At 73.7% G+C, this 230,686-nt stretch carries 199 protein-coding genes, 1 tRNA gene and 3 pseudogenes (1 of these 203 cut by a window edge); 91 read left to right on the top strand and 112 right to left on the bottom strand.

Going from position 1 to position 230,686, the window contains the following annotated elements; genetic code table 11:
- Positions 1-1,046: the 3' portion of a DUF3866 family protein gene (locus tag ACI782_RS06185; RefSeq protein WP_456907166.1), read on the top strand. It extends 52 nt beyond the left edge of the window; only the last 1,046 of its 1,098 coding nucleotides appear in the window; its start codon lies off the left edge, out of view; its stop codon occupies positions 1,044-1,046.
- Between the two features lie 105 nt (positions 1,047-1,151).
- On the opposite strand, the gene pafA is transcribed toward ACI782_RS06185, so the two are convergent.
- The 9 genes from pafA to ACI782_RS06140 form a co-directional block, all read right to left on the bottom strand.
- The gene (pafA, locus tag ACI782_RS06180; RefSeq protein WP_456907164.1) at positions 1,152-2,510 is read right to left on the bottom strand and encodes a Pup--protein ligase; all 1,359 of its coding nucleotides are present in this window, start codon (positions 2,508-2,510) and stop codon (positions 1,152-1,154) included.
- A gap of 50 nt (positions 2,511-2,560) precedes the next feature.
- Positions 2,561-2,911 (bottom strand): hypothetical protein, encoded by a 351-nt coding sequence (locus tag ACI782_RS06175; RefSeq protein WP_456907162.1) that lies wholly within the window; start codon positions 2,909-2,911, stop codon positions 2,561-2,563.
- 12 nt (positions 2,912-2,923) lie between these two features.
- Positions 2,924-3,784, bottom strand: coding sequence for a proteasome subunit alpha (gene prcA / locus ACI782_RS06170; RefSeq protein ID WP_456907348.1), 861 nt, complete (start codon positions 3,782-3,784; stop codon positions 2,924-2,926).
- A gap of 11 nt (positions 3,785-3,795) precedes the next feature.
- The gene (gene prcB / locus ACI782_RS06165; RefSeq protein ID WP_456907160.1) at positions 3,796-4,638 is read right to left on the bottom strand and encodes a proteasome subunit beta; all 843 of its coding nucleotides are present in this window, start codon (positions 4,636-4,638) and stop codon (positions 3,796-3,798) included.
- Between the two features lie 195 nt (positions 4,639-4,833).
- Positions 4,834-5,448 carry an endonuclease domain-containing protein gene (locus tag ACI782_RS06160; protein ID WP_456907158.1) on the bottom strand — a complete coding sequence of 205 codons (615 nt, stop codon included), beginning with the start codon at positions 5,446-5,448 and terminating at the stop codon, positions 4,834-4,836.
- A gap of 27 nt (positions 5,449-5,475) precedes the next feature.
- Positions 5,476-5,685 carry a ubiquitin-like protein Pup gene (locus ACI782_RS06155; RefSeq protein WP_456907156.1) on the bottom strand — a complete coding sequence of 70 codons (210 nt, stop codon included), beginning with the start codon at positions 5,683-5,685 and terminating at the stop codon, positions 5,476-5,478.
- Between the two features lie 114 nt (positions 5,686-5,799).
- The gene (gene dop, locus ACI782_RS06150; protein WP_456907154.1) at positions 5,800-7,305 is read right to left on the bottom strand and encodes a depupylase/deamidase Dop; all 1,506 of its coding nucleotides are present in this window, start codon (positions 7,303-7,305) and stop codon (positions 5,800-5,802) included.
- 169 nt (positions 7,306-7,474) lie between these two features.
- Positions 7,475-9,244 carry a proteasome ATPase gene (arc, locus tag ACI782_RS06145; RefSeq protein WP_456907152.1) on the bottom strand — a complete coding sequence of 590 codons (1,770 nt, stop codon included), beginning with the start codon at positions 9,242-9,244 and terminating at the stop codon, positions 7,475-7,477.
- A gap of 140 nt (positions 9,245-9,384) precedes the next feature.
- Positions 9,385-10,269 (bottom strand): tRNA (adenine-N1)-methyltransferase, encoded by an 885-nt coding sequence (locus ACI782_RS06140; protein WP_456907150.1) that lies wholly within the window; start codon positions 10,267-10,269, stop codon positions 9,385-9,387.
- A 91-nt stretch (positions 10,270-10,360) separates the two neighbouring features.
- Between ACI782_RS06140 and ACI782_RS06135 the strand changes: the two genes are divergently transcribed.
- Positions 10,361-11,311 (top strand): RecB family exonuclease, encoded by a 951-nt coding sequence (locus ACI782_RS06135; RefSeq protein ID WP_456907346.1) that lies wholly within the window; start codon positions 10,361-10,363, stop codon positions 11,309-11,311.
- Positions 11,312-11,441: 130 nt separating this feature from the next.
- Complete coding sequence (locus ACI782_RS06130; protein ID WP_456907148.1) at positions 11,442-12,635, top strand: amidohydrolase family protein; 1,194 nt, start codon at positions 11,442-11,444, stop codon at positions 12,633-12,635.
- Here the strand turns inward: ACI782_RS06130 and ACI782_RS06125 are convergent.
- Complete coding sequence (locus tag ACI782_RS06125) at positions 12,632-13,375, bottom strand: HAD family hydrolase (protein ID WP_456907146.1); 744 nt, start codon at positions 13,373-13,375, stop codon at positions 12,632-12,634. The two genes, ACI782_RS06130 and ACI782_RS06125, sit on opposite strands and share 4 nt — an antisense overlap.
- 64 nt (positions 13,376-13,439) lie before the next feature.
- Positions 13,440-17,252, bottom strand: a complete 3,813-nt coding sequence (gene metH, locus ACI782_RS06120) for a methionine synthase (protein ID WP_456907144.1) — start codon at positions 17,250-17,252, stop codon at positions 13,440-13,442.
- 115 nt (positions 17,253-17,367) lie between these two features.
- Between metH and ACI782_RS06115 the strand changes: the two genes are divergently transcribed.
- Complete coding sequence (locus tag ACI782_RS06115; RefSeq protein ID WP_456907142.1) at positions 17,368-18,228, top strand: PAC2 family protein; 861 nt, start codon at positions 17,368-17,370, stop codon at positions 18,226-18,228.
- Positions 18,229-18,477: 249 nt separating this feature from the next.
- Here the strand turns inward: ACI782_RS06115 and ACI782_RS06110 are convergent, their stop codons facing one another.
- A complete protein-coding gene (locus ACI782_RS06110; protein WP_456907140.1) occupies positions 18,478-19,521 on the bottom strand; it encodes an HD domain-containing protein in 1,044 nt (347 codons plus the stop codon).
- The gene (gene mshC, locus ACI782_RS06105) at positions 19,521-20,804 is read right to left on the bottom strand and encodes a cysteine--1-D-myo-inosityl 2-amino-2-deoxy-alpha-D-glucopyranoside ligase (protein ID WP_456907138.1); all 1,284 of its coding nucleotides are present in this window, start codon (positions 20,802-20,804) and stop codon (positions 19,521-19,523) included. Before mshC ends, ACI782_RS06110 begins: the two co-directional genes overlap by 1 nt.
- Positions 20,805-20,889: 85 nt before the next feature.
- On the opposite strand from mshC, the gene ACI782_RS06100 reads away from it, so the two are divergent.
- A complete protein-coding gene (locus tag ACI782_RS06100) occupies positions 20,890-21,606 on the top strand; it encodes a maleylpyruvate isomerase family mycothiol-dependent enzyme (RefSeq protein WP_456907136.1) in 717 nt (238 codons plus the stop codon).
- Positions 21,607-21,672: 66 nt separating this feature from the next.
- Here ACI782_RS06100 and ACI782_RS06095 read toward each other — a convergent pair whose 3' ends face one another.
- From ACI782_RS06095 to ACI782_RS06075, 5 genes are all read right to left on the bottom strand, one after another.
- Positions 21,673-22,059: a VOC family protein gene (locus ACI782_RS06095; RefSeq protein WP_456907135.1), complete on the bottom strand. Its 387-nt coding sequence runs from the start codon at positions 22,057-22,059 to the stop codon at positions 21,673-21,675.
- Positions 22,060-22,307: 248 nt separating this feature from the next.
- On the bottom strand, positions 22,308-23,063 hold the full coding sequence (locus ACI782_RS06090; RefSeq protein ID WP_456907133.1) for an SCO1664 family protein: 756 nt from the start codon (positions 23,061-23,063) through the stop codon (positions 22,308-22,310).
- Positions 23,064-23,082: 19 nt separating this feature from the next.
- Positions 23,083-23,634 (bottom strand): DUF3090 family protein, encoded by a 552-nt coding sequence (locus tag ACI782_RS06085; RefSeq protein WP_456907131.1) that lies wholly within the window; start codon positions 23,632-23,634, stop codon positions 23,083-23,085.
- A gap of 49 nt (positions 23,635-23,683) precedes the next feature.
- Positions 23,684-24,388 carry a histidine phosphatase family protein gene (locus ACI782_RS06080; RefSeq protein ID WP_456907129.1) on the bottom strand — a complete coding sequence of 235 codons (705 nt, stop codon included), beginning with the start codon at positions 24,386-24,388 and terminating at the stop codon, positions 23,684-23,686.
- A 35-nt stretch (positions 24,389-24,423) separates the two neighbouring features.
- Complete coding sequence (locus ACI782_RS06075; RefSeq protein ID WP_456907125.1) at positions 24,424-25,257, bottom strand: undecaprenyl-diphosphate phosphatase; 834 nt, start codon at positions 25,255-25,257, stop codon at positions 24,424-24,426.
- A gap of 167 nt (positions 25,258-25,424) precedes the next feature.
- On the opposite strand from ACI782_RS06075, the gene ACI782_RS06070 reads away from it, so the two are divergent.
- Together ACI782_RS06070 and ACI782_RS06065 are read left to right on the top strand one after the other, a co-directional pair.
- Positions 25,425-26,396, top strand: coding sequence for an aldo/keto reductase (locus ACI782_RS06070; protein ID WP_456907123.1), 972 nt, complete (start codon positions 25,425-25,427; stop codon positions 26,394-26,396).
- On the top strand, positions 26,393-28,354 hold the full coding sequence (locus ACI782_RS06065; RefSeq protein ID WP_456907121.1) for an AAA family ATPase: 1,962 nt from the start codon (positions 26,393-26,395) through the stop codon (positions 28,352-28,354). The genes ACI782_RS06070 and ACI782_RS06065 overlap by 4 nt, the downstream gene beginning before the upstream one ends.
- A gap of 72 nt (positions 28,355-28,426) precedes the next feature.
- Here the strand turns inward: ACI782_RS06065 and ACI782_RS06060 are convergent, their stop codons facing one another.
- Positions 28,427-29,209, bottom strand: a complete 783-nt coding sequence (locus ACI782_RS06060; RefSeq protein WP_456907119.1) for a DUF2470 domain-containing protein — start codon at positions 29,207-29,209, stop codon at positions 28,427-28,429.
- 137 nt (positions 29,210-29,346) lie between these two features.
- Here ACI782_RS06060 and surE point away from each other — a divergent pair, with 137 nt between their 5' ends.
- Positions 29,347-30,102, top strand: a complete 756-nt coding sequence (gene surE, locus ACI782_RS06055) for a 5'/3'-nucleotidase SurE (RefSeq protein ID WP_456907118.1) — start codon at positions 29,347-29,349, stop codon at positions 30,100-30,102.
- A 1,009-nt stretch (positions 30,103-31,111) separates the two neighbouring features.
- On the opposite strand, the gene ACI782_RS06050 is transcribed toward surE, so the two are convergent.
- Positions 31,112-31,378, bottom strand: a complete 267-nt coding sequence (locus ACI782_RS06050; RefSeq protein ID WP_456907116.1) for a hypothetical protein — start codon at positions 31,376-31,378, stop codon at positions 31,112-31,114.
- A 146-nt stretch (positions 31,379-31,524) separates the two neighbouring features.
- On the opposite strand from ACI782_RS06050, the gene ACI782_RS06045 reads away from it, so the two are divergent.
- The 4 genes from ACI782_RS06045 to ACI782_RS06030 all read left to right on the top strand — a co-directional run bounded on the left by ACI782_RS06045 (position 31,525) and on the right by ACI782_RS06030 (position 34,030).
- Positions 31,525-31,731: a DUF5703 family protein gene (locus ACI782_RS06045; RefSeq protein ID WP_135140221.1), complete on the top strand. Its 207-nt coding sequence runs from the start codon at positions 31,525-31,527 to the stop codon at positions 31,729-31,731.
- Between the two features lie 53 nt (positions 31,732-31,784).
- Complete coding sequence (locus ACI782_RS06040; protein WP_456907113.1) at positions 31,785-32,528, top strand: IclR family transcriptional regulator; 744 nt, start codon at positions 31,785-31,787, stop codon at positions 32,526-32,528.
- A 108-nt stretch (positions 32,529-32,636) separates the two neighbouring features.
- Positions 32,637-33,023 carry a metal-sulfur cluster assembly factor gene (locus tag ACI782_RS06035; protein ID WP_456907111.1) on the top strand — a complete coding sequence of 129 codons (387 nt, stop codon included), beginning with the start codon at positions 32,637-32,639 and terminating at the stop codon, positions 33,021-33,023.
- Positions 33,020-34,030: an amidohydrolase family protein gene (locus tag ACI782_RS06030; RefSeq protein WP_456907109.1), complete on the top strand. Its 1,011-nt coding sequence runs from the start codon at positions 33,020-33,022 to the stop codon at positions 34,028-34,030. The genes ACI782_RS06035 and ACI782_RS06030 overlap by 4 nt, the downstream gene beginning before the upstream one ends.
- A gap of 68 nt (positions 34,031-34,098) precedes the next feature.
- Here the strand turns inward: ACI782_RS06030 and ACI782_RS06025 are convergent, their stop codons facing one another.
- Positions 34,099-35,055 (bottom strand): NADPH:quinone oxidoreductase family protein, encoded by a 957-nt coding sequence (locus tag ACI782_RS06025; RefSeq protein ID WP_456907107.1) that lies wholly within the window; start codon positions 35,053-35,055, stop codon positions 34,099-34,101.
- A 131-nt stretch (positions 35,056-35,186) separates the two neighbouring features.
- Between ACI782_RS06025 and ACI782_RS06020 the strand changes: the two genes are divergently transcribed.
- Positions 35,187-35,747 carry a class I SAM-dependent methyltransferase gene (locus ACI782_RS06020; protein ID WP_456907105.1) on the top strand — a complete coding sequence of 187 codons (561 nt, stop codon included), beginning with the start codon at positions 35,187-35,189 and terminating at the stop codon, positions 35,745-35,747.
- A gap of 70 nt (positions 35,748-35,817) precedes the next feature.
- On the opposite strand, the gene ACI782_RS06015 is transcribed toward ACI782_RS06020, so the two are convergent.
- The 3 genes from ACI782_RS06015 to ACI782_RS06005 all read right to left on the bottom strand — a co-directional run bounded on the left by ACI782_RS06015 (position 35,818) and on the right by ACI782_RS06005 (position 39,416).
- Positions 35,818-37,056, bottom strand: a complete 1,239-nt coding sequence (locus ACI782_RS06015; RefSeq protein WP_456907103.1) for a low temperature requirement protein A — start codon at positions 37,054-37,056, stop codon at positions 35,818-35,820.
- A gap of 41 nt (positions 37,057-37,097) precedes the next feature.
- Positions 37,098-37,901, bottom strand: a complete 804-nt coding sequence (locus ACI782_RS06010) for an SDR family oxidoreductase (protein ID WP_456907101.1) — start codon at positions 37,899-37,901, stop codon at positions 37,098-37,100.
- 183 nt (positions 37,902-38,084) lie between these two features.
- Complete coding sequence (locus ACI782_RS06005; protein ID WP_456907099.1) at positions 38,085-39,416, bottom strand: M20/M25/M40 family metallo-hydrolase; 1,332 nt, start codon at positions 39,414-39,416, stop codon at positions 38,085-38,087.
- A gap of 86 nt (positions 39,417-39,502) precedes the next feature.
- Between ACI782_RS06005 and ACI782_RS06000 the strand changes: the two genes are divergently transcribed.
- Positions 39,503-39,586 (top strand) — tRNA-Leu (locus ACI782_RS06000).
- Positions 39,587-39,675: 89 nt separating this feature from the next.
- On the opposite strand, the gene ACI782_RS05995 is transcribed toward ACI782_RS06000, so the two are convergent.
- The 3 genes from ACI782_RS05995 to ACI782_RS05985 all read right to left on the bottom strand — a co-directional run bounded on the left by ACI782_RS05995 (position 39,676) and on the right by ACI782_RS05985 (position 41,502).
- On the bottom strand, positions 39,676-40,107 hold the full coding sequence (locus tag ACI782_RS05995) for a tyrosine-type recombinase/integrase (RefSeq protein WP_456907344.1): 432 nt from the start codon (positions 40,105-40,107) through the stop codon (positions 39,676-39,678).
- Positions 40,107-40,253, bottom strand: a complete 147-nt coding sequence (locus tag ACI782_RS05990; RefSeq protein ID WP_456907097.1) for a hypothetical protein — start codon at positions 40,251-40,253, stop codon at positions 40,107-40,109. The genes ACI782_RS05995 and ACI782_RS05990 overlap by 1 nt, the downstream gene beginning before the upstream one ends.
- 823 nt (positions 40,254-41,076) lie before the next feature.
- Positions 41,077-41,502 carry a hypothetical protein gene (locus tag ACI782_RS05985; RefSeq protein WP_456907095.1) on the bottom strand — a complete coding sequence of 142 codons (426 nt, stop codon included), beginning with the start codon at positions 41,500-41,502 and terminating at the stop codon, positions 41,077-41,079.
- Positions 41,503-42,888: 1,386 nt separating this feature from the next.
- Here ACI782_RS05985 and ACI782_RS05980 point away from each other — a divergent pair.
- The 5 genes from ACI782_RS05980 to ACI782_RS05960 all read left to right on the top strand — a co-directional run bounded on the left by ACI782_RS05980 (position 42,889) and on the right by ACI782_RS05960 (position 46,771).
- The gene (locus tag ACI782_RS05980) at positions 42,889-43,686 is read left to right on the top strand and encodes a MerR family transcriptional regulator (RefSeq protein ID WP_456907093.1); all 798 of its coding nucleotides are present in this window, start codon (positions 42,889-42,891) and stop codon (positions 43,684-43,686) included.
- Between the two features lie 1,219 nt (positions 43,687-44,905).
- Entirely contained in the window at positions 44,906-45,676 is a 771-nt protein-coding gene (locus ACI782_RS05975; protein ID WP_456907091.1) for a hypothetical protein, read from the top strand.
- Between the two features lie 32 nt (positions 45,677-45,708).
- Complete coding sequence (locus ACI782_RS05970) at positions 45,709-45,915, top strand: hypothetical protein (RefSeq protein WP_456907089.1); 207 nt, start codon at positions 45,709-45,711, stop codon at positions 45,913-45,915.
- Between the two features lie 177 nt (positions 45,916-46,092).
- Positions 46,093-46,452, top strand: coding sequence for a type II toxin-antitoxin system RelE/ParE family toxin (locus tag ACI782_RS05965; RefSeq protein WP_456907087.1), 360 nt, complete (start codon positions 46,093-46,095; stop codon positions 46,450-46,452).
- A 1-nt stretch (position 46,453) separates the two neighbouring features.
- Positions 46,454-46,771, top strand: a complete 318-nt coding sequence (locus ACI782_RS05960) for a helix-turn-helix domain-containing protein (protein ID WP_456907085.1) — start codon at positions 46,454-46,456, stop codon at positions 46,769-46,771.
- Between the two features lie 98 nt (positions 46,772-46,869).
- On the opposite strand, the gene ACI782_RS05955 is transcribed toward ACI782_RS05960, so the two are convergent.
- Positions 46,870-47,388, bottom strand: a complete 519-nt coding sequence (locus tag ACI782_RS05955) for a hypothetical protein (RefSeq protein ID WP_456907083.1) — start codon at positions 47,386-47,388, stop codon at positions 46,870-46,872.
- A gap of 486 nt (positions 47,389-47,874) precedes the next feature.
- The gene (locus ACI782_RS05950) at positions 47,875-50,070 is read right to left on the bottom strand and encodes an FUSC family protein (RefSeq protein WP_456907081.1); all 2,196 of its coding nucleotides are present in this window, start codon (positions 50,068-50,070) and stop codon (positions 47,875-47,877) included.
- Positions 50,071-50,782: 712 nt separating this feature from the next.
- Between ACI782_RS05950 and ACI782_RS05945 the strand changes: the two genes are divergently transcribed.
- Positions 50,783-51,340 carry a hypothetical protein gene (locus ACI782_RS05945; RefSeq protein ID WP_456907079.1) on the top strand — a complete coding sequence of 186 codons (558 nt, stop codon included), beginning with the start codon at positions 50,783-50,785 and terminating at the stop codon, positions 51,338-51,340.
- Between the two features lie 249 nt (positions 51,341-51,589).
- Here ACI782_RS05945 and ACI782_RS05940 read toward each other — a convergent pair whose 3' ends face one another.
- The 6 genes and pseudogenes from ACI782_RS05940 to ACI782_RS05915 all read right to left on the bottom strand — a co-directional run bounded on the left by ACI782_RS05940 (position 51,590) and on the right by ACI782_RS05915 (position 59,425).
- Complete coding sequence (locus ACI782_RS05940) at positions 51,590-54,046, bottom strand: xanthine dehydrogenase family protein molybdopterin-binding subunit (protein ID WP_456907077.1); 2,457 nt, start codon at positions 54,044-54,046, stop codon at positions 51,590-51,592.
- On the bottom strand, positions 54,043-54,561 hold the full coding sequence (locus tag ACI782_RS05935) for a (2Fe-2S)-binding protein (protein ID WP_456907075.1): 519 nt from the start codon (positions 54,559-54,561) through the stop codon (positions 54,043-54,045). Before ACI782_RS05935 ends, ACI782_RS05940 begins: the two co-directional genes overlap by 4 nt.
- Positions 54,554-55,441 (bottom strand): FAD binding domain-containing protein, encoded by an 888-nt coding sequence (locus ACI782_RS05930; protein WP_456907073.1) that lies wholly within the window; start codon positions 55,439-55,441, stop codon positions 54,554-54,556. The genes ACI782_RS05935 and ACI782_RS05930 overlap by 8 nt, the downstream gene beginning before the upstream one ends.
- Before the next feature lie 769 nt (positions 55,442-56,210).
- Positions 56,211-56,551, bottom strand: a pseudogene (locus ACI782_RS05925) (DUF3500 domain-containing protein); the annotation flags it as partial.
- A gap of 517 nt (positions 56,552-57,068) precedes the next feature.
- Entirely contained in the window at positions 57,069-58,193 is a 1,125-nt protein-coding gene (locus ACI782_RS05920; RefSeq protein ID WP_456907071.1) for an integrase core domain-containing protein, read from the bottom strand.
- A gap of 752 nt (positions 58,194-58,945) precedes the next feature.
- Positions 58,946-59,425 (bottom strand): tyrosine-type recombinase/integrase, encoded by a 480-nt coding sequence (locus tag ACI782_RS05915; protein WP_456907068.1) that lies wholly within the window; start codon positions 59,423-59,425, stop codon positions 58,946-58,948.
- Positions 59,426-59,666: 241 nt separating this feature from the next.
- On the opposite strand from ACI782_RS05915, the gene ACI782_RS05910 reads away from it, so the two are divergent.
- Complete coding sequence (locus ACI782_RS05910) at positions 59,667-59,792, top strand: hypothetical protein (protein ID WP_456907066.1); 126 nt, start codon at positions 59,667-59,669, stop codon at positions 59,790-59,792.
- Here ACI782_RS05910 and ACI782_RS05905 read toward each other — a convergent pair.
- From ACI782_RS05905 to ACI782_RS05810, 20 genes are all read right to left on the bottom strand, one after another.
- Positions 59,789-60,328: a phage tail protein I gene (locus ACI782_RS05905; protein ID WP_456907064.1), complete on the bottom strand. Its 540-nt coding sequence runs from the start codon at positions 60,326-60,328 to the stop codon at positions 59,789-59,791. The two genes, ACI782_RS05910 and ACI782_RS05905, sit on opposite strands and share 4 nt — an antisense overlap.
- A complete protein-coding gene (locus ACI782_RS05900; RefSeq protein WP_456907062.1) occupies positions 60,325-62,277 on the bottom strand; it encodes a putative baseplate assembly protein in 1,953 nt (650 codons plus the stop codon). The genes ACI782_RS05905 and ACI782_RS05900 overlap by 4 nt, the downstream gene beginning before the upstream one ends.
- The gene (locus tag ACI782_RS05895; RefSeq protein ID WP_456907060.1) at positions 62,278-62,727 is read right to left on the bottom strand and encodes a GPW/gp25 family protein; all 450 of its coding nucleotides are present in this window, start codon (positions 62,725-62,727) and stop codon (positions 62,278-62,280) included.
- A 3-nt stretch (positions 62,728-62,730) separates the two neighbouring features.
- A complete protein-coding gene (locus tag ACI782_RS05890; protein ID WP_456907058.1) occupies positions 62,731-63,012 on the bottom strand; it encodes a PAAR domain-containing protein in 282 nt (93 codons plus the stop codon).
- A 17-nt stretch (positions 63,013-63,029) separates the two neighbouring features.
- The gene (locus tag ACI782_RS05885) at positions 63,030-64,844 is read right to left on the bottom strand and encodes a VgrG-related protein (RefSeq protein WP_456907056.1); all 1,815 of its coding nucleotides are present in this window, start codon (positions 64,842-64,844) and stop codon (positions 63,030-63,032) included.
- Positions 64,845-64,848: 4 nt separating this feature from the next.
- Positions 64,849-65,613: a CIS tube protein gene (locus ACI782_RS05880; RefSeq protein ID WP_456907054.1), complete on the bottom strand. Its 765-nt coding sequence runs from the start codon at positions 65,611-65,613 to the stop codon at positions 64,849-64,851.
- Positions 65,613-66,086 carry a phage tail protein gene (locus ACI782_RS05875; RefSeq protein ID WP_456907052.1) on the bottom strand — a complete coding sequence of 158 codons (474 nt, stop codon included), beginning with the start codon at positions 66,084-66,086 and terminating at the stop codon, positions 65,613-65,615. The genes ACI782_RS05880 and ACI782_RS05875 overlap by 1 nt, the downstream gene beginning before the upstream one ends.
- 2,986 nt (positions 66,087-69,072) lie before the next feature.
- Entirely contained in the window at positions 69,073-69,234 is a 162-nt protein-coding gene (locus tag ACI782_RS05870) for a DUF6760 family protein (protein ID WP_456907342.1), read from the bottom strand.
- A complete protein-coding gene (locus tag ACI782_RS05865) occupies positions 69,231-69,689 on the bottom strand; it encodes a hypothetical protein (protein ID WP_456907051.1) in 459 nt (152 codons plus the stop codon). Before ACI782_RS05865 ends, ACI782_RS05870 begins: the two co-directional genes overlap by 4 nt.
- Positions 69,689-70,132 carry a phage tail protein gene (locus ACI782_RS05860; RefSeq protein ID WP_456907049.1) on the bottom strand — a complete coding sequence of 148 codons (444 nt, stop codon included), beginning with the start codon at positions 70,130-70,132 and terminating at the stop codon, positions 69,689-69,691. Before ACI782_RS05860 ends, ACI782_RS05865 begins: the two co-directional genes overlap by 1 nt.
- A gap of 27 nt (positions 70,133-70,159) precedes the next feature.
- Complete coding sequence (locus ACI782_RS05855; protein WP_456907047.1) at positions 70,160-71,743, bottom strand: phage tail sheath family protein; 1,584 nt, start codon at positions 71,741-71,743, stop codon at positions 70,160-70,162.
- A gap of 162 nt (positions 71,744-71,905) precedes the next feature.
- Positions 71,906-72,925, bottom strand: a complete 1,020-nt coding sequence (locus ACI782_RS05850) for a D-alanyl-D-alanine carboxypeptidase family protein (protein WP_456907045.1) — start codon at positions 72,923-72,925, stop codon at positions 71,906-71,908.
- Positions 72,926-73,277: 352 nt separating this feature from the next.
- A complete protein-coding gene (locus ACI782_RS05845; protein ID WP_456907043.1) occupies positions 73,278-74,003 on the bottom strand; it encodes an eCIS core domain-containing protein in 726 nt (241 codons plus the stop codon).
- Positions 74,004-74,392: 389 nt separating this feature from the next.
- Positions 74,393-75,883, bottom strand: a complete 1,491-nt coding sequence (locus tag ACI782_RS05840) for a hypothetical protein (protein ID WP_456907042.1) — start codon at positions 75,881-75,883, stop codon at positions 74,393-74,395.
- Positions 75,884-75,966: 83 nt separating this feature from the next.
- A complete protein-coding gene (locus ACI782_RS05835) occupies positions 75,967-76,494 on the bottom strand; it encodes a hypothetical protein (RefSeq protein ID WP_456907040.1) in 528 nt (175 codons plus the stop codon).
- 407 nt (positions 76,495-76,901) lie between these two features.
- Positions 76,902-77,849, bottom strand: coding sequence for a hypothetical protein (locus ACI782_RS05830; protein ID WP_456907038.1), 948 nt, complete (start codon positions 77,847-77,849; stop codon positions 76,902-76,904).
- A gap of 24 nt (positions 77,850-77,873) precedes the next feature.
- Positions 77,874-79,919 (bottom strand): ATP-binding protein, encoded by a 2,046-nt coding sequence (locus tag ACI782_RS05825; protein ID WP_456907036.1) that lies wholly within the window; start codon positions 79,917-79,919, stop codon positions 77,874-77,876.
- A complete protein-coding gene (locus ACI782_RS05820) occupies positions 79,912-80,634 on the bottom strand; it encodes a DUF4255 domain-containing protein (RefSeq protein WP_456907034.1) in 723 nt (240 codons plus the stop codon). The genes ACI782_RS05825 and ACI782_RS05820 overlap by 8 nt, the downstream gene beginning before the upstream one ends.
- Positions 80,635-80,743: 109 nt before the next feature.
- On the bottom strand, positions 80,744-81,370 hold the full coding sequence (locus ACI782_RS05815; protein ID WP_456907032.1) for a response regulator transcription factor: 627 nt from the start codon (positions 81,368-81,370) through the stop codon (positions 80,744-80,746).
- A 181-nt stretch (positions 81,371-81,551) separates the two neighbouring features.
- Positions 81,552-83,975, bottom strand: a complete 2,424-nt coding sequence (locus tag ACI782_RS05810) for a hypothetical protein (protein ID WP_456907030.1) — start codon at positions 83,973-83,975, stop codon at positions 81,552-81,554.
- A gap of 170 nt (positions 83,976-84,145) precedes the next feature.
- Between ACI782_RS05810 and ACI782_RS05805 the strand changes: the two genes are divergently transcribed.
- Positions 84,146-85,735 carry a COG1470 family protein gene (locus ACI782_RS05805; protein ID WP_456907028.1) on the top strand — a complete coding sequence of 530 codons (1,590 nt, stop codon included), beginning with the start codon at positions 84,146-84,148 and terminating at the stop codon, positions 85,733-85,735.
- Positions 85,736-85,776: 41 nt separating this feature from the next.
- Here the strand turns inward: ACI782_RS05805 and ACI782_RS05800 are convergent, their stop codons facing one another.
- Positions 85,777-86,913: a hypothetical protein gene (locus ACI782_RS05800; RefSeq protein WP_456907026.1), complete on the bottom strand. Its 1,137-nt coding sequence runs from the start codon at positions 86,911-86,913 to the stop codon at positions 85,777-85,779.
- Between the two features lie 92 nt (positions 86,914-87,005).
- Between ACI782_RS05800 and ACI782_RS05795 the strand changes: the two genes are divergently transcribed.
- Both ACI782_RS05795 and ACI782_RS05790 read left to right on the top strand, forming a co-directional pair.
- Complete coding sequence (locus tag ACI782_RS05795; RefSeq protein ID WP_456907024.1) at positions 87,006-89,165, top strand: dynamin family protein; 2,160 nt, start codon at positions 87,006-87,008, stop codon at positions 89,163-89,165.
- Positions 89,158-90,627: a dynamin family protein gene (locus tag ACI782_RS05790; RefSeq protein WP_456907022.1), complete on the top strand. Its 1,470-nt coding sequence runs from the start codon at positions 89,158-89,160 to the stop codon at positions 90,625-90,627. The genes ACI782_RS05795 and ACI782_RS05790 overlap by 8 nt, the downstream gene beginning before the upstream one ends.
- A gap of 3 nt (positions 90,628-90,630) precedes the next feature.
- On the opposite strand, the gene ACI782_RS05785 is transcribed toward ACI782_RS05790, so the two are convergent.
- The 3 genes from ACI782_RS05785 to ACI782_RS05775 form a co-directional block, all read right to left on the bottom strand.
- Complete coding sequence (locus tag ACI782_RS05785) at positions 90,631-92,085, bottom strand: NlpC/P60 family protein (RefSeq protein ID WP_456907020.1); 1,455 nt, start codon at positions 92,083-92,085, stop codon at positions 90,631-90,633.
- A gap of 53 nt (positions 92,086-92,138) precedes the next feature.
- Positions 92,139-92,993, bottom strand: a complete 855-nt coding sequence (locus ACI782_RS05780) for a hypothetical protein (protein WP_456907018.1) — start codon at positions 92,991-92,993, stop codon at positions 92,139-92,141.
- Positions 92,994-93,183: 190 nt separating this feature from the next.
- A complete protein-coding gene (locus tag ACI782_RS05775; protein WP_456907016.1) occupies positions 93,184-94,965 on the bottom strand; it encodes an Hsp70 family protein in 1,782 nt (593 codons plus the stop codon).
- 389 nt (positions 94,966-95,354) lie between these two features.
- On the opposite strand from ACI782_RS05775, the gene ACI782_RS05770 reads away from it, so the two are divergent.
- The 3 genes from ACI782_RS05770 (at position 95,355) to ACI782_RS05760 (ending at position 97,945) form a co-directional block, all read left to right on the top strand.
- On the top strand, positions 95,355-96,143 hold the full coding sequence (locus tag ACI782_RS05770) for an endo alpha-1,4 polygalactosaminidase (RefSeq protein ID WP_456907014.1): 789 nt from the start codon (positions 95,355-95,357) through the stop codon (positions 96,141-96,143).
- 690 nt (positions 96,144-96,833) lie between these two features.
- Positions 96,834-97,205 (top strand): hypothetical protein, encoded by a 372-nt coding sequence (locus ACI782_RS05765; RefSeq protein WP_456907012.1) that lies wholly within the window; start codon positions 96,834-96,836, stop codon positions 97,203-97,205.
- Between the two features lie 590 nt (positions 97,206-97,795).
- Positions 97,796-97,945 carry a hypothetical protein gene (locus ACI782_RS05760; protein ID WP_456907010.1) on the top strand — a complete coding sequence of 50 codons (150 nt, stop codon included), beginning with the start codon at positions 97,796-97,798 and terminating at the stop codon, positions 97,943-97,945.
- A 535-nt stretch (positions 97,946-98,480) separates the two neighbouring features.
- On the opposite strand, the gene ACI782_RS05755 is transcribed toward ACI782_RS05760, so the two are convergent.
- The 3 genes from ACI782_RS05755 to ACI782_RS05745 all read right to left on the bottom strand — a co-directional run bounded on the left by ACI782_RS05755 (position 98,481) and on the right by ACI782_RS05745 (position 101,332).
- Positions 98,481-99,245, bottom strand: a complete 765-nt coding sequence (locus ACI782_RS05755; protein ID WP_456907008.1) for a hypothetical protein — start codon at positions 99,243-99,245, stop codon at positions 98,481-98,483.
- An 86-nt stretch (positions 99,246-99,331) separates the two neighbouring features.
- Entirely contained in the window at positions 99,332-100,540 is a 1,209-nt protein-coding gene (locus tag ACI782_RS05750; RefSeq protein ID WP_456907006.1) for a ferritin-like domain-containing protein, read from the bottom strand.
- 138 nt (positions 100,541-100,678) lie between these two features.
- A complete protein-coding gene (locus tag ACI782_RS05745; protein ID WP_456907004.1) occupies positions 100,679-101,332 on the bottom strand; it encodes a TVP38/TMEM64 family protein in 654 nt (217 codons plus the stop codon).
- A 613-nt stretch (positions 101,333-101,945) separates the two neighbouring features.
- On the opposite strand from ACI782_RS05745, the gene ACI782_RS05740 reads away from it, so the two are divergent.
- From ACI782_RS05740 to ACI782_RS05725, 4 genes are all read left to right on the top strand, one after another.
- Complete coding sequence (locus ACI782_RS05740; RefSeq protein ID WP_456907340.1) at positions 101,946-102,434, top strand: DUF4231 domain-containing protein; 489 nt, start codon at positions 101,946-101,948, stop codon at positions 102,432-102,434.
- Between the two features lie 593 nt (positions 102,435-103,027).
- On the top strand, positions 103,028-103,807 hold the full coding sequence (locus tag ACI782_RS05735; protein WP_456907002.1) for a M12 family metallopeptidase: 780 nt from the start codon (positions 103,028-103,030) through the stop codon (positions 103,805-103,807).
- A 34-nt stretch (positions 103,808-103,841) separates the two neighbouring features.
- Positions 103,842-104,150, top strand: coding sequence for a hypothetical protein (locus ACI782_RS05730; RefSeq protein ID WP_456907000.1), 309 nt, complete (start codon positions 103,842-103,844; stop codon positions 104,148-104,150).
- A gap of 124 nt (positions 104,151-104,274) precedes the next feature.
- Positions 104,275-104,700 (top strand): hypothetical protein, encoded by a 426-nt coding sequence (locus tag ACI782_RS05725; protein ID WP_456906998.1) that lies wholly within the window; start codon positions 104,275-104,277, stop codon positions 104,698-104,700.
- 139 nt (positions 104,701-104,839) lie between these two features.
- On the opposite strand, the gene ACI782_RS05720 is transcribed toward ACI782_RS05725, so the two are convergent.
- From ACI782_RS05720 to ACI782_RS05705, 4 genes are all read right to left on the bottom strand, one after another.
- Entirely contained in the window at positions 104,840-105,733 is an 894-nt protein-coding gene (locus ACI782_RS05720) for an endonuclease I family protein (protein ID WP_456906996.1), read from the bottom strand.
- 433 nt (positions 105,734-106,166) lie between these two features.
- Entirely contained in the window at positions 106,167-106,301 is a 135-nt protein-coding gene (locus ACI782_RS05715; RefSeq protein WP_456906994.1) for a hypothetical protein, read from the bottom strand.
- The gene (locus ACI782_RS05710; protein WP_456906992.1) at positions 106,298-106,504 is read right to left on the bottom strand and encodes a hypothetical protein; all 207 of its coding nucleotides are present in this window, start codon (positions 106,502-106,504) and stop codon (positions 106,298-106,300) included. The genes ACI782_RS05715 and ACI782_RS05710 overlap by 4 nt, the downstream gene beginning before the upstream one ends.
- Positions 106,505-106,583: 79 nt before the next feature.
- On the bottom strand, positions 106,584-107,726 hold the full coding sequence (locus tag ACI782_RS05705) for a M14 family metallopeptidase (RefSeq protein ID WP_456906990.1): 1,143 nt from the start codon (positions 107,724-107,726) through the stop codon (positions 106,584-106,586).
- Positions 107,727-107,940: 214 nt separating this feature from the next.
- Here ACI782_RS05705 and ACI782_RS05700 point away from each other — a divergent pair, with 214 nt between their 5' ends.
- Complete coding sequence (locus ACI782_RS05700) at positions 107,941-109,788, top strand: esterase/lipase family protein (protein ID WP_456906988.1); 1,848 nt, start codon at positions 107,941-107,943, stop codon at positions 109,786-109,788.
- Here the strand turns inward: ACI782_RS05700 and ACI782_RS05695 are convergent.
- The 4 genes from ACI782_RS05695 to ACI782_RS05680 all read right to left on the bottom strand — a co-directional run bounded on the left by ACI782_RS05695 (position 109,717) and on the right by ACI782_RS05680 (position 112,603).
- Positions 109,717-110,613: an AfsR/SARP family transcriptional regulator gene (locus ACI782_RS05695; protein WP_456906986.1), complete on the bottom strand. Its 897-nt coding sequence runs from the start codon at positions 110,611-110,613 to the stop codon at positions 109,717-109,719. The genes ACI782_RS05700 and ACI782_RS05695 overlap by 72 nt on opposite strands.
- A 146-nt stretch (positions 110,614-110,759) precedes the next feature.
- Positions 110,760-111,497 (bottom strand): AfsR/SARP family transcriptional regulator, encoded by a 738-nt coding sequence (locus ACI782_RS05690; protein ID WP_456906984.1) that lies wholly within the window; start codon positions 111,495-111,497, stop codon positions 110,760-110,762.
- Positions 111,498-111,573: 76 nt separating this feature from the next.
- Positions 111,574-112,311, bottom strand: a complete 738-nt coding sequence (locus ACI782_RS05685) for an AfsR/SARP family transcriptional regulator (RefSeq protein WP_456906982.1) — start codon at positions 112,309-112,311, stop codon at positions 111,574-111,576.
- A 67-nt stretch (positions 112,312-112,378) separates the two neighbouring features.
- Positions 112,379-112,603, bottom strand: a complete 225-nt coding sequence (locus ACI782_RS05680; protein WP_456906980.1) for a hypothetical protein — start codon at positions 112,601-112,603, stop codon at positions 112,379-112,381.
- Between the two features lie 377 nt (positions 112,604-112,980).
- Here ACI782_RS05680 and ACI782_RS05675 point away from each other — a divergent pair, with 377 nt between their 5' ends.
- The 3 genes from ACI782_RS05675 to ACI782_RS05665 all read left to right on the top strand — a co-directional run bounded on the left by ACI782_RS05675 (position 112,981) and on the right by ACI782_RS05665 (position 119,492).
- A complete protein-coding gene (locus ACI782_RS05675) occupies positions 112,981-113,505 on the top strand; it encodes a hypothetical protein (protein ID WP_456906978.1) in 525 nt (174 codons plus the stop codon).
- On the top strand, positions 113,502-117,461 hold the full coding sequence (locus ACI782_RS05670) for an nSTAND1 domain-containing NTPase (protein WP_456906976.1): 3,960 nt from the start codon (positions 113,502-113,504) through the stop codon (positions 117,459-117,461). Before ACI782_RS05675 ends, ACI782_RS05670 begins: the two co-directional genes overlap by 4 nt.
- Positions 117,462-117,617: 156 nt before the next feature.
- Positions 117,618-119,492: a hypothetical protein gene (locus ACI782_RS05665; protein ID WP_456906974.1), complete on the top strand. Its 1,875-nt coding sequence runs from the start codon at positions 117,618-117,620 to the stop codon at positions 119,490-119,492.
- Between the two features lie 743 nt (positions 119,493-120,235).
- Here the strand turns inward: ACI782_RS05665 and ACI782_RS05660 are convergent.
- The gene (locus tag ACI782_RS05660) at positions 120,236-120,742 is read right to left on the bottom strand and encodes an anthrone oxygenase family protein (RefSeq protein WP_456906972.1); all 507 of its coding nucleotides are present in this window, start codon (positions 120,740-120,742) and stop codon (positions 120,236-120,238) included.
- 399 nt (positions 120,743-121,141) lie between these two features.
- On the opposite strand from ACI782_RS05660, the gene ACI782_RS05655 reads away from it, so the two are divergent.
- On the top strand, positions 121,142-121,477 hold the full coding sequence (locus tag ACI782_RS05655) for a hypothetical protein (protein WP_456906970.1): 336 nt from the start codon (positions 121,142-121,144) through the stop codon (positions 121,475-121,477).
- Positions 121,478-121,608: 131 nt separating this feature from the next.
- On the opposite strand, the gene ACI782_RS05650 is transcribed toward ACI782_RS05655, so the two are convergent.
- From ACI782_RS05650 to ACI782_RS05635, 4 genes are read right to left on the bottom strand one after another with little or no spacing between them, the layout of a single operon-like run.
- Positions 121,609-122,142: a DoxX family protein gene (locus ACI782_RS05650; protein WP_456906968.1), complete on the bottom strand. Its 534-nt coding sequence runs from the start codon at positions 122,140-122,142 to the stop codon at positions 121,609-121,611.
- Positions 122,143-122,154: 12 nt separating this feature from the next.
- Positions 122,155-122,664 (bottom strand): hypothetical protein, encoded by a 510-nt coding sequence (locus ACI782_RS05645; protein ID WP_456906966.1) that lies wholly within the window; start codon positions 122,662-122,664, stop codon positions 122,155-122,157.
- Positions 122,661-123,074 carry a hypothetical protein gene (locus tag ACI782_RS05640; protein WP_456906964.1) on the bottom strand — a complete coding sequence of 138 codons (414 nt, stop codon included), beginning with the start codon at positions 123,072-123,074 and terminating at the stop codon, positions 122,661-122,663. The genes ACI782_RS05645 and ACI782_RS05640 overlap by 4 nt, the downstream gene beginning before the upstream one ends.
- A 1-nt stretch (position 123,075) precedes the next feature.
- Positions 123,076-123,294: a hypothetical protein gene (locus tag ACI782_RS05635; RefSeq protein WP_456906962.1), complete on the bottom strand. Its 219-nt coding sequence runs from the start codon at positions 123,292-123,294 to the stop codon at positions 123,076-123,078.
- Between the two features lie 172 nt (positions 123,295-123,466).
- Here ACI782_RS05635 and ACI782_RS05630 point away from each other — a divergent pair, with 172 nt between their 5' ends.
- From ACI782_RS05630 to ACI782_RS05610, 5 genes are all read left to right on the top strand, one after another.
- A complete protein-coding gene (locus ACI782_RS05630) occupies positions 123,467-126,178 on the top strand; it encodes an AAA family ATPase (RefSeq protein WP_456906960.1) in 2,712 nt (903 codons plus the stop codon).
- Positions 126,179-126,352: 174 nt separating this feature from the next.
- The gene (locus ACI782_RS05625) at positions 126,353-129,373 is read left to right on the top strand and encodes a BTAD domain-containing putative transcriptional regulator (RefSeq protein WP_456906958.1); all 3,021 of its coding nucleotides are present in this window, start codon (positions 126,353-126,355) and stop codon (positions 129,371-129,373) included.
- Between the two features lie 62 nt (positions 129,374-129,435).
- On the top strand, positions 129,436-130,824 hold the full coding sequence (locus tag ACI782_RS05620) for an FAD-binding oxidoreductase (RefSeq protein WP_456906956.1): 1,389 nt from the start codon (positions 129,436-129,438) through the stop codon (positions 130,822-130,824).
- A 558-nt stretch (positions 130,825-131,382) separates the two neighbouring features.
- Positions 131,383-132,150, top strand: a complete 768-nt coding sequence (locus tag ACI782_RS05615) for a ParA family protein (protein ID WP_456906954.1) — start codon at positions 131,383-131,385, stop codon at positions 132,148-132,150.
- A complete protein-coding gene (locus ACI782_RS05610) occupies positions 132,147-132,446 on the top strand; it encodes a hypothetical protein (RefSeq protein ID WP_456906952.1) in 300 nt (99 codons plus the stop codon). Before ACI782_RS05615 ends, ACI782_RS05610 begins: the two co-directional genes overlap by 4 nt.
- A gap of 377 nt (positions 132,447-132,823) precedes the next feature.
- Here ACI782_RS05610 and ACI782_RS05605 read toward each other — a convergent pair whose 3' ends face one another.
- Positions 132,824-133,681 carry a class I SAM-dependent methyltransferase gene (locus tag ACI782_RS05605; protein WP_456906950.1) on the bottom strand — a complete coding sequence of 286 codons (858 nt, stop codon included), beginning with the start codon at positions 133,679-133,681 and terminating at the stop codon, positions 132,824-132,826.
- Between ACI782_RS05605 and ACI782_RS05600 the strand changes: the two genes are divergently transcribed.
- Complete coding sequence (locus ACI782_RS05600; protein ID WP_456906948.1) at positions 133,604-137,029, top strand: ATP-binding protein; 3,426 nt, start codon at positions 133,604-133,606, stop codon at positions 137,027-137,029. The genes ACI782_RS05605 and ACI782_RS05600 overlap by 78 nt on opposite strands.
- A 575-nt stretch (positions 137,030-137,604) precedes the next feature.
- Here the strand turns inward: ACI782_RS05600 and ACI782_RS05595 are convergent.
- From ACI782_RS05595 to ACI782_RS05585, 3 genes are read right to left on the bottom strand one after another with little or no spacing between them, the layout of a single operon-like run.
- Complete coding sequence (locus tag ACI782_RS05595) at positions 137,605-138,774, bottom strand: alpha/beta hydrolase-fold protein (RefSeq protein WP_456906946.1); 1,170 nt, start codon at positions 138,772-138,774, stop codon at positions 137,605-137,607.
- Positions 138,771-139,697: a hypothetical protein gene (locus tag ACI782_RS05590; RefSeq protein ID WP_456906944.1), complete on the bottom strand. Its 927-nt coding sequence runs from the start codon at positions 139,695-139,697 to the stop codon at positions 138,771-138,773. The genes ACI782_RS05595 and ACI782_RS05590 overlap by 4 nt, the downstream gene beginning before the upstream one ends.
- Before the next feature lie 7 nt (positions 139,698-139,704).
- Positions 139,705-140,928, bottom strand: a complete 1,224-nt coding sequence (locus ACI782_RS05585; RefSeq protein ID WP_456906942.1) for an ATP-grasp domain-containing protein — start codon at positions 140,926-140,928, stop codon at positions 139,705-139,707.
- Positions 140,929-141,021: 93 nt separating this feature from the next.
- Between ACI782_RS05585 and ACI782_RS05580 the strand changes: the two genes are divergently transcribed.
- Together ACI782_RS05580 and ACI782_RS05575 are read left to right on the top strand one after the other, a co-directional pair.
- Positions 141,022-142,248 carry a hypothetical protein gene (locus ACI782_RS05580; RefSeq protein WP_456906940.1) on the top strand — a complete coding sequence of 409 codons (1,227 nt, stop codon included), beginning with the start codon at positions 141,022-141,024 and terminating at the stop codon, positions 142,246-142,248.
- A 30-nt stretch (positions 142,249-142,278) separates the two neighbouring features.
- Complete coding sequence (locus ACI782_RS05575) at positions 142,279-143,490, top strand: ATP-grasp domain-containing protein (protein WP_456906938.1); 1,212 nt, start codon at positions 142,279-142,281, stop codon at positions 143,488-143,490.
- Here the strand turns inward: ACI782_RS05575 and ACI782_RS05570 are convergent.
- Positions 143,478-144,215, bottom strand: a complete 738-nt coding sequence (locus ACI782_RS05570; protein WP_456906936.1) for an esterase family protein — start codon at positions 144,213-144,215, stop codon at positions 143,478-143,480. The two genes, ACI782_RS05575 and ACI782_RS05570, sit on opposite strands and share 13 nt — an antisense overlap.
- Before the next feature lie 102 nt (positions 144,216-144,317).
- Between ACI782_RS05570 and ACI782_RS05565 the strand changes: the two genes are divergently transcribed.
- A complete protein-coding gene (locus ACI782_RS05565; protein WP_456906934.1) occupies positions 144,318-145,799 on the top strand; it encodes a hypothetical protein in 1,482 nt (493 codons plus the stop codon).
- Between the two features lie 62 nt (positions 145,800-145,861).
- Here the strand turns inward: ACI782_RS05565 and ACI782_RS05560 are convergent, their stop codons facing one another.
- Together ACI782_RS05560 and ACI782_RS05555 are read right to left on the bottom strand one after the other, a co-directional pair.
- On the bottom strand, positions 145,862-147,112 hold the full coding sequence (locus ACI782_RS05560; protein WP_456906932.1) for a hypothetical protein: 1,251 nt from the start codon (positions 147,110-147,112) through the stop codon (positions 145,862-145,864).
- A gap of 68 nt (positions 147,113-147,180) precedes the next feature.
- On the bottom strand, positions 147,181-148,596 hold the full coding sequence (locus ACI782_RS05555) for a dipeptidase (RefSeq protein ID WP_456906930.1): 1,416 nt from the start codon (positions 148,594-148,596) through the stop codon (positions 147,181-147,183).
- A 68-nt stretch (positions 148,597-148,664) separates the two neighbouring features.
- Here ACI782_RS05555 and ACI782_RS05550 point away from each other — a divergent pair, with 68 nt between their 5' ends.
- Positions 148,665-149,963: a radical SAM protein gene (locus tag ACI782_RS05550; protein WP_456906928.1), complete on the top strand. Its 1,299-nt coding sequence runs from the start codon at positions 148,665-148,667 to the stop codon at positions 149,961-149,963.
- Between the two features lie 318 nt (positions 149,964-150,281).
- On the opposite strand, the gene ACI782_RS05545 is transcribed toward ACI782_RS05550, so the two are convergent.
- Positions 150,282-151,709, bottom strand: coding sequence for an FAD-binding oxidoreductase (locus ACI782_RS05545; RefSeq protein WP_456906926.1), 1,428 nt, complete (start codon positions 151,707-151,709; stop codon positions 150,282-150,284).
- 95 nt (positions 151,710-151,804) lie between these two features.
- Between ACI782_RS05545 and ACI782_RS05540 the strand changes: the two genes are divergently transcribed.
- Together ACI782_RS05540 and ACI782_RS05535 are read left to right on the top strand one after the other, a co-directional pair.
- Entirely contained in the window at positions 151,805-152,539 is a 735-nt protein-coding gene (locus ACI782_RS05540) for a winged helix-turn-helix transcriptional regulator (protein ID WP_456906924.1), read from the top strand.
- Positions 152,540-152,953: 414 nt separating this feature from the next.
- Positions 152,954-153,403, top strand: coding sequence for a PGPGW domain-containing protein (locus ACI782_RS05535; protein ID WP_456906922.1), 450 nt, complete (start codon positions 152,954-152,956; stop codon positions 153,401-153,403).
- A gap of 319 nt (positions 153,404-153,722) precedes the next feature.
- Here the strand turns inward: ACI782_RS05535 and ACI782_RS05530 are convergent, their stop codons facing one another.
- Both ACI782_RS05530 and ACI782_RS05525 read right to left on the bottom strand, forming a co-directional pair.
- Entirely contained in the window at positions 153,723-156,245 is a 2,523-nt protein-coding gene (locus ACI782_RS05530) for a hypothetical protein (protein WP_456906920.1), read from the bottom strand.
- A gap of 10 nt (positions 156,246-156,255) precedes the next feature.
- Positions 156,256-156,933, bottom strand: coding sequence for a hypothetical protein (locus tag ACI782_RS05525; protein ID WP_456906918.1), 678 nt, complete (start codon positions 156,931-156,933; stop codon positions 156,256-156,258).
- 320 nt (positions 156,934-157,253) lie between these two features.
- On the opposite strand from ACI782_RS05525, the gene ACI782_RS05520 reads away from it, so the two are divergent.
- Positions 157,254-158,018, top strand: coding sequence for an esterase/lipase family protein (locus ACI782_RS05520; RefSeq protein WP_456906916.1), 765 nt, complete (start codon positions 157,254-157,256; stop codon positions 158,016-158,018).
- A 167-nt stretch (positions 158,019-158,185) separates the two neighbouring features.
- On the opposite strand, the gene ACI782_RS05515 is transcribed toward ACI782_RS05520, so the two are convergent.
- The 5 genes from ACI782_RS05515 to ACI782_RS05495 form a co-directional block, all read right to left on the bottom strand.
- Complete coding sequence (locus ACI782_RS05515) at positions 158,186-159,292, bottom strand: lysophospholipid acyltransferase family protein (RefSeq protein ID WP_456906914.1); 1,107 nt, start codon at positions 159,290-159,292, stop codon at positions 158,186-158,188.
- Between the two features lies 1 nt (position 159,293).
- The gene (locus ACI782_RS05510) at positions 159,294-160,160 is read right to left on the bottom strand and encodes a patatin-like phospholipase family protein (RefSeq protein WP_456906912.1); all 867 of its coding nucleotides are present in this window, start codon (positions 160,158-160,160) and stop codon (positions 159,294-159,296) included.
- Positions 160,161-160,301: 141 nt separating this feature from the next.
- Complete coding sequence (locus ACI782_RS05505) at positions 160,302-160,718, bottom strand: ATP-binding protein (RefSeq protein WP_456906910.1); 417 nt, start codon at positions 160,716-160,718, stop codon at positions 160,302-160,304.
- Entirely contained in the window at positions 160,708-161,043 is a 336-nt protein-coding gene (locus ACI782_RS05500; RefSeq protein ID WP_456906908.1) for an STAS domain-containing protein, read from the bottom strand. Before ACI782_RS05500 ends, ACI782_RS05505 begins: the two co-directional genes overlap by 11 nt.
- Positions 161,040-161,549 (bottom strand): hypothetical protein, encoded by a 510-nt coding sequence (locus tag ACI782_RS05495; protein ID WP_456906906.1) that lies wholly within the window; start codon positions 161,547-161,549, stop codon positions 161,040-161,042. Before ACI782_RS05495 ends, ACI782_RS05500 begins: the two co-directional genes overlap by 4 nt.
- A gap of 166 nt (positions 161,550-161,715) precedes the next feature.
- Here ACI782_RS05495 and ACI782_RS05490 point away from each other — a divergent pair, with 166 nt between their 5' ends.
- Positions 161,716-162,669 (top strand): glycoside hydrolase family 26 protein, encoded by a 954-nt coding sequence (locus tag ACI782_RS05490; protein ID WP_456906904.1) that lies wholly within the window; start codon positions 161,716-161,718, stop codon positions 162,667-162,669.
- Between the two features lie 129 nt (positions 162,670-162,798).
- Here ACI782_RS05490 and ACI782_RS05485 read toward each other — a convergent pair whose 3' ends face one another.
- Entirely contained in the window at positions 162,799-163,083 is a 285-nt protein-coding gene (locus ACI782_RS05485; RefSeq protein WP_456906902.1) for a hypothetical protein, read from the bottom strand.
- An 83-nt stretch (positions 163,084-163,166) separates the two neighbouring features.
- Entirely contained in the window at positions 163,167-163,520 is a 354-nt protein-coding gene (locus ACI782_RS05480; RefSeq protein WP_456906900.1) for a nuclear transport factor 2 family protein, read from the bottom strand.
- 170 nt (positions 163,521-163,690) lie between these two features.
- On the opposite strand from ACI782_RS05480, the gene ACI782_RS05475 reads away from it, so the two are divergent.
- Positions 163,691-164,395 (top strand): MerR family transcriptional regulator, encoded by a 705-nt coding sequence (locus tag ACI782_RS05475; protein ID WP_456906898.1) that lies wholly within the window; start codon positions 163,691-163,693, stop codon positions 164,393-164,395.
- 102 nt (positions 164,396-164,497) lie between these two features.
- Here the strand turns inward: ACI782_RS05475 and ACI782_RS05470 are convergent, their stop codons facing one another.
- The 3 genes from ACI782_RS05470 to ACI782_RS05460 all read right to left on the bottom strand — a co-directional run bounded on the left by ACI782_RS05470 (position 164,498) and on the right by ACI782_RS05460 (position 166,707).
- Positions 164,498-165,115, bottom strand: coding sequence for a superoxide dismutase family protein (locus ACI782_RS05470; RefSeq protein WP_456906896.1), 618 nt, complete (start codon positions 165,113-165,115; stop codon positions 164,498-164,500).
- A gap of 351 nt (positions 165,116-165,466) precedes the next feature.
- A complete protein-coding gene (locus tag ACI782_RS05465) occupies positions 165,467-165,898 on the bottom strand; it encodes an STAS domain-containing protein (protein WP_456906894.1) in 432 nt (143 codons plus the stop codon).
- Between the two features lie 92 nt (positions 165,899-165,990).
- Entirely contained in the window at positions 165,991-166,707 is a 717-nt protein-coding gene (locus ACI782_RS05460) for a response regulator transcription factor (RefSeq protein WP_456906892.1), read from the bottom strand.
- A gap of 387 nt (positions 166,708-167,094) precedes the next feature.
- Between ACI782_RS05460 and ACI782_RS05455 the strand changes: the two genes are divergently transcribed.
- The 5 genes from ACI782_RS05455 (at position 167,095) to ACI782_RS05435 (ending at position 173,831) form a co-directional block, all read left to right on the top strand.
- Positions 167,095-167,556, top strand: coding sequence for a Fur family transcriptional regulator (locus tag ACI782_RS05455; protein ID WP_456906890.1), 462 nt, complete (start codon positions 167,095-167,097; stop codon positions 167,554-167,556).
- Positions 167,553-169,772, top strand: a complete 2,220-nt coding sequence (gene katG, locus ACI782_RS05450; protein ID WP_456906888.1) for a catalase/peroxidase HPI — start codon at positions 167,553-167,555, stop codon at positions 169,770-169,772. The genes ACI782_RS05455 and katG overlap by 4 nt, the downstream gene beginning before the upstream one ends.
- Before the next feature lie 227 nt (positions 169,773-169,999).
- Positions 170,000-171,184: an NAD(P)/FAD-dependent oxidoreductase gene (locus ACI782_RS05445; protein ID WP_456906886.1), complete on the top strand. Its 1,185-nt coding sequence runs from the start codon at positions 170,000-170,002 to the stop codon at positions 171,182-171,184.
- Positions 171,185-171,288: 104 nt separating this feature from the next.
- A complete protein-coding gene (locus ACI782_RS05440) occupies positions 171,289-172,116 on the top strand; it encodes an MOSC domain-containing protein (protein WP_456906884.1) in 828 nt (275 codons plus the stop codon).
- Positions 172,117-172,376: 260 nt separating this feature from the next.
- Positions 172,377-173,831 (top strand): FAD-binding oxidoreductase, encoded by a 1,455-nt coding sequence (locus tag ACI782_RS05435; RefSeq protein ID WP_456906882.1) that lies wholly within the window; start codon positions 172,377-172,379, stop codon positions 173,829-173,831.
- A 23-nt stretch (positions 173,832-173,854) separates the two neighbouring features.
- Here ACI782_RS05435 and ACI782_RS05430 read toward each other — a convergent pair whose 3' ends face one another.
- Positions 173,855-174,553, bottom strand: a complete 699-nt coding sequence (locus tag ACI782_RS05430; RefSeq protein WP_456906880.1) for an RraA family protein — start codon at positions 174,551-174,553, stop codon at positions 173,855-173,857.
- 196 nt (positions 174,554-174,749) lie between these two features.
- Here ACI782_RS05430 and hutH point away from each other — a divergent pair, with 196 nt between their 5' ends.
- The 6 genes from hutH (at position 174,750) to ACI782_RS05400 (ending at position 185,141) form a co-directional block, all read left to right on the top strand.
- Entirely contained in the window at positions 174,750-176,288 is a 1,539-nt protein-coding gene (hutH, locus tag ACI782_RS05425) for a histidine ammonia-lyase (protein WP_456906878.1), read from the top strand.
- Positions 176,289-176,313: 25 nt separating this feature from the next.
- The gene (gene hutU, locus ACI782_RS05420; protein ID WP_456906876.1) at positions 176,314-177,969 is read left to right on the top strand and encodes a urocanate hydratase; all 1,656 of its coding nucleotides are present in this window, start codon (positions 176,314-176,316) and stop codon (positions 177,967-177,969) included.
- Between the two features lie 4 nt (positions 177,970-177,973).
- Entirely contained in the window at positions 177,974-179,179 is a 1,206-nt protein-coding gene (locus ACI782_RS05415; RefSeq protein ID WP_456906874.1) for an allantoate amidohydrolase, read from the top strand.
- A complete protein-coding gene (locus tag ACI782_RS05410) occupies positions 179,173-180,501 on the top strand; it encodes a formimidoylglutamate deiminase (protein WP_456906872.1) in 1,329 nt (442 codons plus the stop codon). The genes ACI782_RS05415 and ACI782_RS05410 overlap by 7 nt, the downstream gene beginning before the upstream one ends.
- A gap of 124 nt (positions 180,502-180,625) precedes the next feature.
- Positions 180,626-181,810, top strand: a complete 1,185-nt coding sequence (gene hutI, locus ACI782_RS05405; protein ID WP_456906870.1) for an imidazolonepropionase — start codon at positions 180,626-180,628, stop codon at positions 181,808-181,810.
- A gap of 178 nt (positions 181,811-181,988) precedes the next feature.
- Positions 181,989-185,141 carry a M14 family zinc carboxypeptidase gene (locus ACI782_RS05400; RefSeq protein ID WP_456906868.1) on the top strand — a complete coding sequence of 1,051 codons (3,153 nt, stop codon included), beginning with the start codon at positions 181,989-181,991 and terminating at the stop codon, positions 185,139-185,141.
- On the opposite strand, the gene ACI782_RS05395 is transcribed toward ACI782_RS05400, so the two are convergent.
- The 3 genes from ACI782_RS05395 to ACI782_RS05385 form a co-directional block, all read right to left on the bottom strand.
- Positions 185,113-185,805: an AfsR/SARP family transcriptional regulator gene (locus ACI782_RS05395; RefSeq protein ID WP_456906866.1), complete on the bottom strand. Its 693-nt coding sequence runs from the start codon at positions 185,803-185,805 to the stop codon at positions 185,113-185,115. The genes ACI782_RS05400 and ACI782_RS05395 overlap by 29 nt on opposite strands.
- A gap of 76 nt (positions 185,806-185,881) precedes the next feature.
- The gene (locus ACI782_RS05390) at positions 185,882-186,472 is read right to left on the bottom strand and encodes an RNA polymerase sigma factor (protein WP_456906864.1); all 591 of its coding nucleotides are present in this window, start codon (positions 186,470-186,472) and stop codon (positions 185,882-185,884) included.
- 151 nt (positions 186,473-186,623) lie between these two features.
- Entirely contained in the window at positions 186,624-189,668 is a 3,045-nt protein-coding gene (locus tag ACI782_RS05385) for a BTAD domain-containing putative transcriptional regulator (RefSeq protein ID WP_456906863.1), read from the bottom strand.
- 206 nt (positions 189,669-189,874) lie between these two features.
- Here ACI782_RS05385 and ACI782_RS05380 point away from each other — a divergent pair, with 206 nt between their 5' ends.
- Genes ACI782_RS05380 through ACI782_RS05360 form a run of 5 tightly spaced genes read left to right on the top strand, consistent with a single transcriptional unit; the run spans position 189,875 to position 194,054 of the window.
- The gene (locus tag ACI782_RS05380) at positions 189,875-190,132 is read left to right on the top strand and encodes a hypothetical protein (RefSeq protein ID WP_456906861.1); all 258 of its coding nucleotides are present in this window, start codon (positions 189,875-189,877) and stop codon (positions 190,130-190,132) included.
- Between the two features lie 40 nt (positions 190,133-190,172).
- Positions 190,173-191,438, top strand: a complete 1,266-nt coding sequence (locus tag ACI782_RS05375; RefSeq protein WP_456906859.1) for a cytochrome P450 — start codon at positions 190,173-190,175, stop codon at positions 191,436-191,438.
- A 4-nt stretch (positions 191,439-191,442) separates the two neighbouring features.
- Positions 191,443-192,105: a hypothetical protein gene (locus ACI782_RS05370; RefSeq protein WP_456906857.1), complete on the top strand. Its 663-nt coding sequence runs from the start codon at positions 191,443-191,445 to the stop codon at positions 192,103-192,105.
- On the top strand, positions 192,102-192,650 hold the full coding sequence (locus tag ACI782_RS05365; RefSeq protein ID WP_456906855.1) for a hypothetical protein: 549 nt from the start codon (positions 192,102-192,104) through the stop codon (positions 192,648-192,650). Before ACI782_RS05370 ends, ACI782_RS05365 begins: the two co-directional genes overlap by 4 nt.
- Before the next feature lie 3 nt (positions 192,651-192,653).
- Entirely contained in the window at positions 192,654-194,054 is a 1,401-nt protein-coding gene (locus ACI782_RS05360; RefSeq protein ID WP_456906853.1) for a Dyp-type peroxidase, read from the top strand.
- Positions 194,055-194,085: 31 nt separating this feature from the next.
- Here ACI782_RS05360 and ACI782_RS05355 read toward each other — a convergent pair whose 3' ends face one another.
- Positions 194,086-194,490, bottom strand: a complete 405-nt coding sequence (locus tag ACI782_RS05355; RefSeq protein ID WP_456906851.1) for a hypothetical protein — start codon at positions 194,488-194,490, stop codon at positions 194,086-194,088.
- A 680-nt stretch (positions 194,491-195,170) separates the two neighbouring features.
- Between ACI782_RS05355 and ACI782_RS05350 the strand changes: the two genes are divergently transcribed.
- The gene (locus tag ACI782_RS05350; RefSeq protein WP_456906849.1) at positions 195,171-196,598 is read left to right on the top strand and encodes a DUF2252 domain-containing protein; all 1,428 of its coding nucleotides are present in this window, start codon (positions 195,171-195,173) and stop codon (positions 196,596-196,598) included.
- A 121-nt stretch (positions 196,599-196,719) separates the two neighbouring features.
- Positions 196,720-197,721 carry an NAD(P)H-dependent glycerol-3-phosphate dehydrogenase gene (locus ACI782_RS05345; RefSeq protein WP_456906847.1) on the top strand — a complete coding sequence of 334 codons (1,002 nt, stop codon included), beginning with the start codon at positions 196,720-196,722 and terminating at the stop codon, positions 197,719-197,721.
- Between the two features lie 22 nt (positions 197,722-197,743).
- Here ACI782_RS05345 and ACI782_RS05340 read toward each other — a convergent pair whose 3' ends face one another.
- Positions 197,744-198,979, bottom strand: a complete 1,236-nt coding sequence (locus tag ACI782_RS05340; RefSeq protein ID WP_456906845.1) for a YbfB/YjiJ family MFS transporter — start codon at positions 198,977-198,979, stop codon at positions 197,744-197,746.
- A gap of 127 nt (positions 198,980-199,106) precedes the next feature.
- Positions 199,107-199,415, bottom strand: coding sequence for a PadR family transcriptional regulator (locus ACI782_RS05335; RefSeq protein ID WP_456906843.1), 309 nt, complete (start codon positions 199,413-199,415; stop codon positions 199,107-199,109).
- Between the two features lie 351 nt (positions 199,416-199,766).
- Between ACI782_RS05335 and ACI782_RS05330 the strand changes: the two genes are divergently transcribed.
- The 3 genes from ACI782_RS05330 to ACI782_RS05320 all read left to right on the top strand — a co-directional run bounded on the left by ACI782_RS05330 (position 199,767) and on the right by ACI782_RS05320 (position 200,903).
- Entirely contained in the window at positions 199,767-200,177 is a 411-nt protein-coding gene (locus tag ACI782_RS05330; RefSeq protein ID WP_456906841.1) for a VOC family protein, read from the top strand.
- An 85-nt stretch (positions 200,178-200,262) separates the two neighbouring features.
- The gene (locus tag ACI782_RS05325) at positions 200,263-200,613 is read left to right on the top strand and encodes a nuclear transport factor 2 family protein (protein ID WP_456906840.1); all 351 of its coding nucleotides are present in this window, start codon (positions 200,263-200,265) and stop codon (positions 200,611-200,613) included.
- A 146-nt stretch (positions 200,614-200,759) separates the two neighbouring features.
- On the top strand, positions 200,760-200,903 hold the full coding sequence (locus ACI782_RS05320) for a hypothetical protein (RefSeq protein WP_456906838.1): 144 nt from the start codon (positions 200,760-200,762) through the stop codon (positions 200,901-200,903).
- Between the two features lie 44 nt (positions 200,904-200,947).
- On the opposite strand, the gene ACI782_RS05315 is transcribed toward ACI782_RS05320, so the two are convergent.
- Positions 200,948-203,035, bottom strand: coding sequence for a DEAD/DEAH box helicase (locus ACI782_RS05315; protein ID WP_456906836.1), 2,088 nt, complete (start codon positions 203,033-203,035; stop codon positions 200,948-200,950).
- A gap of 1,066 nt (positions 203,036-204,101) precedes the next feature.
- Between ACI782_RS05315 and ACI782_RS05310 the strand changes: the two genes are divergently transcribed.
- The 7 genes and pseudogenes from ACI782_RS05310 (at position 204,102) to ACI782_RS05280 (ending at position 210,568) form a co-directional block, all read left to right on the top strand.
- Positions 204,102-204,449 (top strand): hypothetical protein, encoded by a 348-nt coding sequence (locus ACI782_RS05310; protein ID WP_456906834.1) that lies wholly within the window; start codon positions 204,102-204,104, stop codon positions 204,447-204,449.
- Positions 204,450-204,489: 40 nt separating this feature from the next.
- A pseudogene (locus tag ACI782_RS05305) lies at positions 204,490-204,867 on the top strand (FAD-dependent monooxygenase); the annotation flags it as partial.
- A 13-nt stretch (positions 204,868-204,880) separates the two neighbouring features.
- Positions 204,881-205,084: pseudogene (locus ACI782_RS05300) on the top strand (aromatic-ring hydroxylase C-terminal domain-containing protein); the annotation flags it as partial.
- 186 nt (positions 205,085-205,270) lie between these two features.
- Positions 205,271-205,849 carry an urease subunit gamma gene (ureA, locus tag ACI782_RS05295; RefSeq protein ID WP_456906832.1) on the top strand — a complete coding sequence of 193 codons (579 nt, stop codon included), beginning with the start codon at positions 205,271-205,273 and terminating at the stop codon, positions 205,847-205,849.
- Complete coding sequence (locus ACI782_RS05290; protein ID WP_456907338.1) at positions 205,846-207,534, top strand: urease subunit alpha; 1,689 nt, start codon at positions 205,846-205,848, stop codon at positions 207,532-207,534. Before ureA ends, ACI782_RS05290 begins: the two co-directional genes overlap by 4 nt.
- 11 nt (positions 207,535-207,545) lie before the next feature.
- Positions 207,546-209,222, top strand: coding sequence for an amidohydrolase (locus tag ACI782_RS05285; RefSeq protein WP_456906830.1), 1,677 nt, complete (start codon positions 207,546-207,548; stop codon positions 209,220-209,222).
- 65 nt (positions 209,223-209,287) lie between these two features.
- Positions 209,288-210,568 (top strand): MFS transporter, encoded by a 1,281-nt coding sequence (locus tag ACI782_RS05280; RefSeq protein ID WP_456906828.1) that lies wholly within the window; start codon positions 209,288-209,290, stop codon positions 210,566-210,568.
- A gap of 90 nt (positions 210,569-210,658) precedes the next feature.
- Here the strand turns inward: ACI782_RS05280 and ACI782_RS05275 are convergent, their stop codons facing one another.
- Positions 210,659-211,882: an Nramp family divalent metal transporter gene (locus ACI782_RS05275; RefSeq protein WP_456906826.1), complete on the bottom strand. Its 1,224-nt coding sequence runs from the start codon at positions 211,880-211,882 to the stop codon at positions 210,659-210,661.
- A gap of 104 nt (positions 211,883-211,986) precedes the next feature.
- Positions 211,987-212,469, bottom strand: a complete 483-nt coding sequence (locus ACI782_RS05270) for a DUF5709 domain-containing protein (protein ID WP_456906824.1) — start codon at positions 212,467-212,469, stop codon at positions 211,987-211,989.
- Between the two features lie 86 nt (positions 212,470-212,555).
- On the opposite strand from ACI782_RS05270, the gene ACI782_RS05265 reads away from it, so the two are divergent.
- The 7 genes from ACI782_RS05265 to ACI782_RS05235 all read left to right on the top strand — a co-directional run bounded on the left by ACI782_RS05265 (position 212,556) and on the right by ACI782_RS05235 (position 218,511).
- Entirely contained in the window at positions 212,556-213,242 is a 687-nt protein-coding gene (locus ACI782_RS05265) for an NRDE family protein (RefSeq protein WP_456906822.1), read from the top strand.
- A gap of 198 nt (positions 213,243-213,440) precedes the next feature.
- The gene (locus ACI782_RS05260) at positions 213,441-213,686 is read left to right on the top strand and encodes a hypothetical protein (RefSeq protein ID WP_456906819.1); all 246 of its coding nucleotides are present in this window, start codon (positions 213,441-213,443) and stop codon (positions 213,684-213,686) included.
- Between the two features lie 267 nt (positions 213,687-213,953).
- The gene (locus ACI782_RS05255; RefSeq protein WP_456906817.1) at positions 213,954-214,628 is read left to right on the top strand and encodes a hypothetical protein; all 675 of its coding nucleotides are present in this window, start codon (positions 213,954-213,956) and stop codon (positions 214,626-214,628) included.
- A gap of 58 nt (positions 214,629-214,686) precedes the next feature.
- The gene (locus ACI782_RS05250) at positions 214,687-215,547 is read left to right on the top strand and encodes an alpha/beta fold hydrolase (RefSeq protein WP_456906815.1); all 861 of its coding nucleotides are present in this window, start codon (positions 214,687-214,689) and stop codon (positions 215,545-215,547) included.
- A gap of 97 nt (positions 215,548-215,644) precedes the next feature.
- A complete protein-coding gene (locus ACI782_RS05245) occupies positions 215,645-216,361 on the top strand; it encodes a hypothetical protein (RefSeq protein ID WP_456906813.1) in 717 nt (238 codons plus the stop codon).
- Between the two features lie 96 nt (positions 216,362-216,457).
- Positions 216,458-217,543: a hypothetical protein gene (locus tag ACI782_RS05240; RefSeq protein WP_456906811.1), complete on the top strand. Its 1,086-nt coding sequence runs from the start codon at positions 216,458-216,460 to the stop codon at positions 217,541-217,543.
- 8 nt (positions 217,544-217,551) lie between these two features.
- Positions 217,552-218,511, top strand: coding sequence for an endonuclease/exonuclease/phosphatase family protein (locus tag ACI782_RS05235; protein WP_456906809.1), 960 nt, complete (start codon positions 217,552-217,554; stop codon positions 218,509-218,511).
- Positions 218,512-218,559: 48 nt separating this feature from the next.
- Here ACI782_RS05235 and ACI782_RS05230 read toward each other — a convergent pair whose 3' ends face one another.
- The 3 genes from ACI782_RS05230 to ACI782_RS05220 all read right to left on the bottom strand — a co-directional run bounded on the left by ACI782_RS05230 (position 218,560) and on the right by ACI782_RS05220 (position 221,521).
- Positions 218,560-218,835 carry a hypothetical protein gene (locus tag ACI782_RS05230; protein WP_456906808.1) on the bottom strand — a complete coding sequence of 92 codons (276 nt, stop codon included), beginning with the start codon at positions 218,833-218,835 and terminating at the stop codon, positions 218,560-218,562.
- A 90-nt stretch (positions 218,836-218,925) separates the two neighbouring features.
- Positions 218,926-219,975 (bottom strand): PD-(D/E)XK nuclease family protein, encoded by a 1,050-nt coding sequence (locus ACI782_RS05225; protein WP_456906806.1) that lies wholly within the window; start codon positions 219,973-219,975, stop codon positions 218,926-218,928.
- A 67-nt stretch (positions 219,976-220,042) separates the two neighbouring features.
- Positions 220,043-221,521 carry a hypothetical protein gene (locus ACI782_RS05220; RefSeq protein WP_456906804.1) on the bottom strand — a complete coding sequence of 493 codons (1,479 nt, stop codon included), beginning with the start codon at positions 221,519-221,521 and terminating at the stop codon, positions 220,043-220,045.
- A 492-nt stretch (positions 221,522-222,013) separates the two neighbouring features.
- On the opposite strand from ACI782_RS05220, the gene ACI782_RS05215 reads away from it, so the two are divergent.
- Entirely contained in the window at positions 222,014-222,682 is a 669-nt protein-coding gene (locus tag ACI782_RS05215) for a hypothetical protein (protein WP_456906802.1), read from the top strand.
- A gap of 233 nt (positions 222,683-222,915) precedes the next feature.
- Here the strand turns inward: ACI782_RS05215 and ACI782_RS05210 are convergent, their stop codons facing one another.
- Entirely contained in the window at positions 222,916-223,356 is a 441-nt protein-coding gene (locus ACI782_RS05210; RefSeq protein WP_456906800.1) for a VOC family protein, read from the bottom strand.
- 457 nt (positions 223,357-223,813) lie between these two features.
- Here ACI782_RS05210 and ACI782_RS05205 point away from each other — a divergent pair, with 457 nt between their 5' ends.
- A complete protein-coding gene (locus ACI782_RS05205; RefSeq protein WP_456906798.1) occupies positions 223,814-224,122 on the top strand; it encodes a hypothetical protein in 309 nt (102 codons plus the stop codon).
- Positions 224,123-224,245: 123 nt separating this feature from the next.
- Here the strand turns inward: ACI782_RS05205 and map are convergent, their stop codons facing one another.
- A complete protein-coding gene (map, locus tag ACI782_RS05200; RefSeq protein ID WP_456906796.1) occupies positions 224,246-225,028 on the bottom strand; it encodes a type I methionyl aminopeptidase in 783 nt (260 codons plus the stop codon).
- Here map and ACI782_RS05195 point away from each other — a divergent pair.
- On the top strand, positions 225,027-225,398 hold the full coding sequence (locus ACI782_RS05195; RefSeq protein ID WP_456906794.1) for a helix-turn-helix transcriptional regulator: 372 nt from the start codon (positions 225,027-225,029) through the stop codon (positions 225,396-225,398). The genes map and ACI782_RS05195 overlap by 2 nt on opposite strands.
- A 76-nt stretch (positions 225,399-225,474) precedes the next feature.
- Here ACI782_RS05195 and recD2 read toward each other — a convergent pair whose 3' ends face one another.
- Positions 225,475-227,760 (bottom strand): SF1B family DNA helicase RecD2, encoded by a 2,286-nt coding sequence (recD2, locus tag ACI782_RS05190; RefSeq protein WP_456906792.1) that lies wholly within the window; start codon positions 227,758-227,760, stop codon positions 225,475-225,477.
- A 170-nt stretch (positions 227,761-227,930) separates the two neighbouring features.
- Between recD2 and ACI782_RS05185 the strand changes: the two genes are divergently transcribed.
- Positions 227,931-228,431, top strand: a complete 501-nt coding sequence (locus ACI782_RS05185) for a single-stranded DNA-binding protein (RefSeq protein ID WP_456906790.1) — start codon at positions 227,931-227,933, stop codon at positions 228,429-228,431.
- Between the two features lie 231 nt (positions 228,432-228,662).
- Positions 228,663-228,869 (top strand): hypothetical protein, encoded by a 207-nt coding sequence (locus tag ACI782_RS05180; protein WP_456906788.1) that lies wholly within the window; start codon positions 228,663-228,665, stop codon positions 228,867-228,869.
- A 317-nt stretch (positions 228,870-229,186) separates the two neighbouring features.
- On the opposite strand, the gene ACI782_RS05175 is transcribed toward ACI782_RS05180, so the two are convergent.
- The gene (locus tag ACI782_RS05175; protein WP_456906786.1) at positions 229,187-230,371 is read right to left on the bottom strand and encodes a hypothetical protein; all 1,185 of its coding nucleotides are present in this window, start codon (positions 230,369-230,371) and stop codon (positions 229,187-229,189) included.
- Positions 230,372-230,686: the final 315 nt, after the last annotated feature.

Here is a 230,686-nt window from a genome sequence, read left to right as displayed (position 1 = left end):
TGACCGCCCTGGGCCGGTCCTGGCGGGACGCCCAGGAGCTGACCGTGCAGGTCCCGGACGACGGCGAGGTGCGGGCGCTGGCGCACCCCTCGCTGGTGGGAGTGCCCGAGGTGGGCGACACGGTGCTGCTCAACACCACCGCTTGGGCGCAGCGCCTGGGCACCGGCGGGTACGCCCTGGTCGTCGCCGTCCCCGACCGGCTGCCCCCGGACCCGACCGGCCCCGGGCACCTGGTCAAGGCCCGGTACACGCCGCTGCAGGTGACCGTGCAGGGCGTCGACGAGCAGGACACCGCCTCGCACGAGACCATCGCCGAGGCCGACGACCTCGGGGGCATGCCCGTCGTCGTCGCCGACCTGCACTCGGCGCTGCCGGCGGTCCTGATCGGCGTCCTGGCCACCGACCCGGACCTGAGGGTCGCCTACGTCATGACCGACGGCGGGGCGCTGGTGGCCGGGTTCTCCCGGACGCTCTCGGCGCTGGCGCCGTCGCTGGCCGGGACGGTGACCGTGGGCCAGGCCTTCGGTGGCGACGCCGAGGCGGTCACCCTGCACACCGGGCTGCTGGCGGCCAAGCACGTGCTCGGCGCCGACGTGGCGATCGTGACCCAGGGGCCGGGCAACCTCGGCACCGGCACTCCCTGGGGCTTCTCCGGGGTGGCCGCCGGGGAGGCGTGCAACGCCGTGTCGGTGCTCGGGGGCGTGGCGGTCGGCGCGCTGCGGATCTCCGACGCCGACCTGCGGCCACGCCACCGCGGTGTCTCGCACCACTCGCTGACCGCGTTCGGGCGGGTGGCCCTGGCCGGGGTGACCCTGGTGGCGCCGCGCGGGCTCGGGTCGGAGCTCGGGGGCCAGGTCGAGGAGGACCTCGCCGGCCAGCCCGAGCGCAACCCGATCGTGTGGATGGACGTCGACGGGCTCGAGGAGGCCCTGGGCCTGTCCCCCGTGCCGCTGTCGACGATGGGCCGCGGCTTCCCGGAGGAGCGCGCCTACTTCCTGGCCGCGGCCGCCGCGGGCCGGTACGCCGCGCTCCAGGTGCCGCTGTGACATCCGTCGTCCTCCGGACGACACCGCGGCCAGGTGCCGTCCCCTACTGCGCTGAGCCCCACCGACGCGCCCTTCGCGGACCCCTCCGGGGCCCACTCGGACACGTCACATGCTGGCGATGAGCTTGTCGACGCGCTCGTCGACGGCCTTGAACGGGTCCTTGCACAGCACGGTGCGCTGGGCCTGGTCGTTGAGCTTGAGGTGCACCCAGTCGACGGTGAAGTCGCGCCGCTTCTCCTGGGCCCGCCGGATGAACTCGCCGCGCAGCCGGGCGCGGGTGGTCTGCGGCGGCACGTTCTTGGCCTCGAACACCCGCGGCTCGTGCGCCACCCGGTCGACGGCGTTGTTGCGCTCGAGCAGGTAGTACAGGCCCCGCCGGCGGCTGATGTCGTGGTAGGCGAGGTCCATCTGCGCGATCCGCGGGTGCGACAGCGGGAGGTCCCGCTTGGCCCGGTAGCGCTCGATCATCGTGTACTTGGTGGCCCAGTCGATCTCGCGGTCGATGAGCGAGAGGTCGCCGGAGTCGACGGCCTTGAGCACCCGGCCCCACAGCTCGAGCATCTGCCGGTGCACCGGGCCGAAGCCCTCGCGGTCGACGAACTCCGCGGCGCGGCTGTGGTACTCCGACTGGATCTCCAGCGCCGACATCTCCCGGCCGTTGGCCAGCCGGACCTTGCGCCGCCCGGTCATGTCGTGGCTGATCTCGCGGATGGCGCGGATCGGGTTCTCCAGCGCCATGTCCTTGACCGGGACGCCGGCCTCGATCATCCGCAGCACCAGGTCGGTGATCGCGACCTTGAGCAGCGTCGTCGTCTCGTTCATGTTCGAGTCGCCGACGATGACGTGCAGCCGCCGGTAGCGCTCGGCGTCGGCGTGCGGCTCGTCGCGGGTGTTGATGATCGGCCGGGACCGGGTGGTCGCGCTGGAGACGCCCTCCCAGATGTGCTCGGCGCGCTGGCTGACGCAGTAGATCGCGCCGCGCGGGGTCTGCAGCACCTTGCCGGCGCCGACCACGATCTGCCGGCTGACCAGGAACGGGATCAGCACGTCGGCCAGCCGGCTGAACTCCCCGTGCCGCCCGACCAGGTAGTTCTCGTGGCAGCCGTAGCTGTTGCCGGCCGAGTCGGTGTTGTTCTTGAACAGGTAGATGTCGCCGGTGACGCCCTCCTCGGCCAGCCGCTGCTCGGCGTCGACCAGCAGCCCCTCGAGGATCCGCTCGCCGGCCTTGTCGTGGACGACGAGCTCGGTGAGGTCGTCGCACTCGGCGGTGGCGTACTCCGGGTGGCTGCCCACGTCGAGGTAGAGCCGGGAGCCGTTGCGCAGGAACACGTTGGAGCTGCGCCCCCACGACACCACGCGGCGGAACAGGTAGCGGGCGACCTCGTCCGGGGACAGCCGGCGCTGCCCGCGGAAGGTGCACGTGACGCCGTACTCGGTCTCGATGCCGAAGATCCGTCGTTCCACGCACCGACTCTAGGCGCCGAGACCGACCCTGGCCCGGTCGCCGCGCGCGGCTACCCGCGCCGCTCGTCCAGCCGCCGCAGCAGGTCGTCGGCCGCCTCGGCGATCCGCGTGTGGTCGTTCTGCGTGGCCCGCTGCTTGGCGTGGATCAACGCCGCCCGGTTGACGCGGGAGAAGTCGCCGTACGGGAACGCGTAGCGCTTCTTGGTGTCCGCCGAGGCGTCCGGGTCGACGGCGAGGTGCCAGGCGCCGTAGCCGTCGTACCCGTGCGCGTCGATCTCGGCGTTCTCGTCGGCCGCCGACGGCGCGGCGTCCGACCAGTCGGTGTCAGCGTCGACCGTTCCGGCGTCGATGAGCCGGCGGGCCTGGTCCACGCCGGGCCGGTGCACCCGGTAGCCGGGCACGGTGTCCTCCCGTCAGGTCGAGGGGGCGTGTCCCCCGCTGCCCGCGGTGCCGCCGGTGTCGGGCGCGCTGGGCTCGCCGAGCCCGGCGGGGGCGCCGGGGGCCGGCGTGCTCGGCGCGTGCGCGGCGGTGTGCGGCTCCTCGACGGTCTCCGCCGCGGCGGCGTCGCCGCGGTCGAGCAGCGTGCGCAGCGCGGCGCCGACGACCCGCCGGAACGCGCGCTTGGGCCGGCGCCGGTCGAGGACGGCGACCTCGAGCTGCTCGGCGCTCAGCAGCGACGGGCCGCTGCCGTTGCCGCCGCTGGTGGCCGGGCTGACCGCCGACAGCGCCTGGACCCCGACCTTGAGCGCGTCGGCCAGGCTCATGCCGGGCAGGTAGTGCTCCCGCAGGTGGGCGCTGACGGCCTCGGCCTGCCCGCCCATGACCACGAAGTCGGGCTCGTCGACGACGGAGCCGTCGAAGGTGAGCCGGTAGAGCTGGTCGGTCTCCGGGGTGTCGCCCACCTCGGCGACGCACAGCTCGACCTCGTAGGGCTTCATCTGCTGGGTGAAGATCTCGCCCAGGGTCTGCGCGTAGGCGTTGGCGATGACCCGGCCGGTCACGTCCCGCCGGTTGTAGGAGTACCCGCGGACGTCGGCCAGCCGCACGCCGGCGACCCGCAGGCTCTCGAACTCGCTGTACCGGCCGACGGCGGCGAAGCCGATGCGGTCGTAGAGCTCGCCGACCTTGTGCAGGGTGGAGCTGGGGTTCTCGGCGATGAACAGCACCCCGTCGGCGTACGTGACGACGGCGACGCTGCGACCCCGGGAGATGCCCTTGCGGGCGTACTCCGAGCGGTCGCGCATCAGCTGCTCGGGCGAGGCGTAGTACGGCATGGTCACGGCGATCAGCCCTGCCCCTCGGCGGCGGCCCGCTCGTCGACGATGGTCTTGGCGACGGCGGCGACCTCGTCGTCGGCCAGCCGGACGGCACCCTCGGCGTCGACCCGGTAGACGATCGGGTACAGCCGGCGCACCGGGTCGGGGCCGCCGGTCGCGGAGTCGTCGTCGGCGGCGTCGTAGAGGGCCTCGACCAGGCTGCGGGTGGCGGCCTCGCCGTCCAGGCCGGGCCGCCAGGTCTTCTTCAGCGAGTTGCGGGCGAACAGCGAGCCCGAGCCCACCGCGGCGTAGCCGCGCTCCTCGTAGTTCCCGCCGGTGACGTCGTAGCTGAAGATCCGGCCCGGGGTGCCGTCGGGCGGGGCGTCGAGGTCGAAGCCGGCGAACAGCGGGACGACGGCCAGGCCCTGCAGGGCCGCACCCAGGTTGCCGCGGATCATCTGCGCGAGCCGGTTGGCCTTGCCGTCCAGGGACAGCGTCAGGCCCTCGATCTTCTCGTAGTGCTCGAGCTCGACCTGGTAGAGCTTGACCATCTCGATGGCGATGCCGGCGGCGCCGGCGATGCCGATGACCGACCAGGTGTCGGCCGCGTAGACCTTCTCGATGTCCCGGCTGGAGATCAGGTTGCCCATCGTGGCCCGCCGGTCGCCGCCCATGAGGACGCCGCCCGCGTAGGTGACCGCGACGATCGTCGTGCCGTGCGGCGTGACGTCACCGACGGGGATCTGCGGCACCGGACGGCGGCCGGGCAACAGGTCGGGGGCGGTGACCGCGAGGAAGTCGGTGAACGAGGAACCCACCCGGTCCAGGTAGGCGGGCGGGAACCCGCCGCGACCAGCTGCCGACTCGTTCACGCGTCCACCTGGCCGGCGCTCGGCGTCCGCGTGCCCGGCGGTGCCGTGTCCCTGGGTGAGCTCGCGAGCTCCCTCACGTGGTCCGCCTCTCCCGCCGCCCCCTGACGGCGTTCCCCGCTGCTCCCTGATCCGCCGACGACCTGCCCGGAGGCCGACGGCGCGGCGTCACTGCGACCCTACCGGCGGGTCCCGAGGTCAGCCGTCGGTGCCGCCGGGCCGGACGACGAAGGTGCCCTCGAGCCGCCGCAGCGCCTGCGCCTCGCGGTGCTCCTGGACGTAGAAGGCCGCGCCGTGGAGCAGCGACGGGTCGTCCCGGAACAGCCCCAGACCGTGGTTGCACCGCTGACACAGGAGCTGCCGCGTCACCCCCGACTCGTGGTCGTGGTCCAGGTGTTGCGGCGACGGGTCACCGCAGATGGCACACCGGTCGGATCGCGAGGCACGGAGCTCGGCCATGGCTCTCCGCGTGAGGCCGTACTTCCGGAAGAAGTAGCTCTCGCTGTCCGACGAGCTCTTGCACGGCTTGCACTGGCTGCCGAAGCCCGAGGGGGACCGACGGTTCCGGGTGAAGTCCTCGTGCGGAACGGGTTGGCGGCACGTCGGGCACCAGCGGAAGCCATCCGGGATCCATGAGTGGTCGCGCACCCGGTGTCCGGCTGCTTCCCGCCGCTGCCTGTAGAAGCGGTTGTTCCGGACGCGGTTGCAGGCCAGGCAGTAGAAGGACAAGCCATCACCCAGCGACCGATTACGCCCGAAGTCGGTGATCGGCTTAGTCCTCTTGCACTCGGGGCAGAGTTTGCTCGGAGGCATCGAGCGATCTCTGACTACGCAGAGTGATCACTCGCCTCCCTTCTGCACATACGACCTCACGAACTCCTCGGCATTCTCCTCGAGGACCTCGTCGATCTCGTCCAGGATCGAGTCGACGTCCTCGGTCATCTCCTTGTGGCGCTCGGCGACCTCGGTGTCGACCGAGGCCTCGACCTCCTCGGTCTCCTCGCGGGTGCGCGTCGTGCGCTGCTGACCGCCGGTGTCCCTCGTGGCCATGGCTGCCTCCAGGTCGGTTCGTGGCTGGTGCCTGAGCAGAAGTTACCCGCGAGGGGTGACGAACGGGTGTCGGTGAGCGGGCCCGTGGACGCGCCGGCGACCTGTGGAGGGCGCTCACCCGCCGGTGATGGTGTCGACCAGCTCCTGCGCCGAGGACGTCGACTCGAACAGCGCGCCCACGTGGTCGCGGGTGCCGCGCAGCGGCTCCATGGTCGGGATCCGCACCAGGTTCTCCCGCCCGAGGTCGAACACCACCGAGTCCCACGAGGCGGCCGCCACCTGGGCCGGGTAGCGGCGCAGGCACTCGCCCCGGAAGAACGCCCGGGTGTCCGTCGGCGGGCGCACCATCGCCCGGGTCACCTCGTCGTCGCCGAGCAGCCGCCGCATCGCCCCGCGGGCCACCAGGCGGTGGTAGAGCCCCTTCTCCGGCCGGACGTCGGAGTACTGCAGGTCCACCAGGTGCAGCCGGGAGTCGCCCCAGTCCAGCCCGTCGCGGGACCGGTAGCCCTCCAGCAGCCGCAGCTTGGCCGGCCAGTCCAGCCGGTCGGCGCAGCGCATGGGGTCGACGGCGAGGTCCTCGAGCACCTCGGCCCAGCGGCGCAGCACGTCGGCGGTCTGCTCGTCGGCCTCCCCGGTGCGGTCGACGTGGCGCTGCGCCATCTCCAGGTAGGCCTCCTGCACCTCCAGCGCGGTCATCCGCCGCCCGTCGCGCAGCCGCACCTGGTGGGTCAGCGACGGGTCGTGGCTGATCGCCTGCAACGCCTCGACCGGCTCCTCGAGGGAGAGGTCCTGGGTGAGCGTGCGCGCCTCGATCATGGCCAACACCAGCGACGTCGTCCCCACCTTGAGGTAGGTGGACAGCTCGGCGAGGTTGGCGTCGCCGATGATCACGTGCAGCCGGCGGTACTTGTCGGCGTCGGCGTGCGGCTCGTCGCGGGTGTTGATGATCGGCCGCTTGAGCGTGGTCTCCAGGCCCACCTCGACCTCGAAGAAGTCGGCCCGTTGGGAGAGCTGGAACCCCTGGGTGCGGCCCTCGGTGCCGATGCCCACCCGGCCCGAGCCGGCGACGACCTGGCGGGTCACGAAGAACGGGATCAGTCCACGGATGATGTCGAGGAACGGCGTCCGCCGGTCCATCAGGTAGTTCTCGTGCGACCCGTACGAGGCGCCCTTGCCGTCGGTGTTGTTCTTGTACAGCTGGATCGGCTGGGTGCCGGGGATGCGTGCGGCCCGCCGGGCCGCCTCCGCCATCACCTGCTCCCCTGCCTTGTCCCAGAGGACGACGTCGCGCGGGTTGGTGACCTCCGGCGTCGAGTACTCGGGGTGGGCGTGGTCGACGTAGAGCCGCGCGCCGTTGGTGAGGATGACGTTGGCCATCCCCGAGTCCTCGTCGAGGTCGTTGTGGTCGAGCGCCTGCGCCGGTGACAGGTCGAAGCCGCGGGCGTCGCGCAGCGGGGACTCCTCCTCGAAGTCCCAGCGCGGGCGGCGCGGCGTCGGCGCCTCGGCCACCGCCCAGGCGTTGACCACCTGGCTGGACAGGGTGGTTGGGTTCGCCGTCGGCTGCCCGGGCACCGAGATGCCGTACTCGACCTCGGTGCCCATGACCCGCCGCACGCTCATGGACCAACCCTAGGCCGCGCTGACGACACCGTCCGGGACCGCCTCAGCGGGACAGACGACGACGGCCCGGCCCCGTCGGAACGGGGACCGGGCCGGGTGACGTGCTGGAACGGCCCTGCTGCAGGGTCCCTCCGCCTGCGCGTGCGAGGCGTGGGGGCAGCAGGTCCTCTCAGAGGTACTGGCCGGTGTTGGTCGCGGTGTCGATCGCGCGGCCGGACTCGGCGCCCTTGCCGCTGATGAGCGTGCGGATGTAGACGATCCGCTCGCCCTTCTTGCCCGAGATCCGCGCCCAGTCGTCGGGGTTGGTCGTGTTCGGGAGGTCCTCGTTCTCCTTGAACTCGTCCAGGCAGGCCGCCATCAGGTGACCGACCCGCAGGCCGCCGCTGCCGGTCTCCAGCCGCTCCTTGATCGCCATCTTCTTGGCGCGGTCGACGATGTTCTGCAACATCGCGCCGGAGTTGAAGTCCTTGAAGTACAGGACCTCCTTGTCGCCGTTGGCGTAGGTCACCTCGAGGAAGCGGTTCTCCTCGCTCTCGGTGTACATCCGCTCGACGGTGCGCTGGATCATCCCGAGGATCGTGGCCTCGCGGCTGCCGCCGTGCTCGGCGAGGTCGTCGGGGTGGATCGGCAGCGAGGTGGTCAGGTACTTGCTGAAGATGTCGCGGGCGGCCTCCGCGTCCGGCCGTTCGATCTTGATCTTCACGTCCAGCCGGCCGGGGCGCAGGATCGCCGGGTCGATCATGTCCTCCCGGTTGGAGGCGCCGATGACGATGACGTTCTCCAGGCCCTCGACGCCGTCGATCTCGCTGAGCAGCTGGGGCACGATCGTGCTCTCGACGTCGGAGGACACCCCCGACCCGCGGGTGCGGAAGATCGAGTCCATCTCGTCGAAGAAGACGATGACCGGCGTCCCCTCGCCGGCCTTCTCCCGGGCGCGCTGGAACACCAGCCGGATGTGCCGCTCGGTCTCGCCGACGTACTTGTTGAGCAGCTCGGGGCCCTTGATGTTGAGGAAGTAGGACCTCGCCTGCCCCTCCCCCTTCACCGAGGCGACCTTCTTGGCCAGCGAGTTGGCCACCGCCTTGGCGATCAGCGTCTTGCCGCAGCCGGGCGGGCCGTAGAGCAGGATGCCCTTGGGCGGGCGCAGCTCGAACTCGCGGAACAGGTCGGCGTGCAGGAACGGCAGCTCGACGGCGTCCCGGATCTGCTCGATCTGCCGGGCCAGGCCGCCGATGTCGCCGTAGTCGATGTCGGGGACCTCCTCGAGGATGAGCTCCTCGACCTCGCTCTTGGGGATCCGCTCGTACACGTAGCCCGAGCGGGTCTCCAGCAGCAGCGAGTCACCGCTGCGCAGCGGCTGGCCGGTCAGGGAGTCGGCGAGGTAGACCACCCGCTCCTCGTCGGTGTGCCCGATGACCAGCGCGCGCGGCGTGACGCCGTCGACCGGCTCGAGCAGCTCCTTGAGCATGACGACGTCGCCGGCGCGCTCGAAGCCGCACGCCTCGACGACGTTCATCGCCTCGTTGAGCATGACCTCCTGGCCGTGCTGCAGCGTGTCGACCTCCACCGCCGGGGAGACCGAGACGCGCAGCTTGCGGCCGCCGGTGAAGACGTCGACCGTGCCGTCCTCGTGGCGGGCCAGGAAGACGCCGTAACCCGACGGCGGCTGGCCGAGCCGGTCCACCTCCTCCTTGAGCGTGACCAGCTGCTCACGGGCCTCGCGCAGGGTGGCGGCGAGCTTGTCGTTGCGCTCGGAGAGGAAGGCCGCGCGGCCCTCGGCCTCGGCGATCCGCTCCTCCAGCGCCCGCACCTGCCGGGGGCTCTCGGCCACCTTGCGGCGCAGGAGAGCGATCTCCTCCTCCAGGTAGGAGATCTGGCTGAGCAGAGCCGAGACGTCACGTTCACGCCGCGCTCGGAACTCGTCGGGACCCAGGCCCATCGCGCACCTCCGCACACATCGGGAGAGCCAGGAGGCAAATCTATACACGCCCGGCGACAGCCTGCCGGGGGCTCGCGGGCACCCCGGTCACGAGGAGGGAACGTCTGGGTTGCGTATGGTCCCAGGCGCCCCGCCGAGGGTCACCCCTTCTGTGCGCGCCGCTGTCGGACCGGTGCCACGACGCCCTCCGCGAGCCGCCGCGCCGTCACCAGGAAGGCCGTGTGCGCGACCATCCGGTGCTCCGGCCGAACGGCCAGCCCGACGGCGTGCCAGGGCCGCAGCAGGGTCTCCCAGGCGTGCGGCTCGGTCCACACGCCCTGGGCGCGCAGCGCCTCGACGAGGGTCGACAGCTGGGTGGCCGTCGCGACGTACCCGACGAGCACGCCGCCGGGGCGGAGCGCGGCCGCCACGGTCGGCAGCACCGCCCAGGGCTCGAGCATGTCGAGGACGACGCGGTCGACGACCTCCTCCGCGGGGTGCTCGGCGAGGTCGCCGAGCCGCAGCGACCAGTGCGGCGGCACCGCGCCGAAGAACGCGCCCACGTTGGCGCGGGCGACGTCGGCGAAGTCCTCGCGCCGCTCGTAGCTGGTGACGCTCCCCCGCTCCCCGACCGCGCGCAGCAGCGAGCAGGTCAGCGCCCCGGACCCGGCGCCGGCCTCCAGCACCCGCATGCCCGGGCCGATGTCGCCGAAGCCGACGATCTGGGCGGCGTCCTTGGGGTAGATGACCTGCGCGCCGCGCGGCATGGACAGCACGAAGTCGGCCAGCAGCGGCCGGAACGCCAGGTAGCCGGTGTTGGCCGTGGAGTGGACGACGGACCCCTCGGGGGCGCCGATCAGGTCGTCGTGCGCGATCGCGCCGCGGTGGGTGTGGAACTGCTTGCCCGGCTCCAGGACGACGGTGTGCAGCCGGCCCTTCGGGTCGGTGAGCTGGACGCGGTCGCCGACGACGAAGGCACCGGGCACCGGCTCGCGGGCCGGGGCGTCGGGCGAGGCGGGCTCGGGGGTCTGCTGCTGCGCGTCCACGGGCGGCCAGCCTACGGAGCAGCCGGTCGCGGCCCGGCGCGCGCACTCGGAACTGTCGGTGGGCGCGCCTAGCCTCGGAGAGGTGACGACGATGGCGCAGGACTCGGCGCTCGCGGCCCCGGTGCAGCCCGGGCAGCCGGTCCCCTCTTCCCCGGACTCGCCCGTCGACGAGACGGCGACCCCGCGCCGTCCCGCGCTCTCCCCGAGCCGGGCCGCGGACTTCAAGACCTGTCCCCTGCTCTACCGGTTCCGCACGATCGACCGGCTGCCCGAGCGCAAGAGCCTGGCCGCCGTCCGCGGCACGCTGGTGCACGCGGTGCTGGAGAGGCTCTACGACCTGCCCGCCCGGCAGCGGACACCGGCGGCCGCCCGCGAGCTGGTCGCCCCGGCGTGGGAGGAGCTGCGGGCCGATCCCGAGGTCGCCGAGCTGTTCGCCGAGGGAGGCGCAGCCGACGACGAGCCGGCCGGCCCGTCCCTCGACGCGTGGCTGGCCTCGGCCGGCAAGCTCGTGGAGACCTACTTCTCCCTGGAGGACCCGTCCCGCATCGAGCCGGACGGCCGGGAGCAGCTGGTCGAGGTCACCCTGCCCGACGGGCTGCTGCTGCGCGGCTACGTCGACCGGCTCGACGTCGCGCCCAACGGAGCGCTGCGGGTGGTCGACTACAAGACCGGGTCGATGCCGCGCGAGGCCTTCGAGGCCAAGGCGCTGTTCCAGATGAAGTTCTACGCGCTGGTGCTGTGGCGCACCCGGGGTGTGGTGGCCAGCCAGCTCAAGCTGCTCTACCTCGGCGACGGAGACGCGCTGACCTACGCGCCGGACGAGGGCGAGCTGGTGCGCTTCGAGCGCACCCTGCAGGCCATCTGGGCGGCGATCGAGCGGGCGGTGGCCAGCGGCGACTTCCGACCCAACCGGACGCGGCTGTGCGACTGGTGCGACCACCAGGCGCTGTGCCCGTCGTTCGGCGGCACTCCCCCGCCCTTCCCGGCGGAGGCCGCAGCCGCGGCCGGCTGGCAGACCCTGCCGATCGTCGAGCGCGACTGAGGAGGGCCCCGTCCTCCCGTGCCTGGCAGGGTCGGGGACGGGAGAGGGCCGGTCGGACCGGGCGCTGCTGGACGAGTGGCCGGCCGGGTCCCCTTCCGCTGACCGGGCCCCCGGGTCGACAGTGACGCGCATGCGGGCACTCCGGGCGCAGCGGGCCTTCGACGGCGAGCGGGTGCTGCCCGGCGGAGCCATCGTCCTGGTCGAGGGCGGCACGATCGTCGGCGTCGAGCCGGCCGCCGCAGCGGTGCCGGCCGGGTGCCCGGTCACCGAGCTCCCGGACACCACGCTGCTGCCCGGCCTGGTCGACACGCACGTGCACCTGTGCGGCGACAGCGGGCCGCGGGCGCTCGACCAGCTCCCCGAGCTGTCCCCCGACCGGCTCGACGCGGTCATCGCCGAGGCCGGGCAGCAGCACCTGCGCGCCGGGGTCACCGCCGTCCGGGACCTCGGCGACGCCCGGTGGGCGGTCCTCGAGCACCGGCGGCGTGGCGACGGCGGGCCGACGATCGTGGCCGCCGGGCCGCCGATCACCTCCCCCGGCGGGCACTGCTGGAACATGGGCGGCGAGGCCGCCGGGGTCGACCAGCTGCGCCGGGCGGTGCGGGAGCGCGCCGAGCGGGGTGCCGACGTGGTCAAGGTGATGGCCAGCGGCGGGCTGATGACCCCCGGGACCGACCTCGCCGCCGGTCAGTTCTCCCTGGCCGAGCTGCGCGCGGTGGTCGACGAGGGGCACCGGCACGGCCTGCCGGTCACCGCCCACGCCCACGCGCTGACGGCCGTGCAGCAGTGCCTCGACGCCGGGGTCGACGGCATCGAGCACTGCACCTGCCTGACCCCGCACGGCGTGCGGACGCCGCCCGAGCTCGCGGAGGGCCTGGCGGGGGCCGGCACGCTGGTGTGCCCCACCCTCGGCCGCCTGCCGGGCATGGACCCCCCGCCGCACGTCCAGGCCCGGATGGACGCCACCGGAGCCACCTTCGAGGCGCAGCTGGCCAACGTGGCCCGGCTGCGGCAGGCCGGCGTGACCCTCCTGGCCGGCACCGATGCCGGGATCTCCCCGCCCAAGCGGCACGGCCTGGTGCCCATGGCGGTGGCCGACCTGGTGCGCGAGTGCGGCGTCCCGGTGGCCGAGGCGCTGGCGGCGGCCACCGGCCGGGCCGCCCGCGCGTGCGGGCTGGGCGACCGGACCGGCCGGCTGGCGCCCGGCCTGGACGCCGACCTGCTGCTGGCCGACGGGGACGTGACCCGCGACGTCACCGGGCTGCAGCGCACCCGGCTGGTCCTGTCCCGGGGCCGCGAGGTGACGCCGGCCGCGGCGGCCTAGGCGTCGACCGTGTCGCGCGCGGCCAGCAGGTCGGCGAGGTCGGCGAGACCCACGCCGTCCAGCGTGTCCCGCAGGACCAGGCCGGGAGCCGGCGGCAGCGGCTGCAGCGAGGGCACGCCGAGCACCACGGCGCCCGCGGCCAGGCCGGCGGTCGCACCGGCGACGGAGTCCTCCAGCACGACGCAGCCGGCCGGGTCCACGCCGAGCGCGGCCATGGCCTGCCGGTAGGGCGCCGGGTCGGGCTTGCGCGCGGGCACCTCGTCGCCGCAGACGGTGACGTCGAAGGGCGGGAGGTCGGGGAACGCCCGGCCGATCGCGCCCAGCACGATGTCGGCCAGCCGCCGCGGCGTCGTCGTCACCAGCGCGGTCGGCGTCGCGGCCGAGCGGACCTCGGCGATCAGCTCCCGCGCCCCGGGCCGCCAGCGGATCTCCCCGCCCAGCAGCACCGCCACGCGGTCCTCGATCCACCGGCAGTCGGCGAGGAACTCGTCCTCGGTGCGCTGCACGCCGAGGTCGGCGTACAGGACGCCCATCGACACGCGCATGCTGGTGCCGACGGTCCGCTCCCGGGCCGCGTCCGAGAAGTCCCCGCCCAGCTCGCGGCCCAGGGCGGACATGGCCTCGCCCCAGTACTGCTCGGTCTCCACGAGCGTGCCGTCCATGTCGAACAGCACCGCCTGGAGGCGGCCGGCGGACGTGAGGGCGGTGCCGCTCACGCCGGAGGTCTCGGGGGTGCGCACTGCACCAACCCTACGGCGGCCGGCCGGTGCACCGGCCGCCCCGGCGGGGTGATCGTCGCCGCACTCACTCGTCGTCGGTGCGGTACCCGAGGTTGGGCGAGAGCCACCGCTCCGCCTCGGCGAGGGTCCAGCCCTTGCGCCGTGCGTAGTCCTCGACCTGGTCGCGGCCGATCCGCCCCAGGTTGAAGTAGCGGGCCTGCGGGTGCGCGAAGTACAGCCCGCTGACCGCCGCGCCCGGCCACATCGCCATGCTCTCGGTGAGCTGGATGCCGGTGGTGGCCTCGACGTCGAGCAGCGCCCAGATGGTCCGCTTCTCGGTGTGCTCCGGGCAGGCGGGGTACCCGGGCGCCGGCCGGATGCCGGTGTAGCGCTCGGCGATCAGCGCGTCGTTGTCCAGTCGCTCGTCGGGCGCGTAGCCCCAGAACTCCGTGCGCACCCGCTGGTGCAGCCGCTCCGCGAACGCCTCGGCGAGCCGGTCGCCCAGGGCCTCGAGCATGATCGCGCTGTAGTCGTCGTTGGCCGCCTTGAACGCCGCCACCCGCTCGGCCAGGCCGATGCCCGCGGTGACCGCGAAGGCGCCGACGAAGTCGGGCAGGCCGGTCTCGGCCGGCGCGACGAAGTCGGCCAGCGACTTGCGGGGGGCGCCGTCCCGGCCCTCGGTCTGCTGGCGCAGCTGGTGCAGGGTCGCCCGGACGGCGCGGCGGGTCTCGTCGGTGTAGACCGCGATGTCCTCGCCGTCCACCCGGTTGGCCGGGAACAGGCCGAAGACGCCGGTGGCCCGCAGCCAGCGCTCGGCGACGACCCGGTCGAGCATCGCCTGGGCGTCCGCGTACAGCCGCCGGGCGGCCTCGGCCGTCGCCGGGTTGTTGAGGACGTCGGGGAACCGGCCGCGCATCTCCCAGGCGGTAAAGAACGGCTGCCAGTCGATGTACCCGCGCAGCTCCTCGACCGGCTGGTCGGGGATCACCCGCACGAACTGCGTGGCGACGCCGTGCGCGTGCTCGGTGCCCGTGTCCCGGGCCTGCTGGAGCAGCATCCGCGGCCGCGGCGGGGTGTAGCCGGTCCAGTCGAACTCCGGCGCGGCCGCGCGGGCGGCGGCCAGCGGCAGCATCGTCCGGGTGTCCTGCCGGGCGGCGTGCCGCTCGCGCAGCGCCGCGTAGTCGCGCTCGGTCTCGGCCAGCAGGCGCGGGCGCTGCTCGTCCGACAGCAGCGCGGCGACCACCGGCACCGACCGCGAGGCGTCCTTCACCCAGATGACCGGGCCGTGGTAGCGCGGCGCGACCTTGACCGCCGTGTGCGCCCGCGAGGTGGTCGCGCCCCCGATCAGCAGGGGGACGTCGAAGCCCTGGCGCTCCATCTCCGCGGCGAGGGAGGCCATCTCGTCGAGGGACGGCGTGATCAGCCCGGACAGGCCGATGACGTCGGCGCCCTCGTGCTTGGCCGCGTCGAGGACCTGCTGCCCCGGGACCATGACGCCGAGGTCGACGACGTCGTAGTTGTTGCACTGCAGCACCACGCCGACGATGTTCTTGCCGATGTCGTGGACGTCGCCCTTGACGGTGGCCATGACGACCTTGCCGTTGCTGCGCTCGACGTCGCCGGGCTGCTTCTCGGCCTCGATGAAGGGGACGAGGTAGGCGACGGCCTTCTTCATGACCCGGGCGGACTTGACCACCTGGGGCAGGAACATCTTCCCGGCGCCGAACAGGTCGCCGACGACGTTCATGCCCGCCATCAGCGGGCCCTCGATCACCTCGATGGGCCGGCCGCCGCGCGCGCTGATCTGTGCCCGCAGCTCCTCGGTGTCGGCCTCGACGAACTCGTCGATGCCCTTCACCAGCGCGTGGGTGATCCGCTCCGCCACCGGCAGGGACCGCCACTCGTCGGTGGCGACCTCCCGCGCCGCGCCGTCCCGGGCGAAGTCGCCGGCGATCTCCAGCAGCCGCTCGGTGGCGTCGGGCCGCCGGGCGAGGACGACGTCCTCGATCCGCTCCCGCAGGTCCGGCGGCACCTCGTCGTAGACCTCGAGGGCGCCGGCGTTGACGATCCCCATGTCCAGGCCCGCCGCGATCGCGTGGAACAGGAACACGGCGTGGATGGCCTCCCGCACGCGGTTGTTGCCGCGGAAGGAGAACGAGACGTTGGAGATCCCGCCGGAGACCAGGGCGCCGGGCAGGTTCTGCTTGATCCAGCGGGTCGCCTCGATGAAGTCCAGCCCGTACCGGGCGTGCTCCTCGATGCCGGTGGCGACGGCGAAGACGTTCGGGTCGAAGATGACGTCCTCGGCAGGGAAGCCGACCTGCCGGGTGAGGACGTCGTACGCGCGCCGGCAGACGTCGGTGCGGCGCGCCAGGCTGTCGGCCTGGCCGGCCTCGTCGAAGGCCATGACCACGACCGCGGCGCCGTACTTGCGGCACAGCCGGGCCTGGCGGACGAAGTCCTCCTCCCCCGCCTTCAGCGAGATGGAGTTGACGATCGCCTTGCCCTGGACGTTCTTCAGGCCCGCCTCGATGACCTCCCACTTCGAGGAGTCGATCATGATCGGCACGCGGCAGATGTCGGGCTCGGCGGCGATCAGCTTGGTGAAGCGGTCCATCGCTGCGACGCCGTCGATCATCCCCTCGTCCATGTTGACGTCGATGACCTGGGCGCCGGCCTCGACCTGCTGCCGGGCGACGGCGAGCGCGGTGGTGTAGTCGCCGGCCTTGATCAGGTTGCGGAAGCGGGCCGAGCCGGTGATGTTGGTCCGCTCGCCGACGTTCACGAACAGGCTGTCGGCGGTGACGGGCAGCGGCTCCAGGCCGGACAGGCGCAGCGCCGGCGCCACCTGCGGCGGCGTGCGGGGCGCGGTCCCCTCGACCGCCGCGGCCAGGGCGGCGACGTGGGCGGGCGTGGTGCCGCAGCAGCCGCCGACGAGGTTGACCAGGCCGCTGGCGGCGAACTCCCCGACGAGCGCGGCGGTCTCCTCCGGCGACTCGTCGTACTCGCCGAAGGCGTTGGGCAGGCCGGCGTTCGGGTAGCAGGAGACGAACGTGTCCGCGACCCGCGCCATCTCGGCGAGGTAGGGCCGCATCTCCTTGGCGCCCAGGGCGCAGTTGAGGCCGACCAGCAACGGGCGGGCGTGCCGCACCGAGTACCAGAACGCCTCGGTGACCTGGCCCGACAGCGTCCGCCCCGAGGCGTCGGTGATCGTCCCGGACACCATCACCGGCCAGCGGCGGCCGCGCTGCTCGAACAGCGTCTCCAGCGCGAAGACCGCCGCCTTCGCGTTGAGGGTGTCGAAGACCGTCTCGACGAGCAGGACGTCGCAGCCGCCGTCCACCAGCCCGGAGGCCTGCTCCAGGTACGCCTCGACCAGCTCGTCGTAGCTGACGTTGCGGGCGCCCGGGTCGTTGACGTCGGGCGAGATGGACGCGGTCTTGCTGGTCGGGCCGAGCGCGCCGACGACGAAGCGCGGCTTGTCCGGGGTGCGCGCGGTCATCGCGTCGCACTCGCGGCGGGCGAGGCGGGCGGCCGCGACGTTGATCTCGTGCGCCAGGCCGGCCATGCCGTAGTCGGCCAGCGAGATGCGGTTGGCGTTGAAGGTGTTGGTCTCGACCAGGTCCGCGCCGGCCTCGAGGTACTCGCGGTGGATGCCGGCGACCAGCTCGGGCCGGGTCAGGCACAGCAGGTCGTTGTTGCCCTGCACGTCGGTGGGCCAGGCGGCGAAGCGCTCGCCGCGGTAGCCGGCCTCGTCGGGCCGGTCGCGCTGGATCGCCGTCCCCATCGCGCCGTCGAGCACCAGGATGCGCTGCTGCAGCAGGGCGGTGAGCTGCGCGGTGGCATCGGGGCGGGGGGACGACGTCCCCCCGGCGGAAGACGTGTTGCGGGACGACACCGAGCCAGGGTAGCCGTCCCCCGCGGCGGGGAGTCGCTCCCGTGGGGGACGGCGGCCACACGGACGGGTCGGCGAGCACACGGCGTGTCCGTGCGCGCGACGTAGGCTTCCAGGGGTGATCGACCCGAAGTCCACTCCTGAGGACCTGCCCCGGCTGAACGACCCCGTCGCGGTCGTCGCCTTCGAGGGCTGGAACGACGCCGGGGACGCCGCCACCGGGGCGCTGGAGCACCTCGAGCTCATCTGGGACGCCACCCCGCTCGCCGCGCTCGACCCCGAGGACTACTACGACTTCCAGGTCAACCGGCCCACCGTCTCGCTCATCGGCGGGGTGAGCCGCCGGATCGAGTGGCCGACGACGCGCATCTCCGTCGCCCGCCCGCCGGGCTCGGACCGCGACGTCGTCCTCATCCGCGGCATCGAGCCCAACATGCGCTGGCGCGGCTTCTGCGAGGAGCTCATCGAGCTGTGCCAGGAGCTCGACGTCCGCACCGTCGTCGGGCTCGGCGCGCTGCTGGCCGACACCCCGCACACCCGGCCGACGCCGGTGACCGGGTCGGCCTACGACGCCGAGTCCGCCGAGCGGTGGGGCCTGGAGACGTCCCGTTACGAGGGCCCGACCGGCATCCTCGGCGTCTTCCAGGACGCCTGCGTGCAGGCCGGGCTGCCGGCGATCAGCTTCTGGGCCGCCGTGCCGCACTACGTCTCCCAGCCGCCGTCGCCGCGCGCCACCGTGGCACTGCTGCAGCGGGTCGAGGAGGTCCTCGAGCTCGCCGTGCCGCTGGGCGCGCTGCCCCAGCAGGCCGAGGACTGGGTGAGGACCGTCGACGAGATGGCCAACGAGGACGCCGAGGTCGTGGAGTACGTGCGCTCCCTCGAGGAGCGGGCCACCGAGGTGGACCTCTCCAACGCCAGCGGCGACGCCATCGCCCGCGAGTTCGAGAGATATCTGCGCCGCCGGGGCGGCACGACCTGATGTCGGCCCCGTCGCCGGGTCCCGCCTCGAGCGTGCGAGGGGCGGGGGGCGACGGGGTCCTCCTGCTGCGCTCCCCCGACTGACCCGCACGCCACCAGGGACGTCCGCCGACGTCGGCGGGTGTGCCTCGTCGTCACTGCTCTCCCCGCCTTCGTGACCGCTGGTCGTCGGCACCTGACGGGGCGGCTGTGTTGGGGATAACGGTCGTGACGGCGGCAGCGAACCACGCCCGCTCGGCGTCGGGCGGGGCTACGGGAGGCGCAGCAGCGGCCGCATCGCCGAGGTGGCGTCGGCGTCGAAGAGCCGGTCGTGCATCGTCAGGGCGAACCGGTCGGTCATGCCGGACACGTAGTCCACGACCTGGGTGACCGGGTCGGCCTCGCGGTCGCGGTAGGACGCCGGGATCAGCTCCGGGTGGGCCAGGTGGTGGTCGACCAGCCGGCGGGTGACGTCGATGGCCAGCTGCTTCTGCCCCGCGGCGGTCTCGGAGGCGTAGACCCGCTCGAACATGAACGTCCGGAGCTCGTGCATCGCCGCCAGCGGCTCGGGCGCCATCCCGACGGCGCCGGCGGTGTTCGCCTCCGAGAGCGAGCCCTCCACGACCGCCGCGATCATGGCGCCGACCATCTGGCTGCCGGGGTCCCCGAACGCGGCGCGGGCACGGGCCGGCAGGTCGCCCACCCGCAGCACCCCGGCCCGGACGGCGTCCAGCGCGTCGTGGGAGAGGTAGCCGATCCGGTCGGCGTACCGCACGCACTCGGCCTCGCGGGTGTCCGGCGGCGGGTCGATCTTCCAGCTGTGCGCCCGGATGCCGTCGCGGACCTCCCACGTGAGGTTGAGCCGCTCCAGCACCTCGACGATCCGCACCCCCTGGGCGGCGTGGTGCCAGCCGCCGGGCACGTAGGGCTCCAGGGCGTCCTCGCCGATGTGCCCGAACGGCGAGTGCCCCAGGTCGTGGCCCAGCGCGACCGCCTCGGCCAGGGTCTCGTTGAGGCCCAGCGCGCGGGCCAGGGACCGGGCCACCTGGGTGACCTGGAGGGTGTGGGTCAGCCGGGTGACGAAGTGGTCGCCGTCCGGGTTGAGGAAGACCTGCGTCTTGTGCTTGAGCCGGCGGAAGGCCTTGGCGTGCAGGATCCGGTCGCGGTCGCGCTCGAACGCCGTGCGCAGGGAGTCCTCCGGCTCGGCGACCGCCCGGCCGCGCGTCGCCGCCGAGCGGGTCGCGGACGGCGCGAGGTCCTCCTCGGCCGCCTCCCGCGCCGCCCGGTCGACCAGCCGGAAGGGCCCCGCCTGCATCAGCGGCCCTGCAGGGCCGGGCTCACGGCGCACGAGTCCAGCTCGACGCCCAGGAGCGCGTCGACCGCGTCGCACACCACCGTCGGGGCGCCGTCCTCCAGGTCGTCGCCGTCCCCGGCCGCCAGCGTCCGCGCCGCCCACCGGTCGACGAGGGCGATCGCGCCGGCGCTGTCGAGGTCGTCGTTGAGCCGCTCGCGCACGCCCTGCAGCACCGGCGCGGCGGGCGCGCCGGCCGGCCGGGCCACCGCCCGGCGCCAGGTGGCCAGCCGCTGCTCGGCCTCCCGCAGCAGATCCGGCGTCCAGGCGCGGTCGGTGCGGTAGTGCCCGGACAACAGCGCCAGGCGGATCGCCATCGGGTCGACGCCCTCGCCGCGGAGCTTGGAGACGAACACCAGGTTGCCGCGGCTCTTGCTCATCTTCTCGCCGTCCAGGCCGATCATCGCCGCGTGCACGTAGGCCCGGGCGAAGGGCTTGGTGGCGGTCAGCGCCTCGGCGTGGACGGCGGAGTACTCGTGGTGCGGGAAGACCAGGTCGCTGCCGCCGCCCTGGACGTCGAAGCCCATGCCGATGGTCTCCAGCGCGATCGTGGCGCACTCGATGTGCCAGCCGGGGCGGCCGGCGGTGCCGCGGGGCCCGGGCCACGAGGGCTCCCCCGGGCGCTCGCCGCGCCACAGCAGCGGGTCGAGCCGGTTGCGCTTGCCCGCGCGGTCGGGGTCGCCGCCGCGCTCGGCGAAGAAGCGCAGCATGGTCTCCTCGTCGTAGCGGGACTCCCCGCCGAACCCGGGGGCCTGCGCGACGTCGTGGTAGACGTCGCCGGTGCCGTCGTCGAGGACGTAGGCCAGGCCGTCGTCGAGCAGGTCCTCGATGTGCGCCACGATCCGCGGGATCGACTCGACCGCGCCGACGTAGTCGTCGGGCGGGAGCACCCGCAGCGCGGTCATGTCCTCCCGGAACAGCGCCGTCTCGCGCATGCCCAGGACGATCCAGTCCTCGCCGTCGCGGTCGGCGCGCTCGAGCAGCGGGTCGTCGATGTCGGTGACGTTCTGCACGTAGTGCACCGCGTGCCCGGCGTCCCGCCACAGCCGGTTGACCAGGTCGAACGCGAGGTACGTGGCGGCGTGGCCCAGGTGCGTGGCGTCGTAGGGGGTGATCCCGCAGACGTACATCCGGGCGGTGTCCTCGGGCGCGGTGGCGACGACCTCACCCCGGGAGGTGTCGTACAGCTTGAGCACAGGACCGGTGCCCGGGAGGGTCGGCAGGAGCGGAGCAGGCCAGGCGAGCACGCCCCGAGCCTAGATGCGGCTTCCGACGGCGCCGGGCGGCCCTCATCCTGTCGGGAGGACATCGGCCCGGCGTCGGAGGTGGATCGTGGAGCTCGACGAGTACCTGCCGGTCCTGCAGAAGGCGGACGCGCGCTTCGCCGACGCCGCCGCGGAGGCGGTGCTCTCCCGGGGCTGGAGGGCGCCGGTGTCCGGCTGCCCCGGCTGGACGCTGGCCGACCTCGTCTGGCACCTGGCCGAGGTGCAGCACTTCTGGACCTGGGTGGTGCGCACCCGCGCCGTCGACCCCGGGAGCTACGTCGAGCCCGAGCGCCGTCCCGACGACGAGCTGCTCGGGTACGTCCTGGCCCAGTCGGCGGAGCTGGAGACGGTCCTGGCCGGCGCCGACCCGGCCGAGCGGGTGTGGACGTGGGCGTCGCGGCAGGACGTCGCCTTCGTGCTGCGCCGGCAGGCGATGGAGGCGGTCGTGCACACCTACGACGTCGAGGAGGTGCTCGGCGACGTCCGTCCCATCCCGGTCGACGTCGGCCTCGACGGGCTCGACGAGTGGCTGGACGTCATGGTGCCCGCCGCGCTGCCCCAGGGACCGCCGGAGTCGGCCCACCCGGTGGTCTTCCACGCGGTGGACGCCGACGCCGAGCGGACCCTCTTCCCCGGGTCGCGCCCCTTCCCCATCGCCGCGCTGACCGGCACCGCGGGCGACCTGCTGCTCGCCGTCTGGCGCCGGCTGCCGCTGGAGGTGCTCGCGGTCGACGGCGACGGGCTGCAGGCTGCCGCGATGATCGACCTGGTCGAGCTGGAGTAGCCGCCGAGATCCGACTGGCGGCGGTCCCCGGGGCGCGCGGCCCCGGCCTCCCGCGGACCCCGCCGCTCAGGGCCAGGTGGTCGCGTGGCGGTCGAACTCCGCGCCGGTCTGGACGCTCACCACGCAGAACACCAGCCCCGCCGGGTCCTTCATCTGCCAGAAGCCGCCCATGTCCGCGAAGCGGGTGGCGCCCAGCGCCTCCAGGCGGGCCACTTCCGCGGGGACGTCGTCGGTCTCGACGTCGACGTGCCAGCGCGGCGGCGTCCCGGCGCCGGTGCGCTGCACCTCGAGGTGGAAGCCGTCGGCGAACGAGCCCAACGAGGTCCAGTCCGGGTCGGTGGGGTCGGGCGCGGCGGGGTGACCGGTCGCGGCCGCCCAGAAGTCGCGCCCCTGGTCGTGGGTGTCGGGCGGCAGGTCCAACAGCAGGATCGCCAGGCGGGAGCGGTGCGGCATGGCTGGAACCTAGGGCCGAGCCGCGGAGCGGGTCCCGCCGAGCGGGGGCCGGAGGGTGTTCGCCTGAGCGGCGACCCGGAGGGTTCCCCGAAGGCGGACGAGACGCAGGACGAAGACGCTGGAACGCACGCCGCCCCGCGAGGGTCGCCCGACGAGTGGAGGCCGGGGGCTTGCACGAGCGAGGGCGAAGCAGGGCTCAGCAGGGGAACGCACCCGGCCGCGGTGTCGTCCGGAGGACGACAGATCACTCAGAACGGCGGCCAGGGCAGGGCGGGCCAGTCGCCGCTGGGCTGCGGGTGGCAGCCGGTGCGCAGCAGGTCGGCGACCCGCTGCTGGGTGCGCCGCACCTCGCGGCGGGTGAGGTGCTCGTGCAGCTGCTCGCCGAGGTCGCCCAGCAGGTCGTCGCGCAGCCGCTCGAGCACCTCGATCGCCTCGGCGGGCAGCGGCTTGCCGGCCCAGCGCCACAGCAGGGTGCGCAGCTTGGGGTCGACGGAGAAGCAGATGCCGTGGTCGACGCCGTACACGTGCCCGTCCGGGGTCGGGATGATGTGCCCGCCCTTGCGGTCGGCGTTGTTCACGACCGCGTCGAACACCGCCATCCGGCGCAGCCCCGGGTGGTCGGAGCGGACGAAGGCGGCCAGGTCGACCGACGGGTCGCCGTCCACCCACAGCTGCACCATCCCGGGCCCGAACGGGCCGTCGCGCAGCACGGTGGGCGGCACGACCTGCCAGCCGGTGGCCTCCGACACCAGCGCGGCGGCGACCTCACGCCCGGCGAGGGTGCCGTCGGGGAAGTCCCACAGCGGCCGCTCCCCCGCCACCGGCTTGTAGACGCACTCGCCCTCGAGCTCGTCGGTGCGGATCGTGCCGACGAGGGTCACGTTGCTCGCGTCGAGCATCCGGCCCTCGAGGTCGATCTCGCCGTCGAGCAGCAGCCGCCGGGCCTCGACGTCGTCCCCCGGCGCGCGCAGGTCCGCGGCCGGGTCGGCGGGGCGCTCGGTCATCGGGGCGGCAGTGCGGGGCTCAGCGGCGGTAGCCGTTCTGCCGCGGGCAGACGTGCCCGCTGGGGTCCAGCGGCAGGGAGCACAGCGGGCAGGCAGGCCGGCCGGCGGCCACCACGCGGCGCGCGCGGACGACGAAGGCGCGGGCGGCGGAGGGGGTGATCGTCACCCGGAGCGCGTCGGGGCCCTCCTCGCTGTCGGAGAGGATCGCGTCCTCGTCCACCGGCTCCTCGCCCGCGGCGACCGCCTCCACGACGACGGCGTGCGTCTCGCCGTCCCAGGCCAGGCCCATGGCGGCCACCCGGAACTCCTCGTCGACCGGCGCGGTGAGCGGCTCGAGGTCGTCGACCTCGGCGTCGGGCGGGACGACGACGCCGGGGCGGGTGGCGATCTCGTCGAGCAGCTCGCTCATGCGGTCGGCGAGCACCTGCACCTGCGTCTTCTCCAGCGCCACGCTGACCACCCGGCCCGAGGCGTCGGAGGCCTGCAGGTAGAAGGTGCGCTCGCCGGGCTGCCCGACCGTGCCGGCGACGAACCGGGACGGACGGTCGAAGAGGTGGACCTGGCGGGGCACGCGACCAGGTTACGCGGAGAGCCGTCCCGGGCGAGCCGAGACGCCCAGGTCACACGGTCGCGCCCGCGCCCCCGCCGACGACCGCGTCGGACTCGGCCCTGCCCCGCCGGCGGCCCTTCTTCTTCGGCGCCGGGACCAGCGCGGCGACGTCCCCGCCGGTGTCGTTCATGCGGACGACGAACGGGCGGGTGTCGGTGTAGGTGACCACCGAGATCGACGCGGGGTCGACGACGATCCGCTGGAACTGGTCCAGGTGCAGGCCGAGGGCGTCGGCGAGCACGGCCTTGATGACGTCGCCGTGGCTGCAGGCCAGCCACACCGCGTCCGGCCCGAGGGCGGCGTTCCACGCCCGGACGGCGGCGACCGCCCGCGCCTGGGTCTGCGCCAGCCCCTCCCCCTCGTCGCCGGGGAAGACCGCGGCGGAGGGGTGGGCCTGGACCACCTTCCACAGCGGCTCCTTGGCCAGCTCCTCGAGCGGCCGCCCGGTCCAGTCGCCGTACCGGGCCTCGCCGAGCCGGTCGTCGGTCTGCAGCTCCAGCGACCGCCCGTCGAGCACGGCCGCGGCGGTCTGCCGGCAGCGCTCCAGCGGGCTGCTGACGACCGCGGCCAGCGGCACCGGCGCCAGCCGCTCCCCCACCGCCTTGGCCTGCACCTGCCCGGTCTCGTCGAGCTGCACGCCCGGGGTCCAGCCGGCGAGGACGCCGCCGGCGTTGGCCGTCGTCCGGCCGTGCCGCAGGAGGATGACGGTGGTCACGACCCGCGAGCGTAGAAGGACCGCCGGTCAGCTGGTCACTGCGCGGCGATCACGCCGGTGCCGAGCAGGACGAGGATCAGCGCGCCGAGCACCACCCGGTACACCACGAACGGGGTGAAGCTGCCGCGGTCGAGGTAGCGCAGCAGCCAGGCGATGACCGTCAGGCCCACGCCGAAGGCGAGCACGGTGGCCAGGATCGTCGGGCCCCACGAGACGGCCTCCCCCTCGACGCCGCCGGTGAGCGCCTCGTAGGCCTGGAAGACGCCGGACCCCAGCACCGCCGGGATGGCCAGCAGGAACGAGTAGCGGGCCGCGGCCGAGCGTGAGTAGCCGAGGAACAGGCCCATGGTGATCGTGCCGCCGGAGCGGGAGACGCCGGGGACCAGCGCCATCGCCTGGGCGAAGCCGAAGGCGATGCCGTGCCCGACGGTGAGCTGGTCCAGCTCCCGCTTCTTCGACCCCACCCGGTCGGCCCAGTACAGGACCAGCGAGAAGGCGATCAGCGCGGTGGCCACGATCCAGAGGCTGCGGAAGGTGGTCTCGATGCGGTCCTGGAACAGCAGCCCGAGGACGACGATCGGCACGCTGCCCACGATGATCAACCAGCCCATGCGGGCGTCGGGGTCCGAGCGCAGCCGGCGGTCCCCCAGCGAGCGCAACCAGGTGTGGATGATCCGCCAGATGTCGTGCCGGAAGTAGAGCAGCACCGCGGCCTCGGTGCCGATCTGGGTGATCGCGGTGAACGCCGCGCCGGGGTCGCCCCAGCCGAAGGCCTCCCCCACCACGCGCAGGTGCGCGCTGGAGGAGATCGGCAGGAACTCGGTCAGGCCCTGCACCAGGCCCAGGACGACGGCCTCGATCCAGCTCATCGCGCGGCCGGCCCCCGTCCGGGGCGGGCGGTGCGGCGGGGGGCGGGAGCGGTTCTGCGGAGCACGGGAGGCCAGCCTAGAGCGGCGCCCGGCAGCACGCGGCACGCCGCTCCGGAGCCCCCGCGCTCCCCGGCCGGGGTCGGGGGTCGCCGGTAGTTTGGCCTCCCGTGGAACAACGCGCGCTGGGGCGCAGCGGTCTGGTCGTCTCCCGCCTCGCGCTGGGCACCATGACCTGGGGCCGGGACACCGACGAGGACGAGGCCGCCATGCAGCTGACGGCGTTCGTCGACGCCGGCGGCACGCTGGTCGACACCGCCGACGTCTACTGCGACGGGGAGAGCGAGCGCACCCTCGGCCGGCTGCTGTCCGACGTCGTCCCCCGCTCCGACGTGCTCGTCGCGACCAAGGCCGTGGGCCGCACCTCGCCCGGGCCGATGGGCCGCGGCGCCTCCCGCGGCCACCTGCTGGCCGCCCTCGACGCCTCGCTGGAGCGGCTGGACCTCGACCACGTGGACCTGTGGCAGCTGCACGCCTGGGACGACACCACCCCGATGGAGGAGACCCTCGCCGCCTGCGACGCGGCGGTCTCCTCCGGGCGGGTGCGCTACGTGGGGGTCAGCAACTTCACCGGCTGGCAGACCGCGCAGGCGGCCACCTGGCAGCGCGCCTGGCCGGGCCGGGTGCCGGTGGTGAGCACCCAGGTCGAGTACTCGCTGCTGCAGCGCGGGGTGGAGCGCGAGGTGGTGCCGGCCGTGGAGGCGCTGGGCCTGGGCGTGCTGGCCTGGTCGCCGCTGGGCCGGGGGCTGCTCACCGGCAAGTACCGGTACAGCACGCCGACGGAGTCGCGCGGCGCCAACGCCCAGTGGCAGGGCTTCATCGACGAACTGCGCACCCCGACGTCCGACCGGATCGTCGAGGCCGTGATCACCGCCGCGGACGGGCTCGGCACCACCCCGCTGGCGGTCGCGCTCGCGTGGGTGCGCGACCGTCCCGGCGTGACCGCGCCGGTGGTCGGGGCGCGCACCGCCCAGCAGCTGCAGGCCTCGCTGGACGCCGAGTCGGTGCGGCTGCCCGCGGCGATCCGCACGGCGCTGGAGGACGTCTCGGCGCCCTACTTCGGTTACCCGGAACGCCGGTGACCCGCCCCACCGTCGCAGCCGACCCGGTCTTCGCCGCGTTCTGCGCCGCGGGCCTGTGGCCGGGTCTGGGCAAGCGGACGGCGGCCGAGCTGCCCGCGGCCGGGATCACCTCGCCCGACGACGTCACCGCCGACCGGCTGCTGAAGCTGCCCCGGGTGGGCCGGCAGCGCGCCGAGCGGCTGTTCTCCGGCTTCCTGGCCGCGGCGCCCACCTACGAGGTGGTCGAGCTGCTGGTCGGCGCCGGGCTCGACGCGCGGCTGGCCGCCACCGCGGCCGATGCGCTGGGCACCGACGCCGCCCGCCGGCTGCGGGACGACCCGTGGGCGCTGCTCGGGCTGACCGGGGTGACCCTGGACGACGCCGACCGGCTGGCGATCGCCGTCCTGCCGGGGGCGGACCGGCAGGACAGCCGCCGCGGCCGGGCGATCGTGTCGCTGACCCTGCGGACGGCGACCCGCGACGGGCACACCGTGCTGCCGGTCGACCTGGTGGTGGCAGCGCTGCGCGCCGAGCAGATCGCCGACCCGGCCGCGGCGATCGGAGCCGCGGTGGAGTCCGGGGACGTGCTGGAGCACGAGCCGCCGGAGCCGGAGTTCGACGAGGGGGAGGGTGGGGACGACGCAGCCGAGCTCCCCGAGCCCGACCCAGCGCTGCGGGTGCTCTCGCTGGCCCGGTACGGCATGGCCGAGGAGGCCGTCGCCGAGAACGTGGCCCGGCTGGCGGCCACCGCCGAGCGGATCGCCGACCCGGCCGCCGTCCGCTCGGTGGCCAAGGGCCTGGACGAGGCGCAGAAGCGGGCCGTCGCGCAGGTGCTCGGCGCCGGGGTGTCGCTGCTGACCGGCGGCCCGGGCACCGGCAAGAGCCGCACCGTCGCGGCGATCGTCACGCTGCTGCGGTCCAGGGGCACGGAGGTCGCGCTGGCCGCCCCGACCGGGCGGGCGGCCAAGCGGCTGGAGGAGCTCACCGACCACCCGGCGGTCACCGTGCACCGGCTGCTGGGCGCGCAGGGCACCACCGGTGGGTTCGCCCGCAACGAGGAGTGGCCGCTGGACGCCGACGTCGTCGTCGTGGACGAGGCCTCGATGCTCGACGTCGAGCTGACCGCCGCGCTGCTGGAGGCCTGCCAGGACGGCACCCACCTGCTGCTGGTGGGTGACCCCGCGCAGCTGCCCTCGATCGGCCCCGGCCACGTGCTCGGCGACCTCATCGACTCCGGGGCCGTGCCGGTCACCGAGCTGACCACGCTGTACCGGCAGGCCGAGGGCGGGGCGATCGCGCGGCTGGCCAACGCCGTCCGGGCCGGGGAGCTGCCGCCGGTGGACTCCCCCGACCGCGAGGTGGTGGTCGTCCCGGCCGCCGGCAGCGGCGAGGCGGCCAAGCGTGTGGTGCAGCTGGTCACCGACTCGATCCCGCGGGCGCTGGGCATCGACCCGGCGACGGTGCAGGTGGTGACCCCGGTGCACCGCGGACCGGCGGGCACCATCGAGCTGAACAAGGCGCTCAAGGCGGAGCTCAACCCGGGCGAGGGCACGGTGTGGGGCTTCGACGTCGGGGACCGCGTGGTGGCCACCGCCAACCACCTCGACCTGGAGCCGATCGGCTTCGCCAACGGCGAGGTCGGCGTGGTCACCGGCACCGGCGACGGCACCCTCGACGTCGACTTCGCCTCCGGGCCGGTGACGGTGAGCGGGTCGGCGATGAGCGACCTGCGGCACGGCTGGGCGATCACCGTGCACCGCGCGCAGGGCTCGGAGTGGCCCGGGGTGGTCGTCGTCCTGCCGCCGGAGGCCGGGGGGATGCTGTCGCGGCCGCTGGTCTACACCGCGCTCACCCGCGCGCAGCGGCACCTGTCGATCGTGCACGCCACCGGCGCGGCGCTGGCCCGAGCCGTGAGCCAGGTCGACGCCCGGCCGCGGCGCACCCGGCTGGGTCGGCTGCTCGCCGAGAACGCCGGCTGAGCGGCGGTATCGGAAGCGACACCCCCGTCCGCGAGGGTCCGGACAGGGGCGTCGCTTCCGATACCGGCGACCTCAGTCCCGGGGCGCGAAGGCGGATCGGGCGGCGCAGAGCAGCTGGCGGGTGGCCGCTTGCAGCTGCCCGGGGCAGGTCAGCGGCCGCGGGAAGGGGATGCGCACGTCCCGGGTGCTGGTCGGGCGCTCGATCCGCAGCCGGTAGCCGAAGCGGTCGATGCCCAGCGGCCGGACGACGTCGCGCAGGCCGAGCTCCCCGGCCGGGATGCGGCTGCGCAGCAGCGCCAGGGCCTCGGGGTGGTCGCGGTCGAGGTGCCGCAGCATCGCGGCCTCGACGCCGACCAGCGGGTCGGGCCGGGCGGCGGCGTACTCCGGCGGCCTCGCCTCGGCGCAGTGCTCCCCCTCGCGCACCACCACCTCGGCGAGGTCCAGGCGCAGCAGCAGCGCCCCGCTGCCGACGTCGAGCAGGTGCTCGGCGGGGCGGACCTCGGCGAACTCGACCGCCGCGGCCCGCTGGTCGGCCGGGCGGATCGGCGTCAGCCAGCCCGAGAGCCACAGCTGGGCCCGCAGCGGGTCGCGCAGGGGCACCGGCGCGCGGTCACTGACCATCAGCACCGTCGAGCGGTCGGACTCCCCCGCGAGGGCGAGCGCCACCTCGCCGTCCGCCGGCACGAGCACGAGCACCCGGCCGGCCGCCGTGGTGGTGTGCGCCAGCGGGCGGCTGGGCGGCAGCCCGCGCACGCAGAGGGCGGCGGCGGCGCCGCAGGCGACCGTGCGGGCCCGCTCGGCCGCGTCGGCCAGCGCGGTGGGCGGGGCGGGGCTCCGGCCGGGAGTCGGCGTCATGGGGTGCTCCCTCTGCGATCTGCGACACGAAAGTAAGGGAAGCCTAACCAACCTCGGCCGGGCGGGGGAAGGGCGAGGTGTGCCGCCCGCGCGCCCGGGGCAGACCGCGCGGGGACCCGCGTCGAGGAGGGGAAGCCGTGCGCGTGCTGGTCACCAACGACGACGGGATCGACAGCCCGGGCCTGCACCGGCTGGCGCGGGTGGCGGTCGAAGCGGGCCTCGACGTGGTGGTCGCCGCGCCGCACGAGGAGTTCAGCGGCAGCAGCGCCTCGCTGAGCGCGCTGGCCGAGGGCGGCCGGCTGGTCGTGCACGACCGCGCGCTCCCCGGGGTGGCGGCCGAGCGGGTGCTGGCCGTGGAGGCCTCCCCCGGGTTCATCGTCTTCGCCGGGGTCCGCGACGCCTTCGGCCCCCGCCCCGACCTGGTCCTGTCCGGCATCAACCGCGGGCCCAACACCGGCACCGCCGTGCTGCACTCCGGAACGGTGGGGGCGACGCTCACCGGGGTGGCACAGGGCGTGCCCGGCCTGGCCGTCTCGCTGGCCGGCCCCGACCCGCAGGCGTGGGACACCGCCGAGGAGGCCGCCCGCCGCGCCCTGGCCTGGCTGCTGGCGCACCCGGTCGGGACGGCGGTGGTGAACGTCAACGTGCCCGACGTCCCGCCGGAGGAGCTGCGCGGCCTGCGTGCGGCGCGGCTGGCGCACTTCGGCGCCGTCCAGGCCGACGTCGGCGAGGTCGGCGAGGGCTTCGTGACGCTGACCTTCAGCGAGGTCGAGGAGGACCCGGCGCCCGACAGCGACGTCGCGCTGCTGCGGCAGGGCTGGGCGACGGTGACCGCGCTGTGCGCACCCTGCGAGGCCCCGGGCGTCGACCTGCCGGGGTTGGACGGCGGCTGACCGGAACGGCGCGGTGCCGTTCTCGGTCTGCCGGGTCCGCGGCGGCGGAGTTGCATGGCGCCCGTCGCCCGGGCGCTCCTCCGACGGCGCCCCGACGGCGTCCCTGGGGGCCCGTGGACACCACCTCGTGCCGCCGCGGCGCCGTCCTGGGCGCGCTCGTCGTCCTCGTCTCCGCCTCGGGCCCGGCCGTCGCCGGCGCGGCACCGGCCGCGGCACCGGTGCCGACCCTGGCCTGGACCGACTGCGGGACCACGCCCGAGGACACCGCGACCGGCGTGCAGTGCGCGACCGCCGACCTGCCCATGGACGTCGACGAGCCCGACGGCGAGCGGGTGCAGATCGCCGTGGCCCGGGTGCCGGCCACCGACCCGGCGAACCGCATCGGCTCGCTGTTCCTCGACTTCGGCGGGCCGGGCGGGACGACGGTCGACGTCCTGCAGGCCCGCGGCGCCGGGCTGTTCCCCGCCCTCGACGCGCTTCGACGTCGTCGGCTTCGACCCGCGCGGGGTCGGGCAGAGCACCCCGGCCATCGACTGCCGGGCGGACCAGGAGGTGCAGGGCATCTACTCCGTCCCCGTCCCCACCCCGCTGGACGTCGACGCCGACGCGCACCCGGCCCGCCGTGGGCACCGTGTGCGTGCAGGAGGTGCCGTTCACCGCGCCGGCGCCGGTGCCGGCCGCAGCGGCGGCCGCGGCGGTCCCGGCCGGCGGCCGCTGAGGCGGGTGCTGCGACCTTTCGGCCCTGTGCGCGGCGGCCCGCCCTCCGGTGCGATGAGGACCGTGTCCGCGCCCGCCCTGCCGGCCCCCGGACGGACCGGGAGCCTCACCACCCCGCCCGTGCCCGGCCCCGCGCCGATCCCGCCGCCCCTGCCGGGGCCGCCCCCGCCGGCGCCCGAGCCGTCCCCGCTCCCCGTGCCGGAGCCCGGGCCGACGCCGGTGCCGCCGCCGGAGCCGGTGCCCCCGCCCGAGCCGCTGCCGCCGCCGCTCGCCGCGGCGGGGTGAGATCAGGTCAGAGCGGGCCCTCGTCGTCGTCGACCGGGACGTCGGCCTCCTGCTCGAGCACGTCGGCGTCGTCGGCCTCCCGGTCCCCGACCGCCCGCAGCGGGCTGCCCGACTCGCCGGGCCGGGCGGCGAGCTGCTGCTCGAGGGCATCGGCCTCGGGGACGTCCGCACCGGGAGGTGTCGCGTCCCCGGCGAGCGACACGGCGGGCGGGTCCAGCAGCGCCTCCTGCTCCGCGCGGTCGGCGTCGGGCACGTCGGTGCCGGGTTCCGTCACGGCGACTCCTCCCTGTCATGGGCAGCCTGCGGCCGCTGCCCATCCTGCCGTCCGGTGCCGATCCCGGCAGTCCCGGGTACGCGCCGGGCGGCGGGGAGATGACGACCACGTGACCGGGAGGCGTCGGGCGGGGCACAATCGGCCAGGTGGAGGCGGTCGCCGGGGAGTACGAGTTCGCGCCGCTGCGGATCCCACCGGGCACGTCCCGATCCGCAGCGGCGACCATGCTGAGCCTGCAGGCGGACACGGGGGGCTGGGAACTCGCCCGGCTCCAACTGCACGCCGACGGAACGCGGAAGGCCATCCTGCGCCGACGAGCGCGGCTGTCCTACCTGCCGAAACCGCACATCTAGACGCCGGCGCGCCCGCGCGCCATCGTGTTGCCCTCACCGCGAGGGGGCGGGCCATGAGCGGAGAACCGACGCTCATCCGGTCGGTGCAGCGGGCGCTGCGGCTGCTGGAGGTGGTGGCCGAGCGGAACGGGCACGCCCGGGCCAAGGAGATCGCCCGCGCGGCCGGGCTCCCCCTCGCCACCACCTACCACCTGCTGCGCACCTGCACCCACGAGGGCTGGCTCCAGCGGCTGGACGACGGCAGCTACGTGCTCGGGCACCGCATCGACCTGGTCCGCCAGCACGGGACGGCGGCCCGGTGCCTGGCCCACGCCCGGCCGGCTCTGGAGTGGCTGCGCGACGAGCTGGCCGGCGCGGTCTACCTGGCCCGCTGGGCGGATGGCGAGATCGTGGTCTCCGACATCGTCGACAGCCCCCGCGCACCGCGGATCGACCTGTGGGTCGGGATCCACGACGCGGGGCACGCCACCGCGATCGGCAAGTGCGTATTGGGCCAGCTGACCGCCGCGGACCGCGAGGACTACCTGGCCCGGCACCCCCTCCACGACCTGACCCCGCGCACCGTGGTCGACCGCCGGCGGCTGCGGCTCCCTCCGCCGGGCGGGATCGCGCGCGACGACGGCGAGTACGCCGTGGGCGTCAGCTGCGTGGCCGCCGCCGTGGACGCCGACGGGATCGGCGCCGTCGGCGTGGTGGTCCGGCCCTCGGCCCTGGGCCGGCCCGCGGTGGACCGGACGCTGCTCGGCGGCGCCCGCCGGGTGTCCCGCGCGTTCACCCTCGGCCGCGCCGCCGGCTGAGGCGCGGATCGCCGTCCGAGTCGCCGTCCCGGAGCCCGGCGGGCCGCGAGTCGCCATCTGAAATCCCGGCCCTGCCCGCCGGGCGCGGCCGGTCCCACGATGACCGGCATGACGCCTCTCCCGGTGCCCGCGTGGGCGGTCGCCGCGCTGTCGGACGTCTACGACCCGTGCTGCCGCGAGAAGGGCATCTCGGTGGTCGACATGGGGCTGCTGCGCTCGGTCACCCGGGACGGCGACCACGTGCGCGTCGAGCTGCTGCTCACCTCCGGCTGGTGCCCCTTCGCGGTGCGCGTGCTCACCGACGTCGAGGAGGCCGTCCGTCGGCAGCCGGGGGTCGGCACCTGCGAGGTCGAGGTCGTCTGGGACGAGGCGTGGACGACCGACCGGCTCTCGGCGTCCGCCCGGGCGAAGCTGCGCTTCCTGCCCGACCCCGTCGCCGTCGGAGACCGCGACGCCTACGTCTCGTCCCAGCGTGCTGAGGAGGTCCGACCGTGATCGGCGACGCGTTCGTCTTCGACGGGGTGGCGCACCCGTTCAACTTCACCGCGAAGAACGCCTACGGCGCACCCGGGCAGATGTTCGCCAACCACCTCTACGCCTTCCACGCGACGCTCACCCCGGACAGCGAGCCGAAGCTGTCGGCCGACGAGTTCCTCAAGGACTGGACGTCGACCGACATCCGGCAGATGGTCTACGACGAGTCCGACACCGACATGCTCGTGGCGATGCCGCTGCCGCTGACCGACATGTTCCGCGACGGGCTCTCCCCCTGGGAGGAGTGCGCCGAGCTGGCGCAGCGCGACCCCGACCGGACGGTGTTCTGGGGATCGGTCAACCCGCTGGAGGGCCGGCGGGCGCTGGACCTGATGGAGCGCCAGGTCGGCGAGTTCGGGGCGAAGGCGTTCAAGTTCTACAACGTCCGCTACGACTACGGCTCGCCGTTCCCGTGGCGGATGGACGACCCGCAGGTGGCCTTCCCCGTCTTCGAGAAGGCCCAGGAGCTCGGCGTCCGCCTCATCGGGGTGCACAAGGGCGTGCCGCTGGGGCCGCAGCCGGTCGAGGCGACGCAGACCTGGGACATGGACGGCGCCGCGGCGGCGTTCCCCGACATCGACTTCGTGATCTTCCACGTCGGGCTGCCGTTCATCGACGAGACGTGCTGGCAGCTGATCCGCTGGCCCAACCTCTACGCGTCGCTGGCCGCGACGATCAACTTCGTGGTGCGGGCGCCGCGGATGTTCGCCGAGATCCTCGGCAAGCTGCTGTTCTGGTGCGGCGAGGACAAGATCGTCTACGGCTCGGAGGCGCCGATCTTCCACCCGCAGTGGGCGCTGCGCGCGTTCATGGACTTCTCCATCCCGCAGGACCTCTGCGACGGCTACGGCTACCCGCAGCTGACCGACGTCGCCAAGCGCAAGATCCTCGGCGAGAACCTGCTGCGCCTGCACGGCCTCGACGTCGAGGCCACGACGGCCCGCCTCGGCCGGCCGCAGGCGCACTGAGCCCGGGACGGCGGCCATCCCACCCCCCTCGCGCCGCCGTCCCGGCTCAGGGGCGGGCACGACCTCGCTCAGGGGACGAGCACGACCTTGCCGACGGTGCTGCGGTCGGCCAGCTTGGCCAGCGCCCGGGGGGCCTGGTCGAGCGGCAGCACCTCGCTGACCAGCGGGTCGACCTGCCCCGTCCGCACCAGCTCGGTGAGCGCCTCGTGGGTGCGGGCGATCACCGCGGGGTCCTTGGTCCGGTACAGGCCCCAGTGCAGGCCGACGACGCTGTAGTTCTTGACCAGCGCGTGGTTGGCCGGCGCCTCGGGGATGCGCCCGCTGGTGAAGCCGACCACGACCAGCCGGCCCTCGAAGGCGATGCACCTGCGGGAGCGGTCGAACACGTCCCCGCCGACCGGGTCGTAGACCACGTCGGCGCCGTGCCCGCCGGTGACCTCCTTGACCACCGGGACGAAGTCCTCGGCCGTGTAGTCGACGACGTGGTCGGCGCCGAGCTCGCGGCAGACCTCCACCTTGCGCGCGCCGCCGGCCGTGGCGATGACCCGGGCGCCGGCGGCCTTGCCCAGCTGGATGGCGGCCGACCCGACCCCGCCCGCGCCGGCGTGCACGAGCAGCCACTCCCCCGGCTGCAGGTGCGCGCGGCGGTGCAGGCCGACGTGCCCGGTCTGGTAGGTCAGGTAGAGCGCGGCGGCCTTCTCGTCGGGCATCCCGTCGGGCACCGGCCAGGCGCTGTCGGCGTCCATCAGCGCGTACTCGGCGAACGCGCCCGGCCCGCCGGAGGGCCCGCCGAGCACCCGCTGACCGGTCTCCACGACCTCGCCGCACAGCTCGATGCCGGGCGTGTAGGGCAGCGGGGGGCGCTCCTGGTAGCCGCCCTGTGCCATCAGGACGTCGGGGAAGTTCAGCGCCGCGGCGCGCACCCGCACCAGCAGCTGCCCCTCGCCGGGGGTGGGGCGGTCGACCTCGTCGAGGCTCATGACCTCGGAGGGGTCGCCGAGTTCGTGGACCTGCCATGCGCGCACACCGGCACCTTGCCAGACCGGCCGGGACCGCGGTCACCGGACTCGACCCCTTCGGCGTGCCGGGCGCCGCGGGGCGTGACAGGGTGCCCACGACGCGGCCCGCTCCCCCGGGCCCGCCCCCGGGAGGACAGATGATCGAGCACCTCACCGACCGGCTGCGGTTCCTGCGGGCCTTCCTGGCCCACCCGCGGCAGGTGGGCGCCGTCCTGCCGACGTCGCGGGCCGCCGTGCGGGACATGCTCGACCTCGCCGACGTCCCCGCCGCCGACGTGGTGGTCGAGCTGGGGGCCGGTACCGGCGTCCAGACCGGGGAGATCCTGGCCCGGCTCGGACCGGACGCCCGGCTGCTCTCGTTCGAGATCGACCCGGACCTCGCCCGGCTGCTCGAGGAGCGCTTCGACGACCCGCGGCTGCAGGTCGTGTGCGGCTCGGCCGAGGAGGTCGACGTCCACCTCGGCGGCAAGCGGGCCGACGTCGTCGTCTCGGCGCTGCCCTACACGTCGATGGCGCTGCCGCTGCGGACGCGGGTGCTGGACCTGCTGCCGGCCGTGCTCGCCACGGGCGGCACGGTGCTGGTCATCCAGTACTCGCCGCTCATGCTCGGCGAGCTGCGCCGCCGCTTCCCGTCGGTGCGCCGGCGGATCTCCCCCTGGAACGTGCCGCCGGCCTTCCTCTTCGCCTGCCGGCTCTGATCCACACCGCCTGCCGGCCCTGATCCACACCGCCGGCCGGCTCGGGTCCACCGACGGCGCCGGACGCCGGTCACAGCCGGGCGAACACGCGCTCCCCGTGGCGGTAGCCGACGGTCTCGTAGCCCACCACGGTCACCCACGGCGCCAGCGCGAGCACGGCCAGGCACCACACCATCGGCACGCCGGCCGCTGCCATGCCGATGGAGGCGGCGACCGGCACCGCGGTCCCGACCAGCAGGAGGAGGTGGAACGGGTCGAAGACGCGGCCGAGCTGGTACTGCAGGGCGTAGATGGACGCGATGTAGACGGCGACGGGGACGGCGACCGTGAGCACGGTCCCGGCGGTCGACAGGACGCTGTGGTGCTCGAGCAGGTAGGCACCGGCGTGCAGCCCGGCGCCCACGGCCACCAGCGCGCCGAACAGCACGATGTGCCCGTACCCCCAGCCGAACCCCCGTTCGGGGTGCCGCGCCAGGATCGGCCCGCTCGGCAGGACGAAGTAGATCCACCACATCCCGAACGTCAGCGCCGTGCCGGCGACACCCAGGACGACGACGTCGACCGACCAGCCCGGCCCCGCCGGACCGATCACCGCGGTGATGGCGACGGCCGTGCCCAGCAGCCCCTCCCCCAGCGCGATGATCACCAGCAGCCCGTAGCGCTCGGCGATGTGGTGCGGGTGCCACGGCGTGCCCCCCTTGCGCCGCTCGGCGAGCACCGGCCCGGCGGTCTCCACCAGCAGCAGGACGGCGATCCAGGCGAAGGTGACCGGCACGGAGGTCTGCGCGATGAGCAGCGCCACCCACCCGGCCTGGGCGACGAGCAGCGTCTTGACGTACTCGAGGCAGGCGGCGCGCCGGGGCGGGTCCTGGCGGGCGGCCCGCAGCCACTGGAAGACCAGCGCCGCGCGCATGACGACGTAGCCCGCCACCATCACCGCGTTGTTGACGGTGTCGCCCTCGACGAGGGAGTCGAACATGGCCGGGAGGCCCAGGGCGAAGACGAGCACACCCACCATCTGGACCATCGTCGCCAGGCGGAAGACCCAGTCGTCGGTGTCGTAGGCCGAGGCGAACCAGGAGAAGTTGATCCACGCCCAGGCGATGCCGAAGGTGGCGAAGGAGAAACCGAGCAGGCCGGCGCCGACGTGCCCCTCGGCGAGCAGGTGCGCCAGCTCGTTCCCGGCCGCGCCGAAGGCGATGACGAACGTCAGGTCGAACAGCAGCTCCAGGGGCGTCGCCGTGCGGTGTCCCTCGGCCGGGTCGCGGCCGCCCATGCGGGTCCGGTGGTGACTCCGGTACTCGACCATGCCGCAGTCTGGCGCTCCCGCCCGGCGAGGACCATCCCCGTTCAGCGCATGGACGGCGGCCGCAGCGCCTCCGGGACGACGGCGGTCTCGCCGGTCGCGGTCTTCGCGCTGGGCACGCCCTTGAACGCGTACGGCACGGCGCCGACACCCGGCTGGACGACGTAGGCCGCGCCCGGCTCGCCCGAAGCCCAGGCGGCGAGCATCGCGTCGGCGACCTCGCCGGCGGAGAGCACCGGGAAGCCGGCCCGCTCGAACTCCTCGCGGATCGGGTCGATGATCGCGGTGTCGGCGAACCCCGGGCAGATCGCGCTGATCCGGATCCCGTGCGCGGCCAGGCGCGGGGCCATGGACCGGACGAAGGCGACCGCCCCGCCCTTGGCGACGCTGTAGCCGGGGTCGGTGGCCATCGGGGAGAGCCCGGCCAGCGAGGCGGTGACCACGATCGCGCCGCCGCCGGCCCGCTGCAGCGCCGGGATCGCGGCCTCGGCGCCGTAGACGACGCCGAACAGGTCGACGTCCACCACGCGCAGGAAGCCGTCGACGTCGAGCAGCCGGTCGGAGTCGAACCCGGCGATGCCGGCGTTGAGGAACACCGCGTCCAGCCGGCCGTGCTCGGCCTCGACCTGCTGGACGACGGCGCGGTTGGCCGCGCGGTCGGTGACGTCGAGCGGCACGAACGCGCAGTCCAGGTCGGTGGCCGCGGCGCGCGCCCGCTCGCTGTCGAGGTCGGTGAGGACGACGGTGACGCTCCGCTCGCGCAGCCGGCCGGCGAGGGCGCGGCCGAAGCCGCCGGTGCCTCCGGTGATCAGCGCGACGGAACCGGGGCCGGGAGTGGTGTCGGTCACGTCCGCATCCCACCACGCGGCGCGGAGGACGTCCTCCCGCCTCCCCACCCGCGCCGCCCTCCCGCCGCGATCATGGAGCCCGGGTGGCGACACGCCGTCGTCTCCCGGGGTGTCGCCACCCCGGCGCCATGATCGTCGCGGCGCCGGCCGGGCGAGCCGGGCGACCTCCGCGGGGGACGGCGCTCAGGCGGCGCGGAGGAACCGGTCGAGCACGCGGATGCCGAAGCGCAGCGACTCGGCCGGCACCCGCTCGTCGATGCCGTGGAACAGCGAGGCGAAGTCCAGGTCCGGGGGCAGCCGCAGCGGGGAGAAGCCGAAGCAGCGCATGCCGAGGCGCTCGAAGCTCTTGGCGTCGGTGCCGCCACTCATCGTGAACGGCACCGGCCGCGCGCCGTCGTCCTCCGCCTTGAGCGCGGCGACCATCTGATCGACCAGCGGGCCGTCGAACGTCGTCTCGACGGCCTGGTCGTGGACGATCCAGTCGCGCTGGATGACGCCCTCGCCGATCAGGGCGGCGAGCTGGCGCTCGAACTCCTCCTCCTGCCCGTAGAGGAAGCGACCGTCCACGGTGGCGCCGGCGGTGCCGGGGATGACGTTGGCCTTGTAACCGGCGTCGACCATCGTCGGGTTGACCGTGTTGCGCAGGGCCGCGCCGATCATCCGGCTGATGCTGCCCAGGCGGGCGAGGGCCTGCTCGGGCTCGTCGGGGTCGATCTCGATGCCGTAGGCGTCCTCGACGGCGGCGAGGAACTGGCGCATCGGCGGGGTGAGCACGGTCGGGAAGCGGTGCGCGCCGAGCCGCGCGACGGCCGCGCAGAGGCGGGTGACGGCGTTGTCGTCGTGGACGAACGAGCCGTGGCCGGGCCGGCCGCCGGCGGTCAGGCGCATCCAGGCCAGGCCCTTCTCCGCGGTCTGCACGAGGTAGAGGCGCAGGTCGTCCCGGACGGTGATGCTGAACCCGCCGACCTCGCTGATCGCCTCGGTGCAGCCCTCGAACAGGTCGGGGTGCTCCTCGACCAGGAACCGGGCGCCCAGCCGGCCGCCGGCCTCCTCGTCGGCGACGTAGGCCAGCACGACGTCCCGCGGGGGCTTCGTGCCGGTGCGCGCCCAGTCCCGGACCAGCGCCAGGACCATCGCGTCCATGTCCTTCATGTCGACCGCACCGCGGCCCCAGACGTAGCCGTCGCGCTGCTCGCCGGAGAACGGGTGCACGCTCCACTCGGCGGGGTCGGCGGGGACGACGTCGAGGTGGCCGTGGACGAGCAGCGCGGGCCGCTCCCGGTCCTCCCCCGGGATGCGGGCCACCAGGCTGGCGCGGCCGGGCTCCGACTCGTGGATGACGCTGCCGATGCCGACCTCGTCGAGCTTGCCGGCGACCCACTCGGCCGCCCTCCGCTCGCCCTTGCCGGTGGCGGTGTCGCCGGTGTTGGTCGTGTCGATGCGGATGAGCTCGGACAGCAGTTCGGCGACCTCGGCCTGGGCTCGCGCGAGGGGGGCGGCGGTGGGGTCCGACATGCTGGTGATCGTGCCACCGGGGGTGTGCCGACCTCTGTCGAGCCTCGGTTATGCTGACTCCGGTCGCCCGCGAGGGCGGCTCACCTGTCCGGGTGGCGGAATGGCAGACGCGCTAGCTTGAGGTGCTAGTGCCCGTATAGGGCGTGGGGGTTCAAGTCCCCCCTCGGACACAGCCTCACCCGGTGTTCCTGCAGGTTAGGAGCCCGGGGTGTTTCTCTGTGGAGGCCTCAGAGGCCCTCGTCATACTTCGCTCGCCGGATCAGCGCTCGAGCAGCGCCACGAAACGGTCCGCCGCCTCGCGGCCCGTGCCGGGGTGCACGTGCTGGTAGACGGTGAGCGTGATCGCGGCGTTGGCGTGACCGAGGCGCTCCGAGACGACCTCGACCGGCACGCCGTCGGCGAGCAGCAGGGTGGCGGGGGTGTGGTGGAGGTCGTGCAGCCGGATCGCCGGCAGGCACTCCTCCCTCAACGCCTTGCGCGCCTGGACGAGCTGGCCGGAGAAGCGGCGGGAGAACCGTTCGGGGTGCCGGTGGGTGCCGTCGAAGTTGCTGAGCACCAGCGCCAGCGCCGAGTCCCGCACGAGGTCGAGTGCCAGCAGTCCACGAGCTGCCCGGTAGGCACGGAGTGCGGCCACCGTGCCCCAGTCCAGGTCCACGACCCGGGACCGGCCCGTCTTGGTCGGGCCCTCGATCAGCTGCTCGCCGGCGCCCTTGTCTTCACCACGCCGACGCTGCGGCGGACGGCAAGTCGGGCGGCGTCCAGGTCGACGGCGCGCCAGCGCAGGGCCAGCGCCTCGCCGCGGCGCATCCTGGTGGCCGCGAGCAGCCGCCAGCCCATGGCGAGGTCACGGTCCTCGGCGTCGGCCCAGCCGAGGAACCGGCCGAGCTCGGCCGCGGTCCACGCCTGGATCTCCGGAGGGCGCCTCGGACGGGCTGGGTGGGGTCGACCGGTCGGTCGGGTTGACGGCGAGCCGTCCCTGCTCGACCGCATCGCCCAGCGCCGACCGCAGGATGGTGTAGACATACCGCACGGTGCGGGCCGAGAGGCCACCTTGACCGTCAGCTCGGCCGGAGGCCTCCAGCTTGCGCATCCAGGCGTCCACCGCCGGGCCGGTGAGCCGCGCGACCGGCTGCGCACGGAGGTACGGATCGACGTGCAGCCGGATGTTCTTCCGGTATGACGCCAGCGTGGCCGGGCTGAGCCGCTGCCCTTGGATCCACTCGGCGCGGTAGGCGTCGAGGCGTTGCTTCGACGGGCCGGACCCACTCCCCCACTTCGGCTTGCGGATCTCCGTCGAGACGCGTCCTTGCCCCTGCCTGCAGCACGGGTGGCGGCGAGTTGGTGGTTCGGGTCCTGACGTCGCGGACCGGGGTCCGGTCGAGGCGTCTCGCGCCGAGTCGGGGTCTGATGGCACTGGACGAAGGTTTCCAGGCCCGGTAGGCGGGGCCCGGGTCGGTTTCAATCATCTCGTCGAGCGAGTAGGTCGGGTATGCGGCGACGGTCGCGGTGGAGCCTGCGATCACAACTTGGGGGGCCTTCCCGTCCAGTCGATCCACCTGTTGTGGACCTGCCCGCGGGGATGCGGCCGCGTAGTCGACGCGCCACGACCGTTGAGCGCGGGCGGTAGACGAATAGCGAGGCGCTCAGCTGGACGTTCCGGTCAGCGACGCTCCTCCAGCCAAGCCATTGCGTCATCGCTAACGAGTTGCTGATAACCGTCGAACAACCGCTCCACCTGAGTGCTGTACCAAACACCGGCGTCCACCAGTTGCATGGCCAGCATGTCCAAGGCCAGCGTGGAGGTGTCCCCCGCCGTGATCGCCGTGTCAGCCATCGCCAATGAGACCTGTACTCTGTCCAGCCCGCTGCGGTCGAGACGCTTGGCGACTGCGGAGAATCCGCGGGCTGACTGGTCCAGCTCCACGCTTAAAGAGTAAATGGTGCCGCGAATTGTGATAAGTGCCTGGAAGAGCTCCTGCCGCAGATCACGCGTCTCCGGCTCAGCGACAGACGACGTCTGTCCGACCTGGAACAACGCCTCCTGCAGACTGAGCGTGTAGCCGCACTCATCGGCGAGTGTCTGCATGCGGAGTCCAAGTTGCTGAAGCGTTTGCTCAAGCCTGGCTCCTCGCGTACCGGAGTAGATCGATCTGTAGGTGTACCTGGATAAGGCCCCGGCGAGTGTGAGGACTACGTCGGCGATTGTGACAACTAAGGTCGCCTTGGCGGCGACCCGACCGGCGACCCGCAAGAGGCTACTCACTCGCGACGCGCCAGCGGCGGCCGCCGCTTCCCCACCTGCAGCCACGGACCCAGTCCGAGCCCCCGCCGAGGCACCCTTCCTTCGCGGCCACCACTCAGACAGCTGTCGGCCAGCATTCAGTGCCGCCTGAGCGAGCCGTTCCTCCTTTAGGTCGTCCTGGTTATCGTCTCCACACCGGTCGGGCATCAAGTCAAGGACGCAGAAGGTGGTTCCGTCCGGTGTCGCACCCGTCGGGCCCTCCCCTTTACGTGGACCTCGGGTTGCTCCTTCAGGAGGCGGTGCCATGCGTCGTGAGCATCCGGCGACATGACCACGAGGTTCGGTGCCACGATCACTTCGCCCGACGGCCCGTATTCCCCGGCAGCCTGTTCGTCGTTCCCCCAACCTCCAAGCATGAGCGGCACCTTGTGGTGAATCGGCCAACCACTCGGCCTGTCGCAGTTGAACGGCGGCCCCGAAATGATCCGGTCGTAGCGGGCGATCTCTGGCCGCGACGGGTCGTACAACCCAGATCCTCGCTTAATCAGCAGCGGCTCCGTCGGCAGGTTGAACTCAGGCCGCTCGGACCCCGGATCACCGATCGACGGATGCCAGTTCGCCGTTGGCCACCGAATAGGCACGGCGCCGGGGTGCTCCTGCTCACAACACTCCTCACCGCCTTGCCCCGCCACAGCGACCTGACGCTGCACTGGTACCGCACCGGTTTGCTCCTCGGACGGGCAGTCGCATGCCACTGGCCCGCACCGCTGTACAACACCGCACACGGCGTTGTTTCCGATGAGACGCTGAAGATCGAGCAGTTGCTGAGCTGCGCTGACGGAGCACGTGGACCGCTCTCGGACCGGATGCGCACCCTCCTTTCGGACGGCCGACGGTGTCTCCCCTTGCCGCTGGTACGCGCGCACCCCTCAAATAGTGGGTGCACATGCAAAGACGTCCAGATGATGACGGTGGTTTGCCTAAAAGTCCGCGAGTTGTGCCCTATCGGACCCGACCGACGGCCGTCGACGACCACGGCGGGGGGCGTGAAGGCGGAGAGGGCCGCGTCGACGTCGCGGGCCTCGTGCGCGGCGAGGCACCGAGGATCTGAACCGGGAGCGGGTCGGGCTGGATGCCGGTCGGTGTAGTCATGCCCCCACGGTGCGGGCTCTACGCGCGAGAGGGTCAAGCGGTCGACTCTCCCCTAGGGGGAGGGTGCATCGTGGGGACGTGCTGGCGATCGGTGAGTTCTGCCGGCTGACCCACCTCAGCGTGCGCACCCTGCGCCGCTACCACGACGCCGGGCTGCTCGAGCCCGCGACCGTGGACGCCGCGAGCGGCTTCCGGTTCTACAGCGCGGACCAGATCCCGACCGCGCAGGTCATCCACCGCCTGCGCGAGCTCGACGTCCCGCTGTCCGACGTCCAGCGCATCCTGCGCTCCGTAGACCCGGGCGCCCGTGCCGCCCTGGTCTCCGACCATCTGCAGCGGCTGGAGGCCGAGCTCGATCGGACCCGCGCGGCGGTCGCGTCGCTGCGCCGGCTGCTGCGGCCGGAGCCGGCCCCGCTCGACGTCGAGCTGCGTGCGGTGCCCGCCACCACGGTGGCCGCGGTCGAGGACGACGTGGCGCACGACCACGTCCTCGACTGGCACGCCGGAGCCATGGCCGAGCTGGACGCCGTGGTCAGGGAGCCGACCGGTGTCTCGGGAGGGCTGTACGACAACGCGCTGTTCGAGACCGGCCGCGGGCACGTGCTCGTGTACCGGCCGACGGCCGATCCCCCGCGCACCGGCCGGGTGCGCCCGGTGACCCTGCCCGCCGTCGAGCTGGCCGTGACGAGCCACGTCGGCGCGCACGACGACATCGAAGTCACCTATGGCGAGCTCGGTGCCTGGGTCGTGGCCAACGCGCTGGCCGTTGCCGGGCCCGTGCGGGAGCACTACCTGGGAGGTCCGAGGGACACGGCGGAACCGGGTGCCTGGCGCACGGAGATCGGCTGCCCCGTCTTCCGGGTGGCCGCGCGCTGAGCAGGCGGGGACAGCGGTGGGCCGGACCAAAATCCTTCTGAGTTCAGGATGATCTCCTCCTGCGTCGCACCAGAGGCAGTCACTGATAGCGGGCTCCCGGCTCCTGACCATCGGCTGCCCGTCCTCGCGAGCTTCAAGAGCTCTGGCACGAGGGCTGTCAGTGAAGACGCCAGAGCCGTGTGCGTATGTAGCGTGTCCCCCCCTCGGACACTCGATCGCCCTGCCGTTCCTGCAGGTCGGGGGCCCCGGGGTGTCGTCATGTCACGGCCTGCTGGGCGCTCGTGATACCCGTTTGATACTTCGCGCCCCCTCGGACCGGCCGGCGAGCAGCGCGGCGAAGCGGTCCGCCACCTGGCGCCCCATGCCGGGTGGACGTGCTGGTACACGGTGAGCGTGATCATCGCGTTGGCGTGCCCCAGGCGCTCGGAGACGACCATCACCGGCACACCGTCGGCCGGCAGCAGCGTGGCGTGGATGTGCGCAGGCCGTGCAGCCGGATCACCGGCAGCCGCTCCTCCCCCGCGCCGTGCGGGCCTGGAGCTCGAGCGCGACGAACTGGTGGGAAACCGCTCGGCACCCTCGACGGTGGCCGCCGTCGAGGGTGCCGAGCAACAGGGCGGTGTCCCGGACCAGGTCCAGCGGGACCGATTCGCGGACTGCCCGGTAGGCGCGCAGCCCGGCGACGGTCCTGGCGTCCAGATCCAGGACCCCGGACTGGGCGGTCGTCGTCGCGCCCTCCGACCAGCTGCTCGCCCTTCCTCTGGTCCTTGACCACGCCGCATCCATGAATGTGTCGATGGGGATGGGCTGGCCACCGCCCCGGCCGCGCCGACTGGCGGCTGACGTCACGGAGAGCATTGCCTGATCCGGTTAGCTTTCGGGCACCGCAGGTCAGTGGTTGACATCTCGCCTGTTCAGCGGCGGATGGTCGCAACGCCTGCGGCCCCGGCCTCGCCAAGGCCACACCTTTGGGCCTCGCGCCACCACCGGAGCCGCCTTGACTTGACCGTCCAGACAACACGCCTGCGAGTTGGCCTTGCAGGTGACGCATGACCTGAGGCAGACTTCGCCTGCAGCGGAACGACAGCCCCGAGGGGGAGTCTTGTCCCAGCCGAGTGACCAGCTTGCGGCGATCGAAGCGCCGGCCACCTCCGTAACATCCATCCGGCGCGCTAGGAACCAGCGCAGCCGCGCCAGCAGAGCGCTGCCCAGCGACCGGATGAAGGTCGACGCCCAGGTGCGTGTGCTTGAGGCGTTCGCCAAGCACAGCAGCGCGCCGGACGGTCGTTTCGTCACGTCCGACGCGATCAGTTCCACCGTCAAGGACGTCAGCCACCACTCGTTCCCGCTGAGCAACGCCTTCTTCGTTGACGCCAAGTGGTTGGTCAAGCAGGGGCGCGGTGAGTACGCCGCCACGGAGGCGCTCCTCAACTACCGCCGCCGGGCCGCGCTCAATGCGGACGATCCGCGAGCCAAGCAGGCCTTGAGGGAGTCCATGACGGAGGCGTGGTTCTGGACCCCCATCAAGAACCAGTTGCAGTTCGGTGGCGCTGAAGAGGCGGACGTGCTGCACAACCTGATGCTTGAGGCCGGCGCGACCCCAGAGCACAAGAGTCAGCTAAAGAACTTGGTCGAGTGGGTCAAGTGGGTCGGACTCATTCGTGACGAGGGCGAACGCCTCGTGCTGGTCGGGGACGGTGGCGAGGCAGAGCCACGCATGGAGGACTCTGAGGACAAGGCGACTTTGGGAGAACAGGCGAGCAACGGCCGAGGCTCAGATGACCGCCGGTCGGATGCGCCGGGGGACACCGACTCCCGGCGACAGCCGCCGCTACCTGACACCACCCCTCGTGCGGTGCCGATCCTGGCCTTCGACTTCTCGTTCCAGCTGACCGCCGAGGAGTTGACCAAGCTCAGCCCGGAGCAGATACAGGCCCTGTTCGCTGCAGTGGGCAACGTGATGTCAATCCGAGCCAACGTCGCCAAGTAGTCGTCGGAGCGACGCAGGCTCAGGGAGTGCCCGTGGCGTACCTCCTCATCATCGCCATAGCGGCCCTCGTGTTCGTGGGGCTCGTGCTGTTCTCAGCCGGACGGCAGCGGTGTGAGTCCATCGAGATCAGCGCGTCCCTGCTCAAGGCATTCAGCTTCAAGGTCAGCCTGAAGCGCCACGCTGATCCTGGGCCGCCTGCGTCGCCGGCCCCATCCGTGGGCGTCCCGCCAGACCGCTGACCCGGCGACACAAGGCGTCGACTGGTCGCCGCCATCGCGAACACGATCCTGGTCCGCAACCGCGGGCCCTGGAAGGGCATCGACGACCTCGAGATCGCCGTCGCCGAGTACATCGACTGGTCCCCGAGGGAGTGTTGCGGAACGCGGGATACAACTTGGACGTTATATCCTTCCCTGGTGTGGGAGGTAGTGCTGCTCGACGAGGTCAGCGAGTGGTTCCTGGCCCTCGACGGCACGACCGCGGAACTCGTCACCGCAGCCATCGACTTGCTCGCAGCGGAGGGGCCAACGCTCGGGCGGCCGGTGGTCGACAGGGTCAAGGGCAGCTCGCAGCACAACATGAAGGAGTTGCGGCCGGGATCGGGTGGTCGCAGCGAGGTGAGGATCTTGTTCGTCTTCGACCCCGAGCGGAAGGCAGTCCTGCTGGTCGCCGGTGACAAGTCGGGCCGCTGGAAGGACTGGTACCGCACCAACATCCCGGTCGCCGAGGCACGCTATGAGCAGTGGCTGGCCGGCGACCGAGCAGAGGAGGTCTGACATGGCCAGGAACTGGAAGAACGTTCGAGCGGACGCCGTCAGCGGTGGTCTGGTGGACGAGGAGCGCGTCACGCATGCGACGAGGGCCCTGGCCGATGCGGTGCAGGCTCAGCGATTGGCCGACATCCGCAAGGCGCAGGCGCTCAATCAGCAGACGCTGGCGAAGCGGATGAAGGTTAGCCAAGCGCGGATCAGCAAGATCGAGCACGGCACGCTCACTCACACCGAAGTGGGAACACTCGAGTCCTACGTCGAAGCCTTAGGCGGCAGACTTCGCGTTGTCGCTGAGTTTGACGATCAAAGCATCGCTCTCCACTGACTTCGAAGCCGCAGCGGCCTGTAGGAACGGATGACATGGTGGCGACCGCCGGCGGAGAAGCCATCGTCACCCGCGACGTTCATGAGAGGCCATCGGGCTCAAGAGTGGCCACGCTCGACCTCTGATGGGCCAGCGGGGCCTCGTCGGGACTTGTGGTCAGGCAACAACTGCCTCTTCAACTCTTGGTGTTGCGCCTTCGCTGCCGCCATCGCCTCCCGCTGCCGCTGACCGGCGGCATCTCCAGCTCGCACGAACACGGCCATCCCGCCCCGACCACTGTTCTGGAAGCTCTTCACCGTTCGGCGGATGTCCTCCAACGCGGTGGCGACCTCATGTACTCCCTTTGTCACGACCCATTCGCGTATGGCGAAGTCTCGCCAGTCAAGCACTGACGGCGTGGCCGGCAGAGGCTTACCCTTGCCGTCCTTGTAGGTCACCAGCACTTCGTGGCGGTCAGGCAGGTCGGGAAAATCGACCCGCTCAGTACCGAGGTCCCACCAGGTCCGCCATTCCTGCCCGGGCACCAACGCGGGGATCAATGCAGGTAGGTGAACGGGCTCGGGTGCGCGCCCAGCGTGGCCGCTCCGCATCAACGTTGGCTCCACGGTCAACGTCACGTCACGAGCGACCGTCGAGCCAAAGTTCCGGATGACGATGTCAACGGATTGGTCGTGGCCAGAGGTTTCTCGGCGTAGCAGACGACGTACGGCTGAGCTTGCTCCTCTCGAAGCCTGCGGGCTTCGTGCAGTTGCCGCCATGCCACCAGACCCGCCCCGACCGCGATGAAGGCGGTCACGTTCGTGCCGAACGCCGACCAATCTTCGGGCGTCCATGCCGCCAAATCCGGCGACCAGTCCGTGTTCAACGCCTACCCCCGTCAGCTCTTCGCACTTCCTGAGGACGATGGCACGGGGCACCGACAGAATCCGAGCCATCCTGCGTGCCGGCTGGTTACCCGGACGGCGTGAAGCGTGTGGGTATGTACCGTGTCGCCCCTCGGACACTCGATCGCCCCGGTGTTCCTGTAGGTCAGGGATCCGGGGCGTTGTCGTCGGAGTACGAACGCGGACGAGCTCCCGCAGTGAACTGCCGGCTCCGGTCGGTCAACCGCGTCCGGTCGCGGTGCAGTTCCCGCCAGCGCCAGACTCGACTTCGGCCGGTGGGGGCGGGGTGAGGGCCCGGCCGACGCCGGCCAGGTCGTCAGCCGTCGTGAGCAACCAGCCCCAGGTGTCGAGCATCCGCAGCGCGTCGTCCGGGGCTGCGGCGAGCTCGTCACGGGGGACCGGGTCGACCCGCACGGCCGGACGAGCCGTGGGCAGCCGGCCGCCCCCGACGGCGGCCGCGGCCTCGCGGTAGCCGGCGGCGACGTCCGCGGCCGCGGTGCGCAGCTGCGCGGCCAGCCGCGGCCAGGGCGGCGGCGCGGTGGTGGGGTAGCGAGACCGCAGGGTCCGGGAGTAGTGGTCCATGCGGTGGACCACACCGAGCACGGTCAGCCAGTCCACCCGGGGGCCCGGCCGAGTCGGTTCGGAACGGTACTGCGCGTAGGTGTGGTCGAGCAGTGCGGCCAGCCGGCCGAGCGAGGTCGGGTGCGCCCGCCCCGCCCCGGTCAGCTGGTCGACGACCGCCACCACCTCCGCCGCACCCGCCTGCAGGCTCGCCCCGGCGGCCCGGACCAACTCCCCTCGGCCTCCGCGCGGCCACACCGCGGCGCCGATCAGGATGCCGACGAGGCCGCCGACGAGGACGTCCTCGAAGCGGACCTCGGCCAGGCGCCAGTTCGCCGGGCCGATCTGGGCGAACAGCAGGGCGACGACGACGGTGAACCCGGCCTGCCCCGCCGCCACTCCGAAGAGGGGGCCCGCCGCCAGGCCCACCACCATCAGCGCCGGCAGCGCCCAGGCATAGACCACGGTGTTCCCCCCGACGAGGAAGAGCACTCCCCCGGTGACGAGTGCGCCGACGGCGGTGCCGGCGACGGCCCGGACGAGCACCGAGCGATCGGCGACCGCGCTGGTCCGCATGAGGCTCAGCGTGGCCAGCAGCACCCAGAAACCGTGCGCGAGGTCGAGGACCCCGGCGACGGTGCGGGCGACGGCGAGGCCGAGCGCCAGCCGTACGGCGTTCTGCAGGTACACCGACCGCGGTGTCAGGTGCGTGCACAGCCGCTGCCACCACAGCCGGCCGGTGGAGGCGGTGAGGAACCAGAGGTCCTCGGGGACGTCCGCCGGATCGGGGGCGGGCGCACCGACCGCGCCGCGGACGGTCAGCACCAGGCTGCGGGCGGCCTCCGCGACGGCGACGGCGCTGACGCCGGCCCGCAGCGCCGGTGGCTCGGCGGCGCCCTCCAGCAACTGCTGCCGGCGCCGCTCGCGGTGGGCGGCGAGCGCGGCCTCGAGCCGGTCGGTCGTCGGGGGGAGCCCGGTGCCGAGCAGGGCCTCCTGTGCCTCGGTCAAGGCGCCTCCCACGGCGTCCACCAGCTGCGCGGTCGCCGGGTGGGCGTGCTGACCGCCGGAGGGAGGCCACGCGTCGGCGAGCGCGTCCAGGCGGCCGGAGACCACCCGGATCGCCGCCGCGGCCCGCACCAGGCACCGGTCGCGGACGCCGGGCCCGAGCGGCCGCTCGGCGACCGGCAACGTGCTCAACCGCAGGCCGGCCGCGGCGTCCGCGGAGGCCGCCCGCACGGCGGCCGATGCCCCCTCGCCGCCGTCCCGGAGCTCGCGGCCCAGCACTCGCGCGTAGGCCGCCACCCGCCCGGCGGCGTCGGCCACGCGGACGGCCGGGTCCGCCGGCGCCGGGGCCGGCCACAGCACCCGGTCGGCGACGGCGAGGAGCGTGATGCCCAGGCCGACCCCGAGCAGCCGCTGGTCGAGGGTGTCGGGCGCGTACGGCGGGAAGCACGGCAGCACGTAGAACAGCTGCAACCCGTTCACGACCCCGGCCACCCGCGGCCCGCCGACGCCGGCGTAGGCGACCAGGAACCCCACGGCCAGCATGCCGAGGACCGCCGTCCACGTGCTCACCGCCAGGAGGGTGCCGAGCGTCACCAGCACACCGCCGACCACGAGACTGCCGGCGTAGACCCGGGTCCGCTCGGCCGGCCGTCCCCTGACCTCGGAGATACCGCCCAGCGCGACCGCCGCGAACAACGCGTAGACGGCGGTGGTCGGATCGTCGACCAGGTACCGGCAGGCGTAGAACGCGACGCAGGAGGCCACGGTCACCCGGCCGGCCCGCCGGACCGCGGCCAGCGAAGGGTCGCGCCGCCGCAGCCAGGCCAGGGCCCGCGGAGCTCCTCCCACCGCCGGCTCGGCGGCAGAGCCGGGCCCGGTCACGGCGAGGCGCCGCCGACGCCTCGCCGTTCCTCGGCGACTCCGGCCCGGCCCGGTGCGACCATCGCGCTCTGCATGCCCGGTACCTCCGTCGAGGAAGGAACCGACGCTCCACGGCGGCGACCGGCACGTCCGCGAACTGGCGATCCCGTGCCCGCCGACCCCGACGAGTTCCGGACCGTACGCGCGGCCCACCCTCCCGGCAACGGGTCACCGACCGGCGGGCGCCGCCGACGGCGAGCCCTCGCCCGGTGGTGTCCGCCGGTAGCGGCCTCGCGGAGCGGACCGCGGCGACAGCGTCCGTGGCAGGCGAATCCGCCCCGGCCTGACGGACTGGCGGCAGGAGGCTCGGCGACGGTGGCAGCGATCGCGTATCTGCTTCCCGTCCCGGCCCAGCTCCGCTGGGATGTCCTGTAGACGGGTTCGCCGCGATGCCGGCGGAGTACCTGGTCGCGGTCGCTGCCGACCCCGCGAGCCGTGACCGCGCGTACCACGAGTGGACGGAGGTGCGGGCCATGCTCACCGTCCTGCTGACCGAGGGACGGACGGCGAGTCGCCCGAGGTCCGGTCCTCGGGCCTCTCGCCGTCTCGCCGAAGCCGCTCGTGGCGTCGTCCGGTGAGCGCTCGAAAGCAGACCTCGGGCACCGCCGGCGGTGCAGACCTCCCTCACGTCCGTCGAGACGTGGACCGAGCGGCGCTCCTGGGCACGGCCCTCGCCGCGGTCGTAGCGCTCAGCTTCAGCGGCGAGGGCGCATGGGACTGGCTGGGCGCAATGGCCGGGATCGGACTGCTCGCGGTGCTGGCGGCGTTCTTCCGCCTGCCTGCAGGCGGGGGCCTCACACCGGGGCTCCGGGGCGAGCTCGCGGCTCTCTCGGTGGTGGCCGCCCTCGCGGCCACACTCGTCATCGCGCCCCTCCTGCAGGCCGTCCTGGCCGCGACGACCGACGCCGGGCGCACGTGCCGCGCCAGCGCGGCGGTAGCGGCCGGTGCGCTCGAGAGCGATGGAACCCGGCAGCGCGGCGCCGAACTGGCCGCCTCCAGGGGAGATTCCGGCGTAGCGACCGCGGCGGACGCCCTGACGCGCGCCGCTCAGGACGAGCGGCGCACGGTACTGGGTGACTGCATCGGTGCGGTGACCTCAGGCTGGCTGTGGGCGCCGGCCGCAGGCATGGCCGCGGTCGGCTACGCGTGTGCGTGGTGGCTGGTGCGGCGACGGCATGGCCGCGCGCGCCGGGACTGAGGCCGCCACCGTACGGATCCGCGGGTGCCCGGACAGGCCCGAGCGTGGGGATCGCGCCCCCGCTGTCAGTGCCCGGGCAGGTGGCCTCCGGTCAGCGCCGTTCTTCCCGAACCCCCTGGAGTCCCGGAGTTCCCGGCGGGGTCAGCCGGCCGGCGCTCCGGCATCGATGGCGCGCTGCGGCATGCGGCGGCCCAGGTCGGGCTCGGTGACGAAGCGCACCTCGTCACCGATACCAGCAGCCTCGGGCCCTCACCCGGTGCGGTCCGCCGGCCCCGTCCGGCCGGCCGCCGCGAGCAGGCCGACGACCCGCTCGGGGGTCATCGGGAGCTCGTCGACCCACACCCCGAACGGGGACAGGGCGTCGTTGATCGCGCTGGCCATCGCCGTCGGCGCGATCAGCCGGCCCCCCTCGCCGGCGCCCTTGACGCCGTACTCGGTCCAGGGTGACGGGGTCTGCTCGTGCACCACGTGCATGGGCGGCGCCTCGTTCATCGACGGGATGAGGTACTCCCGGAAGGTCGGCGTGCCGAGGCGCCCGTCCGCGTCGTAGACGTACTCCTCCATCGTCGCCGCACCGATGCCCTGGACGATGCCGCCCATGACCTGACCCTCGACGAGCTTGGGGTTCATCACGGTGCCGCAGTCGTTGACCGCGTAGTACTGCAGGACCTCCACGGAGCCCGTGTCGGGGTCGACCTCGACGATCGGGATGTGGCAGCCGTGGCTGACCATCGGGTAGAAGATCCCCATGTCGCTCCGGTCGCTCGCCGGCGGCGTCGAGTGCGGGTGGTCGTAGGTGCAGCTCTCGACCAGGCCGCTGGACTCGGCCTCCGGGTTGTCGTGCTTGAACAGGTGGGCCCGCATCGCGACCGCCGCCATGCCGACCTCGCTGCCGGGCACGCCGCGGACCCGGAAGGTGCCGTCGATGCACTCGACGTCGTCGGGGTCCGACTCCATCATGTGCGCCGCGATCCGTGTCATCTTCTCCTTGATCCGCCGCGCGGCCGTGCGGGAGGCCCCGGACAGCATGATGGTCAGCCGGCTGCCGCCGGGGCCCGCCGACAACCTCCCGGAGGTGGAGTCGGCGTAGACGACCGTCACGTCGTCCGGCTGCACGCCGAACTCCTCGGCGACGACCTGGCCGACGACCGTCTCCGGGCTGTTGCCCCACAGCGGGCAGCCGACCTCGACCCGGATGCCGCCCGTGGCGTCGACGTCGAGCTTCACCGACTCCGGGGTGCTCGTCGCGCCGAGCGGGGGCTGGTCGTAGAGGAACCACCACTCGCTGGCGTTGTACCCGCTGCGCTCCTGGCAGCTGGCCAGACCCACGCCGATGTAGCGGCCCTCCTCCTTCCGCAGCCGCTCCTTCTCGCGCATCCAGAAGTCGTAGTCGGAGACCTCGAGCGCGCGCGTGAGCACCCGGTCGTAGTTGCCCGAGTCGTACTCGTTGCCGGTCGGGATCTTGTACGGGAAGTCCTCGGGCCGGATGAAGTTCTGCCGCCGGATCTGCACCCGGTCGATGCCCAGTTCGAGGGCGGCCGCGTCCACGAGCCGCTCGAGGACGAAGTTGCCCGGGTCCGCCCCTGCGCCGCGGAAGAAGCCCTGCTGGACCTTGTTGGTCAGCACGCAGGAGACGTCGTAGCCCAGGGCCGGGATCGTGTAGGGGCCGGTGGGCTGGGCCATGGCGTTGCCGTGCTGGCCGTGGGCGAACTGGAAGTACGCGCCGTAGTCGTCGACGATCGTCAGCCGCAGGCCGAGGAAGGTGCCGTCCTCGGCGACCGCCAGCTCGCCGTCGTAGATGCGGTCGCAGCCGACGTTGTCGTTGGCGGCCAGGCAGTCGATGCGGTCCTCGAGGAACTGGACCGGTCGCCCGGTCGCCTTGCCGAGGCTCCCGGCGATGGAGATGACCTTGGTCAGCAGGTGCTTGCTGCCGAAGCTGCCACCGACGGTGCACGGGATGAGCCGGAGCCTGCTGGTCGGCACCCCGAGCATGCCGGCGAACGCCCACGGCAGGAAGTTGTGGAAGTTGGTGTTGGACCACACCGTCATCTCGCCGGTGTAGGGCTCGAAGGAGCACACGGCACCGGCGGTTTCGATCGGCTGGGCGCCCATGCGGTGCCACCGCGCGCGCCGGCGGATCACCCGGTGCGCGCCGGCGAAGGCACCGTCCACGTCGCCGAAGTCGATCGCCCGGTGGAAGACGACGTTGCTGTCGAGCGTGTCGTGCACCCGGGGGGCCCCGGGGGCCATGGCGGCCACGGGATCCACGACGGGATCGAGCAGCTCGTACCGGACGTCGATCAGCGCGAGGGCGTCCTCGGCGATGTAGCGGCTCTCGGCCGCGACGGCCGCGACGGCCTCGCCCGGGAAGCGCACCTTCTCCACGGCGATCGCGTGCTGGGGGACCTGCTCGGCGCAGAACGCCGTCATCGGGCCGACGTGCTGCTGGGCCTCCTCGCCGGTCAGCACGGCGAACACGCCGGGGAGGGCGCGGGCGCGGGAGGTGTCGATGGAGACGATCCGCGCGTGGGCGTGCGGGCTGCGCAGGACCGCGGCGTGCAGCATCCCGGGGACGACGACGTCGGCGACGTACGTCGCGCGCCCGGTGAGCAGCTTCCGGTCCTCCTTGCGGGGAACGCTGCGCCCGACCCACCGGTGGTTCCGGTCGCCGGTGGTGGGGTCGGTGACGTCCTCGGTGGCGGTCATGCCCGGACCTCCTGCTGCGGCGCCGCGTACGTGTGGGCCTGGCTGATGAGCTCTCCGGCGCGGCACACCGACTCGACGATGTTCTGGTAGCCGGTGCAGCGGCACAGGTTGCCCGACATCGCGAGGCGCACGTCCTCGGGCCCGGGCGTCGGGTTGCCGGCGAGCAGTTCGGTGGCGGCCATGAGCATCCCAGGTGTGCAGAAGCCGCACTGCAGCCCGTGGCGCTCGCTGAACGCCTGCTGGAGGGGGTGCAGCGTGCCGTCGGCCCGCGCGAGCGATTCGACGGTCTGCACGCTGCGGCCGTTCGCCTGCACGGCGAAGAACAGGCAGGCCCGGGTGCTCTGCCCGTCGACCAGAACCGTGCACGAGCCGCAGACGCCCTGCTCGCACCCGACGTGGGTGCCCTTCAGCCCCAGCGTGTCGCGGAGGAAGTCGGTCAGCAGGGTGCGCGGCTCCACCAGGGCCTCCTGCTCGGCCCCGTTGACCGTGAGGGTGAGGTGGACCTTCTCAGGCATCCGTCTGTTCTCCGTCGGCTCGGGCGATGGCTCGGGTCAGGGCGCGCTTCGTGAGGGCGACCGCGAGGTGCCTGCGGAACGCGGCCGAACCGTGGCAGTCGCTCACCGGGGAGAGGTCGGCGGCGGCGAGGTCCGCGGCCCCCGCGATGGTGTCCGCCGAGGGCTGGGCGTTGTTCAGCGCGGCCTCGGCCCGGCGGGCGCGGACCGGCCGCTCGGCGACCGAGCCCAGCGCGATGCGGACGTCGGACAGGTGGCCGGACGGGTCGAGCGCCACCGTGACGGCGACGCCGCACACGGGCAGCTCGCCGTGGCGGCGGGACAGCTCGAGGAAGGCCGATCCGGTGCGGGTCCCGGCCGACACCGGGACGCGGACCTCGACGGCGAACTCGTCCGGTTCCAGGCTGGTCTCGTGAGCGGCGACGAAGAAGTCCTCCGCCGCGATGACGCGCTCACCGCGGGCGCTCCGGGCGACGACCTCCCCGTCGAGCGCCAGCAGCGCCGTGGGCAGCTCCGCGGCCGGATCGGCGAAGCACACACTCCCGACCACGGTGCCGCGCGCGCGCACGGAGGGGTGGGCCACCAGCGCTCCGGCCTCGGCGAGGAGGGGCACTGCGGCGCGGACCGTGTCCGACAGCTCCGAGGCCCGCTGCCGCGTCAGGGCGCCGATCACGACGGTGCCGTCGCGGCGGTCGATGCGGTCCAGCTCCTCGACCCCGTCGATGTCGACGAGCAGCGAGGGCTCGGCGAGCCGGGTGTTCATCAGGCGGATGAGGCTCTGGCCGCCGGCGAGGATCCGGGCGTCCGGCCCGTGCTCCGCGAACTGCTCGACCACCTCGTCCGTCGTCCTCGCGGCGAGGTATCGGAACGGTGCGGGTTTCATCGCTGTCTCCGAGAGGTGCGGGCGGACGGCGTCCCGGCCGGGTGCCAGCGCGCCGGACGTCGTCCGCCGTACCCGTCTCGTGGCGACGGCGGGCGCGACGGCTGTCGGCTCCGGAAACGACGCGGCCACCTGCGGTTCGTGTCGCGAGGGTGACCTGGATCACTTGCGGGCCACGACCCTCCACGAGCAGCCACCCCGTGTCAACGGGCTCGGACGTCCCCACCCAAGGTGTCGAACGGAGCCGGTCCGGATGGACCGAACAGGCCTCCGCGGCGACGAGCGGCGGGCTGCTCAGCCGCTGTGGTGTGCGTGCCGGTGCTCCGCCAGGACGTCCGTGCCGAAGTCCGCCTCGGTCCCACCAGGCAGAGTGCGCGTGGTTGGCGTCGCGGGCGGTGTTGTCCCACTCGGTCAGCAGCCGGGGGCCCCTGGAGGCCGTAGTAGTGCGACTCCCCCGGCTCGAACGACCCGGCCCGGGCCAGGTGCACCTGCTCCAGGTCGACCAGGTCGACCGGAGCGGCCAGCCCGTCGCGGACCCGTCCCCGGTGGGCCGAAAGCAGCGCCGCCGGCAGCTCCCGCTGGCCTGCGTCCAGCGCGCTGCCCGGAGCGCCTCCGCCGCGGCGGTCATGGTCTCGACCCGGTCGCGCAGCCGTGGCTCGGTGACGCGCCCGCTCCAGATGTCGCGCAGCAGGAGCACCTGCTCGCCGTCGGCGACGCGCGGGCGGTTGCCGCCGACGACGTCTGACGGCGGCCGGTCCAGGAGCACGGCCACGTCCCGCAGCCCCCGTGACAGCGAACGCACCAGCTCGCGGGCGAGGTCCTCGACCCGCTCCAGCGGGCGCAGGGTGCCACCGCCCAGGCCGGGGGCAGTCGCCGGCTCGGCGCCGAGGAAGCACGGGGTGACCGAGCGGACCTCGTCGTCGACCACGAGGTTGCTCAGCGAGACGTGGTGCCGCCGAAGACGCGCAGGTAGTACAGCCCCGGGTCGCGGTCACGTTCGCGGCCCCAGTCGACCGTGAAGCCCTCGTGCTGGTCGAGGACGTTCTGCCAGCGCAGGATCGTCGCCACGGTGACGTAGCCGGCCGTCGACAGCCCGCTGGCGAGCGGCTGCATGGCCAGCGACTGCTGGGGCGCCCGCTGCTGGCCGAGCGGCAAGCCCGCCGTGGTCAGTAGGCACGTAGTACCAGAGCAACCGCTTGTCCTCGGTCTGCGCGTCACTCCCCGGTGCCGGTCAGGAGGCCAACGCCCGCTGGTCGTCGTCCAGGGCCGCCAACCAGGTCGCGGCGGCCGCAGCCATGGCGGCGGCCACGTCCCGCGTGGCGGCGCCCGGCCGCCCGGTCGTGTTCATGCCGCCGGACCGTGCGACCGCCAGCCCGCCGACGGGACCTGGTTCAGCTGCCTTCCCCGGGCCGTGGGCCAGGAGGCAGAAGACACCCATCGGCGTGGTCCGACCGAACGGCGGGCCATCGACCGACTTCGGCGCCTGGGCCGACCACTCCTCGGCAGCTCGCTCGCAAGTAGGCGCAAAGCCAGTCATGCGGGCCGTAGCCGTGTGCGTATGTGCCGTGTCGCCCCTCGGACACCACTGCGATGTCGCGGGACACCGTTCACAGGTGTTCCGCGACATCGTTCACGTTCGGGTCTGTGGCTGGTTGTCCCGGGTCGGCGCGAGGGTCAGGTCTCGAGCTAGTCGTCCGCTGGTGCTGAGCACCCGGACGTGCAGGTCGTGGACCAGGACCAGCACCGGTGTGCCAGCGTGACGGCGGCCCAGGCCGATGTGGTGCAGCCGGCTGTTGTGCCGCAGGGTGAGCTTGCCGTTGGTGCCGATCTTGTCGTGGCGGACCCGGAGGTGGCCGGCGATCAGCGGAATGCCGGTGGCGGTGACCTTGGGCCGGTCGGCGTAGGCCTCGGCCGGAGTGCGGCGGCTCAGGGCGCGGTGTGGCCGGACGGTGTTGTAGTAGTCGCGGAAGGCATCGAGTTGCTGCTGCCGCTCGGTGAGGGTGGTGACGCTCGGTTGGCGGGCCAGCCAGTTCTCGAGGGTCTGGTGGAAGCGTTCGACCTTGCCGCGAGTGGCTGAGCACGACGCCGCGAGCGTGCAGGGTGACCTCCGGCGCCACTCGTCCGCCGCCGCGGTAGCGGCCGGTGAACACCGCGCCGTTGTCGCTGGGCACACCGGCCGGATCGCCGTGCTCGGTGGCGATGGCCCGGTAGCCGGCGTCGATCGCGGGGGCGGTGAACACCCCGGCGGCGGTGCGGCCCGGCAGTAGCGGGAGTGGTCGTCGAGCCAGTTGCAGATCTCGGCGTCGGTGCCGTCGGCCAGCGGCCAGTGGCTGATGTCGGTCGGCCACCGCTCGTTGGGTTGCGCGGCCTCGAAGCGGACGTAGCTGCTCTCGGGGCGCTTGTGCGGCTCCGGGGTGACGAAGCCACGGGCGGTGGGGATCCGCCAGATGGTGGAGACCGCAGGGCTCGAGCGGTGCCGGTGGGTCAGGTGGGCGGCGATGGTGGCGGCGCCGGCCTCGTAGCCGTGCCGGTGGAGGTCCTTGCGGATCGCGACGATCTCGTCCTCGACCTCGTCGGCGATCCGGGTCGGGCTACGCAGCGGCCGGCGCGGGCGGGGCTGGAGTCCAGCGTCGCCCTCGGCCAGGTACCGCTGGACGAGAGTGATGACCCAGCGCCGGGAGAAGCCGTAATCCCGGGCGACCTGGCTCTTGCTACGGCCCTCGACCAGCACCGCCGTGACGACCAGCTGCGGCATCCGCCTCGTCCACCCCCACGCTCGACGTGTGAACGATGTCCCGAGACAGCTGTGCACGATGTCCTGAACTCAGACACCCCCTCGGACACCGAGGTGAACCTCACGGCGACTGGCTCGCGTCCTGAGCTACGACTGAAGCAGGACCAGCCGAGGTCTCCAACCGTCCCCCGAGGTGGGCGGTCAGGATGACGACGCGCGCGTGTCTCCTGAGCTGCTGTGACCACAGCAGTCCCGCATGCGCAGACCACGAAGCCCGGGAGTAGGCCCGGTGCTTGGGCGTGCCGGGGGTGTTGAGCTCCTGCCATGCCCTGTACCCGTCCCCGAACTGGTGTTGGTCTGAGAGCATCGAGCATGCGTCGACCCGAGCCTCCGCACCCGAACTCCGGCGTCGGTCTTCCCGGTGTCGACGCGCCCTCTGCGCCGCATCCGTCCTCGCCGACATCGATGTTGCTGCGCGTGGAGCCGGCGACACTCATCATCGAGCCAGGCAGCCGCGCAGTTGCGGTCCTGACCATCCGAAATGCCAGCATGATCGTGCAGGCGTACCGGATTGAGCCCCGAGGGTCAGCACGCGACTGGTGTTCAGTTCAGTACCCAGAGCGTGAGGTCGGCAACGGCTTGCCCCGGGTCGTTGCACTACCGGACGGCGAGGCAGCCGTCCCGACCTGTGGGTCACCGCCGCGTAACGAGCCGTGTGCGCATGTAGCGAGTCGCCCGTCGGACACGGCATCGCCCCCCGGTCTCCCTGCGGGTCAGGAGCCCGGGGCGCTCCCGTGTCGGGGCCTCGGAGGTCCTCGTGATACCACTTTGATACTTCGGCACCCTGGTCGGGCCGCCCTGGTCAGCCGTCGAGCAGTCCGGCGAAGCGGTCGGCAGCCTCGCGAGCCCACACCGGGGTGCACGTGCTGGTAGACGGTCAGCGTGACGGTGGTGCTCACGTGTCCCAGCCGGTCGGAGACGACCTTCACCGGCACGCCGTCAGCCAACCGCAGCGTGGCGTGGGTGTGGCGCAGGTCGTGCAGCCGGATGACCGGCAGCGCCTCCTCCCCCAAGGCTCTGCGTGCCCGCGCGCGAGCTGGGGGCCGATGCTGCAGGAGAACCGGTCGGGATGCCGGTGACGACCGTCGATGCCGCTCAGCACCAGGGCCGGGTCCTTGACGAGATCCGCGGAGACCTCTGTGCGGGCGGCGCGGTAGGCGCGCGGGCCGGCACGGTGCCAGCGTCGGGGTCATCGACCCCGCGACGACATCGGCACTCGATCTACAGCCCAGAGACTGCTACGACGCAGCGCCCCTGCCTCCCGACGGATCCACCGTCCCCATCGGATCTGTCGAGGTGGTGCCCTGCTCGGATGAGCTCACCGGGCAGGTCGTCGCGGATCTCGGATACGCCGGTCAGGCCTACACCGAGGTGGTGGAGACGACAGCTGGTCAAGACTGCCGAGGCGAGTTCCAGGCGAGGCTCCGCGCAGACGTGTTCAGCGACCAGCGTTACCAGCCGGGCCAGGTCTACCCGGATGCCCGGTCCTGGCAGTGGAACCACTCCGTTGCCTGCGTCCTCGTGACCGAGGCGCCCACGACCGGGGCGGCCCTCGTCTAACCGACCGCGAGGACCTCGACCTCGTGCGGGACGTGCGCCGGCTTCACCGCCGCCACCAGAGCGTCCAGCCGTCGGACGTCCACTGTCGCGGGGTCCGGGACCCGCAGGCGGACGACGAGGAAGGGCGCCGCACTGCCCGGCAGGGGGGCGCCGGCCTCGCCGGACCAGTCCGCGCCTCCGGATTCCTGCACCTCGGGGTCGACGCCGAACCAGACGCGCACCGCCTCGCGCAGGCCGCGTGCGGTTCCCCGCCGGCGGTGCAGCCCCGCGGCGGAACGGACGAGGTCCCTCCGTCGCTCCGCTGGCACGTCCTTCGGGTCCACCCCCACCCAGCCGGCGAGCCAGTGCAACAGGTCGAGCGGTGTCGTGGTGGGGTCCAGGTAGGCGGGCAGGCAGTCGAGATCGGCCACCACCGGTGCCAGGACCTCGTCCAACCCGGCGCACATCTCCTGCGTGAACTCGTCGCCCTGGTACAGGCCGGGCAGGGTCCGGCCCAGCGGGAAGGGCGTGGCCAGGTCGGGCACCAGCCCTCTCATGACCGCACCCGGACCTGGTGGTCGTAGGAGTGGACCAGCTCGTCGGCGGCGAGCTCCAACCGCGCCACCGGGTCGCCCCGCTGCCCGGTGCCCGGATCGGCGGGGAAGAGCCGCACCTCGACGTCCTGACCGAGCTCCACTCCAGGGACGGTCCCCAGCACTCCTACCAGCTCGCGGACGTGCAGGGCCCTGCCGAGCGGCCAGCCGGTTCCGTCGGGGCCCCCGCGCACCGGGTCGAGGTAGGCGTAGAGCGCACGGAGCACCCCCGTCCGCACGGTCGATGCCTCGTGGCCCGGCCGGGCGGCCACGCTGACCACCGCCGTGACGGACCGGTACCCGGCCCACTGCACGAGCAGCCGGCTGCCGACGAGCCGGCGCTCGTCGAGGTGCGCGGTGATCGTCTCGAGAAGCCGGGTGTCGGACGGGCGCAGCGCATCGAGCGCCACCCGCCCCAGCTCGTCGGCCTCGGCGTGCGGCACCACCACCAGCCGCACGCCGTACGCCTCGGCCCCCTCCCCCGGCAGGCACTGCACCCGGGCGGCGTCCCGGGCGACCTCACGGGCCAGGTACTCGAAGTCCTCCGCCGTCACCGCCCGGTCGCGGCAGCGCAGCAGCACCGGGGCACGCGCCTTCGCGTCCTCGACCGTCTCCCCGGCCACGCCGCCGACCGCGGCGCGGCGGTTCTCCACCCGGGCCACGTACGGGACGCTCGTCTTGAGCAGCCGCACCTCGCCGCGGGCGACGTTGCCCCGCGGGCCCCCGCCCGCGCGGTACACCGACAGCTGAAGCCGCGCTCCCCTGGGCGGCACCGCCCCGTACCGGCGCAGCGTCCCGTCCGGCTGACGGACCGCCGGCCCCAGCTGGACCTCCCCGTCGACCGGGTCGATCCGGAAGTGGTGATGGTCGGGCCCGGAGAGGGAGAAGTGCGGCACCTGCGTCCACTCCTGCCGGCCGCCGGCGGTGGAGACGTGCAGCACGACGGGCTCGTCCCCCGCCACGACGGGGCGGCGCCGGAGGGGGAACCGCTGGCCGGGTGAGCCGTCGGACTCGCCGAGCTCCTCGTCCCGCACCACCTCTGCGTGCAGCATGCGGGCGGTGCCGCCGATGGTGAAGGCCGAGACCGCCCGGACGAGGGGGGACGCCCTGTAGGTGGGCTGGTCCGGCCGGTGCTCCAGCAGCCGACAGCGCAGCCAGCCGGCGCGCTGCCGTGCCAGCGTCGCCATCTGGTGCCCCCTGGGCACGTGGAGCAGGACGTCGCCAGCCAGGTTGAGACCTCCCGTGCCGTCGCGCTCCACGTCGCAGGGCACCCAGCCGGCTGCCGTCCAGGCCTCCCAGAGCAGCGGCGGATCGCGCGGATCAGGGCCGATTCCCCGGACCTCGCAGTCGAGCCGCAGCACGACCGCGCACGACGGCACGGCGTTGCTGAGACCGATCAGCAACGCGTCCCCGACCACCGGTTCCGCCGCGAAGCAGGCGAAGCCGCGGCCGAGAGCCAGCGCGGCGCTGTGGTCGACCGCCTCCCGACCGGCGAGCGCGGACCCGGCGTGGGCGTAGGAGCAGGGCACGATGTGCAGGTCCTCGGTCGTGGAGAACAGGACCGGATCCGCGACGTCCGTGCGCGGTGTGGCCACCTCGGTCTCCGCGCGGACGAGCACGGCCTGCGGCTGGGCTGCCGAGAGCCAGAACGTGACCTCGCCGCGCGCGGCCGACGGCGGTCGCAGCTCGACGCCGAGCAGCTCCAGGAACTTGAGGTAGTGCCGGTCCGGCACCCGGTTCAGCCGGTAGATCAGCTGGTCGACCATCTGGGCGAACGCCTCGATCAGTGTCACCCCGGGGTCGGAGACGTTGTGGTCGGTCCACGTCGGACAGCGCTGCTGGACCAGCCGCTTGGCGTCGTCCACCAGGTCCTGGAAGGAACGGTCGTCGAGATCGGGAACCGGGAGCACCACTCAGCCCTCCGCAGCGGCCGGAACGCGGCCGTCCGCCCCGCCCGCCGCGGACTCGGCGTGCTCGGGGATGACGTAGAAGGGGAAGACGAGGTTGCGCGGGTCGTTCGTGCCGCGGACGCAGTAGTGGACGTCGACGTAGACCGTCCCCGCATCCACCCGCTCGAACCCGACCCGGACGTCGGTCACCGTGATCCGCGGTTCCCAGCGGGCCAGCGCCGTGCGCACCTCGTAGGCGATCTCCCCCGCGGTCGACGCGTTCGCCGGGCCGAACACGAGGTCCTGGAGCCGGCAGCCGAACTCCGGCCGCATCGGCCGCTCCCCCGGTGCCGTGCCCAGCACCAGCCAGATGGCCTGCTCGACCTCCCGCTCGCGGGTGACGAGGGCGATGCTGCCGGTCGGGTCGGTACCCACGGGGAACGCCCAGCCGGCGCCGATGAACCGCTCAGCCACCGGTCAGCCGCCGATCAGCACGGTCGGTGCGCCGACCACGATCGGGGCCCCGCACACGGCCAGATCCCCCACCCGTGCCGCCGGCCTGCCGCCGATGAGCACGGACGGGCACCCGGGTGGGACCACCGTCGACGGCGGGTGCACGGCCGGCGGGGGGAACGAGCAGGCGTGCGGGGTGCCGACCGTCGCCGCCGGTTTCCCGGCGATGAGGACCGTGGGCACACCCGGCGGCAGCAGGACCCCCGGGTGGCCGGTCGGGTCGCCGACCCGTGCCGCAGGTGGCATGGCTGCCTCCGATCTCGTCAGTTGATGCGCACCAGGGCCGCGCGCACCGAGCACAGCGCGCCGCCCTTGACCTCCGTCTGCGCGCTGCCCTCGAGAGTGGCCGTGGTCCCGGTGAGGGAGAGCGGCCCGCCGGCCGTGACCTCGACCGGTCCACCACCGCCGTCGACCGTCACGCCGCGCTGCGCGGTCAACTCGATCTGGCCGCCTCTGAGCTCCAGCTTCGAGCCGGCGGCGTCGACGACGACGCCCTTCGTCCCCTCGACCAGCACGGTGCCGTCGCCGGCCACGGTGATCGCCGTGCCCGTGGCGTCCAGGACCAGGCGGAGCCCGCCGTCCCCGGTCGAGAGACTGATCCCCTCCGCCCGCCCGTCCTCGTCGAGCAGGTCGATCCGGTGGCCGCGACGGGACACCACCGAACGGCGGTTGACCGCCCCGGAGCCGGGATCGACCAGCCCCACCGCGCCGGGCCTGGGGGTGTCGACGCCGTTGTAGAGACCGCCGAGGACGTAGGGCCGCCGGATGTCTCCCTGCTCGAAGGCCACGAGCACCTCGTCGCCGACCTCGGGGACCACCATCGCGCCGCGGTCCTTGCCGGCCCCCGGCTGCACGGTCCGGGACCAGTCGCTGACGTGGTCGTCGGAGAGCCACGGGAAGGTCAGCCGGACCCGCCCCTGCTGCTGCGGGTCGTTGACGTCGCTGACCTGCGCGATGACGACCCCCGGCGCGGCGGGCGCCGCCGCGCCCCCCGAGGTGAGCCCGTACAGGCTCCGCTCGTGCCGCCCCGTGACGGCGACCGAGGTGGTGTAGCCGCTCGTCGAGTCGTAGAGGTGCCGCGAGGAGGTCACCGTGTACTTCCCGTCGAACGGCACACCGAGGTTGTCCAGAGCGATCGCGGTGCCGGCCCGCAGCTCGGGGTTCCCGCGCGCCACCCCCTCCAGCTCGGCGAACGCCCCGGCGATCTGCTCGGCCAGGGCCCCCGCCGCGGCGTCGACCTCGGACTGCGACCGGTAGGGGACGTCGGTCGCGACGTACACCGGCGCGCCGAAGGCGTCCGCCAGCGCGGTGGGGGTCACGGCCGGCAGCTCGGCGCTGGTCGTCCGCGCGGGCGCGTCCGCGACGAGGGCCCGCTTCGCGGCGACGTCCCAGCCGCGCACCTGGACCTCCTTGACCTGCTCGGCCGCGGTGACCACGGTGCGCAGGCGCAGGAGGTCCGTTCCCATGTGCAGCACCAGCGGGTCGGTCACGGGGCGGCCGCCTGCGTCGGGCGCCTCGGCGGCCGGCCGCGGACGGCGGAAGGAGAACCGGCCGTCCTGCACCACCATCTCGTAGCCGGCCTCCCGGGCCAGGCCGGAGAGGAACCGCCAGTCGGTGACCCCGCCCTGGGTGACGTGGTCGAAGACGGTCGTGGTGGCCTCGATCGTCCCGATCCGCAGCTGGGCGCGCTCGGCGACCTTGCGGGCGATGTCCGAGGCGGTCATCTGGGCGTAGGTCTCGGTGCGCCGGCCGCGGAACAGCCGGTGGGCGTGGTCGTAGCCGCGGACGACGGTGAACGTACCGCCGCTGTCGAACTCCGCCTCCAGCGCGGTGACCTCCCCGGTGACCATCGGCCGCGGGCCCTGGCTGCCGCTGGAGACGATCGAGATCCGCACGGTCGCACCCACCGCGACGCCGGTCTTGGGGATCACCACCCGGTCGGGGTCACGGAAGCGCAGGACGAACAGATCGGGCAGGTGCAGCGAGTCGTCCACGTAGGCCGACGACAGCAGCTGCTCGACGTCCGAGGGCAGCGGCGTGCCGTCCACCTCGACGAGGAAGCCGTTGCTGATCTCCACGGGGTCACCGCCCGCCCGGCAGGAGGTCCTCGGGCGCGGGGACCAGCAGCTCGGCGCCCACGCGCAGCCGCATCGGATCGTCGATGCCGTTGTACTCGGCCAGGGCACGCCACATGCCGGGGTCGCCGTACTCCCGCCAGGCGACGGAGGCGAGGCTGTCGCCGGCGACGACCGTGTGGCGCCGGCGGGTCGCCAGCGCCCCGGACGTCGGGTTCTGGCCCTCCAGGTCACCGGCCAGCTCCTCGAGGGAGACGCTGCAGGTGGCCCGCAGGGGGGTGCCCTCGGAGTCGAACAGCGTGTACTTGGCGCTGACCTGGGTCACGAACGCCGGGAAGCCGACGATCTGGCCCCAGTGGAAGACCACCAGCGGAGGGCAGGCCCGCTTCTGCCCACGGCTCTCCTCGGTGGGGATGCAGCAGCCCAGGAGGCGCTCCACGTTGCCGACGACGCTGCCGTCCCGGGTCTCGGCCTCGTCGAAGAACATCTCCAGCGAGAGCTTGGAGGGCTCGGCTCCGGCGAACTCGACCGGCCCGGCGGTGCTCGCCCCGCGGGCCGGCTTGCGCTCCCACTTCGCCGACTTCGTCAGCGACAGCTCCTTGGGGTTGAACTGGAACTTGATGGCCTCCCGCTCGGCCCCTAGCGCGTCCTTCCCGCTCCCGCCGGGCTTGGGGTCGTGCAACTGCAGCTTGGCGTGCTCGAGCTGCGGTCGGGTTCCGTGGCCCGGGGCCGGCGCCCTCATCCCGGGGTGCAGCGCGACGACGGTGGCCATCACGCCCCCTCGGGGAGGAACCCGTGGTGGGCGATCTCCAGGGTCTCGGTCGCGACCTTGGGCGAGTCGACGCTGAGGCTGGGCCCGGTCCAGCGCACCGGGATGACGCCGGTGAGCGACCACGAGGCGATGACCTGCCGTTCGGCGTTCATCGCCGAGATGGTGGCGGTCCGGCGTTCCATGCCGTTGACCAGCGAGGCGAACCAGGCGGTCAGCTTGGTGGTGTCCTTGCCGACCGGCCTGGTGAGCTTGACGTTCGAGTACTTGAGCCGGGTCGGCAGCTGCCACACGAAGCCGTTGTTGCCGCCCTCCTCGCGCTGCTCGACGACCACCTCGCAGCCCAGGCCCTCGCAGCTGATGAAGGTGCCCAGATCCACCTCACCGCTGTCGGAGTTGCCTCCAGCAGGGTCGATCTTCACGGCGAAGCAGACGCTCACGGCGGGATCGGTGTCGGCGTGGGTGTCGGCGGTCACGGTTCCTCCTCGGCTCCGCCGTCAGTGGCGCAGGTCGGTGATGACGCCGGCCCGCTCGCGGTCGAGCCGCAGCTCGGCCCGGATCCGGGCCGACAGCGGGTCGAACAGGCGGCGGGCCAGCTCGTCGAGGTCGGTCGGCAAGGCGCCTGCGGGAGCCGGCGGCGTGGTGGGGGGCGCGGCAGGCGCCGGTGCTGTGGCAGGCGCGCCTCCGTCCGGGGCGGCGTCCCCGGCGGGGGCGGTGTCACCGGCCGGGGCGTCCTGGCGCTGGACCACCGCGTCATCGGCCGAGGGCACCAGGTGTCGCACCGGGACGGCGCCTCGGTCGCCGTCGTCCCCCGGCGCTCGCTGGAGGGCGGTGGCCTGAGCCGTGGGGAGCGGGCAGGGGGCCGCGGTCCCGTGCCGGGCGGCGGGTGGGAGGAACGCCACCGACCCGTCCGCCTCCCGGACGGCGAGGCCCCTCGCGACCGCCACCGCGCCCGGGTCGGCTTCGCGCTGCGCGACCGGGCCTTCCGCTGGCACGGCGACGGGCTCGCGCACGAGAGACCCCGCGTACCCGTCCGCGTCCGGCCCGACGAGCACGTCACGATCGGCACACCGAGGCGGTGCGGTTCCCCCCGGGACGGCGCGCTGCACGGCCGGTTCCGCGACCGGCCCTGCCATCGGCACCACGACGGGTTCGCCCGCGACCGATCCGACGGACCCGTCCCGGACCGGCCCACGGCGCACTTGGCCGTCCGGCCCGACGGAGCGGGGAGCCGGGAACGGCGGGACTCGCACGGGGACCTCACGCTGCAGGGCGACGTCGGCGCCCGGTGACTGCCCTCGCGGCGCTCCCCTCCGTGGGGACGGCGGAGGTGTCGCCCGTCCGGGCACCGAGTCCGACTCGCCCTGGCTCCGCGCGGTCGGGTCCGCTCGCCGCTGCATCGCGGGAGCGGCCGAGCCGGGCAGCAGAGCGCCGATCACCGGACGCGCGCCCAGCAGCGGGGCGAGCCGGAGCGCTGGAGCCGCCGCGGGGGCGGTGTGGCCCCCGTCGGCGAACGCCGGATCCGGAGGCCCGTCCACCGAAGCGGCGGGGTCGGGTACCGACGAGGGCCCTTCGGTCCCGTCTCCTCGCTCATGCTGAAGGGGCGGCGGGGCCGGGCTGAGCGGGTCCTGCTTCTCCATCGCCCGCATCGGCCCGGGCGCGGTCGTCTCTCCGGCGTGGTCGGCACCCGTGGGCTGCGGCATCTCAACGGGTTCGGCCGCGGCAGCCAGGGACGGCGGAGCCGGCTGCGGCGGACCCGGCCGACCGGGAGTGAGTGGCTGTTCGGTGTGCCGCAGTACCGCGGGTCGTGCCGACTGTGGCGGGCGGGCGGCGCCGGCCGCCGCAGGTCGCTCGTCCGCTGCCGGGGAGTCCGCGTCGAACCACTGCACCGAGCCGCCTGCCGGCATCCCCTCCTCCAACGCCCCCTGCTGCAGGGGCGCGCCGAGCCCGCGTCGCAGCGCGCTGCCGCCGACGGCTCGCTGGACGGCGAGCTGCACCACCGGTGTGTGCAGGTTCGCGCTGCCGCCGAGGGAACGTGGGGGCTCTACGGGTGCGCCACCCGGTCCGGGGGACAACTCGGGCCCGCGGGCCGGATGGGTGGCAGCGTCGTGCTCCGGTCGGGGCGGAGGGAGTGCCTTCGGGTACGAGATCTCCCCGCCGGCCGCTGAGGACAGCACCGGCCCCGCCGGAGCGCTGCCCGCCCCGGGGGGCGCCAGCGGGCCGAGCACGGATTCCGGTGGCGCGACCAGCCGCTGCAGGTCGACCGGTCCGGGGATCGGGGTACCCATGCGCCATCGGCTCGGTCGTGTCGTGGCGGGCGGGGGTTCCGGTGCTGGGTGGGTGGCGAGCGGAGTCGGTTCCGCGGCGGCGGGGCTCGACGGCGCTTCCTGCCGCTGCGCGACCACCGGGAGCGCGGGAAGTGCCGGCTCGGGGGGGTCGGAACCGGGGATCTCGGGGGCCGGCCCGCCCGCATCGTCCGTCGGGGCACCCGCCACGGCCTGACCGGGAACCGGGAGCTCGGGGACGACCTCGTCCGCATCGTCCGCTGGGGCACCGTCGGCGGCCTCGCCGGGCACCGGCAGCTCGGGGGCGGAGGTGTCCATGGTCGGCGACTCCGGCTGCCCGGTGCCGGCGGTGGGGAGGGCCGAGGCTGACGACGTCACCGCCGGCGTGCGTGGGGACGGGCCGGAGTCCGTCGCCGCCGGGGGCTCGGCGGGACTGCGCCGGACGGTCCCGTGCGGCGTGCCGCCGGCGACCGGCGGCGGGGCCGCGCCCCCGTCCGAGGCCCCCTCGCCGGGACGAGCCCTGCCGCCGGTGTCGGCGACGAGGTTCGTGCCGACGGACCCGGGATCACCGTGCCCGCCCGGTCGTGGCCCCGTCCCCTGCCCCGGCGGTCGGGAGGAGACCTCGCGCTGGACGGCGACGGCGACGGCGGGCCGGACCGGCAGCGGCAGGGCCACGGGTGCCGCCGCGGTGAGCGGTGGTGCGGCCTGGGCCGTCCCCGCCGGGACCGACGGGGGCGCCCACACCGGGGTGTCAGCCGCGACGGGGTCCGGGGTGGTCACCGGGGTCTCCTGCGGCGGGGAGGGGGTCGTCGCGAGAGTGCTCCACCGGAACCGCGCCGGGCCCCGCCGCGGAGACGGCCGCCGCGACACGAGCGGCAGGTCGGGGCCGTCGCGCTGGACCACGGCGCCGGCCGCGGGCCGCAGCAGGCCGTCAGCCTGGCCGCTGGGACCGTCGGGGTCGACGACGTGCCCGAGTGGCGCGACGAAACGGGGATCGGCCCACGTGCTCAGCGCCGCGGTCAGCCGGGTGATGGGAGCGGTGACCGGCATCGGCGCGACCGTCCGCTGGACCGGTGCGACGAGGCGCCAGCCCCCCGTCGCACCGGGAGCGGGTGCCGCCGGGCCGGTCGGGCGGGCCGGCTTGCGCCAGGGCGACCAGGCCGACCTGGGCACTCTGTCACCTCCCGTTCTGCACGCGGGTGTTGATGCGGGCGATCTCCTCGGCCCAGCGCCGGCGGTCGGCGTGCTCGAGGTCGAGGAGGTCGTCCAGCGGCCAGTGGAAGTGGTAGGCGATGTACGCGACCTCCTCGTACATGCGGTCGGCCGCGTACGTCGCTATTCCCCCAGGCGGCCCCCGGCGACGTCGACGGCGAACCCGTGCCCGCAGGACGGGCAGGTGACGGCGGCCCGGGTGTGCCCCTCCTGGTTGATCCGCCGGTAGAGGTCCTGCAGGAAGGCCAGGTCCGAGGCGAACAGGTTCTCGATGACGCCGGTGTGGACGTCGTCGACCGTGCCGATCCGGGTGACCACCCGGGCCAGCAGGACGACGCTGAGGTAGGCGGGGTTGTCGCGCACCCGGTCGTCCCGCAGCGGCACCAGCTCGTCGCGGGCGGTGGCCAGCCGCATGACGCCGTCCCGGTGGACCGTCCCGGCGCCGTCGACGTAGCCGCGCGGCAGCAGGAACGGGAACTCCGTCCGCATCCGTTCCTGCGGCGGGTCCCGAGGCGGCGCCTGGTCCACCCGGGCGGCCGGGTTGTCGTCCAGGCCGAGGACGCCGCCCAGCGTCCGGCGCATCACTCGACCTCGAGCCGCTCGTAGGTCAGCACGAGCTTCTCGGTGAGGACGCTCGTGTCGCCGGCCTTGAGCGTGCCGATCTCCAGGCTCTTGGGCCAGGCGTTGGTGAACTTGTAGCGCTTGATCGGGTTGCCCTCGTAGTCGAAGACGATGATCGCGCCGCCCTTGCGGGAGTCGGTCATCTTCCCGAACTGCGCGTCCTTGATCCACTTCTCGAAGCTGTTGTCCTCGGTGAGGCCCCGGGTGAGAGTGCACTCGCCGGCCTTGAACCGGCCGGGCAGCTTCTTGATCACGTACTTGCCGTCGGGGCCGTTCTCCTTGAGCTCGATGACGTCCTGCTCCATCTTCAGGCCGCTCACCTCGGTGATCGAGGTGATCGCGACACCGTCGAACTCCAGGCCGAACGAGTGGCCGACCGAGCTGTCGAGTTCGGGCAGGGGCATGGGGATCTCCCTCTCGGGGTCGGTGGGTCACTCGGTGACGAGAGCGGTGCCGCCGGAGAACTGCGCGAGCCGGAAGACGACGAACTCCGCCGGCTTGACGGGGGCGACGCCGACCTCGCAGAGCACCTGACCGGCGTCGATGGATTCGGCCGGGTTCGTCTCGTCGTCGCACTTGACGTAGAAGGACTCGTCGGGCGTGCTGCCGAACAGGGCGCCCTTGCGCCACTCGTTGACCAGGAAGGCGCTGATCGTCCGGCGGATGCGGGCCCACAGGGCACGGTCGTTGGGCTCGAAGACGCACCACTGGGTGCCGTCGAGGATCGACTCCTCGAGGTAGTTGAACAGCCGCCGGACGTTGAGGTAGCGCCAGGCCGGGTCCGACGAGAGGGTCCGGGCGCCCCAGACCCGGATGCCGCGGCCGGGGAAGACGCGGATGCAGTTGATGCCGAGCGGGTTGAGCAGGTCTTGTTCTCGCGTGGTGATCTGCGTCTGGAGCGACAGCGCGCCTCGGACGACCTCGTTGGCCGGTGCCTTGTGCACGCCGCGGGTGTCGTCGTTGCGGCTCCAGACGCCGGCCATGTGGCCGCTGGGTGGCATGTACATGCTGGCGTTGCTGGCCGGGTTCATGACCTCGAGCCAGGGCCAGTAGAGGGCCGCGTACGCGGAGTCGTAGCCGGCGCCGTCCATCCGCCAGTCCCTGACCTGCTGGGCGTTGAGGCCCGGCGGCGGGTCGAGGATCGCCATCCGGTCACCCATCTGCTCGCAGTGGGCGATCATCGCGAGCTGCACCGCCTTCACGGCCTCGAGGTCGAGCGTGCCCTGCTGGTAGGCACTCATGAGGTCGGGAACGCACAGCATGGTGATCTCGTCGACCGCCTGCAGCCCGCCGAAGCCGGTGCGGTCGGCGACGTCACCGACGTAGTCCTCACCGGACAGCCGTGGAGACGGCACCGCGTCGGGCGGCGGGGGCGGCGCAGGTGCGACGAGGGACGCCGTCGTGCCGGGCGCCGGGCGTTCCAGCTGACCGCCGGTCGCCACCTCCTCCAGCTGGATGAGCTTGGAGGCGGCGTTGACCATCGTGGCGACGTTGCTCTTGCCGCGGCCGGTGGTCGCGCGATCGTACTCCTCCTTGACCTCGCCGTTCTGGCGGACGACGAGCTTGAACATGTCCTCGGACGGCGAGTCGCCCCCGGCCTCGGCCACCTCGACGGTGATCTCCCCGGACCGGGTGCCCCCGTCGATGGCCAGCACGCGGTAGCCACCGAGCTCGGCCCGCGGTGCCGGTGGTATGGCCTCCTGCTGTTGACGCCGGCCGTCGCCCCGGGCCCGGCCGTTGCCGGCCGCGCCGTCCTGGCCGACCCGGACGACGTAGCACTGACCGCCGCCGTTCTGGAAGTAGCCGTAGACGCTGTGGGCCAGGTAGGAGCCGTCGACGAAGTCACCGAAGGTGCGGGTGAACTGGGTCCAGTTGGTGACCAGGGTCGGCTCGTTGAACGGCCCGTCGGCCGCCAGCCCGACGAATGCCGCCACCGCGGTGCCGACGCCCTCGATCGGGCGGGATCCGGACGGCGCCTCGTGGATGTAGACGCCCGGGGATAGGTACGTCGGCATGCCCGCCTCCTGCGTGAGACCGCTGGTGCGGCGAGCCTGGCGCGACGGCGGTCCGCGTAGCAGGAGCGACGGGACGTCGGGTCGGGCATCCGCACGTGCCCCTTGAGGCAGCCGGTGGCGGCTGAGCGACCCGCACCTGGGCTGCCCGCGGTCGAGGGCCGGTCACTCGTGGTCCCAGTGCCACGGCTCTGCGGCGTAGGGGCGGAAGTGGAAGGCCCCGGCGTTGGCTACCAGCCAGGCGTACAACCAGGTGCGCCGCCAGGCGGCCGACTGGGCCGAGCTGGGGCCGTAGTCCACACCACCCTCCCGGGTGCCGAGATCGACCGCCAGCCCCCGGGTGTGGTTGCTGAACCCCGGCACCGCCTTGACGAGCGCCATCCTCTGCACCATCAGCCGCACGGCCGCAGGGCCGAGCGGCCCTTCGGCCAAAGCGGCCCGCTCGTCGCCCGTCCGCCGGTAGTGGGTGTCGAAGGCGTTCTGCCAGGCGGAGAAGTCCCGTTCGGGATCCCGGTACGCCGAGCGGATGCTGATCGTCCGGACCGCCACCGCCCCCCGCTCCCCCGCCGACTGCGCCGCTTCCAGGTCTGACCGCGCACGGGCCAACAGCGCGCGGCAGTCGGCGGCGGCGCTCACGTGCAGCCGGTGACCACCCTCCACCTCGGCCAGGTCGGCCACCGGTAATCCCGGGAAGAACTCCCTGCCCCGCTGCAGGCTGCGCGCCAACTGAGCGTCGTACACCCGGCGGCGGAAGTCGCTCTCCGCTTCGGTCCCGAACTGCCCCAGGCGCTGACCGGTCATCGCGCCCTCCGGTACACGGTCCGACGCTGCCCCGGACGGGCTCGGGGACTGCGCAGGGCGCGACCGGGCGGAGCGGAGCGCCGGCCGCACGACGGTGTCGCGGGCCAGCAGCCACTCCCGCACCAGATCCTGCCGGCCGGGGTCGATCGCGTCGCCGGCCATCCCCGGATGGCGAGCCCAGAAGACCACATTGGTGAGGGTGTTCTCGTCGCGGAGACCGGCGGTGACCAGCAGCTGGACGGCGGCAGGCGCGAGCGCCGTCTCGAGCAGTCGGACCAGCGGACCCAGGCCACCGGCCGCAGCGGCAGCCACCGGCGGCAGGACGTCGGCGAGCGCGTCGGCCAGGCCGCGGTGAGGCCGGCGCTCGTTCGGAGACCCGCTCACCAACCGCTGCAGCGCCACCGTCTCGGACCGCAGCAGGCTCGCCGTCCGCTCACTCCCTGCCGACGTGCCGACGAGGCGACCGACCGCGTCGTTGCCGGCGGCCGCTTGCAGACGTGCCGCAGCCGACGCTGGGGATTCCCGCCGAGCCGCCTCGGTCCGGTTGCCGTGCGAGACACGTCGCGACCCACCACGGCCCGCTGCCCGCTCAACATCCATCGGCCGGCTCGCCGTCGGGCTCGGGAGCGCGCATGCGGACCTCCTCTCATCGGACGGCCGTTCCCCGATCTCGGCCCGGCGCGCATCGGCCCTGCCGCCGGTGTGCTCGACGTATCGAGTAGTCGTCGGCCCGACCTCACGGGCTCTCAGCGGACTCCTCGTCCTCCTCCGGCGCCTCCTGGCGCTGCACGAACACGCCCTGGACCGCCGGTTCCTCCTCGGGCTGCTCCTCCTCCGGCGCTTCTTCACGCTGCACCGCCGGGCCTGCAGGAGCGGTGACGATGGGCGTCGGGGCGGACATCACCCGTTCGGCGGTCTCCGCGGCTGCACGCTCGAACCGGTCGCAGGGTTCGCTCACCCGGATGCCACCAGGCGCGGAGATGCCGTCTACTGCGCCCTGCCGCTGCTGCACCACGTGCGTCAACTCGTGGGCCAGCGTGGTCAGCCCCTCGATCGAGGACGGATCGAACCGGTCCCGCTGGAAGACGACATCCGAGCCCACCGTGTACGCGTGCGCGCCCACCGCCTCGGCCGACTCGTGCGCGCGGTCGTCTGTGTGCACCCGGACGTCGCCGAAGTCGTGGCCGAGCCGGCCCTCCATGTCCTCTCGCACGTCCGGCGCCAACGGAGCGCCGCTGGAGCCGACGACGTCGTGCACCGGCGAGCGCTCGTCCTCGAGCAGTGCGCCGGTCGCCCGGTTACCCACCACCCGCTGCAGCCCCAGGACACCGGCGCCGTCGAGCAGGTCTCCCCGCCCGGCCGCCGCCGCGCGGAGCACGTGCACCGGTGGTTCCTCGTCGAGCCGGGCCGCCTTGGGTCGCAGCGCGACCTCGGCGTCGGTCTCGTGGTCGTGACTGCGCATCCGGGCCTCCCGCAGCGGTGCCGGTCGACTCCAGGGTTCTCCGCCACCCACCGCCACGGGAGCCCCGGGGACACGGGCGAGGGGGCAGCGGGCGGTTCCCTTCGGGGCAACTCGTGGTGCCCGGCGACCGCCCCCGACACGCTTTGCCGGTACCGTGCTGCGCCGCCTTCTGGGACAGCGGCTGCGAGAGGACAGGCAGTGATCTCGCACCGGCACCGTACGCGGTGACCCGCCTGGCGACGCGGAGACCGAACCATGGACCGATGGCCGCGCCTCTCGAACGACACACGCCCGGGTGACCCATCTTGGGCCGCCGATCCGTGTGCAGCGGTACGCGGTCCGGGTGCAGAACGAGACACGGCGTCACGCATGGAGAACGGTAGCCCAGCTCACTTGCGTACGGGATCCTCACGTGGGGTGCTCGCCACGTGGGACAGCGGTGCCTCGCGCGGGTGTGTGCGGTGATATGCCCTGAGCGCATCAGCGTGCGCTCGGTCGAATGCCAGCTGTACCTCCGGTGGCGCTTGCTCGAGGAAATCCGACAGCGGCACGGCCGAGCCGTGGATGCTCCACTCGATCCAACCACCGAAGTAGGTGACGCGGCCGGAGGCCAACTCGCCCTCGAAGGGCTCGGTGTCGTAGAACCCGGCCACTCGGTGCGGGGGCACCGCTGGGAGCGCGGCCACAGCCTCCCCCGTGGTCGCGTCGATGTTGGTCGCCAAACTGACCGCGTAGGTGATGTTGCCGTACACCGTCTCCTCGGGCTTCCTCAGCGCCAGAGCCAGACCCTCGGGAAAGCGCTCGGACAGCTGCTGGCTGCCCACGGCCTGCACCAGCTCCAGGGACCGCTCCATGTCGCGCTCGTAGACGTACTTGTTCACGAAGTACCCCAGGATCGCCAGCAGGCCGGCTTTCGCGGCCGTGAGCGCGCCGGCGCGAATGGCGCCCCGCACCCCGGCCGCGGAGATGCGGACGCGATTGGCCGGGATGTGCAGCTTGAGGTCGGCAAGGTCGACGTCGACCTTGGCCTTGCCGCCTCGAGGCGCTGCGGGCACCTCTACATCGATTTCTCTACTTGGTGGCCGCACGGCGGGACTTCCTGGCGTTCCGCCCGTCGGAGTTGGGTCGACGGTCGTGGGCCTTCCCGGCGAAACACCGCCCTGGCGCGCCTTCTTGATGTCGGCCCTGCGCGTGGCGCGGATTGCCGCACCGGTCATATCCTCGAACTGCACACCCAGCTTCGCCAATTTCTTTGATACGCCGCTGTGGTAACCCCCCGCGTTGGTCACGACCAACGACACTGCGTCGGGCAGTTCACGTCCCGCCCCGAGCGCGGTACGAGCGGCCGTGAGCTTGCCGAGGACAACCTGCTTGTGAGGAAAGTCGGGCAGCGTCTTGACATGAGTAATCGCCGTGTCGATGTTGATTTTCAGGTTATTGATGATCGCGGTTGCCTCCCGGACGGTGCTGGTACCCCCGCTCGCCTTGTTGTCCACAATCCACGACTGCCCGGTCTGCGGATTATAGGCAACGATGTCGAAGCCGTGACTAGTAAGCTTGTGACCTTCTGGACCGCCGGGCCCGATGACGACCTCGAACCCCTTCTGTCCAAGCGCGAAGGCTGCGTCCAGTTCCCCCATTGCGCCACCCGCGTGCGCTGGAGACATCTTCGAGTCTTCCTCACGCTGCACCAATGAGCCAGCAGTCAGCTGCTCGAGAAGCATGCGTGAAACGGCCGAGTTGCCAGCGGACGACTGTAGAGTCAGCAGCGTGCTCGGGGCAGTGGTGGGCACCACGGGCGCGACAGCGATCAGCATCGGCCGCTTCTTGCTCGTAGCCGCATCAGGCATCCGAGATGCGTCATCGAACGACATGGCCATCGCAGCGGGTCAGCCTCCACCGCGGGAGACTCTCCATGGACGAGGGTCTTCAGCAGATCCTGGACGGCCTGCCTCTGATCCCGCTATGCGCACAGTTGGTCAGCACGGGTGCGCAGCTCGGTCACCCGGGGGTCGGTGTACCGCTCCTCCACGAGGTCGAGCGAGACGAGAGCCGAGGCGCACTCGCCGATGGACTCGCCGATGTCACCCGTTGCCTCCACCGTGTCGAGTTGCCGCGTCGCCCAGGCAATCGGGATCTCGCGTCCGCACTGCTCCTGGGCCTTCTGTACTGCGGCCTCCAGTCCAGTCGTGTCACCTCCCTCGGCGTAGGCCAATACGCTGGTACAGGAGATGGTCGGATCCTCGCCTCGTTCGAGCTCGTCGACAGCTTCCCGCAGACCGGAGGCCATGCCGTCGAACGCGAACTGCTGGACCGGGTCGAGGTTCTCGGGTCGCTCCAGCGTCGGGTCGATGAGCCCAGTGCCGGTTTCGGTAGCGGCTGCTGAGGTCGACGTCGACTCCGTGGGGGATGTCCTCCCAGCCGACGCGCTGTTCTCGTCCCCCGATCCGCAAGCTGCCAGGGCAATCGTCAGGACGGTCGACAGCGCCAACGGCGCGAATCCTGCGCGGTCCACTGTCGCCCCCCATTCCCGAGGGTGGTGCCGGAAGAGCCAGTTGCGGAGAGGCGCAATAGCCGCTCTCGTCGCCTCGCGACGCAAAGACTGAGCTGGTCCAGCCGCATTGCTCGATGGCGTCTGCTGTGCACTCAGTGTGTCTGCTGCAGGGCCGGTTGCAGGAGCCTCGAGGGAGCGCAACGGGGCATGTCGCACTGCTCGAAGAGGCAAGGCCGACGCCGGTCCCTGAGCTGCCGCCCGGCGTCGTTCTGGCCAGACGCATGGCACGGCTCCACGACGACTCTGTTGAGCCCGATGTCCGGCAGTGTCCGACTCGACGAGGAGCGATTCCGGGCGTAGAACACGGTGGGGGCGGGACACCGCCACGTCCCTGGCCGGCCGGGTCACCAGTCGAGGCCGGCCTTGAACCGTCCCTGTGCGTCGTCGGTGAGCCGGCGGGTGTTCCCGGTGGCGAGCTCCGTCAGCCAGATCTCGGTCCAGGTGTCCTCGTGCCCGCGCACCCAGGCGAGTGTCCGGCCGTCGGGGCTGAACACCGCGCCGTGGTCGGAGAGCGTCGTCCCGGGCGTCTGGTCGCCGGGCAGCAGCGTGAGAGCGCCCGATGCCAGCGTGAGGTACCCCACCCGGCTGGGATCACCAGGCTTCCAGCTGGTGAGGGCGATGCGGTCGGCTGTCGGGGACCAGTCGGGAAAGGACGCGTTGACGGTCGGGTCCGTGCGGAAGGTCAGCGCGCCCGGGCCGACCGCCGTCCCGCCGGGCGCGCGAGCCGCCGCGACGGAGGCCACCGGGATGGTCGCGATCGAGTGCCGGTCACCCGGCCCGGCGCACCCGATCGCCAGGCCGGCGACCGGGTGCCAGGACATCCCGTCGATCCCGACTTCGGTACCGAGATCAGTGATCCGGCGCGTGGCGAGCGTCCGCACGTCCACGGACCACACATCCTGCTGATCGTCGAGGTACAGCAAGGTGCCGGTGCCCAGCCACATCGGCCCCACCCCCGGCACCAGGACCTTCTCCACCGCCCCGTCGGCGGCGGACAGGAGGTACAGCCGGCTCGCGGGCTCGGATGCGGACCCTCGATGGATCGCCAGCCTGCGGCGATCGGGCGACCACGCCGGGTTGCGGTCGCTCACGAACTCGGGGTTGGTGCGGTCGTCGGTCAGCCGACGGACCTGCCCGGTCCGCGGGTCGACGGCGAATACGTCCTCCTGGCTGGTCGTCTCACCGCCGGCGCCGGAGACCGAGTACGCGAAGTAGGCGATCTCGGCCGCCGGGCCGCGTCCGGACAGCCGCCAGAGCCAGGAGAGCAGCCACCACAGCAATGACGAGAACATGGCGACCTCCGTCGTTGTGATCGGTCAGCGCAGCAGCGGCAGGTACTCGCCGAACTCCCGCTCCAGCACCAGCCGGCCGAGCTTGCGGTACTCCTGGCAGACCGCGGCGATGACCTCCCGCATGCCGACCGGCCCCCCGGTCGCCGCGGCCAGGTAGGCCGCCGTCACGGCGACGGAGCGGATGTTGCCGCCCGACAGCTCGAACGAGCGGGCGCAGAAGTCCAGGTCCAGGTCATCGGCTCGCGGCAGCGGTGGGGCCAGGCAGCGCTCCCACAGCGCCCGGCGGAGGTCCTCGTCCGGGGTCGGGAAGTCGACGACGGCGTCGAGCCGGCGGGTGAACGCCTCGTCGATGTTGGCGCGCAGGTTGGTGGCCAGGATCGCCAGCCCGTCGAAGGACTCCATCCGCTGCAGCAGGTAGGCGCTCTCGATGTTGGCGTAGCGGTCGTGCGCGTCACGGACCTCGCTGCGCTTGCCGAAGACGGCATCGGCCTCGTCGAACAGGAGGACGCCGTTGACGTTCGACGCCTCGCGGAAGATCCGCTCGAGGTTCTTCTCGGTCTCCCCCACGTACTTGTCGACCACGCCGGCCAGGTCGACCGTGTACAGGTCCAGGCCCAGCTCGGCGGCGATCACCTCGGCCGACATGGTCTTGCCCGTGCCCGAGTCGCCCGCGAACAAGGCAGTGATGCCGCGTCCCCGTCCCCCGCCCCGGCGCATCCGCCACTGGGTCAGGACGAGGTCCCGGTGCCGGGCGCGGGAGGCCAGCTCGTGCAGCTGGCCGAGCACCGGCCCGGGCAGCACCAGGTCGGCCCAGGCGACCTGCGGTTCGACGCGTCGCGCCAGCCGGTCCAGGCCGGCGGCGTTCTGCGCCCGGGCGCCGCGGCGGAGGTCCTCGCCGGTCACCGGACCGCCGTGAAGCAGCGCCGCGGTCCGCGCCGCGGCCACCGCCCGGTGCACCTGGTCCGGCCCGAGGAGGAAGTGCGCGGTACCCACGCCCGGGTCCACATCGGCCGCGGCGGCGCCGTCGAGCTCCCGCCGCCACAGCCGCACCCGGTCGTCCGGGGCCAGGGCCGGGACCTCCGCCGGCAGCGGGACGACGTCGCTCCAGGTCGGGTCCCAGACGCCGGTGCCCACCAGGAGCACCGGGACCGGCAGCGTCGTCAACCGCTGCAGCACCGCCGACGGCGCGGACCCGAGCGCCTCGACCGGACCGGCCACCAGCCCGGCACAGGTCAGCAGCGCCTCACGTCCGGCGAGGCCGACGACGGCGATCGGATCGCTCTGCGTCGCGGTTCGGCAGAGGTCCACCACGAGCGCCGACCGGCCGGCTGCGGACAGCGCCGCCGCTGCCACCGCCCGGCCCGAGCCGCTGCCGGTCTCCCGGAGGTGCACCAGCCGCACCCCTGCGCGGAGGGCATCTGCCAGCCGATCGGCGACCGCCGTCGGGTACGGCGAGGTCCGGGTGAGTGTCGGAGCCAGGTCGGGGTCCACGGTGTCGTCCCCGAGCAGGTGCGAGGTCACCCGGTCGGGCACGCGCAGGGCGCGGGTGAGGAACGGCCGGTCGGTGTCCTCGATCCGCACCAGCCCGTGGTCGACGAGGGGCCGGCCGGGCAGCAGAGCCGCCCGCGCCGAGGCGGCCGCGGACGGGACCCCGGCGAGCTCGAGCGACAGGCCGGTCGTGGCCCGCCGCCGGGTGACGTCGTCGTTGAGGTAGCCGTAGAGCCGCTCGAAGCGCGCGTCGAGGTCGGGTACCAGCGCGATGACGAGCAGCTCGACGTCGAGCTCGGTCAGCCCGGCCGTGCGGGCCAGCTCGCGGAGCCGCAACCGCTCCCCCGCCGCCTCGGCGCGGTCGGCCGCCGACTCCAGCCGGTCGCGCCGGTGGCGATCGGGCGGCGGCGCCGGCTCGGCCGGCGCCAGCAGCGCGTCGACGGTCTCGTCCGACAGGTAGAGCCCGCGGAAGGGGTCGTCCGGTGCCGGGTCGCTCCGCCGGCGGTGGTGCACCAGCGCCCGGATGCGGTCCTCCACGAGCTGGGCGCGGCTGAGCAGGTAGCCGAGCCCCGGGTCACTCACCGGAGCGTCCCCGGCGCCGCCGCACCGCCGGTCGTGGCCGGTCCGCCGACGGCTCCCCGGCCGGCGACTGCGGGGTCGGCCCCGGCGGGGACGGGGTGGCCCCGCGGAGGCGCCCCTCCCGGACCTCTGAGGGCGGCCAGCTCCCGGTCCCACCCATCGACACCCGCGGTGGCGCGGTCACCGGCGGACCGACCTCGCGGCGCTGCCCGCTGTCGATCGGCACGCTGACCACGATGTCGAGCGACGGCTTCAGCTCCCCGCCCAGCGCCGACCAGACGTCGGCGAAGGAGCGGTCCTCCGGCGGCGGCAGCGCGACGCTCACCGGCACGGGCAGTCCCAGCTCGGCCACCGGGCCGTCCAGCAGGTCGGCGGGGAGCGCGTCGTGCCGCAGGAAGCAGGCCAGCAGGCCCGACAGCAGGCGGTGCTCGTCCACCGGCCGCTGGGTCCAGGCCGTGATCAGGTAGGAGAGCTTGAAGTGGCGGGGCGGCAGACGGCGGGCGACCACCCGCCGGGCGTCGTCGTACTCGTTGATCATCCCGCGCTCGCGGCGGCGCAGGTCCTCGCGGATGTCGTAGAGGTAGACGTCGACCGTCGGGGCGGTGCGCCGGCCGGCCCAGTCCTTCGTGGGGGCGTCGAAGACCACCTCGGCGTCGGCTCCGTCGAGCCCCTCGCGCAGGATCAGGGCGCGGAGCGCAGAGTCCACGTCGTGGATCACCGGCCCAGGCTGCCGCTCCCCCGCCTCGAGCCGGAATCGCCACCGGCACGACGCGCGGGCAGGTGTTCCTGCCCGTACGGGCAGGAACACCTGCGAGCGGCTGCGGCCGTCAGATCAGGCCCTCGCGGAGGGCGTAGGCGACCGCGTGGGACCGATTGCGCAGCTGCAGGCGGCTCGTGACGTCGTGCAGGATGTTCTTGACGGTGCGCTCGCTGTAGCAGAGCCGGACGGCGATCTCCGACGTGCCCAGGCCGTCCGCGACGAGGCGGAGCACGTCGGCCTCCCGCTCGGACAGGCCGGAGAAGGCGATGCCGCGCGGGGTCAGGATCTGCCGCTGCAGGCGGCCGACCTGGTCCAGCAGGCGTGCGAGCAGGTCCGGCGGCACCTCCCCCTGGCCGGCCGACACCCGGACCACCACGCGGGCCAGCGCCTCCGGGGTCGCGTCCGACCGACGGAGCAGGCCGGACACCCCGGCCTCGGCCGCGGCCGCCAGCGCTGCGTCGTCCAGTTGCCCGGCGACGACGACGGTGCGCGGCACCCCGCCCCGCTGCACCGCGCGCAGGACGCGCAGGCACTCGCTGTCGACGGCGTCGCACACGATGACCGCGACCTTCGCCCTGTCGAGATCCGCCTGGTCCACGACCCACACCTCCGGCCGCGGCCGCAGCTGGCTGACCACGCCCGCCTGCGAGATCGGGTCGTTCGCATAGACGTACGTGGGAATGCGCTCGGACATGTCCCATCCCTCCCCCTGCCCCTCCACCTGTCTTCGAAGGGGTTGGCCGTACTGTCCGGAGGGAGGAGGTCCACAGCCGCTCGACAGATGCTCAGGGTCGCCATGAGCACGCCTCGGTGGGCCTGTCGTCACAGCCCATGCGCCGGAGACAGCGCCCCGTCACCGCCGTCCGTGACCGGTCCTAGTGGTCCGAGAGCCGGAGGAGCTGGCCACCGAGCAGTACGAAGAAGCCGAACACCGCCATGGAGGTGGTCGCCGCTGCTCCGGCCGTCCGGCTCGAGGCGGTCGGCACCACGACGTCGACGTGCTGGACCACCTGGACGGGGAGGCACCCGGTGCGCAGCTCGTACCGGTCCACCTCTGCTGGCAGCCCGATGCGCAGCCGGTAGTCGCCGTTCGCGTCCGCACGGGTGGTCGCCACCCGCTCGCCGTCGAGGTCGGCCGTGACCTCGGCGCCCGGGGGGCAGCCGGTGCCGTTCACCACGACCGGGCCTCCGGGTACCTGCCCACCATCGACGTCGAAGTCCGGGGGCGGCGGTGGGGGCGGGAGGGCCTGACCATCCTCGTCCAGCCACAGGCGGGCGACCGAGGCCGCGCCCTGCGGGCCGTCGTCCAGCGTCACCGTCGCCTCGACCTGTTCGGGACCGGCCACGTCGCGGGTCCAGGTGAACGTCGCCCGCCCGTCCTCGTCGACCGGAACCGTCTCGGTCAGCTCCTGCTCACCGTCCATCGTGGCCCGGAACGCCACCTCCGCCTCGGCGGGCGGCTCGTCGTCGTCGTACACGGTCGCCGTCACGGTGGCGTCCGTGCCCGGAGGCCCGGACGTGCCGGCCGGCGCCAACGTGAACTCCAGACCGGGCACGAGGGTCCACAGGTGGACGACGGAGTTGCTCACCGGTTCACCGTCGACCTCGGCCTCCGCGACGACGGTGTCGGTGCCGGCGACCTCACGGAGGATCTCGAACGAGGCCAGGCCGAGCTCTCTGGTGACCGCCTCGCCCACCTCGTCCGCGGCGCCGCCGGGGACGACCACGTCGTCGGCGCCGACGGGCGCCAGGGACGCGCGGAACCGCACGACGACGCCGGCCACCGGGAGTCCGTCGTCGGTGACCAGCGCCGTGACCGTGAACGGGCTGCCCGCCAGACTCTCGGTGCCGGCCGGTGCCAGCCGCAGCTGCGCGTCGGACGCCCCGGTCCAGAAGTGGTCGGTCGTGGCCTGGCCGGTCCGGCCCCCGTGCGTCACGGTCACGGCGATCCGGTCGGTGCCGGGATTGTCGCGGGTCCAGGTCCAGGAGGCCAGGCCCTGCCCGTTCGCGGTGACCACCGGGATCTCCGGTTGCCCACCGTCCGTGGTCACGTTCCACGCCACCTGGGCACCGCCGAGCGGCTCCCCGACGCCGTCGGTCACGTGGACGGTGGCGGTGAAGAGGACACCGGCCGGGCTCGTCGTGCCGGCCGGAGCGAGCGCGAGGGCGATCCCGCAGTCGACCCACACGAGGGGCGTCGGTGCCGACGTCACCGGCCCCGTGGGGAGGTCCGCGGTGGCGAGGAGGGTCTGCTCGCCGGGCGCGGTCCGGGTGAAGCCCAGCGCGGCGCGGCCGCCCGTTCCCGTCGTCCCGGTCAAGGCGCCCTCCGACGACCCCGGGCCGAGCGACAGCCGGACGGGCACGCCGACCCGCGGTGCGCCGTCGTCGCCGGTGACGCTGACGCTCGCGGTGAACCGGCTGCCGGTGCAGCTGCTCGCACCGGCAGGTGACACCACCACGGCCGCCGAGGGCTCGGCCGTCCACACGTGCTCGATGTCCGCCGCGGTCGCCCGGCCCCCTTCCGGCGTGGTCACCGTCGCTCTGATGGTGTCCGTCCCCTCCTGCTCGCGGACGAACGAGGCCGTGAAGCCGTCGGCGGCGGTGTCGTCCCGCCTCGTCAGCGCCGGCCCGGCACCCGCCATGGAGAAGACGACGACGCTCTGGGCAGCGCCCGGCGGCACCGTGGCCGTGATGAGCACCGGTTGCCCGATCCGGGACGTCGTCGTCTGCTGGGTGAGCGTTACCGCCGCCGCCACCGGATTCTGCGGAGTGGTGGTCACCGTCGGCGGAGCGGTGGTCACCGTCGGCGGAGCGGTGGTCACCGTCGGCGGAGCGGTGGTCACCGTCGGCGGAGCGGTGGTCACCGTCGGCGGAGCGGTGGTCACCGTCGACGGAGCGGTGGTCACCGTCGACGGAGCGGTGGTCACCGTCGACGGAGCGGTGGTCACCGTCGACGGAGCGGTGGTCACCGTCGACGGAGCGGTGGTCACCGTCGACGGAGCGGTGGTCACCGTCGGCGGAGCGGTGGTCACCGTCGGCGGAGCGGTGGTCACCGTCGGCGGAGCGGTGGTCACCGTCGGCGGAGTGGTGGTCTCGCCCGGAGCCTGGAGCACGATGCCGGACGCCGCCGCGGAGGGTGTCGACAGCAGCGCCAGGGCGGGCGCGAGCAGCAGGAGGACGACGCCCGCGATCGTCAGGAAGCGACCCGGCTGCGGTCCCCGCCCGGCGCGTCGAGCCCGGCGACGTCGCGGACGCGCACCGGAGGCGACGAGGCAGCTCCCGGGCACCCGCAGACTCACGGTTCGGAGGCTCGTCCACCCTCCACCGGACGGGCCATCCCGACCCGGGCCACCGTGCAGGCACGGCTCGCTGCCCGTTGGGGCACAGTTGCTTCCCGGCGGTGCCGAGGGGCAGCGTCGCCCTGCCGACGGGACCGGACGCGGTCCTATCGTCGCGGCGGGGGTGGTGCATGGTGGCGGACCCCGAGATCCGGATCGATCCGCCCCGCGTCGTCGTCGAGCCGGACGGTCAGGCGCAGGTGACGGTCATCGTGACCAACACCGGGCAGATCGTCGAGGGTTTCCGGCTGACCGTCCACGGTGCCGCGGCCGACTGGTCCGAGGTCGTCACCGGGCAGCCCCCGGAGCAGGGCGACCCCGACGTCCTCCGGGTGTATCCCGGCCGGGAGAGCACCGCCACGGTCGTCTTCACCGCCCCTGCCGCGTCGGCCGGGGTTGCCGGTGAGGTGGCGTTCGCGGTCCGGGCCCAGTCGGTCGTCGACCCGTCGTCCTCGGCCGCGGCCGAGGGCGACCTGGAGGTCGGTCGCGTCCACGGCCTGACCGCGTCCATCACCCCGGTGACCTCCACCGGGCGATGGTCCGGCCGACACACCGTGAAGATCGGCAACTGGGGGAACACGCCCGCGACCCTCCGGCTGGTCGCCTCCGACCCCGACGACGCCCTCGGGTTCCTCGTCTCTCCCGATCGCCTGGAGCTCCCGGTGGGGAGCGCCGCCGTGGCCGCCGTCCGGGTACGGTCCCGCCGCCCGTTCCTGCGCGGCACGCCGGTCCGGCTGCCGTTCCGGGTCGTCGCCGAGCCGGACCCGCCTGCGGAACAGCCTGCGGCGGCGCCGGTCGTCTCGGACCCGCAGCGCCCCGTGCTCGACGGCGCGCTCGACCAGCGGCCGGTGCTGTCGAGGGGCACCGTCGCGCTGGGTGCGCTGGGCCTGCTGGTCGTCGCGGCTGCCGGGGGGATCGCGGTCACCGCCGACCCCGCACCGGCGCAGGAACCGGTGCGGAGCGCGGCCGTCCCGAAGCCGGAGGGCCCGTCCGCGGAGCCCGTCGACGCCAACACCGTGACGGTGCGGTGGCGGCCGTTCACGCGTCCGCCGGACAGCGTGCTGGTCTTCCGGATCGACCCGGACACGAGCGACCAGGACCCGCCGATGACCGAGGAGGAGCTCTCGGAGAGCGGCAGCGTGAGCGAGTCCACGGTGGCGGACCTGCCCTCCGACACGGAGGTCTGCTTCGAGCTGGCGGCCGTCAGGGGGGATCAGCAGAGCCCGCGCACCGAGACGTTCTGCACCCGTACGCCCCCGCCCCCGGCCTCGGAGCCGTCGACCACGGCACCGCCGCAGACGTCGGGGACCACGACGACGGAGCCCACCGGGAGCGGGACGACCTCCAGCGGCACGGGAACCGAGACCTCCACCGGCACGGGGCCCGGGGGCGACTCCACCACACCGTCGCCGAGCGCCCCGGCCATCGGCGAGGACGAGTGGGTGTTGGGTCGGCCCTACCCGCAGGCCGACCCGGGGAGCGAGCCTCTCCTGGAGGACGACCGCGAGGAGCTGGAGGTGGCCCTGACGGAGCTGGGCGACGACACGCTGCACGTCGGCGTGCTGGACAGCACGGAGTACCAGGCGCTCGGGTTCGTCACCCCCTCCGACGTGCTCTACATCGGCCCGTTCGACAGCGAGGAGGCCGCCCTGGAGGGCTGCACCGAGCTGGGGTTGCCTGAGGGGTTCTGCCGGCCCCTCCGGCCAGGGCCGCGAGAGTGAACGGCGACGGCGCCGTTCCCGGTGACGTCGACCTGACCGGCTCAGTGCACCGGGCGCTGCCGGAAGCCGACCTCGCTGATCGCCACGAGGTCGGAGTCCCCCTCGGCAGGGTGGACCGCCACCACGTCGATCCGCACGCTGCTCGTGTTCATCGGCGGGTCGAGCTCGAGCACCTGCACCTCACCGCGGTCGGCGAGGGGGAACGTCCGGCAGTGCCCCTCGGCCGAGCGGACCTCGAGGATGCTCGGCCGGTGCTGCGACCCACGGACCGGGTCCCCCTCCGGCAGGCCGGGGAGGACGTGCAGCTCCCGGACGTCGGCGACCCGGTCGAAGGTGACCAGCAGCCCGGCGGCCGTCTGCGGCGTTCCGCACTCCGTCGCCTCGTTGTCCCCCGTCCACCGGGTCGCCCACGCGGAGCGCTCGTCCCCGTCGACGGCGGACGCCGGGCCGAACTCGGGGATCGCCTCCACCGCCGGGTCGAGTCGGGCCTCCGCGACCGGCACGTCCTCGAGGTTGCCCTGGACGTCGTCCCAGCGGGCCTGGAGCCAGCCGAGCGGATCACCTCGCACCGCCAGGACGCCACCGGTGACCAGCGCCGCCGCCAACAGCACGGCGAGGACGCGGATGACCCGGAACCGCAGCGGCAGGCTGCGGCGGTAGGCGCGCAGCGCGGCCCGTTCACGAGGGCTGCGCCCCTGGCCGAGCAGCCGCCGCCACCACGGCTCCGGCCGCCGGGGACGGGCGGCCCAGACCGTGGGCCCGGTCGGTGGGTCGAACTCCAGTGCGCACTTGGTGCAGAACCGTCGTCCGGGCGTCCGCGCCGTGCCACACCGGGGGCAGGAGGGTGCGGCCGCCGGGCCGACGTCCTGCTCTTCCCGGACCGTCTCCAGCGGCGTCGTGACGGCCCCGTCCAGGTCGTCGCTGCCGGCCGGGGGCAGGGCACTGACGGCCGTGGACGACGCGCCGGCTGCAGCTCCCGCCCCGGCAGGGCCCGGGACGGTGTGTACGGCGTCCACCGGCGGCGAGTCGACCGGGTCAGCGGGCCGGGGGACGGCGATCGGCTGCTGCCGCTCGACCTCGCCGCGCTCGTCCCAGTCGAGGTAGACCCCGCATCGGGGGCAGAACTCGGTGTCCCGGTCGACGGGCTCGCTGCACTCTGGGCAGGACGTCCCACGCATCGCGCACCCCTGTGGTTCCGACGTCCTCGCATCGTGGTCCACGCCCCGCCGACCGGCCCAGGGCCGTTCGGGCAGATCCGGTGGCCGCCTCGATGACCGGACCGACGACCCCTTGTCCCGCCTGCGGCACGCCAGAAGAGCCGGGGGCGCAGTTCTGCCTCTCCTGCGGCGAGTACCTCGGCTGGGTCACCGAGGGGTCGCGGGTCCCGGCCACCGAGGGGTCGCGGGTCCCGGCCACCGAGGGGTCGCGGGTCTCGGCCTCGCCGACCCCCGCTCCCGTGCCCGTGCCCGTGCCCGTGCCACCGGAGGGGACCTCCGGAGCGCCGGCCGAGGGGTCCGCCCGGGCCGCCGCGCCACCCCCCGGCCCGGCAGAGGCGTCCCAGGGCCCGACCGGCGGATCCCGGCCTGACCCGCTGGCGGACACGCTGGCCGTCGTCGACTCGGCCCGCCGGCTCGCCCTGGAGCGGAACCGCCCCGATCTCGCCGACCGGCTGGCCGCCACCCGGGAACGGCTGGCCGGCCGCATCCTCCCGGTCGTGGTGGTCGGCGAGTTCAAGCACGGGAAGAGCACGCTGGTCAACGCGCTCCTGCGGCGAGCCGTCTGCCCGGTGGACGCTGACCTGGTGACCGCCGTACCGACCCTCGTGCGTCACGGAGAGTCCGCCTCGGCCACTGCGATCTTCGACCCCCCGGCGTCGGGTGAGGAGGTCGGCCCGCCCCGGACCGAGCCACTGCCGCTGGCCCACCTCCCCGCCGTCGTCTCGGAGTTCGGCCGCGGCCGGGGAGCCGAACGTCCCACCTCGGTGGAGGTCCGGCTCCCCCATCCGCTGCTGCGGTCGGGGTTGGCCCTGGTCGACACGCCGGGCGTCGGCGGGCTGGACTCGGCGCACGGCGTGCTCACGCTCAACTCGCTGGCCGGAGCCGCCGGAGCGCTGTTCGTCACCGACGCCTCGACGGAGCTGACGGCACCGGAGGTCGACTTCCTGCGACTGGTGCTGGAGCGCTGCCCGGACACCGCCTGCGTGGTCACCAAGATCGACCTGTACCCCCAGTGGCGGCAGATCGTCGAGCTCGACCGCGCGCACCTGGCCCGGGAAGGGTTGGACCTGCCGGTCCTCGGCGTCTCCTCCTTCCTGCGGCTGCAGCCGGAGCAGGACGCGGACCTGACCGAGGAGTCGGGTTTCCGGCCGCTGGTCCGGTTCCTCGCCGGGCGCGTCGCCGCGGGCATCCAGCAGTCGGCTCGGGCTGCCGCGGCCGACGTCCGTTTCGCGACCGCCCAGCTGGGCCGGCAGGTCGAGGCCGAGCGCCAGGTCGTGACCCGGCCGCAGGACAGCGAGCGGGTCCTGCAGCGGCTGGACAGCACGCGTGCCCGCACCGAACGCCTCGCCTCACCGGCCGCCGGCTGGCAGCAGGCGCTGGCCGATCGGGTCCAGGACCTCGTCAACGACGTCGACCACGAGCTGCAGCGCCGGCTGCGCGATCTGGCCCGGGACCTGGAGGAGCTGATCGACCGCGGGGACCCGAAGGACAGCTGGCCGGACGTGGAGGCCTGGATGCGGCGCGAGGCGGCGGCGGCCGTGGTCGCCACCTACGACACGATGCACAGCAGGGCAGCGGCCGTGGTGGAGGGCATGGCCACGTTCTTCGACCTGGAGGCGGGGACGCCGAGCGACGTCACGCTCAGCGCGCCGACAGGGCACGCCGAGGATGTCGACGCGGAGCTCGGGCCGCTGGGGTCCGCGGGGCTGGTGGCCACGACGCTCGCCGCCGTCCGCAGCGGCGCCCTCGTGCCGGTGACCCTCTTCGCCGTCGTCAGCAACCTGCCGCTGGGCATGGTCAGCCTCGCCGCGACCGCCGTGCTGGGGCCGATCACCCTGGTCCTGGTCCCGCTGATCATCCGGAAGGGCATCCGGGACGAAAGAGCCCGGCAGCTCGCCCACCGCCGGCAGCTGGCCAAGGCGGCGGCCCGCCGCTACCTCGACGAGGTGACCTTCCGCGCCAGCAAGGACTGCCGCGACGCGCTGCGGCATCTGCAGCGCCGGCTGCGCGACGAGTTCCAGGACCGCGCCAGTGCCATGCACCGCTCGTCGCTGGCCACCCTGGCCGCCGCGCAGGCGGCCCACGCGCTCGGCCCGGCCGAGCGCACCGACCGGGCCGAGCACCTCGCACGCCAGACGGCCGAGCTGCGCCGTCTCCAGCAGCAGCTGCCGGCCGCCGACGCCGCACCCGCGGTCGTGGTGCGCCGTGGCTGAACCGCTCACCGCCACCGTTGCCGGCCTCCTGCTGGACGCCGAGTCGTCGGCGACCACCCCCGGAGCGGCCGCGACCCTGGCAGCCGCCCGGCGGCGCCTCGACGAGCCGCTCCGCGTGGCGATCGCCGGCAAGGTGAAGGCCGGGAAGTCCACGCTCCTCAACGCCCTGCTCGGCGAGGAGCTCGCGCCGACCGACGCCGGCGAGTGCACACGGATCGTCACCTGGTACCGCCGCGCCGACCATCCGGGGGTCGTGGTGCAGCCGCGCACCGGCCCGGCCCATCCCCGGCCCTTCGACCGGTCCGGCGGGGCTCTGCAGGTCGACCTCGGGGACTTGTCCGCCGCCGACGTCGACCACCTGGACGTCGGCTGGCCGACGCAGCGGCTGGCCGAGCTCACCCTGATCGACACTCCCGGCATCGCCTCGCTCTCGACCGATCTCTCGGCCGAGACCTACCGGGCGCTGACGCCGGAGGACGACCGGCCCTCCCAGGCCGACGCGGTGATCTACCTGCTGCGGCACGCGCACGCCAGCGACGTCCGGTTCCTCGAGTCCTTCCACGACGACGAGCTCGCCCATGGCACGTCGATGAACGCCGTCGGGGTGCTGTCGCGGGCCGACGAGATCGGCGGTGCCACCCTCGACGCGATGGAGACGGCACAGCGCGTGGGGCACCGCTACCAAGCCGAGCCGCGGCTGCGGCAGCTGTGCCCCGTGGTCGTGCCGGTGGCGGGCCTGCTCGGGCTGGCCGGCGAGACGCTGCGGGAGGCGGAGCTGCGGGCGCTGCGCGAGCTGGCTGCGGCCCCGGACGGCGAGACCCGGTCGCTGCTGCTCACCGCCGACCGGTTCGGGCACCGTCCCAGCTCGGTGGCGGTGAGCGAGCTGGACCGCCAACACCTGCTGGAGCGCCTCGGCCTGTTCGGGGTGCGCCTGGTCGTCGAACTGCTCCGCGGCGGACGCCTGCGGACGGCGGCCGAGCTCGGTGCCGAGCTGGTGGACCGGAGCGGGCTGGCTCGGCTGCGCGAGGTCCTCGTCGTCCAGTTCACCCGCCGAGCCCGCCTGCTCAAGGCCCGGTCGGCGCTCGCCGCGCTCAACGCCGTGCTGTCGGGGGGCTCGGTCGACGGGGCCGCCGGCCTCCAGGCCCGTGTGGAGGAGGTCGTGGCCGGCGCCCACGAGTTCGCCGAGCTGCAGGTCCTCGACCAGCTGCGCTGGGGTGGGTTGCAGCTCCCCGACGCCCGGGCCGACGAGCTGGCCCGTCTCCTCGGCGCCCTCGGGCACGACGCGGCCACCCGCCTCGGCGTCCCGGCCGGCACGCCGGCGGAGCAGCTGCGGACGGCCTGCATCGAGGCTCTGGCGCGGTGGCGGCGGCTGGCCGGACACCCCCTCTCCGACCGGGCGGTCCAGACGGCGGCCGCGGTCGCGATCCGGACCCTGGAGGGGTTGTTCGTGCAGCTCGGGTGACGATCAGGAGAGGTCGGCGTCCGAGTCGGTCGTCAGGGGCCCCCCGTCGCTGCCGCCATCGGGAGCTCCGCCGTCCCCCGGAGTCCCCGGAGCCGTCACCTGCGCAGACCGGGGGCCGAGGATCCCCAGGTCGTAGGCGACCCCGTCGGTCAGCCCGTCCCTGTTCGTGTCGATGCTGAGCAGGTCGCTCCCGAGCGCGTACTCGAAGTCGTCGGAGACCCCGTCGTGGTCGGTGTCCGCCGCCTCCCGGTTGCTGCCCAGCTCCTGCTCGATGAGGTCGGAGAGCCCGTCGTCGTCGCTGTCGACCGTGGCCGCCCCGCCGAAACCCGCGGCGACGACCTCGTCGGACAGCCGGTGCTCCCCCGCGTCGCTTCCCTGCGCGACCTCCAGCGCATCGGGGACGCTGTCTGCGTCCGTGTCGGGGGACGACGGGTCGGTGTGGGACTGCGTCGTCTCGAAGACGTCGCTGAGGTCGTCCTCGTCGGTGTCCAGGGCCTGGGGATCGGTGCCGAGCAACAGCTCGAACTCGTCGGTGAGCCCGTCCCCGTCGCTGTCGGTGGGCGGGGGAAGCGCTGCGAAGGCCACGTCGAAGGGTGGGACACCGCCGTCCGGCGGGGTCGCGGTGCCCAGGCCGCCGATCACCCCGGCGTGGGTGAAGCGGTCGGGGTCCGCCGGGGAGATGACCACGCCCCTCCCAGGATCGGCGGCTTCCACCACCCGGCCATCGCCCAGGCTGATCGCCACGTGGGCGTCGTCGGGCCGCCCGCCGCCGGGGGTGGGGGTCTCGGAGAAGGTGAACAGCAGCGCTCCGCGGGTCCGGAGGGCCTGCTCGACGCTGGTGAGCGTCCCCTGGCCCTGCAGTTGCAGGTACTGGTTCCAGGTTCCGTCCCGGATCTGCACCCCGGCCTGGTGGGCCGCCCACTCGACCAGCTCGGAGCAGTCGAACATGGTCGGGTTCGGATCGCCCAGTGCCACGTCGTGACCGAAGACGTAGCGATCGCCCACCTGGGCGAGCGCGGCCTCCACGAAGACCTCGACCGCACCTCCCCCGGGCCCGGACATCCCGCCGGTCGTCGGGTCGAAGGCCCCCCCGTCGGCGCCCACCGCCGCGGCCGCGGCCCGGGCCTCGTCGAGGTAGCCACGGTAGTCCTGCGCGGTACCCGCGTGCCGGGGATGTGTGACCGACCACGGCTCGGTGTACACCCCGCCACGGGAGATCTCGTAGGCCGCGCGCGCGTTGGTGAGCGGGTCGTAGAGGTCCCCCCACGTGTTGCCCCGCACGCCGGGGGAGACGTTGATCTGCCACAGGCCCCGGGAGTCCTCGGCGCCGGCGGCGTTGGCCGTCGTGTTCCCGCGCGACTCGGCGTACGCGATGGCCGTGAAGGTCACCGCCTGCTCCGGGCTGAAGCCGGCCTGCAGCGCGACGGCGTAGATCTGCTCCATGGTCAGCGTGGGCATCGGTCCCCCCTCGGGCACGGGCGCTGCGGGTGCGGGTCAGCGTGCACCGGTTTTCACCCGCCGCCCGGCGGCGTGCGCGTCGCGGGAGAGCTGCTCGCCGACCCGGGGGCCGCGGTGTCGTCCCGTGCACCCGCCGGGACCGCCTCGGACTCGTGCCCCGGCTCCGCCTCCGCCTCGTCCCGTTCCTCCGGCTCACCGGGCGTCGGGGTCGAGTAGCCAGCGGCGAAGCCGAGGGCGGCACCGCTGAGCAGCAGCGTCGCCCACAGCGACCCCTGCGGTGAGGCGATCCGCCATGCCGAGAGCGAGAAGGTGACCAGGAAGCCCAACCCGAGGCCCGGACCCGCCAGCGTGAGCCCCCGTCGCCACCGGTTCGGATTCAGCCGGCCGGTGGCCAGCCGCCACAGCGCGCTCGCCAGGCGCAGCAACGCCAGTGCCCCGATGGCCAGGCCGAAGACGGCGTACACGGAGTTCGCCTTCCCGCGGACGTCGACGATGAGGTTCCTTTCGGACATCGCCTGCCCCTGGGCGTCGAGGAGGGCGAGGTGGGAGGGGATGAGACCACTCGCCTGGTTGCCGAGGTCCAGCAGAGGCACGGGGAAGGCCCGGTCCTCGGCCTCGCCGGCGAGGAGTTCGAGGTCCACCCGGGTCGTGAAGGAGTAGATGGTCATACCGAGGACGACGCCCTCGAGCCGGATGTAGGGCACGGTGACGGTGCGGTCGCTGAGGTTCTCGATCCGGAGGGTCACCTGCGCGGGCCGGGCCGGATCGAGCACGACGGGTTGGTCACTGCTGGTGCGGTCGACATTCACGTCGTTGATGACCGCGGTCCACGAGACGGTGCCCGGCAGCTCGGCCGCGGTGGCCCACGGGCAGAAGCTGCCCACGAGGCCGATGGCCGCGACTGCCACGACGGCAGCCAACCGACGAAGCCTGGGTCGGCTGTTCGCGGAGCGGGACGGCAGAAGCCGGACGCGCATGGGTCCTCCCCGGGCCGCGAGCGGGCCGACGCGTCCAGGGTTGCGCCGCCCGGGCCGCGCGGCAATGACCGTGCGGGCAGACCTGTGGCCCTCTTGTCCGCCACGGGGTGCCGCCCCTCGGCTACCGGCTCCCCGTCGGCCGACCTGTCCCCCGGGCCGTGAGCACGGCTGCCTGCAGGGGCGCCGAGAGAGCCCCCGCCGCGGCGCAGGCGAGCAGCACGACGGCCGCCTCCCACCCCCGGACGGCGCTGTCGAGCCACGCCCACGAGGTGAGCAGCAGGGCCAGACCGACGACTGCGCCGATCCCGGCCATGGCCGCGATCTCGCCGCGCCGGGCCCGTCGGCGACGGCGGACCTTGCGGAGGTCGGCCTCCGCGTAGGCGAAGGCGAACAGGCCCAGCAGGAGCGGCGCGAAACGGACCATCACGTCGAGGTCCGCCTCCCGCCGGACGAAGCCCGTCCCCGGCTGTCCGTCGCTCCCCTGGTACGTCAGTCGCAGCGGACCGGCGCCGAGGACGGCGGCGGGGCCGCTCACCCGGAGCCCTCCGCCCTGGACGTCGACCTCCGGCAGAGGCAGGCCGAACACGGTCGCCGTCACCTCGGTCCCGTCGGGCAACCCGTCCGGTTCGGCCGCCCCCGGCCTCACCGGCACCACGAAGGCCAGCACGGCGGCGAGGAGCAGCAACCCCGCGATGGCGGCGGCGAGCCGGGCGACCATGGGCCGCCGGCCGGTGCCGGCGAGCGGCGACCCGCCTCCCGGTTCGCGGCCGCTACCTCTGTCCTCTCCGTCGGTCGTCTCGTCGGGCTGGTCGTGCCCCCCACCGTCGGGTGGCGGGGGTAGCACACCGCCGGCCAGGAGGGCTGCGCCGAGCGCCACCGCCATCTTGGGCTGGGTGCTCACCGTGAGGGGTCGGCCGAACTCACTCCCCAGCGCCTCGGCCACCAAGGGGATGCGGGCCGAGCCGCCGACGAGCACGACGGTCCGCACGTGCTCCGGTGTCACCGACGCCGATGCCAGGGCCCGGCGCATGCACCCGACGGTGCGGTCCACGTCGGCGCGGATCATGTCCTCGAACTCTGCGCGGGTCAGGCGCACGCCCGTCGCCGGCAACCCGGGCAGCGCCACCGGAACCGTCGTCTCCGCGTCGGTGGACAGCGCCTCCTTGGCCTCGGTGCACTCCCGCCGGAGCCGGACGAGCGCCGAGAGGACGGCCGGGTCCTCCGGGTCCAGCCCGTCGAGGGTGCCCTCCAGTGCCCTGAGCACGTGCCGGAACACCATGTCGTCGAAGTCGACACCCCCCAGCTCCGCCACGCCCTCGGGGGTGCCCAGCAGCTCGAACTCCCTGGCGGCCTTGCGCAGGACGGCCGCGTCGAACGTGCCGCCACCCAGGTCGTACACGGCGACGATGTCCCCGGTGTCAGCCCGCTCGGTGGACGAGTAGTGCACGGCGGCCGCCGCGGGTTCGGTGAGCGTCGTGACGCTCCCGACCCCGGCGGCGCGGACAGCCGACAGGAACACCTCCCGCCGGTGCGCTCCCCAGTTGGCCGGATGGGTGAGCGCGATCCGGTCCGGCGGCCGCCCCTGGCGTTGCCGCACCTCGGTGACGACCGCCTGCAGCAGCCGCGCTGTCAGCTGCTCGGCAGTGAGCTCCTGCCCGCCGAGCACGAGCGGGACGCGGTCGCCGAGGCGTCGCTTGAACTCGCGTGCGAGCCGGTCGGGCTGCACTGCCCCCCTGCGGATGGCGGCCTCGCCGACCAGGAGCTCGCCGTCCTCCCGAACGAAGACCGCGGAGGGGATCTGCGGTGCATGGTCACCCAGCTGGACGACCTCGACCCGTCCGCCCTCCTCCACTGCGGCCGCGGTGAACGTCGTGCCGAGGTCGATTCCGAGCCGGTAGCTCACTCCTGCTCCCTCTCGAGCCGGGACCCACGGCGTGCGCGGGTACCACCCGGGACCAGTTCGACCGGAATGCGGTCGCGGACGTGCAATCGCCTGGCTCTCGCTCCCCCAGGCAAGTCTCGTCCCCGGACCCGAGGGCGGACAAGCAGCCGGCGCTCCCGGCGGCCTACGCGCGCGTCCGCCCAGCCCAGGCGAGCTCGGCCCCGTCGTCGGCGCGTACGTGCCGAGCCGTGGACTGTTCGTCGCCCACGGCATGACCACCCGGCGGGTGCTGACCGACGACGGTGCCTGCTACGGCAAGCGGGGTCGCAGACCAATGCCTCCGGTCGCTTCTCCGCCCCACCGGGTCCGCGGTGTCCCCCGCCTATGGTGGGGACGTGCAGGGTTGGGGGATGCCGGCCGTCGCCGCACTGGCCGTCCTGCTCTCCGGTTGCGGCTCTGATGACGCACCGAGCGCCCCTTCGCCTGCTCAACCGACCCTGGCGGCTCTGCCCGCAGGAGCCCGGGTCGACTACCAGCTGGGCGGCGCGTACGCGCCGGCACCCGGTGCCGCCGGGGTCGTCCGGGACCGGACCGACGCCCCGGCCCCCGGGCTCTGGTCGGCCTGTTACGTCAACGCCTTCCAGACCCAGCCTGGCGCCGACGACTGGCCCGAGGAGCTGCTGCTGCACGACACCTCGGGCCGGCGGATGGAGGACCCGGACTGGCCCGGCGAGTTCCTGCTCGACGTGTCGACCGACCAGCGACGCGCGGAGGTGCTGGCCGTCGTCGGCCCCTGGATCGACGGCTGCGCCGCTTCCGGGTTCGACGCCGTCGAGCCGGACAACCTGGACAGCTGGACCCGGTCTGACGGGCTGCTCACCGCCGCCGACGCCGCGAGCACCGCCGAGACCCTGGTGGACCGCGCGCACGCGGTCGGGCTGGCGATCGCGCAGAAGAACGCCCCCGAGCTGGCAGGTGAGGACCTGGGCTTCGACTTCGCGGTCGTCGAGGACTGCGGCGCGTACGACGAGTGCACCGTGTACACGGACGCCTTCGGGAGCGTGCTGGACGTCGAGTACACCGCTGACGGGTTCCAGCGCGCCTGCACGCTGGGCGGGCTGAGCGTCCAGCGCCGCGACCTGGACCTCACCGTACCCGGCGACCCCGCCTACGTCGCGGAGTGGTGCCCGGCCCGCTGAGCGGCAGCTGCACCGCGGACGGCCGGCGAGGTCGCTGTTGTCCGCGAGGTCGGCCCCGGCCTCCAGCCGCGCACACGAGCGCCGGCAGCGAGGTGCCCCGCGCGCATCGGCGTGCTCGATGCCCAGCCAGCCCCCGGGCCTCAGCGGCCGGGTTCAGGAACGGGCAGCGTGCGCCTCTCGTCGTGGGGGTTGCCCCCGTACCAGTACGGGGGCTCTCGCCGGTGCTTCAGGGGGCTGACTCGATGTCGGCCCATCCGCGCCCGCCCAATCCTGTTCTCGAGCGAACGGCGACCAGGGAGTCGCTCCTCCCGCCCCCCTCGATGGAGATCTCCGATGACCGACATGGACAAGACGCCGATGCCGGGGCTGTACGGACGTCCGGGGGCCGGCCCGCCCATCCCCCACCAGGCCGGCATGACCAGCGGCGCGGCACAGCACTGGCCGCCGGCGCCCGACCGTCCCGGTCCCTCGGCGCCCTACGGGCCGCCGCAGGCGTGGTCCGGTCCCCCCGAGACCGGTCCGGCGGGCACGTTGCCTCCGGCCGTCTCCCCTCCTCCGCCTCCCCGGCGGAGGAGGCGACGTCGCCTGCTGCCTCTGTTGGCCGTGCCGGCGGTCGGGATCGTCGGGTACGCCGCCACGGTCACAGGCGCGGATGACAGGTCAGCGCCGCCACGAGCGGCAGGGACCGAGGTGGCCGAGCCCGCGGATCTGTCGCCGCTCGACCTGCAGCCGGGCGACTGCTACAACGCAGCCCCGCTCCCCGCCGACGGCTCCGACGCACCCATCTACTCTGTCGAGGCCGTACCGTGCGCGGATCCGCACACCGCTCAGGTGGTCACCGAACTCGGCTACGTGGGCCAAGACTACACGGACGTCGTCGAGATGAAAGCACCTCAGGACTGTGCGCGCGAGACCCAGGCGCTGGTCCGCCCGGAAGTGCTCGCCGACGAGGCCTACGCGTTCGGCCAGATCCACCCGACCGCGCTGTCCTGGTCGGGGACCCCATCCGTCGTGTGCATCGTGGTCACGGAGACTCCTGTGACCGGGTCGTCGCTGATCTAGGAGCATCCGCCGGACGGTCCGGTACATCGATGCCGTGACGGATCGTCGCCATCGATGTACCGAACCGAGGCGATGGCGTATGCAGCACATGACCCCTCGGACAGCTGCGGAGTCGCGGGACACCGCACGCAACCATCCGCCACACCATTCACGTTCGTGCCTTTCGGAGTCCGCGGAAAGGAGAGGCATCCCGGGGGACGACCAGCGGTCAAGTCGTGGAGGGCATGAGCTGTGGGTGTGCGTGGCGCGTCGCCCTCGAAGACCACGTCGTGCACGCCTTCTGCCGCTGGGACTGGTTCGTGTCGACCGGACGCTCGGCGGCCCTGACGATCTCGACGGCATCAAGCCGCCTGCCGCCGCGCTGGCGGTGACCACGACCGGTTTCGGGCCGGAGTCCGTGGCCCCGAAGAAGCCGGTGCCCCCCAAGCCGGTGCTGTCGGTCAGCCCGCTCGGCGACGCCGCCGGCAAGGGACCAACAGCGGGCACGGCGCCGGCGTCCGGACCCGTCGGAGGCGGCGCGGCCACGTCGTCCCTGGCTCCTGCTCCCCTCCGCCGACCTGCTCCTCCAGCCGCCGGTGCCTCCGACCGCCGTGCGACCCGAGGACGATCCGGCCTTCACCGAGGTCACCGGGAGGATCAAGGGATTCGCCCAGGGCAAGAAGGCGCATCCGCCGGCTGCGGCGAAGGCCAAGGAGGCCAGGACGCGGCTCTCGTCGCCGAGCGACGACGCCGCGCGCTAGGCCAGGCGGCCAAGGTCGACACGATGGACGCCCAGCCGGCGGGCTCCTTCGACAAGAAGGCCTTCATCGCGGCGGTGAAGGCAGCGATCGAGGCGAAGTCCCCGAAGACGATGGAAGAGGGCGAGGCTACGAGTAGTCCGGCAAGGCCGGCCAGGTCAAGGGCGAGGTCAAGGGACTCGTCACGAAGGGCAAGGAGGGGCAGGCCCAGGTCATCGAGACCACCACGGAGGCCCCTCCGGACCAGTCCCAGGCGCTCGTGGATCCGGTCGTGCCGATGGGCCCCGAGCAGCCGGGGCAGGCGTGCCCCGATCCCCGCTGCGGGTGCCGGGCCGAAGCTGGCGCAGTCCGACGAGCCGGAGTTCCAGCAGGGACCCGCCGACAAGAGGGCCGCAGCCGAGCACGCCGACACGGCTCCCGCGGAGTTCCGGCAGCAGGAGGCCGCCGTCCTCCAGCAGGGCACGGCGGACGCCGCCGCGGAGACCGCGAAGGTGTCGTGCAGGCCGGTCAGATCGGTGGCCCTGGTGCCGCGCCGAGCTCAAGGTCGACGGTCCGTGACCCGCAGCGACGCACCACTCCGGTGGTCTGTGACGTCCTGCGCCGTGGGTAGCCGCAGTTGCCCCCGGCAGAAGCCGCACAGCACGTCAGCGTCCCAGCCACCCAGCCAGAACTCCACCGGCCAGGGGCTCGTGGAGTCGACCGACGCGGCGAGCCACCCGTCCGGGTCCTCGAGGATGGGCGGGGAGGTGAGTTCGTAGCCGTACCTGACTCGCGCACCGAAGAACCTGGACGCGCCTCCCCCTGGGGCCGCGAGGTTCCTCTCGAGGAACTCGAGGCGTTCCTGGATGGCCGTCCGCTCCGGCTCCGCCGCGGTCTCGACGTCCTCGCGCAACCGGGACACCCTGTCCCGCCACAGGCTCGCCAAGTCCCCGATCCCGGTCGACTCCCGGATGTCGGCAGAGGCTCGCTCCGCACCGCTGCCGAACAGTCCCGCGAAGAGGTGGTCGGGATCAGCAGCGACGACGCGGCGGGTGAGTGCGAACGGTCCCTGCGTGACCCGTAGCGCGAAGGGCCAGATGGGCTCGAAGCCGTCGTCGGCGATCGCCCCGTTGCGTCCCTCGAACCTCGGCTCGTCCAGCAGGTCGACGACCGCACCCTCGAGCGGATGGGCGGATTCCTTTCGTCCGTTCCACCAGACCTGGTCGACGGTCACGCCGACGGTGGGCCCGTACGGCCGAACGAAGGGAGGCGTGCGCATCCGCAGGACCCGGTCGAGGTCCGGCTCGCCGGCGTAGGCGTGCACGTAGCCGGACACCCCGCGCGGCTCGTCGTACGGATCGGGATCTGTGGCCAGCCGGCACTGGAACCAGCCCCGGAAGACGAGGTCGATCATCCGGCCACCTCCGCGAGACTGCGACGGACGTATCGGACTGTGTCCCCGATCGCGGCGACCCTGGGGAGGTCTTGCCCCAGGCACTGGGCATCGTCGGCGACCGCCTGGAGCCTCTCGAGCAGGATCGTCCATCGGGCGGACGGGAAGGGCGACACCGACTCCCGGTCGTAGATCTCGAACGGGGCACCGGCGGTCGCAGGGTCACCCGGCCCGAATGCGGGAAGTTCGGTGAGCACCTCGCCGAGTGGCCGGATCGCCACGCTCATCATCCGGCTCGTCGACGCCCGCAGGACGGCCAGCTGCTCAGCGGTCGCGGACGTCGAGCTGAAGAACTGCTCGAGCATCAGCAGCACCGACCCATAGGCGCCGTTGAACAGTTCCGCGACGCGCCGCGCGGCCTCGTCGACGATCAGGGTCGCGCCGGAGGGGGCATCCCGCTGGCGCCGCGTCCGGGGGTTGACGACGACGGGACGCGCCGCCGCGAAGAAGCCACTGGCCTCGTACTCCTGTCGGATCCTGGAGAACCGCCCGTAGTGGGAGCCGCTCCGGCGGGTGGGCGCCCCCTCCCCGTCCATCACGATGTCGTCGATTGCAGCCAGTGCCGTGATCCGGTCGACGATCTGGCGCATGTCCAGGCCGGTCGACCACGCGTCGTCCACCTGGGCAGAACGGGGACCGATGAACAGCACCCCCTCGTCGATACTTCGGAAGCCGTCGGCGATCTCCCGGTACAGCTCGCCGACGTACTCGTAGGTCAACGGATCCGGCGCCGCGGTGAAGGCCTCCGAGGAGGGCGTGGCGAGGCGCTCCGGTCGGGGCACCTGGGGCGGAGGTGGCGGTGGCTCCCCTTGCGGCAGCTCGAAGACGAGCATCCGGTACAGGGCCTCGTCGGAGAAGGGCACCAGGTCGAAGGCGAAGGGGTAGTACCCCGAGGCCTGCGGGAAGTTCGGGCGGTCGAAGTGCGGTCCCTCGCCGATGGCCGCGAGCAGGTTGCAGACCGTGCCGAGGTGTCCCATCTCCTCGACGGCGACGCGGAGGATGGTGGCCGCCCATGAGCGGGTGGACCGTTGCTGGGGTGCACTCAACCCCTCCTCCAGCCTCTTCTTCATCGAGAAGGCGGGAAACAAGTACTGGATCATGAGACCGTGCTCGAGCTCGGCAGCCTCGTGCAGCGCCACGGTGAGTTCTTCACGCGTGTCGATCATGTCGGCGCCTTCGCAGGACGATGGCTGGACAGCCGACGGTCCCCCCGGCACCGGGCAGCGGCACGCCCGGGCTCGTAGACCGCCGACTGAGAGCTCTTCCCGCCCGCGGACACCACCGCGGGACACCCCTTTCCGCCGTCACCAGCCCTCCTGGCGGCGCGCGGGCGGGGACGACCGGTGCAGTCGGCCGCCGGTGACGGCCAGCAACCCCGAGAACGCCAGCACGAGGCCGCACGCGAGCAGCGCGCCGACCAGGGTGCCCACGCCAGCACCCAGGGCGGCGTACAGGCAGGCCGGCAGGGCAGTCCCTGTCGCACCGGCCAACGCCAGGACCGACCAGCGCATCGACGACGTCCCCGCGAGGACGGCGACCGTCTCCGCCAGCACGGGGACGGCTCTGCTGAGGACGACGGCCCACGGTCCCCAGCGTGTGAGCAGCCGATCGGCTCTGAGCCGCTGGGAAGGCGTCGTCACGCGCTCGAGGACACGCCGACCGCGACGTCCCAACGCGAAGCCGACCACGGTGCCCGAGACCCCACCGACCAGGGAGAGCGCAGCGGCGGGCACGACGCCGAACAACGCCCCGTGCACCATCATCACCACGCTCGATGGCACCGGTAGGAACACGTCTGCGGTCAGCAGCCCCACCCCGAGGAGAGCCGCAGCGATGCCGGCGCCGTGCATCACGGGCGAAGGATCTGTCAGCAGAGGCCAGGCCGACCACTCCACGAGTCCGAACAGGAGGAGTGCGCTGCCCGCGAGCACGGCGACGACCAGCACGTAGCCACTCACGTCGTCCCTCCCGTCGGACGCGGGCGTCGGCATCGGAGCCGTCGGGAGCCGCGAGGATCATCCGACCGCGTGCTCGCCGAGGCCAGGGTCGTCGTCCCCTGCTGCGTCGGGGCGCCCCCCAGCTCACCCCCACGACGATCAGACGCCGGAGGACCGGGACCCCGCTGTTCAGGCACAGGGGTGCGAGGCAGGCTGCGCGTCCAGTCGTCGATCGCGATCAGGGGCCACGCTGCGACTGCGGCAGCCAACCGTGGCCGACGCCTCGGTGGAGCCGTGACACCGACAGGTCGCAGGCACGCCGCCCGTCACGGCCACAGCCGTGTGTGTGTGGCGGTTCGCCCCGCGGACGCCGAAGCGAACCCTCACGGCGCGACGGTCGTGGGGTTCGTCGTCGACGGGGACATCGGTCCCGTTTCGTCGTCTTGGTCGGACCCTCGGATGAACCGCTCGCCGGCGCTCTCCACCTCAGTCCTTCGCTGCCGCCAGTGCTGCCCGAAAGGCCCCACGCCGGCTGGCGTCACGCCATGATGTCCGCCCTGCGTGTCGGAATTCTCCGGGGCTCCCAGGACGGATGTGACCTTCCGTAGCACCCACAGACGATCGGGAGGTGGGGATGACGGACCATGGAGGGGCGTCACAGCGGAGGTACGTCAACGAACCGCCAGCGGGCACCGATCCGGTCTGGGACCGGCTCGTGGATCAGTTGGGCTGGTACGACCGCAGGAGCCAGACTGCCCAGCGCGCGTACAAGCGCGTCAAGATCGGGCAGTTGATCCTGGCCGCAGGAGTCCCTGTGGCGGTGGCCAGCGCCGCGCCCGGTGTGCTGACCGCACTGCTCGGCGCTCTGGTCGTGGTGCTCGAAGGCGTCCAGCAGCTGTACCAGTGGCAGACGAACTGGGTCCTCTACCGGTCCACCAGCGAATCGCTCAGGCACGAGCAGTATCTCTACCTAGCCGGCGCAGGACCGTACAGCGGACCCGAGGCGCATCGGGTGTTGGCCGAGCGTGTGGAGGGCCTCGTCTCTCAGGAGCATGCGAGGTGGACAGAGGGGCGTCACCAATCCATCGCCGAGTCCCGTCCCGCTGCCGACCGCGCCGGGTGACCGGCGCCAGCCTCTGGCCGCTCGGGCCTGTGGTCCGGAGCCGGATCCAGCTCAGGCCTTGACATCACCCGGGCCGGCCGAGCCGGCGTGCGGACACGCCCGGACTTCGGATGCGATCGTCCTCACCGCGGTCGCCGACGTGATGACCAACGGTCTGCACTCCAGCCCGCCTCTGACCGAGGCAACCGACGTCACCGGGATCCCGGCGTGACGGCCGACTGGCCAAGCGAGCGCGTCGACGATCCGACAGATCGACGCCCGGTCGTCGTGATGGACATGTGACGCCGTCGTGACGGGTCTCTCGCACTCTGGCGCCGTCGGGACGACACCTGCTGGGCGGTGACTCGCTGTGCCTGTCTGCAACCTCCCGGCTCCACCCGACCATCACCGGACAGAGGAGACGGAACATGGACGAGAGTGACTACCGGAGGGCGTTGCGCGACATCGCGCGCACAGCGAGTCAGGCGATCGGGGACCAGACCCCCTCGACCGGCGGCGCAGCCGCCTTCGACGCCGAGGCAGGTTGTCGGGTCATGCCCCTGCCGTCACGGCTGCACGAGAGGGCTGCGGAGGTGGCGGCGTATGAGAACCCGGTGAACGCCCCACTCCAGGAGCTGGTGGCCGTCGGCGACGGCGTGCTGACCCCACAGCGGCTGACCTTCTACACCACCAAGTACTGGGGCCCCAAGCCCAAGACCCTGACGGTGAGCTTCATGGAGACCACCGCGGCCGACCTGCGGGCGCGCATCGTGAGCCACCTCAACGCCTGGGCGCAGTACGGCGGTGTGTCCTTCGCCGAGACCTCGGAGACCGGCGACGTCCGGATCTCCCGGGGACCGGGGGGCTACTGGTCCTACCTGGGCACCGACATCAAGCTCATCCCGACGAACCGCCCGACCATGAACCTGCAGGGCTTCACGATGAGCACCGAGGAGAAGGAGTACCGCCGCGTCGTCCGCCACGAGGCCGGCCACACGCTGGGCTTCCCGCACGAGCACATGCGCCAGGCGCTGGTCGACCGCATCGACAGGGAGAAGGCCTACGAGTACTTCTGGCGCACGCAGGGCTGGCCCAGGGACATGGTCGACCAGCAGGTGCTCACCCCGCTGGACCCGAGCAAGATCATGGGCACCGAGCCCGACCAGGACTCGATCATGTGCTACCGGCTGCCCGGTGAGATCACCAAGGACGGCCAGCCCATCCGCGGCGGAGCCGACATCAACACGATGGACGGCAATGCCGTGGCCATCGTCTACCCCAAGGTCCTCCGTGCACCGGAGGTCGCGCCGACGGCGAGCGCCGAGGTCCCCACGCCGCGCACCCCCGCCGTGCTGGACTGGGCCCCCGAGGAGGACGTCGCAACCGTCTCTTGACGGAGTGGCAGCAGGTCGGCCGGAGGCTGGCGCGGTGAGTCGCTACATCGACGTCCGGCCGGACGAGGAGGGCATGCCCTCGGAACTGGTGATCGCCGTGGGCGACGTCGTTCGCTTCGCCGCGACGGGCGGCCGCATCCGGTCCGGCTCCGGGGTGGAGTTGCTCGGCGTCTTCTCCGAGAGCGTCGTCGGCACCGACGGTTCGATCCTCACCCCGCTCGGCGCGCCGGGCACGGTCCTCATCCGCGCCCGGTCGCCGGGCCTCACGCTCGTCGACGTGGTCTCGGGCGACCCGTTCAGGTCACCGGTCACCCGCAGCGTCGCCGTCCGTGTCGGGCCGTGACCTAGCCCCGACCTGGTGGCCGACTGCTTCTCGATCACGTGGTCGTGACGAAAGCGTGACGTCTGCTCCTCATCCTGTTCGTGTCACTCCATCCAGCGGGGGATGCCACGAGAGGGAGGCACCGATGGCGCAGTCCACCATGACGACCGACCTGCGCGAACAACCGCCGCTCAGTGAGGAGGAGCGGGCCGAGGCACGCCGAGTCATCCACGAGACCGAAGCCGAGGAAGCCGAGGTGGCCGCGGCTCCCAGGCGCGGGAGGACGCTCTTCGCCGTCGTGAACGGCGACGGGACGCTGGCCCGTGGTCAGGGCGCGGCGTCGGCGACCAAGCTCGAGACCGGGGCGTACCAGATCCTGTTCACTCGCGCGGTCAACGGTGGGGCGTTCATCGCCACCATCGGCCTCTCCGCGGACAGCGGCGAGGAGAACCCCGGTGAGATCGTGGTCAACCTCCGGGCAGGAACGAGCAACGGCGTGTACGTGCGGACACGCAACAGCTCCGGGTCGGTCGAGGACCGGTCCTTCCACCTGGCTGTGGTCCTCTCCTGAAGACGGCTCCTCAGCCTGCCCGAGACGCTCCGGGCGCGGCGGAGGACGCCCCTCCGCCGCCGCGCCTGGTCGATGGCGCCGTCACCACGCTCGGCCCGGGCTGGGCGGGCAGGTGTCGTGCTCGGACGTCCCGGTTCGGTCAGGGATCTCCACGGGAGGCCCTCTCGACGAGCAGCCTCCCCGCTGAAGCGGGGTGGTCGATGAAGGGATTCCGGTTCCCCTGGCGCTCGAAGATCGCGGCGTTGCGGTGCCGTTCCCACACCGTGACCGGTTCCCCCTCGTGCCACGTCGACAGGACCTCGAACCGCTCCGGCGGCATCTCCGTCGCCTCGACGAGCCCGGGGTAGCGTAGGACGAAGTAGAAGACCGCCCGAGCGGCGGCTCCCTTCCCGTGCGCCGGCTCGAAGCTGTTCGCCTCGCTCTTGCCGCAGTCGCCCCGCACCACGTGCGCCGGACCGGCCGTGCTCGGCTCGGGGAAGTCGACGAACTCCGCGAAGGGTGTGTTGCCGCGGAAGCTGTTGCACCGGGACTCGCACGCGAACAGGTGGTGCAGGTCCCCGCGCATCGGCTCCTCCCTGTCGAACCAGCTCTGCGGGACGACGTGCTCGCAGTTGAACGGCAACGCGTCCTCCACCTCGACCCTCAGCTCTGCTTCGTCCCTCGGCCCGGAGTCGGCGAGCCTGGCAGCGAGTTGCTGGACGCGGTGCTCCGCGATGGCCAGATCGGCACGGATGAGGTCCTCCGGGTCCCACTCGTGGCCGGTGTAGAGGCTCCGCAGCACGCGGGAGGGCTGGAGGTCCACCCAGGGGTACAGCTCCCGGGCCGGCTTGTACCGCGGCGTCCGCACATGGGTTCGTCGCACGAGGTCCGCGAACTGCTCCGGGGCCACGCCGCGGTAGTAGGCGTCCGCGGCCGCAGAGTCGGCCTCGGCGTCGAAGTAGGCCCGCTCCCCAGCTCGGGCCAGCTCGGCGAGCGAGGCCTCCACATCGGCTCGCGTCAGGCCCGGCATCTGGCGGACGGCATCCGTGCTCACCACCGAACACCTAGTCCCGGCCCGTCACACGAGCATCAACGGGCTGGTGGTGACGGTTCCACGACGTACCGCGTCGTCGCACACGCGGGTGACGTCCTGGACGCGACGACGACGCAGCTCTGGTCTCACCCTCTGCCCGCGGGCGTCGTGCTCGACGCCGGTCGCGGACAGCGACCGGCCGCTGTCCCACCACACGGCATCCCTCGGCCTCGCCGTGGACCGGAGCGATGAGTCGAAGACCGGCCACGTGATCGAGCACCTCGAGCGCCGCGTTCTCGACTCTGCCCGACCGCGGAGGCGTCTTCGGGGGGATCGGCGCCGGTCCGGTCAGGAGACGCAGCGGAAGACCACGACGGGCTCGCGGGGACCACGACGTCGAGGCGACCGTCCGAGGCCCGGCCCCTTGTTCCCGCGTCGCCACACCGTCACCGCCCTACTCCGCGGCATCGGTGTTCAGGCACTCCTGCCAGCTTCCGTCGTCCAGCGCTGGGTGGCGGATCGAGTAGCCGAGCTGGTCGTACCGGATGGTGGCCAGCGACGCGACGACGATGCCCTCGTCCCCGCTCATCGGTCCTGCTGAGCCCAGCGGTCGACCCTGGCGAGATGCCGCCGCTCCACCTCGGCCAAGCGGCTCTCGGGGGCAGCGACGACCAGGAAGTCGGCATGGCGTTCCCAGACGTCGAGGCCCAGCGGGAGCTCGAGCAGGCCGGCGACGTCGACACCCCCCACCGGAGTGAGGCGAGCGATCCAGGTCTGTTCGGTCTCGGCCACTGGCATCCTCCGAGAGCTGCGGTGGCACGCCCGGTTGGATTCTCCGTCTGCTTTGGGTCGCACGGTCGGCGGAGCCCTTTCAGCTCCCCGGCCTCTCCAGGACGTGCCGGATGAACTCGAGCGCGGCCGGGCGGTTCTCCTCCCAGCAGGGCTGGATCTGGTCGGCCGGCAGGATGAACCCGCCCTCCTCCCAGGTCGCCGGACGCAGCTCGACGGTCAGGGACGGCGCGTCGTACTCGCCGTAGGTCCAGTCGGAGGTGTCCCCTGCCGTCGGGTACAGCTGCGATGACTGTTGTGCGGTGTACGTCTTCCCGTGGACCTCCTGGACCAGCCGTTCCATCCCCTCCGAGAGGTCCCGCACGTCCCGGAAGTCGGCCTCGTCCGCGAGCCGCTTCGAGGTGTAGCCCCAGGGATACAGGATCAGTTGCGAGTAACTGTGATACGAGAGGACGCCGCCGAACAGCTCGCGAGCGACGAGATCTCGGACCGCCCGCACCTCCGGTTCGGAGAAGGCACGCGGGCCGACGTACGTCTCGTCCGCGGGGACGTGGCTGGAGGTGCTGATGTTCAGCGTGCCCCACATGTACCCGTAGTTCCGGTTGGGGTCGACGCCGACGCTGCCGTCCGGGTTCGGGCGCCGGTTCTTGCGCCACAGCCGGTTGTGGGTGCGGGTGTGCTCGTGCCCGTCCGGGTTGATCATCGGGGAGACCCACACCTCGCCCCGCTGGAGCCACCGCTGCACGGGGTCGGACGAGGATTCCCGGAGGAGGTGTTCGGCGAGCCGGAACGACACCTCTACCGAGATCCACTCCCGTGCGTGGTGGCAGCCGAGGAACGCCACCTTGCGGGCGCTCCCGCGCCGCTCCCCCATCCGCAGCGCCCACAGGGACCGTCCCTCGACGCTGCGCCCGATCTCGTGCAGTTCGGCGATCTCCGAGTGCTCCTCGGCCAGGCGTCGGAGGTCGTCTTCCAGGGTCGCCACGGTGTGGTAGCCGGTCGCGGCGGCCTCGGTCGCGAAGGCCGACAGATACGGCTCGGTCATCCGCAACTGCTCGACGCCGTAACCCATCGCCTCGAGGCGGCTCACCTGCACCTCGTCGACCTGCAGCACCACGTGGTCGGGCTTGACCTCCCACACGTCCAGTCCGAGGGGAGCGGTCAGCAGTTGCTCCAAGGGGGCCCGCGGGGCCGTGGAGGTGATTCGCGCGATGAGGCTCGCCATGGGTCCTCCCGAGGTCGGCGCCGCTGCCTTGGAGGAAAGCTAGGGACGCCTCGTCACCTCGGCGTCACACCCCTCGGTCGCTCCCCCTTCCGATGGGCGACGTCGGCCGCAGCGACGACACGGCACGGCGAGCCTGGCGGCTCCCTCCGCCGGTGACGGTCAGGTGACGCTCACCGTGCTGTCCTCCTACGTGGCGGCCCCTCGGGAGGACGCCATGGCTGAGCGCACCCCTGCGAGGACCACGGAGGTCGCCATGGACGGCGGAGTCCGGCCACTCGTGCTGGTCCGGGGCTACGGGGGGCCCGACCTGTCCGCCGAACGAGCCAGTCCCTACCAGGGTTTCAACGACGGCACCGTCTACCCCGGCAAGCGGGGGGAGAACTACATCTACGAGGGTTTCCTGCTACGGGCACTGAAGTCCACCCGGTATCCCTACACCGATGCCACCAACGTCGTCGGCTACTACGCCAAGGACGTCGAGTCCGTGCCCGACGAGAGCTTCTCCCAGGAGATGACCGCCGGTTCGGTCGTGATCGACCCGGCCACGGCGCGGCAGGTCCTGGACCAGGGCGTCTCCGGGACCATCTGGATCTACCGCTTCTACGACCTCACACCACGCAAGATGGTGCGGTACGGCGCAGGCCTCGTCCGGCTCGTCACCCTCCTCGAACAGGCGGCGGCCCAGCACGGCGAACCCTTCCGCGGCGTGGACCTCGTCGCCCACAGCATGGGCGGCCTCGTCGTCCGCGAGGCTCTGCGTCAGCTGCACGGATCCGGCAGTCCCCGCACCCGGACGGGACGTCGCACGGTCGACGGCGGCGGCAAGCCGGCCTGCCACCACGTGCACAAGATCGTCACACTCGGGACACCGCACCGCGGCATCGCGTTCCAGAAGGTGCCGCGCTGGCTGCTCGACATGCTGCCGGACCTGGAGAAGGGGGCCGACGAGATGGCCGCCTTCGACCCGACGCGCACGGAGTTCCTGGGCATCGAGGAGTGGTTCGAGCTCGACCGCATCCTCACCGTGGTCGGCACCAACCACCGCACCTACGGGATCGCGGCCGCGTCCCTGGCCAACCGGCTCTCCAGCCTCCTCGACGAGGGGACGCTGAGCGACCGCAGCGACGGGCTCGTCAAGCAGTCGGCGGCCCAACTCCCGGGCGCTCCCCGGACGTTCGTGCACAAGTGCCACGGGGGCGCCGACTCGCTGGTGACCTCCCGTGAGGCCTACGAGATCGCCATGCGGTTCTTCCACGGGACCCATCGGGTGCGTCTCTGGCTGGAGGACGCCGAGGTGCTCCGCGGCCTGGATGCCTTCGGTCGGAGCGAGCTGTTCTTCGGTGTCCGCATCAAGCCGCGCGGCGTCGACTTCGAGCTCTTCCACCAGAGCGCCGAGGCGCAGAACTGCTACGGACCGTTCCGGGATGCCCGCCTCACCGACGGTCCGCCGGATCTGGCCACAGAGTTGAGGAAGAGCCTCGACGCGGCGGGAGACGCGACCACGGGCTGGGCCGGTCCGGATCGGCTGATCTGGGAGGGTTGGGTGGACCGGCGCAGCGTGCCGGCGGACGAGCACGGCATGGTGTTCCGACTCGACGTCTACGTGGGTGAGCGGGACAGCCTGGGCATCGGGTTCTCCGACAACACGGTCTTCGCCAAGCAGTACTACGTGCAGGTCCTCGACGAGGAGGACCCGCCTCGGCTTCTCCTGCACACGGGCGAACGGTGGTTGGGCCCGCGCAGCTCGGCCCCGCCGGACCAGCTACTGCGGCTCGCCGCGGTGGAGGACAGCGGCGTCCAGCTCGCCGAGCCCCGGCCGACCCGGGACGCCGCTGCGCAGTGGACCTTTGCGGTCGGCGGGACGGGGTTCCGCGGCGCCCTCCGCGTGGGCGTCGACACGGTCGCGGAGAACGTGCCGATCGTGTCCCCGGAGGCCGACCAGGGCGACACTGCAGGACGAGCCTCCGTTCCGCCGACCCCACCGCGGCGTTCAGCGCCTCGGCCCTTCGACGACGACCGGCGATGGCGACTGCTCCGCCGGCGGGCAGGTGCTGGCCGCTGAGACGCCACCGGCCCTCCCCGTTCCGATCGTGGCTCCCGCCTGGTCGATGCGGCGGACTCCACCATCAGGTCCACCGCCGTGCCTCTGCGGCCGGTCGGGGTGCACGTGTCCGGGCAGCCCCTGCCACTCGTCACGCCGTCGCTCGGCCTGGGCGATGCACCTGGTCATCTGCCACGTGGGCGAGATCCCGAGTTCGTCGGCGAGCATCGTCCGGAACGAGTCGTACGCGCGGAGGGCCTCGGTGATGTTGCCCTCGGCGAGATGCACCCGCACGACGACACGGTGGGCGCTCTCCCTCAGCGGCTCCGCATGGACTGCCGCGTACGCGGCCTCGGTCGCCTCGCCGTAACGCCGCAGGGTGACGAGCTTGTCGGCGAGGGCTTCCAGCGCGTGCATGCGCAGTTGCCGCAGCCGCTCACGCTCCAGCAGCACCCAGTCCTCGTACCAGCCGGGGAGGAGCTCACCGCACAGCGCGTCCTCCGGGAGGCCGACGTCGTCGCCAGGGATGCAGGGGTCGAGAACCCGCTCCGCCCATGCCTCCAGTTCACGGACGTCGACACGGACGCCCTCGGCCAGGGACAGTGACCCGCCTGAGGCTTCCACTGTTCCCGGCGCGACCTTCTGCAGTCGCCAGAGGGCCGACCTGAGACTGCCGTGTGAGCGGTCCTCAGGCACGTCGGGCCAGAGCTGGCCGGCGATCGCAGTGCGGTCAGGACACCGTGAGATGCCCAGTCGGACGACCAGGCGCTGCACCGCTCGCGGTACGTCGCGGAGCGGCGATGAATCACCGCCCAAGCGCAGTGCGAACCCGTCGAGCAGGGTCACCCGTGTGCGGGCTGCGAGAGCCATGGGGCACTCCCCCTCGGGCGCCCGATGATGTCCATCAGAGGACTCCAGGCCGCCCATTCGTGATCGTTGGGGTCTCGTACTTGGCTGTCAATCGACCAAGGACCCTCACCGGAGGTCGGACCTCAGGACGCGGCCTGGCATCCAGAGGGCAGGCCCTGGACCAGTCGGGTCATCTGCTCCGTCGGCGGGACGCCGAGTTCGTTCCGCAGCATGTCCCGGAAGAAGTGGTAGGCCCGCAGGGCCTCGGCGAGGTTCCCCTCGGCCAGGTGCACGCGCACGAGGGTGCGGTGGGCGCTCTCCCGCAGTGGCTCCGCCTGGATCGCCAGGTGCGCAGCCTGCACGGCCGCACCGTGGCGACCCGCAGCGGCGAAGCGGGCCGCGACGGCCTCGAGCGCGTGCATCCGGTGCTGCCGCAGGCGTTCCCGCTCGAGCAGCACCCAATCGTCGTACCACCCGGGCAGGAGATCACCTCGCAGTGGCGGAACGGGCAAGGTCAGCTGGTCCACCCGGGTCCGAGGCTCCAGGGCCCGCTCGGTCCAGCAGTGCAGCTCGCGGACGTCGACGCGGACACCGGCAGCGAGGGAGAGCGCGCCCCCGGACGCCTCGACGAGACCCGGGGTGGCTCGGCGGAGGCGCCACAGCGCCGAGCGGAGACTGGCCTGCGCCCTGTCCTCGGGAACGTCGGGCCACAGCTGACCGGCGACGGCCGGACGGGCCGGTCGACGCGACAGGCCGAGGAAGGCCACCAGACGCTGCACCCCCCGCGGGAGTACGCCGTCCGCGAGCTGTGGGGAGCGGCACACCGGCCGGAGGGTGAAGCCGTCGAGGAGCTCGACCCGGAACACCGACGGGAGGTCCACGCCTGCCAGAGCGCGGCAGGGCCGGCGGTGATACCGCGCCCCACGCTCGAGACGCCCACGCTCAAGACGCCCACGCTCAGTCCGCCGCCAGCCGGGGTCGCGGGATCCCGCAGACGAGCCCGACCATCTGCTCGGTGGGCACGACGCCCAGTTCGTCGAGCAGCATCGCCCGGAAGTGTTCGTAGGCGCGCAGGGCCTCCACGGGGTTGCCCTCGGCCAGGTGCACCCGGACGACGACCCGGTGGGCACTCTCGCGGAGCGGCTCCTCGCGCACGGCGGCGTACGCGACCTGCAGCGCCTCGCCGTGGCGCCCTGCGGTGGCGAGCCTGACGGCCACGACCTCGAGAGTGTGCATGCGGAGCTGGCGCAGGCGCTCACGTTCCAGCAGCACCCAGTCGTCGTACCAGCCGGGGAGCAGCTCCCCGCACAGTGCGGCGCGGGGGATCCCCAGATCGGCGTCTCCGGTTCCGGAGGCCGACACTGCCCGCGCCCACTCCCTGAACTCGCGGACGTCGACCCGAACGCCCGCCGCGAGCGCCAGGGAACCGCCGGAGACCTCGAGCAGCCCGGGGGCGACCTTCTGGAGCCGCCACAAGGCCGAGCGGAGACTGCCCTGGGCCTGGTCTTCCGGGACGTCCGGCCACAGACGCCCGGCCACCGCGGCTCGCGTGGGTCTCCCCGACAGGGACAGGTGGGCCACCAGCCGTTGGATTCCCCGGGGCAGCGGTTCGTCCGCCGTTCCCTCGTGGATGCCGCCGAACTGTAGGGCGAACCCGTCCAGCAACACCACCCGCGGGGCCGGCGCACGGTCCATCTCAGATCCCCCCTCGGCACTGGATGTGGCGAGGCTTATCCGTTTCCGTTCCGATAAGCCTGGAGGTTCACCCGCCGCTGTCAATCGGGTCGGTTCCGTCACCGATGAAGTCGTCGAGCCAGTCACGGACCGCGTTGAGCACTTCACCCGGAGACGACGTCACCGCCACCGTCACCTCGTGCGCAGGGGACTGGTCGGTGGCGCCGGCCAGAGACGTCAGCCGGGCCCGAAACGCGTCGGCGTTCTCGAGCCAGACGCGGATGAGCAGGGCTGAACTTCGGTCGTCGGCCAAGCCACTTCTCCTACCGGGTGTCACGCAGCGTTGCCCAGTCCGCCGTCGGAGCACGGTGCGACGCCGTTCACGTGCGAGGACCCATGCTGATCGGTCACGCTGCGTCGTGCAGTCCCCCGCAGGAATGACCCACCGCCGAGGGACGGCGTGGCCGCTGTGCGCCCGACGTGCCGGGACGTGCTGCTCGCCGAGGCGTCGCGGTCCGGAATGCCTCGGTGTCACCGTGACGCGTCGGTGACGGCACCGTGACGGCCCCTTCCTAGCCTCTTCTCGCCACGAACCGAGACACGGGAACGAGCGCCACTGATCGTCACCACCGCTGGACCGGACTCCCCGCTGCGAAATCCCAGAGGAGCCCACCGGAAAGGAGCGGTCTGATGCTCCACCAACACCACGGACGAAGATCCTCCCTCTTCACGCTCTCGCTCGCCGCGATGCTGGTCTGGACGGGAGCGATCGCCGACCCGGCCTTTGCCATACACAACCGATCCCGGGCGTTCTCGATCGTCGCCGACGGCCCTGACGAGGTTCCCGCTCCGGACACGTTCACCTGCCGGTTCGTCGAGACCGAGAACGGCGTGCCGGTGTTGGACTACCGGTGCACCAGCAGCGATGGGGCCTTCAATGAACTGCTCACTGAACAGGGCAGCGTCGGCCTCATCGGAGCCGGCGCGACCGCCGATGGAGATCTGACCAAGCTCCGCAGCCCCAGTGAGTTCACCTGCACGCACAACGGCGGAGGAAGCAGGTTGCCCCGGGACTTCGACTGCGATCCGAACAGGGGCAGGAACTTCACCCTCGCCGACTTCGCTTACGTGCACCCCGTGAAAGACGACGGCACGCAGGATGAAAACGTGACATACGCCCTTCCCTGCCGGCCCTGCGTCGCCACGAATGAATGACCTCGCTCTTTCTGAGCCACAGCAGCCGAGATCGAGCTGTGGTCGGTCAACTGGTCGACCGGTTGCGTGCCGATGGCATCACGGGGTTGTTCCTGGACTTCGATCCGGCTGACGGCATCCCGGCCGGACGCAACTGGGAGCAGGAGCTGTACACCCAGCTGCGGCGGACGGACGCGGTCGTCTTCCTGGCCAGTGAGAGCTCGGTCGCGTCGGCCTGGTGCTTCGCCGAGCTCACCCTCGCCCGGTCGCTCCGCAAGACGATCCTCCCGGTCCGTCTCCCTGGCGCGCCCCGGCTGCCCCTGCTCGACGACGTGCAGTGGACGGACTGGGACGACCCGGGCTACGCGTCCCTGCTGCGGGGGCTCCGCCAGGCCGGGCTCGATCCTGCGGACTCCTTCCGGTGGGATCCGATGCGGCCGCCGTATCCCGGCCTCGAACCCTTCACGCCCGAGGACGCGGCGGTGTTCTTCGGGCGCAACCGGGAGGTGGCCCGCCTCCTGGAGCTGCTCCAGCCGACCCTGCAACGCGGCCCAGGCCGGTTCGTCGCGATCGTCGGCCCGTCCGGCGGCGGGAAGTCGTCGCTGCTGCGCGCCGGACTGCTGCCCCGGCTGCAGCGGCTCCCGACGCGCTGGGTCGTGCTCCCACCGCTGCGGCCCGGCCGGCAGCCGACCCGGAACCTGGCCCGGAGTCTGGAGTCGGCCTTCGCCGACCGCGGTCACCCCCGCGCCGCGGAGGAGATCGAGGCGGGCCTGCGCCGTGAGGCCGCCGGCCTCCAGGAGCTGGCCCTGGACCTGGCGGCCGGGACCGGCGACGGCCCGGTCTCGGTGCTCGTGGTCGTCGACCAGGCCGAGGAACTCGTCACCCGAAGCGGTGCGCGCGAGCAGCAGGCCTTCCTGAGCCTGCTCCGGAACGCCCTGGGTGAGGACAGCCCGCTGTGGGTCGTGGCCACGGTGCGGTCCGAGTTCCTGTCGACGGCGCCGGACAGGGCCGGACTGGCCGACATGATGGACGACTCCCTGATCGTGGAGCCGCTGAGCCGCTCGCGGCTGCCAGAGGTGATCGAGCGGCCCGCGGAGCGCGCGGGCGTGGAGTTCACCCCCGGACTGGTCGACCGCATGGTCGAGGAGACCTCCGGCGGCGACGCCCTCCCGCTGCTGGCGTACACCCTCAGCGAGCTGTACCGGGGGATGGACGCGAACACGCGCCACGTGACGGTCGAGGACTACGAGGCCCTGGGCGGTGTGGTGGGCGCCCTGCGCAACCGCGCGGACCGCCTGGCCGACGAGCTCGGCCGGCGTGGCCACGGCCCACTGGTGCTGCCGACGCTGCTCAAGCTGGCGAACGTCGAAGGTGAGTCCGAGCCCTCCCGTCGGCACGTGCGCCGCAGCGCCTTCACGCCGGACGAGCAGGTGGTCGTCGACGGCTTCGTCGACGCGCGGCTGCTCACCACCGACGGGTCCTCGGTCGAGGTGGCGCACGAGGCGTTGCTCCGGCAGTGGCCGCCGCTGCGGGAGGCGATCGAGGATGCCCGCTCGTGGCTCCACCTGCGCTCGGAGCTCGAGCGGTTGACCGACGACTGGGAGCACGCCCGGCGCGACGAGTCGTTCCTGGTGCGCGGCGCCCGGCTGGCCACCTTCGACCGATGGGCGGGAGAGCACCCGGCCGAGGTGGGTCCGGCCGAGCGGAGGTTCCTGGATGCCAGCCGCGCTCTCGCGGCCGCCGAGCTGGCGGCCGCCCGGCGGTCCAATCGGCGGCTCCGGCTCCTGTCGGGCGTGCTCGCCGTCCTGCTCGTCCTCGCGGTCGTCGCGGGTGCGGTCGCGTTCGTGACGAACCAGCAGGCGCAGGCGAAGAACCGGCTCGCGCTGTCCCGGCAGGTGGCCACCCAGTCGAACCGGCTCGTCGACAGCCAGCCGGACACGGCGATCCTCGCCGGCCTCCAGAGCATGAGCCTGGCGCGGGGTCAGGCCCCGGAGCCGACCGACGGGCTGGTCACCGGCCTCGCCCGGACCACCCATGCGTCGACGACCCTCTGGGGCGCCGAGGACCAGGTCCACGACGTGGCGTTCAGCCCTGACGGTCGGCTGGTCGCCGCGGCGGTGGCCGACGGGGCGGTGCTGGTGTGGGACGTCGCGACGGGCCGGCCTTCCACCCTCGTCGGGCACGACGACCGCGTGCTCGGTGTGGACTTCAGCCCCGACGGCGACCTGCTGGCCTCGGCCGGCCTGGACGGCACGATCCGGCTCTGGGACGTCGACGAGGGCAAGCCGCACGGCGACCCCCTGGAGGGGCACACCGACATGGTCTGGAACGTCGCGTTCGCCCCCGGCGGCGACCTGCTGGCCTCGGCCGGCGCCGACGGGACGGTCCGGCTCTGGGACGTCGCCGAGGGCAACCCGCACGGCGACCCTCTGACCGGCCACACCGACGAGGTGTACGACGTGGCCTTCAGCCCGGACGGCCGCCTCCTGGTGTCGGTGAGCGCCGACACCACCGCCCGGTTCTGGGACGTCACCACGGGCCGCGCGGACGGCGACCCGCTCGCCGGGCACGCCGACGACGTCCAGGCTGTCGCGTTCAGCCCGGACGGTCGTCGAATGGCGACGGCGAGCTGGGACCGGACCGTTCAGATCTGGGACCCGCTCACCAGGCAGCCGGCCGGTCCCCCACTGGACGGCTACGAGCAACCGGTGCGGGGCGTGGCCTTCAGCCCGGACGGCGCCCTGCTGGCAACCGCCGACGCCGACGCCGCGCTGCGGCTGTGGAGCGTGGACACCGGCCGGCCGCTTGGTTCCGATCTCCGAGGGCACACCGCCGAGGTCGAGGGCGTCGCCTTCAGCCCCGACGGTCGCACCGTCGCCAGCGCCAGTTGGGACGCCACGGTGCGGCTGTGGGACGTGGCCGAGACCATCACGGTCAGCCGTCCCCTCGTCGGGCACACCGCGGCCGTCCGGGACGTGGCCCTCAGTCCGGACGGCCACCTGCTCGCCACCGCCGGGGCGGACGCGACCGTCCTGCTGTGGGAGGTCCCGTCGGGCCGGCCGTACGACGTCCCGGCGCTCGCCCACCCCGCGGCGGTCAACGGTGTCGCGTTCGAACGCGACTCACGGCACCTCGTCACCGCCGGCGCCGACGGGACACTCCGGATCTGGGACGCCAGGACCGGCCTGCTGACGGGTGTGCTGGACGGACACGCGGGAGAGGTGACCGCGGTCGACGTCAGCCCGGACGGGAGGTACGTGGCCTCGGCCGGCGCCGACAGCACGGTGCGGGTGTGGGACGCGGCGTCCGGCCGCCCGGCGGCGGAGCTCACCGGGCACGACGCCGAGGTCTACGGGGTGGCGTTCGGTCCGGACGGCTCGTCGCTCGCCTCCGCAGGCAACGACGGCACCGTTCGCGTCTGGGACGTGGCGACAGGCAGGCAGGACGGCCCCGAGCTCACCGCCCACCGGACGACGGTCTGGGACGTCGCGTTCAGCCCGGACGGGAGGCAGCTCGCCTCGGCCAGCGCCGACGGGACCGTGGTGCGGTGGGATCTCCCGTCCCGCCGTCCGCACGGGGATCCGCTGGTCGGCGCGACCGGCGAGGTCTACGACGTGGCGTTCAGCCGGGACGGGCGGCTCCTCGCCGCCGCGACCGGGGACCCGTCCATCCGCATCTGGGACACCGCGGACGGCACGTCCAGCGCCCGGGTGCTGACTGGTCACACCGACCAGGTCTTCGGAGTGACGTTCGGTTCAGACGGTCATCTGCTCGCCAGCGCGAGCCTCGACGGGACGGCGCGCCTCTGGGACAGCGAGTTCGACTCGTGGCTGACGGCGGGCTGCTCGCTCCTCGACCGCAACATGTCCATCGAGGAGTGGAACCAGGTGCTCCCCGGGCTCCCGTACGAGCGCACCTGCCCGGGCCTCCCGGCCGGCCCGGGTGCGCCTGCCGACGCACCCGCCGCCCGGTACTAGGGCGCGTCCGACGGATCGGGACCGAAGGGGTCGCCGCCCCGGGGTGGTCCACCTGCCCTGTGACGCCGGAGTGACATGCCGATGACGGCTCGGCGAGCACTGTGGTGTCGAGCGCGAGCTCACCCCCTGTTCACGTCCAGCCGAGGATGGGAAGAGATGACCGACCACGAGGCCACCAAGCCCATGGCCATGCTGTTGCAGGACCCGTCCATCCGGGACGCCGACGGAGACCACCTGCACGAGGACTGGCCGTTCTCCCTCGACACGGACTACCTCCTCGGCACCGGGTCCAGCAAGTTCGTGGTGCGCGACACCGACCAGTACGACAACCCGGTCTTCGAGTCCGGGGACTGGTCAGACCCCGGGCAGCCCTTGACGTACGACCGGTTCAACGAGGGACGTGCAGAGCGCCCGATCCTCGAGAACGCACAGTTCCACCAGGTGAACGCCTTCGCCGTCGCCGGCCACACCCTCCGCGCCGTCGAGGAGGCACTGGGCCGGCAGATCCGCTGGCGCCACGGCGGCCCGCTGGTGATCCGGCCGCACGCCTTCGAGGGGGCCAACGCGTACTACGACGGGATGTCCCCGTCGCTGAACTTCGGCTACTTCCGGTCCCCCATCCGCTCGGCGACGGTGTGGACCTGTCTCTCCCACGACATCGTGGCGCACGAGCTCGGGCATGCCGTGTTCGACTCCTTCCGCCCGCTGTTCCTGTACTCCTCGGAGCTGGATGCCGCAGCTCTGCACGAGTCCCTGGGTGACCTGCTGGCGCTGTTCTCCGCACTCGAGCACGCACCGGTCGTGGAGCGCATCTTCGCTGAGTCCGGCGGGGACATGCGCCGGCCGACCCTCGTCAGCGGCCTGGCCGAGGAGTTCGGGATCGGTCTGCGCGGCAGCGGGTCCGCTTTCCTGCGGTCCGCCCTGGAAGGGCCCCCGTACGACCAGGCCGACAAGGAGCCGCACGCCCGGTCGACCGTGTGGACGGCCGCCGTCTACGACATCCTCGTGGAGCTGGTCGACGCCGTGATGGACGCCGACTGCCCCGACCCGGAGCAGCGGCGCGGCTTCGAGTGCTTCAAGGAGGCAGTGGTCACCGCGACCCGCCGGCTGCGGCGCATGACGCTCCGTGCGCTCTCCTACGCTCCCCCGACGGGCGTCACGATGCCGGTGCTCGCCCGCGTGATGTACGAGGCCGACCAGCGGCTCTTCCCGAAGGACCCGCTGTCCCGGGACATCGCCCAGCGGGTCTTCGAGCGGCGCGCACTGTGGGACCCGGGACTGGCCTTCACGCCCCCCGGGATCGGGATGGACTTCCAGGACTGGGACGCGCTGAGCGTCAGCGGCCGGGCCGCGCTCGTCGCCCGTCATGCCGAGGCGCTGCGCATCCCCGCCGGCCCCGGGATCCGCATCCTCACGCCGGAGCTCACCACGGCTGTGCGGGAGGCCGACGCCGCGAAGGACGGGGTCGAGACCGGTGCGGTCACCGAACGCTATCTGCACTACGCCTACGAGTTCGTCGTGCAGACGGACGTCTGGGGCGAGAACGGCCCCGAACCCGTGGGGGTGTCGGTGTTCAACGGCGGCACGCTGGTCCTGGACGACGGCTGGCACGACGTCCTCCTGGCGACCGATCCGCCGGCCTGGTACGAGGACCTCGCCGCGCAGCATCCCGGGCGCAGCGCGTTCCAGCGGGCCGTCACCCGCTTCCACGAGACGCACCGCTCGGCCCTGCAGTCGCTCCGGGCGCCGCGGTGGGATGCGACCGGACCGGTGGAGGACCGGGTCCTCTACGACCGGCCCGGATGCGGGTTCACCGTCAGAGCGGTGGGTGGCGGAGCCCTCAGGTTCGTCCGGCGGCGGTGCAACATGGCCGAACACCTCCGCGCTGTCAGCACGTCCTCCGGCTTCAACGTCTCCCTCGGACTGCCCGCGACGGCGGCACCGGCCCGGGGCGAGCCCCGTCTGCCGACTCCCCGAGAGGAAGCCGGTGATCGCCTCGAGACATCGAGCCGGACCCCGTCCCATCCCTGACCTCCCGCAGGGTGCACGCCGGCGGCTCCTCCGACACGGGGACGATGTCGGCATGCCGGCCGCCACGAGGCGACGACCGGGTCTCCCACCCCGGTCGTCTCCTCGCCCCTGCCCCCGCGCAGGCCCGTCCACCAGCCCAGATGCGGAGGCGGCGAGCCGCTCCGACGCGCCGTCCGACCTCTAGCCTGACCTCTGACCTTCGGCGTGACACCTGCTGCCCTGACAGCTCGCTTCACTATGACGCCGACGTGGCTGGAGGTGACCAGTCTGCGCGCGCCCACATCAACTGTTCGTCAATGCGGCGTCACCGCTTCCGAAGGACGCCCGCATCCACACCATCCAGCCGCTCGCGACGCGGATGTGGGAACCGGTGTCTCGAGGTCGTCCTCGCCGGACTGGGGACACACCGAGGCGTCCGCCTGACGGAGGTCACTCCGGGGCTGGTCGAACAGCGACGGCTCAACGGCCGCGCCCTCCAGGAGGCCGTCAGTCGTGTCGTCGTCTCGGGAGACGACGCAACCGGCATGACATCCACCACGTCCGAGAAGTCGCAGAGATCAGCGGTTCCGCTGCACCGGGACGCACCTGTTGTCCTCATCAGTGCGCGAGGTCTTCATCGGTGCGCAGGCCACAGCCGTGTGCGTGTGTAGCGAGTCGCCCCTCGGACACCGACATGACTCCCCACGGCTCCGCAGCCGTGGGTCCTGCCGTCCCCGGTCTCCTCGCGAGTCCGGTACGTGCACCTAGCGCCGGGGACCCCTGGCGACGAGGGGGCGCGACGCCGCTGTCGACGCCGGGTTGGGCGTCAGCGCTGACGCGGCTGCCACAGCGGCCGCGAGACCGAGGAACACGCGGACGTGGTGCCAGCGCGCCCATCTGGCTAGGAGCTCGGTGGTCTCAGGGTCGGTCAACGTACCTGCGGTGAACCGGTGGTTGGCCGGTTCGTTGACGGTGACCGTGATGCCGATGACGCCGGCCGTGGCCAACGCGGCGGCCACGGACGCGGGGGCGTTCCGACGGCCTTCCACCAGGTGTGCGGCCGCCGAGGCTGCGCCTACGGTTCCGGCGCCGGCTCCCAGCGGGATCATCACGTCGCGGATCCGGCCGGAGTGCTCCGTGAACCAGCGGCGGAAGTCGGCGGGGGACGCAGCTCGCCAGAACGGGAGGAGCACGGCCTCGATCAGGACCATGCCGCCGGCCAGCAGGCCGGTGAGCACTGCGGTGAGGAGCGCCAGGGGCCGCGAGAGCACAACCGGACTATCCGCGCTGCGGCGCCGCAGCGACAGACGGTTCTGAGCGCCCGACGGCCCGCGCCCGCTTGGACGTGCTGGCGGACGGCCAGCATCGTCGTGGGGCCGACCCGGTCGACGCACTCCCGGACGACCTCCACCGGTTCGCGTCCGCGAGGGACGAACCCGATCCAGACCGAGGCTGGGAAGACGGCCTGACCCGAGCCCACGACGCCGACCAGGACGGCCGAAGGACCGGATCGACCGAGGGGTCGGCACGTCGCGGCCCTCGAGCAGGCCGTACGCGTCGGCTGACTCGGCGAGGGCGGAGCACGGATCCAGGGCGATGTCGCCCCCGAGGGAACTCGTCAGGATCCAGCAGGGCCCTGCCCGGGGAGCGTCGTCCGTCGGAGGCGAGCCGTGCACGGGTGGTCGTCCTGTGCCCCGGCCTGGTGGAAGGACTGGGGGGCCACTGCGGGGCTGCAGGCGGCCTACCACGACGGGTGGGCCGCCTCCACCTACGTCCCGGGCGCCGCGCCGCGGGTCTGGCCGAGCCTGGCGTCGCTGCGTGCCGGCTCGGCGCTGTTCACCGTGCCGCCGGAGCCGGCGTCCTGTGGTCCGACCGCACACAAGCCGCTCTTCCTGGCCTGCGACCACTGGCGGCGCACCGGTGTCCTGACCGACCTCGAGATCCGGCTCGTCCTCCCCGAGCGGTCCGCCGTGGGGCTCCCTGAGGCCGACGCACCTGCTCGGTGAGGAGCCATCTCCGTGGCGATCTCGGTGTCGGCGTCCCCGAGGACACGGAACTGCGGCCGTGGGCTGCCCAGGCAGCTCACGGCCGCGATCCCTCCAGCGCGAGTGCAGGAGCGCCGGCGTCCGCCGGACCTCTAACCCTGCGTCCGCGAGAGGCTCGGCGCGCCCTCGTCGGCTCGAGGACCCCTGCCGACGAGTCCGGCGGCGGCCGCGCGCAACTGCCGGAGGTCCCACTCGGTGCACCACAACGCCCAGGCGACGAACAGGACCTGGAACGGCAGTCGGAGCCAGGGGTACCAACCGCCGGGCTGCCCGTCGACCTCGATGCCGGCCACGGCGACGTACACGTTCGCCGGGAAGACTGCTACGAGATAGGCGGCGAGCGCGAGGCCGGCGCGGCGCCGCCACGGCCGACGGAGCAGGAGAGCGACGCCGAGGCCGATCTCGACCACACCGGTCGCCAGTACGAGGGCCTCGGCGGCGGGCACCCACGGCGGCAGGTGTTGGACGAACGGCGTGGGCATCAGCCAGTGCGCCAACCCGGCGACGATCATCGCGGTGGCCATGCCGATGCGCGCCGCACGGCGCGCGGAGCGCCGACCGGACGAGGGCCACAGGACCAGCGCAGCAACCAGGGTGGCGAGCGCGAGGACGACGAGGAAGATCACGGGAATCACCCCTCACGGGGACGTCGGGGAGGACGGACGGGGATGTGGTCCGCGCGGGGCCGGCGGAGACAGGGCGTCGTGTGACGGCGACCCGCTGGGGGCCGCCCGCGGCGTCTCGCTGCGGAACAGCCCGACGGCGAGGGTCAGCAGTCCGGACACGAGGACGACCGCCCCGGCGTACGCCAGGTAGATCACCGGACTGGGCTCTCGAGCCTGCGGCATGAGGACGGACAGGAAGAACGCCACGGGCAGGAGGACAGCCGCGGCGGGAAGGGTCAGCCGCACGAACCAGCGGGCGCGCTCGGACAGCCTGGCCTCGTCGACGTAACGAAGCGCGACCAGGGACAGGAGCAGCAACACGCCCGCGTGTGCGTGACCGGCGCGCCACAGGTCCTGCCGGAGCGGGTTGTCGCGGTAGCCCGCGTCACCGATCAGCAGGCTGAGCACGCTCACCCCACCGAGGACGACCGTGGGGAGGACGACGAGGACGACGCCGGCGACCCGGCGAGACTGCGGGCTCATGCCACACCTCCCGCCGAGGAGGCCGCGGGACCCATCAGCCGCTCCGTGGCCTCGTTCCAGCTGATCGGGAGTGCGGATCCGAGCACGGTCCAGGCGGTGAACCGGGTGGGACCCATGTGTGGGCGCAGGTCCCCCATCACGCCGAGATGCGGCATCTGGCGGACGAACGCGTTCAGCGCGCGGCGGTCGGTCCACGCCGACAGAGTCCAGAACCGCTTCCTGGCCGGTTGGGCGAGCAGGCTGTAGCCGACCAACCCGCCGGTGCTCTCCAGTTGCCTGATCACGGACGAGGTCAGGCTCAGGAACCGGGGGATCGTCCGGTAGGACCGCAGCGGCAGGAAGGTGGCCATGGCCAGGTACTCCTGGCCCGGGGAGACGGGCGCCTTGGCGCGCCAGGGAGAAGCCGGCACGTCACACCTCCGGCTGCCCGTGGGGCATGTCCGTCTCGGGCAGGTGATGGCCGTGTGCCGCGTTCGGGCAGCCGGCGTACCGGCGCGCGAGCGTCTGCAGCCGGACCGCGCCACGTGGGCGCGCCACCGCAACGAGCCCGGTCGGGCCAGCAGCGCCGGCGCACGACACCCGACCTCCCGAGCGGCTGTTGCGCAGGTCCGGCGCCGAGAAGCGGTTCATCGTGGTCTCCTCCCCTCGCGGGATGACGTGACGGACGCTAGGAGGGCCGGGACCGGCTCGTACCGGTGAAATCACCGGGCCGTTCCGACCGTTGAGCTCGCCTCCGTGACGGGCCGCGCGCCCTGTCACGAGAGGGCCGTCATCGGGCGATCGCGGGCTACGCTGAGCCGCTGTGCTCTTCGGCCGGGACAGGGAGCGCGGGCTCATCGACGAGGTGCTGGCCTCGGCGGGGACCGGAGACAAGCCGGCCGTGCTCGTGCTCCGCGGCCCGCCAGGTGTGGGCAAGACCGCGCTGCTCGAGGACGTGGCCTCCCGGTGGCCGGACGTGCGGTTCCTCCGCGCACAGGGCCTGGAGTCGGAGTGCGAACTGCCCTTCGCCGGGCTGCACCAGTTGCTTCGCCCGCTGCTCCGTCACCTGGCCGACCTGCCTCCACCGCAGGCGCACGCCCTCCGCTCGGCGTTCGGCCTGGAGGCCGGCTGCCATCAGGACCGCTTCCTGACGTCGGTGGCCGCGCTGAGCCTGCTCGCCGCGGAGGCGGCCATGGCACCCGTGTGCTGCCTCGTCGACGATGCGCACTGGCTCGACGCGACCTCGGCCGCGGCGCTGGCGTTCGTGGCGCACCGACTCGGCGTCGACCGGATCGCCCTGCTCCTCGCTGTCCGGGACGGCCCTGACCCGCGGTTCGCGGCACCCGAGTTCCCGGAGCTGCGTCTGGGCGGTCTGGACGAGGAGTCGGCTCGCCTGCTGCTCCGTTCCGTAGTTGGCATCGACCCGGACCCGGGGGTCGCTGCCGAGCTGGTGACGCGGACCGACGGCAATCCGCTGGCTCTGATCGAGCTGCCCGGCGTCCTGAGCCCGGCCGCACTGTCCGGCAGGAACACGCTGCCTCATGCGCTACCGATGAGCGAGCACCTGCAGCAGGCCTTCCTCGACCAGGTGCGGTGGTTGCCCGAACCGACTCGCCGGCTGCTGCTGGTGGCCGCGGCGGACGACACTCAGCGCACCGCCGTGATCCTGGCGGCCGCCAGGGAGGCAGGGGTCGCCCCGGCGGCACTCGGCGCCGCGGAGCGGTCGGGCCTGGTGCGGGTCCGTGGAGGTGAGCTGGGTTTCCGTCACCCTCTCGTACGCTCCGCGCTCTACCAGGCCGCGACGACGGACGAGCGCCAGGCCGCCCACCGCGCCTTGGCGTGCGCCCTCGAGGACGGGGGCGACGCCGACCGGCTGGCCTGGCACCGGGCCTGGGCGGTGCCCGGTCCGGATGCGGCCGCGGCGGCCGAGCTCGAGCAAGCCGCGGAGCGCGTCCTCGCCCGCGGTGGCCATGCGGCGGCCGCAGCGGCGCTGGAGCGAGCCGCCGACCTGACCGCCGATCGGGAGGTCCGGGCTCAGCGGCTGGCCGCCGCCGGGGAGTCGGCCTGGCGGGCCGGGTGGCTCGGCCGGGCCGCCGGTCTGCTGGCGACCGCCGGCACCCTGACCGATCAACGGCTGTTGCGGGCCGACATCGAACACCTGCGGGGCGCCATCGAGCTCGGCGCAGGGTCGGCACAGACCGCCGTGCGCATCCTGGTGCCGGCCGCGCGTGAGATCGCCTCCGTCGACGTGGGGCGCGCGCTGCGGATGCTGGTCCTGGCAGCGGACGCGGCCGGTCAGGCGTCCGATCCCGCTGGGATGGCCGAGCTGGTCGCTCTCGGCAGCAGCCTCTCCCCCGGAGAGGGAGCACGCGAGCAGGCGCTGTCCGCCCTACTCGATGCGTGCGGGGCCTTCGCCGCCGGAGACCTGTCCGACCTCGTTCCACGGCTGCGCACGACCGTGAGCCTGGCCGAGTCCATGGGGGATGAGGAGATGCTCGTGCTGGCCGGCCGGGCGGCACTCGGGATCGAGGACACCGCGGCACACCGCCTGCTGTCCGCGGTGGTCTCACGGCAGCGGGCACGGGGTGCCATCAGCGAACTGCTGCCGCCGCTCACCCGACTGGCCCTGGCCGAGATCCTCACCGGGCGCTGGAGATCGGCAGACACCACCGCACACGAGGCGCTGCAACTGTCGCGGGCGACCGGCCACCGGGAACTGTCTGCCTTCCCGCTCGCCTGGCTCGCCCTGCTCGCCGGGATCAAGGGCCACGCGGCGGACCTCCGGGCGTCGACCGCAGCCGCTGAACAGGTGACCGCCACCCACCCGGTCGTCCTCGCGGCCGACACGCTGCACTGGGCTCGCGGCAGCTTCGAGCTCGGCGCCGCCCGGCCGGCGGCGGCGCTGGCCCACTTCTGCCGCATCACCGACCCGACGGTGGCGTTCCTCTCGGCCCTGGATCGCATCGAGGCCGCGACGCTGGCCGAGTCCCCCGGCCTCGCCCGCGACTGGCTGCGCCCCCTCGAGCAGTTCGCCGCCAGCACCGACCTGGCCTGGGCGGCGGCGCGGGCTGCCTACTGCCGCGCGCTGCTCGCCGGCCCGGACGCGGCCGGACCACTGTTCCGGGAGGCACTCGCCCATGCCTCCGCGGCCGAGCGCCCATGGGAACACGCCCGCATGGCGCTGACCTACGGGAGCTTCCTGCGCCGGCGAAGACGACGGGTGGACGCCCGGGAGCATCTCCGCGGCGCACTGACGATCCTCGAGTCTCTCGGTGCCACGCCGTGGGAGGAACGGGCCCGCGTCGAACTCCGCGCGACCGGTGAGTTCCCGCGCTGCAGGAATCCCTCACAGCTGCGTCGACTCACTCCGCAAGAGGTGCAGGTCGCCCGCCTGGTGGCCGACGGCCTCCCCACCCGCGACGTCGCCGCTCAGCTGTTCCTCAGCCCCCGCACGATCGACTTCCACCTGCACAACATCTTCACCAAGACCGGCATCACCTCCCGCACCGAACTGGCCCGCCTACCCCTGGAGTGACCTCGGTGGGCCGCCGGGACCGTCCCGGGGTCAGACGACTCCTCGCCCTCAGGCTCCTGTGTCGGCATCGGGGCTCCGGCGGCTGGTGCGGACATGTCGGATCGGCTGGGACGGCGATACCCTGGCCGCCATCGAGCTGCTGGTCGGCTGAGACGGACCATCGAGGCAGCGCCCATGGGCAGTACCGCGCAACCCATCCGGGGCCGGAGCGAGGCGAGCCAGGAGATCGGCTTTCGGGTGCTCGGCCCTGTCGAGGCCGTCGACGCCGGCGGCCTGGTGCTGCCGCTCGGACCGCCTCGCAACCGGGACCTCCTCGCAGCTCTGGTCGTCCACGTGGGCAGCGTTCTCACCATCGGCCGGCTGATCGAGCTCCTCTGGGACGGCTCCGCCCCGCCGACAGCGCGCACGATGGTGCACGGTGCGGTCGCCGGGCTGCGCAGAGCCCTCGAGCCAGGCCGGGGTCGAGCTCCCTCACTCCTGGCGACCAGGGACGACGGCTACCTGCTCGACGTCCCCCCCGACCGCGTCGACGCCCTGCGGTTCGAGCAGCTCCTCGCTCAGGGGCGTCGCCTGGTCGAGGCCGCTCCGGCACGAGGGTCACAGCTGCTCGGCGAAGCGCTCTCCCTGTGGAGAGGACCGGCGCTCTCCGGGATCGAGTGCACGTTCGCCCGGGAAGCGGCCTCGCGATGGGAGGAACTCCGTCTCGAGTGCACGGAGTCCCGGATGGCGGCCGAGATCGCGCTGGGGCACCACCAGGACGTGGTGGCCGACCTCGAGGACCTCGTCGCACGTCATCCATTCCGCGAGCCACTGTGCGCCCAGCTCGTCCTCGCCCTGTACCGCTGCGGCCGGCAGACCGATGCCTTGCAGACCCTGCGGTCCGAGCGCCGGATGCTGGTCGAGGAGTTGGGCCTGGAACCCGGGCCGCAACTGCAGCGGCTGGAGCAGGCGGTCCTGCAGCAGAGCCCGGAACTCGACGCTGCCCCTCCTCCAGCCGGCCCCGGACCCGTGCGGCCCCTCCCCTCCCCGGTCGACTCGTTCGTCGGCCGGGTCCGTGAGCGTGCGGAGGTCGCGGCACTCGTGTCCACGCACCGCCTGCTCACCCTCACCGGACCCGGCGGCTCGGGCAAGACCCGACTGGCCCTGGAGGTGGTCAGGGACCTGCACGCCACCGGTGTGCACACGTGCATCGTCGACCTGGCGCCGTTGACCACCCCGGAACTCGTCGGGGAGACGGTGGCCGAGGCTCTCGGCGTCCGCGGCGGCCCGGGACCGCGGCTGGTGGAGACGGTGGCCACTGCCCTGTCCGGGCACGACGCGTTCCTGCTGCTGGACAACTGCGAACACCTCGCGGACGCGTGCGCGGCGTTCGTCGGGTCGCTGCTGGCCGCGGCTCCGGGTCTTCGGGTCCTGGCCACGAGCCGCGCGGCGTTGCACGTCCCCGGTGAGCGCGTCTTCGCCGTCCAGCCCCTCGCGACGGCGGCCGTCCACGACAGCGTCGCGGACATCTCGGCCTGCGACGCCGTCCGGCTGTTCGGTCAGCGGGCGGTGGCCGCACGACCTGATTTCGCCGTGACACCGGCCAACACCCGCCTCGTACTGGAGGTCTGTCGGCGTCTCGACGGCCTACCGCTCGCTCTCGAACTCGCAGCGGCGCGTGCGGCCTCGATGCCGCTCCAGGACCTCGCCGACCGGCTGGACGACCGCTTCCGGCTGCTCGACGCCGCTGTCCGGTCAGCCGACGCCCGGCACCAGAGCCTGGCGGCGACCCTGACCTGGAGTCACGACCTCCTCGATCCACCTGCTCGATCGCTGTTCGCACGCGTCTCGGTCTTCCCGGCGACCTTCGACCTGACCGCGGCCGAAGCCGTGGTCTCCGGCGGAGAGCTCCCCCCGGCAGACGTCGGGCTGGTCCTCGCGCGGCTCGTGGCGAGCAGCATGGTGCAACTCGACGAGGAACCCGACGGGACCACGCGCTACCGCATGCTGGAGACCACCCGGCAGTACGCCCAGGACAAGCTGGGTGGACCAGCGCTGGCGAGCCTGCGGAACCGGCACGCCCATCACTATCTGGCGCTGGCGCAGGAAGCCGAACCGCATCTGCTCGGCCCGGCCTCTCCGCCGTGGCTCGTCCGCCTGCAGGCGGACCGCGAGAACTTCCGGGCCGCGCTCGAGTGGGCCTTCGGACCAGCAGGCGACGAACGCCTCGGGGTAGGACTCGTCGCCTGCCTGTGGCATCCGTGGGACGTACGCGGTGCGCGCGGCGAGGGGTTGCACTGGGTGCACGCCGCCTTGCGCGTCATCCGGCCCGACTCCGGTCCGGATCGCCTGCCGCTGTTGTCCGCCGGCGCGCTGCTCCACCTCGGACGAGCCGAGTTCACCGAGGTCGCCGCCTTGGCCGGAGGACAACTGGCGTTGGCCCGCGCCACCGGTGCCACGGCGTGGGAGGGCGACGCCCTGGCCCTGACGGCGACGGTGGCATGGGCGCGCGGTGAGTTCGACCGGGCGCAGCACCTCTACGAGGACGCCGTCGCCGCGTCGCTGGCCGGCGGAGACCGGTGGCGGGCCGCGCTGGCAGAGGCGCAGCTGGCCCGGCTGCACCGCGACCGGGACGAGCCCGACGCCGCTCGATCCGTGGTCCTGCGGGCGCTGGACCACGCCGAGGACGTCGGAGAACACCTCGCTCGCGGACTCGCCGTCGATGTCCTCGCGTCGCTCGAGCACCGCTGGGGGGACGTCCCCGTGGCGGCGCGGCTCGTGGACGAGGCACTCGAGCACTACCGCGCAGTCGGATACCGCGAAGGAGAGGCCTCCGCCCTGCATCTGGCCGGCCGGATCGCCCTGTCCTCGGGCGAGCTCGAGCGCGCGCGGCAGGCGTTCGAGCAGGCACTGGGACTGTGCCGGCGGATCGGCCACCGCAGCGGCAGCGCGACCGCCCTGGAGGGGATGGCCACGGCCGCTGCCGGCGCCGGTGAGGACGATCTGGCGCTGCTCCTCCTCGGCGCCGCATCAGCGCTGCGGACGGAGATCGGCGTCCCTCTGACCGGCAGCGCCCTGACCCATCGGTTGCGAGAGCAGGACCGCCTCGCCGCGCGGCTCGGCCCGGCCGAGGCCGCGCGAGCCCTGCGCCGCGGAGCCGGTCTACCGCTGCCCGCGCTGCTGGAGCAGGCACGGGAACGACGAGTGCACGCTTAGCCGACGGTTAGGCGACTCGCTCAGCCTCGGAGCACCACGTTCCGATCCTGAGGGGCAGGGCCATGACCATCACCTCCACCGTGCCTGGCACGTCCTTCGACGCCCTCGAGGGCCGGCTCCACGGCCGCCTGGTTCGACCGCGGGACGCCGACTACGACGCCGTCCGTGCGGTCTTCAACGCGATGATCGACCGGCGGCCGGCCGCGGTCGTGCAGTGCCTGGACCCGGCGGACGTGGCACGGGGCATCGCGTTCGCCAGGGAGCACGACCTCGTGCTGTCCGTCCGTGGTGGCGGCCACAACGTGGCCGGCCACGCTGTGTGCGACGGCGGGGTGATGCTGGACCTGTCCCTCATGAAGGGTGTGCGCGTCGACCCCGATGCCCAGGTCGCCCACGTCGGTGCGGGATCGACGCTCGGCGAGCTGGACCGGGCAACGCAGACGTACGGCCTGGCCACCCCGCTCGGGGTCGTGTCGGACACGGGGATCGCCGGCCTCACGCTGGGCGGCGGTCTGGGATGGCTGAACGGCAAGCACGGCCTGGCCTGCGACAACGTGATCGCCGCCGAGGTGGTGACGGCGGACGGTCAGCTCCTGCAGGTGAGCCAGGACGAGCACCCGGACCTGTTCTGGGCCCTCCGCGGAGGCGGCGGCAACTTCGGCGTGGTCACCACGTTCGTCCACCGGCTACATCGGGTCGGCCCGGTGCTCGCCGGGGCGATCTGCTACCCGTGGGCGGCGGCTCCCGACATCCTCCGGTTCCACGACGACTTCATGACCTCGGCGCCCGACGAGCTCTCCACGGCGGTCTCGCTCGCCCGCGACGAGGCCGGACGGCCGGTGGTCACCATCGTGGTCTGCTGGTGCGGGACGCCGGAGGATGGCGACCGGGTCCTCGCCCCGCTGCGAGCAGCCGGACCACCGCAGGCCGACACCGTCGGGGTGATGTCCTATGTGGCGCTGCAGAGCGCCCCGGACGTGAGCTTCCCCCGCGGCCGCCAGCACTACTGGAAGTCCGGGTTCCTGCGGGACCCGACCGACGCCGCGCTGGACACGCTCGTCCAGCACGTCCCCGACATGCCCTCCCGCGCGAGCGGCGTCGGGCTGCAGCACCTGCACGGGGCGGCGGGGCGGGTGGCGCCGGATGCGACCGCGTTCCCCCATCGGGCTGATCAGTACGACCTCCTGATCCTCTCCCAGTGGGAGGACCCGGAGGACTCGGAGCGCAACATCGCCTGGACCCGGAGCCTCTTCGACGCGATGACCCCACACCTGCAGGACGCCGTGTACGTCAACAACCTCGGCGCCGAGGGTCCCGAGCGAGTCCGCTCCGCGTACGGACCCAACGGCCCGAGGCTCGCAGAGGTGAAGCGCGAATTCGACCCCGCCAACGTCTTCCGTCTGAACCAGAACATCACCCCGGAGTCGGAGCCGCCAGGACGGAGACGCTGACGATGCACGAGACGACGGCCGACGTCGCGGTCGTCGGAGGAGGCATCGCCCGCGGTGCCCTGGCTGTACGGCCGGCCCGTGCGGGCCTGGGGGTGACGGTCCTGGAACAGTCCGTGGAGTTCTGCGACCGGGTCCGTGGCGAGACCGTGTTCCCGTGGGCTGTGCCGAGCTGGCGCGGTCCGGCCTGCTGGACACCGCCATGCGGGCGGAGGGAACGGTCGCTCCGCGCGTCGTCCCCCACGGGGACTCGATGTCCCCGCAGGCCGCTGAAGCGGCGGCGATCGACGCCACCACCGTGGTGCCCGGCGCCGCCGGGATGCTGGACCTCAGCCATCCCGGCGCCTGTCACGAGCCGGTGGAGGCAGCCGTCGGCCTCGGCGCGGAGGTCGTCCGTGGGGCGCACCGGGTGCGGGTCACCGCGGGCCGGCAACCGTTGGCCAGGTACAGAAGGGCGCCGGAGTGGGGACGGTGTGCACCGTGGGCCGAGTGGGACGCACCAGCGCACCGCACCGGCGGGCCTCCTCCACCCGGACAGCGACGACGGTCACACTCCCGTACATGCGCTTGGCCGTGTGCTCCTCCAAGGGAGGCGTCGGCAAGACGGCGACCGCCGCCAACCTGGCCGTCGCTCTCACCCGTCGGGGTCGAGTCCTCGCGGTCGACACCGATCCGCAGGACAGTCTCGGCCGGGCGTTCGGCGTCGTCGCCAAGGGCCGGGACGACAGCCTGGCTGCGCTGCTCGAAGACCCCATCACGGAGGCTCGTGCAGCCATCCGTCACGACGTGGAGCCGGGCTTGGACCTGCTCCCCGCCCACCCGGCCCTCGAAGCGGTGTCGGTCCAGCTGGCCGGCACCGGCGGCCTCGTCACCAGCATCCGCCGCGGACTGAGACCGCTGCTGGACCAGTACGACCACATCGTCCTCGACACGCGGGGAGACCTGGGCGGGCTGACCCTGGCCGCGGTCTGCGCCGCCGACACCGTGCTCACCGTCTTCACCAGCGACCCCGGCTCCGCGCTCGGCGTCGTCCGTGTTGCCGCCTTCCTCGAACAGCACCGGACCTACGAGAACACCTCCGCCGTCCTCGTCGGCGTGGCGTGCGTGGCGTGGGACAAGGACGGGCGAGCCGCCAGGCAGGTCTGCGGGGCCTTGGAGGGGACCGGACTCCCCCTGCTCGAGACCCGCGTGCCGATGTCGCGCCGAGTACCGACGAGCACCTTGGCGAAGCGCCCCGTCGTCCTGTCCGCTCCCTCCAGTCCGGTCGCCTCTGCCTACCGGGCACTGGCCGACGAGGTGCTCGCCCGCGCAGAGAGGCTCCCCGCATGACCACCGACACCCCGTCTCCCACCCTCCGCGTGGGTCGCGGGCGGACGATGCAGGACGAACTGCTCCACGACCTGCGCCAGGCCACCCCCATGCCGGTCGTCCCGACGGCCGTGGAGCAGGCACCGCAGCGCCCGCCCGAGCGCCCTGACCCACGGGATCGGCAGACGCCCTCGCTGTGCCTGCACGTGACGTTGCAGCGCTGGTCGTGGCCCCGCCTCTGCCTCCTGCCCGGTGATGTCGGCCTGTCCGTGGGTGTCGGACCGGTACGCGTGTCCTTGGCTCTGGGCGGACACTGAGCCGGACCGGGGGTCAGCCGAAGAAGAGTCCCCGCCGTCGGGCCACCCGCCACTCGAGGACCGCGGAGCAGAGCAGCCGGGCCCCTGCGGGGCCGCACGGTCGAAGGCCGCGGTGGTCCAGGCCGACACCGTCTGGTGGTCGGGGTGACGCCCCCGCTCCACCACGGCCCGGTGGTTCGCAAGGGGCCACCACCTGCTGGCAACGGCAGACGAACAAGAGCGCAGGTCAGCCGGGCAGTAGGGCGCTCGCCGCACATCAGGAGCCCAGGCACGCCTCCCGGACGGTGAGAGGTTGCACGAGCTGAGGCCTGTCTGGTGCGCGCATCGGCCGCTGCCCCCGGCGGCATCGGCACGTCCTCGCCACGTCCTGGCCCGGATCACCCCCTGATGCCCCAGCCCACGATCAGCTCGCAGGGACCCTCGAAGCCGTCGGGCCCCTCGAAGCGCGACAGCTCGCGGTGGATCTCCTGCCAGGTCTCGTCACGTTCGGCGGGTGACAACCCACTGATCATCTGGTGCAGTGCTCCGGCGGACTCCCGCAGGAAGCGGACGCAATCCGCGGCACCTGGCAATCGCAGCGGGGCACGGAGCAGGTGCGTGCCGACACCGTCGAAGCCGGCCTGACGGAGGTGCTGCTCCAGCACACCGGGGGGCCCGAGGCTGAATGGTCCCGGTTGGCCGGGTGCGGGCGGCGCGAGCTGGGCCCGCCGGCGGGCGATGGCGACCGGGATGGAGAAGAAGTCGTTGCGGTCCGGCGTGGAGAACACCACGGCGGCGATGCGGCCGCCGGGCTGCAGCGCTCGGTGCATCCCGGCCAAGGCGCGCGCCAGATCCGGGAGGTACATCAGGCCCAGGCGCGAGATCACGGCGCTGAACCCGGCCGGCTCGACGTCGAGCTGCTCGCCGTCGAGCTCCTGGGTCTGCACGGTGGTCAGTCCGGCGTCGGCAGCCGCGGCCGCGGCGTACTCGAGGATGGCCGCGGAGATGTCGGTGGCCAGCACCCTGCCCGTGGGGCCGACCCGGCGCGCGGCGGTCAGGGACTGGCCGCCGGCACCGGCGGCGACGTCGAGAACCGCGCTGCCGGTGCGGATCCCGGCGACATCGAGCATCAGCGTCGTCGCCTCCCCGAGCCAGTCCTCCAGGGTCGGGCCCCAGGCGTGCCACGCGCCTGCAGCGTCGTCCCACTGCGCGCGGGTGGTGGTCTTGTAGGCGATCGGGTCGAACGTGGCGGTCATGGCGTCTCCTCCGGTCTCGACGCAGTACGACCCGAAGGCGCTGGGATCGGGGGCGCGATCGCTGGAACACGGCCAGCAGTTGCGCCGGCTGAAGTGCCGCGCACGGGTCGTGTCCGGGCTGCCGATGCTCGGCGACAATGGTGGGTGTTGTTCGTCGGCCGGGGTCGGGCGTTGTCCCGGCTGCTCTCGGCGGTCGAGGACGCAGCGGCGGGTTCGGCGCGACTCGTGCTGGTGACCGGCGAAGCCGGCATGGGCAAGACCACGCTGGTCAGCGCCGCGGCCGCGAGCAGCGGGATGCTCGTCGGCTGGGGAACGTGTGCTGAGGCCGGGCGGACGCCGGCGTTCTGGCCGTGGAGCGCAGCGTTGCGCGGGCTGCTCGCCGCCGTGGCCCCCGGCGACGCCGCAGAGCTGACCCGCACCGACACCGCGGAGCTGGCCCGGCTGCTCCCGGAGCTCGCCGACGAGGGAACCACCGCCGTCGATCCCGACGGTCCGGCCGGCACCGACGCGGCACGGCTGCGGCTGTTCGACGCCGTCGCTCGCTTCCTGGAACGACTGGCCCGCCTCCGCCCGGCGTTCGTCGTCCTCGACGACCTGCAGTGGGCCGATGAGTCATCGCTGCAGCTGCTGGAGTTCGTCACCCGTCCGCTGCGGCCGGTTGCGCTGGTGATCGTGGGCGCGTACCGGCACGACGAGCTGGCCGGCGGTGCGGCCCACTCGTTGGCGAGGTCGGCCGTCCACGGCGAGCTGGTGCAGCTCAACGGGCTGTCACCGGATGAGGTGTCCGCTCTCGTCGCCGGCGCCGTCGGTGACGAGGCAGCCGCGCGCTGGGCAGGCGAGGTGTACCGGCGCACCGGCGGGCATCCGTTCCTCGCCCGACAACTCGCCGAGCTGCTGGCGGATCCGGGCTGCCCGGCGGGTGCACTGCCGGCTGCCGCGCACGACCTCGTGTCCCGTCGCGTGGAACGGCTGTCCGTCGCATGCCGGGAGCTGGTCCGCGCGGCTGCGGGGGTCGGCGATGAGCTGCAGCCCGGCGTGCTCGCGGAGGTGTGCGGGGTGGACGCGGCGCGGGCGACGGTGCTGATCGAGGAAGGCGTGCTCGCCGGCGTCCTGGTCATGGAGATCGAGGAGAGCCGGACGCGGTTCGCGCACGACCTGTTCCGCGAGGCGATCTACCGTCGGCTCGCGGTCCAGCAGCGGATGGCCCTGCACCAGCGGATCGCCGACGCACTCGAGCACCGCCACGCCCGCGGCGGCGCCGTGGAGCCGGCTGACCTGGCCCGGCACTGCGCAGCCGCCGTCCCGCTCGACGGCGCCGAACGGGCGATCCGCTGGGCCCGAGCCGCGGCCGCGGCCGAGCGGGCTCGACTCGGATTTCCCGAGGCGGCCGGCCACCTGGCCCGAGCTCGCCGCGCGATCGAGGACTCCGGCGTGGCGCACGCAGGCGGGACCCTGATCGACCTGCTCGTCGAGGAGGCCGACGCCCGGGCCCGGGCCGGTGACCAGCCTGCGGCACGCGGCCTGCTCGACGATGCCGCCCGCCGGGCCGCCGCACTCGGGGACGCGGAGCGACTCGGGCACGTCGCCCTCGGGGTGCAGCGGCTCGGCGCCCGGTTCGCCATGGCCCGCGACGCAGTGGTCGAACTGCTCGAGGCCGCCCGCAACGCGTTGCACGACACCGGCACGCCGCTGGAGGCGCAGATCACCGCGAGCCTGGCCCGAGAGCTCACCCACTCGGTGCCCGACCACCGCGCCCGGGCCGGGCCGCTGTCGGAGCGGGCACTCGTCCTCGCCCGCGAGTTCGATGACCCGCCGACCCTGGCGGCGTGCCTGCTCGCGCGCCATGACGTGCTGTGGACTCCCGGTCGCGCCGCCGAGCGGATCGACCTGACATCGGAGATCGTCGAGCTGGCCAGGTGCACCGCGGACGCGGAGCGGCACGCCGAAGGCCTGCTGCTCAACGCCACAGCCCTGCTCGAGAGCGGCTCGGCGGCCTTCCGGGCGCCGCTGACCGAGTACCTCTCCCTCGCCGAACGGTTCGGCCAGCCCCGCCACGACTACCTCGTGCTGTCCCGACGCGGTGCGCTCGCGCTCATCGACGGCCGTCTCGACGAAGCGGAACGATTGATCGACGAGGCCGGTGCGTTGGGGGAACGGATCTGCGAGCCCGACACCGCCAACGTGCGGACCGGGCAGCTCCTGGCGCTGGAGCGGGCCCGCGGCGAACCGGACCGCCTGCGCGCCGTCGCCGGCGAGGCGATCCGCTGCTGGGTGGGGGTCCCCTCGCACGCGCACGCCGTCGCTGCCGGGTTGCTCGCCCTGGCCGGGGGTCCCGACGACCTCGACGCCGCGCGCCGTGCCCTGGACACCGTGATCGCGATCGGCACCTGGCGCGACGACCGCTCCTACCTGTGGTCGCTGTTCGTCGGCGGGATGGCGACCGCCGCCGTCCGTCTGGGCGACCGGACACTGTGCGCCCAACTGCTCGCGGAGCTGCAACCGCTCACCGACACCTGCGGCGTCGGCGGGTCCCTGGTCTGCTTCATGGGCAGCAACGCGCACTGGGCCGGCGTCGTCGCCGGTGCACTGGGACGCACCGAGAAAGCCCACCGATGGCTGGAACAGGCCTTGACCGTGCACCGCAGGATCGGCGCGTCGGCCTGGGAGGCCGAGAGCCACCTCGAGCTGGCCGCGCTGGGAGCCGCCGAGCATCACGGCGAGCGTGCCGCTCACCTGGCCACCGAGCTGCGCCTTCCTGGTGTGCTCGCGCGGCTTCCCGCGCCTCCCGGCGGCTCCTGGCCCGAAGCGACGAGTCCTCCCGATGCGGAACTCTGCCGCGACGGGGAGCTCTGGCGGATCCGCTACAGGACGGCCTCGGCCTACCTGCGCGATTCCAGAGGGCTGGCCGACCTGCACACCCTGCTCGCCCGGCCCGGCATGGACGTGCACGTCCTGGAACTGGCCGGCGCCGTCCATGCCCAACACGACACGGGGACTCTGCTCGACGCCACCGCGCGCGCCGACTACCGCCGCCGTCTCACCGAACTCGATCACGACCTGGCCACCGCCCGAGCCGATCACGACACCGGACGCGCCGAACAGCTGGACGACGAACGGACCGCCCTGATCGACGAGCTACGCCGCGCCACCGGGCTCGGTGGACGCGCCAGGCCCCTGGGCACGAGCACCACCGAACGGGCCCGCAAGACCGTGACCTCGCGGCTGCGCGACGCCATCAGCCGGATCGAAGCGGCCGTCCCGGAACTCGGCGCCCACCTCGATCGCTCCGTGATCACGGGCGCACGCTGCCGCTACCAGCCGACGACGCACCTCTCGTGGCGGCTCTGACGCACGATCCGTCGGGACAGGTGCGCAGACGTTCAGCCGCGACGGGAGAGTAGTTCGGCGGATGTACCGCACGCGCGAACCAGCCAGGGTGGAGCCGTCCCATCGTCCCTGTGGGGCGAGGAGAGCGCCCCCGGCGGCCGGCGTTCTCCGGAGTCGTCATGATCGTCGTGTCAGCAGCCACTGGTCAGTACGGCCGGCTGGTCGTCGCCTACCTGCTGCAGCGCGTGCCAGGACTCCCGCGTCCCGGGACAGCCCGAGGCCGCATTCTCCCCCTGTGGGGAGTGCCTGCGGTGCCGTTCCGGACCCGTGGCACGCCGTCTACGGCGGTCCGAGGCCTGTGCGTAGGGACCGCTTCCCCCCTCGGACACCGAGTTGGGCCCCACGGCCCGACGGCCACAGTGGTGTGCCACAGGAGCTCGGGCGACGGTGAGCCGTCCAATGTGCGGCTGCCCACGAGCACGTCGGGGCCTCTCATTGTCGGTCCGACGGTCGCCGCTACTCCCCGGCCGAGCACCGCGCCTGCGCTTCCCCCCGCTGGGTGTCGCAGGACCTCCGACACGATCAGCGGCACGTGCTCACTCGTAGTAGAACTTCTGGGGCCCCGGGTACACCCACGACAGCGCGTCGCGCAGCCGGTCCCGCCAGTTCTCCCACGAGTGGCCATCCCGGGCCTCCGTGTAGCGGACCTGCATGCCGGCGTTCTCGAACACGTGGACCATCGACCGGTTCGGCACGATCAGCTGCTCGTAGACGCCGCAGGACATGAAGACCCGGTCGGCGACGCACCGCGGCTTGGCCCGGAAGCGGTTCACGAACTTCACGACCGGGTCGAAGACCGGCCCACCGCCGTGATCGCTGCCGATGTCGGTGAACACGAACGACCCGGACATCAGCACCAGGGACCCGTACGTGTCCGGCGACCGGTAGGCGGCCGACAGCGCGGCGACCCCGCCGAAGGACGAGCCCAGCAGGCAGCGCCCGGCCGGCTGGCCGACCAGCGGCAGCGACGACTCCAACTCCGGCAGCAGCTCCTGGGTGAGGAACCGGGAGTGCGCCGCGGAGTTCGCGTACTCGGTCAGCCGGTCCCCCGGGTGCGTGAACGCCACGACGGTCTCCGCGACGTCCAGCCGGTGGATCAGGTTGTCCAGCACGGTCTTCATCGAGGCGTACTGCAGGAAGTCGCCGCCGTCGTGCACCACGAGCAGCGGATACGAGGCCGTCGGCCGGAACCGGGCGGGCAGGTACACCGAGACGTGCGCGTCCCGGCCCAGCGCCCGGCTGCGCAGCACCAGGTCCTTGAGCTCGCCCGGGCGCGCCTCCGGGTCCGGCAGCACCCAGTCCGGCGTCTCGTAGCCCTCCCCGAAGGCCAGGGACGACGAGCCGACCGGCCCGTGCGACCGCTTCTCGTTGAGCGGGTCGTTGAAGCGCTCGTGGTGGTCGCCGCGCCGGATCTCGATCTGGTACTCGACCCGCGAGCCCTCCGGCAGCTCGAGCACGAGATACCAGAGGTCGGTGCCGTGCAACCGGCGCAGCGGGATCCGGTCGGGCAGGCCGACGATCCGCTGGCAGACCCACGCCTCGTCCGCCTCGCCGCGCCACAGGAAGGTGCACCGGGCGCCCTCCACCACCGGGATCTCGTGGCGGCCGAGGAAGCGGTCCACCGCCTCGCCGTCGAGCGGCTTCGTGGACTTGAGCCGGTTGATGGCGAGCCGCCCGCTCCCCGTCCGCTGCCGGGCGGCGGTCATGCCGCCGCCCCCTCGGTGATCCGGCCGTCCGCGCCGACCACCCGCGCGTCGGCCGGCAGGGCGCCGCCGGGGCCGAGGTCGACCCGGACGCCGTCGTCGAGGACCAGGCAGGGCGCCGGCGCGAACCGGCGGGCCAGCACCGACATCCGCAGGGAGTCGTCGGTGCGCAACCGCCGCCGCGCGTGCGGGAGCAGCACCAGCCCCCGGACGACCCCGATCCCCGCGTCGAAGACCTCGGTGAGCGAGGCGCCGTGCGCGGCGCGGTCGTGGAAGAGCACCACCCGGGGCGTCAGCGCCATCGCACCCGCCGACCACGCCACCACCCGCGGGGGCAGGTGGGGGGCCAGGTGGAACAGGTGCACGACGCGCACCAGCTCGCCGACGTGCCCACCGGCGACGACCAGGCACTCCGCGGTCGACAGCAGGGCGCGGACCTCTTCGCGGTGCCCGGCGATCGCGCCCCGCGACTCCAGCCGCCACGTGCCGTAGAAGGTGTCGTGGAGCTCCTGCACCCGGGCCAGGTGGGTCGCGTCGAGCAGCCGCACCGCCGCCAGCGCGTCCTCGATCGCGGTCGACTGGATGGCCTCGTGGCCGACGGTCCGGGCGGTCACCGCGTACACCGCCTGCAGGGCGTGGTCCAGCCGGAGCCGGTAGAGCTGCTGGAGCTCGTCGAGCACCAGCCGGTGCTCGCGCTCGGCCGCGGCGTACTCGGGGTCGGCCGCGAGCACGTCCATCCAGCGGGCGAACAGCCGCAGGTTCACCGCCTGCCCGCCGGCCAGGGAGAGGATCTCCGCGTCGTCGGCTTCCCGCTCCTGCCAGCCGGCGTTGACGACGGCGACCGGCCCGCCGACGCCCAGCGACGACAGCACCCGGTCGAGGGTCGGCCGCCGCTGCGGGCCGAGCAGCGTGATCGCGGGGGTCACCGCGGCGTCAGTCCGCGTGGACGCGCACGGTGCGCCCGACGTCGTCGAGCATCCCGTGCAGCGTGTCGAAGTCGGGGTGCTTCATGCGGACGTAGGCGTTGGCCATGTACCCGGCCGCCACCGGCTGCGTCGCCGTCCCCGGCGGGGGCAGGTGCGCGTCGATCACCCACTGCCCGTGCCGCGCCTGGACCTCCTCGACGCCGGAGTACCCGGAGATGGTCCCATCCCGCTCCGGCCGCAGGGCCACGATCCCGGCCGAGTGCTGCCGGGACGGGCGCCCCCAGACCTGCCCGTGCACGATCGAGTCGGCCCACTGGCGGTAGACGTCGAGGTCGTTGGCGGCCGAGTAGAGGTCCCAGGCCCCGACGCCGGGCGGCCGGCAGCCGATCTCGCTGAACTTGAGCCCCTTCGGCCCGAAGAACCACTCCATGTGGGTGGCGCTGGTGCCGATCCCGAGCGCCTCGTTGACCCGCTGCCCGAGGTCCCGCAGCTCCTGGTAGTCGGCCACCGAGTCGATCCGGTTGGTCGCCAGGAACTGCGGCGAGATCCACCGTTCCCGCATCGCCTCGAGCACGTTCGGGAAGTAGTGGGACACGAAGTCCAGCGCCGGCGTGCCGTCGACCGAGAGGGTGTCGTAGAAGCCCTCGTGCCCCTCGACGAACTCCTCGACGGCGATCGAGTCGACCTGCTGGGCACCGAACAGGCCCAGCGCGGCGTCCAGCCCGGAGTCGTCGTCCACCCGGGTGGTGTCGAGGGCACCGGCGCCGGTGCGCGGCTTGAGGATCAGCGGGTAGCCGACCGCCCGCGCGAAGTCGCGCACCTCGTGCGCGGTGGACGCCGCGGTGGAGGCCGCGGTCGGCACCCCGGCGGCGCGCAGCGCCTCCTTCATCGACGGCTTGTCGCGGCAGAGCCACGCCGTGCGCACCGACGTCCCCGGGATCGTGCAGTTCTCCCGGACCTGCGCGGCAGCCAGGGTGTGCGACTCGATGGTGGCCTCGAGGCGGTCCACGTAGAACCGGTCCTGGATCCAGCGGACGGCGTCGGTCATCACGCCGACGTCGGTCACGTCGGGGACCACGTGGTAGTGCGCCATCCACGAGCGGAGCTCGTCGTCCAGCCACTCGGTCGGCCGGTCGCCGATGCCGATCACGGTGGCACCGACCTCGGCCAGCGCACGCACGAACTGGCGCTGCGTCGCCGGGAACGCCGGATCGACGAAGACCACGTTCATGCCGGGAGCCTAGAAGGACGCCGTCCCGCCCGCCCCTCGTACCGGACCCGGCCCTGACCTGCTGGAACCGGCGGACGGGCGTAGCGTCCGCGCATGGTCGTCGCCGCCTTCGTCGCGCCGTACCTGCTGGAGGCCACGCAGCGGTTCGTGTCGGTCGCCGCGGACCTGCCGGACGTCCGCCTCGGGCTGGTCACCTGCGAGCCGGTCGACCGGATCCCCCCGGACCTGCGCCAGCGCCTCGCCGGTCACTGGCGGGTGGACGACGCGCTCGACCCGCGCCAGCTGGCGTGGGCGGTGAACGGCCTCCAGGGGCAGATCGGCCGGGTGGAGCGGCTCGTCGGCGCCCTCGAGCAGCTGCAGGTGCCCCTCGCGGAGGTCCGCGAGGCCCTCGCCATCGAGGGCATGGACGTGCGCACCGCGGTCAACGTGCGGGACAAGTCGCAGATGAAGGAAGTGCTGCAGGCCGCCGGCATCCCCTGCGCCCGGCACGCGCTCGTGCGCAGCCCGGGTCAGGCGACGGCCTTCGCCGACGCGGTCGGTTTCCCGCTGGTCGCCAAGCCACCGGCCGGTGCGGGCGCCCAGTCGACGTACCGGCTGGACGACGGCGACATGCTCCGGAGCTGGCTGGCCGCCGTGCCGCTCGGCGACCACGCCCCCGCGTTGCTCGAGGAGTTCCTCACCGGCGAGGAGCACACCTTCGACAGCGTCACCGTCGGCGGTTCGACGGTGTGGTCGTCGATCGCCGACTACCGCCCGCCGCCGCTGGAGGTCCTGCGCAACCCGTGGATCCAGTGGACGGTCGTGCTGCCCCGCGACATCACCGGCCCGCGGTACGAGGGCATCCACCGGTGGGGGCCGGCGGCGCTGGAGGCGCTGGGGGTCACCGACGCGCTGACGCACATGGAGTGGTTCGCCCGGCCCGACGGCTCGGTCGCGATCTCGGAGGTGGCCGCCCGGCCGCCGGGTGCCCAACTGACCTCGATGCACGGCTACGCGCACGACTTCGACCTCTACCGCGCCTGGAGCGAGCTCGTGCTCCTCGGCCGGTTCGACGTGCCCGAGCGCAGGTTCGCGTCCGGAACGGCCTACCTGCGCGGCATGGGGCGCGGGCGGGTGCGCGCGGTGCACGGCATCGACGCCGTCCAGCAACAGATCGGGCACCTCGTCGTGGAGGCCCGCCTGCCGCGGCCGGGGCAGCCCGCCGGCAGCGACTACCTGGGCGAGGGGTACGCGATCGTGCGCGACCCCGACACCGCGGTGGTGGAGGACGCCCTGCACCGGCTCGTCAGCGGGGTCCGCATCGAGCTCGCCGAGGCCTGACCGCAGCGGACGAGACGACCTGGAGGTGCGATGAACGTCGTCATGCTCTCCCCCGGCTACCCGGCCGAGATGGCGTACTTCACCCGGGCGCTGGCCGGGGTCGGCGCCCGGGTCATCGGGGTGGGCGACCAGCCACCCGACGCGCTGCCCGAGGCGGCCCGCTCGTCGATGGCGCACTACGAGCACGTGGACCTGGCCGACGAGGCGGCGGTGCTCGCCGCGTTGCGCGGGCTGTCGCAGCACGCCTCGATCGACCAGGTGGAGTGCCTGTGGGAGCCGTACATGATCCTGGCGGCGCGGATCCGGGAGACGTTCGGCCTGCCCGGCCTCACCGTCGAGCAGACCCTCCCCTTCCGCGACAAGGAGCTGATGAAGCGCGTGCTCGACGCCGCCGGCATCCGGACTCCGTGGCACGTCAGCGCCCGCACGGTCGCCGAGGTGTGGGACGCCGCGGAGAAGGTCGGGTACCCCCTGATCGTCAAGCCCGTCGCCGGCGCCGGCTCGGCCGACACCTACCGGGTCGACTCCCCGCCGGAGCTGACCGACGTCCTGCCGCTGCTGCGGCACGTGCCCGAGGTCAGCGTCGAGGAGTTCGTCGACGGCGAGGAGTTCACCTTCGACACGATCTGCGCCGACGGCCGGATCCTGTTCGAGCACGTCCTCTGGTACCGGCCGCGGCCGCTGCAGATGCGCATGCACGAGTGGGTCAGCCCGGTGTCGATCTCGCTGCGCGACCTGTCCGTGCCCCAGTTGGCCGGCGGACGGCGGATGGGCCAGGAGGTGCTCGCCGCGCTCGGCTTCCGGTCCGGCTTCACGCACATGGAGTGGTACCTCAAGGCCGACGGCGAGGCCGTGTTCGGCGAGATCGGGGCCCGGCCGCCGGGCGCCCGCGTCGTCGACGTCATGAACTTCGCCACGGACGGCGACACCTACGTCGGCTGGGCACAGGCCGTCGTGCACGGCGGCATGCAGCCGCTCGAGCACAGGTACAACGCGGGCGCGGTGTTCAAGCGCGCCCGCGGCGAGGGCCGGATCACCCGGTCCGAGGGCCTCGACGACCTGCTGGCCCGGTACGGCGAGCACGTGGCGCTGATGGACCTGCTGCCGGTCGGCACGCCGCGCCGCGACTGGCGCTCGACGGTGACCGGTGACGGGATGGTCGTCGTCCGGCATCCCGAGCTGCAGCCGGTCATCGAGATGACCGAGGCGTTCGCGCGCGACTTCCAGCTCTACGCGGAGTGAGCCAGCACCTCGTCGAGGTACTGCGGCAGCATCCGCCGCCAGGTCGGCCACTCGTGCGGCCACTCCTCGCCCCACGGGTCGACCCGGTTCGGCACGCCCATCCGGCCCAGCGCATGGCCCACCGCCCAGGACTCCCCCAGGTCCTCGTGCGCCCCCTGCCCGGAGGCGATGATCGCGAAGCGCGTGCGCAGCACGGCCAGCCGGTCGCCGTCCAGCCCCGGGAGGAAGACCACCGGCGAGGCGGCGTCGAGCTCGGGTGAGGACCGGCCGTCGAAGAACCGCTGCAGGCGGTACGTGCCGCTCATGCCCACGGCCGCGCCGAACACGTCCGGGAACCGGCAGAGGACGGCGACGGCGTTGAAGGCGCCGATGGAGGCCCCCGCCGTGACGATGGGGACCTCCGACCCGCCGAGGTCGGACCGGATCGCGGGCACGACCTCGTGGCGCACGCAGTGGTGGTACTGGTCGGCCAGCCACATGCGGTACTCGGGTGAGCCGGTCTCGGCCACCATCGCGCGGCCGGCCACGCTGTCGCAGGAGTAGATCTTGATCCGGCCGGCCTCGATCAGCGGCAGGCAGGCGTCGACGAGGCCGTTGCGCTCGATCTCCTCGGCGTCCCCGCCCGCCGTCGGGAAGACCAGGACCGGCGTGCCGTAGTGACCCCACCGGGCCAGCCCGATCGGCTGCTCGAGCCGCTCGGAGTACCAGCTCCCGGTCTGCTTCACGTCGGTCACCCTGACACGGCCGGTCGGCCGCGACAAACGCGGCAGAGCAGCGGGTTCTGTGCCAACCTGACGCCACTGGTGCAGCGATGGGAGGCGACCATCGTGGGGCAAGAGGTCCAGGCCCGGACGTTCTCGCGCGCGGACCGCCTGCGTTACCGGGAGAAGCTGCGGCAGTGCCTGGACGTGTTCGGCCGCATGCTCAACGAGTCGAAGTTCGACTTCGAGCGGCCGCTGACGGGCACGGAGATCGAGTTCAACCTGGTCGACGCCCGGCAGGACCCGGCGATGCGCAACGAGGAGGTCCTCGCCGCGATCGCCGACGAGGTGTTCCAGGCGGAGATGGGCCAGTTCAACATCGAGATGAACGTGCGCCCCAGCACCCTGGCCGGGGCGGCCGCCGCGGACCTCGAGACCGAGCTGCGGGCCAGCCTGAACCAGGCCGAGGACCGCGCCCGGGACATCGGGGCGCACATCGTCATGATCGGCACGCTGCCGACGCTCTGGCCCGAGCACCTCACCGGTGACGCGATCACCGCCCACCCTCGGTACGCCCTGATCAACGAGCAGATCTTCGCCGCGCGGGGTGAGGACCTGCACATCTCCATCGACGGTCCCGAGCGGCTGGACCTGCACGCCGACACGATCGCGCCGGAGGCCGCCTGCACCAGCACCCAGTTCCACCTCCAGGTGAGCCCGCAGGACTACGCGGCCCACTGGAACGCGGCGCAGTGCATCGCCGGCGTCCAGGTGGCGCTCGGCGCGAACTCGCCCTTCCTGTTCGGCAAGGAGCTCTGGCGCGAGACGCGCATCGCGCTGTTCGAGCAGGCGACCGACACCCGGCCGCAGGAGCTCAAGGAGCAGGGCGTCCGCCCCCGGGTGTGGTTCGGCGAACGGTTCATCACCTCGGTGTTCGACCACTTCGAGGAGAACGTGCGCTACTTCCCGGCCCTGCTCCCGGTCTGCGACGAGGAGGACCCGGCCGCCGTCCTGGACCGCGGCGGCATCCCGCGGCTGTCCGAGCTGCGGATGCACAACGGGACCATCTACCGCTGGAACCGGCCGGTGTACGACATCCACGAGGGCCGGCCGCACCTGCGGGTCGAGAACCGGGTGCTGCCGGCCGGCCCGACCATCGTCGACGTGTTCGCCAACGGCGCCTTCTACTACGGGCTGCTGCGCACCCTCGCGACCCAGGACCGGCCGGTGTGGTCGCAGATGTCGTTCGCCACGGCCGAGGAGAACTTCACCGAGGGGGCGCGGCACGGCATCCACGCCCAGCTGTACTGGCCGGGGCTCGGCACCGTGCCGGTCACCGAGCTCGTGCTGCGCCGGCTGCTGCCGATGGCGCAGCAGGGCCTGGCCGAGTGGGACGTCGACACCGCGGTCGTCGACCGGCTGCTCGGCGTCGTCGAGCGACGCTGCACCGCCTACCGGAACGGCGCGGAGTGGCAGGTCGAGACGTTCCACCGGATCGACCGCGAGCGGCAGCCGCTGGACCGGCGCGACGCCCTGCGGGAGGTGCTGCAGCGCTACAGCGAGCTCATGCACGCCAACATCCCAGTCGCCGACTGGCCTCTGGACTAGCGCCCGGCCCCTCTGCCGGGGCCCGCCGCGAGCCTGCGAGCGGAGGGGGGCAGAGGGGTCCTTCAGCTGCTCAGGCGGTTCTCCTCGTCGCGCATCCACATGCCGAGCAGCCCCCGGTAGTGCTCGACGAAGTGGTCGTGCTCGTGTGCCGGGAACGTCGACCGCACCGTGTCGACGAGGAGCCGGTCGAAGTCGGGGCTGCGGACCCAGTCGAGCACCACCGCGTCGAGGTGGGCCAGGCGGCTGGCGCAGAAGTCCGCGTACGCCTCCACCTGGAAGTACTCGTCGGCCAGACCCCGGTAGGCGCGGAGCTTCTCGGTGTAGTCCAGGTCGGACCGGTCGGCGATGTCGAAGTAGCGACGGGTGTCCAGGTCGTACCGCGGCCTCCGTCCGGTGGACGTGCAGTAGACCGACCAGCGGACCAGCGCCTTCAGCGCCCAGGGGAAGTAGTAGTGCAGGCTGGTCAGCGCGATGTCCGGGCACGCGTTGGCGTAGTCGATCGGGTAGACGACGCCGTCCCGGATGAGCGTCTCGCAGGAGTTGAACTCCCAGCGGAAGAAGGCGTTGACCAGCCGCCCGATGGTGACGGTCTCCTCGCCCGTGGCCGCGTCGAGGAAGCCGTGCGCGACCGAGTACCGGCCGTGCATCGGCTGGTCGGGGTCGAACTTCATGACCATGGTCTCGGGGCCGATCGACAAGCTCCGCGCGAACACCTCGTACCCGGCGACCGCCTTCTGCAGGTGCATCAGCCGCTGCCCGGAGGCGTCGTATGCCCGCTGCAGCTCCTCGGGGTTGCGGATCATCGTGACCCCCACCCACGCGCCCCCGTCGTACGGCTTCATGAACAGCGGATAGCCCATGCGCTCGGCGATCGCCCCCAGGTCGAACGGCCGGTTGTACTTCTCCGCCGTGTACGCGTACTTGGCGTGGTCGGGCGGGTCCTTGTACGGCACCAGCACCGTGTCCGGCACGTGCAGCCCCAGCCGCAGCATGGCGCAGTACGCCGCGTGCTTCTCCATGCTCTGGAAGGTGAAGGGGCTGTTGAGCAGGTAGACGTCGTCCATGAGCGCGGCCTTCTTCAGCCACTCACGGGGGTGGTAGTACCAGTAGGCCAGGCGGTCGATGACCAGGTCGTAGCGCGGCTTGGCGCACAGGTCGAACGGCTCCACCGTGATCCGCTCGGTGTCGTAGTGGTGAGCGTCGCCGGTCCCGTCGTGCACGGTGCCGAGGCGGCGCACGATCGCCTCGAAGGCGGTGGGCCAGTCCTCCTCGGTCCCGAGCAGCAGCCCGATGAGGTGCCGGTGGTCGGACATCGACGCTCCTCCAACGGTGGCGGGGCCTCCCGGTTCGCCTCAGTGACCTGGGCGGACGCGGACGGATCCTAAGTCCGGCGAGGGATGCCTGCGAGTTCGCGCCACAGGTGCGCAGCCGCCTCGGCCCCGCGGTGCAGCATGGGCAGCAGCACCCGCTCGTTGGGCGAGTGGATCCGGTCGGTGGGCAGCCCCGCACCCAGGAACAGCAGCGGAGCGCCGAGCTCCTCGACCAGGTCGGCCTCCGGTCCGCTGCCGCCCTCGCGCAGGTAGAGCACCTCGTCGGGATCGCCGTCCCAGGCCTGGGCGATCGCCCGCCGCAGGGCGGCCATGCCGGGCGAGTCGAGGTCGCTGGCGCACGGAGCGACGCCGGCCTTCTCGATCAGCACGTCGGCGGTGACCCCCTCGGGCAGCCGCTGGTCGACCCAGGCGCGGACCTGGTCGGCGATGTCTGCAGGTGCCTGGTCGGCCACCAGCCGGAAGCTGATCTTCGCGTGCGCCTCGGCCGGGATGATCGTCTTGTGACCCGGGCCCTGATAGCCGCCCCACATGCCGTTGACCTCCGCGGTGGGCCGGGCGCCGGTGCGTTCCAGGGTGCTGAACCCGGCTTCTCCGTACGCCGCGGAGCCCGCCGCCGGCCCGGCCAGCCACGCCTGCTCGTCGAACGGCACCCGGCCCATCAGCTCGCGCTCGCGGTCGGACAGCGGGCGGACCTTGTCGTAGAAGCCGGGCAGCGTGACCCGGCCCTCCTCGTCGTGCAGGCTCGCCAGCAGCTCGGCCATGGCGTGCAGGGGGTTGGCGACGGCGCCGCCGAAGGACCCGGAGTGCAGGTCGACCCCCGGCCCGCGGAGAGTGATCTGCGCACCGGCCAGCCCGCGCATCGAGACGACGGCGCTGGGGAGATCGGGAGCGGCCATGCCCGTGTCGCTGACGACGACGACGTCGCAGTCCAGCCGGGCCCGCCGCTCCTCCAGCAGCGCGGCGAGGTGCGGGGACCCGGACTCCTCCTCGCCCTCGACGAGCAGTTTCACGGTCACGGCCGGGGTGTCCCGACCGGTCGCGGCGAGGTGGGCGCGCATGCCGAGCAGGTGCATGGCGACGTTGCCCTTGTCGTCGATCGCGCCGCGGGCGTGCAGCTCCGGGCCGTCCGGCCCTTCGACGACCGTCGGCTCGAACGGCGGGTGGACCCACAGCTCCAGCGGGTCGACCGGCTGCACGTCGTGGTGCCCGTACACGAGCGCGACCGGGGCTCCGGAGTCGCCCGACGGCCACTCGGCGTAGACCGCGGGCGCGCCGGGCGTCGGCCAGATCTCGACCGTCGGGAAGCCGACCCGGCGCAGCGCCTCGGCCAGCCACTCGGCGCTGCGGGCGACGTCGGAGGCGTGCGCGGGATCGGCGGAGATCGACGGGATCCGCAGCCAGGCGTCGAGATCGGCGTGCAGGTCGTCGCGGCGCGCGGTCACGAACTCGCGCTCGGGGCTGGTCACGACCCCCGACCGTAGCCCGCTGCCGACGACGTCCCGCTGCCGTCCACCGTCACGGCGACGGGTGGTCCATGTCGACGTCGGCGCTCCCTGCTTCGACGCGGGCGTGGACCGACGCGCCCCGGCGGCCGCTCGAACCTCCGTCGAGCGCCGACGGCGATCAACGGGGACGAATCGCCGCACCCGAGCCCTGTCCGGTGGCCGACCGAGCCGCGGACACGCCTCTCCGCCGACTCACACAGCGCCCTGGGAGACGCAGCGGTAGCTTCGACTGCCGAGCCGGCCAACCACCTCCCCCCGATCCGACCCCGCGCAGTTCGACGGTCTCCTGGCGAGAAAGGCGCTCAGACATGCCCAGCGCCCCCGGGTCCCTCAGTTCCCCTCCCCTGCCGCGTCACTTGCAGTTGGAGGTGACGTCGGCGTGCAACCTGTCGTGCGCCATGTGCCTGGTCAGCTACCGACCGGCGGTCAACCGGACCCACGGGGCGATGCCGATCGAACTGTTCCGGCGACTGGTGGACGGCACCCCGGGACTGACGCGGCTGACCCTGCAGGGGCTCGGTGAGCCGCTGCTGCAGCCGCACCTGCTCGAGATGGTCGCGTACGCCAAGGAGCGGGGCATCGAGGTCGGGTTCAACAGCAACGCGATGCTGCTGACGCGCGACCGAGCGGAACGCCTCGTCGCGCTCGGGCTGGACTGGCTGCACGTCTCCCTCGACGGCGCCACTGCCGAGACCTACGAGGGCATCCGGGCCGGCGCGGAGTTCGACAGGGTCGCCCGGAACCTGCGCGGTCTGCAGGCGGCGAAACGAGCGGCCGGGGCGGACAAGCCGTGGGTACGGGTGGTGTTCGTGGCCATGCGACGAAACGTGCGCGAACTGCCCGATCTCGTGCGGCTGCTCGCCGAGTGGGAGGTCGATGAACTGCACGTGCAGGACCTGTCGCACGACTTCGGGGACACCGATCCGGCAGGCGGCTACGCCGAGATCCGGGCGTTCGCCCACGCCGAGTCTCTCGAGCACGTCGCTCCGGCCGACGTCGCAACCGTCTTCGCGGCGGCCCGGGACCAGGCCGAGCGCTGCGGCGTGCGCCTGCGGCTGCCCACTCCGTACGGGCAGCCGCCGGTTCGCGAACCCGGCGAGCCCGGCTGCAGCTGGCCCTGGGACGCGGCCTACATCACGAGCTCCGGCTCGGTCCAGCCGTGCTGCATGGTCATGGGCGACGACCGGGTGTCGATGGGGAGCCTGACCGATGCCGACCTCGCCGAGATCTGGACCGGCGAGGCATATGCGGAGTTCCGCACTGCTCTGCTCACCGACACCCCACCCCCGGTGTGCGCCGGCTGCTCGTTGTACCGCGGCCGGTTCTGACCCCTGATCGACACGAACGGGCGGCGCAGGTACGTGCTCGGCCGCGGCTGCCGTGGGCGGTCGTCATCCGGTGTCTGCGCCGCCGCTCCACCGCTGGGATGCGGGGCACCGTGAGCGACTGGATGCGTGAGTGCGGGGTCGCCCAGTTGCCGTGCCTCCGACCGCCTCACCGCGTCAGGCGTGTGCGCGTGTACCGAGTGGCCCCTCGGGCACACAGACGCGATGTCCCGGGACCCGGGCCAGGGTCCCGGGACATCGCTCATTGCTGCCCTGGTGCTGCGTTGTTCCGGATGGGGCCGAGGTCAGGCCGCGCCCCGTTCACTCGGGCCGGATGTTCTGGTTGACGTGGAAGGCGTTGTCGGGGTCGTACTTCGCCTTGACATCGACGAGCCGCTGGAAGTTCTCGTCGTCGCTGTACGCCTCTCGAACACGGGCGGTGCCTTCGTCGGCGTCCAAGAAGTTGACGTAGACGCTGGCGGCGCGGTGTGGCTCGAGCGCTTCGAGGAATCCCCGCACCCATGACGTCTCGGCCGCTGCGAGCTCGTCGGACTCTTCGGGGAGCCATGCGCCGTCGATCACGAGGTTGTGGGCGACGTCGCGTCCCGCGTAGGCGGTGGCATCCCGCGGGATTCGAGCGACCGCGCCCCCGGAGTGGAACATCGCCGCGTACGTCCGCGGCGAGTTGGCGGCGTAGGCGTGACCGGCGATGACGTTGATCGCGTCGTCGGAGAGTCCGTCGAGGTTCGTGGCCTTCCAGTAGTAGTGCCAACCGTGGGGCACGGTGTCGTCGAGGCTTCGCTGATGGTCGACGTACGGCTTGGGTGAGATCAGGTCGATCAGCGGCGACCCGAACCCGCGGAGGTCCTGCACAGCCCGCTCGCCGTCCTCGACAGCGCCCGCGTAGCAGCACCCGACGGCGATCGCAGGCCGCCAGTGCAGCTCCTCGGGGATGACCGGCAGCGGCGGGATGGTGCCGAGCCGGACGACGGTGCCGAGCTCGTCGGCAGCCCCGGATGTGAAGTCCCGGTAGAAGCGCAGCACGTCGGCGGTGTCGTCGGCCGCCCAGAAGACGGGCCCCGCCGTCACCACCGGGCCGACCCGGTGCAGCGCGAACTGGAAGGACGTGACGACGCCGAAGTTGCCGCCGCCCCCTCGGAGCGCCCAGAACAGGTCGGGGTGCTCATGGGTGGACGCCCGGACGATGCGGCCCTCGGCGGTGACCACCTCGGCGGCGAGCAGGTTGTCGATGGCCAGCCCGTGCTTGCGCATGAGCCAGCCGATGCCCCCGCCCGTGGTCAGCCCGCCGACACCGGTGTGGCCCACGATGCCCCCCGTCGTGGCCAGCCCGTGGGCCTGCGTCTCGTGGTCGACATCGCCCCACAGGGCGCCCCCCTGCACCCGGGCGGTACAGCCGGCCGGGTCGACCCACACAGCCCGCATCGAGGCGAGGTCGACGACGATGCCGTCGTCGCACACCGCGGTGCCCGCCACGTTGTGGCCCCCGCCTCGTACGGCGATCTCGAGGTCGTGGTCCCGGGCGAAGCGCACGGCCGCGGCCGCGTCCGCGGCCCCACTGCACCGGGCGATGACCTCGGGACGCCGCTCGATCATGCCGTTCCACACAGCTCGGGCCGTGTCGTACTCGGCGTGGCCGGCGGCGATCAGCTCGCCTCGGAACCCGTCGATCTCCATCGTGGCCACCTCCTCACGCAGTCGACCGACGTGCTCGCCGGCCGGTGTCGTCACGGATGCCGACGGCGTCATCGGACCACCGCGGATCGCGGCTGTGGAGTCAAGAATCTGGACTTCCCCGCCGCTGACCGGAGCGCGACAGTGGCGGTGTGCGGACGTACGGCCAGTACTGCCCCATCGCTCGTGGCGCCGAGATCTTCGCCGAGCGCTGGACGCCGCTGATCATCCGCAACCTGCATCTCGGGTGCGGGAGCTTCTGCGAGATCCTGGAGGGCGCGCCCGGGCTCTCCCGCACCCTGCTCTCGCAGCGACTCAAGCACCTCGAACGGCTGGGCATCGTCGAGTCGGCAGTCAAGCCTGACGGGCGCGGGCGCCACTACGAGCTCACACCCTCGGGTCACGACCTGTTCGCTGTCTGCATGTCGCTCGGCGAGTGGGGCGCCCACTGGCTCGAGATCGCCCCTGAGCACCTCGACCCCTTCGTGGCGCTGTGGTCGATGTGCAACGCACTCCGTCGCGACCGGCTCCCTGAGACACGCGTCGTCATCCGCTTCGACTTCACGGGTCGCGCTCGCCACGAGCGGTACTGGCTGATCATCGAGTACGGCGACACCGAGATCTGCAAGGAGTACCCCGGACTCGACGAGGACCTGTACGTCACGGCTGAAGCCGAGGCCTTCGTCAAGTGGCACGCAGGCCAGCTCAGCTGGGCCGAGGCCTGTCGCGACAGCCGCATCCAGCTCCACGGTCCATCTCAGCTCGTCAGGGCCTTCCCCAGCTGGAACGCCCGCAGCGCGTTCGCCCACATCAAGCCGGTCTCACAGTCAGCTACGGGCTCGGCCGGCCGGGCGCTGTCGGCGGTGGATCGGGGATCCCACGCATGATCGTCAGCCTCGACCCCGGCCAGTAGCACGTCTACGAGCCCCATGTGGACCGCCGCCTCCGCGACGCTCGGGTCCGTGCCGACGTCCACGCCTCATCGACGGACCTCCACCGTCATACGGCGAGTCGTGTGCGTGTGCAGCGTGTCGCCCCTCGGCACCGGCTCGCCCGGGACTCCTGCAGTTCAGGAACCCGGGGTGTTCTCCTCTCGGGGCGGGTGCCCTCATCATGACGCCCCGCGCCTCTCGGATCCGCTCCGGACCCCGGAGGTGAGCGGGACCGGATCGCGGAGATGGGTCCGAGCCGCGGGCTCGCCGACCACGCGGGCCGCAGTGGCGCCGTTCGGGCTGCCGGCGGGTCGCGCCGGGGCCGGGTGTGTCGCATGCCGACCGGGTCGGTCGGGCATCACCTGGGGTGTGAAGACCGCTGTGGTCGCCGTCCTCGGCGGCGTGCTGACCCTCGCCGGCATCGCACTGCTCGTCCTCCCCGGTCCCGGTTTCGTGCTGGTCGCCGCCGGCCTCGCCGTGCTGGCCACGCGGTTCCCCTGGGCGAAGAAGCCGTTGGACTACGCCAAGGACAAGGCGAAGCAGGGTGTCGAGGAGGTCGCACAGAGCCCGTGGCGGGCTGCCGGTGCGGTGCTGGCCGCGCTGGTGCTCGTCGTGCTGGGCGTACTCGCCCTCATGGGGGTGGACCTGCCGTTCGTGAACGCGTTCACCGCCGTCGTGCTCATCGTCTCCGGGCTCTTCCTGATCGGGACGGTGCTCTTCGCGCGGCGCCAGGAGAAGCTGGCACGAGCCCGGACGCATCGCCCGGCCGGCGGGCGCGGCCCGGCCGGCGCCCACGGGGCCGCGTTCCACGGCAACTGAGCCCCGCGGCGTCGAGAGCCCGCGGTCGTCGGCCGTGGGCCTCCGTCGGCACCCGGAGTCTGGAGTGTCCGCCGAGAACGCGTAGAGCGACCACCTACCGGGACAGCCGGGTCGTGCCGCAGCGGGGACCCCACCCGGGACGGGACGGGTCACGTCGTGAGCCATGCGACGGCCGTCCCGTTCGACCCGCCCGCGATCGTGCCCGGTGCCGGGGCGGTGTCCGCACAGAACCCGGCCGCCGCAGCGCCACGAGAGCCGGCGCCGACGCGATCGGCGGCGCAACCCGCCGACGGCAGACCTCCCCCGCGCAGCATGCGACTCAGTCCGTGGCGCCGGCCGTCGTCGGTGTGGGTTCGGCCGGAGCGGCGCCGCCTGCGGGTGCCGTGGCGGTCGGCTCGGCGGCCGGTGAGCCGGTCGCGTCCTCCTCCTCAGCCGTGGTCGACGGAACCGGTTCAGGCGTGGCCGACGCGGTCGACAGGGCCGGTTGGGGCGCGGTCCCGGTCTCCTCCGCAGGCGCGGGCTCGTCAGTGTCGGGGGTCGACGTGCCGCCGCCCGCGGACTCGGTCTCACCCGCGGACCCCGCTCCCGGGTCGGTCGGTGCGGCGTCCCCCGCAACCGGGGGCGCCTCGGTCGCGGACCGCTGGACGACGCCGAGGAACCGCTCCTCGAACCGTTTGAGCCGCCCCTGCAGCTCGGAGAGCGGCGCGCCCTCGATCTGCTCACCGAACTGTCGCAGCTCGTCCCAGATCGCGGCGAGCTCGCGCGCCGCCTCCCCATCGAGCGGTCCTGGCACGCTGACCACGAGCTGCGTCGCCAGCGCGTAGGTCACGCAGTCGATGCAGGCGTAGTTGACGGCGACCGCCACGTTCTCCGGCACGACGACGTCGACCGACCCGAGCAGGACGACGACCTGGAAGGCCACGGCCACGGTGCGGCAGCCGGTGCAGGCGGCCAGGGCGTAGGCCTCGTTGCGGTTCGACGCGATGTCGTCCTCGACCCACACGAAGGAGAACGAGACGTCGTAGCGCACCGAGCCGTCCTCGGTGTTGACGGCGAGTGCCTGGTTGTCGCCGTCGCCGGGCGGCAGCGGCCGATCGACGGGGATCACCCACGTGGGCGCGTCGACCGCCGCCCCAGCGGACGCCGGGCCGGGGTCCTCGCCGGCGGATCCCTCGGGGGCCGGGTCCTCGGCGGCAGAGTCCTCAACAGGGGGGTCCCCGGCGACGGGGTCCTCGGCAGTGGGGCCCTCGGCAGAGCTCTGGGCTGCAGGCGTGAGCACGAGCGCGAGGGCGGGGCTGTCCGCCGTGGGCAGCGGTCCCTCGTCGGGCCAGATGGTCAGCGCCTGCCCGAGGTCGCCCTCCGCCGCTCCCAGCTCACCGCTGCTGGCGGCGGGGACGGCGTCCAGCACCGTGCCGCCCTCGTACGACCGGATCGGGCGGTACCGGTCCCCCTCGGGCCACCAGGCCCAGACCAGGCCGGCGAGCACAGCCGCGGCGACCGCGACGGCGACCGCGCGCACCAGCGGCCGCCCGGCGGTGCGCCGGCGGACGCCGGCCACCGCGCGCACGAGCACCCGGCCCAGGACGAGCGCCAGTCCCAGCAGCGGGATGACCAGCGCGACGATCCCGAGCCCTCGGGCGAGCACGCCGAGTATGTCGCCGTCCTCGAACGCGGCGCCCAGCAGGGACGCCTGGCGCTGCACACCGGACCACGCCGTGGCGAGCAGCCGCGGCAACGCGACCACCATCAGCAGCAGCGAGACTGACATGAGCGGGACGACCAGCAGGACCCACAGGATGACGACTGCCCGTGCCCACGGCTTCAGCGCTGTCGCCTCGGGCTGCCGCCACCGGCCGGGCAACAGCCCGGAGAGCACGGGGCCGATCCGCTGGTAGAGGTCCGGCACCCCGGTGACGTCGGCGAGCACGTGGTAGCCGTCGAAACGCAGGAGCGGGGCGAGTTGGCGGACCATCTGCAGGATCTGCGTGGCCACCAGCAGCAACACCGCGTGCCAGCCGCTGAGCCACCAGACGGCGAACGACAGCAGGACGACGATCGCGTTGAAGTACAGGCCGCCCAGGTCGGTCCGCACCCGCCCAGCCCGGCCGAGCCGGTAGCTGTCGGTGACGTCGGTGTAGAAGGCCGGCCAGAAGAGGTGGACACCGAAGCCCATCGCGCCGGGGGTGGCACCGCCGTAGCGCGCGGCTGCGGCGTGCCCGAACTCGTGGAATCCCGCCGAGAGGACCGTCAGCGCGACCACGGCGAGGAACAGGCTCGGGACCGCGAACGCCTGCGCAGCGGCCGCCGCCAGGCCCTCGTGGAAGAGCACCCAGTGGGAGACCGCGCCGAAGGCGAGCACCACCGGGACCACGACGAGCGGCGAGAACAGCACGGCGAACGGCGTGGTCAGCCGGCGGGTGCGCGCCGGATCGGTGACCGCGCGCCGGAACCGCAGCGCGAGCAGCGGGTTCGCCTTCTCCACGCGGGGCTGGCTGCCGTCGGCCAGGCGGAGCAGCCCCAGGGGCCGCAACGACCGCTCGGCCAGCTGCCGGACGTCGTCGGGCCGGACCAGCCGGCCGGTCGCTGCCCCTACCGCCTCGGCGACCTCGCCGACGGTCCGCCGTCCGTCGACCGCGGCGAGCACGGTGTACAGCAGCGGGGTCAGGGTGACGACCTGACCGTCACCGCGGCGGGTCAGTGCCGGGGGACGCCGGTAGCCGGAGCCGGGGACCTCGCCGAGCAGTTCCACGCCGTCGGCGTGCGTGAGCACCTCGCCGTCGGTCCCCGCCGCCGCGCGCGCGGCGACGGGGACGGCGATCGGGCGGGTGCGCGGATCGGTCATCCGCGGGCCGTCACTGGTCGATGGACGACTGCTGGTCGGCTGTCGCGGTCGCGTCGGCGTTGATGTCCTGCGTGATGATCGCGTCCTGCTGGGCGACCGCGACCGCCTCCGAGCCGACCGAGCCGACGTTCGCCGCGACGGCCGCGTCGATCGGGGCGGCGACGTTGGCGTTGGCGGCCACCGCGCCGGCGATCGGCGCGGCGATGTCGGCGTCGGCGTTCAGGTCCACGTCCACGTCGAGCAGATCGCCGGAGAGCGCATCGCCGACCTCGGTGGTGCCCGCGCCGCCGTCCGGGGCCGTGGGGGCGGGCACAGCCGCCGCATCGCCGCTGGGCACGGCCGCGTCACCGGCCGCCGCGTCGTTGCCGACCTGGTCGATCGTCGAGTCCTGCGGCGCGGTCGCCGTGGCCTCACCGGTGATGCCCTGGTCGATCAGGGCCCCCTGGTCGGCGAGGGCCTGGGCGGTCGAGTCCGTGGAGAGCACGTTGGCGGCGACCGCGGCGTCGATCGGGGCGGCGACGTTGGCGTTGGCGGCCACGGCCAGGTCGATCGGTGCCGCGGCGTCGATGGCCAGATCGAGGTCGGCGTTGAGGTCGAGCAGCGAGACGACCTCCTTGTCGGGCAGCGGCGCGGCGGTCTCGGCGGCGAGTTCCTCGGGCGAGAGCGGACGTGGGTCCTGCTGGGGCACGGCTCCTCCTCCAGATCGGCAGCGGAGCCGGGCCCTTCCCCGGTGCCCGGCAACCGAAACCGCAGGTCAGCCGTACGGGCGATCAGCAGCCGCCGTCCCCGGCACGACCCAGCCGCCAGTGGCCCTCGGGACCGACGTGCGCGTGCCCGCACCGGCCTCGGCCGAGGCGGGACCAGTCGGCGGGTCCGATCGGGCTCAGCGGACGAAGGGCGCCGTGCACGAGACTGCACTCGGGCGACCTCGAGCCGCAGGCGTGTGCGTGTGCAGTTCCGCAGTGCACGGTCGACGAGACGTCGACGCCGTCCGGGGATGCTGTCCGGGTGACCCCGACCCTGCGCGTCCCCTCCCGGACCCGACTCCTCACCGAGGCACCGCGGGCCGGACTGGACCTCGCAGCACTCCTGACGACCTGGCCGCTGCTCACGACGGCGCGCCGGGGCGACGGCCATCCCGTCCTGGTCCTGCCGGGACTGCTCGCCGGCGATCCGGCCACCCTGCTCCTCCGCAACGTGCTGCGCGCCCTCGGCCACAACGTCTCCGGCTGGAGCCTGGGTACGAACCGGGGTAGCACGGGGCGCGTCGTCCGGGAACTGCGCGCACGCGTCGCCGAGTTGCGCCGGGACTCGGGACGGCGGGTGAGCCTGGTCGGCTGGAGCCTCGGCGGGCTGTACGCCCAGGAGCTGGCCAGAGCGACCCCGGGGAGCATCCGCGGGATCGTCACTCTCGGGAGCCCGGTGGTCCGCGGGGCTCCGTGGCTGCGGACTGCGTCGCGCATCGTCGACCGGACGGCCCACGTGTCTCGCGGCGTCGCGACACTGCCCCGGCCGTGGGCCGAGCGCGGCTCACTCCGCGTGCCCGCGACCTCGGTGTACACCCGGGCGGACGGCATCGTCCACTGGTCCTGGTGCACGTACGAGCCGCGGCCACGACGGGAGAACGTCGAGGTGCGTGGCAGCCACCTCGGCCTGGCGCACAACCCGGCGGTGCTGTGGCTGCTGGCCGACCGACTCGGGATGCCCGAGACGGCCTGGCAGACCTTCAGGCCGCCACTGGCCCTCCGCCCGCTCTTCCCCACGGGCCGGTAGCTGTCGGTTCGCGTCCGCCTGCGGTCGGCCCAGGCACGGGTGTCGGGTCGACTCCTCAGCCCGGAGGGAACGGCACCGACCAGGGACACGTCAGCCGGCCGACGTGCCCGGCCTCGTCCCGCGGAGTCGCCCGTGGCCCGAGCACCGGCAGACCGGATCGGCCCGCCTCATGAACGGGCCCGTCGGCGGGGCGCCGGCCATCGACCATCGGCTCGGACCCCGGCTGGTCGCTCGCCACCGTCCTGCGCCGGTTCCTGTCGCCGAGTGGTCTCGATCCACTCGTCGATGGCCTCCCACCAGTGGTAGAGCCAGTCGGGCTGCTCGGTCTCGTCGCGCGGGACGTCGGTGGCCGGGACGAACCACCAGCGCAGGTGCAGGGTCTTGTCCATCGGCAGGTTCCGCCACAGGTCGCGCACCGTGCTCAGGTGTTCCAGCCCGGTGTGCGCGACGAACACGACATCGGCGTGCGGGGCTGCGCGCAGCGCCGCGACGACCCCGGCCGGACGCGGCGGTAGCACGTGCTGCATCGCCTCGGCCCGGCGGACCGCGGACGCCAGCCCTCGGTCGCGCAGCCGCTGGATGGCCCGGAACCGCCGCTGGGGGGTGAAGTTGGCGCCCTCGGGGAAGATCAGCAGCGCGTCCTCCTCGCCCAGGTCGCGGGCGAGGTCGGCGATGGCCTCCTCGGAGCGGTGTCGCCCGGCCGGATCTGCCGGGACGAAGTGGTTGGGCAACCGGTTGAGGAAGACGTCGATCACCGGGTCCAGCTGCAGCACGTCCTTGAGCACGATCCGCGGCTGGCGCAGGTGGTCCCGGTTCATCAGCGTGTGCACGAGCAGGAACGAGTCGCCCGGACCAGCGTGGCGAGAGAGCACGACCATCGCGTTCGTCGAGCCGGGCACCCCGTCGTCCAGCGGCGACCAGGACGTGCCGTCGGTGACCAGGCTCAGGGTGAACAGTCGCTGCGCCACCCGCATGAGCACGTCGAGCAGGAGGCGCAGGACGGTGTAGTGGGCCGCCCGGGACGACGGCGAGTCCAGCCGCCGGCCGAAGCCGCTGAGCGCCCACAGCGCCCCCGCCGCCGCGAGACCGACCACCTCGATCCCCAGGTACACCAGCGCGAAGCACAACAGCCGCAGCGCCCGCCAGCGCCCCGGCAACCACACCGAGACGACCACCGCCACGACCACGAGCGCCGGAAGCAGGACGACCGCGGCCACCAGGGCGCCGACGAGGAGCGGACCGGTGATCCGGCGCACGCGGCGGGGCGGGAGCATCTCAGGCCACTCCGTCCTCGGCCGCGCCGATCCGGTCGAGATGGTGGCCGGCCGCGACGTGGGCCTGCTCGATCCGGGCGGGCACGCCGGAGAAGTCGCGGTAGCGCAGGTTCCCGGCCCCAGGCGGGGACGCGTCACCCGAGGGCAGCACGTGCACCGCGACACCCGGTGGCAGCGCGGCGAGGTCCGCGGCGAACCGGTGCCGTCGGGCGATCTCGAAGGCGACCAGCGCCACCTCCCAGGGCCGGGTGGGCGGGCGGAGCGGACGGTCGATCCGCCCGACGTGCAGCACGTAGATCGTGTCGGCGCCGAGCGCCACGGCCCGGCCGACCGGGATGCTGTGCACCAGCCCCCCGTCCAGGTAGTGCTCACCGTCGAGCTCCACCGGCGGCAGCAACCCGGGGACGGCGCAGGAGGCGAGCACCGCTTGGACCAGGGCTCCGTCGGTGAACCACTGCTCGGCAGCCCGCTCGATGCTGGCCGCGACACACTGGAACGGGACCTGCAACTCGGCGAACTGCACCGGCAGCTGGCCCTCCAGCAGGTCCCGCAGTGGCTCCCGCGGGTGCAGGTGGGTGCGTGTCCGCACCAAGGTGGTCATCCGGGACAGCACGGACCCGGCGAAGACCCGCCGGGCTGCCAGCGCCTCCCACAGGCCGCGCAACCGGCCCACTGCTCTCGGCCCCGGATCGGCGGCGACCAGCGCGCCGTTGATCGCGCCCACCGACGTCCCCACGATCAGGTCCGGGCGGACGTCGTGCTCGAACAGCGCCTGCAGCATCCCGACCTCGGCCGCGCCGAGCACTCCCCCGCCACCGAGGACGAATGCCGTACTGCCCCGTCCGACGGGCACCCGCGGCGAGGCCATGGCCGCATCGTGCCACCGGCCACGGGAGGCGAGCAGCTCGACGGGCGCCCGGAGCGGCGGTCTGCCCCGGCACGGTCCGGACGCCGCGGGCGCGGGGGCGGCCGGGCTCCCGCCGCGGGGTCCGGCGCTGCACGCCGCCGCTCAGGTGTCCAGACGCCACCGCACGATCCGCCAGTGGTTCGTCGAGCCCTCACGCCGGTAGTTGAGCTCGTGCACCGCGGCCAGTGCCAGTGCGAGACCGCGCCCCGACTCGGCGAGGTGAGACGGCAGCTGCGCACCGTCCAGCTCCACGTCGACCCGCTTCCCGCCGTCGCGGAACTCGGCCTGGAGACGGCCGGGTCGCGCGACCACCTCCAGCTCGAAGTCGATGGGCTCGCCATCGGTGGCGTGCCGGATGATGTTGCCGGCGATCTCGGTGACCGCGATCTCGAACCGCGTGCGGTCCACCTCCGGGACGTCGCCGTGCTCGAGCCACAGGCGCTCGAGCAGCGCGTGCACGCTCTCCAGGGACGCCGGCTCGGTCGACGCGGTCAGGCGGATGCCGCCCTCATCCGTCACGCAGGGCTCCCTCGACCGTGTCGTGCGGGCGGAGGACCCGGTCGAGGTTGGTGAGCTGGAGGACGGTGGCCACCTGGGGACCCACCCGTGCGATCCGGAGGTCACCACCGGCCTGGCGCGCCTTCTTGAGGCCGCCGATGATGGCCCCCAGGCCGGAGGAGTCGATGAACTCGCAGGCGCCGAGGTCGACGATGATCCGCACCCGCTTGGCCTCGACCGCCTCGGCGACCGCGGCGCGCAACTGGGGCGCCGTGACCATCGTCAGCCGGCCACGGGGCCTGAGCACGGCCGAGTTCCCGGCGTCCTGCACATCCACCTCGATCACACTGCCTCCTCCTGTCGCACCGGTCCTCGATAGCGCCCCGCCCGGATGATCACGCTGAGCACGACGAGGTCGTAGAGCACCCACACCACGTTGATCCAGGTCCCCTGCGCCGTCGGCGCCAGCCCCAGCCACAGACGGACCAGCCCGACGACCAGCGCGGCCACGAGGAGCACGATCGCCACGAGCTGCGCCCGGATCAGCCGCCACGGGAACCCCCCGCTGTCCTGCCGGGTCTTCGGCGTCACCACGAAGCCGAGGCTGCGCCCGAAGAACACGCTGCCGATCGCCGTCGTGCACGCCCGGATCCAGAGCGGGAAGAGCGCGAGGCTGTACTGCTGCCCGCGCCAGGTCCTGATGCCGTAGCCCACGACCAGGAAGAGCAGCTGGGTCGCGAGCAGGTACGGGACGAGCCGGACGGCGAAGTCGCCACCGAAACTCTGCACCGGCCGGATGCCGAAGAAGAGGTAGAGCACCGGCGCCGCTGCCCGGACACGGGCGTCCTCCACGGCCGGTCCCGGAGGAACCGGTACCGCGCACACGCCGATCGACCCCACTCCTGCCTCCCCGTTGACCCCGACACGCCGCGTTCCGGCGACACGCCCACCGATGAGGCGGTCTCGGCGGCCGGTCGGCTCGTTCGCCCGCCGACGGGAGGGGTGGTACCAACGGGCGGTGCACCCGACCCGGCTGTGGACGACCGTCGGCGTGCTGACACTCCTGCCGGTCCTCGGACCGGCCGGCTGTGGTCGGGCCGAACCGATCACGCTCGGTGTCGCGGCCGACGACGTGACGGCCCTGGACTCGTTCTCGGACATCGCCGGCGCGCCGGTCGGGGTGTACCAGTGGTACCAGGCGTGGGCGGGGCGACCACCGCTGGACACCGCGCGGGCCGATGCGGTCGCGGCGCGGGGGGCCCTGCCGCTGCTGACCTGGGAGCCCTGGACCCCCGGAGCGGGGGTCGAACAGCCCGAGTTCTCGCTGTCGAGCATCGGGGGCGGCGTCCACGACGACTACGTCCGGGCCTTCGCCCGGCAGGTGCGCGCCCATGGCGGGCCGCTCGGGCTCCGCTTCCTCCACGAGGTGAACGCGCCGCACTACCCGTGGTCGGTCGGTGTCAACGGGAACGTCGCGCGCAAGGCCGTGGCGGCCTGGCACCACGTGCGGCAGCTCTTCGACGAGCAGGGGGCGGACAACGTCGTCTGGGTGTGGTCGGTCAACGTCCACGCTCCCGGCACGACGTCCTTCGAGCCCCTCTACCCGGGTGACGACTCGGTCCACTGGGTGGCCGTCGACGGCTACAACGGCGGAACGGCCCTGCCGTGGGGCGGCTGGCGCAGCCCGGAGGAGGTCTTCGGGGAGTCGCTGGCAGACCTGCGGCGTCTGGCGGACCGCCCTCTTGCCATCACCGAGACGGGGTCGTCGGAGGAGGGCGGGGACAAGGCCGCGTGGACGGAGGCGCTGTTCGACCTCGCGGTCGAGGGGGGCGTCTCCGTCGTCATCTGGTTCCAGTACGACAAGGAGACCGACTGGCGCGCGAACAGCTCACCCGCCGCTGCGGACGCCCTCCGCCGTTCGGCCACCGTGCCCGGACGCATCACCGCCTCGTGGCCGGCCGGCGACCGCTGACGGCATGCCGGACCCTCGCACTCAGGACGGCGGGACGTCGGCCGAGCCGGCTGCAGGTCGATGCGGGGGCCCGCCCCGCCCTCTCGCGTCTCGACGACGGGGCGGGCCCGGGAGGCGTGCGCCGCCCGGTCAACCGGCCGCCGCGCGCGCGGCCTCGTCGATCAACCGGGCGACGGCGCCGGGCTGGGAGACCGTCACGGCGTGGGAGGCGCCGGCCTCGACGGTCTGCGACCTCGCCCGCCCGGCCATGAACCGCTGGGCCCGGGCCGGGACGGCGAGGTCCTGGACCGTGACCACGTCCGCGAGGTGGACGATCACGCCGTGCCAACGGGACGAGTCGGCGAAGGCACCGTGGACGAGCACCATCGTGGGCTTCGTCGCGTCCGGGACGCGAACCGTGGTGCTGACGGGCACGGGGGTCCCTCTCCGGTCGTGGGCGGTGAGCCCCCGGTCCGACACCGCAGCCCGGGAGCTGCGGGCCCGCGGGAGGTGTCGGTTCAGGGGGCGATGACCAGCTCGGCGATGAGGTCGCCGTCCATCGCGAAGGAGTAGCCCAGCTCGACGACGCCGCCGGGGAAGTCGCCCTCCAGTCGGTGGGTGACCACGCAGCGCGCGTCGTCGATGCGCTGTGCGCCGATGAGCTCGGTCGTGTACGTGTACTCGGCTCCGGCGTCGCTGAGGAACCCGCGGACCTCGTCGGCCCCCCGAAAGGTCTGTCCCTGGTCGACGACCACGGCGGTGGGACCGAAGGCGCGGATCGCGGCATCGACGTCCCGGGCCGCGTGGGCGGCGAGGAAGCCGCGGACGGCGGCCGGGAGTTCGCCGGGCTGGATGCTGGTCGGTGTGGTCATGCCCCGACGCTGTGGCCTCCCGCACCGGGAGGGTCAAGCACTGGACTCTCCCCCTGGGAGAGGGTGCACAGTGCGCGGGTGCTGGCGATCGGCGAGTTCTCCCGGCTGACCCACCTGAGCGTGCGCACGCTGCCCGCTACCACGACGCCGGCCTGCTCGAGCCCGCGACGGTGGACCCCGCCAGCGGCTACCGGTACTACACCGCGGACCAGATCCCGATCGCGCAGGTCATCCACCGTCTCCGCGAGCTCGACGTCCCGCTGCCCGACGTCCAGCGCATCCTGCGCTCCCCCGACCCGGGTGCGCGTGCCGTCCTCGTCGCCGATCACCTGCAGCGGCTCGAGGCGGAGCTGGACCGGACCCGGGCCGCGGTGGCGTCACTGCGCCGGCTGCTGCAGCCGGAGCCGGCTCCCCTGGACGTCGAGCTGCGGGCGGTGCCGGCGACCACGGTGGCCGCTGTCGAGGACGACGTGGACCGCGACCACGTCCTCGACTGGTACGCCGGCGCCATGGCCGAGCTGGACGCCATGGTGCGGGAGCGGACCGGCGCCCCGGGCGGGCTCTACGACAACGCGCTGTTCGAGACCGGCCGCGGGCACCTGCTGGTGTACCGGCCCTCTGCCGACCCGCCGCGGAGCGGGCGGGTGCACCCGGTGACCCTGCCGGCCGTCGAGCTGGCCGTCACCACCCACTCCGGCGGGCACGACGACATCGACGTCACCTACGGCGAGCTGGGCGCCTGGGTGGTGCGGAACGCGCTCGTGGTGGCCGGGCCGGTCCGGGAGAGGTACCTGGTCGGCCCGCGCGACACAGCAGATCCGGCTGCCTGGCGCACCGAGGTCGGCTGGCCGGTCTTCCGGGTCGCCCCACACTGAGCCGACGCGGGGCAGCGGTGGGCATGCGACCGACGCCTGCTCCTCGGGCACAGCGCGGGAGCACACGGCCACACGCCTGCCGCCACGTCGGCCGGAGGGACGTCAACCCCCGACGGGGCCGCACGCGATGCGGCCGCCCGCGTCACCGGTGTTCCGGGTCGTCTCGTCCGGCCCGTCGGGCGCATAACGCTCGGGGATGCTCGCGTAGTTGTCGCGCAGGGCGTGCACCACGGCCGCGGTGCCGTCGTCGTCGGTGAGGTCGGCGACGGTCACCGCGTCGGTGACGGCCGTGAGTGACCCGGCGCCGGACTCGGTGACGTACAGCGCCGGCAGGTCACCGGGGTGGGCGCCGTGATCGGACTCCCCCGCACCGATGTGGCCGCCCGCCGAGAGGAAGTCCCCCGTCATCGACGGGTCCGAGGGGTTGGCGCTGTCCGGCTCGCACACGCCGGTGGCGTGCAGGTGGAACCCGTGGAAGCCGGGCGGGAGGCCGGTGACCCGCACCGACACCCGCGTGCCGCCCTCCACCTCGGCCACGTCCACGGTCCCGACCTCGGTGCCGGCGGGGTCGACCAGCGTCGCGGTGAGCCCCTCGCTGCCGGCCTGGGTCTCCTCGGCGCCGGCCGCCGAGTCCTCGCCCTGCGTCCCGGCACCTCCGCAGCCCGCGACGAGAGTGATCGCACACGCGCACACGAGGGGGGTGGCAAGCGCTCGCGGCATGAGGTCCTCCTGACTGTCGAGACCCGGCTGGCGATGGTGGCCGGCGATGACGCGGAGCGGCTCGGACCCGCTCCACCGGGCGGGGCTGGGCCGGAAGTGCACCGCGAAGGCTCCCCTGCCGCGGAAGGTGAGGACAGTCGCCCACGCCGCCTCCCGCCGCATCCGCTGACCGCGGAGGCTCCCGGCGGCGATGTCGTCACCGCTCGTGAGCACGAGCGCCGGCGCGGCGGAGGTCCTGGCCGGGAGGCGGCGGAGTCGGGGACGCGGGTCACGCCGCCCGAGCGCCGGAGGGACCGAGCCAGGTCCTGGCGCCGACGCCGCTCCCCCTCAGCTGCGGCCACGGCCCCCGCGTCACCGGCCCGCAGGCGGCGCCTGGGTCGGAGGAGGCGGCGGTGGGGTCAGGTCGAACAGCGAGGTGAGCCCGGAGAGCTCGAGCACCCGCGCGAACCGGCGCGTGGCACGCCGGATCCGCGCCGGGCGGCCCTCGGCCCGGGCGCTCTGCGCCCACCGCACCAGGAAGGTCAGCCCGGCGGAGTCGATGTAGGCCAGCTCGTCCACGTCGACGGCGAGGACCCGCAGCCGGTCCACCGCGTGCTCGCGGGCGAACTGCTGCAGCACCGGGGCGTCCACGTCGCCGGTCAGGTGCAGCACGTGGCCGCCGGCCTCGGCCCGCACCGTGATCCACCCGGTCGGTTCGTCGGCCTGGCCCCACCCCTGCTCGCCCTCCGCGCCACCGGACGCGCGGCCGGCGGGCGGCGCGGACGGGCCCCCCGCGACGGGCACCGGTTCGGGGCCTGCCGCGGCGGAGCGCCGGATCGGGAGGCGGCGGCGCCCGGTGCGGACACCCGGGGCGCGAGCCGCCGGCAGCTGGTCACTCATGCGGCCGCGGACAGGAGTCCCAGCTCCTGGGCCTTGACGACCGCCTCGAGCTGGGAGCGGACCCCGAGCTTGGTGTGCAGGGCCTTCACGTAGCCCCGGCAGGTCTCCACGGTGATGCCCAGCACCCGGGCGATCGCCTTGACCTGCATGCCGCGGCCCAGGCAGTCGAGCACCTCCTGCTCTCGGCGGGTCAGCTGCGGTCGCGGCTCGTCCGACCGCGCCGGACCGGCGCCGGCGGTCGGGGCGGTGGAGAAGGTGGACGGCGCGACCAGCATCTGACCGGGCCGCACGCGGGTGAGGACGTCGATCATCTCGGCCAGCGAGCCGTCCTTCGGGATGAACGCCGACGCGCCGGCCTGGGTCGCGCGCACCACCCACTGCGGGTCCCGGTGGGCGGTGACCACGGCGATGACGGCGCCCGGGGCGACCTGACGCAGCCGCCGGGCGGCCGACAGCCCGTCCTCGCGCGGCATCTGGATGTCCATGACAACCACGTCCGGCTGTGTCCGCTCCGCCAGGGAGACGGCCTGCGCTGCGGAGGTCGCCGTGCCCACCACGTCCATCCCGCCCACGCGCAGGGCGAGGGCCAGCATCTCGGCGAAGGCGCGGTGGTCGTCGACCACCAGCACCCGGGACGGCGCGGGAGCGACCGGGGCGTCGTGCCGGTCGAGCGGGCGGTGCGGGGCGGGCGGGTCGAGCTGGGCGAGCGACAACGGATCCCCCGTGCGGTCAGGCGCCCGTGTGTGAGCGCACGACCATGAGAAGTGAGCGCTCATACGATGCGAAAGGGCTTTTGCCCAACACCTGACCAAAGTCCCTGCCGGGTCTCCGCGGGTCGGAACGCTGCGCATCGCTCCGGAACCCTGCGTATCGATTCAGCGGCGTATCGATGGGGGCGGGCCGCATTCGCACGGCAGGCCCACCGGCCCCGGCCGGCCCGTCCTCCGGGCCCTTCCTGGGGACGCCAGTGGCCCGTCGACCCGGCCCCCCGGCCGTGGGGCGCAGCCGACGCTCGTGGATGATCCGCTGGGGGCCGCCGGCGGCCGACCGCCCGGCGCTTTTTCTTGACTTGGTCAAGTAAGGGTCGTCAGAATGACGTCGTGCCGGACGCCGCAGACCTGGAGCGCACACTGCGCGCGGTGGGTCTGCGGGTCACCCGACCGCGCCTCGCGGTGCTGGACGCCGTCCGCGCCCAGCCGCACCTCGACACCAAGTCGCTCATCAGCGCGGCGCGTGCCCGCCTCGGTGCTGTGTCGCACCAGGCGGTGTACGACGTGCTGCACGCGCTCGTGGACACCGGCCTCGTACGGCGCATCCAGCCGGAGGGCTCCGACGCCCGCTACGAGGCCCGTGTCGGCGACAACCACCACCACGTGGTCTGCCGCGACTGCGGGGCCATCGCCGACGTCGACTGCACCACCGGCGCCGCCCCCTGCCTCACCCCGTCCGCCGACGCCGGCTTCGTCATCGACGAGGCCGAGGTCCTGTTCTGGGGACGCTGTCCGTCCTGCGCGGCCAGTCGTCCCCCCGCCCCCCGCACCGCACAGAGAGGCACGTCGTGACCAACGAAGTCGACAAGATCAATTCTGAGAGCACCAGCGAGAGCGAGAACCCGGCGATCCCGTCGCCGACCCAGGTCACCAACCGGCGGCCGCAGAGCAACCGGGACTGGTGGCCCAACCAGGTCGACCTGTCGGTGCTGAACAAGCCCTCGAAGGACTCCGACCCGCTGGGTGCGGACTTCGACTACCGGGCCGCGGTGGCCACGCTCGACGTCGAGGCGGTCAAGCGCGACCTCGTCGAGGTCATGCGCACCTCGCAGGACTGGTGGCCGGCCGACTGGGGTCACTACGGCCCGCTGTTCATCCGCATGTCGTGGCACGCCGCCGGCACCTACCGCATCGCCGACGGTCGCGGTGGTGGTGGCGAGGGCGGGCAGCGCTTCGCCCCGCTCAACAGCTGGCCGGACAACGCGAACCTGGACAAGGCCCGCCGCCTCCTGCTGCCGGTCAAGCAGAAGTACGGCCGCAAGCTGTCCTGGGCGGACCTGCTCGTCCTCGCCGGCAACGTCGCGCACGACGACATGGGCCTGCCGACCTTCGGCTTCGCCTTCGGTCGCGAGGACAGCTGGCAGCCCCAGGAGGTCTTCTGGGGCCCGGAGGACACCTGGCTCGGCGACGAGCGCTACGCCGGCGACGAGCCGCTCGACCTCGACGAGGGCCCGCTCGCGAACGTGACCATGGGGCTGATCTACGTCAACCCCGAGGGTCCGAAGGGCCAGCCCGACCCGCTCGCCTCGGCCCACGACATCAAGGTGACCTTCCGCCGGATGGGCATGACCGACGAGGAGACCGTCGCCCTCATCGGCGGCGGCCACACCTTCGGCAAGACCCACGGCGCCGGCAACCCCGAGCTCGTCGGTCCGGAGCCCGAGGGCTGCCCGGTGCACGGCAACGGCCTCGGCTGGATCAGCCAGCACGGCACCGGCAAGGGCGCCGACACCATCACCAGCGGCCTCGAGGGCGCCTGGACCCCGACGCCGACCACGTGGGACAACTCCTACTGGGAGACCCTGTTCGGCTACGACTGGGAGCTCGTCGAGAGCCCGGCCGGCGCCAAGCAGTGGCAGCCGTCGAACCCCGAGGCGCAGGAGCTCGTCCCCGACGCGCACATCGAGGGCAAGAAGAACCCGCCGATGATGTCCACGGCGGACATGGCGCTCAAGGTCGACCCGGAGCTGCGCGCGTACGCGGAGCGCTTCCGCGACGACCCGGAGTACTTCAAGGACCAGTACGCTCGCGCCTGGTTCAAGCTGCTGCACCGCGACATGGGGCCGAAGGTCCGCTACCTCGGCCCGGACGTGCCGGCCGAGGACCTCATCTGGCAGGACCCGGTCCCGGCCGTCGACCACGAGCTGGTGGGTGAGGCGGAGATCGCCGACCTCAAGCAGCGGCTGCTCTCCTCCGGGTTGACCGTCTCGCAGCTGGTGCACACGGCCTGGTCGGCCGCCGCCTCCTACCGCGGCACGGACAAGCGTGGCGGCGCCAACGGCGCCCGGCTGCGCCTCGAGCCGCAGATCGGCTGGGCGGTCAACGAGGGCGTCCGGGACGTGCTGCCGGTCCTCGAGCGGGTCAAGGCGGAGTTCGAGCAGCAGACCGGCAAGAAGGTCTCGCTGGCCGACCTCATCGTGCTCGGGGGCAGCGCGGCGGTGGAGAAGGCCGCGGCGGACGCCGGCGTCCAGGTGACCGTGCCGTTCCACCCGGGCCGCACCGACGCCTCGCAGGAGCAGACGGACGTCGACAACTTCCGCTGGCTGGAGCCGCGGGCCGACGGCTTCCGCAGCTGGATCGCGCCGGGGAGCAAGCTCCAGCCGGAGACGCTCCTGGTCGACCGGGCGTACATGCTCGAGCTCACCGCCAAGGAGATGACCCTGCTCGTCGGCGGCCTGCGTGTCCTCGGCGCCAACACCGGCGGCGTGCAGCACGGCGTGTTCACCGACCGCCCGGGCGTGCTGTCGCAGGACTTCTTCCGCAACCTGCTCGACCTGGGCATCTCCTGGCGCACCGCCGTCGAGACCGAGGGCGTCTACGAGGGGCTGGACGCCGACGGCAAGGTCGTCCGGACGGCCACTGCGGCCGACCTCGTGTTCAACTCGAACTCGATCCTGCGCGGGATCGTCGAGGTGTACTCGGCCGACGACGCCAAGGAGACGTTCGTCCAGGACTTCGTCGCCGCGTGGGTCAAGGTCATGGAGCTCGACCGCTTCGACCTGCGGTAAGCCCCACCTGTCCGGACGCCCCGGCCCGCACTCCGCGGTCCGGGGCGTCCGCGCATCCGGCGGGCCCGTTCACGACGTGCATCCGACGGCGCCGGTCTCGCGGAAGGAGGCTGCGTGCGGAGCCTCTCGCCCCAGGGACGTCGGGTCGTCCAGCCGCTGCGCGACGCCGGCGGCGGCCGTGAGCAGGTCGGGATCCTGGTGTCCCTGAGCGCGTGACCGGAGGGGACGTGGAACGACACGAGGTGCTCGTCGTCGGAGGCGGCAACGCCGGCATCTCCCTGGCGGCACGACTGGTCCGCGACGGCACCTCGGCCGTCACGGTCGTGGCCCCCCAGCCGGTGCACCGCTACAAACCCCTGCTCAACTACGTCGGCGGGGGCCAGGCCACGATGGCCGACCTGGAACGGCCGATGGCCGAGGTCATCCCCGACGGGTGCGCGTGGATCCGCGACGCCGTCGAGGGCGTCGACCCGGTCGCCCGGACCGTGCGCACGCGGGCGGGGCGCACCCTCGGGTACTCGACGCTCGTCCTGTGCCCCGGCCTGGTGGAGGACTGGGAGGCCACTGCGGGGCTGCAGGCGGCCTACCACGACGGGTGGGCCGCCTCCACCTACGTCCCGGGCGCCGCACCGCGGGTCTGGCCGAGCCTGGCGTCGCTGCGCGCCGGCTCGGCGCTGTTCACCGTGCCGCCGGAGCCGGCGTCCTGTGGTCCGACCGCGCTCAAGCCGCTCTTCCTGGCCTGCGACCACTGGCGGCGCACCGGTGTCCTGACCGACCTCCGGGTCCGGCTCGTCCTCCCCGAGCGGTCCGCCGTGGGCGTCCCGGAGGTCGACGAGGTCGTGGACCGGGCGCTGGCCGCCTACGGCGTCGAGGTGCTGCGCGAGGCCCGGATCGAGCGCGTGGACCCGGATGCCCACGCCGTCACGGTCGCGACACGCACCGGCCGGCGGGTGATCGTCGACGTCGACGTCGCCCACGCCGTTCCCCGCTACCGGGCTCCACGCTGGATCGCCGACAGCGGTCTCGCGGCCGACCCGGCGCCGGGCCTGGCCGACGTCGACCCGCACACCCTGCGGCACCGCTCGCACGCGTCGATCTGGGGACTCGGCGATGCCGCCGCCGTGGCGACGCGCCCCTCCGGCGGAGCGCTGCGGCGCCAGGTCGCGATCCTGGCCCACAACCTGGCGGCCGACCGGGACGGGGCACCGGTGCAGCGGTACGACGGCTACACGGTCGCGCCGATCACGGTGGGCCGCCGGCGGCTGGTGCTCGCCGAGTTCACCCGCGACGGCCGGCCGGCCCCGTCCGTGCCGTTCGTCGACCCGCTCGTGCCCCGGCGGACGACGTGGTGGTTCGACCGCTACGCGCTCCCGCAGGTCTACTGGCGCCGCATCCTCCGCGGGCGGGTGTGACCGCGGAGGTGCACCGCCGCACTCCGGACGACCAGGGCCACACATCGAGCGACCTCGGGCTTCCCTACGCTCGACCCGTCCACGCCTGACCGGATGGGAGACCCATGCCCGTCGTCTCACGCTTCTCGACGACCCCCGTCAAGGGCACCGCCCTGCACCACCCGACCAGCCTGGCGCTCACCCGGAACGGCGTCGAGGACAACCGGCGGTTCCACCTCGTCGACGCCCGGCACCGGCTGTTCAACGGCAAGCAGCACGGGCCCCTGGTCCGGCTCACCGCGGAGTACGACGGCCGGCGGCGACACCTGACCCTGCAGATCCCCGGCCGTGAGCCGGTACAGGGACCGACGACCGAGCTGGGCGAGCCGGTCGCCACCGACTTCTACGGCCGCGACGTGGCCGGTCACCTGGTGACGGGTCCGTGGTCAGCGGCCCTCACCGAGTTCGTCGGCGAGCCGGTCCACCTGGTCGCCACCGACACCCCCGGCGACGCGGTCGACGTGCACCCGGTGACGCTGGTCTCCTCGGCCACCATCGAGCACCTGCGCAGCGTCACGCCCGGCGGCGAGCGGCTGGACCACCGGCGCTTCCGGATGCTCGTCGAGGTGGACGGGTGCGGTGTGCACGAGGAGGACACCTGGGTGGGCCGGCGGGTCCGGCTGGGCGCGGCGACGGTACGGGTGGTCGGCCCGGTCCCCCGCTGCGTGGTCACCAACGAGAACCCCGACAGCGGGCTGGTGGACTTCAGCACCCTCAAGGCCATCGCGCGCTACCGCGGGGAGCCGGCCACCGACCTCACCACTCCGGTCGCACACCTCCCGGACAACGGCGCGGTCGTCTTCGGCGTGTACGCCACCGTCGAGGAACCGGGGTCGATCGGGGTCGGTGACCGCGTCGAACCCATCGCGAGCGAGGCGACCGTCGGCTCCTGATCGGCCGCTCGGCACCCGGAACGCCGCCACGGCCGTCGCCGGCCAGCCCCTCGAGCCGGGAGCGATCGCCCGGCGGGACGTGCCGATAGCTCTCCGGGGCAGGCCGTGTCGCCGGCGTCACAACCCGCACGGCGACGGCGGACGACGCCCGGGGCCGCGCCGGCCCGCGGTTCCTCGGCCGGGCTCCTGTGCCACGGTGCCCTCCTCCGTCCCTCCGCCTCCGGCGGCGGGAAGCGGCACTCCTGCCCGAGGGGATCCCCATGACTCTGGACACCGACGCGATCGCCGCACTCCGCGCGACCTCCACCGTGGACGTGCTGTCGCCCACCGATGCCGGCTTCGCCCACGCGCGCGCCGAGGCGCTCTGGAACGGCGACATCACCCACCAGCCGGCGCTGATCACCCGGCCGACCTCGAACGAGGAGGTCGCCGCGGCGATCGCCTTCGCCCGGGCACACGGCCTCCCCCTGTCCGTCCGCGGCGGAGGCCACGGCTACGCGGGCAAGGCCGTGGTCGAGGACGGCGTCGTGATCGACCTGTCCCGGCTCGACGGCGTGCGCGTGGACCCCGGTGCGCGGCGCGCCCACGTGGGCGGCGGGGCGACGTGGGCGACCGTGGACGCGGCGACCGCCGAGCACGGGCTGGCGGTGACCGGCGGCACCGTCAGCCACACCGGCGTGGCCGGACTGACGCTCGGCGGCGGGCTCGGCTGGCTCATGTCCCGGCAGGGCCTCAGCTGTGACAACCTCGTCGCCGCCACCCTGGTGACCGCCGACGGCCGGACCGTCACCGCCTCCGAGCAGGAGGACCCGGAACTGCTGTGGGGGCTGCGCGGCGCCGGCACCAACTTCGGCGTCGTCACCGAGCTCGTCCTCGCCCTGCACGAGGTGGACCCGATGGCCAACCTGGGGCTGTTCTTCTGGCGCCCGGAGGACGCCGCCGGTCCGCTCCGGTTCGCCCGGAACCACCTGTTCGGCCTGACGCCGGAGATGGGCGGGCTGATCGCGGGGCTGTCCGCGCCGCCCGAGCCGTTCGTGCCCCCCGAGCTCCAGGGCGCACCCGGGTTCGCCGTCCTGGTGGTGGGCTGGGGCAGCGCCGAGGAGCACGCCGCCGCCGTGGAGCCGCTGCGCAGCCGCGGTCCGGCCTTCGAGCTCGTCACCCCCATCCCGTACGTGGCCCTGCAGCAGATGCTCGACCCGGGCGCACCGTGGGGGGTCCGCGCCTACAACAAGTCGCTCAACTTCGATGAGCTCGGGGACGAGGTGATCGACGCCCTCGTGAGCGGGCTGCCCCGCAAGAGCAGCCCGCTGTCCCTGGTGCCGCTGTTCCCGCTCCGCGGCAGGGTGCGCGACGTCCCCGACGAGGCCACCGCCTTCGGACCCTCGCGCAGCCGGCGCTGGGCCGTGAGCCTGGAGGCGGTCGCCCCGGACGAGGCGACGTTCGCCGCCGACCGGCAGTGGGCGCGCGACCTGTGGACGGCGCTGCGGCCGTACGCGCCCGACGACGGTGCCTACGTCAACTTCGAGTACGACACCGACGCCGCGCGGATCCGCGCCTCCTACGGCGAGGAGAAGTACCGCCGTCTGGCGGCACTGAAGGCGGCCTGGGACCCGGACAACGTCTTCCGCTCCAACGTCAACATCGCTCCGGCCAGGACCGGCGTCCCGTCCCCGCGCGCCACCACGGACACGTCGGTTCCCGAGCCCAGCGGCTGACCGGCCCCGACGTCACCTCAGGGCTACCGGACCGCCGTGGGGTTCCGCCGTGCCTCGATGAGGGCCTGCGCCCCGGTCGCCGCGGCCACGCTCGCGCCGTCCGCGAGGGCCTGCCGCCACGCGTCCTCCCGCTGCGCCACCTCGCGCGTCAGCCGGATGACGGTGTCGACGTGTGCCCGCGGGACGACGACGACACCGCTGGGGTCCCCGCGGACCACGTCACCGGGGTGCACGGTCACCCCACCGACCTGCACCGGGACGTTGATCGCGCCCGGCCCCTGGTTGGACCCGGTGGCCGGGTGGGCGTTGCGGGCGAAGGTCGGGATGCCGACCTCGTCGATCCCCTCGACGTCCCGCACCGCCCCGTCGACGACGACGCCCACCGCACCTCTCCGGGTGACCGCGCCCGCGAGGATGTCGCCGAAGATCGCGGCGTCCGCCCGGCCACCACCGTCGACGGCCACCACGTCGCCGGACCGGGTCACCTCGGGCATCGCGAGCATGAACAGGATGTCGCCGGGCTTGGTCCACACCGTGACCGCGGTGCCGCAGAACTCCGCGCCCCCGGCGATCCTGCCGATCCCCGGGCCGACCACACCCACGGGTCCACCACAGTCCGCGATCTGGGTGGTGGGGAACGCGGCCAGGGCCGCGACCGCGGCGGCCGGCGGACGCTCGAACTCCTCGACGATCGTCCACTGCTGGGCGTGCGACTTGCTCATGCCCCCACCTCCGGCTGCTCCGCGGGACCTCCGGACGCCGTCGGTGCGCGGGCGGCGGCCGGTCCGTACAGGACAACGTCGATGGCGACGTCCCCGCAAGAGCACCCGGACGTCGCCTCCCGCCGATCACCCGCTGCACCGACGTCTCGGGGCGGTACACCTAGGCGGCCGGCCGGTTCCGGTGTCCCATGGCACCGTGCTCCGCGAACGCGTGGTCGTGGGGACCGGCCCGGTCCGGCCGGAGGACGTGGTGCGCGTCGCCCGCGACGGGTGCGGGGTCCGGCTGAGCGACGAGGCCCTCACGGAGATCGCCCGGAGCCGCTCCGTCGTCGACGCCCTGGCCCGGGACGACCGGCCGCACTACGGCGTGTCCACCGGTTTCGGGGCGCTGGCCACCCTGCACATCCCGGTCGAGCAGCGCGCCTGCCTGCAGCACAGCCTCGTCCGGTCCCACGCCGCCGGGTCCGGTCCCGAGGTCGAACGCGAGGTCGTCCGGGCCCTCATGCTGCTGCGGCTGTCCACCCTCGCGACCGGCCGCACCGGCGTCCGGCCGGAGACGGCCCGGGCCTACGCGGCGATGCTCGACGCCGGTCTCACGCCGGTCGTGCACGAGTACGGCTCGCTCGGCTGCTCCGGCGACCTCGCGCCGCTGTCCTCGGTCGCGCTCGCCCTCACGGGGGAAGGCCGGGTCCGGGACGGCGCCGGTGCGCTCCGCCCGGCCGCGGAGGCCCTGCGCGAGCACGGGACCGAGCCCGTGGAGCTGGCCGAGAAGGAGGGGCTGGCGCTGGTGAACGGGACCGACGGCATGCTCGGCATGCTGGTCTTGGCCCTGGCCGACCTGCGCCGCGTGCTGACGACGGCCGACGTCGCCGCGGCCATGAGCGTCGAGGCCCTGCTCGGCACCGACGCCGTGTTCGCCGCGGACCTCCAGGCGCTGCGCCCGCACCCGGGGCAGGCGGCCTCGGCCGCCAACCTGCGCCGGCTGCTGAGCGGCAGTGGCGTGATGGCCAGTCACCGCGGGCCCGAGTGCACGCGGGTCCAGGACGCCTACTCGCTGCGGTGCGCACCGCAGGTCCACGGCGCGGCCCGCGACACCGTCACCCACGCCGCCGCGGTCGCCGGCCGCGAGCTCGCCGCCGCCGTCGACAACCCGGTCATCACATTCGACGGCCGGGTGGAGTCGAACGGCAACTTCCACGGCGCACCCGTCGGCTACGTCCTCGACTTCCTCGCCATCGCGGCCGCCGACGTCGCCGGCATGAGCGAGCGGCGCACCGACCGGTTCCTCGACCCCGCCCGCAGCAACGGGCTGCCGCCGTTCCTCGCCGACACCCCCGGTGTCGACTCCGGGCACATGCTCGCCCAGTACACGGCGGCCGGGATCGTCAGCGAGCTCAAGCGGCTCGCCGTCCCGGCCAGCGTCGACACCATCCCCTCCTCGGCGATGCAGGAGGACCACGTCTCCATGGGCTGGGCGGCCGCCCGCAAGCTGCGGCGCGCCGTCGACGGCCTCACCCGCGTCCTCGCCGTCGAGGTCCTGACCGCGGCCCGGGCCCTCGACCTGCGGGCCCCGCTGCGACCGGCCCCGGCGACGGCCGCGGTGCGCGACGCCGTCCGCGCCGCCGGCGTCGGCGGCCCCGGGCCGGACCGGCACCTGGCCCCGGAGATCGAGGCCGTCGTCGGCCTGGTGGCCGACGGAGCCCTGCTCCGCGCCACCGGCCTCCCCCTGGACTGACCCCGCCGAGACGAGGAGCGCCACCATGGACGGAGCACGACCCGTACGGTCCCCGCGCGGCGGCACCCTCTCGGCCCGGAGCTGGCAGACCGAGGCGCCGCTGCGGATGCTGCAGAACAACCTCGACCCCGACGTCGCCGAGCGGCCCGACGACCTGGTCGTCTACGGCGGCACCGGCCGCGCGGCGCGCGACTGGCGCAGCTTCGACGCCATGGTCCGCACGCTGACGACCCTCGCCGACGACGAGACCATGCTCGTGCAGTCGGGCCGGCCCGTCGGCGTGCTGCGCACGCACGAGTGGGCGCCCCGGGTGCTGATCGCCAACTCCAACCTGGTGGGCGACTGGGCCACCTGGCCGGAGTTCCGGCGCCTCGAGCACCTGGGGCTGACCATGTACGGCCAGATGACGGCCGGGTCCTGGATCTACATCGGGACGCAGGGGATCCTCCAGGGCACCTACGAGACCTTCGCGGCCGTGGCGGCCAAGAGGTTCGGGGGCACGCTCGTCGGCACCCTCACGCTGACCGGCGGCTGCGGCGGCATGGGCGGCGCCCAGCCGCTCGCGGTGACGCTCAACGGCGGCGTCTGCCTCGTGGTCGACGTCGACGGGGGCCGGCTGCGCCGCCGGGTCGGGCACCGCTACCTCGACCAGGTGGCCGACGACCTCGACGACGCCGTCGCGCGCTGCCTCGCCGCCAGGCGGGACCGGCGGCCGCTCTCCGTCGGTCTGGAGGGCAACGCGGCCACGGTGGTCCCCGAGGTGCTGCGCCGGGGCGTCGAGGTCGACGTCGTCACCGACCAGACCTCCGCGCACGACCCGCTCAGCTACCTGCCGGAGGGCGTCGACCCCGGCGACTGGCACGACTACGCCGAGGCCAAGCCCGAGGAGTTCACCGAGCGCGCCCGCGCGTCGATGGCCCGGCACGTCGAGGCGATGGTCGGGTTCCTCGACGCCGGGGCCGAGGTCTTCGACTACGGGAACTCCATCCGCGACGAGGCCCGCCAGGGCGGCTTCGACCGGGCGTTCGCCTTCCCCGGCTTCGTGCCCGCCTACATCCGGCCGCTGTTCTGCGCGGGCAAGGGCCCGTTCCGCTGGGCCGCGCTCTCCGGGGACCCGGCCGACATCGCCGCGACCGACCGCGCCGTCCTCGACCTGTTCCCCGACGACGACCACCTGCAGCGCTGGATCCGGGCCGCCCGGGACCGGGTCGCCTTCCAGGGCCTGCCGGCCCGGATCTGCTGGCTCGGGTACGGCGAGCGCGACGTCGCGGGCCTCCGCTTCAACGAGATGGTCGCCTCGGGCGAGATCACCGCTCCGATCGTCATCGGCCGCGACCACCTCGACGCCGGCTCCGTCGCCTCCCCCTACCGGGAGACGGAGGCCATGGCGGACGGATCGGACGCCATCGCCGACTGGCCGCTGCTCAACGCGCTGGTCAACACCGCGTCCGGCGCGACCTGGGTGTCGGTCCACCACGGCGGCGGCGTCGGCATGGGCCGGTCGCTGCACGCCGGCCAGGTCAGCGTCGCCGACGGGACGGACCTGGCCGCCCGGAAGCTGGAGCGGGTGCTGCGCAACGACCCCGGCACGGGCGTGCTCCGGCACGCCGACGCCGGCTACGAGCTGGCCGCCCAGGTCGCCGACGAGCGTGGCCTCCGGGTCCCGATGGCGGAGGGCTGAGCCGGTGGACCTCTTCGACGCGATGTGGACGGACCTGGCACCGGTCGGCCGGCACCCGCCGACCGGCGGCTACCGCCGGTACGCCTGGACGCGCACCGACGCCGCGCTGCGCGAGTGGTTCCGCGGCGAGGCCCAGCGGCGCGGGCTGGACGTCGTGCCCGACCGGGCCGGGAACCTCTGGGCGTGGACGGCGGATCCCGACGCCGCCGCGGCCGCGGGCCGGCCGGGTCTGGCGATGGGCAGCCACCTGGACTCGGTCCCCGACGGCGGCGCGTTCGACGGGCCGCTGGGCGTGGTGTCGGCGTTCGCCGCGCTGGACCTGCTCCGCGCCGGCGGGACCTCCCCGCGGCGTCCGCTGGGCATCGTCTGCTTCGCCGACGAGGAGGGCGCCCGCTTCGGCGTCGCGTGCGCCGGGTCGCGGATGCTCACCGGCGTGCTCGACCCCGACCGGGCGCGGGGACTGACCGACGACGACGGCACGACCATGGCCGAGGCGATGGCCGCGGCCGGGACCGACCCGCGGACCCTCGGCCGCGACGACGACGCGCTGCGGCGTGTGGGCACCTTCGTCGAGCTGCACGTCGAGCAGGGCCGCGGGCTCGCCGACGGCGACGCACCGGTCGGTGCGGCCACCGCGATCCGCCCGCACGGGCGCTGGCGGCTGGACCTCCGCGGTCGGGCCGACCACGCCGGCACCACCCGACTGCGGGACCGCCGCGACCCGATGCTCGCCCTCGCCGCCGTCATCCGGACCGCACGCGACGGCGCCGCCGCGCACGACGTCCTCGCCACCGTCGGCAAGGTGCTGGTCACCCCGAACGCGGCCAACGCCGTCCCGTCGGCGGTGACCGCCTGGCTGGACGCCCGCGGGCTGCCGGCGGCCGCGGTGCGCAGCGTGGTGGCGGAGGTGGGCGCCTCCGGGGGCGTCGACCCGGTCGAGGAGTCCTGGACGCCGGCCACGGTGTTCGACCCGGCGCTCCGCGACCGGGTGGCGGCTGCGGCCGGGGGCGACCGGGGGCCCGCCCCGTTGCTCGACACCGGGGCCGGCCACGACGCCGGGCTCCTGTCGGGAACCGGCGTCCCCGCGGCGATGCTGTTCGTCCGCAACCCGACCGGGGTGTCCCACTCCCCCGCCGAGCACGCCGACCCGGCCGACTGCCGGGCCGGCGTCGCCGCGCTCGCCCGGGTGGTGCAGGACCTGGCGTGCTGACCGGCTTCTGGTGCGAGCACGCCTGGCTCGGGGACGCCGTCGTCGCCGGCGTGCGGGTCGTCGTGGACGGCGGGCGGATCACCGCCGTCACGTGTGCCCCGGCGGCGGCCCCCGGCGACCACCGGCTGCCCGGCGTCGTGCTCCCGGGCTTCGCGAACGCGCACTCGCACGCCTTCCACCGGGCCCTGCGCGGACGCACCCACGACCGGGCCGGCACCTTCTGGAGCTGGCGGCAGCGGATGTACGGCGTCGCCGCGCGGCTGGACCCCGACAGCTGCCTCGCCCTGGCCCGCGCCGCCTACGCCGAGATGGCGCTCGCGGGGGTCACCTGCGTCGGCGAGTTCCACTACCTGCACCACCCACCCGGCGGCGGCCGGTACACCGACCCCAACGCCATGGCCGAGGGGCTGGCCCAGGCGGCGGCCGACGCCGGCATCCGGCTGACCGTGCTCGACGCCTGCTACCTCGCCGGCGGGCTGGACGGGCGTGGTCACCTGCCCCTCGACGACGTCCAGGCCCGGTTCGCCGACGGGGACGCCGATGCCTGGGCCGCACGGACCGGGCTGCTCCGGGAGCAGGACGGCGTCCGCATCGGGGCGGCGGTGCACTCCGTGCGGGCCGTGCCGGCGGCGCAGCTGGCCACCGTCGTGCGCGCCGCGGGCGGGCGCCCGCTGCACGCGCACCTCTCCGAGCAGCCCGCGGAGAACGAGGCCTGCCGAGCCCACTACGGCACCACGCCCACCGGGCTGCTGCACCAGCACGGGGTCCTCGGTCCGTCCACCACCGCCGTCCACGCCGTCCACCTCACCGCGGACGACGTCGCGACGCTGGGCAGCAGCGGAACGGGGGTCTGCGCCTGCCCGAGCACCGAGGCCGACCTCGCCGACGGCCTCGCCCCCCTCGTGCCGCTCCGGGACGCCGGCTCGCCGCTCAGCCTCGGCAGCGACCAGCACGCCGTCACCGACCTGCTCGGCGAGGCCCGGCTGCTCGAGTCCCACGAGCGGCTGCGCACCGGCGAACGCGGCCGCCTCCCCCCGGCCGGGCTCGTCGCCGCGCTCACCGTCGACGGGCACCGCGCCCTCGGCTGGCCCGATGCCGGTCGCATCGCCCCGGACCACCGGGCCGACCTGGTCGCCGTCCGGCTCGACAGCCCGCGGACCGCCGGCTGCGCACCCGACCAGGTGGTGATGGCGGCATCGGCGGCCGACGTGCACACCGTGGTCGTCGACGGCCGGGTCGTCGTCGCGGAGGGGCGGCACGCGCTCGGCGACGTCGGGAGGCTGCTGACCGACGCGATCGCGCCGCTGTGGGAGGACCGTTGAGCGAGCTCGACCAGGGGCGGAGCAGCTCTGCGAACGAGGCCGACGAGCGCCGGCGAGGAGGACTCGTGGACCCACCCCACGAAGGCGCTCCGCCGGCGCTCCACGTCTGCGCGGGGACTCCGGTGTGAGCACGCTGGTCACCGGCATCGCCGAGCTGGTCACCAACGACCCCGCGCTCGGCGCCGGCCCGCTGGGCGTGCTGGCCGACGCCGCGCTCGTCGTCGACGACGGCGCGGTCGCCTGGGTGGGCCCCGCCGGAGGGGCACCCGCTGCCGACGGCCGGATCGACGTCGAGGGCCGGGCGGTCGTCCCGGGCTTCGTCGACAGCCACACCCACCCGGTCTTCGCCGGCGACCGGGCCGCGGAGTTCGAGGCCCGGGTGTCCGGCGCGCGCTACGACGGCGGGGGCATCGCGGCCACCGTCGCCGCGACCCGCTCCGCCTCCGACGACGTCCTCCGCAGCCGGCTCCGCGGTCTGGTGGTGGAGATGCGCCGCCAGGGCACGACGACGGTGGAGGTCAAGAGCGGCTACGGACTGACCGTCGAGGACGAGGCGCGGTGCCTGCGGCTGGCCGCGGAGGTCACGCCCGAGACCACGTTCCTGGGCGCGCACGTGGTGCCGGCCGAGTACACCGGCCGCCGCGAGGACTACGTCGCGTTGGTCACCGGTCCCATGCTCGAGTCCTGCGCCCCGTTCGCACGGTGGATCGACGTCTTCTGCGAGCCCGCCTCGGCGCACGCCTTCGACGGCGACGAGACCCGCGCCGTGCTCGAGGCCGGGCGGGCGGCGGGCCTCGGGCTGCGGGTGCACGCCAACCAGCTCTCGGCGGGACCCGGGGTGCAGCTCGCGGTGGAACTCGGCGCGGCCAGCGTCGACCACTGCACCCACCTGACCGACGCCGACGTCGACGCCCTCGCCGACGGCACCACGGTCGCGACCCTGCTGCCCGGCGTGGAGTTCTCCACCCGGTCGCCCTATCCGGACGCCCGGCGGCTGTCGTCGGCGGGGGTCCCCCTGGCCCTGGCCACCAACTGCAACCCCGGCAGCAGCTTCACCTCGTCGATGCCGTTCTGCATCGCGCTCGCCGTCCGCGAGATGGGCATGACCCCGGCCGAGGCGCTGTGGGCGGCGACCGCCGGCGGCGCGGCGGCGTTGCGACGTCCGGACGTCGGGCACCTCGGTCCCGGCGCGCGGGCCGACCTCGCCGTCCTCGACGCGCCGTCCCACGTGTACCTGGCCTACCGCCCCGGCGTGCCGATCGTCCGGGCCCTCCCCTCGGACGACGGCCGCCCGCTGACCGGCGCCTGACCTCGGACCCCCGGGCCATCACGCCGCGTGACCGGACGCGCATGCTGCGACAGCACGCCCCGAGCGTCGTCGGATCTCCCGGCGGCGTGCGCGGGAGCACGAGATGCGGGGGCCGTCGGGCGGACGTGATGCTGAGGACCTGTCCCGCTCCCCCGGTCTCGCGGTCTGGACGGTCGACATGGCGCGTGCGGCTGAGCAGCCTCCCCCCGGGCCCCTTCCCGCCCTCGTCGCGATCGGGGTCCTGGTGCTGGGGCTGCTGGTCGGCACGGGGACCGCCGCGAGCGGCGCACCCACGGTTGGCGGCGGCGGGGGCCCGGCCGCCTACACGGCCGAGGTGACACGCGAGCAGCTGGCCCTGGTGCTGGACAGCGGGCTCGACCGCCGCGAGGTCCTGACCGCGCCCGGGAGGACACCCAGCTCGGTGCGGCTGGAGGTCGTGCTCGGCGAGCGCCCCGCCAACGCGCTGATCGCGCAGGGCGTGCCGCTGCGGGTCCGGGCGGCCGCCGCGCGGACCTCGCAGGCCGCGGCCGCGGTCTTCCGTCCGTGGAGCGGTGCGGGCGGGCTCCGCGAGGAGTTCGTCGCGTTGGCGGAGTCGCACCCGGACCTGGTGGAGCAGGTCGTCATCGGCCGGTCCGTCACCGGCCAGGAGATCCTCGCGTTCAAGGTCACGGCGGGGGCCGCCCAGCTCCCGGACGGCTCGCGTCCCGCGGTGCTGTACGTCTCCGCCCAGCACGCCCGCGAGTGGATCACCCCGGAGATGACCCGGCGACTGATGCGCCACCTGGTCGACGGCTACGGCACCGATCCGGAGATCCGCGGGCTGGTCGACAGCACCGAGCTGTGGTTCGTCCCCGTGGCGAACCCGGACGGCTACGACCACACGTTCACCACCGACCGGCTGTGGCGCAAGAACCTGCGCGACAACGACGGCGACGGCGTGATCACCGAGGTCGACGGCGTCGACCCCAACCGCAACTTCCCGACCCGCTGGGGCTACGACGACGAGGGCTCGTCCCCGTCGCCGGCCGGTGAGACCTACCGCGGCCCGGCACCGTCGTCCGAACCCGAGACGCGGGCCCTCGACGGGCTGCTGCGCCGGATCGGGTTCGACTTCTTCGTGAACTACCACTCCGCGGCCGAGCTGCTGCTCTACGGCCCGAGCTGGCAGGTCGCCACCCCGACGCCGGACACCGTGGTCTACGAGGCGATGGCCGGCGACGACACCACCCCTGCCGTGCCCGGGTACGACCCGGACGTCTCCGCGGAGCTCTACACCACCAACGGCGACACGGCGGAGCACGCCGAGGAGGCGTACGGCACGCTGGCCTTCACCCCGGAGATGTCCACGTGCCAGACGGCCAGCGCAGCCGACCCCGGCGACGCCTTCGAGCCCGAGACCTGCGGGAGCATCTTCGAGTTCCCCGACTCCGAGCCGCTCGTGCAGACGGAGTTCGCCAAGAACCTCCCCTTCGCGCTGGCGGTGGCCCGATCGGCGCAGGACCCGTCGAACCCCGTCTCGATCGTGGGCCGCACGGTGCCCGACTTCGTGCTCGACCCCTTCCCCGTCTCGTACGGCACCCCGCAGCCGGTCGCCGTCACGGCCCGCCGCGACCTGCGCGACCTCGAGCTGCGCTTCCGGGTCGACGGCGGGCCCGAGCAGCGCGCGGCCGTGCGCGAGTGGGCCGGCGGCGAGCGCTACGGGGACGAGGGCGACCGGTACTACGCGGAGTTCCGGGGGGAGGTCCGCGGGGCCGGCGTGGGCCGGGACGTCGAGGCGTGGTTCACCGGCGTGCACCCCGATCGCGGCCCGGTGACCAGCGAGCACTTCACGTACACCGTGGCCCGGGACGGCGGGTCGGTCCTGGTGCTGGCCAACGAGGACTACGAGGGCTACAACCCCGGCGAGCCGGGCGCGACCACCGCACCGCGGTACGCGCAGCAGTACGTCGACGCGCTCGCCGACGCCGGCACCAGCTCCGCCGTGTGGGACGTCTCCGCCCAGGGGGTGCCGCACGACCTCGGCGTGCTCGGCCACTTCGACAGCGTGGTGTGGTACCTCGGCGACAACCGGCTGACCCAGGACGCCGAGGACGTCCTCACCGACGTCCTCGGCGCACCGCTGGAGGACGCGGCCGTGGCCGAGCGGCAGCAGTACCTGACGCTCGCGGTCCGCGACTACCTCAACGGCGGCGGCACGCTCACGCTCACCGGTGAGACGGCGGGCTACCACGGCGCGCTGGGCACGGGGCTCGGCGGCGTCTACTACGGACTGGACGGCGCGCCGGACCAGGACTGCGTCGTGACGGTCGACCCCTTCAGCGACTGCCTCCTGCTGGCGGACGACTTCCTCCAGTACTACCTGGGCGCGTTCACCCGGTCGCCGCGGGCGGCGCCGGAGTCCGTGGTGGGGACGGGCGCGCCGATCCGTGGCACGAACACGGACCTGGCGCCCACACCGAGCAACCCCATCGACGAGGCCGGCACGTTCCTGCCCACGAGCGCCGTCCTCCCCCCGGACCGGTTCCCGCAGTTCGCGAGTGCCGTGTCGGGCGAGTACGGGGGCGGCCCTCCCGGCAACCTGGAGACCTTCGAGGGCGACTGGTTCGCCGCGGCGGCACACGCCGACGGCTCGTACCAGCGGCTCGCGCGCACCGTCGACCTCACCGACGTCCCCGCGGCGCAGACCCCCACGCTGGAGTTCGCGCTGTCCCACGACGTGGAGACCGGCTACGACAACGTCCTCGTCGAGGCCCACCCCGTCGGCACCGACGCCTGGACGACGCTGCCGGAGGCCGGCGGACTCAGCGACAGTGGCCCCCCGGCGGAGTGCGAGGCCGGGTTCCTGCTGCAGCAGCACCCGTTCCTCTCGCACTACCTGACCGGCGGCACCCCCTGCCGGGCCACCGGGACCACGGGTGCCTGGAACCGGATCACCGGCACGTCCGCGGGGTGGCAGCAGGTCGGCTTCGACCTGTCCGCCTACGCGGGAGGGCAGGTCGAGGTGGCCATCAGCTACGTCACCGACCCGTCCACCGGCGGGGCCGGCGTGTTCGTGGACCAGACGCGGCTGGTGGTCGGCGGCACGGCCGTCGAGCCGGAGGGCTTCGAGACCGACCTGGGGAGGTGGACGGTGCCGGGTGCGCCCGAGGGCGGCGCGCCGAACGCCCGGGACTTCGTGCGATCGCAGTCGCAGGTCGGCGCCGCGATCACCACCGAGGACACCGTGCTGCTCGGGTTCGGGATCGAGCAGGTGCCCGACCCGGCGGCCCGTGCCGCGCTCCTCGGGGGGATCGTGCGCAGCCTCACCGACGCGCCGCCGGCGGCGCGCTGAGCCGCCCCGCCTCGGCCGCCGACGAGTCGCCCCCGGACGGACGCCAGCACGCCGCCCGGCCTCCTGCGCCGAGGATCTCGACCAGGGTGCGGTGGGCGCTCTCCCGCAGCGGCTCGGCCCGGACGGCCAGGTGCGCGGCCTGCACGGCCATCCCGTGGTGCCGTGCGGCGGCGAGCCGGACGGCGACCGCCTCCAGCGCGTGCACGCGGTGCTGCCGCACGCGGTCCCGCTCGAGCAGCACCCAGTCGTCGTGCCAGCCGGGCAGGAGGTCACCCCAGAGCGCCGGGTCGGGGAGGGACGTGCGGTCGACGCGGGCCCGCGGGTCCAGCGCCCGCTCGGCCCAGCCGTGCAGCTCCCGGACGTCGACGCGGACACCGGCCGCCAGGGAGAGCGCACCACCCGTCCCCTCGACGAGTCCCGGCGCGGCCCTGCGCAGCCGCCACAGCGTCGATCGCAGCCTCATCTGGGCCTGGTCCTCGGGGACCCCGGGCCACAGCCGGCCGGCGACCGCCGTCCGGGTCGGTCGACCGGACAGGCACAGGAAGGCCACCAGCCGCTGGGCGTCCCGTGGGAGATCGCCGTCCACCGCCCGCGACGAACGGGACGTCGGCCGGAGGACGAAGCCGTCGAGGAGTTCGATCCGGTACACCGGGGGAAGGTCCACGCCTCCCAGAGCGCCTCGTGGCCGGCCCTGATACGGCGCCGCAGCCGGACGGTCGACGGAGTCCACGACCAGGTCCTCAGCCCAGGACGAGGTCGTGCACGCCGCCCCGTGCCAGGACCTCTCGCAGGCACGCGAGGACCCGGGCCCGCGTCGGGCCGATGCTCCCGACCGGCATGCCGACGCGGGCACTGATCTCCCGGTAGCTCACCGGAGGTGACGCGACCAGCAGCTCCAGCAACTGCCGATGCCGGTCGGGCAGCCCGGCCAGCGCATCGCGGACCAGCGCCACCTGCTCGTGCCGGAGCGCGGCGGCCTCCGGGCCGTCCTGCGCCCGGCCGTCGGTCGGCGCGCCGCTCCCCCAGGCCCGGTCGTCGTCGTCGTCCACGAGACGCTCGCGGCCGTTCTCCCGGACCATCTGGAGGCACACCCGCCGGGCGGTCGTCTTCAGCCACGCCGCCACGTGCTCGGGCTCCCGGAGGTCGGCGACGTGCTCGACCAGTCGCAGCCACGTCGTCTGCACCGCGTCCGCGGCCTGCGCCTCGTTGAGCCGGAACCCGCGGACGACCGACCGCAGCAGCCCGGCGTACTCGTCGACGATCGCGTCCCACGCCGCCTGGTCTCCCGCGGCGGCCCGCGTGACCAGCATGGTGACGTCTGCAGGCTCCATGTCCCGGTTCCTCTCGTCCGCTCGGCGCACCGCGCCGGCGCAGCGGAGGTTCCGGGGGTCGCGCTAGCGGAGCGCCAGCCGGACGACAGGACGACGTCGGCGCTGGTCGGACGCGGAGCGCCGGCACGCAGCCGGAGGCCGGGCCGGGTGGTCAGCGGCGGGCGGCCAACTGCTGCGCGAGCGAGCGGGTCCGCGGCTGGGGAGGCACCCCGAGCTCGCCCAGCATCTGCTGGCAGCGGCGGAGCGCGCGGGAGGCGTCGACGAGGTCGCCGTCGGCGAGGTGGACGGCGACGAGGAGCTGGTAGGCGTCCTCCGAGCAGCCGTCGGCCCGCAGGGCGCGCTCGGCGAGGGCCCTGGCCGCCTCGGCGTCCCCCCGCGCCAGCAGCAGGTTCCCGGCACGGACGGCGCTGGTGACGAACCTGCTGCGCAGCCGGTCCCGCTCCCACTCCAGCCAGGTCCCGCCGGCCACGTCGGCGAGCAGGTCCCCACCCCACAGCTCCGCCGCCCGCCGATAGGCCGACAGGGCGGCCGAGGGCGCGCCCTGGCGCTCCAGGCGGGCGGCCTCGTCGAGGGCACGCTCGAACTCCAGCACGTCGATCTCGAGCGCTCCGTCGGTCACCAGGTGCAGCACCGGCCCGGCACTCCGGACGAAGAACGGCGGGTCCAGCTCGCCGCGGTCGGGCTCCAGGACGTTCTGCAGGTAGGCGAGGGTGACGCGCAGGTTCCGGCCGGCCGCCGCGTCGTCGAGGTCCGGCCACAGCTCCGACGTGATGGCGGTCCGCGTCGGCCGGTCATGGGTGAGCAGGTAGCCCAGGAGCTGCCGCACCCGCTCCCTGCGCAACTCCGGCGCGAGGACGACTGCCCCGTCGCGGCGCAGCTCGAGCGGGCCGAGGACCCGCAGGTGCAGCCGCGCGGTCGGCACGGCCGGGATCGCCCGCAGCAGCGAGCGGGCGACGGCCGCGAGCTCCCGGCGCGCCGTCGCCGCCTGGGCGCGGAGGGCCTCCCGGGCCGCGGGGCCGAGGTCCTCGACCAGCGCCCGCCCGGCGTCCTGACCGGCCGCCACGAGCCCCAGGGCCAGCTCGGCCACCCAGGGCACCGGGAGGAGGGCGCGCAGCGCCGGCCAGGCGCCGGCCGGGAGGGCCGCGACCGCCGCCGTCGAGCCGCGCTCGCGCAGGTCGACGAGGGCGCGGGCCCCGGCGTGCAGATCGGCGAGCGCGCCGGGCGGCGGGCCGGCGTCCCAGCGTTCCCGGACCTCGGGCACGAGCACGTAGAGCAGGGGCAGCGCGACCGGGGACACCCGGACCGCGGCCGAGGCGCGCCCGCCGACGCGCGCGCTGAGCGACCGCAGCGTGGTGGCCGCCCGTCCCTCGTCCCCGCTCGACAGGGCGTGGAAGGCCTCCGCCAGCGCCGCCGCGAGGGGCGCCCACGCGACCGGGGAGGCGCCGAGGACCGACCGCGACGTCGCGAGGAGCCGCCCCGACTCGTCCCGCCGGCCGAGGACGTCGAGCAGGGAGACCGCGCAGGTCACCAGCTCCGGTGAGGTCAGCACCTTGTCCGGCTGCATGTCGGCGAGCAGGTAGGGCAGCAGCCGCTCCGCCTCGTCGAGGCGGCCGCGCAGGCGGAAGGACTCGAGCAGGAGGCACCGCGAGACGCCGTGCATCGTCGTCGCCGAGTGGGACAACGACCGCCGGGCGAGCACCTCGCCGGTCGCGGCGTCCCCCAGGCGCAGCAGGACGAGGTGGGCGTGCAGCCAGTCCTGCACGGGGTTGAGCGGCGTCCCGGACAGCAGACCCGGGACGGCGAGCGCCGCCCGGACCTCGTCGGTGGAGCGCGCGAGGACGCCGCGGACCAGCGCGACGAACGCCGGAGCCCCGGGGTGCCCCTCGCGCGCCAGGTCCTCGAGCTCCTGCAGCAGGAACTCCATCCGCTCCCGGTCGTTGCGCCAGAACGCCAGCTGGACGAGCGCGTTCAGGCAGGCGTAGCGCACACCGGGGGCCGCCTGGGCACTGGTGAGCGCCTGGCCGAGGAGCTCCTCGGCCGCGCCTGGGCTGGTCGGCTCCGCCACCATGGCGGCGAGCAGCAGACCCTCGGGGCGCTGGTGCACCTCGGGCGGCAACCGGCGCAGCCAGGACTCGAGGACGTCCGTCGGCACCAGCGCGGTGCAGCACTCGCAGACCTCGACGACCAGGCCGCGGACGTCGTCCCACGCCCGCGCGTCGAGCAGCAGCCCCATCGCCTCGTGGTACTGGCCGCGGCGGCGCAGGACGGCGGCCGCGGCCCGCCGCGCCTGCGCCACCTGGCCGGCGTCGAGGTGGTGCTGCAGGGCCGCGGCCCACAACCCGTGCAGCGACCACCACCCGGAGTGGGACCGCACGACCAGCGGCAGCCCGTCGAGGAGGGACCGGAGGTCGACGTCCGGGCCGAGCAGCTCGGCGGCGATCTCCTCGTCCGCGCCTCCCACGGCGACGAGGAGCGCCAGGGCGGAGCGGCGCTCCGGCGACAGCTGGGTGAGCAGCTCCTCCCACACGTACCCGCTGACCGCGAGGGGACCCGCCGTGGCGGTCAGCTCGGCCAGGGCCGGCCAGCCGCCGACGTCGCTGAGCAGCTCCGGCGGCACCCCGCGGGACGCGGCGAACTCGGCCACCTCGTCCTCGCGGAACTGCAGGTCCTCCTCCCGCAGGACCACGGCGTCGCCGCTGGCCACGAGCCGGGAGACGGACAGCGGCAGGGGCGGGCGCGAGGCGAGGACGAGGTGACCGTTCCCCGGCAGCTCCTCGACGAGGTGGCCGAGGAACCGGCCGGCGGGCGATCCCGGGGTCACCAGGTGGACGTCGTCGAGGACCAGCGCGACCTGGCGCGGAGCCGCACTCCACATGGCCTCCGCCACCGCCACCGCGGCCTGCCGCGCGTCGTCCGGCACCGGGGCGGCGAGCCCCACCGCGGCGAAGGCGCCGGACGCCAGGACCGACAGCGTCGTGTCGTCCCGCTGGCAGGTGAGCCAGCGGTCCTCACCCGACGGGGAGAGCGCGTTCTCGCTCACGGCCTGGCCGAGCAGCGTGGTCTTGCCGAAACCGGCGGGTGCGACCACCGCGGTGAGCGGGCGCTCGAAGCGGCTGCGCAGGGGAGCCAGGAGCCGGGGCCGCATGATCAGGTCCCGGCCGGCCAGCGGCGGTGTGTACCGGAGCGCCCGGCTCATGGACCGACTGTAGGGACCCCGCGACCGTCGCTGCACCCGGATCGCTCGCCGCCGGCGCACCGCCGTGCGCGGTCCCCGCCGATCCCCGGACCGCTGTATCAGCCCCGGGGGTCCGGTCCTCTGTCCCGTACCGACGTCGTCGGACCCCGACCTCCGTCCCGCTCGGTCCACCGGTGGAAGGGCGGGTGGCAGGAGGGAGGCGGTCCGTGAGCCGGGAGGAGTGGCACGACGGACGCCTGGTGGACCTCGCGGTCCGGGTGCTGGACGGCGAGGTGGCGTGGTGCGACGGGGTCCTGAGGTCCCCCGCGCACGACAACCGGCCGGCCGAGCTCTCGCTGGACGACGTCGTCGCCTCGGGACGAGCCGCCTACTGCTGGCTCGACGTGGTCGTCTGGTTGCGCGACGTCCCCCGACACCACGGGTGGGCCGGCGGAGCCTCGACCGACCACGAGCCCGGTCACTAGCTTGGCCGCTCTCCGCCGGATCCACGGCGACCCATGGACGGTGATCACCGTGCAGGTGCCCGAGCAGAGCGCCGACACCCCGCCCTCGCTGCTCGCCGACGAGCTCCGGCGGCGGGTCGCGGCCCGGTTGGCGCAGGTGCTCAGCACCAACCGGGTGGCCCGGCTGGGACCCGTGCGCCGGCACTGGCCCCTCCCCCGCGTCGGCCGGCTGGTCGTGGTCACGCGAAGCGAGGACGTGGACCAGGTGCTCGACCGCACCGAGGCCTTCGCCTGGCCCTACGCGCACCACCTGCCCGGGGCGTTCCTCCTCGGGTCCGAGCCCGCCGAGCACCGCCGGCAGCGCGCCGAGATCGACGCCGTCCTGCGCTGCGAGGACGCCGACGGCCTCCGGCGTCTGGCGACGGGAGCTGCGGAGGCGCGGGTCGAGCGCGCCCGCCGCACCGGCCGCCTGGAGATCGTCGGCGAGCTGGTCCAGCCCGTGTTCGACGACGTCCTCGACGCCTACGTCGGGATCCCGGGCCCGGATCGGGAGACGCGCCTGCAGTGGGGCCGCGACCTGTTCGAGCACATCTTCCTCAACCGCGGGGAGATCCGGTCGGTGGCGCAGCGGGCCGAGGTCGCCTGGCGGCGGATGGAGGCACACGTGACCGGCCTGGTGGAGGCGGTCAGGGAGGATCCCGGAGGGCCGGACAGCCTGCTACGGCGACTGGTGACGCGGCAGGAGACGGACCCCGGGACCGCGCTGGACGACGCGGAGATCCGCGGCAACGTCATCGGGATGGCCATCGGGTGGCTGTGGCACGGCGCGCGGGCGGCCGTGCTCGGCGTCGACGAGCTGCTGGACGACCCCGAAGCGCTCGACCGGGCCCGGCAGGCCGCGCGCGACGGCGACCTGGCGGAGCTGCGCCGCCTGCTGTGGGAGGTCTACCGGTTCCGGCCGATCCAGCCACGGCTGCCGCGCCGGTGCACGGCGGCGACGACGCTGGCCGCGGGGACCCCGCGGAGCCGGCCGGTCGCCCGCGGCACCGCGGTCTTCGTCGGCACGCACTCGGCGATGTGGGACGAGACCACCGTCCCCGACCCGGAGGGCTTCGACGCCACGCGGGCCGCGACGCAGTACCGGGTCTTCGGCGGCGGTCCGCACCGGTGCCCCGGGGAGCACGTGATGGGCGTCCAGTTGCCGGCACTCCTGGCACCGCTGCTCCGCTCGGACGGACTGCGGCGCGCACCCGGCTCCGCCGGACGCACCCGCTGGGACGGGCTGTTCCCCGGCCGCCTCGAGGTCGAGCTCGGAGAGGGCGGCTGACGCCGTGCGGTTCCGCTCCTTCCCGACGCCGGGCCGGACCGTCGTCGCCCGGGCCCAGGAGGCCGCCGCTCCGCCGGCCGGAGTCCCGACGCCCCGGACCGCCGCGCTGCGACCGGACACCGCCGGCCGGGCGGGGATGATCACCGTGCTCACGGCGCTCCGGCCGCCCGGCGCCGTGTGGCTGCGGCTGCTGTTCGCGCTGACCGGCCGCATCCCCGCCCTCACCGGGCTCGGCCCGCTGAAGTCGGTCCACTTCATCCGCTGGACCGTCGTCCCCCGGCTGCCGTACAACGGGCGACCGCAGGTCCCGGAGCGGCTGCCCCACCGGCTGCTGCTCTGGGAGACCGTCTACAGCGCGCCGACCGAGCCCTACGTCGAGGCGTTCGTGCACGCGGTCGGCTCGAAGGTCCGGAAGATCTGGCGCACGTCCGCCGGGTTCCCCGGCACCGGATCGGTCACCGCGCTGGCCGGCTACATCGGCGAGCTGAGCGTCCCGGGCGCCCACTGCTGGTCCGCCCACCCCGAGGCGACCGTCCGCACCGTCCTCTCGGCGCTGGAGGTCGCGAAGGAGCACGAGCACCTCGTCGCGGCCGCGCGGACCGCGGGCCCCGGGGAGTTCGCGGTGCTGTACCGCGGTTTCCTCGCCCGGCGGGAGGGCGACCTGTGAGCTCCACCTGGCCGGCCACCCCGCTCACCGTGCTGACGCCGGTGGTCCCCGGCGAGGAGCGCGAGCTGCGGAACGCGCTGGCTCGCCTCCCGCACGCCGAGGAAAGCCCCTTCAGCCGGGTGGCCGGGACGCACTTCGCCCGCTGGGTCGTGCTCTCCGGAGCGCCCTGGCGCTACCGGGGCCTCCCCCGCCGGACCCGGCCGCTGCGCATGCAGTACCTGCTGTTCACCAGCACCGCCAACTGCCCGGCCGAGCAGCACGTGGAGGACCTCCGCACCGGGCTCGGGCGCGACGCCGACGCCGTGTGGGGCCACTGTGTCGGCTATCCCGGGCACGACCGTCCCGCGGACTTCTGCCGCTACCTGCTGCACAACCGGCTGCCGGTCCACCGGTGGTTCGCCGCGTACGACGCCACGGTGGACGAGGTCGGCGATGCCCTCGACCTGCGGCGCCGGCACGCGCGGTTCGCCATGCGGACGCAGCGGTGCGACCCCCTGGACCTGCAGGCGGCCTTCCGCGCCGAGTTCGAGGAGGACGGCACCTGAGCCATGGGCACCGCACTCGACCTGGGCGACGTCCAGGGCAACATCCTCAACGGGTACGGCTTCGGCCACGCCGTCCACCTGCTCCTGCACGCGGACACCGCCGAGGCGGCCCGGCAGTGCCTCCGACAGGTCCGGGGGCGGGTCACCACCGCGGCCCGCTGGCCGCAGGGGCGACGGCCCGACGCCACCCTCAACGTCGCGATCACCCACTGCGGCTTCAAGCGGCTGGGACTGCGGCCGGCCCTGCTGCTCCGGTTCCCGGAGGCGTTCCGCGTGTCGACCCGCGCGCGGGCCGCCGAGCTGGGCGACGTCGGGCCCAGCGCCCCCGCGCAGTGGGAGCGGCACCTCGGCACCGGTCACGTGCACCTGGTGCTGACCGTCTGCACGCAAGAGTGGGACCGCCTGACGCAGGAACGGGACCGGCTGGCCGAGGAGGTCGAGGCCGTCCCCGGGCTGGGGGTCGCCGACGTGCAGGAGACCCACGAGCTGCGGCACCGGCGGGAGCACTTCGGCTACGCCGACGGGTTCTCCCAGCCCGACATCGAGGGCGTCGACCGGCCCAGCAGCCACCGGGCGCCCTGGGACAGCGGCATCGGGACCCCCCGGCCGGACGGCGGGTGGGACCCGGTCGCGCTCGGCGAGTTCCTCCTCGGTCACCCCGACGAGGACGGCCAGGTCGACGACGAGCCCCACCCGGACCTGGTCCGCAACGGCACCTACGTCGTCTACCGCAAGCTCGAGCAGGACGTCCCGCTGTTCCGGCAGCTCCTCGCCGAGGCCGCGGAACGGACGGGCCTGTCGCCGGAGCTGGTCGCGGCGAAGGTCATGGGCCGGTGGCGGGACGGGACGCCGCTCGCGACGCACCCGAACCGCACTCCTGCGGACGACCTCGGCGACGTCGCGGACGACCAGCCGGCGAACGACTTCCGGTACCTGCCGCACGACCGGAACGGTTCCGTCTGCCCGCTGGGTGCCCACATCCGCCGGGCCAACCCCCGGGACGCGCTGGACTTCGGCGGCGCGCTCCGCGCCGGCGGCGCCCTGACGGCGCGGCACCGCATCATCCGCCGGGGGATGCCGTACGGGGAGCCCTACGACCCGGACGCTCCCGACGACGGGGACCGGGGACTGCTCTTCATCTGCTACAACGCCGACATCGCCCGCCAGTTCGAGACCGTGCAGGCGCACTGGTGCAACGACGGCGACACCTTCGGGCTCGGGGACGACCGCGACTGGTTCGTCGGAGGCGCCGGGGGGAGCGGGAAGATGACGATCCCCGCGGACGACGGCCGCCCGCGGTTCGTCGCGGTCCGACCGGACCTCGTGCGCACCCGGGGCACCGAGTACCTGTTCGCGCCCGGGATGGGGGCACTGCGCGCCCTGGCCGAGGGCGACTTCGCGTAGTCCCCGACCCGGCGGGGGACCCGGTGCCGGCTCAGCCGCAGGCGCGCGACGGCGACGCCCACGAGAAGATCCTCGGCACGCCGCCGGACGCCGCGCCCGGGGCTCCGGCGGCCTCCACGAGCAGGGCCGGGAGGGAGCGCCGCTCCAGCACGTCGGTGGGCACCCGGACGCCGGCGACCGTGATCGCCTCCGGGACGGGGGTGGTGCTCAGCGCGGCGAGCGCCCCCGGCTCGGCGTACTTGTGCTCCACCGTGAACTGCACCGCCAGCCGCGGGGTCCGCCGTCCGCCGGTCACCTTGTGGCCGATGCCGATGGAGGAGACGTTCGGGTCGTCCAGGTGGCACGCCCCCTCGGTCCGGAGGAAGTGGCGGAGGGCGGTGAGCAGTTCCTCGTACGGCACCGCGAGGTCCTCCGTACCGGGCTCGTACGCGGGCATGGACCACCTCTCCGGGTGCGTCTCCGGCCGGTGCCGCGGCCGGGACCGGTCACACCCCCGAGACGGTGGCCGGGCCCGCGCCCGTCCTCCGGAGCGTCGGGCGGGGCCGCCTGATACACGGCGACGCCGGCGGGCGGGAACCGGTGCCGGCCGGCACCTCGGTCGTCGCGGACCGCCGGCGACCGCGGCTGCGCGTCCGACCGACGTCGACCGGTGGTCCCACGGCCAGGTCGACGACCCACACCCGGCCCCCGTGCACCGGCACGACCTCGGACGGCCACCCGACCCGCCCCGGCTCCGCACCGCCCGGTACCTCGCCCTCCGCGTCGGCTGTGCCCCCGCCCCCCGGTCTGTCGCCGGTCGGTCCGTCGCCGGTCGGTCCCTCGTCCGTCGAGGCCGGGGCGTCCGAGGCCTGGTAGACCGTTCCGTCGTCGGACGGTTCAGCGGGTGCCGATCGTTCGGCAACAGCGACACCCGCGCGGGCCCGGATCCGGGTCGCCCGGGGCGGCGGTCCCTCCCCGCACACGCACGAGCACGGTCGGCGTCCGGCGTCCGGCGTCCGGCGTCCGGGCGTCCGGGCGTCCGGCGGGCGAGGACCCGTGCCCGGTCCTCCCGGCCGGGCCCGCGGCCCGGGACGCTGCTCACTGGTTGCCGATCCGACCCGCTGCCACGCTCTCCCCGTGACCGTCGACCAGGGGAAGCCGCGGGCGCACTCGGTGCTCGCGTCCGCCGACGACCGCGGGTTCTCGTCGCTGCGGCACAGCGGCCCGCCGCGCGCAGCACGGTACGCGTTCGGCCGCCAGTTGCGCCGGACCACGCCACGCTCCGCGCTCGGGGACTGGACTCCCCCAGCCGACCGTCCCGACGTCGTCGACCAGGTGGTCCGGTCGAACGAGGGCCGGCTGGACTGGCTGGTCCCCGTGCGGGTCGGGCGGATGATCGCCTCCCCCTACGCCTTCCTCCGGGGCGCGGCCAACGTCCACGCCACCGACTTCGCCGGGTTGCCGGCCACGGGGATCACGCCGGTCGTGTGCGGCGACGCGCACCTCGGCAACTTCGGGTTCTACGCCTCCCCCGAACGCGACCTCGTGTTCGACCTCAACGACTTCGACGAGGCACACCCGGGTGCCTGGGAGTGGGACCTGCGTCGGCTCACCACGAGCGTGTGGGTGGCGGGCCGGGAGAACGGGGCGTCGGAGGCCGCGTGCGGCGAGGCGGTGGGGCGGTGCGTCGAGGAGTACCGGCTGCAGATCGCGGCCCTGGCCGAGCAACCGCTGCTCGCCCGCTCGTACGAGCACCTGGACGTCGACCGGCTGCTGCAGACGGCGCCCGGAACGGGTCTGCGCGCCGAGATCGAGACGTCGGCCCGCCGGGCCCGCAGGCGCACCAGTGACCGGGCGCTGCCCCGCATCACCGAGGAGCGCGACGGTGCACGGCGGATCGTGACCGAGCCGCCGCTGCTCACCCGCCCGCAGCCGGCGGAGGCGGAGCAGCTGGCCGAGGCGCTGGACGCCTACCTGGCCACGCTGCCGCCGCACTGGGCCAGGGTCGTCGGCGGCTACCGCCTGGTCGACATCGCACACAAGGTGGTCGGCGTCGGCTCGGTCGGGCTCCGCGCGTGGGTGGCCCTGTGCGAGGGCAGCAGCGCCGACGACGTGCTGTTCCTCCAGCTCAAGCAGGCCAGGCGCTCGGTGCTCGCGCCGTTCGTGCACGGCGAGTCGGCGTGGCACGCGCACCAGGGCCAGCGCGTCGTGGAGTACCAGCAGGCCGTGCAGACGGTGAGCGACCCCCTCCTCGGCTGGACCAGCGTCGGCGACGTCCAGTACTACGTCCGCCAGTTCCGTGACATGAAGGGCGCGATCACCCTCGTGGGCATCGACGCCCGCGCCCTCACCTCGTACGCGGGCATCTGCGGGTACCTGCTGGCCAAGGGACACGCCCGCACCAGCGGGGCGTCGATGATCGCGGGCTACCTCGGGGGCGGCACGAGGGTCCGCGAGGCCCTCGGCCGGTTCGCCCGCGCGTACGCCGACCAGACCGAGCGCGACCACGCCGACCTCGTGCGCGCCGTCCAGCACGGCGTGCTGCCGGCCGAGACCGGCATCTGAGCACCGCGGGAGCGCCGGACCGCCTGCAGGAGGGGCGGCTCGTCCGCGAGGATCCTGACCGGGCGGCGATCGGTACGGGGCTGGTCGTCGCCGTCGCGACGGAGCGGTCAGGAGGACGTCGATGAGGGTGACCGTGCTCGGGGCCGGCTCGTGGGGGACGACGGTCGCCGCGCTGCTGTGCCGCCGTGACCACGAGGTGCTGCTCTGGGCGCGCAATCCCGCGGTGGCCGGCGAGGTGGAGCAGCAGCGCACCAACACGGCCTACCTGCCGGACGCCCGGCTGCCCGCCCGGCTGCGGGCGACCGCCGACATCGAGCGGGCGTCCCGGCACGCCGAGCTGCTCGTGGTGGGCGTGCCCACCGGCGCCTTCCGGGAGACCCTGGAACGGGCCCGGCCGTTCCTGGCGCCGTGGATCCCCGTGGTGAGCCTCAGCAAGGGGCTGGAGCGCGACACGCACCTGCGGATGACCCAGGTGGTCAAGGAGGTGCTGCCCGGGAGGCCGGCCGCGGCGCTGACCGGGCCCAACCTGGCGCGGGAGATCCTGTCCGGCCAGGCCGCGGCCAGCGTGATCGCGACCGAGGACCTCACCGTGGCCGCGGCGCTGCAGCGCGAGGTGCAGCGCGGGGTCTTCCGCGTCTACACGCACCACGACGTCGTCGGCTGCGAGATCGGCGGCGCGCTCAAGAACGTCATCGCCATCGCCACCGGCATGGCGCAGGGCCTCGGCGTGGGTGACAACACGCGCGCCGCGGTGATGTCCCGCGGCCTGGCCGAGCTGACCACGCTGGCCGTGGCGATGGGCGGCGAGGCCACCACCCTCGCCGGGCTGGCCGGCATGGGCGACCTGGTCGCCACCTGCATGAGCCCGCAGAGCCGCAACCGCCACGTCGGCGAGCAGCTCGGCCTGGGCCGGCCACTCGCGGAGGTCCTCGGGGAGATGCGGATGGTCGCCGAGGGGGTGAAGACGGCGTCCACGGTGGTGGAGCTCGCTGACCGGCACGGGCTGCGCATGCCGATCGCCCGGACCATCCACGGCGTCGTCAGCGGCCGCATCCCCGCCGCCGACGCCTACCGGGGCCTGGTCCGGGCGGTCCCGGCCGGACACGAGTCCCAGCCCGGGTGAGCCGGACGGGCGCAGCTCCGCGTCAGGGCGCCTCGGGTCGAGTCCCGCGGGACCGGACGGCGGCGCCGCGCGGCGGCAGGGTCGCGGCCGCGACGGCGGCCCCGAGCGCCGCACCGCCGGCGACCAGGAACGCGGTGGAGAAGCTGCCGGTCCGGTCGGCGATCCACCCGCCGAGCTGGGGACCCACCAGCTGGGCCAGCCCGAACACGAGGGTGACCGCGCCAAAGGCCGCGGCGAACCGGCGGGGGTCGAGCGAGTCGGCGAGGTGGGCGCCGAGCACGGCCGGGGCCCCGGACATCGCCAGGCCGAACAGGAGCGCGGAGAGCACCGCCCAGGGCTCGGCCCCCACCGGGACGAGCAGGACCGCCGCGGTCATGGCCACGTAGGCCCAGGTCATGGCCGCCCGCCGCCCCACGCTGTCCGACCAGCGGCCGAACAGCACCCCGCCGGCCGCGATGGCCAGCCCCACGAGGGCGTACACCGCCGAGGCGTGGCCGGCGCCGAAGCCGGCGTCGTCCTCGTACGCGGCGACGAGGAAGGTCATGTAGACGGCGACCGCCAGGCCGTACCCGCCGTAGGACAGCGTCGAGCCGATCCAGCCGGGCACCGCGCGCAGCGCCGAGATGCGGACCGGCCCGGAGACGGGGGCGGCCCGCGGGCGCAGCGACCACGCCGCGATCGCCGCCACGATCGCGGCCAGCACCGCCTCGATCGCCCAGACCGGCCGCCACGCACCGGGACCGGCCACGGCGTGCACGAGTGCGGTCAGGACGCTGCTCGCCACCACCCCCACGCCGACGCCGCTCCCGGTCAGCCCGATGGCGAGACCGCGGCGCGAGGCGCGCACGGCCGAGCCGGCGATGCCCGGAGCCGGCACCCAGATCATCGCCCCGCCGAACCCCGTCAGGACCATGCCCACCACCAGGACGGGCACCGACCCCGCCGACGCGAGGACCGACAGCCCGGCCGTGGTCAGCAGCAGCCCTGCGCGCACGGACGTCGCCGGGGCCAGGCGCCCGGCCGTGAGGCTGACCAGCACGGTCCCCGCGAGGTACGCGGTCAGGTTCAGCGTGCCGAGCAGGCCGGCGGTCGAGTACGAGTGGACGAGGTCGGCGTTGACGGCGGGCAGCAGCAGCGCGTACCCGAAGCGCCCGAAGCCCTGGGCCACGGCGGCGGCGACCACCAGCACCGGGAGGAGGACCCGCGGCCCCACGGCGGAGCGGCGCTGCCCCACCACGCGAGCACGGAGAGGGCGCACCGGCGCAGCGTAGGTCTCTCCCGCACGAGCGGCCTCCCGTCGCGGCCGTCCCGCCGGCACGCCGCCTCCTGGATCCGTCGCGGATCTCCGGTCAGACGGCCGCCCACGCCGGGAGGTGCGGCCTCGGCTACTCCGGCTGCTGTGGCCCGAGCACCTCGCGGGCGAGCTCTGCCAGAGCGGCACGGTCCTCGGCCAGGGCAGCGCGGCCGGCGTCGGTGGCTCGGTACAGCCGCCGGGTCCGGCCATCGACGACCAGCTGCCGGGAGGTGAGCAGCCCGTCGGCCTCCAACCGGTGCAGGGTCGGGTAGAGCGTGCCGGGGCTGATGCGGTAGCCGTGGCGCGCCAGCTCCTCGGTCATCCACGCGCCGTGGATCTCCTCCTCCGCGGCGTGGTGGAGAACGTGGACCCGGATGGCGCCCCGCTGGAACTCCCGCACGACCGCCTCCTGTCCACGCGGTGGGACGACGAACCCGATGTCGGCTCCGCAAGGGTAGGGCCGCGCTGCGGCGCAGCACCCCTTCCCGGCCCGTCGGTGAGGCCCGGTCGGCGGGCCGGAGGTCCGGTGCCCACGGGCGACTTCTCACCGTCGGTCGTCGCAGCGACCCGGATCGCCACCCCGGTCGGCGCGTCGATATCGGGACCCGATGTCGGGTGGCGATACCGGTGACCTCAGCGGAGAGGCGCTCCACACTCGAGGTGTCCGAAGGCTCGACCGAACGGCAGCACAGGGCGTGCGCCGCCGCTCGAGCGTCGCCCCCACCGCCACCGATCGACAGGAGGATCGGCTGTGACCGCACCCGAGGAGTACGCCGGCGTCCGGTACCTCGTCACCGACGTGCAGGCCGCGATCGACTTCTACACCTCCCACCTCGGCTTCACGCTCCACACCAGCGCCGCACCCGCCTTCGCCGACGTGGTCCGCGGCCCGCTGCGACTGCTGCTCTCCGGACCGACCAGCTCCGGGGCCCGGGCCACCCCCGACGATGCCGCCACGGCGGGCCGCAACCGCATCCACCTGGTCGTCGACGACCTGGACGCCGAGATCGCCCGGCTGCAGGAGGCACGTCTGGCCTTCCGCAGTGACGTGGTCACCGGCCCCGGAGGGCGTCAGGTCCTGCTCGCCGACCCCGACGGCAACCTGATCGAGCTGTTCCAGGCCGCCCGCCGCCCGGCGGCGGCCGCAGCGGCCACATCCTGACCGCGCGGCGACGGGCGGGCCGGCCGGTCACCGCCGCGGCCCCGCACCGCTCCGCCACGACGTCCCACCCCGGAGGGCACCGCCCATGACCGCCGACCGCGAGACCCTGCTCCGCTCCCTGTACGACGCGTTCAACGCGCGCGACATCGACACGGTCGTCGCCGCGATGTCACCGGACGTCGACTGGCCCAACGGATGGGAGGGCGGCCGGGTCGTCGGGCACGACGCCGTCCGCCGCTACTGGGAGCGCCAGTGGGCCGAGATCCGCCCCACCGTCCGGCCGACCGCCGTCCGGGAGCGCGGCGACGGCACCGTCGAGGTCGGCGTCCACCAGGTGGTCCGCGACCGGACCGGCACCGTCCTCGCCGTCGCCGACGTCCGCCACGTCTACGCCTTCGACGGAGAGCTCGTGGACCGCATGGACGTCGAGACGTAGCGGACGGTCACCGGCGACGGGACCGGGGTCCGCGGGGTCGGCTCCGGCTCCGCCGTTCGAGTCGAGCGGACGCGACGGGATCTGGCGCGGCCGGGCACCGAGCGGTAAGGAGGTCGTGTTCCGGCCGTCGACGAGGGAGCACTCCCATGTCCGACAAGTCGCCCCACGACAACCACGCCACGAAGAAGTCGGGCAAGGCCGTCAAGGCCAAGCGCAGCGAGCGCAAGGAGAAGCAGCGGGCCGCCACGGAGATGGAGCGGCTGATGCACCCGCGGAGGGCCAAGAGCTGACCGGCCCCACCGGCGCCGCGGCCTCGCCCCGGGGTCCCTGACGGTCAGGGACCCGCGGGGTCCCCGCGTCCGGGCGACGCCCGCAGCGCCTCGGTCAGCAGCGCGACGAGCGCCTCGAGTTGCACGTCGGCCGACGAGGCGACCTCCTCGTCGGACCCGTCCAGCGCCCGGGCGGCGAGCCCTGCCTTGCTCTCGATCAGCTCGGCGATCCGGGCGTCGATGGTCTGCGCGGCGATGATGCGCCACGCGGTGACCGGCTCGGTCTGCCCGATGCGGTGGCTGCGGTCGATGGCCTGGGTCTGCTCCGCGTCGGTCCAGGACAGCTCGGCCAGCACGACGTTCGAGGCGACCTGCAGGTTCAGGCCGACGCCGGCCGCGGTCAGCGAGCACACCGCGACGGCGACGTCCGGGTCGGAGACGAACGCGTCGACGTTCGCCTGCCGCGCCGTGGGCGTCTGGTCGCCCCGGATCGACGAGAAGCGCACCCCCTGCCGGGCGAAGGTCGCCTCGGCGGCGTCCATGACGTCGACGTGCTTGGCGAAGAAGACCACCTTGCCGGCGCTGCGGGCCAGTTGGGCCGCGTAGTCCGCGGCCAGTTCCGCCTTCGCCGAGCCGATGCGTCGCATCACGGTGAACACGTTGTCGCCGGACTGCGCGGTCATCGCCTCCTTCAGCTCCGACCGGGCCACCCGGCGGACGAGGTCGACGTCGATGCCCTCGACGACGGCGTCGGGGGACCGGTTCGCGCGCGCGGTCTCGTACCGCGCCACCATCCGGCGGGCGAGGTCCCGCTCGGCCGCCCGGATCGACCGGCCGACCGGCCCGTCCAGCTCGACCGGGAGGTCGGCGATGCGGCGGGCGGGGATGTCGGCGGCCACGTCGACCTTGCGGCGGCGGACGATGCCGAGGTCGATGACGGACTGGCGGGCGGCGGCGTAGAACGCGGGGTCGGCCGGCGTCAGGCCGGTCTCCTCGAGCGCGTCCATCAGCTCGCCCAGCGGCTTGCTGTCGTCGATCCACCCGAGGAACTGCCAGATGGTCCGGAAGTCGTCGATGTCGTTGATCAGCGGGGTGCCGGTCAGCGCCATCAGCAGGGGCCGCGCGGTGCGGGACCGGATCTCGTCGGAGAGCGCGAGGACGTGCTGCGAGCGCTGCGAGCTCTTGTTCTTGATGAAGTGGGCCTCGTCCACGACCATGCCGCGGAAGCCGAAGTCGCCGAGCCAGCCCACGTGGCGGTCGAGCACCTCGTAGTTGACCACGACGACGTCGGCGAAGCCGTCCACCGTCTCGCCGTCGCCCTGCACCACGGTGGCCGGGCGGTGCGGCGTCCAGCGGGCCGCCTCACGGGCCCAGTTGGTCTTGACGACGTTGGGCACGACGACGAGCAGCGGGTAGGCGTTCGCCGCCTCGGCGGCGAGCAGCGCCTGGGCCGTCTTGCCGAGGCCCGGCTCGTCGGCGAGCAGGAAGGTCCGGTGGCCGGCGGCGGCCGCGGCGACCAGCCGCCCCTGGTGCGGCATGAGCTGCAGGCCCGCCGGGGTGAACCGGGCCGTCGACGCCGGGAGCGCCATGCACGCCGGGGCTCCCCCACCGGCGCGCTCGAACGAGCTGAACAGCGGGGCGAGCAGCTCCCAGCCGATGAGGCGGCGCGGACGGGAGCCGCGCTGCGGAACGGCGGAGAAGTCGGGGGCCAGGAAGGGGTTGGCCAGCTGCCGGGAGATCACCGACTGCGGCACGACCCGCCGCTCCGTGCCGGCGGGAGGCGTCTCGGTGTCCGCCGGCGCGGTCTCCTCGGGCGCGGGCTCGATGCCGAGGTCGCGCAGCATCTCCCGCTTGAGCGACCGGGCCGCATCGGAGACGACGGCGTCCTCGGCGAGCAGCGCCAGCAGCCCGGCGTCCCGGACGGCGGTCGTCGCGAGGATCGTCGCGATGCCGTCCAGCCGCTTGAGCTGCTCGGCCCGCTGGCCGTCGCTGCCGGTCGCCGCCTGGACGCGGGCGCGCTCGTCGCGCAGCAGCAGGGCTGCGGCCTGGAACTTCGTGCGCACGGACGGCGTCACGCGGCCGCGCTGGACGGCCGCCTCGACCTCCCGGGCGGTCCGGGCGAGCACCGAGACGACGTCACCGCGGTGGCCCACGCGACGCTGCTTGCGCGGGGTGGTGCGGCGAGCGCCCGTGTGGCGCTGGCCTGGTCGAACCACGTACTCCTCCTCTGGGATGCCGGGCACGGTGGCCGCGGCGGCGTGCCGCACGGTCCCGCGGACGGGACGCGCGCGTGCCCGAGCGGATCTCCGAGGATCGACGCCGCGGGCTCCGGCGGGTCTCGCGGGAAGCCGCGAGCCGCCGGTGCGGGGGCTGGTGACCACGGTACGGGGGACGGTCGCCGGACGACCGCCCCGTTCTCGGGATCGTGCCCTGCTGCTGTCAACGCGTGCGCGGGCGGGTGATTCCCGACCCGCCCCCGCCGCACCCGCGGGACGGCGCTGTCCGCGGCGCACGCCGACGGCACCGACGGTGCCGGGCAGGCCGACGCAGGCCACGCAACCGACACAGTCCACGCACCCGATGCAGGCCACGCACGCGGCACAGCCGACGTTGCAGAGACCGGCGAGGATCCCGGCGCTGCCGACGACGCCGGCACTGTGTGCGACCGCGGCGCTGCCGATCACCCCGGCGCTGGCCGCGACGCCCGCGCTCCCCTCCGACGCCGGCGCTCGCGACGGTGGCCGTGCTGCCGACGGCGGCCGCGCCGTGCGCGACGGCGGCGCTGCCGACGACGGCGCTGCTGCCGGCGGTCGCGACGCTACCGACCGGCACCGCTCCGACCGGCGGGTCGCCGCCGCTCGCCTCGACCGGGACGGCGGGAGCTCGACGGGGAGCGCGCTCGTGCGACATGACGGTGCCTCCTGCCTCGGTGTCGTGCCTGGGGAGATCGGTCGAGCGGCGGATCGGGAGATGGCGGTGGGGCCGGTGGTGGTCGTACCCGTGGGTGGGCGTGCCCGTCGAACCGGACAGGGCCCGGCTGCGTGCCGGTGCTCCGGGGGTGCACCCCGGACCGCCCGGTCCTGCCGCCTCACCCATGAGGTGCAGCCGGACGCCGTCGGCTGTCGAGGGCGGTTCGTCGGCCGTAGGTTGGTCGCGCCGGCGCGGAGCGGCTGCCCTCCGGTCCGCGCGACGTGCTCGACACGAGCTGGGAGGGGACGGATGGCGACCAACCGGCCTGATCCGGGCGACTTCCTCGAGCTGGCGCAGCGGATGCTGCGCGAGCTGTTCGGCGAACCGCGCGGCGAGGACGAGCCGTGGGCGGAGGCTACGCGTCGTCCGCGCGAGCGCTCCGAGCTCACCCAGGGCGGACGCGAGCCCAGCACCGAACGGCAGCGCGAGAACCTCACCTTCGCGCTCGCCACGCGCGCCGTCGAGGCGCTCGAGGACCTGGCACTCAACGTCGCGGCGATCCGTCAGCGCCTCGAGCGCACGGACCCGCAGGCCCCGGGCCCCCGGTCCGAGGGCGAGGAACGCCGTCCGGACGGAGCTGCCCCCGCCGGGGAGTGACCCGGTCTCGATCGTCGGGCCGCCCCCCCGTCCGGGACGGGTGCACGCGCCTGCACCTGTCCAGGGACGGCGCGACCGCGGTCGCCGGGCTCTTCCGCGGAACGCGGGTCGAGGCGGTCGTGCTCGACGGCGACGCGACGGCCTCCGCGCCGGAGACGACCTAGAGCCGGCCGACCGGTGGACCGCGCCCATCGGGGACGGCGTGTACCGCGTCCTCGTGCCCGCCGAGGGGGTGGCCGAGGACCGCTCGGCGCCCCCGATCCTCGCGGAGTTCGAGCGACAGCTGCGGGCGACCGCCGGGACCGACTTCGGCGTGCACTCGCCGCGCCGGCTCTCCCGCTTCGGGGACGCCACGCGGCAGGCGGAGCGCTACCGGGTCGGCCGGGTGCTGCTGGCCGGCGACGCGGCGCACGTCCACCCGCCGACCGGTCGGTCGCGGACTGCTGCTCGACCGGACCGGCCGGCTCTCCGTCGCAGGGGGGTCCGACCGGGTCGACCACGTCGTCGACGGGAGCGAGGAGCTGGCCGGGCCCGCCGTGCTGCTGCGGCCCGACGGCCACGTCGCGTGGGTCGGCGACGACCAGGCGGGCCTGCTCGACCGCCTGCCCCGGTGGTTCGGCGCGCCCGTCGGCTGAGCGTCCGGTCCGACGCGACGGGTCGGGGCCGGGCTCGGCCACCGAGCCGCCGGCCGCGCAGGGCAGCGATCGCCCGATCCGGCGCCTCCAGGCCGCTGTTACCCGCCGATTGCCGGTCGACCGGCGCGGAGGGACCGTGTGGTCTGCCGGACGTCCACCCCCTCGTACGGACGCAGGAGGCCCGCCGTGCACCTGACTCCCCGCGAACAGGAACGCCTGCTGCTCTTCACCGCCGCCGAGCTCGCCCGGCGGCGGCTCGGGCGGGGCGCGCGCCTGGGCGCGACCGAGGCGATCGCCCTGGTCTGCGACGAGGTCCTGGAGATGGCCTGGGACGGCGTGCCGATCCAGGAGGTCGTCCGGCGGGCCCGGAGCGTGGTGCCGGCCGAGCACCTCCTGCCCGGCGTGCCGAACGCGGTCCCCAACCTCCAGGTGGAGGCGCTCTTCCCCCACGGCACGTCGCTGGTGCACGTGCCCGAGCCGTTCGGTCCCGCGGACCCGACCGGGCCCGGCGCCGTCCTCGCCCAGGACGGCGAGATCGAGCTGGCGCCCGGACGACCACGGCGCACGGTGGAGGTGACCAACCGCAGCGACCGCCCGGTGTGGATCTCCTCCCACTTCCCGCTCGAGGAGGTCAACCCCGCACTGGACCTCGACCGCGAGGCGGTCCGGGGCTTCCGGCTGGACCTGCCGGCCGGGGTGAGCCTGGAGCTCGCGCCCGGCTCCGTCCGCGTCGTCCCCGTGGTCGCCCGAGGAGGTCAGCGGTGAGCCGCATCTCGCGCGCCCGGTACGCCGGCCTGTACGGACCGACGACGGGCGACCTGCTGCGCCTGGCCGACACCGACCTGTGGGTGCGCATCGAGGCCGACGACACCGAGCCCGGCGACGAGATGCTGGGCGGCTGCGGCAAGACCGCCCGGGACGGGCTGCTCGTCGCCGACCGCGCGCCCGGGGACAGCGCCCTGGACCTGGTGGTGCTCGGTGTCGTGGTCATCGACCCGCTGATCGGGGTACGCAAGACCAGCATCGGTATCAAGGACGGTCGCATCGTCGGGATCGGCCGAGCCGGCAACCCCGACACCACGGACGGCATCGAGCTGGTGGTGGACTCCCACACGGCGATGATCACCGCCGAGGGGCTCATCGCCACCCCGGGCGTCGTCGACTCGCACGTCCACCTGTCCAGCCCCGAGATCGCGCCCGCGGCCCTGGCCGCCGGGGTGACCTCGGTGGTGGGCATGGGGATCGGCGGCGTGTGGGACGTCGGCGCCAATCCCGCGACGAACCTGCACACCCTGATCGAGGGCTGGCGGGACACCCCGCTGAACGTGGCCTTCCTCGCCCGCGGCTCGACCTCCTCTCCCGAGTTGCTCGAGCGCGCCGTCCTGGCCGGGGCCGGAGGGTTCAAGATCCACGAGGACTGGGGGGCGACGCCGCGCATCGTCGACACGTGCCTCGGCGTGGCCGACGGCGTCGACCTGCCGGTGGCGCTGCACACCGACACCCTCAACGAGTCCGGCGCCCTGACGGACACGCTGTCGGCCACCCGGGGCCGGACCGTGCACGCCTACCACGTCGAGGGCGGCGGCGGTCACCCCGACCTGCTGCAGGTGGTGGGCGAGGCGCACGTCCTGACCTCGTCGACCACGCCGACACTGCCGCTGACCGGCGCGTCCGTCGACGAGCTGCTGCCCATGACGCTGACGGTCCACCGTGGGCACGCCGGCATCGACAGCGACGTCTCGATCGCCGGCAGCCGCGTGCGCGAGCACGGCATCGCCGCCGAGAACGCGCTGCACGACCAGGGCGCCATCAGCATCGTGAACTCCGACTCGATGGGCATGGGCCGGATCGCGGAGACCACCCGGCGCACCTGGCAGCTGGCCCACGTGCAGGCACACCTGGCCGGTCAGGCCGGTCCCGACCGCGCGAACAACGAGCGGGTCCTGCGCTACCTGGCGAAGACCACGGTCAACCCGGCCATCGCCCACGGCATGTCCCACGAGGTCGGCTCCCTCACGCCCGGGCGGCTCGCGGACGTCGTGCTGTGGCACCCGGCCACCTTCGGCACGGCGCCGGAACTGGTCCTCAAGTCCGGCTTCGTCGCGTGGGGCACCTCGGGGTCGGGCTCGGGGTCCACGCGGCTGACCCAGCCCCGCGTGGTGCGGCCGTACTTCGGCGGCCTGGGGGCCGCGCCCCGGCGGCTGTCGCGGGTGTTCGTCTCCGAGCAGTGCCTCGCGGACTCCTCGGCCCGCGCAGCGCTGCCCCGCGGCGTGCGCTACGCCGCCATCCGGGCCAGCCGCGGCCTGACCAGCGCCGACATGGTGGCCAACGCCGCGACACCCGTGGTGGCCGTGCCGACGGAACCGGGGCCCGTCCTCGTGGACGGCCGCCCCGTGCCCGTCCACCGCGCGACGGACCTGCCGCTGACCCGCCTGCACCACCTGGCCTGAACGGAGGAACCGTGCTCGACCTGCTGCTGCGCGACGTGCGCGTGATCACCGTCGACGACGACCGCCCCACGGCCGCCGCCGTCGGCGTCCTCGGTGGCCGCATCGTGGGTCTGGACGAGGAGGTCGAGGGCCTGCCAGCGCGGGCGGTCGTCGAGGGCGACGGCGCCGTGGTGGTCCCCGGCTTCGGGGACGCGCACAACCACATGGCCTGGTTCGGCCAGTCGCTGGGCGAGATCGACCTGTCCGGCGCGAGGACCCTGGCCGCGATCGAGGAGGCCGTGACCCGGGACGCGGCCCACCTGCCCGCCGACGGCTGGGTGGTCGGCTCCGGCTACGACGACACGGTCATCGGCGCGCACCCCGACCGGCACCTGGTGGACCGGGCCGCCGGAGGCCGGCCGGTGTGGCTCAAGCACCGCTCCGGCCACATGAGCGTGGTGAGCAGCGAGGTGCTGCGGCGCTGCGGCGTCCTCGACGGCGACGCGGACGTGCCCGACGGAGGGGTCGTCGTCCGGGACGGCTCGGGGAGCCCCACGGGGTTGCTCCAGGAGCGCGCGCAGCAGCTCGTCGACGCCCTCGTCAAGCCCTACCCGGTGGGCGACGTCGCGACGGCGCTGGGGCGCGCGAGCGCGGTCTACGCCGCCGAGGGGCTGACCCACGTCGTCGAGGCCGGCATCGGACTGGGCCTGCTCGGCCGCACCCCGGTCGAGGCCGCCGCCTACCTCCTCGCCCGGGACAGGGGGCTCCTCCTCAACCGCGTGGAGCTGATGGTGGCCAGCGACACGCTGCACCCCCTCCGGGCACACCCGGACGACGACATCGACATGGGACTCGATCTCGGGCTGCGCACCGGCTTCGGGGACGACCGGCTGCGGCTCGGTCCGATGAAGATCTGGCTCGACGGGTCCCTCATCGGCCGCACGGCCGCCCTCTCCGAACCGTTCTGCGACCACGGGACGGCGGTGCTGCAGGGCGACCCCGACCAGATGCGCCGCCTGGTCGTCGACGCCCACCGCGCCGGGTGGCGGGTGGCCGCGCACGCCATCGGCGACGCCGCCGTCGACCTGGCGCTGGACACGTTCGCCGAGGCCGCGCGGCTCCACCCGCGCGGTGACGTCCGCCACCGCATCGAGCACGCCGGCCTGGTCCGTCCCGATCAGCTGGCGCGCTTCGCCGACCTCGGCGTGGTGCCCGTCCCCCAGCCGCGCTTCCTGTACGCCGTGGGCGACACCATGGCCGCCGCGGTGGGCCCGCGGCGGGTGGACTGGCTCTACCGGCACCGCTCCTTCCTCGACGCCGGGCTGCGCGTTCCCGGCAGCTCCGACCGGCCGGTCGCCCCCGGTGCCCCGTTGCTCGGCATGCAGTCCATGGTCGAGCGGCTGTCGTCCGGCGGCACCGTGATCGGGGCGGACGAACGCGTGAGCGCCGCCCAGGCGCTGCGGGCCTACACCATCGACGAGGCCTGGGCCTCCCACGACGAGGCCACCCGCGGCAGCGTCAGCCCGGGCAAGGTCGCCGACCTGGTGCTGCTCTCCGACGACCCGCTGCGCGTCGACGCCGACCGGATCGGCGCCATCGACGTCCTGGCGACGCTGCTCGCCGGCACCCCCGTGCACGACACCGGCCTCTTCTCCGGCCGGGACCTCTCCCCCGTCCCCGTCCCCCACACCCGAGGAGCGCACGCATGAGCCAGCCGACCGCCAGGCCTCCCAGGCCGCAGGCGACCGCCCCCACCCCAGGCGCACCCGCGCAGGTGAGCAGTCAGGACGCCCGCCGCGTCGCCTTCGCGGCCTTCGTCGGCACGGCCCTGGAGTGGTACGACTACTTCCTGTTCGGCACGGCCGCCGCCCTGGTCTTCAACCGGCTGTACTTCAGCACGCTGAACCCCGCGGCGGCGACGCTGGCGGCCTTCGCCACCTTCGGCGTCGGCTTCGTCGCCCGCCCGATCGGGGCGGTCGTCTTCGGCGCGGTGGGCGACCGCATCGGCCGCCGTCCCGCGCTGCTGATCACGGTGGTGATGATCGGCGTCGCGACCGGGCTGATCGGCCTCCTGCCCGACTACGCGGCCATCGGCGTCGCCGCGCCGGTCCTGCTGGTGCTGCTGCGCCTCGCACAGGGCGTGGCCGTCGGCGGCGAGTGGGGCGGCGCGGTCACCCTGGCCGTCGAGCACGCCCCGGAGGACCAGCGCAGCCGCTACGCCGCGCTGCCGCAGCTGGGCTCGCCGGTGGGCACGCTGATGTCCTCGGGGGCCTTCGCCCTCGTCCTGCTGCTGCCCGACGCCGCCTTCGACTCGTGGGGATGGCGGCTGCCCTTCCTCGCGGCCTTCCCCCTGCTGGTCATCGCCGTCTACATCCGCCGGCGGGTCGAGGAGTCGCCGATCTTCGACGAGATGCTCAAGCACGAGGCCGACCGGCCCAAGATCCCCGCGGGTGACGTCTTCCGCCACGCCTGGACGCGGCTGCTCGTCGCCATCGCCGCGGCGTTCCTCGGGGTCGGCGGGTTCTACGTGCTGACCACGTTCGCGATCAGCTACGGCGTCGACACCCTCGGCATGTCCCGCAGCCTGATGGTCAACGCCACCCTCGTGGCCGCCGTGGTCGAGATGGTCATCATCATCGTCGTGGGCCGGTTCGCCGACCGGCTCGGCCCCGGTCGGGTGACGTTCTGGGGCGGCGTGGCGAGCGCCGCGCTCGCACTCCCGGTGTTCGTCCTGCTGGGGACGCGCGCGCCCGCTGCCGTCGTGCTCGCGGTCGTGATCGGGATCGCCGCGCTCTCGGTCGCGTACGCCGTGACCGGGGCCCTGCTCGCCGAGCTGTTCCCCGCCCGGTACCGCTACAGCGGGGTGGCGCTGGCCTACAACATCGCGGGCGCGCTCAGCGGGTTCCTCCCGTTCGTCGCCACCGCCCTGATCAGCGGCATCGGGGACGACCCGTGGGTGCCCGCGGCCCTCCTGATCGCCGTCTCGCTCATCACCGCCGTCGGCGGGTTCGTCGGGGAGCGCATGCGCGTGCGCGACGAGGTGGTCGTGCGCTGAGAACCGGGGGCCTCCGGCGCGGTCGCCGGAGGTCCTCCACCGGTGGCGCGCTCCGCGCGGCGTGGACGCCGGTGGCCCTCCTCAGAACAGTCAGAACAGCAGGAGCAGCAGCAGCACCGCGTTGAGGACGAGGATCACCCCGGTCACGACGGCGGCGACCACGGTGGTCCGGCGCCGGTTGACCAGCTCGCCCATGACGTCGCGGCGGCGGGTCAGCAGCAGCAGCGGCACCAGGGCGAACGGGATCCCGAAGGACAGCACCACCTGCGACACCACCAGCGCCCGGGTCGGGTCGACCCCGAGCGCCAGGACCGCCAGCGCGGGGAGCATGGTGAGCGCCCGGCGCAGGAACAGCGGGATCCGCCGCCGCAGGAAGCCGTCCATGATCACCTGGCCGGCGTAGGTGCCGACGCTGGACGACGCGAAGCCCGACGCCAGCAGCGCCACGGCGAACAGCAGCGCGGCCGTGCTGTTCAGGCCGAACCCCTCGTACGCTCCCTCGAGCGTGTTCGCGCCGAGCGACGAGCCGGCGAACAGGGCGGCCGCGACCAGCAGCATCGCCACGTTGACCAGCCCGGCCAGGCCCATCGCCGTGGTGACGTCGATCCGCTGCGCCCGGAGCGCGGCCAGCTTCTGCCGAACCGTCCGCACCTCGACGGTCTCGGTCACCAGCGCCGAGTGCAGGTAGATGGCGTGCGGCATGACGGTGGCGCCGAGGATGCCCGCGGCCAGCACGAGGCTGCCGACGTCGTCCAGGCGGGGCACCAGCCCGCCCGCCGCCGCTCGCGCGTCGATCCCGGCGCTCGGCACCAGCAGCAGGAAGGCGAAGACGATCAGGCCGAAGTACGCGGTCACGAGGCGGATGAAGCGCCGGTCCCCCGGCGCCTGGACGGCGAGCAGCAGGAAGGCCCAGGCACCGGTGATCAGCCCGCCGGTGAACAGGTCCAGCCCGAAGAGCAGGTGCAGCGCGACCGCCCCGCCGACGATCTCGGCCAGGTCGGTCGCCATCGCCACCACCTCGGCCTGCGCCCACAGCCCCAGCACGACCGGGCGGGGGTACTGCCGCCGGCACTGCTCGGGAAGGGACATCCCGGTGGCGAGCCCGAGCTTGGCCGACAGGCTCTGCACGAACATCGCCATGACGTTGGCCAGGACGATCACCCAGAGCAGCAGGTAGCCGTACTCGGCGCCGGCGGAGAAGTTGGTGGCGAAGTTGCCGGGGTCGACGTAGGCGATCGCGGCGACGAACGCCGGACCGAACAGCGCCAGCCTCCGCCGGCGCGTGGCCCGCACCGCCCGTTCCTGCTCCAGCACGAGCGACCCCCCGGCGGCTCCACGGCCAAGTTGCGGAACGTCCATGGTGCGGAACGGCGCCGGCTGCGGCCAACCCCCAATCCGGAGGGACGGCGGCCGGGGTCTCACAGGGGCCGCGGCGGCTCCTCCGGATCCCCGCGCTCCGGGACGACGTGCACGGCACCCTCCTCCGCGGACGCCGCGCCCCCGTCGATACCCACGTCGAAGGCCTCCAGGTCCGGTGCGGGGTCCGGGGCGGAACCGGTGCCGGCGTCGGTCTCGGACAGCCGACCGGCCCGCTCGTCGCCGACCTCGTCGTCGCGGAGCTCGCCCTCGCCGCCGGGGACGTCGCCCACGTCGTCCGCCTCGTCCCCGGTCCCGGCGACGTCGGGCACCTCCCGGGCGAGCCGCCCGTCCAGGCTCTCGCCCCGCGCCTGCTCGAACGCCGTCGTCCCCCAGTCCCCCACCGCCCACGGGCGGTCCTGCGGGGAGTAGCCGAGCTCGAGGACGTCGTCGGTGCTGACGTCCTCGAGGACGTCCTCCGGTTCCAGACGCAGCGACGCCTCGCGGGCGTCGTCGCCGCGGTCGTCGCGGCCGCCGTGTCGCATGGGTCCCCTCCCTCGGGGTCGGTGCCGCGTCAGTCTGGCGGACCGCCGGAGAGGTGGGGCTCCCGCGCGGCTGGGAGCATCGGCGGGTGTGCACGGTGGTCGTCCGGTGGGCCGAGGGCGCGCCCGCAGCGATCCTCGCCCTGCGCGACGAGCTGACCAGCCGTGCGTTCGACGACCCGGGCGCCTGGTGGCCGGAGTTCCCGGACGTCGTCGGCGGCCGGGACCGCACCGCCGGGGGGACGTGGTGCGCCACCCGGGTCGCCACGGGCGTCACCGCCCTCGTGCTCAACCGGCCGCACAAGCGCACGGCCGACCCGGGCGCGCCCAGCCGCGGGGTCCTGCCCCTGCTCGGTGCCGTGCACGAGGAGGACTGGCTCCGGCACGTCCGGCTCGACGGCATGGCGGGCTTCCTGCTGGTGCTGGCCGCGCCGGACCGCCTGGTCACCTGGGACTTCGACGGGACGCGCCTGACCACGACGCGGCACCCCGCGGGCACGTGGATGGTCACGTCCGGTGGTCCGGAGGACCGCAAGGCCGACCGCTTCCTCCCCGACTTCGTCGCGGCCGGGTTCCCCGACGGCTGGCGGCGGCTCACGTCGGCGGAGCCCCCGAGGGACGACCCCGGCGCGCTGGTGGTGCGACACGAGCAGGACGGGCTGGTCTACGCCACCGTCTTCGGCGAGCTGATCGAGGCCGCGCCGGGACGGCTGCACCTGGAGCACAGCCGGCGGCCGTGGGCGGGGCAGCCCTGGCAGGTCCTCGACGTGGGCTGACGACCACCCGGCCGGCCCGAACGCCCCGGGGAGGGCACGGGAGGGACCCCCCACTCCTGGGCGCCCGGCGGCCCCACGTGGAGGTCTGATTCCTGTCGTACCCGGGAGGCACCCTGTGGCTGTCCGGAACGCACCGCCGGTGTCGCCGTCGCAGACCGCGCCACCGCACCGGCGGTCCCCGGGAGGAGGCGGGACGAGATGAGGACCTACGACCCCGCGGACCGCATCGTCTACGTCCACCTGGCGCAGGACCCCGCCGCTCCCCCGGCGCCGCGCGACGAGTGCCGGCAGCTGCCGTCCGGCTACGCCAACGCGTCGCTCTCCGCCCGGCTCGGCGCACCCCACGGGGCCGGTGTCCGCCCGGCGCTCGTCGTCCTCCCCGGGGGCTCCGCGCCGACCGACGGCCCCGCCTCCCCCGCGCCGGTGCTGCGCCTGGCCCGCTAGCCGGCTCCCACGACCCGGAGCCGCGGGCGGCCGGCCGGCGCCCGACCACGTGAGGGACGACTCGACCGGGCGCCGGGCCCCCGAGCGGTCGGGGCCCGATCGGGGTCGTGGACGGCGACGCCCAGGCCGCGGCGGGAGGGATCCGCGAGCGCGACCGCGAGCACCCAGCTGTGACCGACTCCGGGAGCCGCGTCGCCGCACCCCCCGCACCGCCCTCGGGAGGGGAACCATCTCCTGGACGAACGGATCAGGAGCAGGAGGCCAGCCATGTCCGATTCCTCCCGCGCGACGGCGACCCCGACCGGGCTGCCGGTCCTCAGCAGGGGGAAGCACCGCACCCCGGCCCGGGGCGCCTGCTTCATGGAGTACACCTCGCTGCTGGCCGGCGAGGCCTTCACCGACCACCCCCGGTGCGTGGACGACGAGCTGGCCACCGTGCTGCGGGGCGCCAACGACCAGGTGTCCGGCGACCAGCGGCACCGGCTCGTGCCCCTGCTGGGCCGGGCGATCGGCCTGGTGGTGGAGCGTCCTCCGGCACTGGGCACGTGGCGCGTCTCGGCCGCGCAGTGGCGGCGGCACCGCGAGGCCCAGCTCCGCCACCGCGCGTGCACGTCGCGGCTGCGGCGGCAGGTCGCCGTCCGCTTCGCGCGGGCGCTCGGGGTCGCCGCCGCCCGCGCCGACTCCGTCTGGTCGGCGTGGGGCGAGGAGGTCTCGTGGCTGTTCTGGGACCTGATGAGCGAGCCGTCGGCGGCGCGCCGGTCGGAGGAGTACGTGGACCGGCTGGTCGACCGCCTGCACCTGCTGCACGCGTGCTACGAGGCGGCCATGGACGACCTCGGCCTGCCCCGCCCGGGCGGCCCGGTGCACCCCGCAACGGCAGCGGAGACCCGGACGAGGACCGCGGCGACCGCCGGTCCGACGGCGGCGCGCGGGAACGGCTGACCCGACTCGTCAGCGGCCGGGCTCGCTGACCGGGCCGCGCGAGGTGGTCGTGTGGGGCATGGACCCCTCCTCGGGCACCACCACGTTCGTCCTCGTCCACGGCGCCTTCTGCAACGCCGCGGTGTGGGGGCCGACGGCGCGGGAGCTGACCCTGCGCGGGCACCGGGCCGTCGCCGTCGACCTGCCCGGTCACGGCTTCGGGGCCGTCATCCCGGCCGGCTACCTGGGCGCCCAGGACCTCGACGAGCTCGCCCGCGCTCCCAGCGGGATGTCCGGCATCGGCACCGCCCATGACGTCGCCGCCGTCACCGACGTGGTGCGGCGCGCCCGGGAGCACGGCCCCGTCGTCCTCGTCGGTGCCAGCCGCGGCGGCCTGACCCTGACCGCAGTGGGCAACGCGGTGCCGGAGCTGGTCGACCGCCTGGTCTACGTCTCCGCGTGGTGCCCGGTCGCCGCTCCGGTGAGCGAGTACTCCGCCGCTCCGGAGAACGCGACCAGCCTCCTGGCCGGCGCCGGTGTGCTCGCCGTCGGCGACCCGGGCGAGATCGGCGCGATCCGGCTGAACTGGCGGACGTCCGACCCCGGGCACCTGGACCTCCTCCAGGCCGCCCTCCTGGCCGACGGCACGCGGCAGGAACTGCTGGCCTACCTGCACCTCCAGGAGCCGGACGAGGCGCTGGTCGTCGACGAGGTGGCCACCAGGGCCCACCCGGCCACCTGGGGGCGGATCCCCCGCAGCTACGTGCGCCTGACCGAGGACCGCGCCCTCCCCCTCCCCCTCCAGGACCGGTTCATCGCCGAGGCCGACGCGCTGCTGCCCGACCAGCCCTTCGACGTGCACTCCCTCGCGAGCAGCCACCTGCGGTTCCAGGTCCACCCCGCGGGGATCGCCGACGTCCTGGACGGCCTCGCCCGCTGAGGGATCCGCCCTCTCTGCGGCGGCCGGACCCCCGCTCCTCGTCGTCCTCCGCGGCTACGCTCCCGGGGCGACCGCCGTCCCGGCGGAGGGGGCAGCCATGACGTCGGCACCCGCCACCTCGGCGGAACGCCGGTTCCTGCAGTGGAGCGCGGCGCTGCTGCTCTGCGGGCTCGTCCTCGATGCCGCCGTCACCACGCTGTTCCACCCGACCGCCGACGGGGACGTCCCGACGGCGGTCCTCGCCGCGTACGCCGCGAGCGACGCGTACGAGTGGATCCACCTCGGCCAGCTCGTCGGGGTCCTGACCTCCCTCGGCGGCCTGTTCGTCCTCCACCGCGCGCTGCGGTCGCGGGCGCCGGACCTGTCCGCGTTCGCCGCTGGGCTGACCCTGGCCACGGCCCTCGCCTGGATCGGACTGCAGACCGTCGACGGGGTCCTCCTGAAGCAGGCCGTCGACGCCTGGGCCGCCAGCGAGGGACCGCAGCAGGCCGTCCGCCTCACCGACGCCGAGACCGTGCGCCTCTCGGAGTGGGGGATCCGGGGGTACTCCCGCGTGCTCCTCGGTGCGGCGCTGCTGCTGTTCGGGTCGGCGATCCTGACCACCCGCCTCCTGCCAGGCGCGACCGGGTGGGTCGCCGTGCTCGCCGGGCTCCTGTCGATCGCCGTCGGGGTCGACGTGAGCTGGCACGGCCTCGACAGCGCGTTCCACCAGGTCGCGCTGCCCGCGTTCCGGGTCGTCTTGCTGGTGTTCGCGGTCGGCGTCACCCTCGCCGCCGTCCGCAGGTGCGGTCGGGAGCCCGCCGTCCACCGCTGAGACCACGGCGCGTCCGACCCCCTCCCGCCCACGGGCCGGGCGTCCCTACCGTGGACCCGATCGTTGTCGTGGACGGCCCCGGGGGGAGCACGATCGGTGAGCTCCGGATGCAGGCCCACACCGCTGCGGAGCGTCGCGGCACCGGCCGCCCTGCTGGTCGCCGGGCTGTCCGGGTGCGCCCAGCCGGCGGCGGCCCCGAGTGCGCCGTTGGCCGGCCTGCACGGCTGTCCCGGGGCGGGCCCGGTCATCGGCGTGTTCACCGGGCAGGCCCCGAGCCCGTCGGCCACGGACAGCCCCGCCGTCGTCGGCCACGACACCTGGGCGCTGGACGTGGACGGCGGTACCCGGCCGTTGACCGACGACGGCGTCCACCTGGGCGCCGTCATCAGTCCCGACGGGCGGGCCGTGTACTCCCTGCGCAGCAGCGGCCGCGTGCTCGGCGACACCCTCGAGACGCCGGGCGTGGTGGAACGACTCGACGTCCTCACCGGCCAGGTCGCCGAGGTGGCCCGGCTGCCCGGGATCGTCGACCTCGGGGTGTCGGATGACGGTCGCCACCTCGCGGCGGCACACACGGTCGAGGCCCACCCCGACACGGGGCTCGACGTCAACAGCGTCACGGTGGTCGACCTGACCTCCCTCCAGGTCGGCGCCCCCCTGCCGCGTGCCCCCGACGTCGACCCGGACCTCTTCAGCGCCGTCACCGAGGTGGCGCTCGACCCGGACGGCAGCCGGGTGGCCTACGCCCTCGCCGTCGAGGTGCAGCGGGGCAGCGTCGTCTACACCCTGCGCATCCGGGACCGGGAGACCGGCGCCGACACCGTCGTCCACACGGCGCAGGGCACGGACTTCGTCTCCGACGTCGACTGGTCGGCCGACGGGACGACGGTGCTCGCCGCGATCCGGCACCAGCGGCCGACCGACACGGCAGAGGACCGGGCCCGGTTCCAGACCCTCCGCGTCGACGTCGCGACCGGCCGCACGACGCTCGACGAGGGCTTCGCCCAGGACTTCGCACCGCTGCGCGCCGACGGCACCCGCCTGCTGGGCATCGCCGTCGCCGGGGACGACCCCGGCGCCGTCGCGCTGGTCGCCTGGGACGGCGCACGGGGGCCGAGCCGGCTGGAGTCGATCCCTGCCCCCGGCGCGGGCATCTCCGTCGCCTCGTGCAGCTATCGATGAGGACACCGGTGCCCTCGCCGGGGCCGGTCGGCCTGCCGACCCCGACCGGCAGACGCCCGGGGCGCGCCGTCGCCGCCGTCCTGGCCCTCGCCGTCGGGCTCGCCCTGCTGCCCCCCGTACCGGCAGCGGCAGCGGCGTCCGTCCCGTTGCTGGTGTGGGACTTCAACGCCTGCGACCGGTTCGGGCGGGGGAACGCCGCCTGCGACGTGACCCCCACCCAGCGGGCGAGCGCCATCGCGCGGAGCATCGACGCCGCCGGGCGGTCCCCGAACGTGGTCACGCTGCAGGAGATGTGCCGCTCGACCTTCGACATGGTCGTCGGGTCGCTGCCGCCGCCGTGGGTGGCCTCCTTCCACTCCACGTTCACCACCACGGACGCCCGCTGTCAGTCGGTGGACCACACCTGGGGGCTGGCCGTGCTGGCCCGGAGCGACGTGCCGGCCGACCCGTCGGCCCACCTGCTCGGCGTGGAGGACAGCGGCGAACGCCGGACGCTGCTCTGCATCGACGTCCGGGTTCCCGTCCCGCTGCGCGCCTGCACGACCCACCTGACGGCCGGCTCCCAGACCAGGGCGGCGTCCCAGTCCGCCACCGCGGCCCGCCTGGTGGACGGGTGGGTCGCTGCCGACCACACGGTCGTGGTCGGCGGCGACTGGAACCTCGACGTCCGGCAGTGCGGCAACCCCGCCGTCGCGACCGGCCTGGCCCCCTGGTACCAGGGACGCTTCGGGGCGGGTGCCGCTCGCTGTTACCCCGGGACCGGGTCGATGTCCGAGGTGGACCGCTACCGGCCGGGTGGCGACGGCGTCTACGACGAGGACACCTACGCCGCGGCGAAGCTCGACCACGTCTTCGGCGACCGCCGGCACATCGCGCTCCACCACGACGGCGACGCCACGACGTCCGGCGTCTCCGACCACGATCCGCTGCGGGGCGTCATGACGACCGTGGACCGGCTCTCCGGCTGACGGACCGGCTCGCGTGGCTGTCCGGAGGAGGTCGCTCCCCGACCAGGCTCACGCCGGCACGCGTACCGGCGGGTGCGCCGCCACGTCGTCGGGCTCGGCGACGATCCAGGTCGTGCGGCCGTGCAGCGGCGGGGTCTTGGTGCCGTCGGTGAACCACACGACCACTCCTCCGTGCGCCTTGCAGTGCGAGCGCACGACCCGTACCCGGCTGTCCCGCCGGGTCCTGGTCGGCCGGACCAGCGGGAGGCCGAAGTCGGTGCCGACGACGTCCGTGGTCAGGACCGGCTCACCGGCGGGCAGGCGGGACGTGGCGACGGTGGTCATCGGGAGCCTCCTGGAGATCGGGGCCGGTCCTGTGTCGGCCCCAGCTTATCGAACACGCGTTCGACAGGCCGGTGCACCACCGGCCGGCGCTCAGTCCGCCCGGGTGCCGTTGCGGGTGACCCGGATCGTCTGCGGGCTGCGGGCCGTCCGCGTGGGGACGACCTCGCCGAGCTCGGTCAGCCGCTCGACCGCGGCGTCCTTGTCCACCTGGGTGCGCAGGCCGCCGCCGGACCACTCGCAGTACAGGTCGTCGGCCGGCCCGGACCGGCCCCGCAGCCGCTCCCGCGCGTACTCCTTGTGGCGCTTGGCCTCGTTCTCGGCCGCCCGCCAGGCGTCGTAGTCGTGGACCGCCTCGACGTAGTCCTGGTCGGTGACGGTCAGGCGGGACTGGCGGGAGACCTCGCCCTCGGTCTCCGGGTCCACCGGCGGGCCCCAGCACAGGTCGAGGAACGGGCACCAGTCGCACATGGTGTCCACCCCGGGGCCGAACCCGTCGCGGGGGACGGCGTCGACCCCGTCGTCCTCCACCGTGGCGTAGACGTCGGTGAGCCACATGATGGCCTCGGCGGTGAGCGCCGGGTCGTGGTCGGCCTCGAAGACGACGTCCTCACCCGAGTCGCGGGAGAGGTAGCGCAGCCGCAGTCCGTCGACGTCCTGCCCGGAGCCCGCCGGCAGCCGGCGGTCGGCGGTCTGGCCGGTCCGCAGCAGCCAGGCGTAGACGGCGACCTGGAACCAGTGCCGGATCGGGACCCCGCGGGTGAGCACCCGCTCGAAGCCGAAGCGGGACGTCGTCTTGAGGTCCTCGACGACCGGGACGTGCCACCAGTCGCAGCGGCCCTTGACCTGCTCGCCCCGGAGGCGGACCTCGGTCAGGCCGCCGTACTGGCGGCGCAGCGCGCGCAGCACGCCGCGGTGCAGTTCGGTGCCGATGAAGGCCTGCAGCCCCGTGCGGGGGTTGGTCGGACGGCGGCGGGCGATCCGGTAGGCCGCCCGGCGGCGGCACTCGCCGAGCTCGGAGGCGCCGATCATCCGCTGGCGGGAGCGGGTCCGGCGGCTGTCGAGGTCCCGGACCGCGGCGGCCAGGCTCGGCGCGGCACGGCGCTCGGCGGCGCTGGGTCGGGCGGGCAGGACGGCGGTCATCGCGGGGTCCTCGGGCCGGGAGCGGTGGAGCGGGGCCGGGGAGCCGGCCCCGCTCCAGCGACGTCGCTCACGCGATCTCCTGCTGCCCCGTGAGGCCGGCCCGCTGGGTCGCGATCACGTCGCGCACCAGCGCGGTCAGCCGCTTGGTCGCCACCTGCTCGACGGGCCGGCCGAACCGGTTGCCGATCTCCTCCGGGGTCACGCCCAGGGTCTCCAGGCTGGCCAGCACGCCCCGGCGGGCGGCGTTGAGCCGGCGCTCCCGCGGGTCGTCCGGGGTCGGCGAGGCCTCCAGCAGCGGGTTCGCCGACGCGGCCTGCTTGTCGGCGTCGCGGTCGGCGTCCTTGCCGGCGTCCGGGCGGGCGGCCGCGGCGGCGGCCCGGGCGGCCTCCACGACCGCGGCGGGCGTCGTGGGCGCGGGCGGAGCGGCCGGGGCCCGGCGCCTCCCGGCGGGGTGGGACTTCATCGAGGCCTCGACGAACTCCTCGTGGCGGGCCTGGATCAGCTCGCCCACGGTGTAGGAGCCGCCGGGGGTCGGCACCTCGGCCTGCAGCAGCGCGGCGCGGTTGGCCGCACCCCAGACCTCGCGCAGGTCGTCGTCGTCCCCGGCGTCCTCGATGCGGGCGACCAGGTCGGCGACATCGGGCTCGCGCCGTCCGCCGGCCCGGGTGCCGGGGCCCCCGGCTGCGGCCTCCTCGGTCCGCTCGTGCTCCAGCAGCCCGCCGCCGTGGAAGGGGACGAGGTCACGCACGTGCGCGGTGCCCGGGTCGCACTGGAGCGCGTCGAAGACCAGCCACTCCAGCAGCCGGCCGGTGGCCGCAGAGTCGGTGACCTCCTTGGCCGGGTCGGTGTTGGGCTTGATCCCGACGTGCACGCTGCGCGCGCCGACGATCAGCGGCCGCCGCCCGCGGCGCAGCCGCATCCACACCGACGCCGCGTACGGGAACTCCCGGTGGGTCTGCACCGACCAGGTCTTCTGCCCCTCGATCGGGCGGCCGTTGGTGTCGACCTCGGTGACCTCCTTGCCCCGGGCGGTCACCACGACGATGCCCGGGAAGGTGAGCAGCTCGGTCTGCAGCTTGCGCCAGCGGGAACCGGCGTCGTTCCACAGGTTCTGGCTGATGGTGATCTCCGCGTTGGGGTCGCGCTTGAGCAGCTCGCGGTTGCGGGCCGACTTCGCGGCGCGGTCGCTGGCCCAGTCCTTCAGGCCGTCCCAGATCGCCGAGCCGGTGTCGATGCCGAGCACCACCGGCGGCTCGCCGGCGTCGGCCGCCCGGCGCGCCTCGGCCTTGACCGCCTGGACGGCGGACAGCACCTGGGCGTAGGAGCCGTCGTGCTCGATGATCTGGTAGTTGGCGCCGGGGATGGCGCCGTACTCGTCGCCGGCGCCCTCGTTGAGGTCGATCCAGTACAGGGCGCCGATCTTGTCGCTGGTGCTGAACTGGGCGAGCGCCCAGCTCTTGCCCGCCTTCTCCTCACCCTCGAGGAGGATGCACGGCCACGGGACGCGACCGGTGGGCTGACGGGTCTTGAGGCCGGAGACGGCCATGGTGAACTCCTCGTCGACATGGGGAAGATGTCGACCCGAACGCTAGAAACGGGTGCTGACACATCTCGGGGCCATCGCGCAAGCACATCCGGGTGTCGCTGACGAAACCCCAGGTCGGGGCTCCGACCGGCGTGTCGGCGTTCGCTCTCGGCGTAAACCCGGGCGCGACGGGGACGGCCTGGCAGCGGGTCCGCCACCGGCTCGACGCTGCGACGCGAATCCCCTGCTCAACGGGCCGCAAGTGTCACACCCCCTCCGTACGTTCGGCCCCCGGGCGGAGGTGCTCGCCGACGCGCTGGCCCACACCTCACCGGCGATCGCCCTGCAGATCGAGGCCCTACTGCTGCCGCAGGCCACGCAACTGTCGACCGGGCGGTTACGCCGCCGGGCGCTGGCGCTGCTGGAGCTGGACGCCGACGCCGTGGACGCCCGACGCGAGGACGCCCAGCGGCAGGCCGACGTCCGCTCCTACCCCTCTCCTACCCCTCGCACGTGGAGGGGATGGGCACGCTGGCCGCCGAGCTGCCCGCCGACGAGGCCGCCGAGGCCCACGACCTGATCGACCAGCTGGCTCAGATGGCCGAGGCCGACGGCGACGCCCGGCCGATCGGGCAGCTCCGGGCCGGGGTCTTCTCGCTGCTGCTGCGCCGACCCGCCGGCTCCGGACTGCCCGGCGTCACCGCGGCGGTGACGATCACCGCCGCCCTGGCCGCGCTGGAGGGCACCGCGGCCACCCCGGGCGAGGTCGACGGCCTGCCGATCACCGCCGCGCACGTCCGCGAACTGCTCGCCCGCATCGGCGCGCTGGGCCTGCGCGCACCCGAGGGTGGATCGCTGCGCCTGGCGATCACCGACGCCCACGGGCGCCTACTGGCCACCGCCACGCCGGCGCAACTGGAGCGCCTGGCCCGCCGCGGCTGCCTCGAGCACCCCACCGGCCACTGCGGCTGCCCGCTGCTGGGCCGCCCGGCGGCGACCGACGCCTACGCACCCACCGATCCCCAGCGCCGGTTCGTCACCACCCGCGACCGCACCTACCGGTTCCCCACCTGCGGCCGGCGCGTGGGCTGGGCCGACCTCGACCACGTCATCCCGCACGCCTGCGGCGGGCGACCGACTGCGCCACCCTCTGTTGTCTCTGCCGCAGGCACCACCGGCTGAAGACCTTCGCCCGCGGCTGGCGGTTCGTCCTGGACGACGACGGCGCGCTCCACGTGACCACCCCCTCGGGGGTCAGCCGCGCGACCCGACCACCCGGCCTGCGACCACCGGCGCCCGAGCCACCGGGACCGGCGCCGGAGTCGTTCCCGCCGGACGACGACCCGCCACCGTTCTGGCCGCGGCTCATGAGACAACGACACCGATACGGCAGAGGCGCGCGGTGGGAGTCCGGGTCAGTTGAGCTGCTCGGCCAACGCGACGATGATCCCCGCGGGGCCGCGGACGTAGCAGAGCCGGTAGCTGTCCTGGTACTGCACCACCTCTCCGACGAGTTGCGCGCCGTGGGCTCGCAGGCCGGCGACAGTGGCGTCGATGTCGTCGACGGCGAACATGATGCTGCGCAGGCCCAGGGTGTTCCCCAGTGCGTTCTCCGGCTCGGCGCTGATCGCCTTCGGGGCGTGGAACTTCGTCAGCTCGAGCCGGCCGTGGCCGTCCGGAGTCCGCATCATCGCGATGTCGACCCGGACGCCGTCGAGCCCGTTGAGGCGGTCCACCGAACGTCCCTCGATCGGCGCCTCGCCCTCCAGCTCCAGGCCGAGCTCGCCGAAGAACGCCTTGGCGGCCTCGAGGTCGTCGACGACGACGCTGACGTGTTCCATCCGCTGGATCGTCATGGTGGTTCTCCTTGTGCGTCAGGCGGCCTGTCGTGGTCACTGCCCGGGACGGAGCCAGCGCCGCGTTCTCGACGACCCGGGACGTGCTGAGTTCCAGGCAGGAGTCATGGCGCCACGTTGGGCTTCGACCGGGTAGCCAGCCGGGCCATCGCACATCCGCATGACGAGAGCACGTGGCCACGCGGCGTCTCTCCGTGAGCTGCCTGCGGACCCGGGCGGGCGGCCTCGAGCGGCGTTGCGGGTCGTGCCCGGGAGGGCGGCCTCAGGCCCCGGTGTCCCGGTCGTCGTGCATGCCGAGCGGGGTCTCGGCGGATGGGCCGTCGACGCAGAGAAGCGAACACGCCGGGGGCATCTGTCCCCGCGGTCCGGGCGGACCATGCGGCGAGGCACCGGACTAGCGTGGGTCGCCCGCTCGGCGGGACCGCCGGACGGGCCGCTCACGGGAGTGGAGTTCACCATGACCCATGGGCTCGTCATGGACGTCCCGGCACCGATCGAGTTCTACGACGCCGTACACGCCGAGATCGGGCGGCGCAGCGCAGGCGAAGCCGACGGCCTGCTCCTGCACGTCGGCCGGGCCACGACCGGTGGCTTCCAGGTGGTGGAGGTCTGGGAGTCCAGAGAGAAGTGCGACCGCTTCTTCGCTGAGGTCGTGCTCCCGGCGATCGACTCCGTCTCGGCCGGCCACGCGCCATCGGACCAGCCGGCGATCGAAGAGTTCGAGCCGCGTGGCCTGATCATCCCCAGCGCGGTCATCGCCGTCTGACCGTCCGCGGTGCCCAGCCGCGGTCGCCGTTGCCGCGGCTGCGTCCAGGTGTCTCACCGTGGGCCGCAGTGGGACACCGCCAGGCTCGCCGCGCGAGGGCGGCCTGTGGGGCGGCCCCTTCCCTCACGGCGGCGGCTGCCGGGGCACGGTGAGGACCTCGGCTCCGTCGTCGGTGATGGCGATCGTGTGCTCACTGTGCGCCGTCCGGCAGCCGGTCGCGCTCCGGAGTGTCCAACCATCGGCATCGGTGACGAGTTCGGCGGTGTCCGCCATGATCCACGGCTCCAGCGCCAACAGCAGCCCGGGGCGCAGCCGGTAGCCGCGACCGGGCCGCCCCGTGTTCGGGACGTGCGGGTCCTGGTGCATCGTCGAGCCGACGCCATGACCGCCGAACTCGGTGTTGATCGGGTACCCCGCCGCGCTGAGGACCGAGCCGATGGCATGGGAGATGTCGCCGATGCGGGCCCCCGGTCGGGCCGCGGCGATCCCCGCGCTCAGTGCGCGCTCGGTCGCACTGATCATCGCGACGCTCTCGGGGGGCTCGGCGCCGCCCACGATGAAGCTGATCGCGGAGTCGGCGACGACTCCGCCCTGGGAGACGGCGAGGTCGAGCGTCAGCAGGTCGCCGTCGGCGAGCGTGTAGTCGTGCGGCAGCCCGTGGAGCACGGCGTCGTTGACCGACGTGCAGATGTGGTGGCCGAACGGTCCGCGCCCGAAGGACGGCTCGTAGTCGACGTAGCAGGACTGCGCTCCGGCCTCGGTGATCATGGCCTGGGCCCACCGGTCGACGTCCAGGAGGTTGGTGCCCACCGCGCAGCGGCTCCTCAACGCCTGCAGCACGCCGGCAACGAGGGCGCCCGCCTCCCTCGCTCGAGGCAGTTCGGTGCGGTCCAGGATCTCGATCATGCGGCGCCCACCTCGTGCGTCCGACAACTATCCCGGCCATGTTATCCCGGTACTAGAATCGCAAGCCGTGGTCAGGTTGCCGCTCACTCCCGCCGAGGTCGAACGCGGACAGCGCCTCGGCGCCCTCCTGCGACGGGCGCGGGGGGAGCGATCGATGCTCAGGACGGCCCTCGACGCGGGTGTCTCCCCGGAGACCCTCCGGAAGATCGAGTCCGGTCGGGTGGCCACCCCCGCCTTCCCGACCATCGCTGCGATCTGCGACGTCCTCGGCCTCTCCCTCGATGCGGTGTGGTCGGAGGTCAACCAGTCGGACGGCGGGGTCGACCTCGCCGGGGTCCGCCGCGACGCGGGTGCGCAGTTGGCCTCGTAGGTCGCGTCCCCGCAGCTGACGTCGCAGTCGCCGACGACGGGGATCCCCGGACGCGGTTCTCGGCCGGCGTCCCCGGTCAGGACCTCGGGAGCGCACCGCCCGATCCGACGGGGAGTGGGACCGGCGCGGAGCCGGTGCGGCGCGGTCCACCCCGCAGGCGGAGGGCCAGTGCGGTGTGCCGGCGGCCGGAGCCGGTGGCCCGCACCGCCTGGCCGAGCGCCCTTGGTGAGCCGACGAGGACGACAAGCTGCTTGGCGCGGGTGACCGCGGTGTAGAGCAGGTTGCGCTGCAGCATCATCCAGGCGCTGGTGGTCAGCGGGATGACGACGCACGGGTACTCGCTGCCCTGGGAGCGGTGCACCGTGACGGCGTAGGCGTGCACCAGCTCGTCGAGCTCGCCGAAGTCGTAGTCGATCGCCTCGTCCTCGTCGGTGGCGACGGTGAGGGTCTGGGCGACGGCGTCGACGGCGGTGACGACGCCCTGCGTGCCGTTGAAGACCCCGTTCGCCCCCTTGTCGTAGTCGTTGCGGATCTGGGTGACCTTGTCCCCCACGCGGAACACCCGGCCGCCGAAGCGCTTCTCCGCGCGGTCCGGCCGAGCCGGGGTGAGCGCCTCCTGCAGCTGCTCGTTGAGCGCGGCGGCGCCGGCCGGCCCGCGGTGCACCGGGGTGAGCACCTGGACGTCGCGGCGGGGGTCGAGGCCGAACCGGGCGGGGATCCGGCGCACCACGACGTCCACCGTGAGCCGGGCGGCCTCCTCGGCGTCCTCGGTGCTGAACAGGAAGAAGTCCTCGAGGCCGCGGACCTGGGGGGAGCTGCCGGCGTTGATCCGGTGCGCGTTGGTGACCACCCCCGACCGGCTGGCCTGCCGGAAGACCTGCGTCAGGCGCACGTGCGGGATCGGGGTGCCCTCGGCGAGCAGGTCGCGCAGCACCTCGCCGGCGCCGACCGACGGCAGCTGGTCGACGTCGCCGACCAGCAGCAGGTGCGCGCCCGGCGGAACGGCCCGCACGAGCTTGTTGGCCAGCAGCAGGTCCAGCATCGAGGACTCGTCCACCACGACGAGGTCGGCCTGCAGCGGCCGCTCCCGGTCGAAGGCGGCGTCCCCACCCGGCCGCAGCTCCAGCAGCCGGTGCACGGTCACGGCTTCGACGCCGGTCAGCTCGGTGAGCCGTTTCGCCGCCCGGCCGGTCGGCGCGGCGAGCACGACCCTCGCGCCCTTGGCGGCCGCGAGCGTGACGATGGAGCGCACCGTGAAGCTCTTGCCGCAGCCGGGGCCACCTGTGAGGACGGCGACCTTCTCGGTCAGCGCCAGGCGCACCGCCTCCTGCTGGCCGGCCGCCAGCTCCACACCCGTGCGCCGGTGCAGCCAGCGCAGCGCGGCGTCCCAGTCCACGCTCGCGAAGGCCGGCATCAGGTCGGTCTCGGCGGCCGCGAGCCGCCGCAGCCCCGCGGCCAGCGAGACCTCCGCCCGGTGGAAGGGGACGAGGTAGTACGCCACCGTGTCGCCGTCCGGGCCGGGGATCTCCTCACGGATCACCCCCTCGTCGGCGACCAGCAGGGCCAGGCAGTGACCCACCAGGGCCGCCGGGACCTGCAGGATCTCGATCGCCCGGGCGGTCAGTTCGGTCTCGGGCAGGAAGCAGTGCCCCTGCCCGGTCGCCTCGGAGAGCACGTACTGCAGCCCCGCCTCGACCCGTTCGGTGCTGTCGTGCGGGATGCCCACCGCGGCGGCGATCGTGTCGGCCGTCCGGAACCCGATGCCCCACACGTCGGCCGCCAGGCGGTAGGGCTCGGCGCGCACCACGCCGATCGCGGCGTCGCCGTACTGCCGGTAGATGCGCACGGCCAGCGAGGTGGAGACCCCCACCCCCTGCAGGAAGACCATCACCTCCTTGATGGCCTTCTGCTCCTCCCAGGCCGCGGTGATCAGCCGGGTGCGCTTGGGACCCAGGTTGGGCACCTCGGCCAACCGCTCCGGCTGCTCCTCGATCACCTGGAGCGCGTCGGTCCCGAAGTGGTCGACGATGCGCTCGGCGAGCTTGGGGCCGATCCCCTTGACCAGCCCCGAGCCCAGGTAGCGGCGGATGCCCTGCACCGTGGCGGGCAGCACGGTGGTGTAGTCCTCGACCTGGAACTGCCGGCCGTACTGGGGGTGCGCGCCCCACCGTCCCCGCAGCCGCAGCGTCTCCCCCGGCTGGGCGCCCAGCAGCGAGCCCACGACGGTGACCAGGTCACCGCCCCGCCCGGTGTCCACCCGGGCCACGGTGTAGCCGGTCTGGGCGTTGGCGAACGTGATCCGCTCCAGCGTCGCCTCCAGGACCGACCCGGTCCGCACCTCCTGCACCTGCCGTCCCCTCACCCGACGCACCGTCCGCCCCCGCGATGGTCACACGCCCCGGGGACAACTCCGCGGGGGCCGAGGACGGAGCCCGCGTCCCCCGCACGACGGGCACGGAACTGTCAGCGGGTCCCCGTAGCCTCCGGACGCGCTCACCCGAGCGGTGCACCGACGACACGGAGGACCGGATCATGGCCGGCGACACAGTCATCACCGTCATCGGCAACCTGACCAGCGACCCCGAGCTGCGCTTCACGCCCTCGGGAGCGGCGGTTGCCGACTTCACCATCGCCTCCACCCCGCGCACCCTGGACCGCCAGACCCAGGAGTGGAAGGACGGCGAGGCGCTCTTCCTGCGCTGCAGCTGCTGGCGGCAGATGGCCGAGAACGTGGCGGGGTCGCTGACCCGCGGCTCGCGGGTCATGGCACAGGGACGCCTCAAGCAGCGGTCCTTCGAGACCAAGGAGGGGGAGAAGCGCACCGTCATCGAGCTCGAGGTCGACGAGATCGGTCCGTCGCTGCGCTATGCGACGGCGTCGGTCGCCAAGGTCGCCCGGTCCGGGGGCGGTCCCTCCGGCGGATCCGGGGGCGGGTTCGGCGGGGGCGACGGGCGCGCCGACGCCGGGCGGGGCGGCTCCCCCGACCCCTGGGCGACCCCGGTCGGTGGCGGAAGCGAGGAGCCGCCCTTCTGAGCTGCGGCACCGGCGGCACCGGCGTCCCGCGAGGGACGACGGCGCCGCCGGCGCCGCACGCGGGTGCGTCTGTGGGGTCGCCCCTCGGCCGGGCCCGGCCTCTGGTCGTGGGGGATGTCCCCCGCCTCGGAACGGGGGCGCTCGCCGGTGGTTCGGGGGCTGGCTCGATGCCGCCCGTCGTCCCGCCCACCGATGCTGTTCCTCGAGAGACCGACGACCGGGGAGGGCCCGATGAACACCTACGACCCGTCGGACCACATCCTGTACGTCCACCTGTCCGGACCGGCCGGCGCCCGCTCGGCGCACACCGAGAGCACGACCGCCACGTGCACCGCGCTGCCCTCCGGGTACGCGAACCAGTCGCCCCACACCCGGCTGCAGCGCCGTGCGGTGCAGGTCCGGGAGGACCTCGCGGGGGTCTCCTTCCTCACCGCGTGAAGCCTCCGCGAGGAGCTCTCGATCCCACGACGGTCCAGCGGTCTGACGCCCACTCCCGGCACCCTCGCCATCCGCTGTTCCAGACGACGACAGCGGCCGCGAACGCCACCATTCTCCGCATCACCGACGAACAACGGGGAATGGCCCGGGCACGAGTCTGCCCACCGCCGAACGAGCCCCCGCTCCCCGGGGCCTCGCGCCATTTCGAGGGCGCGGGGTCATCCCATTCCCCGGTCATCCCATTCCCCGGTCATCCCATTCCTCGCGAACGCCCGCCCCTCGTGCCGGCCCCGGGGACGGCGGGCGTCCTCGGGGGATCACGCCACGGGGACCAGCCGTCGTGCCGAGCCGCCACCGGCCGGAGCATCGAGGAGCGCGCGTGCCCGGTCCCGCAGCGTGGCGATCGACCCGAGGTCGGCCTCGACGCCGGCGATCTCGTCCGCCGCGCGGCGGGCTCGCTTCGCGGCCGAGCCCGCCGCGTCGAGCCGCTCGGACAGGGAACGCAGGTGCCTGCCCACCACGGCGGAGGTGGTGGTCCTGAGGTCGCTCTGCAGCACCCGCAGTGCGTCGCGCACCTGCTTCCCCAGCACGAGCTGGTGGTCGTCGAGGAGCGCCCGGACCGTGGCGCGGGCCTCGCTGCGCCGCCGCTCGAGCTGACGCCGGCGGTCCCCGAGGAGCGCGGCACCACCGGTCAACAGCGCGGTGAACACGGCGGCGACGGCGATCACCCAGCCGGGGAACTGCAGCCCCGCGATCCGGGAGAGCACGAACGTCATCATGATCCCGCCGTAACCGGGCATCACGACCCGGAGCAGCCGGGTGGCGAGGGGCTGCCCGCCCGCGACCGGCGGCGTGTGGGGACGGAGGTCCCCGACCAGCCGCGCCCCCGAGGGCATCGGCGGCGCCGGGAGGTCCTGCGCAGCCAGTCCCAGTTGCCCGGACAGCCGGGTGACGACGGCGCGGGCGTCGTCGGCGAGGCGGCCGAGGATCCGGTCGGCCTCGGCGACCAGGCGCGACCGGAGCCAGCTCTCCAGCTCCGCGCCGTGCCGGCCGGGATCGCGCGACAGCATCGTCGTCTCGGCCTCGGCCAGCACCGTCCGGCTGGACATCCGCACCTCGAACTCCAGATCGGAGCTGAGGGCGGCGAAGCCCTCCCCCAGCACGGCCGGCCACGTCTGGACCTGCGACTCGAACGCCTCCCGGCGGGCCCGGGCGTGGGCGAGCTCCGCCTGCAGCCGGGGGACGAGACCCGGGTCCAGCAGGTGGGCGCGCAGCGCCCGGAGGTCGACCTGGAGGGAGTCGCACGCGCTCAGGACGACGGCCGCGGCATCGCGGACGGCGCCGGCTGCCGGGACCGCACGCTCCAGCGCCCAGCGCGCTGCGGTGAGCCGCTCGACGAGGTCCTGCCGGTCGTGGACGGTGGCGCCCTTGCTGCACAGGTCGAGGAGCTCCCGGACGTCGGCCATCGCCCGGCCGACGGGTGCGGATCGATCGGTGGTCATCTCAGGCGTCGTCCTCGTCCTGTCGGGGGAGCCGGCGTGCCGCGCCGCCGAGGGGCAGACCTCCCGGCGCGGCTCAGCCGACCTTCCTCGGGGCCTCCCAGCGGCGACCGGGTCGGGCGCGACGACGACAGGAACGCGCCGGGCCTCCCGCGCGCTGCTCCTGCGGCGCGCGAGAGCCCGGTCGGGAGGTGATGGCGGTGGGGGGGGCCGGGGCGTCAGGGCCCCCCCCCCCGCGCGCGGGGGGGGGCGCGCAGCTCTACAACGGCGGGGGGCGCCCCCCACCCCCCCCCCCCCCCCCGCGCGGGGGGGTGGGTG

It is taken from the genome of Geodermatophilus sp. SYSU D00703, from assembly GCF_054050155.1.
This window is presented reverse-complemented; position numbering and strand designations above follow the sequence as displayed.

Coding starts and splice junctions, on each gene's coding strand:
- prcA (WP_456907348.1), bottom strand. CDS start 3,784: ATGCCGTACTACGCCTCGCCCGAGCAGCTGATGCGCGACCGCTCGGAG.
- ACI782_RS06160 (WP_456907158.1), bottom strand. CDS start 5,448: ATGCCTCCGAGCAAACTCTGCCCCGAGTGCAAGAGGACTAAGCCGATC.
- ACI782_RS06155 (WP_456907156.1), bottom strand. CDS start 5,685: ATGGCCACGAGGGACACCGGCGGTCAGCAGCGCACGACGCGCACCCGC.
- dop (WP_456907154.1), bottom strand. CDS start 7,305: ATGAGCGTGCGGCGGGTCATGGGCACCGAGGTCGAGTACGGCATCTCG.
- arc (WP_456907152.1), bottom strand. CDS start 9,244: ATGGGCCTGGGTCCCGACGAGTTCCGAGCGCGGCGTGAACGTGACGTC.
- ACI782_RS06135 (WP_456907346.1), top strand. CDS start 10,361: ATGGCGCAGGACTCGGCGCTCGCGGCCCCGGTGCAGCCCGGGCAGCCG.
- ACI782_RS06130 (WP_456907148.1), top strand. CDS start 11,442: ATGCGGGCACTCCGGGCGCAGCGGGCCTTCGACGGCGAGCGGGTGCTG.
- ACI782_RS06110 (WP_456907140.1), bottom strand. CDS start 19,521: ATGCAGGCGGGGCCCTTCCGGCTGGTCGACCGGGCGGCGCGGGAGGCG.
- ACI782_RS06095 (WP_456907135.1), bottom strand. CDS start 22,059: ATGCCGCACCGCTCCCGCCTGGCGATCCTGCTGTTGGACCTGCCGCCC.
- ACI782_RS06090 (WP_456907133.1), bottom strand. CDS start 23,063: ATGACCGAGCGCCCCGCCGACCCGGCCGCGGACCTGCGCGCGCCGGGG.
- ACI782_RS06075 (WP_456907125.1), bottom strand. CDS start 25,257: ATGAGCTGGATCGAGGCCGTCGTCCTGGGCCTGGTGCAGGGCCTGACC.
- ACI782_RS06060 (WP_456907119.1), bottom strand. CDS start 29,209: ATGACGCCGACTCCCGGCCGGAGCCCCGCCCCGCCCACCGCGCTGGCC.
- ACI782_RS06040 (WP_456907113.1), top strand. CDS start 31,785: ATGAGCGGAGAACCGACGCTCATCCGGTCGGTGCAGCGGGCGCTGCGG.
- ACI782_RS06035 (WP_456907111.1), top strand. CDS start 32,637: ATGACGCCTCTCCCGGTGCCCGCGTGGGCGGTCGCCGCGCTGTCGGAC.
- ACI782_RS06020 (WP_456907105.1), top strand. CDS start 35,187: ATGATCGAGCACCTCACCGACCGGCTGCGGTTCCTGCGGGCCTTCCTG.
- ACI782_RS06015 (WP_456907103.1), bottom strand. CDS start 37,056: ATGGTCGAGTACCGGAGTCACCACCGGACCCGCATGGGCGGCCGCGAC.
- ACI782_RS06005 (WP_456907099.1), bottom strand. CDS start 39,416: ATGTCGGACCCCACCGCCGCCCCCCTCGCGCGAGCCCAGGCCGAGGTC.
- ACI782_RS05990 (WP_456907097.1), bottom strand. CDS start 40,253: ATGGGCTGGCGGCTGCTCGCGGCCACCAGGATGCGCCGCGGCGAGGCG.
- ACI782_RS05985 (WP_456907095.1), bottom strand. CDS start 41,502: ATGCAGACACTCGCCGATGAGTGCGGCTACACGCTCAGTCTGCAGGAG.
- ACI782_RS05975 (WP_456907091.1), top strand. CDS start 44,906: ATGAAGGTCGACGCCCAGGTGCGTGTGCTTGAGGCGTTCGCCAAGCAC.
- ACI782_RS05960 (WP_456907085.1), top strand. CDS start 46,454: ATGGCCAGGAACTGGAAGAACGTTCGAGCGGACGCCGTCAGCGGTGGT.
- ACI782_RS05940 (WP_456907077.1), bottom strand. CDS start 54,046: ATGACCGCCACCGAGGACGTCACCGACCCCACCACCGGCGACCGGAAC.
- ACI782_RS05935 (WP_456907075.1), bottom strand. CDS start 54,561: ATGCCTGAGAAGGTCCACCTCACCCTCACGGTCAACGGGGCCGAGCAG.
- ACI782_RS05930 (WP_456907073.1), bottom strand. CDS start 55,441: ATGAAACCCGCACCGTTCCGATACCTCGCCGCGAGGACGACGGACGAG.
- ACI782_RS05920 (WP_456907071.1), bottom strand. CDS start 58,193: ATGCCGCAGCTGGTCGTCACGGCGGTGCTGGTCGAGGGCCGTAGCAAG.
- ACI782_RS05915 (WP_456907068.1), bottom strand. CDS start 59,425: ATGACCCCGACGCTGGCACCGTGCCGGCCCGCGCGCCTACCGCGCCGC.
- ACI782_RS05905 (WP_456907064.1), bottom strand. CDS start 60,328: ATGAGAGGGCTGGTGCCCGACCTGGCCACGCCCTTCCCGCTGGGCCGG.
- ACI782_RS05890 (WP_456907058.1), bottom strand. CDS start 63,012: ATGCCACCTGCGGCACGGGTCGGCGACCCGACCGGCCACCCGGGGGTC.
- ACI782_RS05880 (WP_456907054.1), bottom strand. CDS start 65,613: ATGGCCACCGTCGTCGCGCTGCACCCCGGGATGAGGGCGCCGGCCCCG.
- ACI782_RS05865 (WP_456907051.1), bottom strand. CDS start 69,689: ATGCGCCGGACGCTGGGCGGCGTCCTCGGCCTGGACGACAACCCGGCC.
- ACI782_RS05860 (WP_456907049.1), bottom strand. CDS start 70,132: ATGCCCCTGCCCGAACTCGACAGCTCGGTCGGCCACTCGTTCGGCCTG.
- ACI782_RS05855 (WP_456907047.1), bottom strand. CDS start 71,743: ATGCCGACGTACCTATCCCCGGGCGTCTACATCCACGAGGCGCCGTCC.
- ACI782_RS05845 (WP_456907043.1), bottom strand. CDS start 74,003: ATGCGCAGTCACGACCACGAGACCGACGCCGAGGTCGCGCTGCGACCC.
- ACI782_RS05840 (WP_456907042.1), bottom strand. CDS start 75,883: ATGGCCATGTCGTTCGATGACGCATCTCGGATGCCTGATGCGGCTACG.
- ACI782_RS05830 (WP_456907038.1), bottom strand. CDS start 77,849: ATGTTCTCGTCATTGCTGTGGTGGCTGCTCTCCTGGCTCTGGCGGCTG.
- ACI782_RS05815 (WP_456907032.1), bottom strand. CDS start 81,370: ATGTCCGAGCGCATTCCCACGTACGTCTATGCGAACGACCCGATCTCG.
- ACI782_RS05805 (WP_456907028.1), top strand. CDS start 84,146: ATGGTGGCGGACCCCGAGATCCGGATCGATCCGCCCCGCGTCGTCGTC.
- ACI782_RS05800 (WP_456907026.1), bottom strand. CDS start 86,913: ATGCGTGGGACGTCCTGCCCAGAGTGCAGCGAGCCCGTCGACCGGGAC.
- ACI782_RS05795 (WP_456907024.1), top strand. CDS start 87,006: ATGACCGGACCGACGACCCCTTGTCCCGCCTGCGGCACGCCAGAAGAG.
- ACI782_RS05785 (WP_456907020.1), bottom strand. CDS start 92,085: ATGCCCACGCTGACCATGGAGCAGATCTACGCCGTCGCGCTGCAGGCC.
- ACI782_RS05770 (WP_456907014.1), top strand. CDS start 95,355: ATGCCGGCCGTCGCCGCACTGGCCGTCCTGCTCTCCGGTTGCGGCTCT.
- ACI782_RS05750 (WP_456907006.1), bottom strand. CDS start 100,540: ATGATCGACACGCGTGAAGAACTCACCGTGGCGCTGCACGAGGCTGCC.
- ACI782_RS05740 (WP_456907340.1), top strand. CDS start 101,946: ATGACGGACCATGGAGGGGCGTCACAGCGGAGGTACGTCAACGAACCG.
- ACI782_RS05725 (WP_456906998.1), top strand. CDS start 104,275: ATGGCGCAGTCCACCATGACGACCGACCTGCGCGAACAACCGCCGCTC.
- ACI782_RS05715 (WP_456906994.1), bottom strand. CDS start 106,301: ATGAGCGGGGACGAGGGCATCGTCGTCGCGTCGCTGGCCACCATCCGG.
- ACI782_RS05705 (WP_456906990.1), bottom strand. CDS start 107,726: ATGGCGAGCCTCATCGCGCGAATCACCTCCACGGCCCCGCGGGCCCCC.
- ACI782_RS05700 (WP_456906988.1), top strand. CDS start 107,941: ATGGCTGAGCGCACCCCTGCGAGGACCACGGAGGTCGCCATGGACGGC.
- ACI782_RS05685 (WP_456906982.1), bottom strand. CDS start 112,311: ATGGACCGTGCGCCGGCCCCGCGGGTGGTGTTGCTGGACGGGTTCGCC.
- ACI782_RS05675 (WP_456906978.1), top strand. CDS start 112,981: ATGCTCCACCAACACCACGGACGAAGATCCTCCCTCTTCACGCTCTCG.
- ACI782_RS05670 (WP_456906976.1), top strand. CDS start 113,502: ATGACCTCGCTCTTTCTGAGCCACAGCAGCCGAGATCGAGCTGTGGTC.
- ACI782_RS05665 (WP_456906974.1), top strand. CDS start 117,618: ATGACCGACCACGAGGCCACCAAGCCCATGGCCATGCTGTTGCAGGAC.
- ACI782_RS05645 (WP_456906966.1), bottom strand. CDS start 122,664: ATGAGCCCGCAGTCTCGCCGGGTCGCCGGCGTCGTCCTCGTCGTCCTC.
- ACI782_RS05635 (WP_456906962.1), bottom strand. CDS start 123,294: ATGAACCGCTTCTCGGCGCCGGACCTGCGCAACAGCCGCTCGGGAGGT.
- ACI782_RS05625 (WP_456906958.1), top strand. CDS start 126,353: ATGGGCAGTACCGCGCAACCCATCCGGGGCCGGAGCGAGGCGAGCCAG.
- ACI782_RS05620 (WP_456906956.1), top strand. CDS start 129,436: ATGACCATCACCTCCACCGTGCCTGGCACGTCCTTCGACGCCCTCGAG.
- ACI782_RS05615 (WP_456906954.1), top strand. CDS start 131,383: ATGCGCTTGGCCGTGTGCTCCTCCAAGGGAGGCGTCGGCAAGACGGCG.
- ACI782_RS05610 (WP_456906952.1), top strand. CDS start 132,147: ATGACCACCGACACCCCGTCTCCCACCCTCCGCGTGGGTCGCGGGCGG.
- ACI782_RS05605 (WP_456906950.1), bottom strand. CDS start 133,681: ATGACCGCCACGTTCGACCCGATCGCCTACAAGACCACCACCCGCGCG.
- ACI782_RS05595 (WP_456906946.1), bottom strand. CDS start 138,774: ATGACCGCCGCCCGGCAGCGGACGGGGAGCGGGCGGCTCGCCATCAAC.
- ACI782_RS05585 (WP_456906942.1), bottom strand. CDS start 140,928: ATGAACGTGGTCTTCGTCGATCCGGCGTTCCCGGCGACGCAGCGCCAG.
- ACI782_RS05580 (WP_456906940.1), top strand. CDS start 141,022: ATGGTCGTCGCCGCCTTCGTCGCGCCGTACCTGCTGGAGGCCACGCAG.
- ACI782_RS05575 (WP_456906938.1), top strand. CDS start 142,279: ATGAACGTCGTCATGCTCTCCCCCGGCTACCCGGCCGAGATGGCGTAC.
- ACI782_RS05560 (WP_456906932.1), bottom strand. CDS start 147,112: ATGTCCGACCACCGGCACCTCATCGGGCTGCTGCTCGGGACCGAGGAG.
- ACI782_RS05550 (WP_456906928.1), top strand. CDS start 148,665: ATGTCGACGTCGGCGCTCCCTGCTTCGACGCGGGCGTGGACCGACGCG.
- ACI782_RS05530 (WP_456906920.1), bottom strand. CDS start 156,245: ATGACCGATCCGCGCACCCGCCCGATCGCCGTCCCCGTCGCCGCGCGC.
- ACI782_RS05515 (WP_456906914.1), bottom strand. CDS start 159,292: ATGCTCCCGCCCCGCCGCGTGCGCCGGATCACCGGTCCGCTCCTCGTC.
- ACI782_RS05510 (WP_456906912.1), bottom strand. CDS start 160,160: ATGGCCTCGCCGCGGGTGCCCGTCGGACGGGGCAGTACGGCATTCGTC.
- ACI782_RS05480 (WP_456906900.1), bottom strand. CDS start 163,520: ATGACCACACCGACCAGCATCCAGCCCGGCGAACTCCCGGCCGCCGTC.
- ACI782_RS05470 (WP_456906896.1), bottom strand. CDS start 165,115: ATGCCGCGAGCGCTTGCCACCCCCCTCGTGTGCGCGTGTGCGATCACT.
- ACI782_RS05440 (WP_456906884.1), top strand. CDS start 171,289: ATGCCCGTCGTCTCACGCTTCTCGACGACCCCCGTCAAGGGCACCGCC.
- ACI782_RS05435 (WP_456906882.1), top strand. CDS start 172,377: ATGACTCTGGACACCGACGCGATCGCCGCACTCCGCGCGACCTCCACC.
- ACI782_RS05430 (WP_456906880.1), bottom strand. CDS start 174,553: ATGAGCAAGTCGCACGCCCAGCAGTGGACGATCGTCGAGGAGTTCGAG.
- hutU (WP_456906876.1), top strand. CDS start 176,314: ATGGACGGAGCACGACCCGTACGGTCCCCGCGCGGCGGCACCCTCTCG.
- ACI782_RS05400 (WP_456906868.1), top strand. CDS start 181,989: ATGGCGCGTGCGGCTGAGCAGCCTCCCCCCGGGCCCCTTCCCGCCCTC.
- ACI782_RS05390 (WP_456906864.1), bottom strand. CDS start 186,472: ATGGAGCCTGCAGACGTCACCATGCTGGTCACGCGGGCCGCCGCGGGA.
- ACI782_RS05385 (WP_456906863.1), bottom strand. CDS start 189,668: ATGAGCCGGGCGCTCCGGTACACACCGCCGCTGGCCGGCCGGGACCTG.
- ACI782_RS05360 (WP_456906853.1), top strand. CDS start 192,654: ATGGGCACCGCACTCGACCTGGGCGACGTCCAGGGCAACATCCTCAAC.
- ACI782_RS05355 (WP_456906851.1), bottom strand. CDS start 194,490: ATGCCCGCGTACGAGCCCGGTACGGAGGACCTCGCGGTGCCGTACGAG.
- ACI782_RS05345 (WP_456906847.1), top strand. CDS start 196,720: ATGAGGGTGACCGTGCTCGGGGCCGGCTCGTGGGGGACGACGGTCGCC.
- ACI782_RS05325 (WP_456906840.1), top strand. CDS start 200,263: ATGACCGCCGACCGCGAGACCCTGCTCCGCTCCCTGTACGACGCGTTC.
- ACI782_RS05320 (WP_456906838.1), top strand. CDS start 200,760: ATGTCCGACAAGTCGCCCCACGACAACCACGCCACGAAGAAGTCGGGC.
- ACI782_RS05310 (WP_456906834.1), top strand. CDS start 204,102: ATGGCGACCAACCGGCCTGATCCGGGCGACTTCCTCGAGCTGGCGCAG.
- ACI782_RS05270 (WP_456906824.1), bottom strand. CDS start 212,469: ATGCGACACGGCGGCCGCGACGACCGCGGCGACGACGCCCGCGAGGCG.
- ACI782_RS05260 (WP_456906819.1), top strand. CDS start 213,441: ATGAGGACCTACGACCCCGCGGACCGCATCGTCTACGTCCACCTGGCG.
- ACI782_RS05255 (WP_456906817.1), top strand. CDS start 213,954: ATGTCCGATTCCTCCCGCGCGACGGCGACCCCGACCGGGCTGCCGGTC.
- ACI782_RS05250 (WP_456906815.1), top strand. CDS start 214,687: ATGGACCCCTCCTCGGGCACCACCACGTTCGTCCTCGTCCACGGCGCC.
- ACI782_RS05245 (WP_456906813.1), top strand. CDS start 215,645: ATGACGTCGGCACCCGCCACCTCGGCGGAACGCCGGTTCCTGCAGTGG.
- ACI782_RS05230 (WP_456906808.1), bottom strand. CDS start 218,835: ATGACCACCGTCGCCACGTCCCGCCTGCCCGCCGGTGAGCCGGTCCTG.
- ACI782_RS05225 (WP_456906806.1), bottom strand. CDS start 219,975: ATGACCGCCGTCCTGCCCGCCCGACCCAGCGCCGCCGAGCGCCGTGCC.
- ACI782_RS05220 (WP_456906804.1), bottom strand. CDS start 221,521: ATGGCCGTCTCCGGCCTCAAGACCCGTCAGCCCACCGGTCGCGTCCCG.
- ACI782_RS05210 (WP_456906800.1), bottom strand. CDS start 223,356: ATGACGATCCAGCGGATGGAACACGTCAGCGTCGTCGTCGACGACCTC.
- ACI782_RS05205 (WP_456906798.1), top strand. CDS start 223,814: ATGACCCATGGGCTCGTCATGGACGTCCCGGCACCGATCGAGTTCTAC.
- ACI782_RS05195 (WP_456906794.1), top strand. CDS start 225,027: ATGCGGCGCCCACCTCGTGCGTCCGACAACTATCCCGGCCATGTTATC.
- map (WP_456906796.1), bottom strand. CDS start 225,028: ATGATCGAGATCCTGGACCGCACCGAACTGCCTCGAGCGAGGGAGGCG.
- ACI782_RS05185 (WP_456906790.1), top strand. CDS start 227,931: ATGGCCGGCGACACAGTCATCACCGTCATCGGCAACCTGACCAGCGAC.
- ACI782_RS05180 (WP_456906788.1), top strand. CDS start 228,663: ATGAACACCTACGACCCGTCGGACCACATCCTGTACGTCCACCTGTCC.
- ACI782_RS05175 (WP_456906786.1), bottom strand. CDS start 230,371: ATGACCACCGATCGATCCGCACCCGTCGGCCGGGCGATGGCCGACGTC.